We start from the raw sequence: 230,686 nt of genomic DNA on the forward strand, positions 1-230,686 counted from the left end.
ACTCGGAACAGATCGCTGCCACAAGAAGCACGAGGAAAATCCACAGCGACCAGTAACCGCGCTTGTTGGCTTTGAAATTCTGCCAGCGACGACGATTGAGCGGTGAAAGAAACGGGCGCTTTACCGGCTTGGCTTGAGGGGAAAAAGTGGCGTCTGTCATCACACGTCCCTCCGGTCAAAGTCGATGCGCGGATCAATCCATGTGTACATAAGATCAGACAAAAGCCCGACCAAAAGCCCGATCAGCGAGAAAATAAACAGGCTGGCAAACACTACCGGATAATCGCGGTTGATGATCGACTGATAGCCAAGAAGCCCCAGACCATCGAGCGAGAAGATCGTTTCGATCAGCAGTGAGCCAGTGAAGAATGCCGAGATGAAGGCGCCCGGAAAACCAGCAATTACGATCAGCATGGCATTGCGGAACACGTGGCGGTAAAGCACCTGATGTTCGGTCAGTCCCTTGGCGCGCGCCGTGGTCACATATTGTTTGCGGATTTCTTCCAGAAACGAGTTCTTGGTCAGAAGCGTTGTGGTGGCAAAGGCCGACAGGACCAGAGCTGTTACGGGCAGAACCATGTGCCAGAGATAATCGCCGATCTTTCCCCATATCGACATTTGCGCAAAGTCAGGCGAGGTGAGGCCACGGAGTGGGAACCAGTCAAAAAACGAACCACCGGCAAAAAGCACGATCAGCAGGATGGCGAACAGGAAGCTCGGAATAGCATAGCCTACAATGATGATGGCGCTGGTCCATGTGTCGAAGCGGGTGCCTTCTTTGATCGCCTTGCGAATGCCAAGCGGGATCGAGATCAGATAGGACAGGAAGGTGAGCCACAGTCCGAGCGAGATGGAAACCGGCATTTTCTCTTTGATGAGGTCGATCACGCTGATGTCGCGGAAATAGCTGCGACCAAAATCGAAGCGCATATAGTTCCAGAGCATCTGTCCGAAGCGCTCAAGGGGCGGCTTATCGAAGCCGAACTGCTTTTCAAGGTCGGCAATGAACTGTGGGTCGAGCCCCTGCGCACCGCGATATTTCGAGTTGGATGAACCACTGTCTAGGTTATTCTGGCCAAAATCGCTGCCACCGCCCGAAAGACGGTCAAGTGCATCGCCGCCCTGACCGGAAAGCTGTGCAATCACGCGCTCAACAGGTCCGCCGGGAGCAAACTGAACAACGGCGAAGGATATGGCCATGATGCCGAGAATGGTCGGGATCATCAAAAGCAGGCGGCGTAAAATATAAGCGCCCATCAGCCTTCGCGGCTCCGGAAATTCAGGTTGCTCTTATGGCTTGCCAACAGCTTTTGCCCTTTTGTTTTTCAAGATCATGATCTTGCCCGAAAACGGGTCCCCTTTTTGGGGTTATGTTTTAATCCACCAAAGCGTCTCAACCGGGAAGCCATAATCGGGCTTTGGCTCCTTGAAACCAAAACGGTCCCAATAGGCCGCCAAGTGATTCGCTACAGTCCAATTTGGAATCCACTCGCGCCGGATACGCAAGTACCGATCAAGCACCCGGATCGTTGCGACTAGTTCGTCGCGCGTGGAAACCTTGCCCACATCCTCGATCAATGCGTCGATAATGGGATCAGACGTGCCCGGAAAGTTATAAGTGCCCGGTGTTTTTGCCGATTCTGATCCGAACATGCTCGCTAGCGAATCCTTGGTTGGCGTCGCGCTGAACTGGATCGCCATGCCGACCATATCGAAATCAAAATTCTGCAACCTTGCCTGATACTGGCTGGCATCGACCAATCGTTGGCTCGCATCAATGCCAATTGCCCGCAGCTTCTGTACAAAGGGATTGTAAATGCGTCCAAAGGCATCTGAGTTGCTGAGAATTTCCAGCGAGAATTTCGTCCCGCTCTTGTCATGGAACTGACCGTTCTTGCGTTCAAAACCTGCCTGCTGCATCAGATCAACGGCACGCGAGAAAAGTTTGCGATCTCGTCCGGTGCCGTCGGAAACCGGCATGACCGGAACTTCCGCAAAAATCTCCTGCGGAAGCTTGTCACGGTAGCGTTCAAGGATCTTCAACTCGTCTGATCCCGGCGCTCCCGTCGCCTCGAAATCCGAGCCGTTGAAGCATGATTGCGAGCGCTCATAGGTATTGTAGAACAGGTTTGCGTTGGTCCATTCGAAGTCAAAGCAAAGATTGATGGCTTCACGTATGAGCGGATCGCGGAAACGTTCGCGGCGCTGGTTGAGCGCCCATGCCTGCATCAGTGGACGCTTCTCTCTCGGGAACGTGCGCTTGATCACTTTCTTCTGCTGAACGGCAGGGAAGTCATAGGTCGTCGCCCAGTTCTTTGCGACATTCTCTTCGCGAAAGTCTATGGCACCTTTCTTGAAGGCTTCAAACTCCGGCTGGCGATCCTGATAGAACTCAATCCGAATGCGATCAAAATTGCTGGTGCCGCGCCTTACGGGCAAATCTTTCGCCCAATAATCCTCTACACGCTCATATTCGATTGCCTGCCCAGCAGACACTTTTCCGACCCGGTAAGCGCCAGATCCAAGAACGGCCTCCATGCTGGCCGAATCAAACTCGCGATCCTTGAACCAGTTTGCAGAAAGGATAGGGAGTTCAAGAGAATCAAGAATTGCCTGCGGATTTCGACCTTCTGCAAGGCGCAAACGCACCTGATATGTTCCGACCGCATCCATTTTTTCAATAGCCGCCAGCGATTGTCGAAGGAGGGGATGCCCCTTTTCCTTGATCGTTATATAGCTGAAGACCACGTCTTTTGCTTCAACGGTTGAGCCGTCGTGAAAGCGTGCTTCTTTACGAAGATCAAACAGGAAAGACCGGCGGTCTTCAGACAGAGTTACGCTCTTCGCCAGCAGACCATACATGGAATCAGGTTCATCGAGTGCTGAGGCCATCAGACTGTCGAAAGTGAGTTCCATGCGCGGCGGCGCATCGCCTTTAAACGTCAGAGTGTTGAGCGTGTTGAAGGTCTGTGTGTTCTGGTTCCAGAACCATGTGTTCGGTGCCAGCGTGAATGTTCCGCCCTTTGGCGCATCGGGGTTCACATAGTCGAAATGCGTAAAATCTGCCGGATATTTGAGTTCGCCAAAAGCCGATAATCCATGCAACGCTTTTTGGGTTGGCAATTTGGCAAAGGCCATTTCTGGAAGCCAGGCCGCAATAGCGGCACTGCCTGAAAGACCTAGAAAATGGCGACGGTCCATAAGTAGGATGGTCATTTTCGCCGTCCTTATTCAGTGCCAGTCTTGATCTTGGTTTCCTTCGCAGGGTCTATCCACCAGGAAAATGGGTCAATCCCCATATATTCAGGCTGCTCTTCCGGCATACTGAATTTGTTCCAGTAGGCCACGTTGATGTGGTCGGAATACCATTGCGGAATGACGTAATAATTCCACAGCAATGCGCGGTCGAGGGCATGAGATGCAGCGACCAACTCCTCGCGGTCCTTCGCATAAATGATACGGTCGATCAGTTTGTCGATGGCCGGATTTTTAATGCCCGCATAGTTGCGGCTACCTTTGAAGTCCGCGGCTTTCGAACCCCACATATCGCGCTGCTCGTTGCCTGGCGAGGCGGTCTGTGCGGTGACGGAGGTGATTACGTCGTAATCAAAGTCATTAACGCGGGCTTGATATTGCGCGGTATCGACGATGCGGACCGTCGCGTTAATACCGATCTTGCGCAGGCTTGCTGCAAACGGATTATAGATGCGTTCATCCGTTGGGTCTTTACCCAGAAATTCAATCGTGAACTGATTGCTGTTGGCATCAACAAGCTTGTTGCCCTGCAATTTCCAGCCAGCTTCGCCAAAAAGCTGCAACGCCTTGCGCAGATTATCGCGTGTTGCCTGTGGCGTATCGTAAACCGGCAGCCTGAACTCTTCGGTTAGAGCCTCGGCTGGTAGCGCGTCCTTTACGGTTTCAAGAATTGCCGTTTCTTCCGGCGTTGGCGCTCCGCTCAGCTGCAGTTCGTTACCAGCAAAATAGCTGTTGATGCGTGTGTACTGATTGAAGAACAGAAGGCGGTTCATCGATTCAAAATCGAAAGCATAGGTCAGTGCTTCACGTACTTTCGGGTCTTTGAACTTATCCTTGCGGGTATTCAGAAAATACCCCTGCATTCGACCGACCGCATTGAACGGGAATGATTTTTTTACAACATCGCCACGTTGCACCGCCGGGAAATTATACTGCTCGGCCCAACGCTGTGCGCGATTCTCATTGCGGTAATCGTACTGACCGCCCTTCTTGAAGGCTTCCCATGTCGCATCTTCGTTGAAGTAATATTCGTAGCGCACTTCATCGAAATTGTTGCGTCCGACATTTACAGGCAAGTCTTTGCCCCAATAATCGGCTACACGTTCCCAGATGATGGAGCGGCCGGGCACGACACTCTTGATCTTGTAAGCGGCGGAGCCGAGCGGAATTTCCAATGTGGGGCGGCTGATATCGCGCTGCTTGCCCTGCGCATCTTTACCTTCCCACCAATGCTTTGGCAGAATGGCAAGCTGACCAACAATCTGTGGCAACTCGCGATTGCCGGTCTGCGAGAAGGTGAATTTCACCTCATGGTCACCGGTCTTTTCGGCTTTTTCCACATCGCTATAATATTTGTTGTAAAGCGGCGACTGCTTCTTGAGGATATCGAAAGACCAGATGATGTCATCGACAGTGATCGGTTCACCATCATGCCATTTGGCGTTGGGATTGAGTTTGAACTTCACCCAGGAAAAATCATCGGGATACTGCAAAGCCTCGGCAATCAGCGGATACTGTGTCGATCCTTGATCCAGCGAGTCCGTCATCAGTGTATCGTAAAGCATTCCGCCGCCAAAATCGGCGAGTCCTGCTGCGGGCACGCCCTGAACCACAAACGGATTGAGGCTATCAAATGTGCCGACTGCCACTTGATTGAGTGAGCCGCCTTTCGGCGCATCAGGGTTCACATAGTCGTAGTGTTTGAAGTCTGCCTGATATTTGGGCTCGCCGATAAGGCTGGAAGCATATCTCCATTGAGGCTCGGCATCCGTGGCATGACCAAACGATACCGTGCTCGCCAGCATGGCTACTGCGAACGCTCCCGCCCAAAAACCTCTCATCCAGCATCTCCGTTTCTGCTTCGGATATTTTGGGAGCGATTTTTATGGGTTTTTGCGGAGGAAGAAAGGCACAAGTTGAAAAAACATGCAGGCAATAAAAAAGCCGGGTCGAAACCCGGCTTTTTCTCGATATTTCAATCAGCTTAGTTCGCTGGCGCAGGCTGTGCCGGCGCAGGTGCTTCACCGCCGCCCGCTGGAGCCTGTTCTGCAGGCTTTTCAGCTTCACCTGCAGGCGCCGCGCCTTCAGGTTTTGCTTCGCCACCTTCCGCAGGCGCTGCATCGGCTGTCGGAAGCGGGGCAGGATTGTCGGAAAGCGTGCGGAGATAAGCAATCAGATCGGCGCGCTCATTGTCCTTCTTATCGCCAGCAAAGCCCATGGCTGTGCCCTTGATGAAGCCCTTTGGCGAGGTGAGGAACTTGTTGAGATGTTCGTAATCCCACTTGTTGCCAGCAGCACCAAATTCTTTCATCGCAGCCGAATAGCCGAAACCTTCAACAGAGGCAGCTGGACGGTCCAGCACATCCCAAAGATGTGGTCCAACCTTATTGGCGCCACCCTTTTCACCGGTATGACATGCCGCGCAACGCTTGAAGACGGTTTCGCCGCGTGCAGGATCAGCGGATTGCAGCAAAGTTGCAATCGACACTTCTTCCTTGGCAGGTGCAGCTTCACCACCAGTCGAAGCTTCTGCCGCTTCGATTATGAAACCTGGCTTTTCAGGTGCGGGTGCATGAAACAGCGTATCGGACAGAATGCCCGTTGTCATGACAACGAAAACCGTTGCCAGAAAAGCCATGATAAACTTATTAGTCCGGGTTGAATTCATCGCCGGTCAGCGCTCCCTCTACTCAACGCCTCCAAAGCCGGCATGCAGAACCTGTGTAAAAGGCTAGCAAGTCTCTCCCCGGCATTGGGCGGAAACTAGGTCTTTTACAGGGGGGGTGCAACACCTATAAGGGGTGCTACCCCCGTGACTTTTTGACACTTTTGCTGCATTTGCTATGCAGATAAAGGTCGCCAGGAAGCAACATCAGACCTTTTAAGGCTACATTAAACACCAAGAGGCGATCATGCTTCAGACATTGAAAACACTAACACTCATTCCGGCGCGAATGGCCTCCACACGCCTGCCAAACAAGCCTCTCGCCGACATTTGCGGCAAGCCGATGATCGTGCATGTGGCCGACCGTGCTGCGGCAGCCAAGCTCGGTCGTACTGTCGTGGCGACTGACAGCGAAGAGATTTTTGCAGCCGTTCAGGCACATGGTCATGAGGTCATTATGACGCGCAGCGATCATGAGTCGGGCTCGGATCGCATTTATGAGGCGCTGCAGAAAGTCGATCCGAATGGCGAGATGGAGGCGATCGTCAATGTGCAAGGTGATTTGCCGACGATCGACCCTGAAACAATCCGCCGTGCATTATTGCCGCTGGTCGATGGACCTGCCGATATCGCAACGCTTGGCGTCGAGATCACCGTGGATGAAGAAAAGATCAATCCCAATGTGGTCAAGATCGTTGGTTCGCCGATGAATGGTGGCGAACGCCTGCGCGCGCTCTACTTCACGCGCGCTACTGCCCCTTATGGTGATGGCCCGCTTTATCATCACATCGGTCTTTATGCATATCGCCGTGCGGCGCTGGAGCGTTTTGTGAAGATCGGTCCTTCGCCGCTCGAAAAGCGCGAAAAACTTGAGCAATTGCGCGCACTTGAAGATGGTATGCGCATTGAAGCCGAGATTGTCCGGACCGTTCCGCTTGGCGTTGATACGCAAGCTGATCTTGACCGGGCACGGGAAATTATCGCAAAGGGTTTGTGATAAGTGAGTTTCGATTGTTGCGAAACATTTCAGAAAGTACGGACACGATGAAGACCAACCGGATTTCCTTTCAGGGTGAAGCGGGCGCCAATTCCGATACGGCTTGCCGCAACATGTTTCCCGATATGGAGCCTTTGCCGTGCCCGACTTTTGAGGATGCCTTTAATGCGGTCGAAAGCGGTGTTGCGGATCTTGCCATGATCCCAATCGAAAACACGCTCGCAGGCCGCGTTGCCGATATTCACTATTTGCTGCCGCTTGCTGATATGCATATCGTTGGTGAATATTTCCTGCCGATCCACTTCCAGCTTATGGTGCTTCCGGGCGTCAAGCGCGAAGAAATCAAGACTGTTCACAGCCATATTCATGCGCTTGGTCAGTGCCGCAATGTCATTCGTAGCAATGGCTGGAAGCCAGTGATTGCAGGCGATACTGCGGGCGCTGCACGCCTCGTTGCCGACATGAAAGATCGCTCAATGGCGGCGCTTGCGCCAAGTCTTGCGGCTGAGCTCTACGGTCTTGATATTCTCGAGGAGAATGTTGAGGATTCGGAAGACAACGTGACCCGCTTCGTCGTTCTGTCCAAGAACAAAAAATGGGAGCCACGTCCAGAAAACGGCGAGCGCATTGTCACAACTTTTGTCTTCCGTGTTCGCAACGTGCCAGCCGCGCTTTATAAGGCGCTCGGTGGCTTTGCTACTAACGGCATCAACATGACCAAGCTGGAAAGCTATCAGATCGGTGGCCGTTTCATTGCGACTCAGTTCTATGCTGATGTCGAAGGCCATCCGGAAGACCAGAACCTTCAGCTCGCATTGGAAGAACTGCGCTTCTTCACCAAGGAAGTGCGCATTCTCGGCGTCTATAAGGGGGCTGATACGCGCGGCACGCAGTTGTTGGCGGCTGAATAGTTAACTACTCGCCCAGGCTTTGATCAGGTGGGTTGCGATGGCACCGGATGCCGGTACACGCAGCCCATTTTCATGTTTACCTGCAAGCATGGCACGCACTTCCACCTTGTCGAACCAGCGACCATCTTCCAGTTCCGAACGATCAATAGTGAAGTCGTCAGACAGTACTTCGGCATGGCAGCCGATCATCAGTGAATAGGGGAATGGCCATGGCTGGCTCGCATGATAGGCGACGCGGCCGATTTTGAGCCCCATTTCCTCAAAGCTCTCACGGCGCACAGCAGCTTCGATTGTCTCGCCATGCTCGATAAAGCCAGCAAGGCAGGAGTAAGACCCTGCGGTAAAATGTGGGCTGCGCGCGAGAATACATTTCTCACCGCGAACAGGCAGCATGATAGCCACGGGATCAGTGCGCGGAAAATGCTCGGCACCGCAATTCGGGCAGACACGTTTGCCACCACCTGCACGCATTTCGCTTTTTGTGCCACAACGCCCGCAAAAACGGTGGTTGCTGTGCCATGCGGTCAGTGCTGCGGCTTGTGCCAAAGCACCGACGATATCTGCAGGTACGAGCCCTTCCATGTAGATGCTGCGATAGTCCTGCGCCCGAAACGGCTCTGCAAGAGCATCCGGATCGAGCGGTGCCATGAGTGCCACAATCGGTGCGCCATCTTGAAGTCCCAGCAGTACCGGCTCATTGAGATCAGGCGAAAATGCCTGTGCTTGTTCCAGTGAGAACAGGGCGCGGGGCGCGTTTTCTTGCGTATAATCAAGAAGAAGCTTATTGCCGCCTAAAACCATCACTCGGGTTTCAGGCAACTCCAGCGCTGTAAAAGCGGAATCGTCCTGTCGTTTTTCGGAAAGGCGGTCAATGCGGTTGCCTGCAAAGCCGACAAGACGGCTCGGTTCTGTCTCCGGCAGGTCGTAAAGGCGAAAAGCCATGATGTTCTCGGGAAAATGTTTGGGAGGGAATCAGAGTGCTTCGCGGATTTCTTCAATCAGCTTTTGTGCGTCAGCATCGCTATAGGGTTCGCGGGTGCCGTGCCCCCAGACAGGGCCTGGCCAGCCGGCATCGCCTTCATTGCGCGCAATGACATGGATGTGCAGCTGGCGTACGATATTGCCAAGCGCGCCGCTATTGATTTTCTCGCAATTGGTCAGTTTCTTGATCGCCTGCGCAACAATGCCGGTTTCAAAGGTCAGCATGGTCTGATCAAGCGGCGTCATGTCGTGTATTTCGCTCAAAGAGCCACGGCGCGGAACGAGGATAAGCCATGTCCAGCGCTTGTCATTCATGAGCCGCAGCTCGCAAAGGCCGAGCGGGACCACTGAAAAAGTGTCGGCGGAAAGCCGTTTATCGAGTTCAAACTGTTCCATAATAGAATTCTTATCAGTTTTTTCGTCTCTGCGCTTGTTTTTTGCGCCATGCCCTTCTTGCTTTTTGCTTCATAATTGACGATATGCAGCGTGGGAGGTTGGTGGTGGACGAGCCACTCGCCAACCGGGTCAGGTCCGGAAGGAAGCAGCCCCAACGAGCACGGCACGGGTCATCGTGCCAGCCTCCCACCTTTCTAAAACGATCATGGCTGTTGATGGTTGATAAGCCATCGCCAAAGCTACTTTCGTCTCTGGTCCAAACTGTTTAGAGTTTGTTGATCGGAACAAGCGAACAGAGAGCGGAAGGGTCGCAATGGACACAAAATCCGAAACTGGCGCTTATCGCGTTCTCGCCCGCAAGTATCGCCCCCAGAATTTCAATGATCTGATCGGCCAGGAGCCGATGGTCCGCACGCTGAAAAACGCGTTCGAGACTGGTCGTATCGCGCAGGCGTGGATGCTGACTGGTGTTCGCGGTGTGGGCAAAACCACAACTGCGCGTATTCTGGCGCGCGCGCTTAATTACAAGACTGATTCTGTCGATCAGCCGACGATTGATCTCTCCGTAATGGGTGAGCATTGTCAGGCGATCATGGAAGGCCGCCATGTCGATGTCATCGAGATGGATGCGGCTTCGCATACAGGTATCGATGATATTCGCGAAATCATCGAACAGGTGCGCTATCGCCCTGTTTCGGCACGCTACAAAGTCTATATCATCGACGAAGTGCACATGCTGTCCAATCAGGCCTTCAACGGCTTGTTGAAGACGCTTGAAGAGCCGCCGCCGCATGTGAAATTCATCTTCGCCACCACCGAAATCCGCAAGGTTCCGATCACGGTTCTATCGCGCTGTCAGCGTTTTGATCTGCGTCGCATCGAATCGGGTACGCTGGCTGCACATCTGAAGCGCATTGCAGAAGCAGAAGCAATCGAAGTCGATGACACATCGCTTGCGATGATTGCGCGCGCGGGTGAGGGGTCGGCACGCGATTCGCTCTCCATTTTCGATCAGGCCATCGCGCATGGCGCAGGTCATGTTTCGGCGGAAGCCGTGCGTTCAATGCTCGGTCTTGCAGACCGCGCGCGCATTATCGATCTCTTTGAGATGATCATGCGTGGGGACGTTGCTGGTGCTTTGACCGAATTTCGTGCGCAATATGATGTCGGAGCCGACCCATCGGTCGTGCTGACGGATCTTGCCGATTTCAATCATCTGGTGACACGTCTGCGCTTTACGCCGGATGTGGCGGAAGATGTATCGCTCTCGGAAGATGAGCGCGTTCGCGGTCGCGATTTTTCGCAGAAGCTGTCGGTGCGCGTGCTGTCTCGGACATGGCAAATGCTGCTTAAGGGCATTGCCGAAGTCGATACGGCAACGCGGCCTGTGCAGGCCGCAGAAATGCTGCTGATCCGTCTGGCCCATGCCGCTGATCTGCCAACGCTTGATGAAGCACTGCGTGGGCTTGAAAACGGTTCTGCTTCGGTTCCGCGTCCGCAATCTCCAAGCGGCGCAAGGCCAAATGGCGGTTCGCAGCCAGAAGCGCGCGGCAGTGTTGATGCGGTTTCCGCCTCAACCATGATGCCTGCATCGGGTGGTCCTGCAACAGCCATGCGTCTGGTGGAAACACAGCCGCAGCCGGTTCAACCGCCCGCACCACAGCAGTTTGTCGATAGCACACCACAGCCTTCGGTTCAGATCAACAGCCTCAATGATATCGTTGCACTGGCTGATAAGTTTCGCGACATGCAGTTCAAGATTCTGGTCAAGAACTGCGTGCGCCTGTCCTCCATCGCTGCCGGAAGGCTTGAGATTGGTCTGACCGACGATGCACCGAAATCGCTGCCGAGCGATATTTCGCAGCGCCTGCACAACTGGACCGGCATTCGCTGGGTCGTGACAGTTGCGCGTGACGTTTCGGGGCAAACGGTTGCGGAAGCTGAAACCGAGCGTCGCGATAACCTCGTGACCGATGCGCGCGCTGATCCCGATGTTGCTGCAATTCTTGCAGCTTTTCCGGGCGCAAAGATAACAGATGTCCGCATTGCCGTTGCAGAACAGGGCGATGATGACGATATAGACCTTGATACGGTTGAAGACGTGCCCGGCGCGCCTTCTGACGATGATTGAATTTTAGAGCGCATCCCGAAAAGTGCGAAGCGGTTTTCGGAGTGAGATGCGCGTTCAAAAAATGATGGAGTGAACCCATGCGTGACATGATGGGCATGATGAAACAGGCAAAGGAACTGCAGGCCAAGATGAAGGCCATGCAGGACGAGATTGCCAATCTTGAAGCGACCGCTTCTTCCGGTGGCGGTCTGGTTACAGTCACGCTTTCGGGCAAGGGCACTTTGTCGGCTCTTCGCATCGATCCTTCGCTTGCCAAGGAAGACGAGGTCGAAATCCTCGAAGACCTGATCATTGCAGCTCATAATGATGCCAAGGCGAAGCTCGAAGCTGAAATGGCTGAAAAGACCCAGTCGCTCACCGCCGGTCTGCCAATTCCTCCGGGCTTCAAGCTGCCGTTTTAAGGCAGTAAGTGAATAAGGCAGTAGGGCAGTAAGTTTTATTTGCTCAAAGCCCTGCTGCCTGCATTTTCCCTATTGCCTTACTCCCCTATTGCCTTACTGCCTTAAATCATGTCCAAACGTATAGCTGGTCCCGAGATTGAACGTCTGATCCAACTTCTGGCCCGTGTGCCGGGATTGGGGCCGCGTTCTGCGCGTCGTGCGGCGTTGCACTTGATCAAGAAAAAAGAGGCGCTTCTGGTGCCGCTTGGCGGTGCCATGCAAGAGGCAGCTGAAAAAGTCCGCATCTGCTCATGTTGCGGTAATGTTGATACTTCTGACCCCTGCACCATTTGCACTGATGCTCGTCGTGATCCGACAACGCTGATCGTCGTGGAAGATGTGTCCGACCTCTGGGCGCTTGAACGCGCGGGCACCATGAATGTGCGCTATCATGTGCTGGGCGGTCGCCTTTCGCCTCTGGATGGCATTGGCCCGGATGATCTCAACATCAAAGGGCTGGTCGAGCGCGTTGCAACGGGTGACATCAAGGAAGTGATTCTCGCAGTGAATGCCACAGTCGAAGGCCAGACGACAGCGCATTACATCACCGATCAGCTGATGAATTTTGAAGTCCGTGTAACACGGCTTGCGCATGGCGTTCCTGTTGGCGGTGAGCTTGATTACCTCGATGAAGGAACGCTTGCGGCTGCATTGCGAGCGCGAACGACACTTTAATCTTCAATTATTCTGTTTTGGGAGACGTGTATGAAGGCTGCATTCTGGAAGCGAGGCCTGACCACGGCTCTTTGTGTGGCTGCGTCCCTATCTGCAGCGCCTTCTTTTGCAGCTCCCTCTAAAGCGCAGGTTGAGAGCCAGTATCGCAACTGGATCGAAAAAGACCTCTGGCCCGAAGCAAAGGCGGCAGGTGTTTCACGCCCTGTTTTTGAGCAGGCTTTTGCAGGTGTTACGATCAACTGGAAGCTGCCTGATCTTGTCATTCCGGGCGAAAAGCCAACAACGCCGAAAGAGCAGAAACAGGCGGAGTTCGGCGCGCCGGGCAAATATTTCAATGCCAAAACGATTGGTTCTGTCACAAGCGGCGGCAAAGCGCGGCTTGGTCAGAATGCAAGCCTGCTTAAAAGCATTGAGCAGCAATATGGCGTGCCGGGCCGCATCGTTGTGGCAATCTGGGGGCGCGAATCGGGCTTTGGCACGGTCAAAATTCCGTACAATGCCTTTGAAGTACTAGGCACCAAGGCCTTCATGGCAACGCGCAAGGAAATGTTCCGCAAAGAGCTGATTGCAGCACTCCAGATCACCTCACGCGGCTACATCTCCAATGGTTCGATGAAAAGCTCGTGGGCGGGTGCGCTGGGTCAGCCGCAATTCATGCCGACATCCTATCTCAAACATGCTGTTGATTTTGATGGTGATGGCAAGCGAGACATCTGGAATTCGGTGCCCGATACGCTTGGCTCCATCGCCAATTATCTAAAAATCCATGGCTGGCAGGCCGGACGTGACTGGGGCTATGAAGTCAATGTGCCTCAGAATATTTCGTGTTCTCTGGAAGGGCCAGACCAGGGTAAGACATTTGCCGAATGGGCAAAGCTTGGTATCTCCCGCACCAACGGCAAGGCGTTTCCGGCCAATGAAATGCGCGGCGAGGGCTTTCTGCTCATGCCCGCTGGTCGTTATGGACCGGCCTTTATCGTGACGCCGAATTTCTACGTCATCAAAGATTACAATATGAGCGATCTCTATGCGCTCTTCATCGGTCATGTTGGCGACCGTATTGCCTATGGCGCGGGTGATTTCCAGACGCAATGGGGCAATGTCGGCACCATGTATCGCTCCGACATTCTGGCGATGCAGAAGCGTATGCAGGCGCAGGGTTACGATGTTGGTAAGGCCGATGGTCTTCCGGGCTTCAAAACCCGTCGTTCGATTGGTCTTTGGCAGTCAAAGAATGGGCTGGCACCAACCTGCTTTACCCAGCCTGAACTGGTTAAATCCATTCGCTAAAGTGAATTGCCGGGAGCCAAAGCTCCCGGCATCAATCTTTTAAGCAGCCTTTGTCAGCATACCGTGCGGGTCGAGTACGAATTTCTTCGCCACCCCGTGATCAAAGCTTTCATAGCCTTGCGGCGCTTCTTCCAATGAAATCACCTGCGCATTGACGATATCGGCAATGTTCAGACGGCCATGCAGAATAGCCTGCATGAGTTGGCGGTTATATTTAACCACCGGAGTCTGACCGGTATGGAAAGATTGTGCCTTTGCCCAGCCGAGGCCAAAGCGCAGAGACAGGCTTCCCTGCTTGGCAGCACTGTCGACAGCGCCCGGATCTTCGGTCACGTAAAGACCCGGAATGCCAATGGAGCCTGCCGGGCGGGTGATTTCCATCATCTGGTTCAGAACAATGGCCGGTTGTTCGCCACCACTATGGCCGCGGGCCTCAAAGCCAACCGCGTCAATGGCGCTGTCCACTTCGTTGCTGCCAGTCACTTCGGCAATCATATCGCCAAGGCGATCACTGGCTGAAAGGTCAATCGGCTCGAAACCGACCTTGCGGGCATGTTCCAGCCGCTCCTTGTTGAAGTCGCCGACCATGACGACCGCAGCACCTAAGATGCGAGCAGATGCGGCCGCAGCAAGCCCAACAGGACCAGCACCCGCCACATAGACGATTGAGCCTACGCCGACGCCTGCCTTCACCGCCCCGTGGAAACCGGTGGGCAGAATATCGGACAGCATGGTCAGATCGCGAATTTTCTCAATGGCCTGTTCGCGGTCCGGGAATTTCAGCAGATTGAAGTCGGCATAAGGCACCATGACATAGCGTGCCTGTCCGCCGATCCAGCCGCCCATATCGACGTAGCCATAAGCGCCGCCAGCGCGTGATGGATTGACGGTAAGGCAAACGCCGGTGTCCTGCGACTTGCAGCAACGGCAGCGCCCGCAGGCGACATTGAACGGTACGGATACGATGTCGCCAACTTCGAGCATTTCGACATCGCTGCCTTTTTCAATCACTTCGCCGGTGATCTCATGGCCGAGCACAAGGCCGGGCATTGCGGTGGTACGACCACGCACCATGTGCTGGTCTGAGCCGCAAATATTGGTGGTGATCACTTTCAGGATGACGGCGTGGTCCAGCTTGCGCCCATCGGGAGCGCTCAACACCGGATCATCAATATCTCGAACTTCGACTTTACCCGGGCGCATATATACAACGCCTCTATTCCTGCTCATGTCTACCTCCTCCAGATCGACGTGCGGATCGGTCCCGATCCGCACATAGTGGGCCGGGATGTGCGGGGATATACCCGTGGAAGAAGCGTACAGTGGTTAACGGTCGGAGAGTTGTCCTGTGCGCGACATGTCCGGTTCTCTCATCAGCATGTCAGCGAAAGATTTAAGCGCCTTTGTCTGATAGCGGTCATTATGCGACAGCATCAGAAACTGGCGTTGTGGGAGAGTAAAATCGGCCTTGACGAGTGTGCCTGCTGCAAGATGCGGTGCTGCGACGAGTTCCGAAATTGCAGTCACGTAGTTGCCGGAAAGTACGGCTGAACAGATTGCCTCATTGGAAGGCAATTCAAGTGCAATGTTAAGACGCGCAGGATTGTAACCCGCAACCCGCATCGCATCTTCAAACACGCTACGAGTGCCTGACCCATGTTCACGCAATATCCATTGGCCGCTGAACAACGTATCCCATGTGAGTTTAGCGGCAGTGCACCATTCATGGGCAGGGCCTGTGACAACGATAAGCTCATCCGTTCCAACCTTGCGCATCGAGAGGGCGGGAGCTCGCACAGCGCCTTCCACGAGACCGATATCCGCCAGTCCTTCTTGCGTGGCCTGCGTGACACTCTCGGTATTCCCGAGCGTCAGGCGCAAGTCGATCATCGGATGTGTCGCATGAAACTGTGCCAGATAAGGCGGTAGCCAGTAACTCGCGATGGTCTGGCTGGCATGGATCGTAAGAATTCCGCGTTTGCCGCCGCCAAGTTCTGAAAGCATACGCTCGGCCGATTGCGCACGGGCCAGCGTCGCGCGCGCTTCATCCAGAAATATGCGACCATCGCCGGTCAGCTCGATACGCCGACCGATGCGGTTGAAAAGCATCGCGCCATAGCGTTCTTCGAGCGTGCGAATGGCCGAACTCACTGCCGATGGCGTGAGATTAAGCGCTTCTGAGGCGCGGGTGAGGTGTTCGCGCTCGGCCACTTCGATGAAAATACGCAGTTGTTCCAGTGTCATAGCTTCAATCGTTCGATTTTATCGAATGAATTATGCCATATTATGCGATGGAATGAACAGAAGATTTAGCGCATCTCATTGGAAAATATTTCTCAAGATTTGAATGCTGATTCCGATGACCACCGCAACTGCCACAAAATTTCAGAACATTCTCCCCGGGCTTGCACTTAGCCTTGCTGTTTCGGCTGTGGCGATCGGGCTTGAAAAGATTGAGGAGCATTATACCGGGAAAGCTTGGCTAGAAGCGCTGGTGCTGGCGATTCTTATTGGCACCGCCGTCCGAACCATTTTCCGCCCCGGCAAGCAATTTTCCAAAGGCATCAGCTTTTCCGCGAAACTTCTGCTGGAGATTGCGGTCGTGCTGCTTGGCGCTTCCATCAGTGCAAGTGCCGTCATTGACGCTGGTCCCGGCCTTATATTTGGCATTGCCTGTGTTGTGGTGATGGCCATTACATTTAGCTACGGCATTGGACGATTACTGAAGCTGCCGCATCGCATGGCTGTTCTGGTTGCTTGTGGCAATTCTATCTGCGGTAACTCGGCGATTGCGGCAACGGCTCCCGTCATTGGTGCAGACAGTGAAGATGTTGCAGCTTCCATCGCATTCACGGCCATTCTGGGTGTCGTCGTTGTGTTGCTTCTGCCGCTGCTGGTACCATTGCTGGGATTGTCTTTCACGCAATATGGCGTTCTTGCTGGACTGACGGTCTATGCAGTGCCGCAGGTTCTGGCTGCCACCGCTCCAATCGCCACAATCAGCGTGCAGCTCGGAACATTGGTCAAGCTGGTCCGTGTGCTGATGCTCGGCCCTGTTATTCTGGCGCTTTCCGTGCTGGCTGGTAACAAGGACGCGGAAGTAAAACCCGGCTTCCTGCAATTAGTGCCGTGGTTCATCATCGGCTTTCTGGTGATGATGGCACTGCGTTCGCTGCACCTGATCCCCGAAGCCATTCTTCCCGGCATTCAGTTTGCGTCCACCGCACTGACGATCATTTCCATGGCGGCACTTGGTCTGGGCGTCGATGTGCGCTCTGTGGCTTCCGCTGGCGGGCGGGTGACACTGACAGCTATTCTGTCGCTGCTGGCGCTTGGCGCTATCAGTCTGGGCTTGATCCATATGCTGAACATTGTCTGACGCCTATTGTCGGACTTCACCAGAATAGATTTGCGATTGTCCGGGCTGCGGAAAAATGCTGCGATAAGTCATAGCTGATCAACGACTTGCGAGATTAGAAATGGCAGTATTACCGCTTACCAAAATCCCAGATCCGTTTTTGCGCGAGGTCTCTCTGCCTGTCGAAACCATCGACGGCGATATTCGCGGTTTTGCGCAGGATATGCTTGATACGATGTATAATTCGGGTGGTGTCGGCGTTGCCGCAGTTCAGGTGGGAAAGCTCCTGCGTATCACGGCCATTGACGTGAATTACCGGGATGGCGAACGCAAGCCGCTGATTGCGATCAATCCAGAGATCGTTGCTTCCTCCGACGAACAAAGCAGCTACGATGAAGGTTGCCTTTCGGTCGGGCCTTATCGGGGTTCGGTATCACGTCCAGCGCGTATTACTGTCAGCTATACCGATCTTGAGGGCGAGAAACACCAGATCGAAGCTGATGGTATTCTGGCAATATGTTTTCAGCACGAAATCGACCATATGGACGGTGTGTTGTTTTTCGATCATCTGACCAAAGAGCAGCGTCAGGAAATTCTGGATCAGGTGGCTGCGGAACAAACGTCTGTAGCCTGATGTCTATGGAAAATGCAGATCGGCGCATTTCCAATGCTTGTCCGCGATCAGGATAAAGAAAAAGCCCGCCATTTGGCGGGCTTTCTCATGTTCAGTCGAAGGGACGGAAAACTTAGTTGTTTTCCGACTTCTTCATTGCTGCAGCAAGAATATCGCCGAGCGAAGCGCCTGAGTCGGACGAACCGTACTGAGCAACTGCTTCTTTTTCTTCAGCGATTTCGAGCGCCTTGATCGAGACCTGCAGCTTGCGGGTCTTCTTGTCGAAAGCGATGACGCGAGCGTCAACCTTCTGACCAACCGTGAAGCGTTCTGGGCGCTGTTCGTCACGATCACGCGACAGATCCGAGCGCTTGATGAAGCTTTCGAGGTCGTGATCGACCAGGCGAACTTCAAGACCGCCATCGGTAACAGCGGTTACTTCACAGGTTACAACGGCGTTCTTGCGCAGATCACCCGAAGCTGCTGCTTCACCGACCTTGTCGCCGGAAAGCTGCTTGATGCCGAGCGAGATGCGTTCCTTCTCAACGTCAACGTCGAGAACGACAGCCTTAACGACTTCACCCTTGTTGTACTCTTCGATGACCTGTTCGCCTGGACGGTTCCAGTCGAGGTCGGAGAGGTGAACCATGCCGTCGACGTCGCCGTCGAGACCAATGAACAGGCCGAATTCGGTCTTGTTCTTAACTTCACCTTCAACGATCGTGCCCTGAGGGTACTTCTGAGCGAAGGTCGTCCATGGGTTGTCGAGGGTCTGCTTGAGACCGAGGGAGATACGGCGCTTGACCGGATCAACTTCGAGCACAACAACTTCGACTTCCTGAGTGGTCGACAGGATCTTGCCTGGATGCACGTTCTTCTTGGTCCACGACATTTCCGAAACGTGGATCAGACCTTCGATGCCTGGCTCGATTTCGACGAATGCACCGTAGTCGGTGATGTTCGTGACAGTACCGGTGATCTTTTTGCCGATCGGGTACTTCGCGCCGATGCCATCCCAAGGATCGTTCTCGAGCTGCTTCATGCCGAGCGAGATACGATGGGTATCCTGGTTGATACGGATGATCTGCACCTTAACGGTCTGGCCGATGGTGAGGATTTCCGATGGATGGTTGACGCGGCGCCATGCCATGTCGGTAACGTGCAGGAGGCCGTCGATGCCGCCGAGGTCAACGAACGCACCGTAATCGGTGATGTTCTTGACAACGCCTTCAACAACCTGACCTTCTTCAAGGTTCTGAACGATTTCCGAACGCTGTTCCGCACGGCTTTCTTCAAGAACGGTACGACGCGAGACAACGATGTTGCCGCGACGCTTGTCCATCTTGAGGATTTCGAAAGGCTGTGGGACGTGCATAAGCGGGGTAACGTCGCGGATCGGACGAATGTCGACCTGCGAACGTGGAAGGAATGCAACTGCACCGTCCAGATCGACGGTGAAGCCACCCTTGACCTGGTTGAAGATGACGCCGTCGACGCGCTCGCCATTGGCGAACTTCTGCTCGAGCTTGCCCCAGCTTTCTTCACGACGTGCTTTTTCGCGCGACAGAACAGCTTCGCCGAGTGCGTTTTCGATGCGCTCAACGTAAACTTCAACTTCGTCGCCCGGCTTCATCGAGCCGTCTTTGCCCTTCGCGCCGAATTCCTTCAGCGGTACGCGACCTTCGACCTTGAGGCCAGCATCGATGATTGCCATGTCTTTTTCGATGGCAACGATGCGACCCTTTACAACATAACCTTCTGCAAGGTCATTGTTGGCAAAGGATTCGGCCAGCAGCGACTCGAAGTCTGCGAGGGAGGGATTGAATTCAGACATAAATACTCCTGATGCATCCGGTATGAAACAACATCGGATGCGGCGCCGGGGGTTAGAGTTGCGTTAGGCCTGTCCTTCAGCTCCGTCTCTTTGAGACAACCGGCGCATGGAACGCGAAGTCAGGTTATAAATATGGGTGAGACCTATATAGGAACAAACCCGGAATTATCCAGCATTTCCAAGGCCTATCTTATCAGAAAGTCGTTAAACTGTCCCGATATTATGCCTTGTGCTGCGCGAAAGCGTGATCAATCAGCTTTTTTGCTGCAAGAAATGCCGCTTCTATACTCATTTCACTCGTATCTAGCAAGTGCGCGTCTTCAGCGGGCTTAAGCGGAGAATCGGTGCGGTTCATGTCACGCTCATCGCGCTTCCTGAGATCGGCCAGAATTTCATCGAGATCAGCCGTCCCGCCTTTGGCAACGATTTCCTCAAAGCGGCGTTGTGCGCGCACTTCAGGCGATGCCGTCACAAAAAGCTTTATCTCAGCCTCCGGGCAGACCACAGTTCCAATATCGCGGCCATCAAGTACGCTTGACGGCAATGCATTGGCGAAACCGCGCTGGGCTTCAACAAGAGCGCGCCGCACGGCAGGCATCACTGCTACTTTCGACGCCGCCTCGCCAATAGCATGGGCTGAAAGAACGGCCTTGTCCATCTGATGAAGGTCAAGATTAAGCGCCACATCAGCTGCAATTGCTTCATCATCAAGCGGCAGCCCCTGATCGAGCAGCGCTTTCGCCACTGCACGATAGGTGAGGCCGGTATCGAGATGCGGCATGCCGTAATGAATGGCAATGCGCCGGGCAAGGGTTCCCTTGCCCGAAGCTGCTGGTCCGTCGATGGCTACGACGAAACTTGTCATTGCTGCTCGCTGACTTCGATTTTTGCACCAAGGCCGGGCATCATGGTCATGAATTCGGGGAACGAGGTTGCAATCATCGTGCTGTCATCGACCGTGACTGGCTTATCAGCGGCCAGCCCCATGACGAGGAAGCTCATGGCAATGCGGTGATCGAGATGCGTTGCAACGGTGCCGCCTCCAAGGCCTTTGCCGTCTGGACGACCACGAACCGTCAGCGACATCTCGCCTTCGGTGCAATCGACACCATTGGCTTCAAGGCCGCGCGCAACAGCTGCCAGACGGTCTGATTCCTTCACACGCAGCTCGTCGAGGCCGTCCATGACGGTTTCGCCTTCGGCAAAAGAAGCCGCAATCGCCAGAACCGGATATTCATCGATCATCGATGGTGCGCGTTCCGGAGGAACCGTGACACCCTTGAGCTTCGATGACTTAACGCGCAGATCGGCAACATCTTCACCGCCAGCAAGGCGTGGATCGATGATTTCGATGTCTGCGCCCATTTCCTGCAATGTCAGGATAAGGCCGGTGCGGGTCGGGTTCATCAGCACGTTACGGATGGTGACATCCGAACCTTCGACCAGCAGAGCCGCAACCAGCGGGAAGGCGGTCGAGGATGGATCACCCGGTACGTCAATGGTTTGGCCCGTAAGCTTGCCCTGCCCGACGATGCGAATGTGACGCACGCCATCCTTGTCGGTTTCGACGGTGAGATCGGCACCGAAGCCCTGAAGCATCTTTTCGGTGTGATCGCGCGTCATGACAGGTTCAATGACGGTTGTGACACCTGGCGTATTGAGACCGGCGAGCAGAACTGCCGACTTCACCTGAGCAGATGCCATAGGCACGCGATAGCTGATCGGGTTTGCAGTCTTTGGGCCTGTCAGCGTTAGTGGCAGACGGTCGCCTTCTGCGGCCTTCACCTGTACGCCCATTTCACGCAGCGGATTAAGCACACGGCCCATTGGACGCGATGTCAGTGATGCATCACCGATAAAGGTTGTCGTCATGTCGTAAGTGCCGACAAGGCCCATGGTCAGGCGGGCGCCGGTTCCGGCATTGCCGAAATCGAGCGGTGCTTCAGGTTGCAACAGGCAGCCATTGCCGACACCGTTGATGACCCAGATATCGCCGTCTTTGCGAATCTTGGCGCCCATCGCCTGCATGGCGCGGCCGGTATTGATGACGTCTTCGCCTTCGAGCAGGCCGGTGATGCGGGTTTCACCCGAAGCAAGGCCGCCGAACATGAAGGAACGATGCGAGATGGATTTGTCACCCGGAATGCGGATTTCGCCCGTTAAAGCCTCCGAGCGGCGGGCGGTTGCAGGTTTCGGGGTAGCGGAATGGGACATGGATTCGTCACTGTCTCATTTTGGCGTTATTCACGCTGGATTAATCAAAGCGGCAGCTTCCTAGCACATGAACGGGGCGGGGTCATCCGCGAATACGTCTTTAAAGAGAGCTCTCTTTAAGACTATCGGGGCTGCAACGAGTCTTTAGCTTTGACAAAAGCTGCAAATTGCGTTTATGCACCGAACAACACCGTAAGGCGCGCCTTACGCCTTCTCTCGACCGTTTACGGTTATTGAGTATGATGGCGAGCAACATGTATGTAGTCATGGCAGGCGCGGTTGAATGAATTTGTGTCCCCGGGTGAACAAGTGGCGGAAATGCTGCAAGTGCTACGGGGGAAACATCAGGCGTGGAGTGCCACAGGCACGACAGGGATAAAAACTCACGAGGCTAAACGTGGCAAAAACTGAACTTGGTACCAAGCGCATTGACCCGGAAACGGGCAAGAAGTTTTACGACCTCAATCGTGATCCGATTGTTTCGCCTTACACCGGTATTTCCTACCCGCGTTCGTATTTCGAAGCGACCGTAGCAGAAAGCCGTGCGGTCGAAGAGGAAACCGAAGAGGAAGAACTGGATACGGCACTCGAAAAGCCGGAATTCGTTTCCCTTGAGGACGCGGACGACGAATCGAAGGGTGGCGAAGATCTTCCGGATATCGACGACGATGTCGATCTGGGCGACGACGATGAAGACACCTTCCTCGAAGAAGAGGAAGATGAAGACGACGACATGTCGGGCATTCTCGGCGGCGGGGTCGGTGGTGAAGACGAAGAAGGCTGATCGTCTTCTTCCAAGCTTTTTTGCAGGGCGGTCCAGTGGGCCGCCCTTATGCATTTAGGCGGGTTAACGGCAATGTTCCGTTCCAGATTGCGGGGCGAATCTGCACAACCGGCAAATTAATTTGCCCGATACGAAAAGAGTTGCGATTTAGCTCTTGATCTTCTGTAACGAGCCATTTAATAAGCCGCCACACCGGACAGAAATTCCTGTCTGGCCCACCTCGAAAGAGGTCTGATGGGGCCATAGCTCAGCTGGGAGAGCGCTTGCATGGCATGCAAGAGGTCAGCGGTTCGATCCCGCTTGGCTCCACCAAATTTTCCAAATCATTTATATCGAGATTTACGATAGAGCATTGTACACGACCGAATGGTCGCAGGGGTTGTAACGCATCTCGACTTTTCCCCAAAAGTTGCTACTGACATATCAATGAAGTAAAACTCTGCGATACGTTGAATGAAAAGACTTTCTGATTTCGACGGTATGCGATTTTTATTGTGTATCGGAATCGCGCTCTTTCATTATTCTTTTCGGATTTCCGTAAAGAACGACGCTATCCAAAATGTTATATTAACATTTGCTTATTTTACGGATATCTTTTTCATTGTATCCGGTCTTTTCCTCGGGCGGCGTCGCAATTATGTTTGGGGTGCTCGCCACTATGCAGGCTTTGTAGGAAGGCGCTTGGCGCGCATCTATCCGCTTCATGCCGTGGTGTTTTCCTGCTTCGCTCTCATATCCGTTCTGACCGCCTGGGGCATGTTGCACCCCTCTACACAGCCGAACATGAGCTGGTGGACCGGGTTTGCGCAATTGCTGCTGATTCACAATTGGGGGATGGGGCAGACCTTCTCCTATAATTATGTCAGTTGGTCGCTCAGCGCGCTTTTCATGATGTATTTGTGCTTCCCCTTGTTTGATCTTCTATGCAAGCGGCTGGGAGGCTGGCTTCTCGTTATTATTGTCGCTGCAATCATTGGCGGTGATTATCTGGCGCGATTACTTGGCGCATCATCGCTCACCCGAATCCAGTTTGCCGATGTTGGTGTGTTCCGTGCTCTGCCGTCATTCCTTTTCGGTATGTGGCTTGCGAGACGCGAGCAGAGCGCTTTGCCAAAGTGGCTTATCAAGATCGCGCTTGCAGCCTGCATGATCGTGTTTCTGTTCTATCACCCGTCGGGTAGTGATACTGATACTGCAACGCTGGAAGGGCCAAAACGGCTCCTCTTCCTCTACTTCTGCATGTACATGCTTTATGCCGCCAGTACACAGCAACTCTATACGCCGTTGCGATGGAGCGGCTTTGTCCAGCTCGCCCGCTACAGCTTTGGAATCTTCATTCTGCATCCGCTGATCGGACTTTTTTTCTTCAATGCACTGCCTAAAAGCTGGGGGCAGAATACGCTCGAAGCAGTTCTGCTGATAGGTGCAGGCGTTCTGGTAAGCATCGGGGCAGCCATCGTCGCTTATCATTTTTTCGAAAACCCGGTTAATCGCTGGCTGGTGGCAAAGATTAATGCTTGGGAGAACCGGACGCCTGATATCGTTGTGGAAACGGCTTCTCCCACACAGTCAGCCTGACAGAACGCCAACCCCAGATAGCGTTAATTTAGAGCGCATCCCGAAAAGTGCGAAGCGGTTTTCGAAGGAAGATGTGCGTAAAAAAAATGTATAGAGCATTTCCAATGACCCAATCAAAACAGGAAATGCTCCAAATGGGCGAAGAACTGCTGTTCGATACCCTAATTGAACTGCTTTTCAGAAGTTTCATTATTATCAGTCATCGTTGACTCGGTATTTGTCGGCAACCTAAAACGATGCACCTGCAATATGAATTTCATTATAAGTTATTGATCGGGTGGCAAAACTGCCGATTTTTTCAGAAAATAGTGGGACAAGTAAGCAAAGCTCAATCTGAGTGCTGCCGCCTTTCCTTCATTAAAACCCGTGGACGTTTCGTCAACACTCCCATAGAAATTTGCCCACACATTGATGACTTGCGCTGCAAGTGATCGAGCATGATTCTGGGAGGAATGATGAGTATCGAGGCCGTTTCCGCTGACAGCCAACCATTGTGGCAACCGGATGCAAAACGCATTGCAGCAAGTAATCTGGAGCAATTCCGTGTACGCGCGGAAAAGCTTACGGCGCAAAGTCTGGCTGATTATCAGGCCCTGCATCGCTGGTCGATTGAAGATCGTTCAGCTTTCTGGACACTCATCTGGGACTTTTGTGATGTTATCGGCGAGCGCGGGGAAGCGACGCTGGTCGATAAAGATCATATGCGTGAGGCAAAATTCTTTCCCGATGCCAAACTCAATTTTGCTGAAAATCTCCTGCGTCACAAAGGAGATGGAGAGGCGATCATCTTTCTTGGCGAAGACAAGGTCGAGCGTCGCCTGACGTGGGATGATCTGCACGCGCTGGTCTCAAAACTCCAGCAATTCATGCTGGCAGAAGGGGTGAAGCCCGGCGATCGCATTGCAGGCATGATGCCCAATATGCCGGAAGCGGTTGCGCTGATGCTGGCAGCTTCGTCTATCGGTGCGGTGTGGTCTTCGTGCTCGCCTGATTTCGGCGCACAGGGTGTGCTGGATCGCTTTGGTCAGATCGAACCCAAGCTGTTCTTTGCCTGCGACGGTTATTGGTACAACGGCAAACGTATTGATGTGAGCGACAAGATTGCCGAAGTCACAGCCAAGCTACCGAGCAGCAAGCGTTCGGTTATCGTCACCCATCTCGACGAAGCGGAAGCGGTCGCCAGCAAGGCTGCAAACGGTATCGCGCTCGATACGGCACTCGCCTCGTTCACTGCAAAAGCTGTCGAGTTCACGCGACTTCCATTCGATCACCCGCTCTATATTCTGTTTTCTTCGGGTACCACTGGCATTCCGAAATGCATTGTGCATCGAGCTGGTGGCGTGCTGTTGCAGCATCTTAAGGAACATCGCCTGCATGCGGATATTCGCGAAGGCGACCGATTCTTCTATTTCACCACCTGCGGCTGGATGATGTGGAACTGGCTGGCGTCAGGCATCGCATCAGGCGCGACACTTCTGCTCTATGACGGTTCGCCCTTCTATCCCGATGGCAATGTATTGTTCGATTATGCAGCGTCCGAAGGCATGACCTATTTCGGCACGTCGGCAAAATTCATCGATGCGGTGCTGAAAGCCGGGCTGCGTCCCGGTGAAACCCACGATCTGTCCGCACTTCGCACCATTTCCTCGACCGGCTCGCCGCTGTCGCCGGAAGGTTTTGCTTTTGTGTATGAGGCAATCAAGAAAGACGTGCATCTGGCGTCGATTTCAGGTGGAACGGACATCGTTTCATGCTTCGTGCTGGGCGTACCGACCGAACCTGTCTGGCAAGGCGAAATTCAGGGTGCGGGTCTTGGTATGGCGGTCGATGTTTGGGACGACGATGGCAAGCCAGTGCGCCGCGAGAAAGGCGAGTTGGTCTGCACCAAAGCATTTCCGTGTATGCCGCTGCAATTCTGGAATGATCCCGAAGGTGCAAAATATCAGGCAGCTTATTTCGAGCGTTTCGATAATATCTGGTGCCATGGCGATTTTGCTGAATGGACAGAACATGATGGCATCGTCATTCACGGACGTTCAGATGCGACGCTTAATCCGGGTGGTGTGCGTATCGGTACGGCGGAAATCTACAATCAGGTCGAACAGATGGCAGAGGTCGCAGAAGCGCTTTGCATCGGGCAAGATTGGGACAATGACGTGCGCGTGGTGCTCTTTGTGCGACTTGCTGAAGGTGTATCGCTCGATGACGATCTCAAAGCGCGTATCAAGACCAAGATCCGCACCGGTGCAACGCCGCGCCATGTACCTGCGAAGATCATCGCTGTTAGCGATATTCCGCGTACCAAGTCTGGAAAAATTGTCGAACTTGCCGTGCGCGACATTGTGCATGGGCGGGAGGTGAAAAACCGTGAAGCATTGGCAAACGCCGAGGCGCTGGAGCTTTATCGCAAGATTGCCGAGCTTCAGAAGAATTGATGCGGAACATGCCGCGAAAGAAAATTTCGTAATAGGGTAATAAATAGCCACAGAACGCCGCGCAAAGCCATTGCCTATTCGTCCGCCACGGGACACTCTGACCGGAACATAGCTGTTTTCAAAAACAGCAGCCGGGCAGAACTTGTGGAGGACGAGTATGTTTGCTTCGGGCATGAATTTCGGTCTTGGCGAGGAGATCGAAGCCCTTCGTGATACGGTGCGCCGGTTCGCGGAAAGCCGCATTGCGCCGCTTGCCGCTGAGACCGATCGCAATAACGCATTTCCCATGCATCTCTGGCGCGAACTGGGTGATCTCGGCGTGCTGGGCATAACCGCACATGAAGACTATGGCGGCGCAGGCATGGGTTATCTTGCGCATTGCGTGGCAATGGAGGAAATCAGCCGCGCGTCGGCCTCGATTGGCCTGAGCTATGGCGCGCATTCCAATCTTTGCGTCAACCAGATCAATCGTAATGGTTCCCCCGAACAACGCGCAAAATATCTGCCTAAGCTCATTTCCGGCGAGCATGTCGGCGCGCTTGCGATGTCAGAGCCGGGGGCAGGTTCTGACGTTGTTTCGATGAAGCTGCACGCTGAAAAGCGCGGCGAAAGTTACGTTCTCAACGGCAACAAGATGTGGATCACCAACGGCCCTGATGCCGAAGTGCTGGTGGTTTATGCTAAGACTGACCCGTCTGCTGGTCCGCGTGGGATCAGTGCCTTTATCGTCGAAAAGGGTTTCAAAGGCTTCTCCACCGCGCAGAAATTGGACAAGCTCGGTATGCGCGGCTCCAATACCTGCGAACTGGTGTTTGAGGATTGTGAAGTGCCCGCCGAAAATCTGCTTGGAGCGGAAGGCAAGGGCGTCAATGTGCTGATGTCCGGCCTTGATTATGAGCGGGTGGTGCTGGCGGGCGGCCCGCTTGGCATCATGGCGGCCTGCCTCGATGTGGTTATGCCTTATGTGCATGAGCGCAAGCAGTTCGACCAGCCGATTGGCGAGTTCCAGCTGATGCAGGGCAAGCTTGCCGATATGTATGTGCTGTTCAACGCTTCGCGCGCCTATGTCTATGCGGTGGCAGCGGCGTGTGATCGTGGCGAGACGACGCGTAAGGATGCAGCTGGCTGCATTCTCTATGCAGCTGAAAACGCTACGCAAATGGCGTTGCAGGCGATACAGGCGCTGGGCGGCAACGGTTATATCAATGATTATCCGACAGGTCGTCTCTTACGTGACGCGAAGCTTTATGAAATCGGCGCTGGCACATCGGAAATCCGGCGGATGCTGATCGGACGGGAACTCTTTCAGGAGACCCGCTGATGCCGGTTCTGAAATCTGAAATTTCGACACGCAGCGCTGCCTTTGAAGCCAATCGCAAAGCCATGCTTGCAGCGATTGACGTGGTGGCACAAGCATCGCGCACGGCCATTGATGGTGGCGGTGAGAAGGCGCGTGAACGCCATATCTCGCGCGGAAAGCTTCTGCCGCGTGATCGTGTGGCGCAACTGCTTGATCCGGGTTCGCCGTTTCTGGAAGTGGGACTGACTGCAGCGCATGGCATGTATGCTGGTGCAGCACCTTCCGGCGGTATGATCACCGGCATTGGCCGCGTATCTGGCCGCGAATGCATGATTGTCTGCAATGATGCAACGGTGAAGGGCGGCACCTATTATCCGATCACCGTGAAAAAGCATCTGCGCGCACAGGAGATTGCGGGTGAGAATCGTCTCCCTTGCATTTATCTGGTCGATTCCGGTGGCGCTAACCTGCCTAATCAGGACGAGGTTTTCCCGGATCGCGATCATTTTGGGCGTATTTTCTATAATCAGGCCCAAATGTCGGCAGCGGGCATTCCGCAGGTCGCGGTCGTCATGGGATCGTGTACGGCAGGTGGCGCTTATGTGCCTGCCATGAGCGACGAGACGGTCATCGTGCGCAATCAGGGTACGATCTTTCTTGCTGGTCCGCCGCTGGTGAAAGCTGCGACGGGCGAAGTGGTGAGCGCGGAAGATCTCGGTGGTGGCGATACGCATACAAGGCTATCCGGTGTCGCAGATCATCTCGCCAATGACGATGCTCATGCGCTGCAAATAGCACGCGCCATCGCCGCCAATCTAAACAGCCAAAAGCGCGAGTTTATTCCGAGAGGCGATGGTGCAGCACCGCTTTATGACGCGGAAGAAATTCTCGGAATTGTCTCGGCTGACACCCGCATTCCCTATGATGTGCGCGAGCTGATTGCGCGGCTGGTCGATGGTTCCGACTTTGATGAGTTCAAGGCGCGATTTGGTCCTACACTGGTTTGCGGTTTTGCGAGCTTTTACGGGATGCCGGTGGGCATTATCGCCAATAATGGCGTGTTGTTTTCCGAAGCCGCCTTGAAGGGTGCGCATTTCATAGAGCTTTGCTGCCAACGCAATATTCCGCTGATCTTCCTGCAAAATATCACTGGTTTCATGGTCGGTCGCAAATATGAGGCCGAGGGTATAGCCAAGCACGGCGCCAAGTTGGTGACTGCAGTGGCAACAGCCAATGTGCCGAAGATCACCATGCTAATCGGTGCATCCTATGGGGCGGGCAATTATGGCATGGCAGGACGGGCCTATTCACCGCGCTTCCTGTGGACATGGCCGAACAGCCGAATTGCGGTGATGGGGGGTGAACAGGCGGCGGGGGTGCTGGCCACAGTCAAGCGCGAGGGGATTGAGCGCACCGGCGGCACATGGTCGGCGGAAGAGGAAGCCGAGTTTAAGCGCCCGACGCTGGAAATGTTCGAGCGCCAGAGCCATCCGCTTTATGCCTCGGCGCGGCTTTGGGATGATGGCATTGTCGATCCACGCAAGAGCCGCGAAGTGCTTGGTCTATCGCTTTCTGCAACGCTGAATGCTCCAGTCGAGCCGACGCGCTTCGGCATCTTCAGAATGTAAAGAGGGCGATCAGATGTTTCAAAAAATACTGATTGCCAATCGCGGAGAAATCGCCTGCCGGATCATTCGCACGGCACGCCAGTTGGGCATTGCCACAGTCGCGATTTATTCCGACGCGGATGTCAATGCGCTTCATGTCGAAATGGCCGACGAGGCCGTGCGCATCGGCCCTGCCGTTTCTGCGCAAAGCTATTTGAATGTCGAAGCCATCATCAAAGCAGCACTTGAAACCGGAGCAGAGGCGATCCATCCGGGCTACGGCTTTCTGTCGGAAAATGCCGGTTTTGTGGATGCTGTCGAAGCGGCAGGGCTCATCTTCATTGGCCCGTCGGCAAAAGCCATTCGCGCCATGGGGCTAAAAGATGCTGCCAAAGCACTGATGGAAAAGGCGGGTGTGCCAGTCGTGCCCGGTTATCACGGCGATAATCAGGATGGCGCTTTTCTGAAAAGCGAGGCTGACCGGATCGGCTATCCCGTGCTGATCAAGGCCCGCGCCGGTGGCGGCGGCAAGGGTATGCGCAGGGTTGATAATTCTGCCGATTTTGCAACTGCACTGGACAGTGCGCGACGCGAAGCGGAAGCATCGTTCGGCGATAGCGCCGTGCTGGTAGAAAAATACATGACCAAGCCGCGCCATATCGAGGTGCAGGTCTTTGGCGATAGTTTTGGTAATGCGGTGCATCTTTTTGAGCGCGATTGCTCGTTGCAGCGCCGCCACCAGAAGGTGATTGAGGAAGCGCCAGCGCCCGGCATGACGGCTGACATGCGCGCTGTCATGGGCGATGCAGCGGTGAAGGCCGCACAAGCCATTGGTTATTCCGGCGCAGGCACGGTGGAGTTTATCGCAGACGTCTCGGAAGGGCTGCGATCCGACCTATTCTTCTTCATGGAAATGAACACGCGGCTGCAGGTTGAGCATCCGGTGACGGAAGCGATCACTGGCCTAGATCTGGTCGAATGGCAATTGCGCGTGGCGTCCGGCGAAGCACTGCCGAAGCGTCAGGACGAGCTTGCCATTCATGGCTGGGCTTTTGAGGCGCGGCTTTATGCCGAAGACCCGGCACGTGATTTTCTGCCTGCGACCGGAAAGCTTGCGCTGTTTGCAGCGCCTGAAAATGCGCGGGTTGATTCCGGCGTGCGCAGTGGCGACACCATCACACCGTTCTACGATCCGATGATTGCCAAGATTATCACGCATGGCGCTACCCGCGACGAGGCGTTGAACCGGCTTGAAGGCGCGTTGAACAAGACACGTATCGCCGGGCTTGTCACCAATCGCCAGTTCTTATCCGACCTTTGCAAGCTGGAAGCGTTTCGCTCGGGCGATGTTGATACGGGGCTTATTGCCCGTGCGTCGGCTGTGTTGTTCAGGGAGGAACAACCGTCAGATATCGCTTTTGCGCTGGCTTCATTGGGTGTGCTTGGTCTTCTGAATGCGCCACAAGAAGGCGACCCATGGTGCAGCCTGCGTGGGTTCCGCCTTTGGGGGGAGGCATCGCGTTCGGTTCTGCTCGATCATCATGGCGAACGCCATACGGTAAGCTTCACGACCAAGGGCGACGGGCATTTCGGTTTTGCTTTTGGCGGTGTTGAAGTCCGCAATTACGAAAACGGTCTGGTTCGCTTTGCCGCTGATGGCCGCGTTGCGGAGGCGACAGTCTCGCGCAACGGCCATGACGTGACCGTGCAGTTCGAAGGCCGCGACACCATATTTCATTATGTTGAGTCTATCGGCGCAGAGGAGGAGGCTTCGGGCGAAAGCCGCATTCTGTCGCCGATGCCAGGACTTGTGCGACTGGTTTCCGTCGCGGAAGGTGCCAGCGTCGCCAAAGGCGACCGGCTTGTGACGATGGAAGCGATGAAGATGGAGCTTTCATTGACTGCACCGCGTGACGGCAAGGTCGCAACTGTGAATGTCGTGGCTGGCGATCAGGTCAATGAAGGCGCACTGTTAGTCCAATTGGAGGAAGAACATGGCTGAACACGTTGAAATCGTCGAAATGGCTGCGCGTGACGGCCTGCAAAACGAGAAGCGTTTTGTGCCGACAGCCGACAAGATTGCGTTGATCGACCGCCTGTCCGATTGTGGCTATTCCCGCATCGAGGCAACGAGTTTTGTCAGCCCACGATGGGTGCCACAACTTTCCGATGCTATGGAAGTTATGGCCGGTATCCGCCGTGCCGACAGCGTGCGCTATTCAGTGCTCGTGCCTAATATGAAGGGCTATGAGCTCGCGGCGAACGCCAATGTCGATGAGATTGCCGTCTTCATTTCAGCATCCGAAGGTTTTTCCAAAGCCAATATCAACTGCACGATTGCGGAGAGCACTGAGCGGCTTGCGCCAGTGATTGGTGCGGCCATCAATGATGGGTTGGCCATTCGCGGCTATGTCAGCTGCGTTGTCGAATGCCCCTATGATGGATCGACCGCGCCGCAGGCGGTTGCCGAAGTCACAGAGCAGCTCTTTTCGCTTGGCTGTCATGAGGTGAGCCTCGGTGACACGATTGGGCGAGGAACACCGGAAACTGTGAGCGCCATGCTGGATGCAGTTTTGAATGTGGCACCAGCGCATAGTCTGGCGGGGCACTATCACGACACAAATGGACGGGCGCTCGATAATATCCGCGTCAGCTTGGAGAAGGGCTTGCGGGTGTTCGATGCATCCGTAGGCGGGCTTGGTGGCTGTCCCTTTGCACCCGGTGCCAAGGGCAATGTCGATACTGTGGCTGTCGCGGAAATGCTGCAACGCCTTGGCTTTGAAACAGGTCTTGATATTGAAAAGCTGAGTTCAGCAGCTTTGTTTGCGCAAGCACTCCGTCAGGATAAAGCGGCATGACAGAGTTTGAAACCATCCAGCTTGCTACTGACGAGCGTGGCGTTGCTACGCTAACGCTCAACCGACCTGAGCAGCATAATGCGCTGTCCGGTCTGATGATTGATGAGCTTCTGACTGCCACGCTTCGGCTTGCAAATGACGACTCGGTGCGGCTCGTGATCCTGACCGGCAGCGGCACCAGTTTTTGTGCAGGCGGCGATCTTGGCTGGATGCGTGAGCAGGTCAGTGCTTCGCGTGCACAACGTATTGAAGCGGCGCGCAAGCTTGCGCTGATGCTCAAAGCATTGCGCGACCTGCCGAAACCATTGATCGGGCGCGTGAACGGGCAAGCCTATGGCGGTGGTGTTGGTCTGATCAGCGTTTGCGATGCAGCAATTGGCGTGGCCAGCGCGCATTTCGGGCTAACGGAAACGAAGCTCGGCCTAATACCGGCAACCATCAGTCCCTATGTCGTGGCGCGTATCGGTCAGGCCCATGCACTGAGATCCTTCACCTCGGCACGATTGTTTGATGCAAACGAAGCAAAGCATATCGGATTGCTGCATCAGGTGGTCGAAGCAGAGCAGCTTGATGCGGCAGTTGAGTCCGAGATCAGGCCGTATTTTTCAACTGCCCCGGCAGCGGTTGCTGCCTCAAAGCGGTTGGTTCATGCGCTGGGAAGTCCGATAGAAGAGTCCGTCATCGAAATGACGCTTACCCGCCTTGCGGATACATGGGAAACGCCAGAGGCCGCAGAGGGAATTGCGGCCTTTTTTGCAAAGCAATCACCATCATGGAGAAGAGGAGGATAGGCATTTAATGGGAGGCCGATTTTCGTTGTAGTTGCGGGCACTTGGCCCCTTGCAATCGGAAGCCGGAAATGCATTCTTATTACATCATGAAAGCTCGCTCCCGTTCTGGAGCATGATTCCGAAAGAGCAGATGCAATTTCGGATAATATTATGGCTCTGGCACCTTAAATGGATGATGGCGCGGCGTGCTTTTAGATTAACCCTTTGAGATCATACGATGGAAAAAAGGGAGGGCCCGGCATTTCGGCAGCACAATCGCGCTGAGATTTGACCGGCATGGGTTGTCTGAGGTCATCGATGAAAAAGCGAGACCTCGCCAAAGGAGAAAAAGAATGAATCTGAAACTGCTTTCCAGCGTGGCTTTTGCCGCAACACTTGGCTTTGCCGGTGCCGCTTATGCAGATATCACGATCGGTGTTATTGCACCGCTGACAGGTCCGGTTGCGGCCTATGGTGATCAGGTTAAGAAGGGCGCGGAAACCGCCGTTGAAGTCATCAATGCAAAGGGCGGCATCAAGGGCGAAAAGATCGTCTTGAAGTTTGCTGACGATGCAGGTGAACCAAAGCAGGGTGTTTCGGCAGCGAACCAGATCGTTGGCGATGGCATCAAATTCGTGGTTGGTCCGGTTACGACCGGCGTCGCAATTCCTGTTTCTGATGTTCTTTCGGAAAATGGCGTTCTGATGGTTACGCCAACCGCAACCGGTCCAGATCTGACCGCGCGCGGTCTGGAAAATGTGTTCCGCACCTGCGGCCGCGATGACCAGCAGGCTGACGTCATGGCTGCTTACTTCTTGAAGAACTTCAAAGACAAGAAAGTCGCAATCGTTCATGACAAGGGCGCATACGGCAAAGGTCTTGCAGATTCCTTCAAGGCTGCAATCAACAAAGACGGCATCACCGAAGTTCAATACGATTCGGTTACACCTGGTGACAAGGATTTCAGCGCGCTCGTTTCCAAGCTGAAAGCCGCAGGCACTGAAATCGTTTATTTCGGTGGCTATCATGGTGAAGGCGGTCTTCTTTCCCGCCAGCTACATGATGCGGGCCTCAAGGCTCTCATCCTCGGCGGCGAAGGCTTGTCCAACACCGAATATTGGGCAATCGGCGGCACCAATGCTGAAGGCACGCTCTTCACCAACGCTGTTGACGCGACGAAGAACCCAGCTTCCAAGGAAGCTGTCGATGCACTGACGGCTAAGAAAATCCCGGTTGAGGCCTTCACCATGAATGCATATGCCGCTGTCCAGGTTCTCGCGAGTGGTATTGAACGCGCTGGTACGACGGATGATTCCGCCGCAGTTGCGAAGACCCTCCGCGACGGTCAGCCAATCGATACCGTTATTGGTAAGCTGACATATGGCGAAACTGGTGATCTGTCGTCACCAAGCTTCGACGTGTTCAAGTGGTCGGATGGCAAGATCGTCGGTCTCGATTAATTGCTGATTTAAAGTAAGTGAAAACGCCGGGGTTTTATCCCCGGCGTTTTTGTTTCAGACGAAAGAATTGCTGCAGAATTACGAGTTCGGAAAGCCAAGTTCGGCTTCGATGGCCTCAAAAGTTTCTTCCATCGCATAGGTTGGGCTGAAGGGAATTCCGAAATGGCCATAAGCGATTGACATTTGCCCTTCGGCCTTGCGTTCGCCACCTTTGGCTACGGCGGCGACATAAAGTGCTGCGGCAAGACCAGTTCGGTCTGATCCAGCTTTGCAATGAATGAGAATTGGCTTTTCAGCAGTCTGCATGAGTGCAATCAGCTCGCGTGTCCGCTCTGGCGTCAGCTGGCGACTGGACGACATCGCATAGTTCGTAAGCTTGATGCCAAGAGCACTGGAAGTTGTAACTTCGTCGTCATACCATTTCGCGCCAGGCTCTGCGCCGCGCAGGTTGATGATTGTTTTAATACCATAAAGCTCTTTTAATTTAGCGATGCGAGACGGATCGGGTTGGTTGGATCGATATGCCTGCCCCGCTACAATCGTATGGATATTACCTTTGTATTGAATCGCAAAAAGATAGCCGCCCAAGAAGCTAGCGCCGATTAAGCCGCTGAGACTTAATATTTGGACGTGGTTGAGCGAGAAATTGGCGTATCTTTTGAAGAAGTTCATGTTTTTCTTTAAAAGAGGATTGTTGAATAAAGCAGTTTTTCATTTATTCTTTGATTTAGATTTTTATGTAGTTATATTGAGGCTTAATATTGTTCGTTGAGAATATATGTTTGATTTTTTTCTGAGTTATCAGGGTTGACCCGATCGGACATTTGCTCGCTATAGCTTGAAGAATTTCAGTTTTAGCTCAAATGATCGTCAACAGGTAAGCTTCGGTTAACCATAAGTGTTTAGTGTATATGTATCAAAATGGGGCAATTAGCGGAGCAGGTTTATGCAGCGCTATAGATTTGACGATAAAAGAGTTCTGATCGAAGCAATCGTTGAGCTTCTCAATAGAGGTGTGGAGCCGGATGAGCTTGATCTTGTATTAAGCCGTATTGGTCCGGTTGATCTTGATCTCATGCAGCAATGCCTGATCGAAGTCTGGAATTATAACCATCCAGAACCCATCGAAACACCGATGGCGGCTTAATCGGCATCTTTGATTGTGAAATCCACTCTTGGTGTACCGGCGATAAGGTTTTCCTGAGAGTGTCACAATCTTGAAATGCTCGGCTGCTATATCCATATTGTATCGGGAATTCATTTGGTGATGCGACCACGGATGTACTGGCGCAACCTAAATGAGAGCGGAAGGTCGGGTTCACCCCGGCCTTTTTCGTTTTTGGCTGTCAATGAACTTTTGCGATGATAATTATTCCCGATCTGCAGTATTTATCCTACAGCGGTTCCAGTTAAGACTGAATTGTTGGGGCCGCTGTAACTGTTTGGTTTTACGCATTTTCCGACGCATCGCAGCAGGAAAATAAATCAGTCCGGCGAACTGATTTCCCTGCGGAGACGCTTCGCACTTTTGCTGGAAATGCTATAAGTCTCGGAAGACCGGTTTAGCGCGGGTGTTAACCCAAGCTAGTATTAATTCGACGTTATCACAGCACGGATTTTCATCATGATACGCCATATAGTTCTTGTTAAATTCAAAGCCGAACTCGATAGCGCGAGCATTGAGGCTGCTTTGAATGCAGTTGTCGCTCTGAAAGATAAAATTGAGGGCATCATTGCCGTAAGTGTTGGTGATAACAACAGTCCGGAAAATCTGGAAAAAGGCTTTCGCCACGGCTTTGTTGTGGACTTTGTGGACTCGGCTGCGCGCGACGCTTATCTGCCCCACCCAGAGCACGCGAAAGTCGGAAAAGCGCTGGTCGAAGCCGCAGAAGGCGGCCTCAGTGGGATTCTGGTTTTCGATTACACCTTCTGATCGTTTTAAAGCAGAAGTCCACCGACGCCCATTCGTGCAAGGGCGTCTGAATCAAGTGCTAAGCCAGCCATTAATCTGTCTAGCACTTGGTCGAGACTATTCTCACGCGCACTTCTAGCTGTTCCCGGCGCCACGATGATGTACTTTCCGTTGAGCTTTCCGAGCGAGAGTAGATTGCCGGGATCAACGGGAATGCCGATACGGAGAATTTCTCCTCCTGCCTGAACGATGGACCTCGGCACAATATCGATCTCGTCCGCAACCGCGGAAGCACTGAAAATAATCAGCAGATCGCAACTGGTGCTCAGCTCACTTATGGCCTTAGACAAGGGAGCTATTTCGTGTGCTACACGCGTCTCCGCTATCACCGAACCGCAATTGTGTTGCACGCGCTTTGTGATCAATTCGTGGGTTTTATCGAGTACTGTTTCGCGAACGGAAGGAAGTCGTGACTGAATGACGCCGAGTCTCGTTTTCTCAAACGAATGAACCGCGAGAACCTGTTTTGTCTCGAGGACTGTGCGAATATTTCCAATAAGAGAGCCCGGAACGGCAAACGGAATGATTTTGACGGTTGCAACCATTTGCCCGCTTTCAACGCGGCTAAGATTGTTCAACGTCGCCACTGATATCCGCGGGTCGAGCAAGTTAATTTTATCGATGCCAGCAACATCAACACTAAACAAACCGTTGCTGCGGGCAAAGAGATTGACACGGCCGGTTGTGGCAGGGCCTGCCTCAATCATATCTTCAATCAGGCTTTGTCCTATTATGAGGGCTGCTTCATCTTCGCCAATATCATTGGGTTCCAGCCGAGCGGCAACAACGCGCTTGATTCCCGCTCGTTTCAAAGCTTCGATGTGATTTTCGGTCAGCAAGGTGCCTTTGCGAACACTCTCCGCCTTCGTCACCAGCGTATAAGCCAGTATTGCACCCTCTGCCTCGTCAATCGCCCACTCAGCGAAAATCATGAACGTATCTCTTGGTCGCTATTTCATGAAAGTTACCCGGTAATGTCAGAACTCTTATCTGAAATGAGATCGTTAAGAAACGACCGGTATTCGCAACGATGGAGTTTATCTCTTTCAGAAAACGAATATTTTCCCAGACAGAAGCTGTAAAGCTGATGTTGGTTGAGAGTCTTTCCGCGCCGTTGCGTTGACACTTAACAAAATATGCGTCTCTATCAGGTCGGATTTATTATTAGTTTTTCTTTTTTTATTTAAGTAAATTAAAATTTAAATTTGTACGAATGTTGAATTTTTAATTATTAGTTTCTATTCACGTCAGTAAATTTCTATCACGATTGGGTTATTTTGCTTTTTTTATTTAGCTATTTTTGAAAAGATCATGATTTATGGCTAACTTACGGCAAACTATATCAATTTTGTCGTTCTCCGAGTCATTTCTGACTCATGTGGCGTGTCCGGCCGCGACATTTCGAACCAGTACATTTTGCTCCAAGCAGGTGACAAACGGAATTATTCGTTATAACGGTTCCTTTGGAATTTTCAGAATTTACCGAAAACTAGGAAATGACGCATGCGCCGGAGCTGAAGCTCTGCGCGCAGGATGGAAAGACAAATGAAACACGGCACCCCCCGGACGATCGTTTCGTTCGCCGTCTTGGCCCTCACGGCGTTTCTCGCCGGCTGCGAGAACCAAGTCCTGCTCTCTCCGAAAGGAGAGGTCGGTGTGGCTGAGCGCGATCTTATGCTTTTCGCAACTGGTTTGATGCTTCTCGTAGTGCTGCCGGTCATCTTTATGACCTTGTACTTCGCGTGGAAGTATCGCGCCGACAACGATAAAGCAGAATACAAACCTGACTGGCATCATTCTACAAAGATTGAAGCTGCAGTCTGGCTTATTCCGTGCGCCATTATTGTGGTTCTCGGAACGGTAACTTGGATTAGCACGCATAAGCTCGATCCTTATCGTCCGCTGGAATCAAATATTCCGCCAATCAATGTCGAAGTCGTAGCGCTCGATTGGAAGTGGCTGTTTATCTATCCGGATCAGGGTGTTGCCTCTGTCAACGAAATGGCAATGCCTGTTGGCGTGCCTGTCAATTTCAAGCTGACTTCCAGCAATATCATGAACTCCTTCTTCATTCCGGTACTCGGTAGCCAGGTCTATTCCATGCCTAGCATGCAGACCAAGCTTCACCTGATTGCTGACCACGAAGGTGTGTTCGACGGCATTTCCGCAAACTATAGCGGCCAGGGCTTTGCCCAGATGCGTTTCAAGGCGCATTCGCTGGATCAGGCCGGCTTTGACAAGTGGGTTGCTGATGCAAAGGCTTCTGGTCAGGAACTGTCGCGTGAGCGTTATGCTTCGCTGGTTCAGCCAAGTGAAAAAGCTCCGGTTCAGCATTTTGCTTATAACGACAAGGCACTGTTTCATAACATCGTAAACCGTTGCTGGGATGGCAAGTCGGTCTGCCTGGATGATCAGATGCATCAGGCTCAGATGGTTCGTGAAGCTCGCGCAAATCTACGCAAGTCTTCGCCAGTCGATTTCAGCCTTTGGGCAAATGACATCATTTGCGCCATTCAGCCGCAGCGCCTGTCGCAGCTTGAAAACTGATTTGCCGATGCGGCTTAGCCCTGGAAATTGTCCGGGGCTAAGCCGCTGATCGCACTCCAATCGAAGTAAGAATAGAAATGTTCGGAAAACTTACGCTCGAAGCGATCCCGTATCACGAGCCTATCATCATGGTCACATTGACCGCGATAGCTGGTGGGGCGCTCGCTATTCTCGCAGCCATTACCTACTATAAAAAGTGGGGTCCACTCTGGAACGACTGGCTGACCTCTGTCGATCATAAACGTATCGGCATTATGTACATTATTCTGGCTTTCGTGATGCTGTTCCGCGGCTTCTCGGATGCTGTCATGATGCGTGCCCAGCAGGCTTTGGCTTCTGGCGCTAATGAAGGCTTTCTGCCGCCACATCACTACGATCAGATCTTCACCGCCCATGGCGTGATCATGATCTTCTTCGTGGCAATGCCTTTCATCGTCGGTCTGATGAACTTTGCCGTACCGCTTCAGATCGGTGCGCGCGACGTTGCGTTCCCGTACCTCAACTCACTGAGCTTCTGGCTGACAGTTGCTGGTGCAATTCTGATCAACGTTTCGCTCGGCGTTGGCGAGTTCGCCAAGACCGGCTGGCTGGCCTATCCACCGCTTTCCGGCAAGGAGTTCAGTCCAGATGTCGGGGTAGATTATTATATCTGGGCCTTGCAGATTTCCGGTATGGGTACGCTTCTTTCGGGCGTCAACCTGATCACAACCATCATCAAGATGCGCGCACCCGGCATGGGCATGATGCAGGTTCCGGTTTTCACTTGGACCGCGCTCTGCTCGAACGTCCTGATCGTGGCTGCGTTCCCGATCCTGACCGTCACGCTCGCTCTGCTGTCGCTTGACCGTTATCTGGATTTCCACTTCTTCACCAATGATGGTGGCGGTAATCCGATGATGTATGTGAACCTGATCTGGATCTGGGGTCACCCAGAAGTATATATTCTGGTTCTGCCTTGCTTTGGCGTTTTCTCTGAAATCATTGCGACCTTCTCTGGCAAGCGTCTGTTTGGTTATGCATCGATGGTTTACGCGACCGTTGCCATTACCATTCTGTCATTCCTTGTCTGGGTGCACCACTTCTTCACAATGGGTGGCGGTGCAAGCGTAAACGCCTTCTTCGGCGTTGCAACGATGATCATCTCGATCCCGACCGGTGCAAAAGTCTTCAACTGGCTCTTCACCATGTATAAGGGGCGGGTTCGCATGGAAACGCCGGTCATGTGGACCATCGGCTTCATGTGTACCTTCGTTGTTGGTGGTATGACAGGCGTTCTTCTTGCTGTTCCGCCTGCAGACTTCGTACTGCACAACTCCGTGTTCCTGATCGCCCACTTCCACAATGTGATCATCTCGGGCGTTCTGTTCGGCTGCTTTGCCGGTCTCATCTACTGGTGGCCAAAAGCATTTGGTTTCAAGCTGCATGAAGGTCTTGGCCGCAAGGCATTCTGGTGCTGGCTCGTTGGCTTCATTCTCGCCTTCATGCCGCTCTATGTGCTCGGCCTGATGGGTATGACCCGTCGTCTGAACCACACCGAAAACCCGGCATGGCACATCTATCTGATCGTTGCTGCTATCGGTGTCGCGATTATCCTTTGCGGTATTGTGTTCCAGGTTCTGCAGATCATGATCTCCATCCGCGATCGCGAAAAGCTGCGCGTTGTTGATGGCGACTCATGGGGCACAGGTCGTACACTCGAGTGGTCGATTTCGTCGCCTCCACCATTCTACAACTTTGCTGAAGTGCCGCATGTCCGCGATCACGACAGCTGGTGGGATATGAAGCAGAACGATTATGTTCGTCGTACCGAAAAGTTCGCGCGCATTCATATGCCAAAGAACACCGGAACTGGCTTCATCATCGGTATCCTGTGCATTCCATTTGGCTTTGCCATGGTGTGGCATATCTGGTGGTTGGCAATTGCGTCGTTCATCGCTGTCTTCGCAGTTGCTATCGCCCACTCCTTCAACAATGACAGGGACTTCTATGTCTCGGCCGATGAAGTACAGCGCGTCGAAGACGCCTATACCCGGCAACTGAATGCTCAGGAGGCATGATCCATGAGCGCGACTGTTACGACTACCGGCCCTTTCAAGGGCGGAAACGAGCATCCCGCTCACGAAGACCATCATGATGCAGGGTCGACCACACTGGTCGGCTTCTGGATCTACCTGATGAGCGACTGCGTTCTCTTCTCGGGTCTCTTTGCAACCTATGCTGTTCTTGCACATCAGTTCGCGGGCGGTCCAACCGGCCGTGAACTCTTCGACCTGCAGTTTGTGTTGACTGAAACCATGCTGCTTCTGGTGTCGTCCCTGACCTATGGTCTGGCGACGCTGTCGATGTACAGGAATAACCGTGCAGGCGTTCTGTTCTGGTTGGGCGTAACCTTCCTGCTTGGTGCGGCGTTCTTGGTTATGGAAATCTATGAATTCCATCACCTGATCGTGGAAGGTGCAGGCCCTGACCGCTCAGCATTCCTTTCGGCATTCTTTGCGCTGGTCGGAACGCATGGTCTCCACATTACTTCGGGTCTGGTCTGGATTCTGGTGCTTTCGGCCCAGCTTCTGCGCGATGGCCTGACTGAAAAGAACCGGACGCGCGTGATGTGCTTGAGCCTCTTCTGGCACTTCCTGGACATCATCTGGATTGGCGTCTTTACCCTTGTCTATCTGCTGGGTGTATTGTGATGAGCTCTGGACACGAAACACATGATCAAGCCGCACATGGCAGCCTGAAGTCTTATCTGATTGGCTTTGTGCTGGCGGTTATTCTCACCGTCGTTCCCTTCATGCTGGCCATGAACGGTTACTTCACGCCTGCGACTACCGCAGCCATCGTGCTCGGTATCGCCGTCGTTCAGATCCTGGTGCATCTGGTTTACTTCCTGCATCTTGATCCGAAGTCGGAAAATGGCTGGAACATCCTGGCGCTCATTTTCACGGTCATCATTCTGGCCATCGTGCTTGCTGGCTCCATCTGGGTCATGCATCACCTCGATACCAATATGATGCCGATGTATATGACGCCGGATGATGCACGTAATCTGCCATAATCAAACTTCAAAGGGCATGTTTCTGTAGGCCTTTTGATACCAGATACCTGGCCTGACGGCCCGGTTCCGCGGCTTTTTTCCTCCCTCTCCCCCTTAAAAGCCGCGTGGCGCCCCGGTTCCCTCCGGGGCGCTTTCATTTTACTTGGTAAGAAGATGAGTCATTTATTCCAAGTTTATCTTGTATAAAATTTTAATAAAATTTCGATCCTTATTGCTGGATGATATCCGTAATGCGGCTCTTGTGTTTATAATTCCGCATCAACAATAATGATATTTACCATCATAAACAGACTTATTTGATTTAATCTATTTAATGTTGTATGTGTTGCTTCGTTAATTTCTTCGCATTGCATTTGTGTAGTTGCATATTTGGAGAAGTATCGATGTTTTTATTTAAGAGAGTACTTAATAATAAGTTTCTTGGGGGATTGACTTTTGCTATGGCTGTTGCCGTTCCGGCATTGGCGTTTGCAGCCTCTGCAACTGTGACTGCAAACGTAAATGTTCGCAGTGGACCCGGCGCAAATTATGCGCGTTTGGCTGCTCTGCCCGCAGGTGTTAGCGTGAATGTGGGGTCATGTCGTGGAAGCTGGTGCCAGATTTATAATGGCAACAGAGTTGGGTTTGTTTCTGCACGTTATGTTCGCTTTGGCTCCTATAACGGCAACGCTTATGCTGCTCCGTCTAACACGACTGTAATTGTCGGCAATGATGGCTACAACGACGGTTGGGCCCCTGGTTTCGGTCTTGGTCTAGGTCTCGGCTGGGCAACAGGTGGCGGCTATTGGGGGCCGGGTTGGGGCGGTCCAGGTTGGCGAGGCGGGCCAAACTATTACAACGGTTGTATTGGCCGCAATTGCCAATCCAATCGTGGCGGTGGGCGCAATGGCTGGAACCCTCGCTGGGGCCATGGTCCACAATGGGGTGGCCGTGGATGGCCGCAGGGCCAGGTTCGCGGTAACTGGGGGCCTGGTCCGATTGTGGGGCCGCGCTTCACATCTGGTCAGGGTCGTTTCGGCGGGCTTAACCGACCAGCATTCGGTAATCGTGGTTTTGGTGGTGGCGGCATGCATTTTGGAAACATGCGTCCCATGCATGCCGGACGGTAGGAATAATCACTTATAGCATTTCCAGCAAAAGTGCGAAGCGGTTTTGCATCGGATAATGCGTAAAAACAAACAGTTACAGCGGTTCCAACGGTACATTCTTAGCTGGAACCGCTGTAAATCAATCGATATCAGGTCGTTATCCTCCCCTCCTGATGGCCTGATCCGCGGCTCACTGGAAACTCCTCCCTCCAGTGGGCCGCAATCATTTTGCAATGTGCGCTTTGCATATTAACCCTCCATTGACTCAATCTATTCAAAATAGGGAATAAAGAATGTTTGGGCTTTGGAAGCATTTTGAGATTCTGATCGAGCCGATGTGTATTTTCGGTTTTGCTTAGAAAAAATCTCGTCCGGGCCTGAAATGTCTTAACGCATCTGGGTTGAAGCTTGGCCTTCCCACTACTCTATGTTAATCCCTGAATCGTCCTGGGATTTGGGGGAGGACGAAGCGCTACCCGAGCGGTCGTAAAACAGAAACCGGACAGTAACGTGTATGACTTGGAGTAACAGGACGATACAGGGAAGAAGTCTTATTGTGCTCGCGCTTGCGGTGCAATTTGCTTCGATGACGGTGTCGCCTGCATTGGCGTTCGAGATTTTTGGCGTCCGCCTCTGGGGCAAGGATAAGACGGAGGATGCCGATGCGGTCATCTCCGATCCCAAGCATTATTCAGTAAACGTCGAGGCAACAGGCAGTCGCAAAAACGCTGACGGTAGCGATGCTGACGTGAAATCCGTTATCGAAGGCGCTTCTGGCCTCGTATCGGATGAAGATAAGCCAGCATCAGGTTCAGCAGGGCTTTTGGCCAAGGCGCGTGGCGATTATCGCCGCATTCTATCAGCGCTATATGGCGAAGGTCGATATGGTGGCACGATCTCCATCAAGGTTGATGGTCGTGAAGCCAATGATATTCCCGTTGATGCCGATATCCCAGACAATGCCAAGATCGACATTTCAGTTGATCCCGGTCCTCAGTTTTTGTTCTCGCGCACAGCAATTTCCAACATTGCGCCGCCGCCTGTCGACAAGCGCGATAAAGTGCAGTCGCCGGAAGAAGCTGGCTTTGCACCCGGTCAGGTTGCCCGTTCAGGTACGATCCTGAAGGCAGAGCGTCTGGCAGTCGAGGCCTGGCGTCAGCAGGGCTATGCGAAGGCAAAAGTAACCGGCGAAGACATTGTAGCCGATCACGACGGCAATACACTTGCCGCTGACGTTTCGCTCGATCCGGGTCGTAAGGCGCATTACGGTCCTGTGAGTGTGGTTGGTACAGCGCGTATGGACCCGCAATTCGTAGCCTGGATGACGGGCTTGAAGCCGGGACAGGAATACGATCCTGACGATATAGAGAAGGCTAAAAAGCGGCTTGGTCGCATGGAAGTCTTCCGTGCGATGAATTTCGAGGAAGCCGAGAAAATTGAGGCGGATGGCAGTCTGCCAATGACGCTCAATGTTCAGGAGCGCAAGCCACGCCGCTTTGGTTTTGGTGCAGAATATTCAACGCTTGATGGCTTCGGCGTCACCGGATACTGGATGCATCGCAACCTTTTCGGCAGAGGCGAACGTTTGCGCTTTGATGCCAAGGTCAGTGGTGTAGGTGGCTCACAAGACAACTCGTTCGATCCGGCCAACTTTACCTATACGCTGGGCACGAGCTTCACAAAGCCTGGGGTTTATACGCCGGACACGGATTTCGTTGCAGCACTCGATGCAAAGCGTGAAGTGCTCGACGCCTATACCGAAACATCGATCAATGCGAAGACGGGCTTCACGCAGATTTTCAGTGATGAGCTTTCGGGGGCGCTTTATGCCAAGGCCAGCCATGGCCGCTTCGATGACGATTATTTCGGAACCCGTGAATTTACGACAGGCGGGCTTGAAGGCAATCTTCTTTATGATGGCCGCAACAACAAGCCCGACCCAAGCTCCGGTGTCTATCTCGAAGGCAATATTCAGCCGTTCTACGAGTTTCAACGCGGCAATTTTGCAACCCGTTTTACAGCTGAGGGCCGTGCCTATTACGGCTTTGGAGCAACAAACCGCGTGATTCTCGCAGGTCGCGTAAAGGTCGGTTCGGTTGTTGGTGCCGATATTGCAGATCTGCCGCCCAACCAGCTTTTCCTTGCGGGTGGCGGTGGCTCCATCCGTGGCTATTCCTATCGCGGTGTCGGTGTTGAAACATCGACGGGCGATGTCATCGGTGGCCGCTCGCTGGTTGAAACATCGGGTGAAGTGCGCGCACGCGTCACCGATTCCATCGGTGTTGTTGGCTTTGTCGATGCGGGCTATGTGGGCGAGCAATCCTATCCAGATTTTTCGGAAGAAATGCGTGTGGGCGCGGGTCTCGGCTTACGCTATCTGACGGGACTTGGGCCGATCCGCCTCGACGTCGCACTTCCGCTTAACCGCCGCTCGGGCGATCCGAGCTATGCATTCTACGTAGGCATAGGACAGGCGTTTTGACCAGATTTCTTGCACTCTTAGCCTTCATTCTCTTCGCCATTCCTGTGGTCGCGCAGGAGCAGGCGGAAGAGGAAAAGTCGTATTTCATTTCTTTCGTGGAGAGCAAGCTTTCCGCGCCAAACCGTCGTATCCAGTTTTCGGGTCTGAGCGGTCTTCTGTCATCTGAAGCGAGTGTCGGCGCAATTACCATTGCCGACCGTGAAGGTGTATGGCTGCGAATTGAAAATGCAAAACTCAACTGGAGCCGCACGGCGCTGTTCACTGGCCGACTCAGCATTCAGTCGCTGGTGGCAGAGCGTATTGACCTGATCCGCAAGCCGTTGCCGGATAACAGTCTGCCTTCGCCTGAATCATCAAGCTTCAGCCTGCCGGAACTGCCGCTTTCGATCAATATCGACAGCCTCGACGTCTCAAGCCTGCACTTTGGTCAGGATATTTTCGGTCTGCAATCGGAAGTTTCGCTCAACGGTAATCTGTCGCTGGCCGATGGATCGCTGAATTCCGCTTTCAATATCAAACGCCTTGATGGCCCGGGTGGTAATTTTTCGCTCCGGGCAGCTTATGCCAATGCCGATCAGAAGCTTGATCTCGATCTGAAGGTTGCGGAACCGGCCAATGGTATTGTTGCCAATGTGCTCAATATTGATGGCCGTCCGCCTGTTGATCTGACGCTGACCGGCAATGGCACGCTCGACGACCTCAAGATCGATCTGGCCCTTGATACCAATGGCAGCCGCACGCTCACCGGCGGCTTTACGCTTGTTCGTCAGGCTGACGGGCGTGTTTTTGCAACGCGTGTCGATGGACCTATCGCGGTTCTGGTTCCGCCAGCATTTCGCGACTTCTTTGGTGCAGAGACTGCACTTGTCGCCAATGGTTTGCTGAAAGACGGCGGTGGCTTCCGCCTTGATGATCTGGCGTTGAATACCGCTGCTTTGAAGATAAAAGCTTCAGCTGAATCCGGAAATGATGGCTTCCTGAACAAGCTTCGCGTTGATGCGGCCATTCAGGATGACAGCAAGGGCGAGGTACTCCTGCCGGTAAAGGGTGGTGATACGACTATCAACAACGCCACACTGCAAATCTCTTATGGTGATCGTCCAAACAATGACTGGACGGGTAAGCTTGCGGTTTCAGGTTTCAAGAATGCGACCGTATCAGCTTCCAGCATCGCGCTGGATATGGGCGGCGTTGCTGAAAATCTTGGTGATATTACAAATCGCCACGTCACTTTCAATGTGAATGGCGGCATCAGCGGTATTGATGCTACGGATGCAAAAGTTGCCGAAGCGCTGGGTCAGAAAATCGATCTGGCGATTGCGGGCGGCTGGCGCGCCGGCTCGGCTGTTGAGCTCGCCAAGGCAAGCATCGAGGGCAATGGTCTGAGCCTTGAGCTTCAGGGCAACATTGATGACTTTGCATTCAACGGCGATATCATTGCCAAGGTTGCGAGCCTTGCTCCTTATGCCGAGCTCGCTGGACGTGATCTGGCTGGCAGCATTGACGTGAAGGCATCCGGCATTGTCAGGCCGATCAGCGGCGCATTCCAGCTCAATCTTGATGGTACGGCGCAGAACATGCGTACCGGCACCGAAGCCGTGGATAATATCCTCGACGGTGAAGTCCGTCTCAGTGGCGCTCTGGGCCGCAGCGCGGAAGGATTTTCCGCGCGTGATTTCCGCATCGGCAATGAGCTGAGCGAAATCACTGCCAATGGCTCATTTGCATCCGATAAAGCCGATTTCGATTTTGGCGTCATGCTGTCTGATCTCAAGCTTCTGTCCGACAAAGCTTCCGGTCGCATGACGATCAAGGGTAGCGCGCGTGGCGATGATAAGCTTATTGCTTTGGCCCTTCGTGCCGATGCACCACAGGGCACGCTTGCCGACCGCAAGCTCGCCGATGGTGCTCTTGACTTCAACGCGCTTCTGGACGGCAATGCAACGACGGGTGCATCGCTTTCCGGCAAGCTTGCAGGCAGTGCGTTCCTCAATGGCGAAAAGATTGATCTCGGGTCAGTAATCGATATCGTCAATGACGAGAAGCGTCTGACCAACCTTGTATTCAATGCAGGCGGCGCGCATCTTTCTGGCAATGTTACACAGAACGCCAAAGGCCTTCTTGCTGGCCAGCTCAATGTGGATGCACCGGATATCTCGACCGCCGCGGCACTTTTCCTCGCCGATGCAACGGGTGCGGCGAATGCCGACATTACGCTCGATGCCAATGGCGAACGCCAGAATGCAACTGTTAATGCCAAGGCCAATAGTCTCAAGATCAATGGTAATCACATTGCTTCGGCTGATATTGCGCTAACGGCACAGGATCTGTTTGGTGTACCGGTCGTCGATGGCACAGCGGCAGCGCGCGATATTCTCGTTGGCACTTTAGGCATCGACAATTTTGATGCAAAGGCCAATGCAACGGGAACAAAGACCGACTTCACTGCGAGCACCAAGCTCAAGATTGGCACTTTGGCCAACGCATCCGGTTCGCTGGAGCCGAAGGATGGTGGTTTTGAGCTGGGGCTGTCATCTGCCGATGTGAGGCAGGGTTCACTTTCAGCGGTACTAGCAGCGCCTGCAACCATCGCCATGAAAGGCAGTGACATTTCGTTTGGCGATATCATCGTCAATACCGGTGACGGTCAGGTAAAGGTCAATGGTGCGATTGGAGAGCGTCTCGATCTTTCGGTTGCACTTTCCAATCTGCCTTTGGCGCTCGCTAATACCTTCAAACCTGATCTTGGTCTTGGCGGCACGCTCAATGGCACGGCTCGCGTCACAGGAACACGTGAGAACCCGAATGCTGCTTTCGATATTGCCGCGCGGGGCGTCACGGCGGCACAGCTAAAAGATCAGGGCATCGCGCCGCTCAATGCTGATGCCAAGGGTAGCTCGGATAATAATCGTCTGAATGTGGATGCTCATGTTACTGGTGGTGGTGGCATTGATGTGACCGCAAAGGGTAGTGTTCCGCTCGGACAGGGCGATATGGCGGTCGATATCAATCTCGCCAATCTGCCACTGACTGCACTGAATGGCGCTGTGAAAGGGCAGGACCTTGCGGGTAATGTCACGGGTACAGCGCGTGTCACCGGACCTTTGACCAATCCTGCTGCAAGCTTCAATCTGCGTGGTACAGGACTGGCGGCAAAGCCTCTGCGCGACAACGGCCTTGCGCCGCTGAGCCTGCAAGCTGCTGGTAACTATGCGGCAAAGGCGGTCGATATTTCTTCGCTGACTGTTGATGGTCCGCAGGGCCTCAATGTCACAGCCAACGGCAAGGTTCCATTCTCGGGACAGGGCCTTGGTGTCAATGTTTCTGGCAGTCTTCCACTAGCACTCGCCAACCGCTTCCTTGCGGACCGTGGTGCGCAGGCAAGCGGTACGCTTTCGTTGACGGCAAGTGTTTCAGGCGGATTTGATAAGCCACAGCTTCGCGGGATGTTCTCGGCGTCAGGTGCGCAGTTTATCGATCCTGAAACCAATGTTCGTCTGAACAACATCAATATTATGGGCGCGATGGAGGGTGAAACCATCACGCTCCGTCAGGTCAATGCAGCCTTTGGCAGTGGTGGCGCGATTTCTGCGACCGGTACGATCTCGACTAATGCTGCAGCCAATTTCCCGGCGAATATTGATATCAAACTTGATCGTGCGCGCTATGCCGACGGCAAGTTGGTGGTGGCAACGGTGAATGGTGGCATTACGATCACCGGGCCGCTGATGCGTGACCCGCTGATCGCAGGCCGCATCGATGTGGATCGTGCCGAAATTACTGTGCCGGAGAATCTTGGCGGTGGTGCAACCTATGTTCCGGTGCGCCATATCAATACGCCCAAGAACGTTCAGGCGACGCTCGATCGCGCTAAAGTGGAAACGCGCCGCAGCAAGGTGCCGACGCCCACTGCTCGCCCGACAGTTCCGCGTCTTGATGTCGTTGTAAACGCGCCAAACCAGATATTTGTTCGTGGTCGTGGCATTGATACTGAGCTTGGCGGTCGCGTACGGCTGACAGGTCCTGTGACCGGCATCCAGCCCGTTGGCTCATTTGATCTTATTCGCGGTCGCATTGGCATTCTCGGCCAACGCATCACCTTCGATGAAGGACATGTCACGCTCGTTGGCGACCTTAATCCGCAAATCAACTTTGTTGCACGCAGTGAAGGCGATGACATCACGGCAATTGTTACGGTGACCGGCACGGTCGATAATCTCAATATCGTGTTCTCGTCTTCACCGGAATTGCCGCAGGACGAAGTGCTGGCGCATCTGATCTTCAAGCGCTCAATCGGCGAATTGTCGGCGTTTCAGATTGCACAGCTTGCAGCAGCAGCGGCAGAATTGGCCGGCGGTTCCAACAACTCGCTGATGGGTAAACTGCGTCAGGGAACAGGTCTCGACGATATTGATGTCGTGACTGACAGCAAGGGCGAAACTGCCGTCCGTGCGGGTCGCTATATTCGGGACAATATTTATCTGGGTGTTGAAGCCGGTTCTGGCGGATCGACCAAAGGCACCGTCAATTTAGACATTTCCCGCAACCTGAAGGTCAAGGGCGCGCTTGGATCAGAAGGCGATTCCAGCGGCGGTATCTTCTACGAAAAAGATTACTGATCGATCAGCAAAGCTTGATCAAAAAGGCCGGGTATCTCCCCGGCCTTTATTTTATCGACCTCACGGTAACCATTTTTCTTAACGTTTGCGCGAGTGATTTAACGCTTCCTCAACCATAAGGACGCAAATTGTTGGGACGATAAAAGGGCATTTTGCCGATTGTTTCGAGTTGGACGATTTGTATGTCTAAGTTGAGTGAGAAATTAAGCCGTCGTCATTTTCTGCTGGGCACCGGCGCTGCCATGCTTGGCGGTGTCGCGGGCTGTTCGCAAACCATGGACATGTCTGCTTTTCAGATGAACATCGACCCGATGTCCACAAGCGGCATATCGCCGATGCGCCCGCAGATCAGTGTCGATAAGAACATTACGACGCCGGATGTGATGTATGCTTCGGTGCAGGAAGGGCCTTATGCACTTCCAGCCATTCCATATCAGAAAGTACCGAAAGAATTTCGCCGTCAGATCGTGCCTGATCCGACAGGCGAGGCGCCTGGAACCATCGTGGTCAGCACCAAGGATCACTTCCTGTATTACGTGCTCCCGGGTGGCGAAGCGCTGCGCTATGGCGTCGGCATCGGTAAGGCTGGCTTTGAATGGCAGGGCCGCGCCAATGTTCAATACAAGAAGCAATGGCCGCGCTGGACGCCTCCGCCGGAAATGATTCAGCGCAAACCAGAGCTTGAAAAATACCGCAATGGTCAGGAGCCTGGGCCGCAAAATCCGCTGGGCGCGCGTGCGCTTTATATCTTCCAGAATGGCCGCGACACGGGCTACCGCATCCATGGGTCGCCGGAATGGTGGTCGATTGGTCAGTCCATGTCCTCGGGCTGTATCCGTTTGATGAACCAGGACATCATCGATCTTTATAATCGTGTTCAGGGGCAAGCACCGATCATCGTTGGATGATCGGTTCACCGATGGGCAAAAAATAGAGCGCGCACATATGATCTATGTACGCGCTCTCGTTTTTACCGGACGGACTGGAGGCGTTTCGCCCGGCTGATCGTTGCTTTTGCTTATTCGTAATGAACCGGCTTGGTCGCGGTGTCGGCAAAAGCAACAAGGCGAGAAAGCTCGATCTTCATGCTGTCGACCGATGCATGAAGGGTGGTTGATGCAGTCGTATCCTGCGCCATCTGGGTCGATATTGCTGGCATGGCAAAGGCTGCCGTCGTAAGTGCGATAGCAGCAACAAAGCCGAGGCGTCGTTCGGTTCTGGCTTGCATTTTCGTTCTCCTCGCGCCGCTTTCTGCGGCCTAAATCAAATTCATTTCCTACGCAGCGTTCCTGAAATCAGTGAAAGGTCGCGCGCCGGTTTATGTTCAAAGCACTGTCGATGGCGTGAATCGGTATTGGCAACAAAGTCTGTCCGAAATCGGCCAAAGTATCGGCAAAACTGCGGGCCGCATCTGCCACATCGTCGCAACGCCGTTTGCAGGCGATTGCTTCAAGGCATGTTTGGAGCAGTAAGCCATCCTGATTCTGAACGCCTGAAATCAGGCCCAGCGTCAGGCACTCTTCTCGGCAGACATGCTGTGAATCGAATGGAAAGGCGCGTAGCTGGCAGCTTGCACAATGACGCAGCACGCGGATGAACTGCGAGAGCTCCCCCACAGCACGCTTTGCTTCCGATGGTCCAAGCAATTCCGAATAGAGGCCCCAGGTCATTTCCCAAGGAATGATCGATCCGGTTTCAAAACCAGCTGTCCAGCGGCGATAGCCTTCCAGCACCAGCTTCTCAGGCAGGCGATCATAATAGCCCACGCTGTTGGCGCCGTTCAGCTCTGTTATGCGCATATTCATGTTCGCCTCCACTCAGAGGTACGAACTGACGCGCAGCTTTGCTGCTTTTGCTTCGCGAGGCGTTCTGTTTCCCCTCGCGCATTGCAATATCCGGTCGGCATAAGATGAAGTTGCCAAGGCAACCCATCCACATTTGCGGACCGGCACTCACTGAGACCGATCATAGGTCCTCCAATCGAACGGGTTCAAGGCCCAAACATCAAAGGCTGCACAAAATAACTCTCGCGCATAAAAGCTCTAAATTGATCTGGAGTCAATTACTCAGCTTTTAGAAAAGTGAATTATTTCAACAGTGTAGAATTATTCTAGACTATAAAAGTCATGTTTATAGCAATAAACGAAGAACGCAACCGCTACAATTGGGTAGCGGTTGCGGCAAACGGGCGCATAATGCACGGAGAGAAGCGCGTTACCACCCTTTGCTCTAGAGCGCCGTGCGCCCTTTTGGGCGCAAAAAATGGCTCTAACACTCTATATTTACGGCATAATTTTACCTCAATCCGATTCAGATTTAAGGAATTATGCTGTGGCGTCTTACGATATTAGTGGTTTGAATGATCGTCGGACTTGCCGCTCTGCGGCGTCACAGGAAATTCGAGATCGATCTTGCCAGCCTTTTCGAATTCCAGCGTCGCGGAAACCTTGTCGCCTTCCTTGTAAGGCTGGTCTGGCTGAATGAACATCAGGTGATAGCCACCGGATTTCAGCTCAACCGTTTCGCCAGCTGGAATATCCAAGCCGCCGTCGAGCTTGCGCATCTTCATGACCTGATTTTCCATGCTCATTTCATGGATTTCAACGCGCTTGACACCGGTTGTTGTGACGCTGACCAGCTTGTCTGCATCCTTGCCGTCGTTTTTGATGGTAAGGAAGCCACCAGCGACTTTTGCACCTGGAACCATGGCGCGGATTGATGGGCCGCTGATGCTAAGATCGCCGACCTTGGTTGGGGCCATAGCATGATCGCCGTGGTTTCCGTGGTCACCATGCCCACCGTGGCCCGCATGTTCATCGGCGCCAGACGCAGCCATCACGCGAAGCTGTGGTGCCGGATGTTCCAAATCATGGGGGTTTTGGCCTTCGGCTGCAATTTCGGTCCATGCGACGGAATCATCTGTGCCGCAGAACTGCGTGACTGGGAAGGAGAGGGTTGTGTCCTTATCGAACTTGGCAAGCTGGCCAACCACGACAAACTCATCATAGAAGTCGCTTGGCAGTTCACCTTCGCTCCATGTGACCTGCTTTACGCCGGAGGTTATGTCTTTGCCGTGGATCTTATAGCTCTGCGCATAGTCGCCCTTGGCTGTTTCAACTTTCCAGCCAGCCTTCGGCTGTGGCTGCGCTGAAACAAAACCTTCTGGCAGTTCAATCTTTACAGCGGTCGTGGCTTTGCCCTCGCAGCCGTGCGGGATGCGGACAACCGCCTTGTAGAAACCGCCAGCCTTGGCTTCGCTCTGTTCAAGCGACGAGTGGGCACTGGCAAAGCCGGCTGAAGCGCAAAGTGCGAAAACCGAAATAGCGGATGTAAGAAAACGAGTGTTTTTCATTGTAAGAAACCTGAATAATCAAATGTAGGGACGCAGCGCTGTTAAGCGTGCGCAGGAAAATTGATTTCAGGCAAAGGGCGGCGCTTGTGGTGGCGCGGACGGTGGATAGGCTGTTTGCCGTAAGATTGGCTCTGACGGTACGACAATGTCAGCAGCGGCAACATTCGGTGCAGCACCAGTTGATGGTGCGGGGGTAGGGCAAAGGAATGCCGACGAAATACGGCAGGCATCACAGATATTACTGTTATGCAGATGTTGATCCCGGTCATGTCCGTCCTGATCGACTGCGTGATCGGTGATACAGAGAACGGGATAACTGCCATCAGGCAGAACATATTCTGCAAGCAGCAATTGTTCAGGAGAAGCGAGCGTAACAGGCTTGTGCCCAAAAGCGACAAGCATCAGTGCCAATACGCTCAGAATGCGTATCGCCAATGTTGCCCGTAACTGGACTGCGCGCGTGTTCAACCCAAAAATCTCCTTCAGGATCGACCTTATCTATTCCAACGTGGCTGTCTTTGCCAAGCGTCAAATAGAAGCGTTCTTAAGGCAGTAGAGAATAAGGTGGGAGCTCAGAGCCAAGAATTTTGCTTGCGCTCAAAGAAGGTCTGCGCCCCCTTATTCCCTTACTCAAACATAGCGCCCGCCGTGCTGAATGACTTCGATCTTGTAGCCATCCGGATCTTCGACAAAGAAGAAGCGCGCGACCTGCACGTCACCATTCTTAAAGTCTACCAGCTTGCCGACCTTGAAGCCCAGTCCTGTGAAACGAGCATGTTCTGCATCAAGTTCATCAACCACAAAAGCTAAATGGCCATAACCGTCGCCGAGGTCATATGGCTCTGTACGCCCCTTGTTGATGGTCAACTCTACTTCGAAGTCGGCTTCGTCATTGCGCAGATAAACAAGCGTAAAGCTTTCGAAATCGATGCGCTCGGCGATCTTCAGACCGAAAGCCTGATCATAGAAGGAAACAGACTTTCCCTCATCAAGAACGCGTATCATCGTGTGGATGGCTTTGGCCATTATGTCACCTGTCTCTCAAAACTCTTTGCTTGGTTCTATTGGCCTTTTGGCTAAAACTGGATTATCTCAAGACATGCAAAGCGGGCAAGCGGAGAGCTTGCCGCAGACGAGGTTGGAATAATGTCAGGCGTAACGCGTGAACAGGTTCTCGAACGGCTGAAAGCTGTGACAGGGCCAGATTTCGAAAGCGATGTTGTGTCGCTCGGTCTGGTGTCGGATATTTTCATTGCCGACGGCAAGGTCTTCTTTTCCATCACGGTTCCTGCGGATCGCGCAAACGGGCTTGAACCAATGCGATTGGCTGCTGAAAAGGCGGTTAAGGAAATTCCGGGTGTGTCCGGTGCGCTGGTCACGCTGACTGCGGAAAAGAAGGGCGGTCGCACAAGTGACGATGCGCCCCCGCCACCAAAACCACAGCCACGCCCGACACAGGCTGCGGCAGCGCCAAATCGCCAACCACCGCAACCGCGCCCGGCAGCCAAGCCTGGTATTCCCGGCGTTGGCGCAATTATTGCTGTTGCATCCGGCAAGGGGGGTGTCGGTAAATCAACGACTGCCGTTAATCTGGCGCTTGGTATGGCCGCAAATGGTCTGAAGGTCGGCATTCTCGATGCCGATATTTACGGCCCATCCATGCCACGTCTGCTCGGCCTTTCTGGTCGCCCGGAAACGGTTGAAGGCCGCATTCTCAAGCCAATGGAAAACTACGACGTCAAGGTGATGTCGATGGGTTTCATGGTGGATGAAGACACACCGATGATCTGGCGCGGACCGATGGTTATGTCGGCGCTGACACAGATGCTGCGCGAAGTGGCATGGGGTAATCTCGACGTCCTTGTCGTCGATATGCCGCCCGGCACCGGTGATGCACAGCTCACTATGGCGCAACAGGTGCCGCTGGCGGGTGCAGTCGTTGTTTCCACACCGCAGGATCTGGCGCTGATTGATGCGCGCAAGGGACTGGCCATGTTCCGCAAGGTCGATGTGCCGCTTTTGGGCATAGTCGAGAATATGAGCTATTTCATCGCGCCCGACACTGGCAAGCGCTATGATATTTTCGGACATGGTGGCGCGCGCAAGGAAGCTGAGCGCCTAAACGTGCCATTCCTTGGGGAAGTGCCGCTGCATATGGATGTGCGCGCGCATTCCGACAACGGCACACCGATCACAGTCGTTGAACCAGACAGCGAACATGCGAAAATCTATCGCGATATTGCAGCCAAGGTTTGGGCGAATATGAAGTCGGGTGAGGGAGCTGGAAAGCCCGCTCCGGCGATTGTGTTCGAATAACCCGCAAAAGGAAAAGGGCCCGAGAGGGCCCTTTTTATTATGTAACCACCGACGGTTCAGTGCGCCCGCTGCGCTTTTTTACCTCGGCAATCTGTTCTGCTGCATCAATCAGCGTTGCCAGTGTTTCCTGCGTGTCGAGATCATGCTTGGCCTGATCTGCCTCATATCGCTCGATATAGATGCGGATGGTGGCACCCGATGTGCCTGTGCCGGAAAGACGCAGAACGACACGCGCACCGCCTTCAAAATAGATGCGGATGCCCTGATGTTCGCTTACCGAATGGTCGATCGGATCATGATAGGCGAAATCATCGGCCTTTTCGATCTTCAGATCGTTGACGCTGGTGCCGGGCAGGCTTGCAAGCTTGCCACGCAGATCAGCAACCAGCTGTTTTGCGATGTCGGAATCAACAGCTTCATAATCGTGACGGGTGTAATAGTTGCGGCCAAAACGCGCCCAATGCTCTTCGACAATGGCTTTCACGCTTTCCTTGCGCACCGCCAGAATGTTGAGCCAAAGCAGAACTGCCCACAGCCCGTCTTTCTCGCGCACATGGTCAGAGCCAGTGCCGGAGCTTTCCTCACCGCAGATCGTCACCTTGCCGTGGTCGAGCAGATTGCCGAAGAATTTCCAGCCGGTTGGCGTTTCATAAATGCCGATGCCCAGCTTTTCTGCAACGCGGTCGGCTGCGGCGCTGGTTGGCATGGAGCGGGCGATACCCTTGATGCCGTCCTTATAGCCGGGTGCCAGATGCGCATTGGCCGCAAGCATTGCCAAAGAATCGGATGGGGTTACGAAAATGCCGCGTCCGATGATGAGATTGCGGTCGCCGTCGCCGTCCGATGCCGCGCCAAAATCCGGTGCCTTATCAGACATCAGAAGGTCGTAAAGCTCTTTGGCATAAACGAGATTTGGATCGGGATGATGTCCGCCAAAGTCTGGCAGCGGAACGAAGTTCATCACGCTGCCTTCCGGAGCGCCAAGACGATGCTCAAAAATCTCCTTGGCATATGGCCCGGTAACGGCATGCATGGCATCGAATTTCAGGCCAAAGCCGCCCTTGATCATGGCGCGTATGGCATCAAAGTCGAACAGGCTTTCCATCAGTTCGGCGTAGTCTGTGACCGGATCAAAGACGACGATTTCGGTGTCGCCAACTTTGGCGGTTCCGAGCGTGTTGAGGTCGATATCAGCTGCTTCTATGATCTTGTACTGATCGATAACCTTCGAGCGCGCAAAGATCGCTTCGGTAATCTTTTCAGGCGCAGGACCGCCATTGCCGATATTGTATTTGATGCCAAAATCTTCGTTCGGGCCGCCGGGATTGTGGCTGGCGGAGAGAATGAGACCACCAAAAGCCTTGTATTTGCGGATCATGTTGGAAGCTGCAGGTGTGGAGAGAATACCACCCTGACCAACCATGATGCGGCCGAAACCATTGGCCGCTGCAATCTTGATGACTTTCTGGATCACTTCGCGATTATAGAAGCGACCATCACCACCAACCACGAGCGTCTTGCCCGCAAAGCCGTCCAGCACATCGAAAACCGATTGGATGAAGTTTTCAGCATAATTGGGCTGCTGGAAAACCGGGACCTTCTTGCGCAGACCGGATGTTCCGGGTTGCTGATCCTGAAAGGGCGTGGTTGCAACTGTCTTGACGGTCATATTTTTCCCGTTCGATTCAATGATTTGAACTAGCAAGTGATCAGTCTTTGCGGTCATTGCAAGACAAGATAGATCAAACTTATTGTTTGAAAATAACAAACTGTGTGCTGTTCTGCAGAAACACTTCTATTTTTCATTTCAGGTACCCTCATATGAAGCCTTGCCCAACGGAAAGTCTGCCGGCAGAAATTCTCTCAAAGCTTTCAATTACAGACGGCCGTTTGATTGTTGCGATTGCTGGTCCACCCGGTGCAGGTAAGTCGACGATCTCTGAATATCTGCGGGATGCGATCAATAAAGGCGGAGTAGGGCCAGCCGTTATTGTGCCGATGGACGGCTTTCATCTGGACAATGCAATCCTTGATGAGCGAGGCCTTCGGAGCCGTAAAGGGTCGCCGCCCACTTTTGACTGCGCAGGCTTTGCAGCTCTGCTGGAGCGCTTGAAAAATGCTTCGGAAGATGTCGTCATTCCGGCCTTTGATCGCACGCTTGATCTTGCACGCGCCGGCGCAGCAATCGTGCGCGCCGATCATCAAATTCTGCTGGTGGAAGGCAATTATCTGTTGCTCGATCAGGAGCCCTGGACGGAACTCGCATCGTTTTTCGATATGACGATCTTTCTGGAAGTGCCTTTTTCCGAGCTTGAACGTCGCCTCATCCAGCGTTGGCTTGATTATGGACACACAGAAGACGCAGCACGTCAGCGCGCACTTTCCAATGATATTCCCAATGCCGAACTCGTGGTCTCATCCTCACGCGATGCGAATTACATCGTCACAACGGCATAATAACGCATGACGGAAAATTGCACCGCCAAGGCTTGCCGCAGATGATTCCTGCCTGCATGATATTCAATATCAGTTATATTCTCACGGGATCAGCCTTTCATGACAAACTATGTTTTCGCGCCTTCTCCGCAGCCATTCGTGCCGGTTAAGGGAACCGAAGCGCGTTTTCCCGTGCATCGCATTTATTGTGTCGGTCAGAACTATGCCGATCACGCGATTGAAATGGGTGGTGATCCAACGCGCAATCCGCCTTTCTTCTTCCAGAAAAACCCGGATAGCCTTGTGATTGAAGGCGGTGATTTTCCCTACCCGCCGAAGACCGAAGACGTGCATCATGAGATTGAGCTGGTCGTGGCTCTCAAAAAAGGCGGCAAGGACATTGCAGTCGAACAGGCACTGGACCATGTTTATGGTTATGCAGTCGGCATCGACATGACGCGCCGTGACTTGCAGGCCGTTGCAAAGAAGGCGGGTCGTCCTTGGGAGGTGGCGAAAGCTTTTGAGCATTCCGCGCCATGCTCAGCCATTGTACCCGTGTCGGAAATCGGCCATCCCGAATCGGCTGAAATTTCTCTGAAAATTAATGGAGAAACCCGCCAGTCGGGCGATCTTAATCAGATGATCTGGAAGGTTGCCGAAACGATTTCTTATCTTTCGTCTCTGTTTGAGCTTCAACCGGGCGACCTTATTTACACTGGCACACCGGCAGGCGTCGGACCTGTCCAGCGTGGTGACCTTCTCGAAGGGGCAGTAGGCGGCGTTGGGTCGATTTCTGTAAAGGTTGTCTAGGCTGGCTTAGGGGGCTTCGAGCATTTGGGTGAAAACTGCACATCAGTTTTGTGCAGGGTAATAATAAGAACGAAAGACAGGGCGCTGACCTCATTTGAAAGCGCTCTGATAACGGAGGAACGATGAGCACCTATCTCCCCACTGACGTGCATGACGCTCTCGAACGTTTCATTCATGAGACGCATCCGGGCCTCAATCAGACTGAGGCAATTATTCTCATTCTCCGAAAGGCGCTCGTGCATCAGGGCTATCTTGCAGCAGAGCCAGAACATGGTACACCACCAGAAGATTTGAATGCCACGAATGACGATTGAATATGAATAAGAACCCACCTGAGGGAGCGGGCCAGAAGGCCGCTCTCGGTCGCCGCCTTCTGCTTCTGACGATTTTGGCGATTTTGCTGACATGTGCGCTCATCTGGATGAGCATTTATCTGTTTGATCCCGATGGTGGTCTCGGTTTTGACGACTTCGGAATTTTTGCACATGAATTCAATGCGATAGATACAATGCTGCCTCGCATTCTGTGAGGCTTAAAATCGCTCTATTACGCTTTGAAATATTCATTTTGACGCGCCTTTGACGTTCTGGGCTTCCGCTTTGCGTATTTTGCGTGGTACATGACTGTCATCGATTGAAAGAATATTGTCTGAACCGGGCCGCAAAACGGACCGCTCAAGCCAAGAGGGTCTTATGGCATTCGAGGACATCAAAGCGGAAATCGCCCTGCTTTTTGAGCAGATGGTAAATCAGCCGCAGGACGTTCATGAGATTCGTGAAACGGTTCGTGAGAAGCTTAACACGCTCAAAGCCACAGGTATGCCTCTGCCAGCTGATCTGGTTGAACTCGAAAAACGCATCGAACAAGATTTCGATTCATAGGATCGGTCACTCATGCGTACACAAGCTCCATCAAAGCCGCTTTCTCTGACCTTTCTTAAAGGTGCTCTCCTCCTCGGTTGTGCAGTTGCTCTCAGCGCCTGCAACACGACAAGTGACGGAAAGCCTGCAAAGACCGCGCTGATTTCGCCGACTGAAAATTCAACGACGACCGCAACCGTATCTGCAACGGGCGACACGGCAACTCCAGCCGCAGGCGCCACCGCAGTTGCTGACGCGACTGCTCCTGCTGATGGAACGCAGGCAGTTGCATCGCTCGAAAGCCCGGTTCTTCCTACCAATGTGCCGATTCCGGGCATTCGCGGTCAGTCTGAGCCGATGATGGCTTATGCCGGTGCGCAGGCGGAAGCCTCACCAGCCTCCATGGCTGCCAATATGGCATTTGAAACACCTGATCACGCACCGGAAGAACTCGACGCGCTGATTACCAAGTATTCTGTTGCCTATGATGTGCCGGAGCGTCTGGTACGCCGCGTGGTGCATCGCGAAAGCCGTTTTAATCCGGGTGCGCGTAATGGACCATATTGGGGTCTGATGCAGATCAGTCATCCAACCGCGCGCGGTATGGGCTACAAGGGCAATGCCAAGGGCCTTCTCGATGCTGAGACGAACCTGAAATATGCGGTTCGTTACCTCTCCGGCGCCTATAAGGTTGCTGGTGGAGACGAAAGCCAAGCTGTTCGTTTCTATGCACGCGGTTATTATTATGATGCCAAGCGCAAGGGATTGCTGCAGGAAACCGGACTTGATGGCAGCTGGAAGCGTAGTGGCCCAACCCGCGATGCCGCAGCGGCGTCATCCGAAACGACAACTCTGCCAGATGCAGCTGCTGCTCCGTTGCCGGGTGTCGCACCGATTCAGGCTTCCTATACGCCTTCCGCGCAATAAGTTCATCCGACAAACTGTCATCTTGACGCTGCAAAGCGATGGCAGTTTGCTGTCTTAACAAAAGCGTGTCGCGGTTTATCCCAAAACCGGTTCCCACCTTTAGAAGACAAGAGCGCGTGAGATGGATGTAAAACTGCCTTATCCAATTAAATGGAAATATGATCGGGCTGAGCTTTGGGCCGATGGCGTCATCCATGTGCTGGGTGTTGCTCTGGCGCTTGCCGGTGCAATTGCCATGTTGCTCTATTTTCTACCGAACATGTCGGCAGCCACTTCGATTTCTTCGAGCGTCTATCTGGCAAGTCTTCTGGGTGCGCTCGGGATTTCGGCGGTTTATAATATCTGGCCCGTTTCGCCGACAAAATGGTTCCTGCGCCGTTTCGATCATTCGGCCATTTATCTCTTGATTGCTGGCACTTATACGCCTTTTGCCATGCATATGGGTGATCGCGCCTTGCCGCTGCTTCTCTTTGTCTGGAGCGTGGCGTTTGTCGGTATCTTTCTCAAACTCTTCATGCCCGGACGCTTTGATCGTCTATCGATCCTGCTTTATCTGGCGCTCGGCTGGAGTGGCGTCATGGTCTATGACACCATGGTGCAATCACTGCCGCCTGCCGTCTTCTGGCTGATCGCTGCAGGCGGTATGGTCTATTCGCTGGGCGTGATCTTCCACGTCTGGGAACGCTTGCGTTTTCAAAATGCCATCTGGCATGGCTTTGTCGTGGTTGGCGCTGCACTTCATTATTGTGCAGTGTTCGTGGTCGGGACGTGATTTCAGTCTTAATGAAAGTCGCGTGAGTTCGGCATAATCTTCACATTTCGTGGATGACGTGCGGTCGTTTGTGAGGGCGCAATGAGCCTTTGCGGTTCGCGTCCGCTCATTTCAATGAGTGTAGCGGAACGATCCTGAATTTTCGCCGCCACCAGATGCACGACGCCCTCCGGGCTGCGCTGAACCTGCCCATCAATAAGAATAAGCCGTGCCCCCATCACTTCGCGGCGGAAGGTCTTCATGATCTTTGGCCAGACGACGATATTGGCAATGCCCGTTTCATCTTCGATGGTTAGAAACACCACACCCTTGGCGCTGCCGGGACGCTGGCGCACGGTGACAATGCCCGCAACCTTCATGCGGCTTCCCTGTTTGCTTTGCTGCACGGCCCGACAGGTGGAAACACCTTCTGCTGCAAGGCCTTCACGCAGATATTGCAGCGGATGGCCTTTAAGCGAGAGCCGGGTTGTTTCATAGTCGGCAATCACATGTTCGGAAGCAGCCATTTCCGGAAGTTTCGTGCGCGGTTCTTCCGCCAGTTCGCTTGTTTCGGCGGCGCGGAACAGCGGCAATGTTTCATCATTGGGCAGACGTCGCACGACCCATAATGCGTCACGGCGGTCAATGTCGAGTGAACCGAAAGCGTCGGCATCAGCGAGGAGAGTGAATGCGCGCCGGTCTAGTCGCAGGCGGTGGTGCATGTCTTCAATGCTGCGATAAGGATCATGTTGGCCTGCCATAAGGAGCTTGGCATTGCGCTTGGAAAACCCGTCGATCTGACGAAAGCCGAGCCGAAGCGCAAGTTTCCCGTCCTGCGTTTCTGCCAGAATATTGTCCCACTGACTAAAGTTCACATCGACAGGCAATGCCCTCACATCATGCTCACAGGCATCGCGCACGATCTGCGCTGGCGCATAAAACCCCATAGGCTGTGAGTTGAGAAGCGCTGCCGCAAACACCTCTGGATGATGGCATTTGATCCATGCGGAAATATAAACCAGATGCGCAAAGCTTGCGGCATGGCTTTCCGGAAAGCCATATTCACCGAAGCCTTTGATCTGGTTGAAGCAATTCTCGGCAAAGGTCCGATCATAGCCACGGTTGACCATGCCATCGATCATCTTCGTTTCCATGGTATGGATGGTGCCCATCTTGCGGAAGGTCGCCATGGCGCGACGTAAAAGATTGGCTTCATCTGGCGTGAATTTCGCGGCCTCAATGGCAATGCGCATGGCCTGTTCCTGAAACAGCGGCACGCCTTTGGTCTTTTCCAGAATTTTTCGCAGCTCGTCCGGCTCGCCATGTTCGGGGGAAGGCGAGGGATAGGTGACATTTTCCTGTCCGCTTCGCCGCCTCAGATAAGGATGCACCATGTCGCCCTGAATAGGGCCGGGGCGTACAATGGCGACCTGAATGACAAGATCATAATATTTTCGTGGGCGCAGGCGCGGCAGCATGTTCATCTGTGCGCGGCTTTCAACCTGAAACACGCCGACCGAATCGTCTTTGCAAAGCATGTCGTAAACAGCGTCATCTTTTCGCTCTACTGTCGCGAGCGTCAGCTTCTTGCCACCATAAAGCTGCGGTTTGTGCGTATGAATGAGGTCGAAAGCCTTACGGATGCAGGTGAGCATACCGAGCGACAACACATCGACTTTCATCAGACCGACTTCGTCGATGTCGTCCTTGTCCCATTCAATGAACGAGCGTTTGTCCATTGCAGCCGGGCCGATTGGCACTGTCTCGTCCAGACGGTCACGCGTCAGCACAAACCCGCCCACATGCTGCGACAGATGCCGTGGAAAACCGATCAGCTCCAGCGCCAGTTCGACTGCACGCCGGATGATGGGATTATCGGGATCAAGCCCTGCCTGTCGGATATGTTCCTTGTCGATACCACCGCCAGATATGCCCCAGACCGTGTTGGCAAGTGCAGCCGTCACATCTTCAGTCAGGCCCAGCGCCTTGCCGACATCGCGGATGGCACTGCGCGAGCGATAGCTGATAACGGTCGCGACAATCGCCGCACGGTCTCTCGTGTAGCGATCATAGACATATTGCATCACCTGTTCGCGCCGCTCATGCTCGAAATCGACGTCAATATCGGGTGGTTCTTTTCGCTCGACGGAGATGAAACGCTCAAACAGAAGATCCACTTCTGCCGGGTCGACTCCGGTTATGCCAAGGCAAAAACAGACAACGGAATTGGCTGCTGATCCTCGCCCCTGACACAGAATCTTTTCTCTTTTGGCAAAGCTCACAATGTCATGGACGGTGAGAAAGTAAGCCGCATATTGCAGTTGTTCTATCAGTGCCAGTTCCTTACGGATCAGTCCTTGCACCTTCGGCGGTATGCTATCCGCGCCATAATGCTGGGCAGCGCCGTACCATGTCAGATCATGCAAATGCTGTTGCGGTGTCTTGCCCGGTGGCACTGGCTCATCAGGATAATCATAGCTTAGCTCATCGAGCCGGAAGGTGATTGGGGCCACGAAATCGGCGGTCGTCTCAATCGCTGCCGGGTAATTGCGGAACAGGCGCACCATTTCATGCGGTGGTTTGAGGTGCCGCTCGGCGTTTTTTTCAAGCAATCGCCCTGCCGTGAAAACTGTTGTGTAATGCCGTGTTGCCGTCAGCACATCTTGCAGCGCACGGCGATCCGTATGGTGATAAAGCACATCATTGGTGGCAAGCAACGGCACATTCGCTTCCGCTGCAAAGCGTGCGATGCGCTCTGCGCGGCGTCCGTCATGCCCCCGATGCGGCATGGTCAGCGCCAGCCAGACAGAGCCGGGCGCGGCTTGTGCGATCTCCGTCAGACGTGCCGCAAAATCAGGATCATCTTCATCGGGAGCAAAGACTGCGATCTGAAACTGCCGCGCCCGAAATAGCAGATCGCCCCACTCAAGATGACATTCTCCCTTGGCGACAGCTCGGTGCTTGCCATCTGTCAGCAGGCGGCACAATTGTCCATAGGCTGCGCGATCACGCGGATAGACGACCATGTCTGGCGTGCCGTCAATGAAGGAAAGGCGGCAGCCGATGAACAGACGGAAGTCGCATGTGTCGCGAATATCTTTCCACGCAGCATGGGCGCGAACCACACCGGCCAGCGTGTTGCGGTCGGCAATGCCGATACCGGACAGCCCGAGCGCGTGAGCTTGCAAGACCAGCTCCTGCGGATGCGATGCGCCACTCAGGAAAGAAAAGTTGCTGGCCACCGCCATTTCAAAATAGCGGGGCATCACGCAAACAGCCCATGCAAAAACCAGCGCGGATGATTCAAGCCGTCATAAAGCCCTTCGCGGAAAATCCAGAAGCGCTGGCCGTTATCATCCTCCACGCGGTAATAATCGCGCAGCTGTGGCACATCATGACCGATGGAAAGCCACCATTCCGGTTCGATCCGTTCTGGGCCTTCGGCAAGCCGCACATGATGACGCACACGCCGCCACAGGAAAAACGAGGGCGGACTGTCAGGTACTTCCGCAATACTCTCGATTGGCTGCGGTGGACGAAACAGTTTGATTGGTCGCGCGGGCGGATCATCGGGAAGTGTTGGGCTGCTTTCATAATCGCCTTCGCTTTTGTGGATTTGCAGGGCCGGGCGCAGACCAAAAGCTCGTTCGGGAATGTGCGTATTGCGCGAAAAGGAAACCAGTACACGCTCCTGCCCCAACCTCGCCGAAAGCCGGTCGATCAACTGGCTGAAGCCAGCTTCATCTTCTTCATGCTGATCAAGCCCTGTCTGGCGCTGTGCGATTGCTCCGCTGCGAAGTGCTGCCAGGCGGATCATGTCGAAGCCAAAACCGGCATCAAGCGGATCGGTGAGAGCCTTGAGCCGCTCCCGCGCCAGCCTGAGAAATACCCGATCTTCACGCAAAGGCTGGCCAGTTTCGATACGGATATGGCGCACCTCACCGTCGACACGGAAGAAGGATGCTTCGATTAGAAGTGCGCCTTTTCCCTCGATTTCAAGAAGTGCAAACAGCTCCTGCGCCAGCTCCTGCAAAATTTGCTCAACAAGCTCCATCACCGTGACCGGTTCGGACATGCGACGTTCGGCAATGTTGAGCGGCACGATACGCAGGGGCGAAATCGGTGCGCGCTCCTGTCGTGCCAGCCGGTCAAGCTTGGTGGCAAGGTCGGTTCCAAAACGCGCAGTCAAGGCTGCGCGGGGCAGCGCCATCACATCGCCAATGCGCTTTAGCCCGGCGCGTTTAAGGCCCGTCTCAGCAGCCTCGTTCAGTTCAAGAGAGCTGATCGGCAGGCGTGGTAAAAAATGGTCGACACCAGCCTTGCTGAAAACGCCGCCGCGCGTTCCGCGTGCCAGAAGCCGTGCGGCAAAGCTGTTGTCAGCCATTGCCGCCTGTATGTTCAGGCCAGCCCGTTCAATCCGCATGATTGCGTCCTCACGCATGGCAGCAAGCCCGCCAAAAAGATGTGCGCAGCCAGTGATGTCGAGCATCAACCCATGCGGCTCGTCGAAGGCTATAAGCGGCGTGTAGCGTTCGCACCAATGGGCAAGACGCTTGAGCAACGCTGCATCGCGTTCCGGTGCGGCTGTTGCAACGTCAAGCCTTTCCACCCGCGCTCGCGCATCGGTCAGCGCCATGCCGGGGAAAAGACCGAGCTTTGCAGCCTTAGCATCCACTGCCGTCAGGCGCAGCGCATTGGCCGTGCGCTCGGTGACGACAAGCGGCATTTTTTCTGTGCCATCATGCTGAATGTTGTTGCGAAGCCGGTCGGTCGGCAGAAACGGAAACCAGAGGGCGAGGAACACGCGATCTGCCGTTCTGTTCGGCTGTTCCAAATTCGAGGGTTTCATTGTTCCATTCCATGATCCATTGCCCACAGGTGCCGTGTCGATTGCGTTCCAGAATTGCGGAAAAAACCGGCTTTCCGGGTGCATTCGCGCCGCTGGAGCGGGAGGATGCAGGTGCCACCCGCCAGCGGCTGACGGCAGCGCTCTGCACGCCTGTTTGGTGGCTTCTGAGCAGGATGACAGGCAAGTGTGCGGTTTCGGTTGCCAGAAGCAGGCGACGCGAGGCGGTCAGGTCGAGACATTTCGGCTGGCCGCTCACCGAGGCGACCACGCCGGAAATGAGGTTCGAAGCCTTGCCACTTGCCTCTTCAAGCGCATCATTCGCTGCTTTTAAAACATCTTGAGCGGTGGGGCAGCGCACGATTAACAGCCGTGATGGATTGATTCCGAAGGCATGAAGCCCCGGTGGATAAAGCCCGCCATATTCGCTTGAGGCGCTTTCTTCCTCAATCCAGATGACTGGTCTTCTTGAAGGGGATGCACGCAAAGCCATCGCCAGCGCGAAACCGGTAGCGGCCATATGCGCGCCGGGGTTTTCAGCAAAAACCTCATGCAGTGCATCGCCTCTCAGGCCATGCGGAAAAGCATCATCAGCTCCGGCAAGGCCGAGTGTGAAACTGCCTGCACGTCCGCAGCCTGTTTCGGTCTCGTCTGTAAAACTTGCCTGTGAGACATTGCCTTCGATGGCCGTAACCATGCGCCGCAACGCCGTGATGTCGATGCCGCTCACGTTCAAAACCCTGTGTTTGTAAGGATGCAATTCCAGACGTGAAACTGCCTCACGCTTTTATTGGAATGCTATATGTTCACTTTATGTTCTAGTATTGAATCGAGTCCGCAAAGAGTCAAGCGGGATCAGCTGTGAGGATGTGTGGATAAGAAAAATGCTTCCTCTCAGATAGCACTCTGAAAGGAAGCATCTACGGTCATGGTTGATCAGATCAGGCGGCTTCTTTGAAAGGCACGCCCGCCAGTTGGGCGAGATGGCCACCAAGATCGGTGCCAGCACCTGCCGCATTGACGGTATCAAAATAATCATGCCAACCGGTGGCGGTGATTCCGGCAATCAGCATGTCGAGAGCCATCTCATCCGGGAAGCGCCAAATCGCAAAAAAGCTTTGCTTCGGCGCATAAGGTTTGGTTGGGTTAATAGGGCCGAGGGCCAGAGCCTCGATACCACGTTCGGCCAGACCGCCCATGCCAGCACCGACCTTTTCAAAGAAAGCCTGCCTGCCTTCAAGATCAAGTGCCAGCCAGCTTGCCTTGGGTGAATAGAGTTCTGCGAGATAATGGGTCATGTCGTTTCCGGGATGTTATTTAGAAAAGGAACGGAGTGCGCGTTTGCAGATACGTGCAGTCGCGGGATTTGTGCTTGCTTCAAGCCAGTCAGCGCAAAGCGCCTTGACCCATTCGGGTCGGCTTTTGGCTGCATCATTGAGCCAGTTGGCGACCGAATCCTGCACATAAGGTGCGGGATCGGCGCGAAGTGGTGTCAGAATTGACAAAGCCTTTTCAGGGGCTTCTTTCAGGCTTTTGATATGTGCCGACCAAACGCCACGCGGGCGGGTGGCTTCGCAGGCAAATCGCCGGATATAGGGGGACGGATCGGCAGTCCATGGCGTAAGCAGTTGGATCGTCTGGTCAATCTCAGAAGAAATATGCTCGCGAAGACCGAGCCATGCCCATTCGCGCACGCCAAAATGTAGATCATCTGCGAGCGGGCGTATGAGCTTCAGACGTTCTGCAAGAGAAAGGCTTTGTAGCTGACCGATGGCAAAACAGGCCCAGCCGCGCACGGTATCTGACGGATGGATACTCAGAGAATTGATTACTTGACCGCCAGAGTTTGCGAGCAAAATCTGTGCTGCCATCATCATGCGTCGTGAAATGCCAAGATCCTTGGCTTCATGTATTCCCTGCAAGGCGACCTGACCAATAGCCGGAAATGCGTTTTGCATGAGGCTCGCAAAGTTAATCGCCAGACATTCGGTCAGTACGGTCGTTTCAACCGCTCCGCTGTGTAACTCAGAAAGTCGATCAGCCGAGATATCGGAAATTTTCAACGGCGATTTGCTCATGGCTTTCGTCCCGCATCCGTGCGACTGAAAATACGGCGCAGCAATGTGCTGAGCACTGATTGTTCATCGGCGGAAAGATCGCTCATCAGGCTCGCAATCCATGTTGTATGTTCAACGAAAAGCTGTTGCGCCAATCGCGCTCCTTCGGATGTCAGCCTGATCGTCAGTTTGCGGCGATCCTGCGTGTCCGCATGGCGCTTGAGAAAGCCATCGCGTTCCAAGCCATCAAGCAGGCCGGTAATGGTCGCGCGTGTCACGCCAGCACGCTCTGAAAGCTCGTGTGGTGAAAGGCCATCAGGCACATTCTGCAAAAGAAACAACAGAACAAACTTGCCTTCGGAAAGCTTGTGGGGGGCAAGCCTGTTGGCACAATCGTGGTCAATTGCAGCGGCAAGCGACAGGATTTCAAAACAGGTTTTAAGCGCGTCAGCAGACGGACTGCTGCGGCGTTCCAGTTCACCCAGAAGGGCGTGATGTTTTTGCTCAATAATTTCCATATGTCGCCATATAATATGGCGCCATACTAAAAGCAAATGGTTTAGATCAGCTCACTGAGATTGGGCGTCTTGATAGGCTTCGATATACGGTTTATATATGTTTCATATATATTGAACTGGAAAGTATTATGGGTATCGTAAAAATCAGCGATGAACTGCATGAGGAATTGCGCAAGGCAAGTGATGTCATGTGCCGTTCGATCAATGCGCAGGCTGAATACTGGATGAAAATCGGTATGCTGGCACAGGCAAATCCGGAACTGTCCTTCAATGAAATCGTACAGATGCAGTTGCGCGCGGCACAGGTCGAGCTTCCCGTTCTGGTGGTGCAGTCATCATGACAAAGACACCTGCCGAGGTGGAAAAAATGGCGGCTTCAGGCGCGCTGCTGGCGTCCGTTTTTACACTTCTCGATCACACACCGCTTGCTGGCCTGACTACGATGCAGGTCAATGATCTGGTTGAGGATTATATCACCCGCGAATTACAGGCGCGGCCTGCAAGTAAAGGGCAGTATGATTTTCCTTATGTGCTCAATGCCTCAAGGAATGAAGTCGTCTGCCATGGAATGCCATCGGATAGCGAAGTCATCGAAAATGGTGAGATCATCAATTTCGACATTACCCTTGAGAAGGACGGCTATATCGCTGATTCCAGCAAAACCTATATGGTCGGTGAAGTGGCTCTCTTTGCTTCGCGTTTGGTGCGTGTGACCTATGAGGCGCTATGGAAGGGCATTGCTGCCGTGCGTCCCGGCGCTACGCTGGGCGATATTGGCTATGCTATCGAGCGTCATGCAAAACGTCATGATTACAGCGTGGTTCGTGAATATTGCGGCCATGGCATTGGTCGTGAAATGCATGAGGAGCCGCAGGTTCTGCACTTCGGCAAGCCGGGTACGGGTGAGCGTCTGCGTGAAGGCATGGTGTTCACCATCGAGCCGATGCTCAATCAGGGCACAGCCAAGGTAAAGACCGAAAAAGACGGTTGGACAGTTGTGACGCGCGATGGAAAATTGTCAGCGCAGTTTGAACATACCGTCGCTGTCACGTCGAATGGCGTTCGCGTGCTGACCTTGCGCCCCGGCGAAGAAAAGATGCTTGCAGCAATCCGAAACGCGGTCTGACATTATCAAATTTTGTCTGCCAGCAAGAGCACGAAGATAATCGTTCCGCCGATGCTCATTCCGCTTGCTATAATTGTCCCTAAGATTGCAGGAACGAGTTTCAGAAACGAAACATAAGGCGAGATTTCGAGCTGAAATTCTGGCCTGATTTTTTCAGGCGTGAGACAGGTTATCTCGTAACCGCCGGGTGTCATGCATTCAAAATTGCCAAGAGCATGAGAAGCATAGCCGCGCATATCCGTGCGTCTGACGCTGAGCAGCGAACGGCTTGTGGAACGATAGGCGATTGCTGCACCGCTCTCGCGCTCTCTGATTGCAAATTGCGCAGAGAAATATGCGATCCCTGAAATAATCGTCAGTGGTGGAAAGACGATGCTGACTGTGTACTGTCCCGCTTTTGGCAAATGAAAGACATGTGGCCGGCTGTCGGCTCTAAAGCGATGACGGATCGCTGGCATGATGATGCCCCACAGAATGGAAATGCATCGGACCAGCAGATAAATCCCGAGCAGAATGCAAAGAGGCATCGCAAGATAGAGAAACACGGCTCACGCTCCGTTTGCGTTTTAAAAGAAAAAGCCCGCCGAAAGGCGGGCTTTTTCCGTGTTTTAAAAAGCTTAGCGACGGTCGCGTGCAGCCAAAGTGCGCAGACGAAGTGCATTGAGCTTGATGAAGCCTGCTGCGTCCTTCTGGTCATAGGCGCCCTGATCGTCTTCAAACGTCACGAGCTTGTCGGAATAGAGCGACTTGTCCGATTCACGACCGGTCACAATCACATTGCCCTTATAGAGCTTGAGTGTGACTTCACCTTCGACGTGACGCTGGCTGAGATCGATAGCGGCCTGCAGCATTTCGCGTTCTGGCGAGAACCAGAAACCGTAATAGATGAGTTCCGCATATCGTGGCATCAGCTCATCCTTGAGGTGCGCCGCACCACGATCGAGCGTGATCGATTCGATGGCGCGGTGTGCTGCCAACAGGATCGTGCCACCTGGCGTTTCATAGACGCCGCGCGATTTCATGCCGACGAAGCGGTTTTCAACGAGGTCAAGACGACCAATGCCGTTGTCACGACCATAATCGTTGAGCTTGGCAAGCAGCGTTGCAGGCGACAGACGTTCGCCATTGATCGAAACCGCATCACCCTTTTCAAAGCCAATCTTGATGATGGTTGGTGTATCCGGGGCGGTTTCTGGCGAAATCGTGCGCATATGCACATATTCAGGCGCTTCGATCGCCGGATCTTCCAGAACCTTGCCTTCAGACGAAGAGTGCAGCAGGTTTGCGTCAACCGAGAATGGCGCTTCGCCCTTCTTGTCTTTCGCGACCGGAATCTGGTGCTGTTCAGCAAATTCGAGCAGATGCGTGCGGCTCTTGAACGACCAGTCGCGCCATGGAGCGATGATCTTGATGTCCGGGTTCAGCGCATATGCGGAAAGCTCGAAGCGAACCTGATCATTGCCCTTGCCGGTCGCGCCGTGCGCAATTGCGTCAGCGCCGGTCTTCTTGGCGATTTCAATCAGGTGCTTGGAGATCAGCGGACGGGCAATCGAAGTGCCGAGCAAATAGACGCCTTCATAGACGGCGTTGGCGCGGAACATCGGGAAGACGAAATCGCGCACGAATTCTTCGCGCACATCCTCAACGAAAATTTCCTTGATACCCAGCATTTCGGCCTTCTTGCGTGCTGGTTCAAGTTCTTCGCCCTGGCCGAGATCGGCGGTAAAGGTGACGACTTCTGCGTTAAGCTCAGTCTGCAACCATTTCAGGATGATCGAGGTGTCGAGACCGCCAGAATAGGCGAGAACGACCTTTTTAACGTCTTTCAGCTTGCTCATAGTTCACTTCCGTCTGAGATGCGATTGTGGCCCAAAGGGCCGTAGAACAGGATGTTGCAGTTCTTTTATCAGTTGCTAAGCGGCGCGCAAGCCGGATGGCACTTTGTCAGCGAAAAGAAAGCATCATCTGCCATTATGGACAGTCTTGACTGTCACTTTGATTTGTAACTATAAAAGTTACATGATTAATTCTGACAATCCATTTACCGATCCGCAGGTCGTAGCACGTTACGCAGAAGGGCCGCCGAAAGCTGTGCCGGGATTTCGGGATATGCAGCGCATGACGCGTTTGCTGCTTGCCGAAACCGTGTCCGATACTGCAAGCATTCTGGTGTTGGGTGCGGGCGGTGGTCTTGAACTCAAGCTCTTTGCGGAAAATCACCCGCATTGGACCTTTGAAGGTGTCGACCCTTCCGCAGAAATGCTTCAATTGGCGCGGCAAAACCTTGGCACCAATGCAGCTCGTGTGAACTTCCATGAAGGTTATATCGATAGCTCAGCTCTCGGGCCATTTGATGGAGCAGTCTGTTTGCTGACCATGCATTTTCTGGATGAGAAAACGCGCAAACAAACTCTTTCAGACATCCATCGCCGCCTGAAACCCGGCGCACCATTTATCATGGCACATTTCAGTTTTGAGCAGGGCAGTGCCGATGAGCGAGCTTTGTGGTTGTCACGCTATTCTGCCTTTTTGAATGATTCCGGTGTCGATATGGCAAGTGCAGTAAAAGCCGGTACAGCGATCAATGAGCGTTTGCATATTCTTACGCCGCGACAGGATGAGGCGCTGATACGTGGTGCGGGCTTCAAGGATCTGAGCCTTTTTTATGCATCTTTCACCTATCGCGGGTGGGTTGCCTACGCATAAATATGGGACGCTGAGACGGCTAAAAGAATCCTATGGCGGCGCAATTGAATTCGCGTTAGCTTGCCGCGAATTCTCGGAGTGCCTTTCGATGTCTTTTCTGACAAACCTGACCTTCATTCCCGAATGGACCATCTTCGTCCAGTTCGTGATCGCTACTGCAATTTTATCCATCACCCCCGGCCCGGACATGACGCTTTTTGTCGGTCGAGCGCTTTCTGAAGGCAAGGCCGCTGGTTTTGCCTGTATGGCAGGCGCAAGCACCGGCATTGTTGTGCATACGAGCATGGTAGCACTTGGACTTTCAGCGCTCATCCTCGCTTCGCCTGCAGCCTTCACCGCATTGAAGGTGGTGGGTGCGGTCTATCTCGTTTGGCTTGCAGTACAGGCCATCCGCAAAGGTTCGGCATTTTCACCGGAAAAGAATGGCGGCAAGAAGCACACTTTGGTTCAGAACTGGGCGACCGGACTTGGCATCAACCTGCTCAATCCAAAGATCATCCTGTTCAACATGACCTTCCTGCCGCAGTTCGTTTCGGCACATGATCCTCATGCGATGGGAAAGCTGTTCTTTCTGGGATTGTCCTTCATTCCGCTGGCACTGCCTTTCACCATTCCAATGGTGGTTGCAGCCGACAAGTTCGCCGGTCTTCTCAAGAAGAATCCAACTGTTACGCGAATTGTCGATTGGCTTTTTGCGGGCGTCTTCTCGGCTTTTGCGCTGAAAATTATCACCGCACAGGCAAAGTGAAATTACGCAGCCGGTCCGTTAGAGCGCGTTTTGATCTGATTGGATCAGATCAGCGCTCTAACTTATTTTTTTACCGCGCATCTTTGTCCGAAAACCGTTTCACACTTTTCGGGATGCGCTCTAAAAATCGCCCGGCGTTGCGACCGGCAATCAGCCAGTAGACGAAGCCGCCGACGATGCCTGAACATGCAAAGGCGCCGGTCAGAAGAACGATACTTGCAGCAATCTGTTGATCAGCGACAGCAAGTAGTGACCCAGCGCCCACTCCCAGCAGGCCAATCACAAGTCCGCCAATGCAATAGGGCAGGGATGATTTCCAGCCACGCACTTCGCTGATCACGATCAGCACCACTGCCGGGAAAAAGCTGAAACCACCCGCCATTGTGGCCAGTACAGGGCCACCTATCAGAACCGCCGCATAAAAGCCGGTCATATCCCAGGCGTCGCGAATCTCGTTGAAAACATCCTGAAAGAACGGATCGGAAAGCGCATAACCGAGCACATCGATCTGGCTATACAGAATGGCCGCCAGAAAGAATCCGGCGGCCAGAACGGCTACGCAATAGCCGAAAACAATAACAACAAAACGCGAGATATAATCGAACGTATCAGTCAACCGCGCTTAGTCCTCGTAAATTACTCACCGTGTCCGGCGATCATCATCGCTTCAAGCGCCAGACGTTCTGTCTTGCGCATACGTTCTGATTCCGACTTCAACTGACCACAGGCCGCCAGAATATCGCGGCCGCGTGGCGTGCGGATCGGCGAAGCGTAGCCTGCCGCATTCACATAATCGGCGAAGCGTTCAATATGTTCCCAGTCGGAGCACTGGTAGTTGGTGCCCGGCCATGGGTTGAACGGAATGAGATTGATCTTGGCCGGAATACCGCGCAGCAGCTTCACCAGCAGCTTGGCGTCTTCCATGCTGTCATTGATGTCCTTGAGCATCACATATTCAAAGGTGATGCGCTTGGCATTCGACAGGCCGGGATATTCACGGCAAGCCTTGATCAGCTGTTCCAGCGGATATTTCTTGTTGATCGGCACCAGAAGATCGCGCAGTTCGTCGCGCACGGCATGCAGCGAGATCGCCAGCATCACGCCGATTTCTTCACCAGTGCGATAGATTTCCGGCACAACTCCAGAGGTCGAAAGCGTGATACGACGCTTGGAAAGCGCCAGCCCATCACCATCGGATGCAATCAGGAGAGCCTTCTTCACTTCCTCGAAGTTATAAAGCGGCTCACCCATGCCCATCATGACGATGTTGGTGATCTTGCGCCCTTCAGCAGGCACGATAGCGCCATCCGGTGTGTCGGTATCCGGGAAATCACCAAGACGATCACGCGCCGTCAACAGCTGCGCCAGAATTTCTTCTGATGTCAGATTGCGAACCAGCTTCTGTGTGCCAGTGTGGCAGAAGGAGCAGGTAAGCGTGCAGCCAACCTGAGAAGAAATGCAAAGCGTGCCACGGCCTTCTTCAGGAATATAAACGCATTCGATTTCGACAGGGCGTCCGGCACCGCGTGGTGGGAAGCGGAACAGCCATTTGCGCGTTCCATCCTGCGAGATTTGTTCTTCAACCACTTCCGGGCGCGCAATAGTGAAATGCTGCGCCAGAAGCGCGCGCAGATCCTTGGAAATGTTGCGCATATCGGCAAAGTCGGAAACGCCGCGCACGTACAGCCAGTGCCAGAGCTGCGCAATGCGCATCTTGACCTGCTTTGGCAGAACGCCAACCTTGATCAGCTCATCAGCCATTTCCTCGCGCGACATGCCTATGAGCGACGGCTTCTGCTCCATGTTTGCGCGCACATGGCGGGCAAGCTGGTCGCGCGTATCATCAATGGTTAGGTCGAACGAAATGGACATATGTTTTCAACTGTTGAGGGCGCCGCATAAAGCGCGCCGGTAAACACGATCTGTTGCATGGATATATGGGCTCGTTCATCTGAAATGCGAGCCTGTTGCGCGCGCTCATAGCACACAATATGTGATCCGTCATCCCGCAGTCTGTCGCGGCAGGCATTCATAAGTGACAATACAACGTCAAAAAGAAAAGCCGGAGCGGAGCCCCGGCTTAATAATTTAACTCGAACCGATTGGCTTATTTGCACTTCTGAATGGCTGCGAGCGCTGCCGAAATGCCCTTTAGCGAATAGGTGTAATTGGTCTTGGTGCCGCGCTTGGACTGTGCCTGCACCTTCATGTCCGAACCGCCGCGCATTGCTGCGATCAGCTGTGGCTCTTCCGCTGCATTTTCCATCCAGCCGGATTTGCCATTGACGAACATCGTGAAATTGCGGTTGCCGATAGTCACGATAACCTTGGCATTCGCATTGGTATTCAGCTCATAACCGGCCATGAACTGTGGTTCAAAGCTGACGTTCTGTCCTGGCTTCTGGCTCACGAGGAAGAAGTTATCGCCATGATCAACGTTAGCAGGCGCTTTCTGCGTCGGAACGGACAGGACATAGCAAACCTTGCCATTGCCTGACTGATAGCTATAGGCGCCCCAGGCGTCGAACTGCTTAATCTGGGTCGGTGTCTGGGCGAGTGCCGAACCCGCCATTGCAATCGTAAACACCGAAGCCGCGACGATCGATTTTCCAAGCATGGTTTTTTACCGGTTCTCTTTCGTTTGCTTCAAAGTCGAATATCGGGATGTCGCCGTTCATCACGCCGTCCCGTTTAGTGACCCTTAATGTGCCTTAATCTGGGTTACCAAACGGTGAAGTTTTGAAAGAAAACTTGAACGAGTAGACCTAAGTCCCCGCGATCCCGTTGCCAACTTCATCCAAAAGAAAGCGGCAAGAGTTTGTCATATTGCGTCAATGCACGATGATCGTGATGTCGCCCCATAACAAAGCTGTGAAGGGGAGAGGCCGCTTTAAGCAGCCTCACCGTCGTCGCGAAGAGCCTCACGGGCTGCGATTCTATGGGCGGGCGTTATATGTGTGCGAACAGCAGTCAATGCCGCCATGAGCACTGCAATGTCATCGGTGAAACCAATGCCAACCAGCATATCGGGGATGACATCGAAGGGCAGAACGAAATAGGCGAGTGCTGTCATCAGTGTCATGCGCACACGCGTCGGCGTGTTCTGGTCGAGCGCGCAATAATAGGCGGCCACAACCTCATCCATAAACGGAACCATGCGACCGGCACGACGTGCGGTCTTCCAGAATCCTTTTTTCACCCGTTCGCTGCGATCATTGAAATCGCCTTCATTGCCGGGCTCCAGGATTTCATCAATCTTGACGCTATCCATGTTTGGGCAATCTCCAGTAAGCCGAATGCAAGGCCACAATAGCATTGGAAATGGGAATATTGCATCCAGCTTTCAAGTCGGAACGCATTTCCTGCATGAACCGTCAGCTACAAAAAGCCTCTGAAATCAACAAAATATGGATTCCAGAAAAATCGGGTTTCGGCCTGATTTGCCTGCGTGAACGAGCTTAAAGCATGTCGCGGAAAAGTGGGAACCGGTTTTCCGATAAAGACATGCATAAAAATAAAGATATAGAGCGAGCGCGGTAACTAGGATTAAGCGCGACATGCTCTGGTTGATTGGAGAACGTTGATGCATTTCACCGGCTATGGCGAAAATTTTGTGCGCAGTGACCGGTCAAGCCAGTTCTATCGCGGCCATCAGCTGGCGGCGGCTCAGGACATTAGCGATCATGTCACCATCGATGTGAAGGATGGCATTTGCTACGACATCACCGCCTATATGCGTTTTCTGCTGGGGGCAGGTATTTCCGAGCACACGTTACGCGGCACATCGGGCCAAAACTGGATTCCGCTACTGAATTTCAAAGCCGGTGAATTGTGGAACGGCTATTCGGCGCTTCCATACGGGCGGGCGATTGGCTTCTACGACGTGAAAGCGGGCCACATTTTTCATTCAGCCGTTGCGGTCGGTGACATCTACATTCGCAGCATCAATGGCAGAACGCTCGGTCAGAACTGGAGTGATCGTATCGATCTAACCAAAGCGCTCCCTTATATGGGACGAAATCGCGAAGGCAATTTCACACATCAGAAAAAGCCGATAATCGTTTATATTTCAAAAGTTTGATCGTTCTAAATCAGCGCGTTCATCTTGCGAGCAAGCTTGATGTCCAACTCGGTGATTCCGTTCTCGCTGTGGGTCGATAGCGTGACATCGACACGATTATAAACATTGAACCATTCGGGGTGATGGTCAAGCTTTTCGGCATAAAGTGCTGCTCGGACCATGAAGCCGAACGCCGCGTTGAAGTCCTTGAATTTAAAACTTTTGCTGATTGCTTCGCGGTCATCGACCTTCTGCCAGCCAGTAAGCTCGCCAAGTGCCTGTTTCAGTTCGTCATCAGTCAGCCTGTTGCGTGCCATTGTCTTTTGCCTATGTTGTTGGCTATTCAGCTCTAACTTATCATAGCCGCGAGAGTTCCGTGACCCAATCAGCCCCGACCAGTATTCTATTTGTCTGTGCAGGCAATATCTGCCGTTCGCCGCTTGCGGAAGGCGTGATGGCTCAGGTTCTGGCTGAGCGTCGCATTGATCATGTGCTGATCGATTCGGCGGGCACAAATGGCTACCACACCGGCGAAGAGCCGGATGATCGTTCGATCCGTGTTGCAGCGAAACATGGTCTAGATATTTCCGAGCAACGCTGCCGCCAGCTGACGCCGGGCGACTTTACGCGTTTTGATCTCATCCTTGGGATGGATCGCTATAACATGCGCATGATCGCTCAAAGACAGCCTGCAAATGCTAGCGCTCGTATCGGGCTTTTCACCGAAATTGCAGAAGGAAAAGCCGTTGAAATCCCCGATCCTTACTATGGAGATATCGGGGATTTCGAACAGGTTTACCGGATGGTTCTGGCCTCATCAAAGGCGCTTGCCGACCAGTTCTGGCGTGAAACGGCCATCAAAGGCCAGGCTTCCTCGACGACATAAGGTCCGCCGCCGACAGAATCGCGTGAAGACATCAGCACGAAGCGGCTCACCTTAAACGGCATCGTCGAGAAATTGCCGCGAGATGAGAGATAATGCACGACATCCGCAATGTGCGGATTTCGCAGCCGTGCCAAAGTCACATGGGGTGTGAATTTACGCGGATCGGCGGGAATGCGAAGCCGCTGGCAAATGCGTTCGATTTCGCCTTGCAATGCGTTGAGTTCAGGCGAGGGGGATACGCCCGCATAGATGCTGTGCGGCTTCTTGGAACCGAAAGCATCGACACCTGACAGGTTGAGCATGAATTCGGGGCGCCGCACGCGATCAAGCGCATTGGCAACCTCGTCGGCCACATGGCCTTCCACATCTCCGATAAAACGCAGGGTTATGTGGTAATTTTCGACATCAATCCAGCGTGCGCCGGGGAGGCCGCCTCGTAATAACGAGAGCGAAAGCGCGGCGTCGCGCGGGATTTCGAGGGCAGTAAAGAGACGCGGCATAAAGCATCCTCCTCGAATCGTTCTGCGCCAGAGCGTCGTGTGGTCTAAGCCACGGGAGGACGCTCTGAGTTAGAGTGCCTATGCATCGATCATCAGAAAAACGAATCTTTTTCCCTTACCGATGCAACTCTCAGCGAATCATTCTTCGCTGTTTTGAGCAAGCTGTTTATGCCTCCTGATTGTGTCAGCCGCCCGATGTCCCCGTCTTTTGTTCAGCTTTCAGGGCTTTCTCGATCACCGGCATGAAATTGGTGACCATTGTTTCAACGCCCTTTTCATTCGGATGCATTCCGTCTTCGAGCAGCAGCCCCTTTTGCGTGGCAACGCCGTCGAGGAAGAATGGATAAAGCGGCACGCCATATTTCTGTGCAAGCTTCGGGTAAATCGGGTTGAATTTCTCGGCGTAATCCTTGCCCATATTGGGTGGTGCCATCATGCCTGCAAGGATAACGGAAATGCCGCGTGTCTTGAGGCGCGACAGCATTTCATCGAGATTTTTCTCGGTAATGTCGGGGGAAATACCGCGCAGCGCATCATTGGCACCCAGTTCCAGGATGACCAGATTGGTGCCATCTGGGATCGACCAGTCAATGCGCGCAAGCCCGCCGGTGGTGGTGTCGCCAGACACGCCGGCATTCTCGATGCTGACTTCATAACCTTTGGCGTCCAGCGCTTTTTCAAGCTGCTGCGGGAAGGCGGCGTTAGAAGGCAGAAGATAGCCCGCCATCAGACTGTCGCCAAAGCCAACGATCTTGACCTGTGCAAGCTGTTCGGTCGGCAAAGCATCTTCAAGACCGGTCGGATCTTCCTGCGCACGCGCACCGGTAGCAATAAAAGACGCAGCTATGACAAAAATCGATAGCCATACCGGGATCGAGAGTTTGAAACGCATCGTTAGCAACCCATATCTAGCAAAGGTGGGCAAATCGCCCAGAGGACTTCTCTTCAATTTCTGGCGCAAAACAAGTTCAAATTTGTGGCGCGCTCTGGCCTTGAATATTCATATAGGAAGAAAAACGCGTGACGGAACAGGTGACTTCGCTAAATCATGGCCCGATCATCGAGCTTGAGAATGTTCATCTGACTCTGGGACATGCGGCATCATCCGTACATGTGCTCAAAGGCGTCTCGCTTTCAATTGCCCAAGGGATGTCTGTTGGCATCGTCGGACCATCAGGTTCGGGCAAGTCCACACTTTTGATGGTTCTGGCCGGTCTTGAGCATATCGACCAGGGAACGGTCAAGATTGCTGGTGAAACCATCAGCCAAATGACCGAGGATCAGGCTGCCGCTTTTCGTGGCGCCAATATCGGTATCGTTTTCCAGTCCTTCCACCTCATCCCGAATATGACCGCATTGGAAAATGTCGCCGTCCCTCTGGAGCTTGCCGGGCGCAAGGATGCTTTTGAGGTGGCCGAACGTGAATTGCGCGCTGTTGGTCTTGGCGAACGCCTCACGCATTATCCGTCAGAACTTTCGGGTGGTGAACAGCAGCGCGTGGCCATTGCCCGTGCGCTTGCGCCAAGCCCCAAAATCCTGATTGCCGATGAGCCGACGGGAAATCTCGACACGGCTACAGGTCGTCAGATTACCGATTTGTTGTTTTCCAAGCAGCGTGAAAACGGATTGACGATGGTCCTTGTCACGCATGATCCATCGCTTGCCGCACGATGCGATCAGGAAATTCCGGTGCGTTCTGGCCGTATTGAGGAGCCAGTCCGAAAAGAGACTGCGCTTGAAACAGCGGTGGCTGGCGAATGAGCAGGCCGATGAGCAAGTTTGCTTCCTTCTCTCTCGCTCTCCGCTTTGCATTGCGTGAAATGCGTGGCGGGCTCTCCGGATTTTATATCTTTCTGGCCTGTATCGCCTTGGGTGTCGCAGCGATTGGTGGCGTGAATTCAGTTGCACGTTCGGTCAGCACAGGGATTGCAGTCGAAGGCCAGAGTATTCTTGGCGGCGATGTCAGCTTTGCGCTTAATCAGCGCGAGGCAAGTGCCGACGAGCGCGCTTTCATAGACCCGCAGGGCAAGGTTGCCGAAAGTGCCACGATGCGCTCCATGGCACGTCTGCCGGATGGCTCCGATCAGTCGCTGGTTGAAGTGAAGGCGGTTGATGCCGCCTATCCGCTTTATGGCGCATTGAAAGTAGCACCTGAGCTTTCGCTTGATGACATGACGAAACAGCAGAATGGTGCCTATGGCGCCGCTGTCAGTCAGGATTTTCTCAACCGCATGGGCGTCCAGCTTGGAACGAAAGTTTTGCTTGGTTCTGAAACTTTTGAGCTGCGTGCATTGATCGAAAGCGAACCCGATCTTCTGTCGTCGGGCTTTAATTTTGCGCCGCGTTTTCTGGTTTCGATGGATGGGCTTCGAGCGTCTGGGTTGATCCAGCCCGGAAGCCTTGTCGACCATATTTATAAGGTGGCATTGCCGGATGGTGCACCCGATTCCGCAATTGCTGAGCTTCGCACCCGTGCAGCTACAGATTTTCCGGATGCAGGCTGGAATATCCGCTCACGCAACAACGCAGCCCCGGCTCTGACCGCAAATATCGAACGCTTCTCGCAGTTTCTCACACTGGTGGGCCTGACGGCGCTTATTGTTGGCGGCGTTGGTGTCGCAAATGCTGTGCGTGCCTATCTTGATGGCAAGCGTGGCGTGATTGCGACGTTTAAATCATTGGGTGCACCTGCACGTTTTGCAGTGCTGGTCTATCTCGTGCAGATCATGGTGATTGGCCTTATCGGCATCATACTTGGTCTGGTGCTTGCCGCGATCATCCCATATGCAGCTGCTTTGGCGCTTGCCAATTATCTGCCCGTTGCAGGTGGCGGCGGTTTCTTCCCGCAAGCGCTAGCTTTGGCGGCAGTTTTCGGTCTCATCACGACGCTTGCCTTTGCGATTATCCCGCTTGGTCGTGCCCGTGAAATTCCGGCAACGGCGCTATTTCGCGAACAGGGCTTTGAACAACGTGGATTACCGCCACTACTTTATCTAACGCTCGCTGTTTTGCTGATTGCTGTTTTGGCAGGCTTGGCACTTTACGTCGCTTATGATCGACGGATTGCTGCGATCTTCATCATATCTTCGATTGCGGCCTTTGGTGTTTTGCGGCTGGTCGCGGACGGTATCCGCTGGCTCGCACGTCGCGCACCGCGTACGCGTTCAACAGCAGTTCGGCTTGCAGTTGGCAATATTTATCGACCTGGCGCGCTGACACCATCCGTGGTGCTTTCGCTTGGACTTGGCCTCACGCTGATGGTGGCGATTGCGCTCATTGATGGTAATCTGCGGCGTCAGGTGACGGAGAATATTCCGGCACAGGCTCCGGACTTTTTCTTTGTCGATATTCAGAACAATGACATCGGTGATTTCACCAAGCTTGTGAGCGGCATTGTCCCGGATGGCAAACTCACCTCCGGTCCGATGCTACGCGGTCGTATCGTCGCTTTTAACGGCACGAATGTTCGTGACATGACCATTCCACCGGAAGCAGCCTGGGTCCTGCGTGGCGACCGTGGCATTACCTTTGCTGACAAAGTTCCAGAAAATTCGACGCTGACCGAAGGCGAATGGTGGCCCGAAAATTACTCCGGCGAGCCGCTTGTTTCTTTCGCAGAACGTGAAGGCAAGGAGCTTGGGTTGAAGCTTGGCGATACGGTTACGGTCAATGTGCTTGGCCGTAACATCAATGCCAAGATTGCAAGCTTCCGGCAGTTACAATGGGAAACACTGGCGATGAATTTCGTCATGGTGTTTTCGCCGAACACTTTTGCCGGTGCGCCTGCCACATGGCTAGCAACGCTTACAATTCCTGATGGTCAGAAGAACCTGGCGCCCGATGTCCTGCGACAGGTTACAAAAACATGGCCAGCGGTTACGACCGTCAGCGTGACTGATGCGCTGGATGTGGCGAATGATCTGATCAGCCAGCTTGCAACGGCAATTCGGGCTGCTGCATCCATCGCTCTTGCGGCTTCTGTTCTGGTATTGGGCGGTGCTCTGGCTGCAGGCAACCGCGCCCGCGTTCACGATGCGGTTGTGCTGAAAACGCTGGGTGCCACGCGCGGCACGCTGATTGCAGCCTATATTGTTGAATATATGCTTCTGGGCCTTGCAACAGCGGTATTTGCGCTGGTCGCAGGCGGCGTTGCTGGCTGGTATGTGGTGGTTGAAGTCATGAAGCTGAAGGCGCAGTTCTTGCCGGACGTCGCGCTGATGACGGTGGCTGTGGCACTCGTTCTAACCGTTGGATTCGGTCTGGCCGGCACATGGCGCGTGCTGGGTCAGAAGCCTGCAACCGTGCTCCGAACCATATGAAGCATTTGTAACCTTGCAGCTTAAATTCGCTTAAGCCCTTGGATCGCATGGATAATGCGATCCAGTTTTCAAGTCGTTTATCACGATTTTTTACAGCTGGTACTTGTGTGAGAACGCTAAAATCCCCATAATAAAACGCAGGCATGCTGGGGTCCCGCCAGCGGCGCCTGGGAGCGGCTCGAAATGAGCCTGACCCCGACACCGGACGGGACAACGCAAAAGGATTTAAGTCATGGCTGACTTTCGCAATATTCAGGCACAGCAGAGGCCGGTAGGTGGCGCTCGCGTTGGTGCTGACATCGATCAGGGCCTCCGCAGCTATATGCTCGGCGTCTACAACATGATGGCAATTGGTCTGGTTGTTACAGGCCTTGCTGCTTTGGCTGTCTCATCGTTGGCAACCACAACCGATCCGTCGGCAGCTGTTGCACAGCTTGCAAACGGCAAAATGCTCACCTCACTTGGTGCAGCACTTTATACATCTCCGCTGCGCTGGGTGGTTATGCTCGCTCCGCTCGCAGCTGTATTCTTCCTGAGCTTCCGCATCGAGCGTCTGTCGGTTTCGACCGCTAACGCCGTGTTCTGGGGCTATGCAGCTCTCGTCGGTCTGTCGCTGTCATCGGTCTTCCTGGTCTTTACCGGCCAGAGCATCGTTCGCACCTTCTTCGTAACGGCTGCTTCGTTCGGCGCATTGTCACTCTATGGTTACACAACCAAGCGCGACCTGTCCGCAATGGGCTCGTTCCTGATGATGGGTCTGTTCGGCCTGATCATCGCTTCGGTCGTTAACATCTTCCTCGGCTCCACCGCGCTGCAGTTTGCAATCTCGGTGATCGGCGTTCTGATCTTCGCAGGTTTGACCGCTTATGACACGCAGTCGATCAAGGAAATGTACTTTGAAGGTGATTCTGCGGATTCGCAGGGCCGTAAGGTTGTTATGGGCGCGCTGCGTCTGTACCTCGACTTCATCAACATGTTCATGTTCCTGCTTCAGTTCATGGGTAACCGTGACTAAGAGCATGTCTCCCAAAAGTGGGAACCAGTTTTGGGATAAAGACCTGCTGAGAAGATACTAAACGAAGAATACGTGAGGGCAGCGGCAACGCTGCCCTTTTTGCTTTTCAAGCGGGCAGCCCGGAGTCATGCTGGACGGGCAATTTTAACTGAGTCTTGGCCTCCAACATGCCCCATATCCGCGATTTCAAGCCCACTGATATTGAAGCCATCACGATGATCTACACGGAAGCTGTGCTGAACGGTTCCGGTTCTTACGAGATCGAGCCGCCCACCATTGAGGAAATGGCACGGCGCTTCGACATCTTTGTCGAGCAGGGCTTTCCAATTCTTGTTGCAGAAGAAAATGGACTGGTCTTGGGCTATGCCTATATCAGCTATTTCCGCACCCGCCCGGCCTATCGCTGGCTTGCGGAAGATTCGATCTATATCGCACCCGATGCCAAGGGGAAGGGCGTCGGCAAGCTTCTGCTTGGCGAACTCATCCAGCGTGCGACAGCATTAGGCTTCAGGCAGCTGCTGGCGGTAGTTGGTGATGGTGAGCACAATATCGGCTCTGTGAAGCTGCATGAGAGCTTGGGATTTATCCATTGCGGACGTATCCAGGGCTCAGGCTTCAAGCATGGGCGCTGGCTTGATACGGTCCTCATGCAGCTGTCGCTCAATGGAGGTTGCTCTGTTGACCCCGGCGAGATGCCGCTGACCTAGTTATCAACCAGCTTCAGGCTCTTATCGAAAACGCGGAGCACACGTTCAAGCTCGTGTCCGCGTTTCATAATGAGACCGCTTGCAGATATCACAGAATAGGCACCCTGCTTCTGGGCAAGCTTTGGATTTTTCTCGACGCGGAAAAGCGGGACCTCGCTCGCACGGCGGAAAATAGAGAACACCGCTCTGTCTGCGAGATAGTCAATCGCATAATCGCGCCATGCACCTGTCGAGACCATGCGGCCATAAATATTGAGGATTTTACCAAGCTCGTGTCGGTCGAAGCTGACGGTCGGAGCAGGCGGTTTTATCTGCCCTAGAGGAACAACTTTGGGCGATGCCGAAGGATGGGAAAGCGAATGAGAGGACACATCCTCGTTCGCAGCGCTTGGTCTATCCATGTCCTTCCTTTCGTCGCCGACATTGATTGTAAAGGAAACGCGGGAACACCGATCAAATCAGCTCATGACAGTAAGGTGATGCTTTTGTAAAATGATTGCAAGACCATGAAGCTTCTATGGCAGCTTCTGCCAAGCTTATCCTATAAAAATAGGTCCCAATTTATTGTATATTAGTTGATCACGAAAAGAGAATGCTTGTTCTCAATGGTGATTGTCAGCCACATTTTGGCCTTGTCAACTTCGCATTCCGGCCTGATTATGACGTCAGCATCTACACGTTGCCTGAGACGGTTCGGTTCGGGTATGTCCGACCCCAAGCCCCCCGCCCAAAGGACTGCCCGAACCGAACCAACCTTTACTTGGCTACAGCGTAATTCCTTAGACTTGAACCAGTTTAAGGTAAAAGTTTGCCGTAAATATAAAGTGTTAGAGCGACCTTTGTGCGACCAAAAGGGCGCACTGCGCTTTAGCCACTCAGACAGATGCAACACTTCCTAAAAATCAAAGATTTTACGTATTCACCAAGCATGGATTGTGTCTGCCCAGGAAGTCTAGAGACCTAGCCGATCTTCCTGTTTGAAAATAGCTGCACCGTGAATCTGGCCAAGAGCATTGTCGCTTTTGCTTTCCTGCAGTACGACCGCACAGCCGGTCACGTCTTTGCGCGTGAGTTCTGAGGCAGGCAGCTCAATCTTCAGAGCTTTGCCATCCCACATTCCGATTGTATTGATGTCAGTCACGGTGTTGCGATAGGTGACTGACTGCCCGGCGTTCTCACCCTTATCAATCGGGATTGTCACTGAATCGCGCAGGTAAAACATTACCACATGAACGGGCTTTGCAGGCTTCTTCCCTGCCGCTATATCGATAGACAGACGACCGTCATCAAGCTTCTTGATACTAACGGGAACATTGAGCTTGCTCGCCGCAATATGCTGCTTAACAACCTCGGCGTCGCCGCCATTCATTTCCGATGCGCCATTTACGATCGCTTGAGGCGTGTAGACCATCTTCGCATTGAACGAATTGCGATAGGCATTCTGGCGATCTGTATTGTCCTGAGAAGCTAGCGTATCTCGCCAGCCCATATAATCCCAGTAATTGACGTGGAATGACAGCGCGAGCACGTTCGCATCATCGGCGTATTTCGCCAAATTCTTGTCGGCCTGTGGGCAGGATTTACAGCCCTGACTGGTATAAAGCTCAAGAACCGAAGTTCGCGTGCTGCTATCCTGAGCCTTTGCCACCCCATGCATGGAAAGACACCCGGTGAAGGCCAAACCCAGCGCGGCACAAACACCGCGCAAGCCGGGAACGTATTCACCGGAAAGCCATGTATTTGTCCCTTGGAAGGGCGAATGGAAGGTCACTTTGGGTTCATCCTGCAATAATTGACGCTGACATCTATTATGTAGGAATTACGACGATCAATAGGAATTCACGTTGCAGTGAGATTTGCAGGCAATGTGTTTCTTTTATCTCACTGTCACAATCTATGGAAAAGCCGCCGAATTGCTCCGGCGGCTTTTTATTTCGACGATTTCGCTGATTAAGCAGCGAGATCGCGCAGAACGGTCTGCAGAATGCCACCATTCTTCATGTAGTCGAGCTCGTCCAGCGTATCGATACGGCAGATGAGCGGAACCTTCTTCACCGTGCCATCGGCATAGGTGATGGAAGCTTCAACCTTCTGGCGCGGGCGTACATCGGCAAGGCCTTCGATGGAGACGATTTCGTCGCCCTTCAGACCGAGCGTCTGCCAGCTTGTGCCTTCCTCGAAGACGAAAGGCACAATGCCCATGCCAACGAGGTTGGAGCGGTGAATACGCTCAAACGACTGCGCAATCACTGCCTTGACGCCAAGCAGGTTAGTACCCTTTGCAGCCCAGTCACGCGACGAGCCATTGCCATATTCGACGCCTGCGAAGACGACGAGTGGAACACCTTCTGCCTTGTACTGCATGGCAGCATCATAGATCGAGGTTTCTTCCTTCGACGGGTAGTGGATGGTGTAGCCGCCTTCACGACCGTTTTCGCCCAGCATGTGGTTGCGAATACGGATGTTGGCGAAGGTGCCGCGCATCATCACTTCATGGTTGCCGCGACGTGTGCCGTACTGGTTGAAGTCAGCAACGCCTACGCCGTGGTCGATAAGGTACTTGCCAGCAGGCGACTGTGCCTTGATCGAACCGGCAGGTGAGATGTGGTCAGTCGTGATCTTGTCGCCGAAGAGGCCGAGAACGCGCGCGCCCTTGACGTCTGCAATCGTGCCAGCGGACTTGCCCATGCCCACAAAGTAAGGCGGGTTCTGCACATAGGTCGAGTTGTCGTCCCATGCATAGGTCTGGCCAGCAGGAACCTGCACGGCCTGCCAGTTTTCGTCGCCCTTGAACACATCCGCATATTTCTCCGAGAAGACTTTGCGGGTGACATTCTTGGCGATGAATTCCTGGATTTCAGCCGATGAAGGCCAGATGTCACGCAGGAACACCGGATTACCGTTCTGATCTTCGCCAAGTGGCTCCTTGGTCAGGTCTTTGGTGACCGTGCCAGCAAGCGCATGAGCAACAACCAAAGGCGGCGAAGCCAGATAGTTTGCCTGAACGTCAGGGGAAACACGACCTTCAAAGTTACGGTTGCCGGAAAGAACGGCTGCCGCAATCAGACCCTTTTCGTTGATGGTCTTGGAGATCGGAGCAGGCAATGGACCGGAGTTACCGATACAGGTCGTGCAACCGAAACCAACGAGGTTGAAGCCGAGTGCATCGAGATCCTTCTGGAGACCAGCGGATTCAAGATAAGCGGCAACCACCTGGGAACCAGGAGCGAGCGAGGTCTTCACCCAAGGCTTGGTCTTTAGACCCTTGGCGACTGCGTTGCGTGCCAGAAGACCGGCAGCAATCAGAACGCTTGGGTTCGATGTGTTGGTGCACGATGTGATAGCGGCAATTGCCACATCGCCATGACCAAGATCATAGTCTTCGCCTTCAACGGCATAACGCGTGGTCTGACCGGTGGTCTTCTTGTATTCGGTTTCAAGCGAAGTTGCGAAACCCGATCCGATGTTTTCCAGCGCAATGCGGCCTTCAGGACGCTTTGGACCAGCCATCGATGGCACAACGTCACCCATATCGAGTTCAAGAATATCGGTGAAGACGGGGTCTTCGGAACCCTTTTCACGCCACATGCCCTGCGCACGCGAATAGGCTTCAACAAGCGCGAGCCGGTCTTCTGCGCGACCGGTCGTGTTCATATAGTTGAGCGTTTCCTTGTCGATCGGGAAGAAGCCGCAGGTTGCGCCATATTCCGGACCCATGTTCGCAATGGTCGCGCGATCAGCCAGCGTCATGTTTTCGAGGCCTTCGCCGAAGAACTCGACGAACTTGCCGACAACGCCCTTCTTGCGCAGCATCTGCGTGACGGTGAGCACGAGATCTGTTGCGGTCACGCCTTCTTTGACCTTGCCGGTCAGGCGGAAGCCGATGACTTCCGGCAGCAGCATGGAAACCGGCTGGCCGAGCATCGCAGCTTCCGCTTCGATGCCGCCAACACCCCAGCCAAGAACGCCAAGGCCATTGACCATGGTGGTGTGGGAATCGGTGCCGACGCAGGTGTCAGGATAAGCAACGGTCACGCCGTCCTCTTCCTTGGTCCAAACGGCCTGTGCCAGATATTCGAGGTTCACCTGATGGCAGATGCCTGTGCCCGGAGGAACGACGCGGAAGTTCTTGAATGCCTGCTGGCCCCATTTCAGGAAGCGGTAGCGTTCGCCATTGCGCTGATATTCAAGATCCACATTGGCCTTGAATGCGCTTGGATTGCCGAACTCATCGACGATGACTGAGTGGTCGATGACAAGATCGACAGGAACCAGCGGATTGATCTTTTCCGGATCACCGCCGAGCGCCTTGAGGCCATCGCGCATAGCTGCAAGGTCAACAACGGCTGGAACGCCGGTGAAGTCCTGCATCAGCACGCGGGCAGGGCGGTAAGCAATTTCTGCACCTGCCGATCCGCGATCTGTGAGCCATGCGGCAACAGCTTCGATATCCGACTTCTTGACGGAGCGGTCATCTTCAAAGCGAAGCAGGTTCTCAAGCAGAACCTTCATGGAAAATGGAAGCTTGGAAATGCCCGCCAAGCCGTTCTTTTCGGCTTCGGTCAGGCTGTAATAGACATAGTCCTTACCGTTGACGGTAAGCGTTTTGCGGCTTTTGAAACTATCAATGTTAGACACTTTAGTTCGTCCTCATGCTGCTGGCCGGAAAACCAGGACGAACGCCTAGGCTAGCGTTTCAAGGACGCGCCAAGGTGCGGGTGCAGTCATTTCCGCTGTCCGCCCCGACACCTGTGCTCCTACAAACAACAGGCAATTCAGATCGGCCAAAATTTGTTTCCACACCGACCGCTGGCATGGTAGCTCTGATATAGTGAGTTTATTAAAACGATTCCAGACAGATTATCGTGAACCTGATCCCTTGCGGCAAAATGTTGCGATATCCCGTTTGGCTTTTGCCAAATGTGGTAAGGAGAGAATATGCGGCTTGGGGCCGAAAATCTGGCGGGCGAGCGCGGCGGCGAGACGATCTTTGCAGGTCTTTCATTTGAAGTATTGTCCGGCGAAGCGCTGATTGTCACTGGCCCGAACGGCTCCGGAAAGTCCACTTTGCTGCGCATTATCTGCGGTCTGCTTGCCCCTGAAGCTGGTAAGGTCGAGCTGTCGGAAGACAGAGCCGCGTTGCCCGTTCGAGCAGCCTGCCATTATCTCGGCCATCAGAATGCAATGAAGCCCGCTTTAAGCGTGCGTGAGAACCTTTTGTTCTGGCAGAAATTCAACGGTTCAGCACGATTTGACATTGATGAAGCGCTGGAAGCCGTTGATCTGCCGGGCGTTGAACATTTGCCGTTTGGCTATCTCTCGACGGGACAAAAGCGCCGCGTTTCCATTGCCAAGCTGCTGATCAGCTACCGTCCACTCTGGATTGTTGATGAACCGACCGCTGGTCTCGACAAGGCATCTGAATCTCGCTTTGCAGAACTCATGCGCGATCATATGCGGGACGGCGGTATGGTGATTGCCGCAACGCATATTCCGCTCGGCCTCGAAGGCGTGCGGACGCTCGACATGGCGCAATATTCGCACGAGGTCGTGTGATGCTGGCACTGTTTCTGCGAGATTTGCGTCTGAGTTTCCGTGCCGGCGGCGGCGCGCTGATCGGTATTCTGTTCTTTCTGGCAGTCATTTCAGTGATGCCATTTGGCGTCGGTCCCGATCTCAATCTGCTGGCGCGCATTGGGCCCGCCATGCTGTGGATCGGCGCTTTGCTGGCAACACTTCTCGGCCTCGACCGGCTGTTTCAGGCGGACCGTGAAGATGGCTCGCTTGATCTGCTGCTGATCGGCGCAGACCGCCATATGCTGGCTTTTACAGTGTTTGTGAAATGCGTCGCTCATTGGGTCGCGAGTGTTCTGCCGCTGGTCATTGCCTCGCCGATGCTTGGGCTTTTCATGAATATGGATACGACGGCAACCGCTGCAACAGCGCTCACACTTCTGGTCGGAACCCCCGCAATTGCCTTTATCGGCGCTGTCGGCGCTGCACTTGCTGTGGCTTTGCCGCGGGGCGGCCTGCTGGTTTCGGTGATCGTGCTGCCGCTGACCATTCCAGTGCTGATTTTCGGCGTATCTGCTTCTTATGGCGCGACTGATATGGTGGCGCCTTTCTTTGCACCGTTTCTTATTCTCTGCGCATTGACTTTGTTTTTTGCAGTTTTGGGGCCGATCGCTGCGGCGGCTGTTCTTAAAACGTCGGCGGATTGACGCAGTTGATTACGGTCAATTGAACGCCCTATCGGGTCGGGTTAAATAAAGGTCATGACGAAAGACATCGTGAAAACCACAAGCTGGCTCGATCTGGCAAATCCCACGCGCTTCCTCGCTTTCGCGGGCAAGGTTTTGCCGTGGCTTGGCGGCCTGTCTGCGCTCATTCTGGCAGCCGGCCTTTATATGGTTTTCCTGTCGCCGGATGATTATCAGCAGGGACTGACTGTCCGTATCATGTATATCCATGTGCCTTTCGCATGGCTTTCCATGATGTGTTATTCGATCATGGCAATTTCGGCGCTGGGCACGCTGGTCTGGCGTCATCCGCTGGCCGATGTTTCGATCCGCGCTGCGGCTCCCTTGGGCGCGGTGTTCACAGCACTTGCACTTTCAACCGGTTCGCTCTGGGGCAAGCCGATGTGGGGCACATGGTGGGTGTGGGACGCGCGTCTGACCTCCGTCTTCGTGCTCTTCCTGATGTATCTTGGCATTATCGCGCTGTCGCGTGCAATGGATGATCCGGCCAAAAGCGCCAAGCCTGTGGCGGTGCTCACACTGGTCGGCTTCATCAATATTCCTATCATCAAATTCTCGGTCGACTGGTGGAACACATTGCATCAGCCAGCATCCGTCTTCCGTATGGATGGCCCGACGATTGACGGCTCCATGCTTCGTCCGCTTTTCGTGATGGCCATCGGCTTCACACTGATGTTTCTGGCGCTTCACATGATGGCGATGCGCAATGAAATCTGGCGTCGCCGGGTGGCTTCGATGAAAAAGCTTGCAGCCCGCAATGTGGATCGCAATCGCGCCAAACAAGCTGGGGAGCGTGCATAATGGGCAATCATCTAGGGTTTGTTCTGGCATCTTATGGCATTACGGTTGTGGCACTTGCTGTCACCATCGGCTGGATATTGATTGATCAGCGTATCCAGAAAAATGAGCTGAAACGGCTTGAGGCGCAGGGTGTGCGTCGCCGTTCTGCCAAAGCATCCGGTTCTGCGAAATGACTGAGACAACGCAAAAGCAACCCGCATCCAAGAAACGTTCAACCTGGGTGGCATTGCTGCCGCTGCTGATCTTCGTGGCACTGGCTGCGGTTTTTGCTGTGCAGCTTTTGTCGGGCAAGGATAGCTCGACCATCCCGTCGGCACTTATTGGCAAGGATGCACCGCAAACCAGTCTGCCAGCCGTTGAAGGTTTGACACGCGACGGCGCGCCTGTTCCGGGGCTCAACAGCGAAGATTTCAAGGGCAAGCTTACACTGGTCAATGTGTGGGGATCGTGGTGCGTTCCTTGTCGTCAGGAGCATCCGCTGCTGATGGAAATCGCCAAGGATGAGCGCATTCGCGTGGTTGGCCTTAATTACAAGGACCAGCCCGAAAACGCCCGCCGTTTCTTGGGCGATCTCGGTAATCCGTTTGCTGCCGTCGGCGCCGACCGTGCCGGACGCTCAGCCATTGAATGGGGCGTCTATGGCGTGCCTGAAACCTTCCTCGTCGATAAAGACGGCAAGATTGTCTACAAGCATGTCGGGCCGTTTACGCCGGAATCTGTGAAGAACGATCTGATGCCAGCGGTGGCCAAAGCACTGCAATAATAAAAGTCTATAAAATGGAAAAAGCCCCGCATGTGCGGGGCTTTTGCTTTTTTAGTTCAATCAATCAGGCAGTTTCCGCACTGCGCCCTTGGCAGCACTGGTTGCCATGGAAGCATAAGCCTTTAGCGCAGTTGAAACCTTGCGCTTGCGCTCTTCAAGCGGCTTCCAGCCTGTTTCATTCTGCTCGGCGCGGCGTTCTGCCAGCGTTGCATCATCAACAGCCAGATGAATCTTGCGGTTTGGAATGTCGATATCGATGATATCGCCCTCACGCACCAGACCGATTGTGCCGCCTTCGGCTGCTTCCGGCGAAACGTGACCGATCGAAAGGCCCGAAGAGCCGCCCGAGAAACGTCCGTCGGTGATCAGCGCGCAAGCCTTACCCAGACCCTTCGACTTGAGGTAACTGGTCGGATAGAGCATTTCCTGCATACCCGGACCGCCGCGCGGGCCTTCATAGCGGATCAGCACAATGTCGCCAGCCTTGATCTTGCCGTTCAGGATGCCGAGCACGGCTGAATCCTGGCTTTCGAAGATGCGGGCAGGGCCGGAGAATTTCAGAATGGAATCATCCACGCCTGCGGTCTTCACGATGCAGCCATCTTCCGCGAGATTGCCGTAAAGTACCGCCAGACCACCATCCAGACTGAATGCATGTTCCTTGGAACGGATGACGCCCTTTTCACGGTCGGCATCGACGCTGTCAAAGCGGCGTTCCTGAGAAAAGGCAACCTGTGTCGGCACGCCGCCCGGCGCCGCCGAATAGAACTTGTGCACCATTTCGCTATTGGTACGGGTGACGTCCCAATGATCAAGCGCCTTGCCCATGGTTTCGCTATGCACGGTCGGCAGATCGGTATTGATTAGGCCTGCCTTGTCGAGCTGACCCAGAATACCCATGATGCCGCCCGCGCGATGCACATCTTCCATGTGAACCGTGTTGTTGGCGGGTGCGACCTTGCAGAGAACCGGCACGCGACGCGACAGGCGGTCGATATCGGCCATGGTAAAGTCGATTTCTGCTTCCTGTGCGGCTGCAAGCAGATGCAGAACCGTATTGGTCGAGCCGCCCATGGCAATGTCGAGCGTCATGGCGTTTTCAAAGGCCGGGAAGCTCGCAATCGAGCGCGGCAATACGCTTTCATCGTTCTGCTCATAATAACGGCGAGCAAGATCGACAACCAGATGACCGGCTTCAACGAAGAGGCGTTTGCGGTCGGCATGGGTTGCAAGCGTCGAACCATTGCCCGGCAGCGACAGGCCAAGCGCTTCGGTGAGGCAGTTCATCGAGTTTGCGGTGAACATGCCCGAGCACGAACCACAGGTCGGGCATGCAGAGCGTTCAATCGCCTTAACCTGATCGTCGGTGTAGCTGTCGTCGGCGGCTGCGACCATTGCGTCAACGAGGTCGAGTTTCTTGACCTGGTCGTCCCAGATAACCTTGCCGGCTTCCATAGGACCACCGGAAACGAACACGACCGGGATATTGAGGCGCAGAGCAGCCATCAGCATACCGGGAGTGATCTTGTCGCAGTTGGAAATGCAGACCATCGCATCCGCGCAATGGGCATTGACCATGTATTCCACCGAGTCGGAGATCAGTTCACGCGATGGCAGCGAATAGAGCATCCCGTCATGGCCCATCGCGATGCCGTCATCGACCGCAATGGTGTTGAATTCCTTGGCAACGCCGCCCGCACTTTCGATTTCGCGCGCGACGAGCTGGCCGAGGTCTTTCAGATGCACATGGCCGGGAACGAACTGCGTGAACGAGTTCACCACAGCAATAATCGGCTTGCCAAAATCCTCATCTTTCATGCCGGTGGCGCGCCATAGGCCGCGCGCGCCAGCCATATTGCGGCCGTGGGTGGTAGTACGCGAACGATAAGGAGGCATTTTCAAACCTTTTAGGAACTGTTCTAACTTTGATGCCGGTATGACAGAATCATTTCCGCAGAGCAAAGCGCAAATTGCCCCAGAGACTGCACTGGCGCACTATTTTAAAAGGCACGTTGCATTCCACGGAAGGTTCAGGCGTGCAACAGCAATTGCAGGCACCGACGCCGATAATCTAACATATCGTTGATATAATGCAAAAGATTTAAAGCTTTAAACGTAAGGAAATTTCTCAAAGCTCATTTGTCGCAGAAGCCATGGCGCTATCGAGAAGCGCATTGGCTGTCTTCATACGCTGTTCTGCGGCCAGACGAAACTCTTCCGGCAGACGATCGGGATGATTGCTGGCTGCAAAGCTGCGACGCAGTCGCTGTAGCTCGGCGCGTTTCATCCCCGGTTTAAGATCGAGTTCACTGCGAATTGATGCGGGAGATTGGTTCTTCATGCGCTCGGCCAAATCGCGTTTCACATTCTCCGCTTCATCATCGACTTCATTTGTGTCGAAAGAAGGAAAGGTTGTTTGAGTAGCGGGTCCGGAACTTGCAATCGGGCTGAAGCCTGCTGAGAAAACCGCCGAAGCAAGGCCGATATGCGGGCGTTGTGTTTGCTCGTCGCTGTCGCCACCCGCTTCAGCTTCTTTCAGCACTGTTGCAAAATCGGGAAAGTTTTGGCGCATCAAACCTGCTGCACAATTTCAGACGATAGTGCCGTTGCTAGAGCTCGTGTCAGCACATAGGGCGGAACCGGCTTTTGAAATACCGGAACTTCCGGGTATCGAGCCGCCAGATGTGCAGGTAGACCGCCGCCAGTATGAATAACCACGAAGATATTCTGACTTTTCAAGCGGTCTAAAATGGGTTCCAGATCACCGTCAGCAAGGTTCACGTCGAGGATTGCAGCATCGACTGGCTGCTTGCTGATGAGGTCTATGGCTTGTCTTACTGTGCCGACGGGGCCGACAACGGTTCCGTTGGCATCTTCTACAGTCGCGGCCACGTCGAGGGCGACGAAAATTTCGTCCTCCACGACCAGTACCTTTCTCTGCTCAAGATTATCCATCGTCTTTCCAGTGTCGCTTTCGATTTAATCTTACATGAGGCCCATTTGCGCGGGCTATCACAGAGTCAATGCGCAAGGACACAGGGAGGTTCCCTGAGAGAATAGGATACTAGACTAATGGTGAATCAAATCTTTACTTCGCTGAAGTCTCAAGGCGAAGTTTCAAAGGGTTGATCCTGCCTCGCCTCGTCAATTTTTAGAAAGCGGTGAAGGTGAGGGTGGTCAGAGAGCGCACGATGTTTGGAATGTTCAAAACGTTCTCATTGATGAATTTGCCGATATCGTCGCCTTCTTTGACGTAGATTTTGGCCAGAAGATCGAACTCACCGCTCGTCGAATAGAGTTCCGATACGATCTCACGCTGATAGAGCGTATCCGCAACTTCATAGGTCTTGCCAGGGGCACATTGCAGTTGCAGGAAAACGGGCTTCATATTTCTTCCTTTCGCCACCAGTTGCCCGGCGGACAAGTAACTGGATTGCCGGTCGCGTTTGCTGGTTTCAAGCACGGCCACTGGAGTTAAATCAAGTGCATTTCACACAAGTCCCTGCCGTTTCACAATCAGCACTAATTTACTGAATTGTGTTTTTAATAGAGGAAGGCGATAAGACTCCCTAAAAGTTGAAATAAGATAATCATTAGATGCTCTATGTACTGCCCGCCGTTCTGCTCCTGTTTTCACTGGCCTTCGTAATCGTTTGGGCCATCGATCAACTGCGCAGTTATCTTTTATGGTGTGCTCTCTGCTTCTTCTGCATCGGCATTGCCATGCTTGCCCAGCTTGTCGATATACCTGCAGATGATGGGCAGAATACAATGCTTACCGCCACAATATATGTGCTGGGGGCTTTTGCTGGTGGACAGGGCATACTCCGCAGGTCAGGCCTTCGCTTGCCTGTCTGGTTTGGCCTTGTCAGTCTTGCGCTTATCTTTGGCGGGATCGTTTTCTTCCTTTATCCCTATCCGAGCTTGCTTGGTCGGGTTTACGTCCTGAACTTCGGCTTAGCCTGTATGATCCTGGCCTATGTCTGGTATCTGCGCGGGCTTGTGCGCGGTTCGCAGGCCGACAAACTGATCCTCGGTATGTTGTTTCTGGTGGCGATACATATTTTCGTGCGAACGTCACTCACTGCACATTCCATCGTCGGAAATGACACGGAAGTCGATTTTGCCTACACGCCGTTCTGGCAGTGGACGGTATTTTCTACCGCTGTTGCCTCCGTGATTGCAGGACTTGTGCTTTTTGCCGCCGCCGGTGCCGATCGATTCAGCGAGCTTGTTCATGAGCGGGACAGCGATCCATTAACCGGTCTGCTGAACCGGCGCGGTCTCGAAACCCGTATGAGCGCTTTAGGGCGTCACGATCTTTCGGGTTGGATCGTCGCTTGCGATATCGACTATTTCAAAACGATCAATGACGTTTATGGCCATGCAACGGGTGACGTTGTTCTGAAAGAGTTCGCAGAAATCCTTCAAGCACATTCCAGAGCGCGCAATCTGACGGCGCGCATAGGCGGGGAGGAGTTCATCATCTTCATCGATGATATGCCCGCCGATGAAGCCTTTGCTTTGGTTGAACATATTCGGGAGGGCGTGAAGACACGCGAATTTTCGCGGCTGGCCAAAGGTGCGAATATTAGCTGTAGTTTCGGGGTGGTGCGGCTCAACAGCAAGGATGATTTCTGGCAGGCCGTGGAGCGTGCTGACAAGGTCCTTTACACCGCCAAGGAAGCGGGACGCGATCGTACCTTGTTTGAAGAGACAGGGGCGTGATCTGTTCAACTCGTTCTTATGGGGACGAAGGTCGATAAAATTGCCGTGATGGTCGACAAGATGGCCCAAAGAATGTGTTAGTAAGCCTTGCTATTGAAACTATTGCGAAGCGAGTTATCCAGAATCCAATGAAATTTCAGCTCAATCCTGTCGTCGCCCGCCTTTTGTCACTGGTCACCATGTCGGTTGCTGTTTCATTGAGTGCCCCCTCAATGGCCATGACTGCACTTGAAAAGGCCCAGCTTGAAAAGCTCGATCCTGCAACGCGCCTTGAACAGCGCTGCGATGTCGAGGCGATGGAACAAATCAGCCGGGACGAGCGTAAGCTTTCCGTTGATAAGGTTTTGGCCTACGCTTTTTCTGATCCAGAAGTTTCAAATAATACGATCAAAGCAGGCGGAGCTGCTTTTCGCAGTCGCGAGCACTGGTATAAGCTTGCCTTCGTTTGTAAAACCGATGATGAGCACATCAATGTCGTTTCATTCGACTATGATATTGGTGACGAGGTTCCGCAGGATCAGTGGGACAAGCATTATCTCGTCCCCTGATTAATATCGCCCATTTAGCGGAACATTTATTCCTCACTATCGTCGGCGCGGCAGGCTGAAAGCAGCGTCACTTCTTTGGCGGTATGATCTGCCTCAAGGTGACTAAGTACAGCCTGACCGTCTTTTTCAGCCCAGCGATAGCTGTCCTGCTCGTCCAGAGCGACATATTTCTTGAGACTTTCGTGCCATTGCAGGGCGACCATTTTTCCCTCAGCATCCAGCACAGCAAAAGCCGGAAGATCACCTGTTTTGATATAGGTTACAGGCACGACGACGCCGCGTTCACATATATAATCGATACGTTCCACGGTTTTCTGTTCAACGGTTTCAGCATGGGCAGGGAGGATTTGGGCGAGGGCTGCAACGCTCAGTGATGTCAGCAAAACAGACGTTTTATATTTCATTGTCATCGACCTCTTTCAGTTTTTTGGAACCGTTATGCGGATCAACCGCGGCGAAGATTTGTTGGTTTTAATTCACTAATAAAATCCCACTTAAAAACCGAATATTTTTGAAAAGCGATGCAACGAAATTCAACTTCGCCCGTTCTTACCCTGCTGGTCGTTAGATCGGCCGGGGCCCGGAGTAAATTTGCCCCCGCAATCCCAATCCGGGTCCCACCCTATTGAGGGTGAATGTTGATATGAGAACTGGGATCTCTTCAATCACCACATTGATAATTATTACCTCTGCTCCAGCTTATGGAGATGAGCGCTAGAATTTTATTCCTCGTAATTCGTTAGGATTGCTTAGAATTTCCGAACTGCTTTCAAATAAGAGAAACGTTGTGGCATCCTGTGAGCAAAAACCTCTGATACTGTTTCATCAATAGAACGCGGAGAGGTGGCCCTGAACATGTCGAAGAACCTATCGAAATTTTCATTTGCACTTGCGGCGTTTGTGGCGACGGCAACGCTCGCAGGTGGCATCCAGACAAGTCATGCTGATCAGACACTGTTGAATGTGTCCTATGATCCAACGCGTGAGCTTTATAAAGATTATAATGCAGCTTTCGCAAAGCACTGGAAAGAGGAAACGGGTGAGACCGTCACCATCCGCGCTTCGCACGGTGGGTCGGGCAAGCAGGCGCGCTCGGTGATCGATGGCGTGAAGGCTGACGTTGTCACGCTTGCGCTTGAAAGCGATATCGATGCAATCGTCGAGCATACGGGCAAGATCGACAAGGAATGGCGCAAGCGCCTGCCTGATAATTCCTCGCCTTACACATCAACAATCGTCTTCCTCGTTCGCAAGGGTAATCCGAAGGCGATCAAGGACTGGGGCGATCTCGTCAAGGATGGCGTCGAGGTCATCACTCCGAACCCCAAGACATCAGGCGGTGCGCGCTGGAATTATCTCGCGGCCTGGGCCTGGGCTCACAAGCAATATGGCGGTGATGAAGCCAAGATAAAGGAATATATCGGCGAACTTTTCCGCCATGTTCCGGTGCTTGATACGGGCGCGCGCGGCTCAACCACGACATTCGTACAGCGTCAGCTCGGTGATGTGCTGCTGGCTTGGGAAAACGAAGCCTATCTTTCGATTGCTGAGTTTGGCGACGATGCTTTCGATATCGTCGTCCCACCACAGTCCATTCTTGCCGAGCCACCAGTCGCTCTCGTTGACAAGAACGCAGACGACAACGGCACCCGCAAAGTTGCTGAAGCCTATCTCGAATATCTCTATTCGCCAGAAGGACAGGCCATCGCAGCCAAGCATTTTTATCGTCCGTCCAAGCCTGATGTCATTCCCGCTGACCAGAAGCGCGAATTCCCTCAGTTGCAGCTTGTGACGATTGATGATCCAATCTTTGGCGGTTGGGCCAAGGCACAGCCTTATCATTTCGGTGACGGAGGCACTTTCGACCAGATCTACAAGCCTGCAAAATAATCCAGTTAGGACGCAGCCATCCGACAAATCAATAAAAGGGAACAAATATTGATGTCTTCGCGCCCTGCGCCGGTCAGAGCAGGGTGGCATTTTAGAAAACCGAGTGTCATTCCGGGCTTCGGACTGACACTCGGTTTTAGTGTCGCCTATTTGACCCTTCTCATTCTTATCCCGCTGGCAGCTCTGGTTCTGCGCTCGACAGATGTCGGCTTTGCAGGTTTCTGGCGTATCATTACCGATGAACGCACGATCAGAGCTCTTGAAACGAGCTTTGGCACTGCTTTCATTGCCGCTCTCATCAATGTTGTATTTGGTGTGATCCTGGCATGGGTTCTGGTGCGTTATCGCTTCCCGGGGCGGCGGTTTATCGACGCGATTGTCGATATTCCTTTCGCTCTGCCCACAGCTGTCGCCGGCATCGCGCTTGCCTCGATCTACGCGCCAAATGGATGGATCGGCAGTCTGCTTGCACCTTTCAATATTCGGATCGCGTTTTCGCGCGCCGGCATCGTGGTGGCGCTGATTTTTATAGGCCTCCCGTTTGTGGTGCGCACTGTTCAGCCGATCATGGAGGAAATCAGCCGTGAGGTTGAGGAGGCCGCTGCAACATTGGGTGCATCACGCTTTCAGACAATCTGGCGTGTGCTTCTGCCCAGCTTGCAACCCGCGGTGCTGACCGGCTTTGCGCTCGCTTTTGCGCGTGGAGTTGGCGAATACGGTTCGGTGATCTTCATTGCGGGCAACACACCATATGTGTCTGAAATAGCGCCCTTGCTGATCGTTATCCGGCTTGAAGAATATGATTATGCCGGTGCCACCGCGCTTGCGACTGTGATGTTGGCGCTGTCGTTTGCCATGTTGCTGTTCATCAATCTGATCCAGTCCTGGACAAGAAGGAAGTACGGCCATGTCGAATAATGTGTCAGCTTCCACGCAAAGCGCCGTAACGGAAAGCCTGCCGACACGGATCTTGTTGATCGCGATCGCACTTGTATTTCTGGCGCTGTTTCTCATCTTGCCGGTGATAGCGGTTTTCGTCGAAGCTTTCCGCAAAGGCGCGGGCGAATATTTTGCAGCTTTGGTTGAACCGGATGCCTGGGCAGCTATCAAACTGACGCTGCTGGTCACTGTCATTGCGGTGCCGCTTAACCTCGTGTTCGGTGTTGCAGCAGCATGGGCCATCGCCAAGTTTGAGTTTAAAGGCAAGGCACTTCTCACCACGCTTATAGATCTGCCATTCTCAGTATCACCGGTTATTTCCGGTCTGGTTTTTGTGCTGTTGTTTGCAAGTCATAGCGTTCTGGGGCCTTGGCTCTCAAGTCATGGCATCGATATCCTGTTTGCAGTTCCCGGGATTGTTCTGGCAACGTTATTTGTGACGTTCCCATTCGTGGCCCGTGAGCTTATTCCGCTGATGCAGGAGCAGGGAAGCGGTGATGAGGAGGCCGCAATCTCGCTGGGAGCCAATGGATGGCAGACGTTCCGCTATGTTACCTTGCCCAATATCAAATGGGGCCTTCTCTATGGCGTTCTGCTTTGCAATGCGCGCGCGATGGGTGAGTTTGGCGCCGTGTCTGTGGTGTCTGGCCACATTCGTGGGCTCACAAACACAATGCCACTGCATGTCGAAATCCTTTATAACGAGTATAATTTCGTCGCGGCCTTTGCAGTTGCGTCTCTTTTGGCGTTGCTCGCCCTTGTCACCTTGGCGATCAAAGCTTTCCTTGAACTGCGTTACGGCGATGAACTTGCTGGCGGTAACGGGCACTAATAACCTATAGATGAGAATAAGCCGCCCAAGCTTTAGCTTAGCGTTGGCGGTAGGGGAAAGGATTGGGAATGGAAGTTCGTGTCGCCGGTGTGCGTAAAGAGTTTGCTCGCTTTCCGGCATTGCATAATGTGTCGCTGGACATCCGTTCGAGCGAGTTGATTGCTTTGCTTGGACCATCTGGCTCAGGCAAGACGACCTTGCTGCGCTTGATAGCCGGGCTGGAAAAGCCAACGGAAGGTGCAATTTATTTTGGTGAGGAAGACGCCTCGCACAAAAGTGTCCAGGAGCGCAACGTCGGCTTCGTGTTCCAGCACTATGCATTGTTTCGTCATATGACGGTCGCAGAGAATATTGGCTTTGGTCTGAAGGTTCGCCCAGGCAGCACGCGTCCGGCCAGCGCTGAAATCAGACGCCGCGCGCTCGAACTGCTTGATCTGGTGCAACTGAAGGGGCTTGAAAATCGCTATCCTTCGCAGCTTTCAGGCGGTCAGCGCCAGCGTGTTGCACTTGCACGCGCCATGGCAATCGAGCCAAAGGTTCTTCTTCTCGATGAACCATTCGGCGCTCTTGATGCACAGGTACGCAAAGAGCTGCGTCGTTGGTTGCGCGAAATTCATGACAAGACCGGTCACACGACCGTTTTTGTGACGCACGATCAGGATGAAGCGCTGGAATTGGCGGATCGTGTCGTGGTCATGAGTCAGGGACGAATCGAGCAGATCGGTACACCGGACGAGGTTTATGACACCCCTAATTCGCCCTTCGTCTATGGCTTTATCGGTGAATCCAGCACTCTTCCTGTCCGTGTCGAGAATGGTGAAGTTTGGCTCGCGGATCGCAATATCGGACTGACGGCGAATGGCGCTGCGGATGGTGAAGCGCAGCTTTTCTTCCGTCCCCATGATGTCGAACTGCTTGAGGGATGTGGTGGCTGTATTGCCGGAACGGTCATTGCAAGCCGCAGATCCGGCGGCAAACGGCGGGTAGAACTTGAGATCGGCGGCTCTCGCGAGCGTGTCGAGATTGAGATTCCTGCTGAACATCCGGCGGCAGAGAAAAGCCGCATCGCTTTCCGCCCTCGCTATTGGCAGGTTTTTGGAAACGAGGATGCTAAAAACGCCGCTGAACAAGCACCGGCTTTGGCAGAGTAAAATCTGTCGGTAGGGCTGGTTCAGTCCTGCACTATTATGAAGACATCCGCCTCTTTTCCGAGATGCGGATGTCTTTTTTCATTCAAGGGGCAGAAAAGTCCCGCAAGGCATTTTCGCAAACTATTACGCAGAGTAGTATTATTCTTATTTTCAGTATGTTAGGGTTGTAAAAGCCGGATATTTCATAACGCAACATTAATGTTCGGAAAGAATTGTGCGTTGCGATTTAAACGGTTTGAATATCAGCACAGCCCGTCGTCGCATTTTGGCCAAATGATATCGACATTCAGGGAACGAATTACGGATACTGTCGTTTTTCTGAATTGAAACTCTATTTAGTATTCACCCGCCGCATTCAACTCATTCCCTTCGGAAAGGCTGTTAAGGCACATGCCGGAATTGTCTTCTTCGCCGTCTAATTCGTCCATTGCCGATCGCAAGACCTCGGATCAGATTCCGCCCGAACAACCTTCTCCGATACGTGCTCTTTACAAAACAGAGGACGAGCTGCGCGAGCTTGCGGCATCCGTTGCGCGCGGAGATGAGCTGGCTTTGCCAGGCTATTTGCCTTTCGAATATGATGAGCGATTGTCTGAAAACGGTAAGCTGATCCTTCACGCCTACCGCTCTTCTGACGCTGCGTCTCGCGCGGGCGAGACCATCACGCCTGCTGCACAGTGGCTTCTCGACAACCACTATCAGATCGACAAAACCGTTCAGCAGACCCGCCGGGATTTGCCACGCAAATTTATCCGCCAATTGCCGACTTACGCAGCCATGAAGGACATGCCGCGTATTTTCGCGCTCGCCTGGCTTTACGTGGCGCATACGGACAGCAACTTTTCTCTTAAGTCTCTGACTGCGCTTGTGCAGGGTTTCCAGACCGTCGAGCCGCTGAAGATTGGTGAATTGTGGGCGCTGCCATCAGCTGTGCGCTATTTTCTGATTGAAAATGCGCGCCGTCTGGCGCTGCGCGTTGATCGCGCACGCAACATGCGCAATCTCGCTAACACTGCGGCCGACCGCATTGTGATTGCTGCAAATGAGGCAGAACTGGAAACGGTTCTTGCGCAGTACAATCAAGCCGCACGCGACAGTACCTTTGCCACGCATCTGCTTTATCGCCTGCGCAGCGCCTCAACCGATACGTCGGCAGCTTCAAGCTGGCTTGAACGTATTCTCGATCAGGAAGGCAGCAACGCAGAAGACGCCATCGTAGAAGAACATGCCCGCCAGTCCACTGGCGGCGTGACGATGGGCAATGTCATCACCAGCCTCAAGAGAATTGACGATATCGACTGGGAGACCTGGTTTGAAACCGTCAACGAGGTCGATGCGATCCTGCGCGATCATAGCGATTTCGAGCTGCTCGATTTCCGCTCGCGCAATGCGTATCGCGTGACGATTGAAAAGCTCGCTCGTTTCTCGAATATGAGCGAAATCGATATCACATGGGCCGCACTCAAGCTTGCAGAAGACAGCAAGGTTGGTGAGGCTCAGGCGGAAGGCAAAGGCTCGATTGCCTATTATCTTTCCGGCGACGGTCGAAAAGAGCTCGAACAGCTTTGCGGATATAAAGCGCCCTTTGGTGTGAAAGCCCTGCGTTGCTATCGCGGTCTTGGCTTGCTCGGTCTTTTCATTCCGACCGCCATCTTCACGATCCTGATCCTGACCATCGTCAATTACTGCATGATGAAGGCAGGTCTTTCTGCCGATCTGCGCACGCTGTTCACGCTGCTTGCGCTTTTCCCGGCAATGGACGCTTCCTATTCACTGTTCAACGCGCTTGTGCCGTGGTTCGTGCAGCCAACACGTCTGATCGGATTTGAATATAAGGAAGGCTTGCCAGCCGAAGCACGGACACTGGTTGCCGTGCCGACCTTGATCACGTCTCGAGATTCTATCGACGAGCAGATCCGCAATCTGGAAGTCCATTATCTGACCAATCCGCGCGGCGAGATCTATTTCTCGCTTGTCAGCGACTGGACGGATGCCAAGCAGGAAATCACGCCTGCGGACATGGAAATCTATGAATATGCGCGTGAAGAAATCGCCAAGCTCAACGAGCACTATACCGGCAATGACCAACCGCGTTTCTTCCTGCTTCACCGCCGCCGCCTTTATAATGATAAGCAGGGCTGCTGGATGGGCTGGGAGCGCAAGCGCGGTAAGCTGCATGAGCTGAATCTGCTGCTGCGCGGCGATCAGGATACAAGCTATTTCCCTGCCGATGCCCGCCTGCCAAAAGATATCAAATATGTGATGACGCTCGACGCTGATACGCGTCTGACGCCGGAATCCGTCACCCATCTTGTGGGCAAGCTCAGCCATCCGCTGAACCGCCCTGTTTTCGATGACAAGACTGGTCGCGTTGTTCGTGGTTATGGCATTTTACAGCCACGCGTTACGCCATCGCTGACCACTGGCGACGAAGCTTCGTTCCTGCAGCGCGTCTTCTCGGTCAATCGCGGTATAGATCCTTACGTCTTTGCCGTTTCTGACACCTATCAGGACTTGCTGGGCGAAGGCACATTCACCGGCAAGGGCCTTTACGATATCGATGCCTTTGAAGCAGCGCTGAAAGATCGCGTGGCTGAAAACACGCTGCTCAGCCACGACCTTCTCGAAGGCGGCTATGCGCGTGCAGCGCTCGTCAGCGATGTTGAAGTCGTTGAAGATTACCCGACCGGATACAATGTCGACGTATCGCGCCATCATCGTTGGGCGCGTGGTGACTGGCAGTTGCTGCCGTGGCTGTTCTCGGCAAGCCGCGGCGTCAGCACCATTACGCGCTGGAAGATGATCGACAATCTGCGTCGCTCGCTCAATCCGATCATGTGGCTGCTCGCTTCGGTGATTGGCTGGAGCATTCTGCCGCTTGGTGTGGCTGCCGTCTGGCAGGCCTTCCTGATCGTTAGCATGTTCGTGGCGCCGACTTTCGGTATCGTCACCAATCTCATTCCGTCGAATATGGACTATTCGCTGAAGGGCCATGCGCAATCGGTTCTGACTGATATCGCACTTGGCACGGCTGATGTCGCGCTGCGCACAACCTTCATCGCCCATTCGGCATTCCTTATGGCCGATGCAATCGTACGCACGATCTATCGTCTGTTCGTATCGCATCGCGATTTGCTTGAATGGAAAACAGCAGCCCAGGCAAAATCGTCGCCTGATACGCTCCTCTATTATTTCCAGCTTATGTGGCCTGCTATGGTCATCGCTGGCCTTGCGGTCTTTATCCCGCTCGGTGCCGACAGCCATGCAGCGCTGATTGCAGCACCGTTCGCTGTGATCTGGTTTGCCTCGCCACTGATTGCCTGGCTCGTCAGCCGCTCGGCCAAGCCGCAGGATACGCTGGAAGTGCTGTCTTCTGACAAGTCGGACCTGCGCCGCTATGCGCGCCGCACATGGCGCTACTTTGCGGAATTTGCGAATGATGAGAACAACCATCTGCCACCGGACAACTTCCAGGAAGACCCGGCACCTATTGTGGCGCAGCGCACCTCGCCAACCAATATCGGTGTCTATGTTCTGTCTGTTGTTGCTGCGCGCGATTTCGGCTGGATTGGCTTTGACGAAACGCTGAACCGCATTGAATCCACCGTCACCACGCTTGAAAAGATGGAGAAGTATCAGGGCCATCTCTACAACTGGTATGAAACAAATACGCTGACGCCGATGCGTCCGCTCTATGTTTCTGCGGTCGATAGCGGCAATCTTGCAGGCCATCTCGTGACACTATCTTCGGCATTGGAAGAATGGGCGGAAGCGCCGAGCGTTTATGTTCAGGGTGATCTCGATGGCATCCTCGATGTCAACGATATCCTTGAAGAAAGCATCGCGCAGATTCCGGATGATCGCCGAATCCTGCGTCCGCTTCGCCGTCGTCTGGAAGAGCGGATTGCCAATTTCCGCCGTGCGGTCCGCACGATCAAGGAAGAGCCGGAAACAGCATCTTTCCGCACAATCAATCTGTCGCTTTTTGCGACCGACATTGTGCGCCTGATGGAAGAACTCGACAGCGAGATCGAAACACCGGCAAGCGCCGAGGCCAAGGAATGGGCCAATATTCTGGTCGATACCTGCAAGGCGCATACCGACGATTCCGTTGGCGAACACAACACGGACGATCTGCGTGAACGTCTGCGCAATCTGGCAGGACGTTCGCGTCAGCTGGCGTTCGACATGCAGTTCGGCTTCCTTGAACGCAAAGAGCGTCGCCTTCTTTCTATCGGCTTCCGCGTGCAGGAAAACGAGCTGGACGAAAGCTGTTACGATCTTCTGGCTTCCGAAGCGCGTCTTGCCAGCTTGTTTGCAATTGCCAAGGGCGATGTGCCGGTCGAACATTGGTTCAAGCTCGGTCGCCTTCTGGTGCCAGTGGGCTGGAAGGGCGCTCTGCTCTCCTGGTCCGGCTCGATGTTTGAATATCTGATGCCGCCGCTGGTCATGTCCGAGCCGCTTGGCTCGCTGCTTGACCAGACCAACAAGCTCGTTGTGCAGCGCCAGATCGATTATGCCACCTCGCGCGGTCTGCCATGGGGTATCTCGGAAGCTGCCTTCAATGCGCGCGACGCGCATATGAATTACCAATATTCCAACTTTGGCGTGCCAAATCTGGGTCTTCAGCGCGGCCTGTCGCGTAATGCTGTTATCGCGCCTTATGCAAGCTTGCTTGCAGCGCAGTACCAGCCAGCAGCAGCAGTCGCGAATTTGAAGCGTCTGGCAAAGCTCGGTGCGCTTGGCCGCTATGGCTTCCACGATTCTGTAGACTTCACACCATCGCGCGTTCGCGAAGGCGAAACCTGCGCGGTCGTGAAAAACTACTATGCCCACCACCATGGCATGGCGATCATCGCGGTCAACAACGTGATTTTCGAAGGCCGTATGCGTGAGCGTTTCCATTCCGATCCGGTGATCGAAGCGGCAGAGCTTCTGCTGCAGGAAAAGGCACCACGCGAAATCCCGATGATCTACGCCAAGACGGAAAATCCGATGCGTGTGGATTCGGGCGGCTTCGACGATGCACCAATGCGCATCATCGATGTGCCTTTCAAGGCACCGCGCACAACGCATATGATGTCCAATGGCCAATATGCGCTGATGGTTACGGCCAACGGTTCCGGTTACAGCCGCTGGCATAATTGGGACATCACACGTTTCCACGCCGATGCGTCGGAAGACCTTCAGGGCAGCTTCCTGTTCCTGCGCGATATGGAAAGCGGCTACTGGTGGTCGGCGACCGGCGAACCAGTGCGCAATCCGGAAGAAGAAACCAAGACCGTCTTCACTGAAGACAAGGCCGAGTTCTACAAGACTGCCGGCGACTTCAAGACAGTTGTGGAAGTGATCGTGTCGTCGGAATCCGATGGTGAAGGCCGCAGGCTTGATATCATCAATACCTCTGCGCGTGATCGCGTCATTGAAGTGACGTCCTATTCCGAACTGGTGCTGACTGACAGCGACAGCGATGCCGCGCATCCAGCCTTCGCCAAGATGTTCGTCGAAACGGAAATCGCCGATAATGGCTCAACCATCTATGCAAAGCGTCGCAAGCGCGCGCCGTCCGATCCGGATATTCATGTCGCACATTTCGTTACCGATCTGTCCGGTTCGATCCGCGAAACGGAAGTAGAAACCGATCGTCGTGCATTCATCGGTCGCGGTCGTTCGCTGCGCGATGCAGCGGCCTTTGATGAAGGTGCAACTTTCACCGGCAGCCAGGGCTGTGTGCTTGATCCGATTGCATCGGTGCGCACGCGTGTCCGCGTTCCGGCTCATAAAAAGGTAAGCCTTGTTTTCTGGACCTTCGCAGGCGGTAGCCGCGATGCGGTGGAGCATGCTGTTGCAACTCATCGTCATCCGGAAACCTTCGTCCGCGAATACTCGCTGTCGTGGACGAGCTCGCAGGTGCAGCTCTACCATATCGGCATCAAGCCAGCGGAAGCAGCCGACTATCAGAAGGTTGCCGCCTATCTGCTCTACCCGGAGCGGACTATGCGTCAGCCGCCGGAAACTATTGCGGCAGGGCTTGGCAAACAATCCGACCTCTGGCCGATGTCGATCTCGGGTGATTATCCGATCTTTGCCTTGCGCATCGACAATGAAGCTGATCTCGACGTGCTTCGTGGCGTCTTGCGCGCGCAGGAATACTGGCGCAGCAAGGGTCTCACCGTGGATGTGGTGGCGGTAAACGAACGCGCCTTCTCCTATGCGCAGGATACCCAGCGCGCGATTGACTGGATCATCGAGGGCTTCCGTGCCCGCGGTGGCGGTCAGCCGCATATCTTTGCGGTTCGTCGCGATCAGATGAGCGAGGAAAGCTACAATACCCTGCTTGCTTCCGCTCGTATCGTCATGCACGCCCAGAACGGCTCGCTTGCCGAACAGCTTCGTCGCAGTGAAGAACTCACCGTCGATTTGGCTGCACGTAGCGACGCCAAGACACCGGCCACCGCACAGCAGGGTCTGGGTGCTGCCGGTCTCGCGCCTGTAACAATCGAACGAGGTACGGAAGAACGTCGTCTGGTGACGAAGCCAAAACCAGTCGCACGTCCGCTCCCAACCGGCGACGATCTCCAGTTCTGGAATGGTTATGGTGGTTTTGCTCAGGATGGCAGCTATGTGGTGCGCATCAACAATCGCACAACCACGCCGCATCCTTGGATCAACGTCATCGCCAATCCGAATTTCGGCTTCCATGTTTCGGCAGAAGGTTCGGCCTTCACATGGGCTGGCAACAGTCGCGATTATCAGCTCACCCCTTGGGCGAATGATCCGGTCACAAACCGTCCGGGTGAAGCGATCTATATTCTCGACCGCGAGACGGGACGCAGCTTTGCCCCAACGGCAAGCGTACTCCGTGACGAGGCTGTGACCTATGAAGCACGTCACAGCCACGGCTACAGCACTTTTGCGGCTCAACATGGCGAACTGGCAATCGAACTCACCCATATCGTCGATGCTGAAAAGCCTGTTCGTCTTTCACGCCTGACGATCACCAACAAGGGACGTTCGAAGCGCAAGCTGCGTGCCTATGGTTATGTCGAATGGGTGTTGGGCAATGCCCGCTCTAAGAATGTGCCGTTCATTGTGCCATCGCAGGATGAAGAACTGGGCGCGCTCTTTGCAGGCAATCCATATCATCCGGACAAGTCCGGTCAGGTGGCCTTCTTTGCGGCAACAGAAAAGCCGCAATCGGTAACGGCTGACCGTGGCGAGTTTATCGGCTCGACGGGCTCGGTCGACCGTCCTGAAATCGTGCTGGCTGGCAAGGCGCTTTCCAACACGGTTGAAGCTGGGCGTGATCCGTGTGCCGCTCTCGCTATCGATGTCGAAGTGGGACCGGGTGAAAGCCGCGAAGTGGTATTCCTGCTTGGCAATGCTGCCGATCAGCAGCAGGCAAAAGCTCTTGTCACGGAAAGCCGCAAGGCTTCGTTTGAAGAAAAGCTCGATGCTGCACGCACACATTGGGAAGGTCTCTTCAACCGCGTACAGGTCAAGACACCTGATCCGGCATTCGATCTCTTGATCAATGGCTGGTTGCCATATCAGGCGATTGCCTGCCGCATCTGGGCCCGTGCTGCATTCTATCAGGCCAGCGGTGCCTTCGGCTTCCGCGACCAGTTGCAGGATACGCTGTCGCTTCTGCTGATTGATCCTTCGCTGGCTCGTGCGCAGATCCTCAATGCCGCCTCGCGTCAGTTCCCGGAAGGTGATGTTCAGCATTGGTGGTTGCCAGCAACGGGTGCAGGTGTCCGCACGCTGATCTCCGACGATGTGGTCTGGCTCGGCTATGGCACCTCGCTTTATGTTCAAACGACTGGCGATCATGCAATTCTCGACGAAAAGCTGGCTTTCCTGAAGGGACGCACGCTTGAAGAGGGTGAACATGATGCATTCTTTGAGCCGGAGATTTCCGACCAAACTGTGAGCCTCTACGAGCATTGCGCGCTGGCGCTTGATCTTGCGATTGAGCGTACCGGCAAGCATGGCCTGCCACTGATCCTCGGTGGTGACTGGAACGACGGCATGAATCTTGTCGGCGTGAAGGGTGAGGGCGAAAGCGTATGGCTCGGCTGGTTCCTGGCCTACACATTGCGTCAGTTCATCCCGATTGCTGAATCCCGCAAGGATGCAAAGCGTGCAAAAGCATGGGCCGCGCATCTTGAAAGCCTGACCAAAGCGCTTGATCGCGATGGTTGGGACGGCGAATGGTATCGCCGTGGCTTCTTCGATAACGGCGCGCCGCTTGGCTCAAAAGACAGCGACGAATGCCAGATCGATGCGATTGCGCAGTCGTGGAGCGTGTTGTCTGGCGTTGCCGATCCAAAGCGTTCGGAACAGGCCATGGCTTCGCTCGAGAAATATCTGCTCGATGATCAGGGCGAATTGCTGCGTCTCTTCACGCCGCCTTTCGACAAGACGGTTCAGGAGCCGGGTTACATCAAGGGCTACCCGCCGGGCGTTCGTGAGAATGGCGGTCAATATACCCATGGTGCAACATGGGCCATTCTGGCGCTCGCCCGCATGGGTAAGGCCAAGGAAGCATGGCGCTTGTTCTCGCTGATCAGCCCGGTCAGTCATGGTCGCAATCCGGATGTCTATCGCGTTGAACCTTATGTGATCGCAGCCGACATCTACTCCGTCGAGCCGCGTCGCGGACAGGGTGGCTGGACATGGTACACGGGTTCTGCCGGCTGGTTCTATCGTGTTGCAACGGAAGGCATTCTCGGCGTCACCAAACGCGGCGACCGTCTGCATCTTGATCCGGCCCTGCCGCCGGAATGGGATGGCTATGAAGCGGAACTTCGTTTCGGCGAAGCAGTCTATCGCGTGAAGGTCGTAGCAGGTGCCAAAGACAAGGTAATCAAGCTCAATGGTCGCAAGGTGGGCAAGCCGGATGAAGGCGTGCCGATCAAGCCCGATGGTGAACACGACATCATAGTAGAGCTTCCCAAATCTGAATGAAGCATTTAAAAAGGCGGGTGAAAACCCGCCTTTCTTTTTGCTGCAGTCGCTTTGGGGTGATTGCAGAACATGCTCATGCAATGGAGGCCGTTATGGCCAAAACCGATATCGCGCGGCGCGTCTTTAACCACGCATGGAAGCTCGATCCGATTGTCCGCAGTCTGCTGGACACGGATTTCTACAAACTTCTGATGTTGCAGATGATCTGGGGGCTTTACCCCAAGGTGGATGCAACCTTCGCGCTCATCAACCGCACGACGTCTGTGCGCCTTGCCGATGAGATTGATGAAGGCGAATTGCGCGCGCAGCTCGATCATGCACGCACGCTGCGCTTCACAAAAAAAGAGATGATCTGGCTGGCGGGTAACAGCTTTTATGGTCGCAAGCAGATTTTCCAGCCGGAGTTTCTCAACTGGCTGCATGATTTCCAGCTGCCGGAATATGATTTGCGCCGGAAGGACGGCCAGTATGAACTGCATTTCCATGGTCCGTGGTCGCACACGACCATGTGGGAAATTCCAGCACTGGCCATCATCAATGAGCTTCGCTCGCGCGCAGCTATGAAAAACCTAGGGCCATTTTCGCTCGATGTTCTTTATGCCCGCGCCAAAGCCAAGATGTGGAGCAAGGTCGAGCGACTGCGCGAACTGCCTGACCTCAAGATTTCAGATTTCGGCACCCGTCGCCGCCATTCATTCCTGTGGCAGCGCTGGTGCGTGGAAGCACTGAAGGAAGGTATCGGCGATGCCTTTACCGGAACCAGCAATGTGCTTTTGGCCATGGACAATGACCTCGAAGCGCTTGGCACCAATGCGCATGAATTGCCGATGGTGCTGGCAGCGCTTGCCAACACCGATGATGAACTGCGCACTGCACCTTATCGCGTGTTGCAGGACTGGAACCGCTATTATGGCGGCAATCTTCTCATCGTTCTGCCGGATGCCTTTGGCACGGCTGCTTTTCTGCGCAACGCACCGGATTGGGTTGCCGACTGGACCGGCTTCCGTCCAGACAGCGCCCCGCCCATTGAAGGTGGCGAACGCATCATTGAATGGTGGAAATCGCGCGGCAAAGACCCGCGCGAAAAACTGCTGATTTTCTCGGATGCGCTCGACGTCGATACGATTGAGGAAACCTATCGTCATTTTGAAGGCCGCGTCCGCATGAGCTTTGGCTGGGGCACGAACCTCACCAATGACTTTGCCGGTTGCGCGCCGACAACGATCCATGGCCTCAAGGCAATATCGCTCGTTTGTAAGGTGATCGACGCCAACGGACGCCCGGCGGTTAAACTTTCGGACAATCCGCAAAAGGCAACCGGCGATCCAAAAGAAGTCGAGCGTTATCTGAAATTCTTCGGAAACGAAGAGCGGGTGGAGCAGCTCGTTCGCGTGTAACGAGCTCCGGTTTCACTATTCCATCAGGCGTGCTGTACCCGAAAGGCGGATTGAGCCGCCGCGTTCATTTCCGATATCTGCGCGCAGATGCGATGGCGAACCCATATCCTCGCCCTGAATGACTTCAATAGAGCCACCATGCGGCCAGCCGAGATCGCGTAAATAAGCCGCGAAAGCGGCAGTTGAAGCACCCGTTGCCGGGTCTTCATAAACCCCGCCCGAGGCAAAAGGATTGCGGCTGTGGAAGCGCGTCGGCGTTTCGGAATTGATCAGCAGGATTGTCGTCCAGCCCTGACGGTTCATGAGCACGCGACCGCGCGAAAGATCGTAATGCATCGAGGCGAGCTTTTCGCGTGAGCGCAAAGGCAGCACGATGTGGTCGGCTCCGGCATGGATCAGCGCCGGCGGAATGCCCGGCGCAAGATCATCCTTCTCATAGTTGAAAAGGGCCAGTGCCTGCTCGATTTCGACTTCAGTGGCGGCCCGGTTGCGCGTACCCGGCGATTGCAGGCTGGCGGCAAACAGCTCGCCTTCCTTGCGGCCTTCGACGCTGATTTCGGCGTGGTTAAGCTTTAAGGAAAAGCGTCCGTCACCCTCGCGCATGGCGAGCGCTGCACCCAGTGCAATCGTGGCATGGCCGCAGAAGGGTATTTCTGTTTCAGGCGCAAAATAGCGCACACGCCAGTTACCGGCTTCGGGCATGGCAAAGGCCGTTTCCGAAAAGCCAACATCCTTGGCAATTTTTTGCATTTCCTCGGCTGAGGGAAGTTTTTCAGAAATCAGGACACCGGCAGGATTGCCGCCCTGATTGCCTTGCGAGAAGGCTGCTATGCGCAAGACGTCCAATGAATTGTCCTTCGCCTATATTCGATTCGCTCCCGCCCCTGTCCAATAGAAGACGCTAAATGCGTCCGGTCAAGGGCAGGGGAGCCTTGAGTTGTTTCCTTGCCCGGCTATTTATTTGCCGAGACGATGAGTAGCATCGGTCTTTCCAGCTCGTCTACTAATGCGGGCCAGGCTGCGATCTGCTCTTCGCTCGGGCGCCATTCTTCAAGGTTGGCGATTGCAAAGCCAGCCTTTATCAAGGCATTGACGGTCGTGCTAAGGCGACGGTGATATTTAATGACGCCATCAGCAAGCCAATCCGTGCGCCGTTCACCTTCAACGGCATAGTGATCGATGGGCCAGTGTTTCTGCCCATTTTCGCCTTCCATCCAACCGGGTTTAGCGGGTGCCATGAAAATCGGATGTTCTATTGTGAAAATGAATTGGCCGTTTGCACGCAAGGCGCGGCTGATCGTGGTCAGGAGACGCGGAAAATCCCGGATATAGTGAAAGGCCAGCGAGCTATAAACAAGATCGAAACGGCCTTCCGGCAGTTCCAAAGCTTCCATATCCGCCTGCACGTAGCGGATAGCCTCGTCTCGCGTTTCCTTGCGCGCACGTTCAAGCATATTCTCTGAAAGATCATATCCGGTGACAGACGCGGCACCCTGTTCACGGGCAAAACGTGAAAACCAGCCGAAGCCACAGCCGAGATCGGCAATGTCCAGGCCATTAAGATCTGGCAGGATTGATCGCACATAGGGCCATTCGGGCGCGCCATCCAGACCATACACAGAGCGCGGCAGCTCGCTATAGGCGGTGAAAAAGTCCGCACGATCATAAATGTTCTGAGCCATGTTGTGCCTTCCTGTTATTGAAAAGCAGAATCGGCCTCTAACACTGGGAAATCAATCCCGCATTTCAGCCGCCCACGGTGGATTGGCACCTGCGCGAGAAACCGTAACCGCGGCTGCTCGCACACCAAGCGCAACGGCTGCATGAATCTGATCTTCGTCGAGTTTTGCGATTGCTTGCTTGTTCAACAAGCCCTGATCGTTGAGGCTTGCGAGAATACCCGCATTGACCGTGTCGCCAGCGCCAACCGTATCCACCACATCCACTTTAACGCCGGGCACGCGAACAGTCGCGTTTGCCGTGTAGGCATCCGCACCATGGGCACCTTTGGTGATGACGATCAGTTTGGGCCCAAGCTCAAGCCAACGCGACGCAATCTCGTCATGGCTGCCTTTTTCGCCAAACCAGTCGAGATCTTCATCCGAAAGCTTCACGATATCGGAAAGGGCAATCATTCGTTTCATGCGAGCAAGATGCTTTTCACGGTCCGTGATAAAGCTGGAACGGATATTCGGATCGAGGAACATCACGCGGTTCTTGGCTTCCCGCGTCATCAGCGCTTCATAGACACTCCCGCATGGCTCTGAAATCAGGCTGATACAGCCGAACAGCATGGCGTTGATATTGTCGTCGATCAGCGGGATGTCACCCTCGGAAAGCATCCGCAGCGCTGTGTTCTCATCATAAAAGGCGTAGCGGGCCTGTCCGTCCACCAGTCGTACGAAAGCGAGTGTCGTCGGGCGGTCTGAAATGGCTGAATAGGAATAATCGACGTTGGAGCGCGCAAGCGTGTCGCGCAGCACTTCACCGAAAAAATCGGATGAAAGCCCGGAAAAGAAGCCCGTCGGGACATTCAATCGACCGAGCGCGATGGCTGAGTTGAAAACAGAGCCACCCGCGAGTGGTAAAAAGGCTGTCTCTCCCGCCGCAGTTTCGCGTGGCAGCATGTCAATCAGGGCTTCACCGCAGCATAGGATCATGGGTCAACTCAGCTGTTAAATCGATTGAAGAGAAAATAAGCACAAAAGCGCGGTGTTATTCAACGCCGCGCTTTTGAAAAATCATCAGACGTGCTGGCCGCCATTGATATGGATTTCCGATCCTGTCACATAAGACGAGGCTTCGGAGCAAAGATAGTAGATTGTCTCGGCCACTTCTGACGTCTTGCCAAGACGACGCATCGGCAATTGTTCGACAAGTTTATCCGTACCGGGCGATAGAATGGCGGTATCGATCTCACCCGGAGCAATCGCATTGACGCGAATGCCATGCGGACCGAAATCCGACGCCATTTCACGCGTGAGCGCTGCAAGGGCTGCCTTCGAGGTCGCATAAGCCGTGCCAGCAAAAGGATGAACGCGACTTCCGGCAATCGACGTCACGTTGACGACCGAGCCTTGCGCAGCTTCAAGTTCCTTGAACAGGCCGCGCGCCAGCATTATGGGCGCCATGAAGTTCACCTGAAACACGTCGCGCCACACAGCCATCGGCGTTTCAATCGAGTTCAGGCGCTTTCCACCCTCTGCCTTTGGCGAAATACCTGCATTGTTGACGAGCGCGTGCAGCTTGCTGCCATTGGCCTCAAGGCGGCGGCGGATTTCAGCAATGGCTTTGCCCACGTCTTCCTGATCCGCAAGGTCAACCTTGATGTGATCTTCCGGTCCCGCTGGCCACGGACAATTCTCAGCGAAATCCTGACGCGAGCAGGTGATGACGCGCCAGCCAGCGCGCGAAAAACGCTTAACCGTTGCATGACCAATGCCACGGCTTGCCCCTGTCAGAACAAGGGTTTTACGTTCCGTATCTGCCTTGGGAGTATCAGACCGGGACGTATCGGTTGGGGAAACTGTAGACATGACAACCTCACTCTCAATCTTTGAATAGACTAAGCCGCTCAGGATTTCGAGCGGATTTAAACAATCAGACTGTCGGCTGCTTCACTTGATCGCGATAAGGGCCGGTTACAGTTATGCCGACCTTACAGCATAATTCCTTAAACTTGAATCAGTTTAAGGTAAAATTATGCTGTAAATATAAAGTTTTAGAGCGACCATTGTGCGCCCGGAAGGGCGCACGGCGCTCTAACAAAAAACTACTGCGTGTTGCCCATGATGATGTCGAGAAGCGTGGTTGAATCACGGTTCTGTTGCGGCTGTTGTCCGCCGACATCGCCCGGAGGCAATGGTGCGCCATTGTCATTGACCGGATAATTGGCCGGTGTGCCGGGCTGCTGACCCTGCTGAACCGTGTTTCGGGCAGGGGAGTCGGGTGCTGGTGGCCAATAGCCATCATCGCCATTGCCAGCCATTGGCTGGTCGCCATAGCCGCCCTGCGGAATCATACCCGGTTCATATGGGTTGTTCGGATCGATACCGTCGCTGCCACCCGGTACGATGTTCTGAATGTCGTAATGGCCGGGCAGTTCAGCAACAGGTACGCCCTTATGGGCTTCCTTCATAAAGGTTTTCCATGCGGCGACAGGCAATGTCGAGCCGAAGACGCGCTTCATGCCCTTGCCGTCATCATTGCCGAACCAGACACCTGTGGTGAGATTGGCGGTATAGCCGACAAACCAAGCATCGCGGAAATTCTGGCTTGTCCCGGTTTTGCCTGCAGCTGGCCAGCCGAAAGCTGCGCGTTTTGCGGTGCCGTCTTCCACTGTCTTGCGCAGCATCGCATTCATCATGCCGACATTGCGCTCATCAATCACACGCGGGCCGACGCCATCCTGTCTTTGATAGAGAACCTTACCTTCCGAATCCGTGATCTTGGTGATGAAATAGACCGGCGCACGATAGCCACCATTGGCGAACGGCACATAGGCATCGGCCAGCTCAAGCAAAGAGACTTCCGAAGTACCGAGTGCGAGCGAGGCATTGGGTTCGAGCTTCGACAGCACGCCGAGGCGATGGGCAGTGTCGATCACGGTCTGTGGGCCGACTTCCATCACGAGCTGTGCTGAAACGGAATTAAGCGAGTGGGACAATGCGGTCGCCAGTGTCACTTCGCCCATATATTTGCCGTTGTCGTTGCTCGGTGTCCATTTACCAATACGCACTGGCGCATCATTGCGCACGGAATCCGGTGTGCGGCCCTGCTCCAGAGCGGTTAGATAGACGAAAGGCTTGAAGGAAGAGGCGGGCTGACGACGCGCATCGGTAACGCGGTCGAACTGGCTGGCGGCATAATCATAGCCACCAACCAATGCGCGCACTGCACCCGTACCATCGATGGAAACGAGCGCTCCCTGGCTCACATTCATCTTCTTGCCATTGGACGAAATCTGATCCTTGATCGCTTCTTCACCTGCGCGTTGCAGATTGAGATCAACGGTGGTTTCAACGGTGATGTCGGTTTTTGTCTCGCCGATGAGCGCTGGAATTTCGGCTACAACGCGGTCGGCAAAATAGTTTTCAGAACCCTGCCAGTAAGAGGCGGCGCGCGCCGGTGGCTCGCTTTCCGCAATCGCCACCTGACGGTCATCGATCATGCCTTCTTCACGCATGGCACCAAGCACAAGCTTGGCACGAGCGCTTGCTGCTTCCGGGTCGCGTGCGGGCGAGAGACGTGAAGGCGCCTTGAGAAGACCGGCAAGGGTTGCCGCTTCCATTAGATTTACTTCCTTGGCGGACTTTCCGAAATAGCGGCGCGACGCAGCATCGACGCCATAGGCACCAGAACCGAGATAAACCCGGTTTAGATACATCTCCAAGATCTGCTCTTTGGTATATTTATGCTCAAGCCAGAGAGCGAGCATCACTTCCTGCACTTTACGTTCCAGCGTACGGTCCGGCGACAGGAACAGGTTCTTGGCAAGCTGCTGGGTCAGCGTCGAGCCACCCTGAACTGCGCGGCCAGAGGTCACGTTGGTTACAATTGCACGCGCCAGACCGATAGGATCGATACCGAAATGCGACATGAAACGGCGATCTTCGATCGCCATGACGGCTTGCGGAATAAATGGCGACATTTCATGCAGGCCGACGGCTTCACCGCCGGTGGTGCCACGATTGGCAATCAGATTGCCTCCGACATCAACGATACGCACATTCGGCGGACGATCCGGAATAGTCCAGTCGGTTGTCGGTGGCATCTTGGCCGCAAAATAGACGAGCATACCGGCGAATGCGATGCCACCCCATAGGCCGAGCACCAGACACCAGTAGAAAGCGCGGCGAACAAAGCCGAAAAAGCCGCCACGCTTTTTTGGCTTGCGGCTTGACCCGCGTGGTTCGCGATCTTTCGATGGCTTGCTTTTCCGTTGCGGGCGGGCCATGCGCTCCTCCTCGTCGACGCGAAACACGTCCTCTTCCTTTTCCTCCGGCTTGCCGAAGGAAGGTTCGATGCGTCCGTTTCTGCCGTCTCGCGATGCCATATCGTTCTTGATCCGCCCACCTGTTCGTCGGGTACTGGTTTGTAACCCGCTTAAATCATCAACCCGTATATATCGAGGACGTTTATCGCCTGAAGGGTAAATGCGGCAGTTTAAAGGGGGGTAAATTTGTCATTAACAAAAAAGCACTGAATTGAGCGCAAAAAGAAAAGGCCCCGCATTGCGGAGCCTTTCCAGAGAAGTCGATCTGAATAAATCAGATTAGAACTTGTACGCGACGCCGAGACGAACTTCGTTGGTCTTGAACTTGTCGCGAACGCCAGCATCAGGAACGCCGAAGTCGAAATCCTTGTGGCCGTAATCGGTATAACGATATTCGAGACGAACGATGACATTGTCAGTCGCTGCATAGTCAATACCTGCGCCAGCGGTCCAGCCGGTGAGGGTCTTGCTCTGCGAAACGCTATCAATGCCATTGTCGAGGCTGTTCTTGACACTACCGAATGCAACACCACCTGCGATATAAGGCAGGAAGCGATCAACTGCGTAACCAGCGCGAGCACGAACGGCACCCGACCAGCGAAGCTTGCTTTCAAGGCTAACACCAGTATCTACGCCAGCTGAATCAAAGATTGATGCGCTATCCTTGAGGTTGTTGTAGGTCACGTCACCGTCGATACCGAGAACAACACTGTTGCCCAGATCGAAGTTGTAGCCAGCATACAGGCCGCCGAGGAAACCATCTGGCTTGACGTTGCCGAGGTCGAAGCCATCAGTGTCGAAGCGCGACTTGCCCCAGCCGTAACCAATCTGGCCACCAATATATGCACCGTTCCAGGTAAAGGTCGGAGCGACGATAACCGGAGCTGGTTCTTCGGCGATGATAGCGTCAGCTGCCTTTGCGCCAGTTGCAGCAAGCAGAGCAACAGTTGATGCGAGAAGAAGAGACTTGAGCTTCATAATAAACCTCCAATGGAGAACGGGGAGTTCTAAAATCTGTTGAATTTAATATAAGCCATTGCTCACAAGAGTCTGTAGCAAGAAGGCCACAGTCGCTTAATTGTCGCAAAAGTTGCGCACATAAACGTGATTGCTATGAAAAGCTGCGTATTAAGGTTATCAAAATCTTACGGCTTCGCAACTGGGTTTAAAGTCGTGATATCTGATTATCGGTTTCAGCATTCCAGGGTGCAGAGAATAGAATGGGTGGGGCTATGGGTGCAGGGCAGCGGATCGATTGGGTCGATATAGCCAAGGGCATATGCATCATCTTCGTTGTCATGATGCATTCAACGCTGGGCGTTGAAAAGGCTGCAGCGGAGCAGGGCTGGATGCATTACGTCGTTGCATTCGCTAAGCCGTTCAGAATGCCCGACTTTTTCATGATATCCGGTTTGTTCCTGAGTCTCGTCATCGACAGGCCATGGATGCGCTATCTTGACCGCAAGGTTGTGCATTTCCTTTATTTTTATGTTCTTTGGCTCTCGATCCAGTTTGCATTCAAGGCACCCGCTATTGCGAGTGAGGCGGGGGCTTCCGGCGTCATCGAAGCCTATCTGATGGCTTTCATCGAGCCGTTCGGAACGCTTTGGTTCATTTATATTCTGCCCGTGTTCTTCATCGCAACGCGTCTGTTAAAGCGGGTCCCTATCGGCGTGACATTTGCAATTCTGGCGGCCTTGGAGATTTTACCAATTCACACTGGCTGGGTGATGATTGACGAGTTTTGCTCTCGATTTGTCTATTTTTTTGCGGGCTATGCTTTCGCACCTTGGATTTTTCGCATTGCCGACTGGCTGCGTCAGCGCCCCCTCGTGGGCTTGGTTGGGCTGCTGATCTGGGCGCTCATAGAATATAAGCTGGTCTTCATGCCTGTGCCGGAAAGCCTCGCATCGCTTATCACACCTGCTGGTGATCTTTTGAACGAGCGAGGAGCGGTCAGTGATCTTCCCATTGTTTCGCTCCTGCTTGGCTTGATAGGAGCGCTGGCGATTATTTCGATTTCATCGCTTCTAAGCCTGCTTTCCGGCCAAAACTGGCTGCATCGTGGATTGAGCTGGCTCGGAGCGCATTCAATTGTCGTTTATCTGGCCTTCTTCTTGCCTATGGCGATTGCGCGCACTGTTCTTCTGAAGATCGGCTTTCTTGATGTGGGAACCGTTTCGCTGCTGACAACGGCAAGCGGTGTGATTGGCCCTGTTATTCTTTATGGGCTCATTCAATGGACTGGCTACGGTCAGTTCCTGTTCCGGCGTCCGGCATGGGCTTATATTGATCGCGCCCCGCAGAATAAAACGGCGGCTCAAGCGCATCCCGAAAAGTGTGAAACGGCTTTCGGGCAGGATGCGCGTTAAAGAAAATGGCATGAGAGAGCTATCTCTCATGCCACTGTCTGATGCTTTATGAGTGAGCGAAGATATCCTGCTCTGGCCAGCCCATCAGATCGAGTTCGGCCCGCGTTGGCAGGAATTTGAAACAGGCTTCAGCCTGCTTTGCACGCCCATCGCGTTCCAGACGCTTTTCAAAGACGGCTTTTAATCGATGCAGATAAAGCACGTCAGAGGCTGCATAATCCAGTTGAGCCTGCGAAAGCACTTCCGCCGCCCAGTCGGATGATTGTTGCTGCTTGGAAATCGAAACATCGAGAAGTTCGTTGCAGATTTCTTTCAGACCATGGCGATCCGTATAGGTGCGTGTCAGTTTCGACGCGATCTTTGTGCAGAAAACCGGCTGCGGCATGGTGCCGAACGTATGTGCCAATACCGCCAGATCGAAGCGTCCATAGTGAAAGATCTTGGTGATCGAGCGATCTTTCAGAAGCTTGACCAGATTAGGCGCTTTTTTCTGTCCAGCTTCGATCTGGATCACGTCTGCTGTTCCGTCACCGGGTGAAATCTGAACCACGCAAAGTCTGTCGCGATGCGGATTAAGACCGAGCGTTTCAGTGTCGATAGCAACAGCATCAACCTGATAATTATCTAGATTGGGCAGGTCGTGCTTGTGAAAACGGATGGTCATTTGGTCTTCCTTATTTGGCGGCTTTCGCCGCCATAAGCATCTGTCTTACTTGGCAGCGATAGCCGCCATAATTCTTGCCCACGAGCGCTGGCCCTTATGGAAAGAATTCAGCTCATATTTTTCGTTCGGCGAATGAATACGGTCATCTTCAAGACCAAAGCCAACGAGCAGGGATTCCATGCCGAGGAACTTGTCGAAGTCACCGACAATCGGGATCGATCCGCCCATGGCGATCAGCACTGCTGGCTTCGGCCATTCATCGGAAAGCGCATCCTTGGCTTTGGAAACCAGTGGCGAGTCATAAGGCAGCTGAATGGCTGGCGAACCACCGTGCGGGTGGAAATCGACCGAGCAATCGGCTGGCAAACGTTCCTGCACGAAAGCGCGGAACGCTTCGCGGATTTTCACCGGATCCTGCTTGTGGACGAGACGGAACGAAACCTTGGCCGAAGCCTCTGCCGCGATGACCGTCTTGAAACCTTCGCCGGTATAGCCGCCGGTGATGCCGTTGACTTCCGCAGTTGGGCGCGCCCAGGTCAGTTCGAGAACGCTGCGGCCTTTTTCGCCCGAAGGGACCGAAAGACCAATTGGGCCAAGGAAGTTTTCAGCCGTGCGGCCAAGGCTTTCCCATGACTGCAAAATCTGCGACGGCGTTTCTTCAACACCTTCATAGAAACCAGGCACCGTGACACGGCCGTTTTCATCATGCAGATCAGCAAGGATTTTTGCGAGAATATGGATCGGGTTGGCAGCAGCGCCGCCAAAGAAGCCCGAATGCAGATCGCGGTCAGCAGCCTTGATGACGATTTCCTCGCCAACCAGACCGCGAAGGCCGACGCTGATTGCTGGTGTTTCTTCGTTCCACATGGCGGTGTCGCAGACCAGTGCCACGTCGGCCTTTAACTCTTCTTTGTGAGCGTCAAGGAACGGCTTGAGCGAAGGCGAACCGGATTCTTCTTCGCCTTCAAACAGCAAGGTCACTTTGACAGGCAGGTTGCCGTTGACGGCCTTATAGGCGCGGCAGGCTTCAACAAAGGTCATCAACTGACCCTTGTCGTCGGATGTGCCACGACCGGTCAGGATTTTGCGACCATTACCGACATCTTTGATGGCTGGCTCAAACGGATCGTTTTCCCAAAGATTGAGCGGATCAACCGGCTGCACATCATAATGACCGTAGAACAGCACATGTGGCGCATCAGCAGTAGCACCGTCATGATGAGCAACGACCATCGGGTGGCCCGGAGTGTCGCGTACACTCGCATCAAAACCAATGGACTTGAGGTCCTCGACCAGCCATTCGGCAGCCTTACGGCAATCGGCCTTGTAAGCCGGATCGGTCGAAATCGACTTGATACGCAGAAGATCGAACAGATGATCGATGCTTTTGTCGAGATTTGTGTCGAGATAATTGAGGACTTTATCGAGTGATTGCGCGGACATGGATACTTCCTGACGAGTCGTAAAACTGATCGCACACTACAACCAGCAACCCGAAGAAGAAACCCAATTTGAACGCAAAACTGAGAGCTGAAAATGAATTGGCCGTTGTGGTGAGGGGGTTACCACAACGGCCATATCACTACACTCAAAAGCTACAGCCCGGAGAGGGGAATGAGGCTGTAGCCAACAACCGGTATCCAACGGGGGACGGGTCAGAAAACCGGCGACCGACGTACTGTCGATGAGTGAGATTTGGCCCTTCAACTGTGGCTATTCAAGGGCATTAAAGATTACAAATTCGTAACATAAACGTTACCTTGTCGTGTGTAATCCGTTATCTGTATTAATCGGAAATTGCGTGAGGATGGAGGCACTTATGACCAAGATTACAATGCTCAGCAAGAAGGACTGGGAGAAGACGCCGGGCAAGTGGCACGGCGAGTTTGAAGGCAATGTGTTCGGTGCAGGCGCTTCGGTCATGTTCTATGCGACAGAAGAGGCAGGACGAGGACCAAGACTGCATCGCCATCCCTATGATGAGATTTTTATCGTCCGCAAAGGCCGGGCTCTATTTACGGTTGGCGAAGAGCAATTCGAGGCCGATGAAGGCAGTGTCGTGTTTGGCGGAGCCAATATTCCGCACAAATATGTGAACGTCGGTCCCGGTCTGCTGGAGATGATAGACATTCATGTGTCTGGCACCTTCATTCAGGAAGATTTGGAATAGCTTCGTGCAAGAAAACCGGCTTGTCAGCAATCCAACGGTGGACACTTGTTTCTCCTGACACAAGGCCGGTTTTCATTACGCTTGGTTTCCTTTAATTCTAAGCCATGAAAAAAGGCGATCATCTCTTCCTCGTTGACGGCTCGGGCTATATTTTCCGCGCCTATCATGCCCTGCCACCGCTGACCCGTAAGACGGACGGCTTGCCGGTCGGGGCCGTGTCTGGTTTCTGCAACATGCTGTGGAAGCTGTTGAAGGATGCGCGCAGCACCGATGTCGGTGTGGTGCCAACGCATTTTGCGGTCATTTTCGATTATTCGTCGCAGACCTTCCGCAAGGAAATCTACCCCGAATATAAGGCCAACCGCACCGCGCCGCCGGAAGACCTGATCCCGCAATTCGGCCTGATCCGTCAGGCAACGCGTGCCTTCAATCTGCCTTGCATCGAAAAGGAAGGTTTTGAGGCCGACGATCTGATCGCAACCTATGCCCGTATTGCTGAGAAAGCAGGCGGCGATGTTACAATCATTTCGTCCGATAAGGACCTCATGCAGCTCGTCACACCGAGCGTGTCTATGTATGACAGCATGAAGGACAAGCAGATTTCGATCCCGGAAGTGATCGAAAAATGGGGTGTTCCGCCTGAAAAAATGATCGACCTGCAATCGCTGACCGGCGACAGCACCGATAATGTTCCGGGCATTCCGGGCATCGGCCCGAAGACCGCTGCGCAATTGCTGGAAGAGTTTGGCGATCTTGATACGCTGCTCGCGCGCGCATCCGAGATCAAGCAGAACAAACGCCGCGAAAACATCATCGCCTTTGCTGATCAAACCAAGATCGCGCGTGAGCTTGTCACGCTCAAGACCGATGTGCCGCTCGAAGTTGATCTCGATGGTTTGGTGCTAGAACCGCAGAACGGACCGAAGCTCATTGGCTTCCTGAAAGCCATGGAGTTCACAACACTCACCCGTCGCGTGGCTGAAGCAACGGATACGGATGCGTCGGCTGTCGAGCCGTGCCATATCGAAACCGAGTGGGGTTCTGAGGCACATGGTCCGGATGTCGATGTACCGGCAAAATCGGAAGCCAAGCCGTCTGAAAACTCTTCCGCCCCCGCTGCGGTTGAGACGCAAGATGCAAGTGGCTACACGCCGAAAGCACTGGCTGAAAGCCGAGCAGCGACGGCGCTTGCACAGAAGATCGACACCACGGCCTATACCTGCATTCGCGATCTTCCGACGCTGAATAAGTGGCTCGCAGAGGCTGTCGAGACTGGCCTTGTCGCTTTCGATACCGAAACCAATTCGCTTGATCCGATGCAGGCCGAACTGATCGGTTTCTCGCTGGCGCTTGCGCCCGGTAAAGCCGCCTATATCCCGCTCCAGCACAAATCCGGCGCAGGCGATCTGCTTGGTGGCGGCATGGTTGAAGGTCAGATACCGCTCGATAAGGCGCTGGCAGCTTTGAAGACCGTTCTTGAGGACAAATCCGTCCTCAAAATCGCACAGAACATGAAGTATGACTGGCTGGTCATGCGCCGTTACGGCATCAACACCGTGTCTTTCGATGACACAATGCTGATTTCCTATGTGTTGGATGCGGGCACCGGCGGTCATGGCATGGATCCGTTGTCCGAGCGCTGGCTGGGCCATACGCCAATCGCTTATAAGGATGTGGCGGGCAGCGGCAAAAGCGCTGTTACCTTTGATATGGTCGATATTGATCGTGCGACAGCCTATGCCGCAGAAGACGCCGATGTCACGTTGCGTCTATGGCAGGTGCTGAAGCCGCGTCTGGCCGCAGAAGGATTGGCCTCGGTTTATGAGCGTCTTGAACGTCCGTTGGTCGATGTGCTTGCCCGCATGGAAGAGCGCGGGATCTCGGTTGACCGTCAGGTTCTCTCGCGCCTGTCGGGTGATCTCGCACAATCTGCTGCACGCTATGAAGATGAAATCTACGAGCTGGCCGGTGAAAAATTCAACATCGGATCGCCCAAGCAGCTTGGCGATATTCTTTTTGGCAAGATGGGTTTGCCGGGTGCATCCAAGACCAAAACCGGTCAATGGTCGACCTCTGCGCAAGTTCTGGAAGATCTGGCTGCTGAAGGTCTGCCTTTGCCGCGCAAGATTGTCGATTGGCGCCAGCTGACGAAGCTCAAATCCACCTACACGGATGCGCTGCCGGGTTATATTCACCCGCAGACAAAGCGCGTGCATACGTCTTATGCAATGGCGTCCACCTCGACTGGACGCCTGTCTTCGTCTGAGCCGAACCTGCAGAATATTCCGGTTCGTACAGCCGAAGGCCGCAAGATCAGAACGGCTTTTATTGCAGAACCTGGCAACAAGCTTATCTCTGCCGATTACAGCCAGATCGAATTGCGAGTGCTGGCACATGTCGCTGATATTCCGCAGCTGAAACAAGCTTTTGCCGATGGCATTGATATTCATGCCATGACCGCTTCTGAAATGTTCGGTGTGCCGGTTGAAGGTATGCCGTCCGAAGTGCGCCGCCGTGCCAAGGCGATCAATTTCGGTATCATCTACGGCATTTCGGCTTTTGGTCTTGCCAACCAGCTTTCCATTCCGCGTGAAGAAGCAGGGCAATATATCCGCACCTATTTCGAACGCTTCCCCGGCATCAAAGACTATATGGAAGCGACCAAGGCTTTCGCGCGCGAACATGGCTATGTCGAAACGATTTTCGGCCGTCGGGCGCACTATCCTGATATTCGGGCCTCCAATCCGCAGGTGCGCGCCTTCAATGAACGGGCGGCAATCAATGCACCTATTCAGGGTTCGGCTGCCGATGTCATTCGCCGGGCCATGATCCGTATGGAAAATGCACTGGCAGATGAGAAGCTTGCAGCTCGCATGCTGTTGCAAGTCCACGATGAATTGATCTTTGAAGTACCTGAAAGCGAGGTCGAAAAGACAATTCCTGTCGTGCGCCATGTTATGGAAAATGCGGCTATGCCTGCAGTGGCGCTTTCTGTGCCATTACAGGTGGATGCAAGGGCTGCACATAACTGGGATGAGGCTCATTAAACGCGCATTCCGAAAAGTGTGAAACTGTTTTCGGGTCAAGTGCGCGTCAAAAAAGACTAGAGCGCCGTTCCGGTTTGACCGGATCGAATTGCGCTCTAGAGCGCTCACCCTGTTGACCTGAGAGGCGCAAGCCTATAGGTAAGCGCTAATTATGGTGCTTCGTTAGTCGTCAGGAGAGTTGTGGACAGATAAGGTTCACGACCGTTGGGTATGCGGCTTGAGAAGCTTTTTTCGTGAAAGTTATTCATGTCCCTGCCTGATACAATCGCTCCGGCTCTTTCCGGAGCATTAGCCGCTCGTGGTTACACTACACTCACTGCTGTTCAGGAAGCCGTTCTGGCTCCAGAAACGCTGGATGCCGATCTTCTCGTTTCCGCACAGACCGGATCGGGCAAGACGGTAGCGTTTGGCCTTGCTATGGCTAATACGCTTCTCGAAGGTGAACTGCGCTTTAGCCGTCCAGAAGCACCTCTTGCCATGATTATTGCACCTACGCGTGAACTGGCATTGCAGGTTCGTCGCGAACTGGAATGGCTTTATGCAGACACCGGCGCAACCATCGCATCCTGCGTTGGTGGCATGGATATCCGTTCCGAGCGCCGTGTGCTTGAACGCGGATCGCACATCGTTGTCGGCACCCCAGGTCGCCTTCGCGACCATATCACCCGCAATGCGCTTGATATGTCGCAACTGCGCGTCGTCGTGCTCGATGAAGCGGACGAAATGCTCGACATGGGCTTCCGTGAAGACCTTGAATTTATTCTCGGTGAAGCGCCGGAAGATCGTCGTACATTGATGTTCTCGGCAACGGTGCCTAAGCCAATTGCCCAGCTTGCCAAGCGCTTCCAGAATGACGCTCTGCGTCTGACTGTTCAGAGCGAAACCAGCCAGCACGCTGACATCGACTATGTCGCTATGCCGGTGCCGCCACATGAGCGCGACCACGCGATCATCAACGCGCTGCTCTATTACGATTCACAGAATTCGATCATCTTCTGCTCGACCCGCGAAGCGGTAAAGCACATGGCAAGCCGCCTTTCCAATCGCGGTTTTGCGGTTGTGGCGCTGTCGGGTGAACTGAGCCAGGCAGAACGCAACAATGCATTGCAGGCAATGCGTGATGGCCGTGCCCGTGTTTGCGTTGCTACCGACGTTGCTGCACGCGGTATCGATCTGCCGAACCTGGATCTGGTTATCCATGCCGATCTTCCGAATAACCCGGAAACCATGCTGCACCGTTCGGGCCGTACCGGTCGTGCAGGCCGTAAGGGCACCTGTGTTCTGGTTGTTCCGTTCTCGCGTCGCCGCACTGCAGAACGTCTTCTGCATATGGCCAAGCTTGATGCGCAGACCATTTCTGCACCAAGCATCGCTGCTGTTCAGGCGAAGACCAATGAACGCATTTTGAATGCAGACGTTTTCAGCCAGCCGGTTGAAGAAGAATATCAGGATCTGCTGAAAGCGCTCACCGAGCGTTACACGCCGGAACAGATCGCAGCTGCGTTTTTGAACCGCGAAGTCGCTTCCTATCCGGCAGCAGAAGAAGTTTCCGATGCACCTGTGCATCCGGTTGGCGGCAAAAAGCCACGCGAACGTTCTGACCGTGGTGATCGCGGCGACCGCTTTGAACGCAGTGATCGCCGTGAACGCGGCGAACCAGGTGAACGCTTTGATCGTAATTCGTCGTTTGATGGCGTGTGGTTCTCCGTTTCCGCCGGTCGCAAGCATCGCGCCGATCCAAAATGGCTTCTGCCGCTCATCTGCAAGGCAGGTGACGTATCGAAGCGTGATGTCGGTTCGATCAAGATTTTCGACAACGAAACCCGTTTCGAAATCACAGCAGCCAAGGCTGATGAGTTCCGCCGCTCGGTCGAAGAACGCGGCACTGGCGAAAAGGGTCTTGTGATCCGTAACGCTGTTGCAGGCGCTGGTGGCGATGCTGCTCCACGCGAAGGCAAGGGCAACTTCAAGCCCCGCGGCGACAAGTTCAAAAGCGATTTCCGTGATGGCCCGCGCGATGGCAACCGTGATAATGCCCGTGACGGCGCCAAGGGTAGCTGGTCGAAGCCGAAGGGCGACTTCAAGAAAGATGGTTTCAAGAAGGACGGCAAGAAGTTTGGTGACGGCGGCTTCAGCAAGAAACGTCGTGGCGAATAAACACGCCAACTAGTCAGAAATTCTTTGGAAGGGCCGGGTTGCAAGCAACTACGGCCCTTTCTCTTATGTGATCGGTGGTATGTGATAAACGACCGAGCGATACTTTGGATTTTCCCGCCGCTCAGCAATATGTCCACCAAGCGCCTCGGCAATCCGCCTGCTGGGAAGGTTCTCTTCCGCAACCGGATATTCGAAATACTCGACCGGGACGTTTTTGCTTGCCCATGTGGCTACTGCTCCAACAAATTCCCGGCCAAATCCGTTTCCATGAACTTCGCTTCGGAGCCATATTCCAAGTTCTGGCTTGCCTGATTTCATCGCGTGCAGGCCAACGATTCCAAGAAACCTGCCATTAGCTCGGTCTCGCGCCACCAGATGAAGCTCTGAGCGTTCTTCAATAGCGGGCAGCCAAGCCCGCCATATTTCTGCAAAGTTGGCTGCAGTTGATGGCGGCTCCCACGACATAAACCGCGTAATCTCGGGAGAGATACAGGAAAACACTTCGCTCGCATCACTTGGCTGAAACGGCACGATGATCGCACGAGCGGACAAGATACGAATGTCTGGCACTGGGTGGTCCTGCAGTGATGGTTTGTCAGAGTTGACCGTCATAACCAGACTGGGGGGATGGCGGTCTGCCACTTTTATATACTTTAAGAAAAAGCCCCGGATTTCCGGGGCTTTTTTATTAGAGCGCATCCCGAAAAGTGCGAAGCGGTTTTCGGAACAAGATGCGCGTAAAAACAAATGGATAGAGCATTTCGATTGACTCAATCAAAACGGGAAATGCTCTAAACGTCCAGATTGGCGACGCTCAGCGCGTTTTCCTGAATGAACTCGCGGCGCGGTTCCACTTCATCACCCATCAGGCGTGAGAATAGCGAATCTGCGTCGGTCGCGTCATTGACCTTAACTTGCAGCAGCGAACGCACATTCGGATCGAGCGTGGTTTCCCAAAGCTGTTCGGCGTTCATTTCGCCCAAGCCTTTGTAACGCTGCAGCGTCAGACCCTTGCGGCCTGTTGCGAAAATCGCATCAAGCAGCGCCATCGGTCCGGAAAGCGTTTCGACCTTGTCCTTGCGACGCAGAATCGGCGGTTCGGCGAAAACTTCCGTCAGGCGCGATGCCACACGGTCGATCTGGCGCGCATCGGCAGAGCCGAGCAGGGCCATGTCGAGAATGGCAACGTCCTTCACGCCACGCACCATGCGCTCGAAGCGGTAGCCGCCGTCTTCCGTCACATGGGAGGTCCAACCACGCTCGGTTTCTTCCGAGATCATGTCGAGACGCTTGGCAACGATATCGGCGGAAGCCTGCGACGCAGCGTCGTTGGCGGTCGCATTCGGATTGAGTAGGCCTGCAATCGCAGCCTGTTCAACAACGCGACGATCATAGCGCGTATGAAGGCCGGAAAGAAGCTGACGCAGCGTGCGTGCATCGTCGACGACCGACCGAAGGTCAGGACCGGCGCGCACTTCACCGCTGCCCATTTCAAGGGCGGCTTCTTCAAGACCTGTTTCGATAAGGAAGTCTTCGAAAGCAGCTTCGTTCTTGATGTATTGCGAGGACTTGCCGCGCGAAACCTTATAGAGCGGCGGCTGCGCGATATAGATATGGCCGCGTTCGATCAGTTCCGGCATCTGACGGAAGAAGAATGTCAACAGCAGCGTACGAATATGCGCGCCGTCGACGTCAGCATCCGTCATGATGATGATCTTATGGTAGCGCAGCTTGTCAGGATTGAAGCCGTGTGACTCATCCTTGCCGATCGACGTGCCAAGAGCCGTGATCAGTGTTCCGACCTGATCGGATGAGATCATGCGGTCAAAGCGGACGCGTTCCACGTTGAGGATCTTACCGCGCAGCGGCAGAATAGCCTGGTTCTGGCGCGAACGACCGCTCTTGGCCGAGCCACCTGCAGAGTCACCCTCGACGATGAAGATTTCTGATTTCGCCGGATCGCGTTCCTGACAGTCAGCCAACTTGCCGGGAAGCGACGTCACGCTCAGATTGCTCTTGCGGGTGATGTCGCGTGCCTTGCGGGCTGCTTCACGAGCTGCGGCTGCCTGAATGACCTTTTCGACAATCGTCTTGCCGCCAGCTGGGTGTTCTTCCAGCCAGGTCGAAAGCGCTTCATTGACGAGGCTTTCAACGACAGGGCGGACTTCCGAGGAAACCAGCTTGTCCTTGGTCTGCGACGAGAACTTTGGATCAGGAACCTTGACCGAGAGAACAGCAGTCAGACCTTCGCGGCAATCATCGCCGGTCAGGCTGACCTTTTCCTTCTTGGTCATGCCGGATGCATCGGCATAGCCCGTCACCTGACGGGTCAGCGCACCACGGAAACCGGCCAGATGCGTGCCACCATCGCGCTGTGGGATGTTGTTGGTGAAGCACAGCACTTTCTCGTGGTAGGAATCGTTCCACCACATCGCGACTTCAACGGTCATACCGTCTTTTTCGCTCTTGATATAAATCGGTGTTTCCAGAAGCGACTTCTTGCTCTGGTCGATATACTTCACGAATTCGACAACGCCGCCATCATAGTGGAGTTCCTGTTCGCGAATATCGGCATGGCGACGGTCTGTAAGCTTGATGCGGACGCCTGAATTCAGGAACGCCAGTTCGCGCAGGCGACGTTCCAGCGTGTCGTAATCAAATTCGACCATAGAGAAAGTTTCAGGGGAAGGCAGGAAACTGACTTCTGTGCCCGTATCGCTGCCTGCATCGCCGGTTATAACCAGCGGAGCGTCGGCCACGCCGTGCGTGAAGGCCATTTCATGGATTTTGCCAGCGCGACGGATCTTCAGCTTCAGCCAGATCGACAACGCGTTCACAACCGACACGCCCACGCCGTGCAGACCACCGGAAACCTTATAGGAGTTCTGGTCGAACTTACCGCCGGCATGGAGCTGGGTCATGATGACCTCAGCCGCCGAGACGCCTTCTTCCTTGTGGATGTCGGTCGGGATGCCACGACCATTATCGGTCACGGTGCAGGAGCCGTCGGCGTTAAGCGTAACAGTGACAAGCGTTGCATGTCCGGCCAGCGCTTCGTCGATGGCATTGTCCACGACTTCGTAGACCATATGATGCAGGCCCGAGCCGTCATCCGTGTCACCGATATACATGCCCGGACGCTTGCGAACTGCGTCGAGGCCTTTCAGAACACGAATGGAATCCGCGCCATATTCGGCGGCGGCTGCGGAATTCATCTCTGGTGTCTCGCTCATGAAAATCTTTCGAAAATGCGCCGCGAAGGCAACCTTAAAGTCTGCCGCAATTGCAGCAATAAAAACCCTGTCGAATCACACGACAAACATGGCTTTAATATAGGCGTTAACGGCGATTTTTCCAAATTTTGGGGCCAAATTTACCGGGGATTCAGCTCTTTTGGCACCAGTTGCAGAATTGGGGTGGCGTGCAATCTCTGGAACCGCCACAATTGAGGCTTATATCTTGTTTGACGGGGGTGTTCTCGATCAAAAGGAGCACTTGATGGAAACCACAATTGCCATGAAAGATGCAGCTCAACCCTTTGTGCCGCCTGCACCGCGTCCGCGCGAAAAGCCGGTTGGACGCTTCGAGATGATGCGGGTGGTTTACAAGAACCCGCTCGAATTGTGGGGCGAGCCTTCCTATAACGAGCGCTGGGTTTCTGTAAGCTGGCTTGGCATCAAAACCATCATTGCCAATGATCCGGGCCTTATCCGTCATGTGCTGGTCGATAATGCCGCCAACTATCCCATGTCCGCCATCCGTCAGCGCGTGCTGCGCCCCATTCTGCGTGATGGATTGTTGACCGCTGAGGGCCAAGTCTGGAAGCGTTCACGCAAGGCGATGGCGCCGGTTTTCACTCCACGCCATATCGGTGGCTTTGCGAATGCCATGCGAAACCGGTCGCTGCAGTTTGTCGAGCGATACAAGACCAATGGCATCATCACCGATGTCGCCCATGACATGACGCTGCTCACCTATGACATTCTGGCTGAAACGCTGTTCTCTGGCGAAATTGCCGGTGATCCCAATGATTTTGCGCATCAGATCGACAAGCTTTTTGAAACCATGGGTCGCGTCGATCCATTTGATCTTCTTGGCTTGCCCGAATGGCTTCCGCGCTTCACGCGCCTTCGCGGCAACCAGTCTCTCGGCTTCTTTCGCGAGCTGGTGTCGAACACGATTGCTCTGCGCAAGGAACGGATGGAGAAGGGCGAAGACGTCCCCAACGATTTCCTGACCCTGCTTTTGCGCGCCGAAGGACCGGATGGTTTGAGCCGTGCCGAGATTGAAGATAACATCATCACCTTCATCGGTGCGGGGCATGAAACAACGGCTCGTGCGCTGGGCTGGACGCTCTATCTGCTTGCCAAGGCACCGCAGGAACGCGAGCGTGTTGAAGCTGAGATCGATGCGTTCTTTGCTGATGGCGGCAATGACCTGCCGCCGCAGGAATGGCTGGCAAAACTGCCGTTCACGCGTGCAGCTTTTGAGGAGGCGATGCGGCTTTATCCGCCAGCACCGTCAATCAATCGCGAGGCCGCGACGGATGATACCTATGGCGATCTGAAAATTGCCAAGGGAACGGCTGTTCTGGTCATGCCGTGGGTGATTCATCGTCACAGGCTTTATTGGGATCAGCCAGATGCCTTCATGCCTGAACGCTTCTGGCCCGAAAATCGCGACAAGCTCGACCGCTTCCAGTATCTGCCATTTGGTGCCGGTCCGCGTGTCTGCATCGGTGCGAGCTTCGCGTTACAGGAAGCGGTCATAGCACTTGCAACCTTGCTTGATGGCCGTCGCTTCGACGTGTTGGAAACCACAAAGCCATGGCCTGTGCAGAAACTCACCACCCAGCCGCAGGGCGGTCTGCCGATGAAGGTTGTCAGGCGCTAATTAGTTGGTGCACCAATGGCGATCCGGGCAAGATGCGGATATTCGGGGTCGGCCAGATTGCTGATGCTTTCAAGGTCTTCGGGGCTGTACCATGCAAGCTCAGAATGTTCATCGCAGACATTGCGCGGCTCGCCGCCGCTCCATGAAGTGACCTGAAAAATATGGCAGATGGAATCGCCATAGAGATCCGGCTTTTTCTCATCGATTGCGCCGATCTCACGAAACTTGATCGGGCGAATGCCGAGTTCTTCGCCCATCTCCCGCACCAACGCATCTTCAAGTGTTTCACCACGCTCGACATGGCCACCGGGCGTGTCCCAATGATTGGGCCACGCCTTTTTCCATGGTGAGCGCAGTCCCATCAGAACTTTCTTGTCACCGCTCACCAGTAAGGCGCCGACGGTGACAACTTTCTTTTTCTTGGCCATGGCGTTCCTGTTATAGCGCTATCTATGAACTCAGATTACTGGCTAAATCACAAACGCACATCACAATTTTTTAGTGGGTAAGGCTTCTACTTAGCAAGACGTTCTGAATGCCATTTGAGATGGTCATCCATGAAGGTCGAGATGAAGAAATAGGAATGGTCATAGCCTTCACGCATATTGAGCGTGAGCGGGATTCCAGCTTTGTGGCAGGCCTCATCCAGCAACCAAGGACATAATCCTTCATCAAGGAAAACATCGGCTTCTCCCTGATCGACCAGAAATTCTGGAAAGCGGTAGCCGTCTTCAATCAGCAGCGTCGCATCATAGGCACGCCATGCGCGTTCTTCTGCGCCAAGATATTTTTCCAGCGCAGGCTTTGACCAGTCGGCTGTTGACGGCTGCACAATCGGCGCGAAAGCCGATGCTGATTTGAAACGGTCGGGGTTCTTGAGCGCAATCGTAAGTGCGCCATGTCCGCCCATCGAATGGCCGGTTATGCCCTGACGTGACATATCAAGCGGAAACTCAGCCGCCACCAGATCAGTCAGTTCCTTTGTGATGTAGCTATACATCTGATAGTTCTTGGCAAATGGTTCCTGTGTAGCATCGACATAGAAGCCCGCACCCTTGCCGAATTTCCAGTTATCCGGTTCATCCGGCACGTCATCACCGCGTGGGCTTGTATCCGGGCAAATAACGGCAATCCCTAGTTCTGCGGCCATTTGCCGATATTCGCCCTTATCCATCACATTCTGATGAGTGCAGGTGAGGCCGGAAAGATACCAGAGTACCGGCACAGGACCATCTTTTGCCTGTGGTGGCAGGAAAACGGCAAAGGCCATATCGCACTGGTTGGTCTCGCTCTTATGGCGATAGACGCCCTGCGTTCCACCAAAGCATTTTGCAGTCGAAATCGTTTCCATGAGAGTTCCTGATTTTTATCCGCTTCCGAGTGCGACCACGACATTCACTGTCGCCGCAACAAGGACCGTATTGAAAAAGAATGACACGACGCTGTGCAGAAGCGTCACTTTTCGCATCGCAGTGGTCGTGACATTGGTATCGGACGTCTGTGCCGTCATGCCGATGATGAAGGCGTAATAGGCGAAATCCCAGCCGGAGGGCTGTGGCGTTTCTGGAAAATTGAAGCCGCCTCTATATCTGCTGGCATGGGCTGAATCGTCGCCTGCGGGTTCGCGTGGCTGCCAATACATGTGTGCGTAATGGATCGCCGTCATCATGTGGATCGTAAACCAGCCGAGAGGCACAGCCGCAAGCGTCATGACGAGCGAAAACAGGTCGGCTTTGGGTTGCTGGTTTATCAGGATGAACAGCGACACCACAGCCACAACAACGGTGGCAAATGTCACCAGAAAAATGATCCAGATCGGCTCATCTGCCGTTGCCGCATGTTTTCTGAGATAGGGCGCGGTGAGTTTGGGTAAAGCCGCAAGCGCCAGAACGAGATACAGCACAAAAAAGCAGTTTGCCCCGATGACCGGGGCAAGCGGGCTCTTAAGAAGCCATGCGATAATGAAGGTTGCAGCGCCACCAATGGCTGCAAGATAAAAGGACATATGGCGGCGCAGCAGAAACATCAGGCCGCACTTTCCTGTGGTGCCAGCCGCATGTCGACATGCGGAATACCATCTTCAAGATATTCTTCCGAAATCGCGACGAAGCCGAACGAGCCATAGAATTTCTGCAAATGGCTCTGTCCGCCAAGCTCAATGGCAATGCCCGGAAAACGTGTCTGAGCAAAGGCGACAGCCTCTTTCATGAGACGCTGACCAAGCTTGTAACCACGATAATCGGCTGCCACGACAACGCGGCCGATCTTCACCGGCTTACCATCCTGTTCCGGTGGCAGAACCCGCAGACTTGCTGCAAGTTCTTCACCATCAAGAATGCGTAAGTGAAATGCGTCATAATCCTTGCCGTCGATTTCGGGGTAAGGGCAATTCTGCTCCACCACAAAAACATCCACGCGCAGCTTCAGCATCGCATAAAGCGCGCGCGGGGTCAGGTTGTCGATTTCATCCCAATGGGAGGTAAAAAGCTTCTCACTCATCAGTAGACAATCACCGAGCGGATCGACTTGCCTTCATGCATCAGATCGAAAGCCGTGTTGATTTCATCAAGCGGCATGGTGTGGGTGATGAGGCTGTCGATGTCGATCTTGCCTTCCATGTACCAGTCAACGATCTTTGGCACATCGGTACGACCGCGCGCGCCGCCAAATGCAGTGCCCTTCCAGACGCGTCCGGTGACGAGCTGGAATGGACGTGTGGCGATTTCCTTGCCAGCTTCGGCAACGCCGATGATGATCGATTCACCCCAGCCGCGATGGCAGCATTCCAGTGCCTGACGCATGACATCGGTGTTGCCGGTGGCATCGAACGAATAATCCGCACCGCCATCGGTCAGATCCTGAATAGCCTGCACAACCTTGTCATTGCCGATTTCGCGCGGGTTGACGAAGTCGGTCATGCCGAACTTCTTTGCCATTTCCACCTTGGATGGATTGATGTCGACGCCGATGATCTTGTCCGCACCAACCATGCGTGCGCCCTGAATGACATTGAGGCCAATGCCGCCAAGACCAAACACAACAACATTAGAACCCGGACGAACCTTAGCCGTGTAAATAACTGCGCCAATGCCGGTGGTTACGCCGCAGCCGATATAGCAGATCTTGTCGAAAGGCGCGTCTTCGCGGACCTTCGCGACTGCGATTTCCGGCAGAACGGTGAAGTTCGAGAAGGTCGAGCAGCCCATATAATGGAACACTTCGCCGCCATCGCACGAAAAGCGCGAGGTTTTGTCCGGCATCAGGCCCTGACCCTGCGTTGAGCGGATCGAGGTGCAGAGGTTTGAGCGCTGCGACAGGCAGGTTTTGCACTGGCGGCATTCCGGCGTGTAAAGCGGGATCACATGATCGCCCGGCTTGACCGACGTAACACCTGCGCCCACTTCGCGCACAATGCCCGCACCTTCATGGCCGAGAATGGCCGGGAACTTGCCTTCGGAATCAAGGCCGGAAAGCGTGTAGGCATCGGTGTGGCAAACGCCGGTCGCCATGATTTCGACCAGCACTTCGCCAGCGCGTGGACCGCCGATTTCAACGGTTTCGATGGTGAGCGGCTTTTTTGCCTCCCAGGCAACGGCTGCGCGTGACTTCATGACGATATTCCCTTCAATTTCAGTGTTCGTTTATGCGCCTATTTCAGATAGGTACGCAAAATCCGCATGATTTCGTCGATCTCTGCATCGGGATCTGCCACAGCATCGCGCGCTATCGTCTCACGAGCCTGGCCAAATGTCTCGCGGAAATGGCTTTCCAGCACTTCCGCCATCAATCCGTTGGCAGCCCCGCGCAACGCCGCAATCTGCTGCAAGAGTGCAGCACATTCCGTGCCTGCTTCCACCGCGCGCTCCAAGCCTTCGGCCTGGCCTTTGATGCGGCGCAGGCGCGTTAAAGCGCGCTTTTTGTCTTCCGGTGAATGCGGCATGGAATCTCCCGATTTTCACGAAGCCTATATACTATAGGGGAGTATGTCAATTACTCTGAAAACACCTCTTGAGAGAATGATTTTCCGCACAATTTGCCTAATGCAGATTTTATGCCTCAAGCTTGAGATGCAGCAGCGGATAAGGGCGTCCCTGATCATCGGTTTCGGAACGACCTGTCTCGACAAAGCCCACATGGCGATAAAAGCCCACGCCTTGCGTGTTCTGCTCATTCACGTCAACGGTCAGAGTACCCCGCTTTTTGGCGTGCGCAATCATATGCTTGCCAATACCCTTGCCGCGCTGGTCGGGGGAAATAAACAGGCTGTCGATATTGTTATCGGTCATGCCCATGAAGCCGACCGGCTTGCCGTCATCCTCAATGACATCGACTTCTACATTCGGCAGATATTGCTCACCGACCAGTTTTTCGATTTCAGCGAAATCTTCGTGGCTTAGAAAGTCATGTGTTGCCAGCACGCTTGCGCGCCAGATAGCGGTGAGGGCGGGGGCATCCGCCGGTTTAGATTTTCGGATATGGATCATCATCGTTCCTTGTGGGATAAGCACCAAAGCAACGCCTTTATAATACGGAATTTCATTTGACGAGTCTGCCCGATCTTCCCGTTACCCGCATTCTGCCGCAACTTGACGCCGCATTTGCCACCCATGCAAGCGCGGTTTTGGTTGCTCCTCCCGGCGCGGGTAAGACGACGCTGGTGCCACTGCATTTTTTAAATGCTAGCTGGCGCGGCGACGGCATGATTGTGCTGCTGGAGCCTCGTCGTTTGGCAGCGCGTGCAGCGGCGCGCCGCATGGCGCAGTTGCTCGGCGAAGAGCCGGGCGAAACAGTCGGCTATCGTATGCGCCTTGAAAGCAAGGTCTCGGCGAAGACCAAAATCCTCGTCGTCACTGAGGGTGTTTTTGCACGCATGATCCTTGATGACCCGGACCTAAAAGGCATAGCGGCGGTTTTGTTCGATGAATTTCACGAGCGTAGCCTTGATGCCGATTTTGGTCTGGCGCTGGCGCTCGATGTGCAGGCCGCTCTGCGTGATGATCTCAAGATACTCGTCATGTCGGCTACGCTGGATGGTGCGCGTGTGGCCTCACTGCTGGGCGATGCGCCCATTATTGAGAGCGAAGGCCGGGCTTTCCCCGTTGATATTCGCCACCGCGACCGAAAGCCTGACGAACGTATTGAAGATGCAATGGTGAAAGCCATTCGTGAGGCACTGGCCGATGAAACGGGCAGCATTCTTGCCTTTTTTCCCGGTCAGGGCGAGATCGAACGCACGGCTGGAATTCTGGAAAAGTTTCTGCCTGCCAATATCATTCTGGCTCCGCTTTATGGCGCGATGGAAGGCCGTGATCAGGATGCGGCAATCAAGTCAGCTCCCGCAGGCCATCGCAAGGTGGTGCTGGCAACCTCGATTGCCGAAACCTCCATCACTATCGATGGCGTTCGGGTGGTGATCGATAGCGGCCTTGCCCGCCTGCCAAAATATGAGCCCGCAACCGGTCTCACGCGACTTGAAACCGTACGCACTTCGCGTGCGAGTGCTGATCAGCGCGCTGGTCGTGCCGGACGTACTGAGCCGGGCATCGCCATCCGCCTCTGGCATCAAGGGCAAACGGCGTCACTCCCTGCTTTCTCTCCACCCGAAATTCTGGAGGCCGATCTTTCCGGCCTCGTGCTTGATGCGGCTGCATGGGGCGTAACTGATCCAGCAACCTTGTCGCTGCTCGACAAGCCACCATTGCCCGCGCTCAAAGAAGCCAAAGCATTGCTTAGCCGGCTTGGTGCGCTTGATGAAGCTGGACGCCTGACAACTGACGGCGAGGCTATGCGTTCACTCGCCCTGCCTGCACGCCTTGCACATATGGTGGCCGAGGCTGGTAAGTGCGGTGAAGCTTTGCGCGCTGCGGAACTCGCTATGCTTTTGACCGAGCGCGGCCTTGGCGGCAATGAAACAGACCTCGACACACGCATGTCGCGGTTCCGCAATGATCGTTCTGATCGTGCGCAGCGCGCCAAAGGACTGGCGAAACGTCTGGCTGCAAATGTGCCCAACAAAGGCGAAGCTGCCGGTTCAAGCGTTGGCCGAATGTTGATTGATGCCTATCCAGACCGCATCGCCAAGGCACGTGGGGCAACGGGGCAATTCCTGCTGGCCAATGGCCGTGGCGGTGAAGTCGATCCCGCTATCAGCCTTAGCCGTGCGCAATGGCTGGTGGTGGCCGATATGTCGGGCAAGGCAGGTCGCGCACGCGTTCTTTCTGCGGCGGAAGTCTCTGAAACAGAAATCCGCACTGCTCTTGGCACCAAGATCGAGAGCGGACGACAGGTCGTCTATGATGCAGAAAAGAACGCTTTGCGTGCGCGTGAAGCAGTTCGCATTGGCGCCATTGCCTTATCTGAGAAGCCGCTTGCTGCTCCTTCCGGCGTGAGCGCCGATGAAGGCGTGATCGCTGCCGTGCGTGAGCATGGTCTTGATATTCTGCCTTGGGGCAAAGAGGCTGAAATCCTGCGTCGTCGTCTGGGCTGGCTCTATCGCGGCCTTGGCGATCCGTGGCCGTCTATGGATGACGACAATCTTATTGAGCGTCTTGATGACTGGCTGCTGCCTTTCCTCACAGGCGAAGCACAGCTCGATCGTATCCCGGCACATGTGTTGAAAAACGGCCTTATGAGCCTTGTGCCGTTCGATCTGCAACGCCTCGTCGATCAACTGGCACCGACGCATTTTGAAGTTCCGACCGGCTCGAATATCCCCATCCGCTATGACACAGAGGAGCCGGTTCTCGCCGTGCGCGTGCAGGAGCTGTTCGGCCTTGGCATCCACCCATCCATTACCAATGGCAAAGTGCCGCTTTTGCTGGAATTACTCTCGCCAGCACACCGCCCGATCCAGATCACGCGTGATCTTCCGGGCTTCTGGCAGGGCTCATGGGCCGATGTACGCTCCGATATGCGTGGCCGCTATCCGCGCCATGTCTGGCCGGAAGACCCAGCCAATGCAGAAGCCACCCGCAGGGCCAAGCCACGCGGCACCTGATGCCGATCAGGAATGCAGAACGACGTGGACCTCATCCTGATCGCGGATGTTGAGATTTTCACGGATGCGCTTGTCCGAGATCAGCTCAATGCAGTCGTGCATATGCGATCCGATACGCCGGAAAATCCATACATTCATGGAACGGGAATGCGCATAAAGCGTCGCCCGCCATGCCTGGCCAATGCCGCGGCGTGGCTTGAAGAATTTGCGGCGCAGACTGTTGTTCAGAATTTCGTGCTGCGGGATAGTGATGCTCGGTGGAACGAGGCCGCGATCCAGCGCCTTTAGCTGCTTGCGACGGCTTTGCAGAATGGATGGGTATTCCATGATCTGCACATTCAGCGAGCCGGATGCAAAGCGATCCGGCCAGTCATTTGGTGAATTATCCAGATGTTGTTTTCCAGGAATGACGAGCTCGGAATGTTTTCCAAGCCCGGACGATATCTTCCCCCTGAAGACAATCACGCGGCGCCCTCCATCGCTTTGCAGACAGTTCTGTTATAATTCCTTCACAAAATTGACACAATTGCTGATTGGCAGGTTTTGCCCATGAGGGAAAACTTGAAAATTCCCCACATAATAGGGCGTTGCGTGTCATGTACGCCAAAGCCTGCGACTGGATGACACAGTTCTGCTTGCGTGAATATGCGCCTTGCCGCATAAGGGGCGGATAGGGGTGATCATGCACGCAGAATTCGACAATCGGGCTTCAAATCTTTCGCGAAAGCCGCGCCTGACCACGTTGGTGCGTCTGCGCTGGCTGGCAATTGCTGGGCAAACCGCGACGGTCATGTTCGTGGCGCTCTATCTGCAATTCAATTTTGCAGTCGGTATCTGTTTTGCGCTGATTGCATGTTCCGCATGGCTCAATCTCTATCTGGCATTTCGCTTCCCCACCAATCACCGTTTAAGCCCGACAGCGGCAAGTATCGTGCTGGCGTTCGATATTCTGCAACTGGCAGGATTGCTTTATCTGACGGGCGGCGTTCAGAACCCCTTCGTTATCCTGATGATTGCTCCAGTCATCATTTCAGCAACGTCGCTTTCCGTGCGCCATACGCTGGCGCTCGCATTGCTGGTGGTGCTCAGCACCTCCGTGTTGATGCTCTATTACAGGCCTCTGCCTTGGTATCCGGGCGAACATCTCGATTTGCCGATTTTGTTTGTCTCAGGCATCTGGTGCGCGATCATCGCTGCACTGGGCTTTACCGGTGTCTATGCCTATCGCATTGCGGAAGAAACACGCCAGCTGGGCGATGCCCTTGCTGCCACCGAACTCATCCTGCAACGCGAGCAGCACCTGACCGCGCTTGATGGGCTGGCCGCCGCCGCCGCGCACGAACTCGGTACGCCACTTGCCACCATCACTTTGGTCGTAAAGGAAATGCAGCGTACCTATGCCAAGAAGCCGGACAGCGATCCGGGCCTTGCTGAAGACATTGCCCTGCTGCAATCGCAGGCTGCGCGCTGCCGTGAAATCCTCCAGCGGCTCACCAGCCTCTCGTCCGAGAACGAAGAGCATATGTCGCGACTGCCGTTCTCATCGCTGATTGAGGAAGTGATCGAGCCGCATCGTGATTTCGGCATTTTGCTTGAAGTGGAAAAGCAGGAAGGTCCGAAGCCTGAGCCAGTGGTGCGTCGCAATCCGGGTCTTCTTTATGGTCTAGGCAATCTGGTGGAGAATGCTGTCGACTTTGCACGCGATAAGGTCAGCGTCACCTGGGGTTGGACTGAAAACACCGTCAGCGTGACCATTCAGGATGACGGTGAAGGATTCAAACCAGAAATTCTGGACCGAATCGGTGAGCCCTATATGACCAGTCGTGACAGCGCACATAACGGTGGCGGTGGTCTCGGGTTGGGACTTTTTATCGCAAAAACACTGCTGGAACGCTCTGGAGCGCAGATTAGCTTTAAAAATCGCAAGAATCCGGGGCAGGGTGCAGAAGTAAAAGTCACATGGCCTCGATCCGCTTTCATTGTAAGTTAATGAATATATTGCACAATTAATCTTGGGTTGAAGTGCTGTCGCTTTACGCACGGCGCTTCAATTTCATCAAATTTTCGTGCGCGCGATTAGAAATTGCATTTAATCACAATGCTTTACGCTCTGTTGCAATTTAAATTTTGCTGAGATTGCTTCAATAATTCAATGGCTATTTGACTTTTTGCCGCAGGGATATCAATAAGGAAACAAAAATACAGGCAGGAAGAATCCCGATGGACGACTTGAAGCAGGAAGACACCGAAGCCATAGGCAACGATCCGACCCTCCTTCTGGTTGATGACGATAAGCCGTTCTTGCAGCGCCTTGCACGCGCAATGGAAGGAAGGGGCTTTCAAGTGACCACGGCTGAATCAGTCGAGGAAGGCATCGCTGCCGCAAAAGCTTCCGCACCCGCTTATGCCGTTGTCGATATGCGCCTTGGCGATGGAAATGGCCTCGACGTCATTGAAGCCATCCGCACCCGCCGCACCGATACGCGTGCGATTGTGCTCACCGGCTATGGCAACATCGCTACCGCGGTGAATGCTGTGAAGCTTGGCGCGATTGATTATCTTTCCAAGCCAGCTGATGCTGATGAGGTTTTTGCGGCTCTGACCCGTCGTCCGGGCGAAAAGGTTGCACCGCCGGAAAATCCGATGTCCGCTGATCGTGTTCGCTGGGAGCATATTCAGCGCGTTTACGAGATGTGCGAGCGCAATGTTTCCGAAACGGCGCGTCGTCTCAACATGCATCGCCGTACTTTGCAGCGCATTCTGGCCAAGCGCGCGCCGCGCTAAAACCAAGCCTCACAAGCATTTTAGGCTTTAATCTATATCGGTCTCGGGTACATCGAGACCTGCAAGCTCAGCAATCGTCAGACGAGCAGCACCTGCTCTTGCAAAGCGCAGCATCAGTGCTTTGCGTGTAGCGCCTGAGAGCTTGTGTTCTGGCGCATCGCGCAGAATTTCCGCGCCATAACCATCCGATAAAATGAACCCGCAATCTTCCGGAAAGATTTCGCGCGGCACGCTCGGATGCGTTGCAAAAAACAGCCGGTCACAAAACGCGCGATAGTCTGGCCATTTCCGATCAGCCTTCCAGTCTTCGATTGAAGATTTGATCTCCACGATCCAGATTTCGCTCTTGCGGCTGACGGCGATCAGATCGGCGCGCCTGCCAGATGCCAGTGGCAGTTCCGGCAAAGTCGCCAGCCCCATTTCCAAGAATAGACGCTGAACACCACGACGCACGAGCATTGCGTTTTCGGATTGTCGTCCGTCAGAAAGTGGGTGTGTTTTGTTGGGAATCACGATCGGCATTTACGCATTTTGCGCCCTCAAATCGCGTTGAGCAATCAAAGAACGCTGATTTCCGGCGGCATTCGAGTGGCGAAAATTTGGAAAAGATGGCAAGAAAATGGCTAAAACAGGATTTTTCAATTTACGGTTAACGGCTGGTTAACAATACTGACGCAACTTTGCACATGAATGAGCGATTCGCTCCTGATGATGGAAAATCTCAATCTGGGGGAAATTCATGAAGTCTCGTGTTTTGAAGCTGGCCGCAGCACTTCTTCTTGGTGGTGCACTTGCGGGCTGCTCCACGGTGGGTGGCACTTTTTATACCGCGTCCTATTCGTCGATCAGCGATGCTGGCTATACTATTCCAGCCATCCCGAACGAAAAGATCCCGCAGCAATATCGCCGCCAGATCGTGAAGTATCAGACCGATGAAGCTCCGGGCACGATCATTGTCGAGACGCGCGAGAAGTTCCTTTATCTGGTGCAGCCAGACGGCAAGGCCATGCGTTATGGCATTGGTGTGGGCCGTGAAGGCTTCGGCTGGTCAGGAACGGCGCGTGTTGCCATGAAACGCGAATGGCCAACCTGGACCCCTCCATCGGCTATGATCAAGCGCCAGCCTGAACTGGCAAAATACCGCAATGGTATGGAACCAGGCCTTAGAAACCCGCTTGGTGCGCGCGCGCTTTATCTCTTCAACAAGGGCGGCGATACCGGCTATCGCATCCATGGCACGCCAGAATGGTGGTCGATCGGTAAAGCCATGTCTTCAGGCTGCGTTCGCATGATGAATCAGGACATCATCGATCTTTATGAGCGCGCAGAGCAGGGCGCAAAGGTTATCGTGAGGCAGTAATACCAAGGCGCGAAGATGCTGACGCATCACGCCTTGAAAAAGTTCAATCGCCACTCGGGCTTAACCAAAACTCCACAAACAAAAAGGCCGCTGAAAAGCGGCCTTTTTGTTAGGAATTATAACAGCTTAGATTTGCTCGACCTGCTGAACTTCCGGCACGAAGTGGCGCAGAAGATTCTGGATGCCATGCTTGAGTGTCGCTGTCGAAGAAGGGCAGCCCGAGCAGGCGCCTTTCATATGCAGGAACACGGTGCCGTTTTCAAAACCGCGGAAGGTGATGTCGCCGCCGTCCTGAGCAACTGCAGGGCGCACGCGGGTTTCGATCAGTTCCTTGATGGTTTCAACGATCTCAACATCGGCTTCATCGAAGAATTCTTCTTCGCCATGATCGTCACCGGCATTGGCGGCCGCGTTGCCAGTCATTGCAGGCGCACCGGACATGAAATGTTCCATGATCGTGCCGAGGATTGCCGGCTTCAAGTGCTGCCACTCGCCATCTTCCTTGGTCACGGTGATGAAATCATAGCCGAAGAAAACGCCGGTCACGCCAGGAACTGCAAAGAGCTTGGCAGCAAGCTGCGATGTATTGCCAGCACTTGCCGCATCGCGGAAATCCGCTGTGCCTTCAGGCATCACGACCTTGCCGGGCAGAAACTTCAGGGTCGCCGGGTTTGGCGTGGTCTCGGTCTGGATGAACATATCAGTTCTCCGCTTTCAATATCAGAAGCTTTTCGTAAGCATGGATGCGCATTAAGGCAAGCCTCATCTCAAAGGGCGCATGCGCGTTACGATCAATATAGGGTGATTATGTCACCGCATCAATGTCTTCATCCGAAAGACCGGCTGGAATGACGGTGACAGGAATCTGGAATTGGGCGCGATTGGCCAGAGACTGCACGAGAGGGCCGGGGCCTTCATTACCTGATCCCGCTGCCAGCACCAGAATTGCAATGTCCTGATCTTCTTCAATGAGGTTCGGCAGCTCGTCAGAGATGCGACCTTCACGGATGATCAGCTCAGGCTCGATGCCCTGTTCTTCGCGCACTTTGGCGGCGAATTTTTCAAGCGTCGAACGCGCGCGCTCTTCAGCTTCGGCGCGCATGATTTCACCTACACCCAGGATTTGCTGAAAATCTGAATTGTCGATGACGAAAAGCATGACAAGCGCGCCGTTTGAGTTTTTCGCGCGGCGCGCAGCATAGGCAACGGCACGCCCGCATTCGGGCGTCTCGTCAATCACGGCAAGAAACTTGCGGCGGTGGCCGGCTTCCCGGCTAAGTCGTTTTGATACCATGGCGATAATGTGGCATTGCAAAGCGCCGCCCGCAAGCAGGCAGCGCCAGAATATTACAAGCGGTTATTATCAGTTCTGCAGCCAGCCGATGATGTCCCGCACATTGCGCATGTTTGCTTCAGCAATCACGCCTGCACGTTCTCCGCCATCTTTCAGAACGCTGTCGATATAGGCAGGATCAGCCACCAGACGACGCATTTCATGGGTGATTGGCGATAGTTTCGCAACAGCCAGATCGGCAAGTGCTGCCTTGAATTCGGAGAACTGACGCCCACCAAATTCGCCCAGAATATCCTGCTTCGATTTCGATGAAAGCGCTGCATAGATGCCGACGAGGTTATCTGCTTCAGGGCGACCGCTCAGACCATCCAGTTCCGAAGGCAGACCGTCGGAATCGGTCTTGGCCTTACGGATCTTCTTGTTGATGGTTTCTTCGTCATCAATCAGGTTGATGCGCGACAGATCCGACGGGTCGGATTTCGACATTTTCTTGGTGCCGTCACGCAGCGACATGATGCGCATGGCCGGACCCGAAATCATCGGTTCGGTCAGCGGGAAGAAGCCTGAAACCTGTTCGTCACCAACTTGCATGTCCACACCGATGCCAAGCGAAGCAATGCGGTCGGAATAGTCGTTGTTGAACTTCTGCGCGATGTCGCGGGTAAGTTCCAGATGCTGCTTTTGGTCTTCGCCAACAGGCACATGGGTTGCGCGATAAAGCAGAATGTCGGCAGCCATCAGGCTTGGATAAGCGAAGAGACCAAGCGACGCATTTTCACGGTCCTTGCCAGCCTTGTCCTTGAACTGCGTCATGCGGCTCATCCAGCCGATGCGCGCCACACAGTTGAACACCCATGCGAGTTCGGCGTGCTGCATCACGCGGCTCTGGTTGAAGACGATGCTTCGCTTGGGGTCGATACCGGCGGCGAGGAAGGCGGCCGTCACTTCACGGGTTGACTGGATCAACTCGGCTGGATCGGGCGATACGGTCAAGGCATGCATGTCTACCACACAGTAGATGCATTCCTGCGTCTCCTGAACCTCTACCCACCGCTTGATGGCACCCAGATAATTACCAAGGTGAAGGTTTCCGGTCGGTTGAACGCCGGAGAAGACAAGCGGTTTGAACGTGCTCATGATGTAATCCTGATGTTGGCCTTCGCCGGTGGAGAGCGAAGGTGTTTTTAATGGACGTCTTTTCGCAGAGGCATAGCGGCCTTTCAAGAGTGAATTATACTTCGCTCTCAGGCTCTTTCTTGACAGCGCCACGCTTGATGTTGCGGCGGATCATGCCGGTGTTTGCACCACCAAGCCCAAAAGCCAGCCCGAAATAGACGACCATTGCTGCCACAACCATGGCCGTGACGGTTCCAGCACGCACGCCAAAGGACGATGCCGATGAAAGCTCGTGAGCAAAATAGCCGATAGCAAAATGAATGCCGATGGCCATGACACCGGCTGCAATCAGCAGACGCGGAATACGGGTGAGCAAAGGAATATCGTTGCCCCAATGACCACGCTTCACCAGAGTTGCAAAAAGCAACGCTGCATTGACCCAGCCAGCGGTGATTTCTGCAATCGCAATACCGCTTGGTCCCATGCGCTGAAATAATGTGATGGCCAGTGAGACATTCACAACCACGGAAATTGCAGCGAAAATCATCGGTGTGCGTGTGTCTTCGCGCGCGAAGAAACCCGGAATGAAGGCTTTGATCAGCACGAAAGCTGGCAGGCCGATGCCGTAGATCGCCAGAATGTTTGAAACCACAAGTGTTGACTCGGCACTGAACTGACCGCGTTCAAACAGAAGCCGCACAATCGGTTCCGACATCACCAGAAGGGCCGCGGCTGCAGGAAGCGTGAGGAACAGCGTGAACTCGACCGAGCGGTTTTGCAGGTTTGAGGCTTCCTTCATATGCCCACCGCGCAGTGCACGCGACAATTCCGGCAGAAGCACGGTTGCAACTGCAATACCCACGACGCCAAGTGGCAGCTGGTAGATGCGGTCGGCATAAACGAGCGAGGAAACCGCGCCCTCCATGCCCGATGCGATGTTGGTGTTGATCAGCAGGTTGATCTGCGTGATGCCGCCGGTGATTGCCGCAGGCAGCGCCAGTATCAGCAAGCGTTTGACATTGGTGGTAAGACGCGGACGGCGAAAGCCGATTTTGATGCCTGCATTGCGCACGGCGATCCAGACGATTGCCAGTTGCACAAGACCCGCCGCCATCACACCCCAGGATAGCCCATAACCAACAGCCAGCGCGTCATAACCCTTCCACCATGCAAAGGCCAGAACGCCGATCAGGATGATGTTGAGAAAGATCGGTGCAATGGCCGCTGCGAAATAGCGATGCAGGGAATTCAGCATCCCGCCCATCATGGCCGCAAGCGACATACAGGCCAGATAGGGGAACATGATGATCGCGAGCCGCACCGTATTGTCGAACTTCACCGGATCGTCGGTGAAGCCCGGCGCAATGACCGTGCGCACGATAAACGGCATGGAGAGTTCCATCGCGATGGTGATGAAAAGCAGCACAGTGAAAAGAACGCCAAACACTTCTTCAGAAAAGCGACGAGCGCCTTCCATACCGTTCTTTTCAATTTCCTTGGCGAAAAGTGGCACAAAAGCTGCGTTGAACGCGCCTTCGGCAAATAGTCTGCGGAACGTGTTCGGGAAACGGAAAGCGGCATTGAACGCATCGGCAACCGGGCCGGTGCCAAGTGCCGCCGCCATGAACATTTCGCGCGTGAAGCCGAAAATGCGGCTCATCAGCGTTCCAGACGCAACGGTTGCGAACTTTTTGACCAAACTCATTTACTGAAAAACCTATGCTGCTGCGCGACCGTTGGTTTTGGCGCCGTTTTCACCGCCCAGCACGGCAAGAAGCTTACGCCTGATATTGCCCTGTCGGGTTGCATTTGAAATCTTGTGTCCTACCAGATCGGTAACATAAAAACTGTCGATCACTTTCTCGCCGAAGGTGGTGATATGCGCCGAAGCAATATCCAGCGAAAGGTCAGAAATAAGGCCCGTCAGTTCAGACAAAAGGCCAGGCCGGTCAAGACCTTCCACTTCAATCACCGTAAACTTGTCGGAAAGAGCGTTGTTGATCTCGACACGCGGCTCGACTTTGAAAGCCTTTGCACCGCGCTTGGGCTTTGTCCGCTTGGCAAGTACATCCGGCAGATGCGCTTTGCCCGACAGCACGTCTTCGATCACCTTGCCCACGCGTTCTGCACGGCGGCGTTCGTCTTCATCTGTGTCGAATTCGCGGCTGATCAGGATCGTATCGAGCGCACGCCCGTCGCCGGTGGTGAAAATCTGAGCGTCAACAATGTTGCCGCCAGCCGCCGCACAGGCGCCTGTGATGATCGACAAAAGGCGCGGATGATCGGGTGCAAGCACGGTGATTTCCGTCACTGCTTCGAATGTATGCGGCTTTGCAAGCGTCGCCAGCGCGCGGCCATTCTGGTCTGCATCGCGGATGAAATGCGCATGACGCACCTGATCGTCAAGGCTGACGGTGAGGAAGTAATTGGTGTAATGCAGGCCGAGATAGGCTTCGCGCTCTGCTTCCGGCCAATCGGCAAGCTTTTCGGCAAGGGCTGCGCGTGCCTGCCGGTCGCGATCGGCGCGTGGCAGTTTGGAGAAGCCGCCTGTCAGAACCAGCTCGGTTTCATAGAAAAGCGTGCGCAGCAGCTGGCCTTTCCAGCCGTTCCACACGCCGGGACCAACGCCCTTGATATCGCAGACCGTCAGGATCAGCAGAAGCTTCAGCCGCTCCATCGTCTGCACCGTATCGGCGAAATCGACGATGGTTTTGCGGTCGTTGAGATCGCGTGATTGCGCAACCATGCTCATGGTCAGGTGTTCGCGCACCAGCCACTCGACGGTTTCGGTTTCCGACGGCGAAAGGCCGAAACGCGGGCAAAGTTTTTTGGCAATGCGTGCACCGGCAACCGAATGATCTTCCGGTCGCCCCTTGGCGATATCGTGCAAAAGCATCGCCACATAAAGCAGATTGCGATCACGTTTGATGGTGGTGATCAAATGGTTTGAAAGCGGGTGCTCGTTTTCCAGCTCACCATGCTCAATCTCGGAAAGCACGGCAATGCAACGCAGCAGATGCTCATCCACCGTGTAATGATGATACATGTTGAACTGCATCATCGCGACGATCTTGCCGAAATCCGGAATGAATTTACCGAGCACGCCGGATTCATTCATGCGGCGTAAAATGAGCTCAGGATTGCGGGGCGAGGTCAGCACTTCCAGAAACAGCCTGTTGGCTTCCGGGTTCTCGCGCAGTTCCGAATTGATGAGTTTCAGCGAGCGGGTGAGCTGCTGCATGGCATCGGGATGAAATTCCAGCCCGAGCTTGTCGGCAAGGTGGAAGATGCGGATGATATTGACCGGATCGCGTTTGAACACATCTGCATCGGCAATGTTGATGCGATGGTTTTCGGAAACGAAATCATTGCTTCCGGCAAGCTTGCGTTTGCGGCGCGAGAAGGTGAGGAAGATGCGGTTGAAGCCCGGCACATGCTTTGCCTGTTCCTCTTCCAGCGCCGCACAGAGAATGCGCGTCAGATCACCGACGTCCTTGGCGACGAGGAAGTAGTGCTTCATGAAGCGTTCGACATAGTTCTGGCCAGGATGGGCCGTATAGCCCAAACGCTGTGCAATTTCCGGCTGAATGTCGAAGGAAAGGCGCTCTTCTGCCTTCAGCGTTGCAAAATGCATATGGCAGCGCACGGCCCAGAGAAAATCTTCGGCCTTGTTGAACAGGCGCAATTCGGCTCGTGACAGCACGCCGAGCTTGATCAGCTCTTCCTTGCTTTTGACGCGATAGAAATATTTGGCAATCCAGAACAGCGTATGCAGATCGCGCTGGCCGCCTTTGCCTTCCTTGACGTTTGGCTCAACCAGATAGCGGGTTTCGCCCGCCTTCTTGTGGCGATTGTCACGCTCGGCAAGTTTGGCCTGGATAAATTCAGGCCCCGTATCCTTGACCACTTCTTCGTCAAAACGAGTGACGAGAGAACTGAACAGATCGCGATTGCCGATAATAAAACGCGCATCCAGAATGGCGGTGCGGATTGTCATATCTTCGCGCGAAAGACGAATGCATTCGTCGATATTGCGGGTGGAATGGCCGACTTTCAACCCCATGTCCCACAGCATATAGAGCATATATTCGGCGACCTGCTCACCCCACGGCGTCTGCTTATAGGGAAGCAGAAACAGCAGATCGATGTCCGAACCGGGCGCAAGTCCACCACGACCATAGCCGCCAACAGCCACAACCGCCATGTTCTCGGCTTTCGACGGATTAAGCATCGGATAGGCTTTGGTGCTGGCAAATTCAAACAATGAGCTGATCAGCGTATCCATCAGATAAGACAGGCGCCGCGCGCAGAGCGTGCCGCCACCATCCTTCATCAGCATGTTTTCCGCAACGCCGCGACCGCGCACCAGAGCATCCTTGAGCGCCTGCAGCACAACCTTGCGAACGGGCATACTTGTGTAGTTTTCGTCGGCCGAATCCGCGAGCTCATTGATCTTGCGGCGGAGTGTTTCGGGATTGACGATTTCATCGAGCTTCAGGTCGTGTGCGCTCATGCGGCTTGTATGTCCGGCTTGCCATAGCGCCGTGCGTCCGTTTGGACGCACAAAGGACGCTATGCATTGTTGAACCTACCTCTCGTGCTTTGCAAAGCACGAGAGGTAGAAGAGAACTGACGGAACTATCCTATAGCCGGTTTTAAATATGGTGAACATTGAAAAGAAAAGGCCGGGCATTGCCCGGCCTTTATCACATTGTCATGCGTCTTTTCAGTTGCCAGCGTTATAAGCTGCAATAGCCGCCATATTGACGATATCGGTATCTTTCGCGCCAATGCTGACAATCTGTGCTGGCTTGTCGAGGCCAACCAGCAGCGGACCGATGATCGTTGCACCGCCCAGCTCCTGAAGCATATTGGCTGCGATCGATGCCGAGTGATTGTCGGGCGTAACGATGACATTGGCCGGGCCCGACAGACGGATGAACGGATAACGCTCCATCAGCTTCGGGTTCAACGCCACGTCAGCACTCATTTCGCCGTCAAACTCGAAATCGACGTGACGCGTGTTGAGAATGCGCACGGCTTCCTGAATACGCGTTGCGCTTTCGCCGCCCATATGGCCGAAGGTCGAAAATGCGGTGAGTGCAACACGCGGCACATAGCCCATGCGGCGTGCCATGCCAGCGGCTTCAACAGCGATATCGGCAAGTTCTTCGGCGGTTGGCTTTTCATGGACTGCGGTGTCCGCGATGAACACGGTGCGGCCACGGCAAAGCGCAATGGAAACACCGACCAGACGATGGCCCGGCTTTGAATCGATCACACGACGCACATCTTCGAGACCGGTCGCATAGTTGCGGGTGATCCCCGTTACCATGCCGTCAGCATCGCCAAGGGCAACCATGCAGGCCGCAAAATGATTGCGGTCATTGTTGATCAGGCGATGGCAATCGCGTGTTAGATAGCCTTTGCGCTGAAGCTTCTCATAGAGGTAGTCGGCATAGGCCGAGTTGCGGCTCGACAGTCGCGCATTGATAACTTCAATGCCCGGACGGTTAAGATCGAGACCGGCTTCCTTGGCGGTTTCTGCAACACGCTCTTCGCGGCCAACCAGAATCGCGGTGCCAAGACCCTGATTGACGTAGGAGACAGCGGCGCGCATGACCTGTTCTTCTTCGCCTTCGGCAAAGACGATGCGCTTTGGCTGACGACGCACGCGCTCATAGATGCCACGCAGTGTGGAGGCAATCGGATCGCGACGGGCGAGCAGTTCCTGCTTGTAGCCCTCAATGTCTTCAATCACACGTCCGGCAACACCGGTTTCAATTGCAGCTTTTGCGACAGCTGCCGAAACGGTTGCCAGCAGGCGCGGATCGAACGGCACCGGAATGATATATTGCGGACCAAAACGCGGGCGGCTGCCCTGATAGGCGGCAACCACATCATCTGGCACGTCTTCGCGTGCCAGTTCCGCGATTGCATAGACGGCTGCAATCTTCATCTCGTCATTGATCGTGGTGGCACGAACATCGAGTGCGCCGCGGAAAATATACGGGAATCCGAGAACGTTGTTGACCTGGTTCGGATAGTCCGAGCGGCCGGTTGCAACAATTGCATCGCTGCGCACTTCGGCGACATCTTCCGGCGTGACTTCCGGGTCTGGATTGGCCATTGCAAAGATGATCGGATTTGGCGCCATCGAACGCACCATTTCCTTGGTCAGCGCGCCCTTTGCCGAAACGCCGAAGAAGATGTCGGCATCTTTCATCGCGTCTTCGAGCGTGCGCTTGGAAGTCTTGATGGCATGAGCCGACTTCCACTGGTTCATGCCTTCTTCGCGGCCCTGATAGACAACGCCCTTGGTGTCGCAGAGCGTGACGTTTTCAGATGGGAAGCCGATGGCCTTGATCAGTTCGATACAGGCAATGCCCGCCGAGCCTGCGCCATTACAAACGAGCTTGGTATTCTTGATGTCGCGGCCAGTCAGTTGCAGCGCGTTGATCATGCCGGCTGCGGCGATAATTGCCGTGCCATGCTGGTCATCGTGGAAAACCGGAATATCCATCACTTCGCGCAGGCGCTGTTCGATGATGAAGCAATCCGGTGCCTTGATGTCTTCGAGGTTGATGCCGCCGAATGATGGCCCGAGATAGCGCACGGCATTGATGAATTCATCAATGTTTGTCGTATCGACTTCCAAATCGATGGAATCCACGTCCGCAAAGCGCTTGAAGAGGACTGCCTTGCCTTCCATGACAGGCTTGGAGGCCAACGCGCCGAGATTGCCAAGACCCAGAATGGCGGTGCCGTTGGAAATGACCGCAACCAGATTGCCCTTGGCCGTATAATCATAGGCCGTGGCAGGGTTTTCTGCGATTGCCTTAACGGGTACTGCGACGCCTGGCGAATAGGCTAGCGACAGGTCGCGCTGCGTGGTCATTGGCTTGGTGGGATTGATTTCCAGCTTGCCTGGGCGGCCCTGAGCGTGAAAGTCGAGCGCTTCCTTCTCACTGGCTGTGGGTGTGCGTTCTGGCGTGTTGCCCTTCGGCGTCGAGACTGGCATGTTCCCTCCGGTTTCTTCTGCGGGACGAATTCGATAGCGTCAGTCTGTGGGAGTGTAAACAGCGCATTTTGGAATAGATATTCATCCAAAAAAGCATGATATCGATATTATTATGTCTTTAAATGGATTTAAATCGCAATAAATGAAGGTTTAGCATGGAAGCGAAGGTCGAAGAGAAACAGTTGGAAGCGGGGGAAAATACCACGCAGGAAACCGCTGTTCGCCTCACGCCCATGATGGAACAGTATATTGAGATCAAAGCCGCGAATGTTGATTCGCTGCTTTTCTATCGTATGGGCGACTTTTACGAGCTGTTCTTCGACGATGCGGTAGAAGCTTCCAGAGCGCTGGGCATCACGCTCACCAAGCGTGGCAAGCATCTGGGCGAAGATATTCCGATGTGCGGTGTGCCGGTTCATGCCTCCGATGATTATCTGCAGAGGCTGATCGCTAAAGGTTATCGCGTTGCGGTTTGCGAGCAGATCGAAGACCCGGCAGAAGCTAAAAAGCGTGGCTCCAAATCGGTGGTCCGCCGTGATGTGATCCGGCTTGTATCCCCCGGCACAATCACCGAAGAAAAGCTGCTCGATCCGTCGGAAGCCAATTATCTGATGGCGCTTGGCCGCACCAAAGGCGACGGCGCGCTGGCGCTTGCATGGATTGATATTTCGACAGGCACGTTCCGCGTGTCAGAAACAACTGAAGACCGGCTTTTTGCCGATGTTGCACGCATTGATCCGCGCGAATTGGTCGTCGCTGACACGGCGTTTCACGATGCCGATCTGCGTCCGACTTTTGATCTCATTGGCAAGTCTGTCATTCCACAGCCAGCAACCCTGTTTGACAGTGCGGCGGCTGAGAACCGTATCCAGCGCTATTTCAATGTTGCGACACTGGATGGTTTCGGACAGTTCAGCCGTTCCGAACTTTCCGCCATTTCCGGTGCGATTGCCTATATCGAAAAGACGCAGATTGCCGAGCGCCCGCCGTTGATGCGACCTGAACGCGAGCAGGAAGGCGGCACGATTTTCATCGATCCCGCCACCCGCGCAAGCCTCGAACTCGCCCGCACTATGTCGGGCAATCGTGAGGGCAGTCTGCTTAAGGCCATCGACCGCACGGTAACCGGTGGCGGTGCACGGCTTCTGGCAGAACGTTTGACCGCACCCTTGACCGATCCCAAGGCGATTGCGCTGCGCCTTGATGCCGTTTCGTGGTTTCTGAGCGAGCAAGCGCTTTGCGAAGGGCTACGACTGGAGCTTAAAGGCGTGCCGGATATGCCGCGTGCCTTGTCGCGCCTGGCGGTGGGCCGTGGTGGTCCGCGTGATCTTGGTGCCTTGCAGCGGGGTTTTGAGGCCGCAAACGGCATTGGCTCGCTTCTTGAAGGCGCACTTCTGCCTGATGAACTGGCTCAGGCACGCGAAGCGATTGAGACATTGCCTGCCAGCTTTGCTGCCCATCTCGACCGCGCACTTGCCGAGGAAATGCCTCTTTTGAAGCGCGACGGTGGCTTCGTGCGTCAGGGCTATAATGCCGAGCTTGATGAAATGCGCGCGCTGCGTGATCAGTCGCGCCGTGTGATTGCTGGGCTTCAGGCTGATTACATCGAGGAAACCGGCATTAAAACGCTGAAAATCAAGCATAACAATGTGCTTGGTTATTTCATCGAAGTCACAGCTAATAATTCAGGCACCATGACCGATACGGTTGAAGCGAAGGGCCGCTTCATCCATCGTCAGACCATGGCCAATGCCATGCGTTTCACCACCACGGAACTGGCAGAGCTGGAAAGCAAGATCGCCAATGCAGCCGACCGTGCGCTCTCCATTGAGCTGGCAATCTTTGAAGAACTGACTGCGGAAGCGGTCAGCCATGCCGATAGTATTCGTGCGGCGGCTGTAGCCCTTTCGGTATTCGACGTTTCAGCTTCGCTGGCAGTTCTTGCGGAAGAGCAGGGCTATTGCCGTCCGCTGGTTGATGACAGCTTGTCTTTCAACATCGTCGCTGGCCGTCATCCGGTGGTTGAGCAGGCATTGCGTCGGCAGGCGGCCAATCCGTTTGTGGCCAATGATTGTGATCTTTCACCGCAAAACGACGGTGGAAATGGTGCGATCTGGTTGCTGACTGGCCCGAATATGGGCGGTAAATCGACCTTCTTGCGCCAAAATGCGCTGATCGCGATCATGGCGCAGATGGGTTCGTTTGTGCCAGCGGGCTCCGCACAAATCGGTGTTGTGGACAGGCTTTTCAGCCGTGTTGGCGCGTCGGATGATCTGGCACGGGGCCGTTCGACCTTCATGGTGGAAATGGTTGAAACTGCCGCCATTCTTAATCAGGCGGGTGAGCGTTCGCTGGTCATTCTCGATGAAATTGGTCGTGGCACGGCAACCTTTGACGGGCTTTCGATTGCCTGGGCGGCAGTGGAATATCTGCATGAGAAGAACCGCTGTCGCGCACTCTTTGCGACCCACTTCCATGAAATGACGGCACTCTCTGAAAAGCTCGATCGGCTGTTCAACGTCACCATGCGGGTCAAGGAATGGGACAATGATGTCGTCTTCCTGCATGAAGTGGCAAAGGGTGCGGCTGATCGCTCATATGGCGTGCAGGTTGCGCGCCTTGCAGGTCTACCGGAAGCTGTCGTTAATCGCGCGCGCGATGTGCTGCATCAGCTGGAAGCCGGTGAAACCTCTGGTAAGGCCGACAAGCTGATTGATGATCTGCCGCTGTTTTCCGTTGTGTTGCAACAGGAAAAGCCCAAGCCACAGGCTGCCGCAAAGGATAGCGAATTGGCAAAGGCTGTGGCAGCGATCAGCCCCGATGAGCTGACGCCGCGTGAAGCGCTTGAACTGGTTTATAAGCTGAAGGAATTGGCTGGCAGGGCGTGAAATTAGAAAAGGCGAAGCTGAGCTTCGCCTTTTCTTTTATACAAACCTGTTAGCGTCCGCGCCATAATACGTAATGTAGCGGCTGGAAATGCGCTCAATCGGCAGGATGATGAAAACATCGGTCGTGCCGAAAGCTTCATCGATCACTGCGCCATCACCAATCATGGCACCAAGACGCAAGTAACCCTTCACCAGTGGCGGCATTGAGAACAACGCAACCTTGGTGTTGATCGCTTCCTTCGGCATCAAATCCATAGGCTGATAGCGATGTGGCAGCGCGCGCACATCCCAGTCAGGCGTTGCACGGCAGTTTTGATGCAGGAATGACAGTCCCAGCGCATGTGCGGCTGGCACAGCACCATGGAACGATGCACAGCCAAACATCACATCAATCGAATGGCGACGGCAATAAGCCCATGCACCCTGCCACAACAGCTCGACCGTGCGCTTGGAGCGATATTCAGCCTTCACACAGGAACGGCCAAGCTCAAGAAGTTTGAGGTTTGGGCGTGAAAGTGCGAGACGCTGCACATCATATTCGTCTGCTGAATAGAAACCGAGTGCCTTTTCGGCCTGATCACTACGCATCAAGCGATAGGTGCCGACGATCTGCTGATGTTCAGGCGCGGGCAATGCGGTATCATAAACAAGAAGATGGTCGCAGATGGCGTCGAAACGGTCGGCGTCTCTTAATTCAACTTCTTCGATGGTTTCCTTGCGGGCGCCCATTTCTTCGAAGAAGACGCGAAAGCGCAATTCCTGCGCCGCTTCGATTGCGTCGCGGGAGTTTGCTAGTCTTACTTCCAGCGATCCGATGCGTCCCAGAATGATAGGGTCGCTTCCAGATGCGAAAAGCGATGGTTGTGCTTCTATGCCCGACATGATCGTATCATCAATGATTTGCTGGTCCATTCCAAGCAGTACTGACATGATGATTCGCTCCTGATCCTGTTGTTCACGCAATCCTGAACGGTGTGCTTGCTGGTATTTCAGCAAATGCTAACCGTTTCCGCTTTTTCCACGGCCTGGTTGCGTGGACATGACGTCCATTCTAACCGAAGCAGTACAGATTCAGTGCTACGCGACGATGACAGAACCGTGTCACCAATGTGTCAATTCAGGCTGTCGAACCTTATCCCCTTAAAATCGCTTTTAAATTCTCGGCTACAAATTATGCGAAAGGCCGAAACTGTTCAAGCCGCCTATCGGCGAGCAGGAAATAGGGACGGCTTCGACGCGCATCCCAATAATGATTGGCGATTTAGCGCGCCGCCTTCTTCTCGCGCCGCCAACCAAGAAACTCTTCCAGAATGATTAGCGCCGCTCCGATGGTGATGAACGTGTCGGCGAGATTGAAGACCGCAAACGACCATGTCGGCAGGTGGAAAAGGATATAATCGACCACATAGCCATGCATCACGCGATCAATCAGATTGCCGATAGCACCACCCACGACAAGTGCAAAACCATAGCGGGCGAAGACGCGATTGGCTGGATTGGTCCACCAGAGGTAAAGCACAAAAAGAATGACGGCAGCGGTGATTGCGACCAGTCCCCAATCGTGCAGCCATGCCAGCATCGAGAAAGCGATGCCTTCATTATGCGTGCGGAAGAGTGCCAGGAAGGGCAACAGATCAATCTGCTGCCCGTAGCCCATGCGGGTTTCGACCAGATATTTAACGCCCTGATCGATCAGGACTGCGATAATGACAACGAGAAACGACGACAAAACCGCATGACGCTTCATCCGCTGGACCTTTCATCGAGAGTGAGTGCCTCGCGGCGGATTTCATAAAGCATGACACCGGTGGCAATCGCCAGATTAAGCGAATCTGCGCGGCCTGCCTGCGGGATGCGTGCGAGCTTGTCGCAGCTTTCAGCAAGCGTTTCCGGCAGACCCTGCTGCTCATTGCCCATCATCAGAATGACCGGCTTTTTGGCGTAAGGGATCGTGCGATAATCGACAGCGCCCTTGAGGTGTGTGCCAACGAGAAGACCCGAAAAGCCTTTGCGCCAGTTCAGAAACTCGGTTTCCGTTGTCTTATAAAGCGGCATCGAGAACACCGAGCCCATCGTGGCGCGCACGGTTTCCAGCGAATAAGGATCGGTGGTGTCGCCGATCAGGATGATGCCCTTGGCGCCAACTGCATCGGCGGTGCGGATAACAGTGCCGAGATTGCCGGGATCACGCACACGATCAAGCGCTATGTAAACATGGTTGCCTTTTGGCTTGAGGTTTGCAAGCTGCTGATATTGCTGCTCGAAAACACCGACTACCATCTGCGGATTATCGCGGCGGGTGATCGCAGCCATGATCTTTTCGGTCACTTCCAGCACCAGTCCGCCCTTGGCGAAAGTGCGTGCTGCAACCTGCTCGACCATCTTGTTGCCTTTACCGGATTTGGCAAAGACAAGCGTCTTGATGCGCCAGTCCTGTTCAAAGGCATCGATGACGAGCTTCAGGCCTTCTGCCAGAAATACACCCTGCTGATCGCGGAATTTTTTCAGCGCCAGCGAGCGCAGATCTTTGACGATCGGATTGGTGAGGCTGGTGACTTCCTTCACCTGGCCCACGCGTGATCCGGTCTGATGATTGCCGCTTCTGGAGAAATCGTCGTTTCGGCTCATTTTGCTACCCAGCGGCTGAACATGGATGTGGAAAGTGCGCGTTGGCTCGCACGTTCGCGAAGAATAAGTTCGCCCGATTCGACTGTTCCGCCAAGACCGGTGAAACGGTCGCGCACCAGCTCGTGAATGGCGAAGAAGGAAGCGCGGATCGAATAGGCGGTCAGAATGACGGCCAGCGCGTTTGGCGTGAGAATTGAACGACAGGTATCGACCATTGCAGGCAGATGTTCGAACAACTGCCAGACTTCACCGTTCGGACCACGACCATAGGCTGGCGGATCAAGCAGGATGATGTCGTAGAAGCTGCCGCGGCGCTCTTCGCGCTGCACAAACTTCATAGCATCTTCGCAAATCCAGCGGATCGGCTTGTCGGAAAGATCGGCCATTTCCTGATTTTCTCGTGCCCAGACGATCGCCTTCTTGGAAGCGTCAACATGGGTGACTTCGGCACCTGCGCGTGCTGCAACGAGCGATGCAACGCCGGTATAACCAAACAGATTGAGCACTTTCACCGTGCGGCCCGACTTGGCGGCATCGCGGATCAGATTGTCCATATAGGACCAGTGCGCGGCCTGTTCCGGGAATACGCCAACATGGCGGAACGACGTGAAGCGGCCATGAAACGATATGCCGTCATGCCGCATAGGCCATGTTTCACCCAGAGTGTCACCAAGCGGCAGTTTCGGGAATGCCCAGCGCCCCATGCCTTCTTCATCGGTGTTGCCGGTAAAGACAGCATCGGCCTTGTCCCATTCGCTTTTCGGCAGACTTGGGAGCCAGATCGCCTGACCTTCCGGGCGTACAATGCGATAAGGACCATATTGCTCAAGCTTGAGGCCATCACCGCTGTCGAGCAATGCATAATCGTCGGACGGTTCTGTTTCGAGGATGACGGGTGCGCGTTCACCCGGGCGCTCGCCCTGATAAGCTTTGATCTCGCGCTGAGGCGCTGCGATGTGCTTTTCTTCAGCAGGCTTTGGTGTGGCTTTTGCAAATTGCGGACGCGGCTTCTTGAAGAACGAAGCCTTGTTGTCCGGCTTGCTCTCATGTTTGGCAGCCGAGCGCGGTTCGTCGTGCTTTGCGCGACCAAAACCGCGCTGCTCTTTACCGCCCGTTGGCTTTTTGCCTTTTCCTTTTGGCGCCTTCACCCGAAACTCCGTGATTTATTTTGGGTTTAGGTAGGGCAAATGACGCCAGAACGAAAGTGAAAAAGAAAAACGGTCGCTATCAGACGTTGGAAACCGTGTTGGCCACATGGCGCTTTTCAGCAGATTCCGCACGTTCCAGAAGCTGTGAGGCTTCTTTTTTGTAGCGTCGCTCGCGACGGCGATGCTTGCCCTGCGTAAGCCAGGTGACGGCAGCGCCGATCAAAGCACCGAGGATAAGCGCACCAAACAGCCAGATAAACAGCGGAGCCTGATAGGTCAGTGCTGGATTTCCGGGGTTGAACGGATCAATTGTCAGGCCAATCGTTTCGCGATTGGCCACCGAAAGGGCGATCAGAATGACCGCCAACGGCACCAGAATAACAATCGTTATGACGCGCTTTGCCACCATGATGGATCAGATGGCGCCGTTGAGGCGGTCACGCAGTTCCTTGCCAGTCTTGAAGAATGGCACCCACTTTTCTTCAACATCCACTGTATCGCCGGTACGTGGATTGCGGCCGCTGCGGGCCGGGCGATTTTTTACCGAGAAAGCGCCAAAGCCGCGCAATTCGACGCGGTTGCCATCAGCAAGGGCATTGGTGATCTCTTCAAAAACCGCGCCGACGATGTTTTCGACATCGCGCTGGAAAAGATGCGGATTACGGCTGGCGATAACCTGAACGAGTTCCGATTTGATCACGGCTTTAAACCCCTGTGTTTCTCTTGTCCGGTGAAAGGACTCATTTATTTGCCGGAGTGACACCCGGTGTTCCGTCAACGTGCCAAACCGAAAGAAGTCCGTCAAGGAAGATACGGTCTTTGGCAATTTCCTTTAACATACCATTGGCTTCCTGTGGCACGCCAAGTAGGCGCGCACCGGCATGAATTATCAGATCACGCAGCGAAAAACCGGTGTCATTGCTGACTGCTTTCCATTCAAGCTTGGGCAAATCCTTGGATACGCCCTTGCTGGTGAGCCACGCAACAGCCTCTTCCTCGCCGCCAAGTCCGTCAATCAGTTTCTTGTCCAGTGCCTGACGGCCGGTAAAGACCGCGCCATTGGCCAGGGCCAGCGCTTCCTCATGCGTGAAAGAGCGGCGTTCCTGAACAATTCCGACAAACCAGTCATAAGAATCCATGATCATATTGCGGATCATGTTTTTGGCTTCATCGCTTGCAGGGCTGAAATAATTCGGTTCTGCCTTGAGTGGCGAAGATTTGATCGTCTCGACCTTCACGCCAATTGTATCGAGAAGCTTGGAAAGGTCGGGATATTGGAACAGCACGCCGATTGACCCGACGATGGAGGTCTGGCGCGCAATAATGTGGTCGGACGCGCTGGCAATCATGTAGCCAGCCGATGCTGCAAGCGTACCAACCTGCGTTACAACAGGCTTCTTCTTGGCGATTTTGCGCACGGCTTCATAGATTGATTCGCCGCCAACGGTGGTGCCGCCCGGTGAATCGAGAATAAGGATCACGCCTTTGACAGCATCGTCATCGGCAATCTTGTTGAGGCGCTTGATAAGCTCTTCATTCTCAAAAATCGTGCCTTCGATGCGAACCTTTGCAACGTGAGGTGTCGCAAAATTAGGGCCGCGCATGGAGTAGGACGCAATGGCGGCAATGAGTACTGCCAGCAGAAGCAGAAATGCGATGCGCCATACGGTCAGCTTTCTACGCAGCTTGCGTCTTTCGATCAGTGCCTCGGCGTCCTGAGCCATACTCATCCATCCATAATTCAAGCGAAGTGCTGTCGATGTTTTTACTATCTATGTCCCGCAATAGGCAAAGCGACAAGGTCTATCAATAATTTTGTCGCAAGGAGTTTGCTCGCCGGAGAGCGCTGCTATAATATAAGCTTATTATATGTTAACAATGAAGTGATCGGCTTTTTACCATTGTTAAGAGGCCTGTAAACGCCAGTTTTGCTGCAGTTCCGCAATGTTCATGTCATTTTTGCATGGCAGGTGCGGTGTTTTGTGCCGTGTATTAGTCTTGAGTGACAGGCTAATGCACCCCAAATAAACCGTATTGATCTAAGATAGCGTCGGGTGAAAAATTCATTCTCGATGTTTCTGTAAACAGTTGAGCAATAAAGCGGCACTAAAAGCTGCGTTAACAGATTGAGTAATCGAAAAAGACCATGAGCGCCGACACACCACATATTCATGTTTCGCAGGGAGCTGCCACAACAGCACCGAGTGGCGGTGGCATGCATTTTGGAGCGTCTGAAAAGGCAGCTTCGCTGTTTAAGGCTGCCCAGCGTCATTCGATCCGCGTACGCGTGCTCAAAACCGCTCTGCCGGTTGCGGCCATTGCGCTTGCAGCTGTTTTCTCCTGGTACACGTTTCTCGCAACGCCTGCCGCGCCTGTGAAGGTGGAAGTGAACAATGGCGGGGAGAGCGGCAAGCTCGTCATGAGCAATCCACAGCTCAACGGTTATACCAAGGATAATCGTCCTTATTCCATGATTGCGGCCAAGGCCATTCAGGATGCCAAGAATAGCGGCGCAATCGCGCTGGAAGGCATTTCTGCGGAGTTGCCGGTGGGCGATAATGGCAACGCAAAAGTCGAAGCTGCTTCTGGCGTTTACGATAATGCGAACGGTCGTTTGCAACTTGATAAGGATTTTACTGTTACGACGAATGAAGGCCTGCATGCTGTCATGCGATCCGCTGATGTTAATCTCAAAAGCGGTCAGGTGACGACAGACAAGCCGGTTGAAATTCGGAATGGTAGTACGCAGATCAGTGCCGACACCATGCAGATCAAAGAGAGCGGCAAAGTCGTGATCTTTGAAAACAAGGTGCGTGTTGTCATTGACGGCGGTGCAGTTTCGGGCAACAACACGCCTTAAAGTATGTCGCGGAAAAGTGGGAACCGGTTTTCCGACAACGACATACTGGAGGTAAAGACCGATGGCATGTCGCGGAAAAGCGGGAACTGGTTTTCCGTCAGGGCGTGTTGAAGGCAAAAATTTAAAGAGTCTGCGCTTAGCAGATATCGTTTAACGCAGGTTTCTGCGGGTTCTGGTTTCTTTTCTGCGCAGTCAGATATTTCTATCTGGCTGCGTTAAGTTTAAGATCGGGGCTGATTAATTATAGCTTGAGGTGCTGGCCTGAAAGGTTGATACGCTTTTAGGACAGGTTTATGCGTCGAGCAGGGATTTGATACGCTCGACCTGATTCCAGGGAATGGGATTTGTAGGGGAGCTCGAGAATGATGGAACGCGAGACCGGCAACATGAACAAGAGCATGAAGACCCGCACATTGCGGATGGGATTTGCAGCTTTGGCGCTGGGCCTTGTTGTTGCGCCGGTTTCTGCTCTGGCTCAGGAAGGCCAGCAGGTGCCGTTTGGCAGCCTCCAGCTTTCCGGCGGCAAGAGCCCAATCAAGATCGATGCTGACAAGCTCGAAATGCTCGACAAGGAAGGCAAAGCCATTTTTACCGGCAATGTTTCGGTGGTTCAGGGCGATGCACTTCTGAAGTCCGGCAAAATGATCGTCTTCTATAACAAAGACTCGCAGGGCCAAGGTGGTCAGCCAGCTGGCGGCACCGCTGGTCTGAGCGGCTCAGGTATTGATCGCCTTGAAATCAGCGGCAAGGTTTACCTCAAGTCGGGCACGCAGGTCGCCACTGGCGACACTGGCACTTATGACGGCAAGAGCCAGGTCATGGTGCTTCAGGGCCAGAAAGTCGTGCTGACCGATGGCGACAATGTTGCGACCGGTTGCAAGCTGACGGCCAATATGGGTACGGGCAAGGCTTTCCTGGAAAGCTGCAAGGGCCAGAGCAAGGGTCGTGTATCGATCATCATGGCTCCCAAGGATCAACAGCAGGGCGGTGGCGCGCCCAAGTCCAACTAACCGGAGCGCGCGTGGGATTGTTCTGGAACAAGAAAGCCGACGAGCAGCAGGCCATTTCTGAAAATGCAGCCGCTACTGAGGGTGCGGATGGTGTGATGCCATCTCAGCCTGGCAAGACGACACGTCTCAAAGGGACGCTGGTCGCTCGTGGACTTTGCAAGAGCTATCGCGGGCGACAGGTCGTCAACGGTGTGTCTTTTGGCGTACGCGCAGGTGAAGCGGTTGGCATTCTCGGCCCTAACGGTGCCGGTAAGACCACATGCTTCTATATGGTGACAGGTCTTGTCCCGGCTGATGCTGGTGCCATTGAAATCGACGGTTACGATGTGACGTCGATGCCGATGTATCGCCGTTCGCGTCTTGGGATTGGCTATCTACCGCAGGAAGCCTCGATTTTCCGTGGCCTGTCGGTCGAAAACAATATCAAGGCCGTGCTGGAAGTGGTCGAGAAGGACCGCAAGAAGCGCGCGACGGAGCTCGACGCTCTGCTCGAAGAGTTTCATATTTCGCATCTGCGCAAGGCGCCTGCCATTTCCCTGTCGGGTGGTGAACGTCGTCGTCTGGAAATTGCGCGCGCCCTTGCTTCACGTCCGAATTTCATGCTGCTCGACGAACCTTTCGCTGGTGTTGACCCGATTGCGGTGTCGGACATCCAGCAGCTCGTGCGTCACCTGACCAGCCGTGGCATCGGCGTGCTCATCACGGACCACAATGTCCGTGAAACGCTTGGTCTTATTGATCGCGCCTATATTATCCATGCCGGTCAGGTGCTGACGCATGGTCGTCCTGCTGAAATCGTCGCCAACCCCGACGTGCGCAGGCTCTATCTCGGTGATCAGTTCACGCTGTAAATTACAGTTCCGGTATTGTTTTCCGGAACATATTCTCATTTTCGAGTGAAGCTTGCTGCGCTGCTTTTGCAAAGCGCGGCATTGTTGCGACTATTTTCCCCTTTTGTCCGAAAAACGCACATTCTGAATTGACAAGCAAGGTTCATACCAGTTTTGATAATTGGAACGCCTTGGTCGAAAACAATTCATATAAAGGCGACTTTGCTAGCGGCTACAGCATAATTCCTCAAACTTGAATCAGTTTGAGGTAAATTGTGCTGTAAATATAAAGTGCTAGAACGAGCTTTGCGCGCCCAAAAGGGCGAGCGGCGCTCTAACAGGCTGGCACGGGCAAAAACGGGGAAATAAAACAACGAATGGCACTCTCGCCGAAGCTAGATTTTCGTCAATCGCAATCGCTGGTGATGACTCCGCAGTTGATGCAGTCCATCAAGTTGTTGCAGATGACGCATATCGAGCTGGAGCAGTTCATCGATCTGGAGATCGAGAAAAATCCGCTGCTGGACAGAATTGAGGCAGCGAATGATGATTTTGCAGACGCCGAACCTCCTCGTGACAGCGATGATGGAACTTCAGCGGAAGCCTCATCCGATGAAGACTGGTTCAAGACCGATACGGTTGATGACGCGCAAAATCTCTCGTCGACCTTTGACAGTTCGCTCGAAAACATCTTCCCCGATGACCCCGGTCGCAGTGACGATGCGAGCAGTACACTCGACCCGCAATGGAAAACGACCGGTGGCGAAAGCTTCGGCGCTGGCGGCAGCTACGACATTGATCAGGTCACAGCGAGCCGCCCTTCGTTAAGCACCCATGTAGCCGAACAGATCACCTTGTCTTTCGCCACTGCTGCTGATCGTTTCATCGCAACCGCACTTGCCGATGCTTTGGATGAAAGCGGCTATCTGCGTGCCGACACTTCACTGCTTGCGCAAAATCTCGGCGTTGAAACGGCCCATGTCGAGCGCGTGCTTCACGAGATGCAAAGCTTTGATCCTGCGGGGATTTTCGCGCGTGATCTGCGTGAATGCCTGGCGATCCAGCTGCGCCTCAAGGACCGGTTTGATCCGGCCATGGAGGCGCTCATCAATAATCTTGAACTGCTTGCGCGGCGAGATTTTGCAACGTTGAAAAAACTCTGCGGCGTCGATCAGGCTGATCTCCTGGATATGCTTGGCGAGATCCGGGCGCTTGATCCCAAGCCTGGCACACAGTTTGAAGTGTCGGTCGCAGATGTCATCGTTCCTGATGTACTGGTATCACGATCAAGCGACGATGGCTGGGCGATTGAACTCAACCCCGAAGCAATGCCGCGTCTGATCGTCAACAATGAATATTATGCGGAAGTCAGCACCTCGGTAAAAGCTGAGGAGAAGACCTTCTTGTCCGATTGCATGCAGTCGGCCAGCTGGTTGGTACGCAGCCTCGATCAGCGCGCTCGCACAATCCTGAAAGTGACACAGGAAATAATTCGCCAGCAGGACGGCTTTCTGCGCCACGGCGTGACCCATCTCAAGCCTTTGAACCTGCGTATCGTCGCCGATGCTGTGGGGATGCATGAATCCACCATCAGCCGTGTTACCGCAAACAAATTCATGGCGACACCGCGTGGAGTGTTTGAATTGCGCTATTTCTTCACCGCTTCCATCGCGTCGTCGGAAGGTGGTGATGCGCATTCATCTGAAAGTGTGCGCCATCGCATCCGTCAGATGATTGATGCGGAGAAGCCCGATGACGTGCTGTCTGACGATGCCATCGTTGATGCCTTGAAAAAGGACGGTGTGGATATCGCGCGAAGAACAGTCGCGAAATATCGTGAATCGATGAATATTGCTTCATCGGTTCAGCGCAGACGCGAAAAGAAAGCTAGATCGTCTGCAGGTTGAAAAAGACTATCCGTAAGATTGCCGCCACGCATTACAAGAATGCCAATCTGAATTAACGTGATGAAACTGTTCTGAATTTTAGTGAATTCTAATTCGCGAAGACAGGGTAATTCATTTTCGACTGGAGGGGGATGAGCAACGCGCGAGGATCGGGCTGGTAAAAGCTGCGATTGACAATTTACGTTTCAGTCAATAGAAGCCCCGCTCGCATTGCGATATGCACCCGTAAAGACCGTTAACCGGTGTCCGATTGTTTAAACGAAAGGCAAGGTAATATTTCGGGAAACGCTTCGGCGTTTTCAGCGTTACATAAGAGAACGATGTGCAGCGATCCTTCCGGCATGTGGTTGAAAACATATGACGGAAAATTATTCGACTGGCCGCGTGGATGGCAATGATCGGGAATGGGCCTTGGCGCTTTTTCAGACTGCAGGAAACGGGGCTAAAATAAGCACAGGACGAAAAGCAGATTTGATGCTGGTTCGCTTTGCGCTTCGCTCGCCTTATGGTTAGACTACGTCCTGTTGTGTAACGCAAATGAGGTGTACCAAATGACTCTGCGTGTATCTGGAAAGCATATGGACGTCGGTGAAGCTTTCACGACCCGGATTATTGATCGGGTTAACGAAGCGGTCGGCAAATATTTTGATCATGGCTTTTCCGGGCAGGTAACGGTCACCAAGTCCGGGTCGCGATTCAGCGCGGATTGTACGTTGCATCTTGATAGCGGTGCCACTTTGCAGAGCACCGGAGATGCGCAGGATCCGCAACTGGCTTTCGATGCGGCTGCAGACAAGATTGAAACACGCTTGCGTCGTTACAAGCGCCGTTTGAAATCGCGCTCTGCGACCGCACCAAATGCGATCTATGATGATGTGGCATATCGTGTTATGGCACCGCTGCCGGAAGAAGAGGAGGACCTTCCGGTTGATTACGCACCGACTATCGTTGCGGAATCGTCTGTTGCCCTTCGCACCCTCTCGGTAGCGTCGGCGGTTGTGGAACTTGACCTGATCGAAAACCCGGTCCTGGTATTCCGCAATGCAGGCAATGATGAAGTGAATATCGTGTACCGTCGTGCGGACGGCAATATCGGCTGGGTGGACCCATCGACGGTTACCCGCCAGGCCGCTCCCCGCGCTTGACGGCAAACCTGAAGCGCACGCAGTTTTCCGCTGTCGTGCGCTTCCCTAAACCGGGCCTTCGATGGCCTGATTGAAGAAGGAACGGAGAGAATGGATCTTAGTGATCTGATTCAGCCAGGGGCGATTATCCCTGCGCTGAAAGCCAGCTCCAAAAAGCAGCTTTTGCAGATTTTGTCTGAAAAGGCCGCGGAACTGACCGGTCTCCCTGAGCGTGAAGTTTTCGAAACAATTCTCCAGCGTGAACGACTCGGTTCGACCGGGGTTGGCAATGGCGTGGCCATTCCTCACGGCAAGCTGGCAAGCATTGACAAGATTGCAGGAATTTTTGCGCGCCTTGAAACGCCAGTGGATTTTGAAGCACTGGACGATCAGCCCGTCGATCTCGTCTTCTTGCTCCTTGCACCGGAAAATGCTGGCGCCGATCACCTGAAAGCATTGTCGCGTATTGCGCGCATGTTGCGCGATGCAGATACCGTTGCCAAGCTGCGCGGCACCCATGATGCCCAGGCACTTTATTCATTCCTGACAGCACAGCCTGCGACCAACGCTGCCTGAGCTTAATAATTTCTCATAAACAAAACCGCCGTTCTTCATGGACGGCGGTTTTTTTGTGCTGCCAATTTATCGATGGCTAGATCTCTCGATTTTTAAAACCGCTCGATATCGATAATTTCCCTATGGCGATCCATGTAACATGTGAGAGGTATTCGTGGTTTTCTCAAAGAGATTTTCAATCGTAGCAATTTCGCTTCTGATAGCTTCCGGCCCTGCATTTGCGGGTGCAACACCAAGCTTATTACAAACCACCAAGCGGTCGAGTGCCGATGAGTGCAGACAGGTGGCTGAAACTCTTTGTAGGAACTACAAAAAGAAGGGAAAAAGCTGGTATGAGTGGTGTTTGCGTGAGCAATATGCGAACTGCATGCACCAGAATCCGCCAAAATGATCAATTGACGTAGGTCAGAACAATACCGGCTCAGTTTGATGGGCCGGTATTGTATAAAGCATCTTAATGCAGCATCACGGTGCGCAATTCGTGTTCATGCGCGCCCTGCAACGCGGTGGCGCGTACATCGGAAAGAACGATGGGTTCGCCGGTGGCTCCAAACAGCGCCCAGAGTTCAAGACCTGGAGCGATTGGGGGAAGGGCAGGAAAGCTGCGGGTAAGATCGTCGGAACGAATCTTGCGCACGTAAGCCAGTTCACCTTCACCCAGATGAGCGAATTCATGTTCAGTGAGAATGTGTCTGTCCATGGTCTTAGCCTCCAATTTCGCAGCACATCATTTGCGATCATACTGCTTAAGAGCTTAACAATTCCATTATAGCGATTTCAGCATGAACCCAGTCTGAACCGGGATCATTCCTTCACTGCTATATTTATACGTTTGATAAGGCGTTCTGGTTCAGGTCTGTCGAGATCAATAGCAAGCAGGCCATTTTTCAGATCACAACCGACGACCCGCATCCCATCTGCCAGAACAAAGACGCGCTGAAACTGACGGGCAGCAATGCCACGGTGCAGAAACTCGCGTTCGGTATCGTCGCTCTGGCGTCCACGGATCACGAGCTGATTGTCTTCAGTCATGACCTCAAGATCGTCACTGGCGAAGCCTGCTACCGCAAGCGTAATGCGCAACCGTTCAGATCCCGTCTCGCCACGCAGACGTTCAATGTTATAGGGCGGGTAGCCGTCGCCGGATTTGGCAATCCGTTCCAGCGTCTTTTCCATTGTGTCGAAGCCCAGCAATAGAGGGCTCGAAAACGGAGTCATTCTTGTCATTGCATCAGTCCTTGGTAAGAAGCGACCGTTATGGAAAGCACCCTTTCGGCGTATCTTTCACTCAACTGATATGGCTTGTGAAAAGCCGGACTTCAAGGGCCGAAAGTGGATTCCCCTCAAAGCATCCTAAAACTGATGCCCTGGAAGCAAAAGCCGTCAACATATGTGGAAAACTGTGTGCCGATGTCAGCGTCGCGCCTCGCTTAACGCATTGCCGAAAGCCGTGGCAAAGCTCTCGCGATCATCGGGATTGAGAAAACCACCGACGAGAACACTGTTCTGACGACTTTCAACATGCATCGTCGTGATGCCGATATCCGGTTTTCTGGCGACATTAAATCGTGTCCAGAACGGATGAAACAGATGGCTGGTCATCTTGCCGGAGGCTTCATATTTTCGGATGGAGAGTTCTGACCGTGAAACGGATATTTCCTCGCGTGCCTTGGCCGCGTGGTAGTTCCAGCGAAAAGCCAGATAGATTGCCAGCACATCAAGGCCAAAAAAGCCGATGATCGGCCACGCGCCTATTGACCAGAACAATAAGCAGACAAACAGCCAGCAGCAGATCATGGCGCCCATCAACACACGAAAACCCGTTCGTCCCAATGAGCGATAAGGCGTCAGCAGAGCTTCAAAAATTGGGGTATCAAATCTGTCTGGATTTGCGCCGTCTGGATGCTGCATGCACATTTGCTCCGGGCTGCGTCAAGCTGTGAACTGTTTTCCGCGGATGGAGCCAAGTATAGAGACAAAATGGAAAACGCCAAAATCAAATCGCCCGTGAATGACGCAGCGACAACTCAGGTTCGTCGCCCGCGTCGGGTTGCAGGCACGCTCTACACGGCTGATGAAATCCACGAGATTTTCCGCCGCTTTTCCATTTTGCGCCCCGAACCAAAGGGTGAGCTCGAACATGTGAATGCCTTCACGCTGCTCGTCGCCGTCGTCTTGTCGGCACAGGCAACAGACGTGGGAGTGAACAAGGCTACCCGTGCGCTTTTTGCGATTGCCGACACGCCGCAAAAAATGCTGGCGCTGGGCGAAGACACGGTTGGCAATTATATCCGCACGATCGGTCTTTGGCGCAACAAGGCGAAAAACGTCATTCTATTGTCCGAAGCGCTCATTCGCGATTATGGCGGTGACGTCCCGGATGATCGCGACGAATTGGTGAAGTTGCCGGGCGTTGGCCGAAAGACCGCCAATGTCGTATTGAGCATGGCTTTTGGCCACTCAACCATGGCTGTGGACACGCATATCCTGCGCATCGGCAATCGGATTGGTCTTGCACCAGCCAAGACGCCGGATGCGATAGAAGCTATTCTGATGCGGGTTATTCCGAAAGAATATCTGTTTCACGCGCATCACTGGCTCATCCTGCACGGGCGTTACACCTGTAAGGCGCGCAAGCCTGAATGCGAGAATTGCGTGATCGCTGATATCTGCAAATATCCCGGAAAGACCTGTGACGTACCCGCAGCGCTCATTCCGTTACCGCCGCAGTTTTAAAATTTCTCGCTGCGAAATTGCCTTGTGCAGATGAATCATCATCGCAGCCGCAAACAGCGGCGTCAGCAGATTGACGATCGGGATCGCGAGAAATCCCGCAATGACCAGACCCGCGAGGAAAACTGTCACCCCATATTGCGAGCGTAGTGCCTTGGCCTCGCTCTCGGACCGATAACGCATCGCGGCAAATTCAAAGAATTCCCGCCCCAGCAAATAGGCGTTGATCACAAAAAAGGCGATCAGATTGATGCCGGGTACGAAGAGCAGAAAAAGTGCTGCGATATTGCCGAGAACGACCACGCCCAGAAACTTAAGCGACACCACAACGGAACGGCCCAGCGGCAGGGGCGTGCCTGCGGGCTCACCGGGATAGTCCTCACGTTCAACAACGTCCGCGACATCATCAAGGAAGATACCGGCCACAAGTGCGGTGACGGGTGCAATCATTAAAGCGAGCACGAGCGCCAGTCCCAGACCGGCAACAATGGCTGCAGCAATACCGAGCCAGCCAGCCCATTCGGGCATTCCGGGCAACAATTGGGCCATCCACGGCCAGGCTAAAGTAAAAAATAATTGACGAATTCCGACCCAAAGCCCGATCAGCAACAAGAGCGTCAAACCCAGTGTTTTCCACAAAACCGAACGAAACTCCGGCGTTGGAAGGCGTTTAAGGGCTTTTATTGCCGCTTCAATGATCATTCAGGCCCACTTTCGGTGATCTTATGCGATCAAAATAGGAAGGCCGATGGATCGGTACAATATGTGCTACCCACAGGAGGCAGGCTTAACAGGGTGGTCAAAGCACTTGCAAAAGGCTAAACCGGCCCCACATGACTGCCGCCGTACCGTTGCCTGAATGCCTTGTACAGAGGCGGGCAACAGACAAAAAGGGGAGCCCCAGATCAGCTCATGGCTACATTCGACGTTCTTTGCATTGGCAACGCCATTGTCGATATTATCTCGCGCACGGAAGATGCATTCCTAGAAACAAATGGCATCATCAAAGGCGCCATGAACCTGATTGATGGCGACCGGGCAGAACTGCTCTATGGCCGCATCAAAGGTCAGGTCACGGAAATGTCGGGTGGTAGTGCTGGTAATACCGCTGCAGGCGTTGCGAGCCTCGGTGGGCGTTCCGCCTTTTTTGGTAAGGTTGCAACAGACCATCTTGGCCGGGTTTTTTCCCATGATATTCGCGCACAGGGCGTAGCATTCGATACGCGCGCATTGGAAAAAGGCTCACCGACTGCCCGTTCCATGATTTTCGTAACTGCGGATGGCGAGCGTTCGATGAACACCTATCTGGGTGCCTGCGTCGAGCTTGGGCCGGAAGATGTCGAAACCTCCAAAGTTGCCGATGCCCGCGTCACTTATTTCGAAGGTTACCTGTGGGATCCGCCACGCGCCAAGGAAGCCATTGTTCTGGCTTCCAAGATTGCGCATGAGCACGGCCGTCAGGTTGCCATGACCCTGTCCGACCCATTCTGCGTTGATCGCTATCGCGATGAGTTTCTTGATCTTATGCGCAGCCGCACGGTCGATATCGTTTTCGCCAATGAAGACGAAGCCAAGTCGCTCTATCAGACCAAGTCGCTTGATGAAGCTGTTGAAGCCATCCGCAAGGATTGCCCGCTGGCAGTCGTCACACGCTCGGAAAAGGGCGCGATCGTCATCACTGCCGATCAGACGCTGCATGTGCCAGCAATTGAGATCGAAGAGCTGATCGATACCACAGGTGCGGGTGATCTTTATGCCGCCGGTTTCCTTTATGGCTACACCAAGGACCGTTCGCTTGAGGATTGCGCACGCCTAGGCTCGCTTGCAGCCGGTATGATTATTCAGCAGATGGGACCACGTCCGCTGGTCGATCTAAAGGCTGTAGCGACGCAGGCCAAGCTTATTTGATTAGAGAGTTTCCAGTAAAAGTGCGAAGCTATTTTTCTGGGATAGTGCTATAAAAACAAATAGATAGAGCGGTTTCAATGTTCAGCGTGACCTGGAGCCGCTCTACTGATCAATCCGGACAATCCGGTCGCGCTTGAGTTCTTCCTCTGTGCGGCCGGGGCGGCTTTTATAGACCGGTAGATTCCAGCCGAAATAAAGCGCACCGCCGCGCACGATAAAGGCTGTGAGTGCGGCAGCAAGCGCTGCAAAAATCGGATCAATCCCCAAGCGTTCCAGCACCACATAAAGACATGCCCCGGCAAGAGCTGCGCTGACATAGATCTCGCGCCGCATAAGCACAGATGGCTCGCCTGCCACCATGTCGCGCAAAATGCCGCCAAGCGTTGCCGTAAAAATGCCGGTGACGATGGCAACGGATGGCCCAAAGCCGAGTGCCAAGCCTTTGGCCGCACCCACAACCGTATAGGCTGACAAGCCGATGGCATCGAACCACAGTAAAAGCCGGTAGCGTGATTCGACCAGATGTGCGGTGAAATAGACGATGATGGCGGCAGACGTTCCTGCCAGCAGATAAAACGGCTCAACTACCCAGAAAACCGGTGCGCCCAGTACCAGATCGCGCATCGTACCGCCGCCGATGCCAGTCACGTTGGCGAGAAAGATAAAGCCGATAATATCGAGCTGACGGCGTGATGCGGCGAGAGCGCCGGTGGCAGCGAAGACGAAAACCCCTGCAAAGTTTGCAAAATCAAAGATCGTCACGCACGGCCTCCCAGCTGATAGTGTGTCGATAGTCCAATGGATAGCGACAAAAAGAAAGAGCGGCGATGAACACGCCGCTCTTTCTCTTTGTTTTTATCGCATTATCCCAAGCAAAACCGCTTCGCGCTTTTGCTGGAAATGCTAATCAAGCATTGCCTTCAGGTGCCGTCTCGGCGGCAGCCTTTGGACCGCCCTTGGAAACCCCAACCATCGCCGGGCGCAGTACGCGGTCGCCGATGGCGTATCCGGCCTGCATGACCTGCACGACCGTATTAGCTGGCAGATCAGGGTTAGGCACTTCGAAAATAGCCTGATGGAAGTTCGGGTCGAACTTTTCGCCTTCAGGGTTAAGCTTGGTCACGCCGTGACGCTCCAAAGCCTGCAGCATGGCGCGTTCGGTCATTTCCACACCTTCGGCAAGCGATTTGAGGTTGGCGTCGCTTTCCAGCGCGTCGGCAGGAATGGCTTCGTGCGCGCGGCTCAGATTGTCGGAAACCGAGAGCATGTCGCGGGCAAAATTGGTTACAGCATAGGTGCGTGCGTCCTGCACGTCGCGCTGTGTGCGCTTGCGCAGGTTTTCCATCTCCGCAACGAGACGCAGCATCTGATCTTTCAGTTCTGCATTGTCGGCTTCAAGTGCTGCAATGGTGTTTGCAGCCAGGCTCTCGGTGTCAACAGCTTCTTCTTCGACCTCGGCGCGTGCCTCAGCCTTGCGGCTTTTCAGAAAATCATCGGCAGCACGCTTCAGCGCATCACGATCACGAGGATTGTTGATATCGCGCTGCTCAAGATCGGGGTTTTCGGGTGTATTCTTTTCATCAGCCATAATGCTTCTTCCGTCTTGAATAGTGTTTGGGCCGGATATCGAGTTTCGCGGCGTTAAAATCAAGGTCTAATTTCTTAGCCTTGGCAAGTCTGACACTTCATATCAGAAATTAGCGCAGCAATCGGGAGACAATCTGCGCGGTGTAGTCGACCATCGGCACGATGCGGGCGTAGTTGAGCCGGGTTGGTCCAATGACGCCCAGAGCACCGACAACACGCTGTTCGCTGTCACGATAAGGGGCCACCACTAGCGATGAACCGGAGAGCGAGAAAAGCTTGTTCTCCGAGCCGATGAAAATCCGCACGCCGGAACCCGATTCAGCCAGATCGAGGAGCTGGATCATGCCGTCCTTGGTTTCGAGGTCGTCGAACAGGTGGCGCAGGCGTTCAATATCTTCCTGTGCATGAATGTTCTCAAGCAGGTTGGCACGACCGCGCACGATGAGGCGTGCAGGCTGGTCAGAACCCGCGCCGCTCCACACAGCCAGTCCCTGTGCAACAAGTTCCTGCGAGAGCTGATCGAGTTCCTGTCTGGTTTCTTCCGACAGCTTTTCCAATTCCGATTTCGCTTCCGACAGCGTATGGCCATGAATATGCGCGTTGAGAAAGTTGGAAGCCTCCACCAGCTGCGAAGCGGAGATTCCAGCAGGCAGGTTCACAACGCGATTCTCGACATCGCCATTCTGCATCACCAGCACGGCAAGCGCGCGGGTCGGTTCAAGACGCACGAATTCGATATGTTTAAGCGCACCTTCGGCCTTGGTTGCAAGCACAAGGCCAGCCCCACGCGAAAGGCCCGAAAGAACCTGACTGGCTTCCGTCAGCACGCTCTCGACCGAATTGTTCATACCTGCCGAACGCACCTGAGCCTCAATGGAGGAACGCTCATCGGGCGGCAGGTCGCCCACTTCCATGAAAGCATCGACAAAGAAACGCAGACCGATCTGGGTTGGCAGACGCCCGGCGGAAATATGCGGTGCATAGATCAGGCCAAGATGCTCAAGGTCGCTCATCACATTGCGAATGGTGGCCGGAGAAAGACTGTGCGGCAGCAGGCGCGACAGGTTGCGCGACCCGACGGGATCGCCATCATTGAGGTAACTGTCGACGATCAGCCGGAAAATATCGCGCGACCGCTGGTCGAGTGCATTAAGCAGCTGATGTTCCGGTGACTTGATCATGGTCTCAATGCGAACCCTTTGAATTGCAGACTATAAATATAAGCGAGCAACCCGATGCGTCAAAGGGTTTGGGTTTACAGTTTCACCTCTCTCAACACCTCTGTTGTAAGATACTGCGAAATTCCTTTTCATTCGAGCGCGACAAGCCTAAAAAGCCGCAACGAAAAACGAATTGAGGAAATACGATGCGTCCATCCAAGCGCGCTGCTGATGAAATGCGTGCCGTCTCTTTTGAGCGCGGCGTCTCCAAACATGCGGAAGGCTCGTGCCTCGTCAAGTTCGGCGACACCCACGTTCTATGCACGGCAAGCCTTGAAGAAAAGGTGCCGGGCTGGATGCGCAATTCAGGTAAGGGCTGGGTCACGGCAGAATATGGCATGTTGCCACGTTCGACCGGCGACCGTATGCGCCGTGAAGCCGCCGCTGGCAAGCAGGGTGGTCGTACGCAGGAAATCCAGCGTCTTATCGGTCGTTCGCTGCGCGCAGTGGTTGATCTTCAGGCGCTTGGTGAATTTCAGATCACCGTTGACTGCGATGTTATTCAGGCTGATGGCGGCACGCGCACAGCTGCTATCACCGGCGGCTGGGTTGCCCTTTATGATTGCCTGCGCTGGATGGAAGCGCGGCAGATGATCCGCTTTGAGAAGGTGCTTAAAGATCATATTGCGGCCATTTCCTGCGGCATCCACGAAGGTCAGCCTGTGCTTGATCTCGATTATGTCGAGGATTCGGCGGCAGAAACCGACAGCAATTTCGTGATGACCGGCAAGGGCGGCATTGTCGAAATTCAGGGTACAGCTGAAGGCGCACCATTCTCGGAAGAAGAGTTTGCAGCGCTTATGAAGCTTGCACGCGGCGGCATTAATCAGCTCGTCGAGTTGCAGAAGGCAGCACTTGCCTGATAGTTAAGGCCATCTCCATGAAAGAGGTGGCCGAAAATGCAGGCATCCCGCATTCTTGAAACCGCGCTCTATGTCCGTGATGTTGCTGAGGCGATTTCGTTTTATCGCGACATCATCGGGCTTGCGCCGGTGGGCAAGGTCAGTGAACGCAATGCATTCTTCCGCTGTGGCGATGGTATTTTACTGTTGTTTAAGGCGGAAGAAACTTTGAAGCCACCCGCGCCCGGATCGCTGCCTGTGCCACCGCATGGGACGATCGGTGCAGGGCATGTCTGTTTTGCAGCCACACGTCATGAGATTGACGACTGGTGCAGCTATCTCGAAGAGCACGGGATTGCTATCGAGTCCGATTTCGAATGGCCCAATGGCGCACGTTCGATTTATTTTCGCGATCCCTCCGGCAATTCGCTGGAATTCGCTGAGCCGAAACTTTGGAGTTAAAAAATGCGGGTGCTTGAAAAAGGCAAACTGATCGTCGCATCGCACAATGCAGGCAAATTGCGCGAATTCGATGGGCTGATCGCCCCGTTTGGCTTCGAGGTCAGTTCTGTTGCAGCTCTCGGCCTGCCGGAGCCGGAAGAAACCGGAACGACGTTTGAGCAGAATGCCTATATCAAGGCACTGGCCGCAGCGGAAGCTACGGGTTTGCCTTCTCTGTCTGATGATTCCGGCATGATGGTTGACGCGCTCGATGGCAATCCGGGCGTTTACACTGCTGACTGGGCGGAGACCGAAGACGGCACACGCGATTTCAATATGGCGATGAAGAAGGTTGAAGATCTTCTGCAGGAAAAGGGTGCTCTCACCCCTGCCGAGCGTAAGGCGCGCTTTGTTTCGGTTATCTGCCTTGCATGGCCGGATGGTGAGGCACAATATTATCGCGGTGAAGTGGAAGGCACACTGATCTGGCCTCCGCGCGGCGATATCGGCTTCGGCTATGATCCGGTATTCAAGCCGGAAGGCTATGAAAAGACCTTTGGCGAAATGACTGCTGACGAGAAGCACGGCTGGACGCCGGGCGACGCGTCTGCGCTTTCGCATCGTGCGCGTGCCTTCAAGCTGTTTGCGGAAAAGGCGCTCGGTGTTGTTTCGGATACGCCCGAATGAACCATCATTTTTCTCCACCTGACGCTTCAGCGAATATTCTACCAATTGCGCGCGCAGATGGAGAAACGGCGTTTGGCGTTTATTTGCACTGGCCGTTCTGTCTGGCAAAATGCCCGTATTGCGACTTCAACAGCCATGTGCGTCATCAGCCGGTTGATCAGCCACGCTTTGCGGAAGCTTTCAACCGTGAGATGGACACATTGCGCGCCCGCACAGGCCCGCGCACCGTCACCAGCATCTTTTTGGGCGGCGGTACGCCGTCGCTGATGCAGCCTTCCACTGTTGGCAGCCTGCTTGATGGTATTGCGTCGCGCTGGACTGTTGCGCCCGATATTGAAGTGACACTGGAAGCCAATCCGACAAGCGTGGAAGCTGATCGTTTCCGGGGCTATCGTGCAGCGGGCGTCAATCGCGTTTCGCTTGGCATCCAGGCACTGAACGATCCTGATCTGCGCCGTCTTGGGCGAATGCATTCGGTTGAAGAAGCCAAGGCCGCAATCCGGCTTGCGCGTGAAATTTTCCCACGTCTGTCTTTCGATCTCATCTATGCGCGACCAAATCAGACGATTGAAGCCTGGCGTGAAGAGCTGAAAGAAGCCATCGGCCTTGCTGCCGATCATCTCTCGCTCTACCAGCTGACAATCGAAGAAGGCACACAGTTCTATAATCTCTGGAAGGCGGGCAAGCTCACCACACCGGACCCGGATCATGCTGCCGCTCTTTATGAAGAAACGCAAAAGATCACCGCGGAACATGGTCTTCCGGCCTATGAGATTTCAAACCATGCGGTGCCGGGACGTGAATCCCAGCACAATCTGGTTTATTGGCGTTATGGGCAATATGTCGGCATTGGCCCCGGCGCGCATGGACGTTTTGTCGAAAACGACTTGCGCACCGTTACAATGACCGAAAAGCATCCGGAAACATGGCTGGAAAAAGTGGCAAGCCACGGTCACGGTATTATCGAGGAAGAACATCTCGATGGTGAACCGCAGGGCGATGAGTTTCTGATGATGGGCTTGCGGTTGCGAGAAGGTATTGATCTTGCGCGTTATCAGCGTCTGACCGGCCACGATATCGATCGCAAGCGCCTTGAACGGCTGGTCGCATCGGGCATGATCGAAAAAATGGATGGAAGCTTCATCCGTGCAACGCCAGATGGCGCGCTCGTGCTTGATGCGCTGGTGGCTGATCTGGCGGCTTAGCGCATGTCGCGGGAAAGTGGGAACCGGTTTCCCGATAACGACATGTGTAAATAAGGACTGGTGATGAGTGAATTTTTGGACGAACAGAAACGCGAATTTGTTGTCGGTGGCACCGCCCAGCGTGCACGTCCGATCGAACCTGCGCTCTATATCGTCTCGACCCCGATTGGCAATCTCGGTGACATGACGCTGCGCGGGCTGGAAGTGCTTGCGAGTGCCGACATTGTGGCCTGTGAAGATACCCGCGTGACCCGCGTGTTGCTCGATCGCTATGGTATTTCGCGCCGCCCGATCAGCTATCACGAACATAATGCCGCTGAGGCAGGTGCAAAGCTGATCGCAGCCCTTGAAAGCGGCAAGAGTGTTGCGCTCGTTTCAGATGCAGGCACGCCGCTTGTGTCCGATCCGGGCTTCCGCCTTGTTGGCGAGGCCCGTGAGGCAGGCATTCGTGTGGTGCCGGTGCCTGGTGCTTCCGCTCTCCTTGCGGCACTGGCTGCTTCCGGACTTCCGACTGATGCATTCATGTTTTGCGGCTTTTTGCCGGTCAAACACGGCCAGAAGACATCCAAGCTCGAGAGCCTCAAGAATATCGAAGCAACGCTTGTGTTCTATGAATCGCCCAACCGCACGGCGACAACGCTCGCCGATATGGCGGAGGTCTTTGGCGATGGGCGTGAAGCAGCCCTTTGCCGTGAGCTGACCAAAGCCTATGAAACCATCGTGACTGCACCTCTGGGTGAGTTAAAGCAGCAATTCGATGGCGAAGATCGTATTCGCGGTGAAGTCGTGTTGCTGGTTGGTCCGCCAACAGGGGAAGCCGGTCCGCAGAGCGAAGAGGATATCGACAAGCTGTTGCTGTCATTATCGCAGGAATTGCCGCCATCAAAAGCTGCAGGCGAGGCAGCAAAGATGACTGGCGGGCAGAAATCAGTGCTGTATCAGCGCCTGATGCAGTTGAAGGCGCAGGACTGATGAGTGAACTCCGCGAGAAAAAGCGTGTTGCTTTCTTTCGCGGACACAGCGCCGAGCGGCTGGCCGCGTTTGCGCTTATGCTCAAAGGTTTTCGCATCGTGGCACGGCGCTACCGCACGCGGCTTGGCGAAATCGATCTGATCGCCCGGCGCGGCAATCTTGTTCTCATTGTCGAAGTCAAAGCACGAACAAGCGTTGAAGCAGCGCAACTTGCCGTCACGCCGCAGTCCATGCGCCGTATCGAGGCGGCGGCGGATATGTGGTTGCAACGGCAAAAGGATTACGCACAGTTATCGCTGCGCTTTGACCTCGTAGCTGTTCTGCCACGTCGCTGGCCAAAACATGTTCCAGCATTTTTTACGTCGGGCAATTATAGCTAGTCACGCATCGGCCCAAAAATCGAAATCGATTTTTGGAAAGCTCGATGCGCATTTTTAGTGTTTGAGCGTCCTTTGTGTGTTCAATAGGACGCACGGCGCTCAAATGCTAATCCTACAAAAATTATGGGATATAATTTGAGGCAAACAGGAATTAAAATCCTCATAATGCCTTTTCAGAGAAAAAGTGATGCTCCGCGCGATTTGCGCACGCAAGCCCGTTTCTTATAAAATTTCGCCAGTCCGGGGATAATGCCAGCAGTCTTAAAAAGGATACTGCTGTGGCTCTCGCGTCCCAACGACTTCTTGCTGATTTTCCTGCCTTCTTCCGTGTTTCGGAAGAGGTAGTGGTTATTGTTGGCGGCGGCGAAGAAGCGCTCAACAAAGCGCGGCTCGTGGCACAGACGTCCGCTCGTTTGCGCATCATTGCGCAAGAGCTTGAACCAGTCTTGGCGAGCTTCATCGAAAGCCACAGTTCGGAACATGTTTCTCAAGCTTTTAGCGCCGATCTTCTTGAAGGTGCGAAGCTGGTTTTTGTCGCCACGGGTGATGAAGATCAGGATCGCGCCATTGCAGCATCGGCCAAAGCGCTGAAAATTCCAGTCAACGTTGTCGACCGTCCTGCGCTCTGCGATTTCCTGACCCCTGCCATCGTGAACCGCGCGCCGATTGCAATTGCGATTGGCACCGAAGGCTCGGCCCCTGTGCTGGCACAGATGGTGCGTGCGCGCATTGATGCGGCCTTCTCGCCACGCCTTGGTGAGCTTGCGCATTATGCCGAAAGTTGGCGTCCGCTGGTCGAAAAGCTTTTGCCAAAAGGTCTGGCGCGCCGCAGTTTCTGGCGTGGGTTCTTCTCCGGCTCCGTAGCGCGTGCTGTTGAAAACGGTGATCGCGAAGAAGCATACAAAGCTGCAAATGAATTAATCGAGCAAAGAGAACATGCTGCCGGTTATTTCTGGCTCGTTGGTGCTGGTCCGGGTGCAGAAGATCTGCTGACTCTGCGCGCACATCGCGTTCTGATGGAAGCAGACGTGATTGTGCATGACGCACTGGTGCCGGAAGGCGTGATTGCCATGGGGCGTCGCGATGCGGAGCGTCTTTCGGTCGGCAAGCGCAAGGGATGCCATTCCAAGAGCCAGAACGAGATCAATGATCTGCTCGTTAGCCTTGGTCGAGAAGGCAAGCGCGTGGTGCGTCTGAAAGCGGGCGATCCGCTGGTCTTTGGCCGTGCGGGCGAAGAAATGGCAGCATTGCGTTCAGCTGGTATCGGCTTTGAAATCGTGCCGGGCATCACGTCTGCTTTCGCTGCTGCTGCCGATATGGAACTGCCGCTCACCTTGCGTGGTGTGGCCTCCTCGCTGGTATTCACGACGGGCCACGACATGGCAGGCGATGTGCTGCCGGGCTGGGCCAAGCTTGCCGTCTCCGGTGCAACGATTGCCGTCTATATGGGCTCAAGCGTTGCAGCCTCGGTTGCCAGCCGTTTGATCTCTGCCGGTCTGCATGAAGATACGGCTGTCGCGGTTGTTGAGAATGCCAGCCGCAAGGATAAGCGGCTGTTTCATGGAACATTGAAAGATCTGCCGTCTCTGGAAGAGCGCAAAGAACTCTCCGGTCCGGTCATGGTCATCATCGGCGATGCTGTTGCAGGCGCCGCTATCGACAAAGCGCAGGCGCTGGCGGTTAGACCCGTTGCAGTCGCGGCTTAAATCAGGAGTTGGGAAAATGGTTGTAAAAGTTCTCACTGCAAACCGGCTCATGGATGGACAGGCTGTGTGGCTTGGCGCTGACGGATCATGGCAGGAAACCATCGATGGTGCGTTGGTTGCCCGTCATGCGGAAGCTGTCAGCGCACTTGAAGAAGCTGGCAAGGTGGCAGCAAAAGCCAATCTGGTTGTCGACGTCAATGTCATCGATGTCGAAGAGCGCGACGAAGGGCTTTATCCCATTCGCCTGCGCGAACGTATCCGACTCTCCGGTCCCACCATCATTACGCTTGGTCAACCAGCGTTAAAGCAAGCCTCCTGATCTGAATATCGGAAGTAAATATGTATCGTTATGATGAATTTGACCGCGACTTTGTTGCGGCCCGCGTTGCACAGTTCAAGGATCAGGTTGGGCGTCGCCTTTCTGGCGAATTGACGGAAGACCAGTTCAAGCCTTTGCGGCTGATGAACGGTCTTTATCTGCAATTACATGCCTATATGCTGCGTGTTGCGATCCCCTATGGCACATTGTCGAGCCGCCAGCTGCGCAGGCTTGGCTCCATTGCGCGGGATTATGACCGTGGCTTCGCGCATTTCACGACGCGTCAGAACATCCAGTACAACTGGCCTGCACTGAAAGACGTGCCGCAAATTCTCGAGGAACTTGCGGGAGTCGAAATGCATGCGATCCAGACGTCGGGCAATTGCATTCGCAATGTGACGGCTGATCATTTTGCCGGCGCTGCGCATGATGAAGTAGCCGATCCGCGCCCGCTGGCAGAAATTCTACGCCAGTGGTCGTCGCTGCATCCGGAGTTTTCCTATCTCCCACGCAAGTTCAAGATTGCGATTGTCGGTTCTGAGCATGATCGTGCGGCCATTCAGGTGCACGACATTGGCCTGCAGCTGAAGAAGAACGAAGCAGGCGAACTCGGTCTCGCCGTCTATATCGGTGGTGGGCAGGGGCGCACGCCGATGATTGCCAAGAAAATCCGCGATTTCCTGCCGCTTGAGGATATGCTGACCTATGTGACGGCTATCGTCCGCGTCTATAATCTCTATGGACGCCGCGATAACAAATATAAGGCACGCATCAAAATCCTCGTTCATGAAACCGGTGTTGAGCCGCTGGTGCAAGAGATTGATGCTGAGTGGGAACAGATCCGTTACGGTGATCTGAAACTGCCGCAGCGCGATATTGATGCGATTGAAAGTTATTTCCGGATGCCGGATCTGCCGCAGCGTCCCGAAGGATGGGAAATTCTGGCGGTCACGCAGAAATCCGATGCAGATTTTGCGGCATGGACCAAGCGCAATGTTACGCCACACAAGAACCCGGATTATGCCGTTGTCACGATTTCGCTGAAACCAATCGGCGGGATCCCGGGCGATGCAAGTGCGGAGCAGATGGAACTGGTGGCGGATATTGCCGAGACCTATTCTTTCGATGAAATCCGCGTTAGCCATGAGCAGAATCTGGTTCTGCCGCATGTAGCCAAGGCCGATCTTCCAGCAGTCTATGATCTGCTTCAATCAGATGGTCTGGTTACGGCCAATGCCGGTCTGATTACCGACATCATCGCATGTCCCGGCCTTGACTATTGCGCGCTTGCCAATGCGCGTTCGATCCCGGTTGCGCAGCGCATTTCTGAGCGTTTCGGCGATCAGCAGCGCCAGCTTGAAATCGGCGATCTCAAGATCAAGATTTCCGGCTGCATCAATGCCTGCGGTCATCACCATGTCGGCCATATCGGTATTCTTGGCGTCGAGAAAAAGGGCGAGGAGCTTTACCAGATCACGCTTGGTGGTTCGGGTGACGAGCATTCGTCGATTGGCGACATCACCGGACGTGGATTTTCTTCTGAAGAAGTGGTCGATGCGATTGAAACCGTGGTCGATACCTATCTCGGTTTGCGCGCAAACAACGAAGAGACTTTCCTTGCTGCCTATCGTCGGGTTGGCATGGAGCCGTTCAAACGTGCGCTTTATGGAGAAGTGAGCCGTGCGGCCTGACCTTGATCTCAATTCAGATCTGAGTGCAGATCAGAGGGCAGAGGCGCGAGCCCGTCTTTTGGAGGGAAGCCATGGGGCTTCCTCTCCGCAAGAGGTGATTGCGCTCAGCACGCGCGAACTCTTTGATGGGGGAATTGCAGTCGTTTCATCATTCGGTGCTGAATCCGCTGTGCTGCTGCACATGATTTCCGAGATCGATCCGGCAACGCCGGTTCTGTTTCTCGACACGGGCAAGCATTTCCGCGCAACGCTCGATTATCGGCATGATCTCGTGGATCGGTTGGGACTTCTCGATGTGCAGGATATCTTGCCGCTTGAGGAAAACGTGAAAGCCGATGACCCGTTTGGCGCTTTGTCGATGACAGACAAGGACCGCTGTTGCTTCATTCGCAAAGTGGAACCGATGGCGCGTGCTGTCGCCCCCTACCGTGCGTGGATGACCGGCCGGAAGCAGTTTCAGGCTTCGACCCGCAATGCTTTGCCGGTTTTTGAATCGGTCGGCCCGCGTATTCGCATCAATCCGCTAGCGCATATGAGTGCGGAAGATTTGCGTGCCTATGCGCGTGTGCACGATCTCCCCGTCCACCCGCTGACAGAGCAGGGCTATCGGTCAATCGGCTGTATGCCCTGCACACGACCGGTCGGCGATGACGAAGATCAGCGTGCCGGACGTTGGGCCGGATCGGAAAAGACCGAATGCGGCATCCATCTGACGGGCCTTACCGATAGCCTAAAGCGCATCCCGAAAAGTGTGTAGCGGTTTTCGGATAAGATGCGCGTGAGAAAAGTAATATAGGGGTTTGGGACCAGAAATGAGTGAGACAACACCTGAAACGAAGCTCTGGTCTGAGCAAGGCTTTCGTGAAGACGACTATATTTTTGCGGACGATCTGGAAATCGCGGGGGATGCGCCCGCAATCATCATTCCTTTGGCCGTCTGGCTGGGACTTGATGAGGAGAAACGCCGCTCTTCCAATCGCCGTATCGGTGTGTCGGTAACACCGGGTGAGAAGATCGAGCCACTGCTTGATCATCTGGCAGGCTTGCCGGTCATTGCCTTAGAGTTTCCGGCGTTCAACGATGGCCGCTCCTATTCAAAAGCCGAAGTTCTGCGTCGTGCAGGTTTTGAAGGCGAATTGCGTGCAACAGGCGACGTGCTGATCGATCAGGCAGCGCTTATGCTGCGCACTGGTTTTGACAGCCTTCAGGTGACAAACAAGGTCGCTCAAAGCCGCCTTGGCGAACAGCGTCTCGTGGATACACCCGCTTATTATCAGCCCGGCCGTGGTTCGGTACAGCAGGAAGGTGGGTTCGCCTGGCGTCGGGTAAAGGCGGGCTAATTCTTAGCAATCACCTTTTTGTGGTTTTGCTTGTTCGCTTGATGGGGTAGATACGCGTCAAAGCATTTCCAGCAAAAGTGCGAAGCGGTTTTGCGTCGGATAATGCGTCACAAAAAAAGATAGAGCGGTCAAAGGTTTCATAGTGACCCGAACCGCTCTGGATTTGGAGACGAGACGTGATCCGCCACATTGTTTTCTTCAGCGTCAAGCCAGATCAGGACATCGATGTCGTCCGCAAGGGCTTGGAGCAGTTGGGCACCATTCCTTATTCCGACGTGTTTGAAGTTCTGCCGAATTCCAAGGTCGACCCGATGGGCAACGCGATTGATCTTGTTGTCTATGCGGAGTTCAAGGATGAAGAAGCGCTTTTCGCTTACAAAAACCATCCGACTTATGACGCATCCACGCAGTATGTGCGTCCTATGCGTGAGCTGCGCTTCTCCGCTGATGTCGTGACCGACAAGGGCTGATTATTCAGCCTCTGGTCGTGCCTGCAAAGGCAGGCCGCCGAACAAATCCGGCTCTAGCGATGTTCTCGCGCGTTCGATGTTGAGCAGGCGTAGCTTGGTCGCCGTGCCACCCGCAGCCGAAAAACCGCCAACCTTGCCATTGGAGCCCAAAACCCGATGGCAGGGGACAATGATCGGAAACGGATTTTTGCCAAGCGCGTAGCCCACTGCCTGAGAAAGACTGACATCGCCAAGCCTGCGCGCGATTGCGCCGTATGTGATGGTCTCGCCCGCTTTCAACTCGAGAAGGATTTCATAGACCTGTCTGTTGAGGTCTGGCACCGAATCAAGCGCCAGCGGTGTTTGCGAGAAATCCGGATCGCCACCATCAAGCAGCACGCGAACCTTGTCTATTGCTTCGCTGACATAGGTGGGTGGGTTCAATGCTTCCGTGTCCGAAAAGCGTGACTGAAGCCGATAGCGCGTTTCGTTTTCGTCGGCATCACCGATCTCCACGCCGATAATTTTACCGGCATGCCAGGCGATCCCGCAGGGGCCAATAGCTGTGTCGAAGGTGCTGATACCGGTCGAATCCATGAGCGGTAATATAGCACCATCTTCGCGGCTTTGCGGCAACGACTCTGTGATCAGTCGCAACAATTGCAGCGAAATGGTTGAAGAACGACGAAAATAGTGATTGTGTGAGAACAACCCGCCATGGAACATGACAGCTGGTCATGTCTTCAAATGGCCAAATGATTGAGAGATATCTTCCGTCGCGTATTTGATGTGATCGGAACGAGGAAATTTAGATGGACGATTACGAACGCTATGCCACAGGGCTGATGATCGTTTTTGGTGCGCTGATTGTCGGTGCGCTGATGGCGGCCAATCTTTACCACGGCGACAAGCCCGGTTTCCTTTTCGCGCTGGGTGCGGCGGTGGTGGGCTGGTTCTCTGCTTTTGCCGTGCTTTTCGACAAGCCTCGCGTTTATGGCGTGATGATCGCTGTAGCCATCGGCCTGGTCGCAGCTTCGATCGGCGCTTTCGTAACCTGATTTTCGCGACATATTGTTATGAAAAAGCCCCGGATTTCCGGGGCTTTATTATTTTATTGCATGTCTTCATCCCAAAACCGGTATCACCGTTTGGGAGACATGCTTTAAATATAGGGCGAATAGCACTGGCGACGTGGGCCGTAATTGGGCTGGAACGTATTGTCGTAAGCACGATATGACCGATAACGGTTATAGCACCAGCGTACATGCGCATTGCCACCGCCGCGATATATCGGGGCAGGGCGATAACGCGGTGGGTGATGACGATAGCGTGGTGGTGGCCCCCAGTTCCGGTAGTGCGGCCTGTAGTGCCTATAGCCATCGCGATATCGTGGATGATGGTGACGCCAGCCACGTCTGTCTCCACGATAGTCGTAATATTGAACATTTTCGACCGGTGCCTGTGCACCATGGCTGACGGCGGGGGCTATCAGTGCTGTCGGTTGCGCTGCATTGGCGCTAGCGGTTATGGCAGGTACGCCTATGCCAAGTGACAGACACGCTGCGAAGAAGGAAGATGCAAATCTCTTCATTGGTTTCTCCCTAATAAAGTGGCTTTGTTATCAACGTCCCTAAGGCGATTTTGATCCCGCATTGTGGCGGGTAGGTGGCTGGGAAAACTCACTTTTTCTTCGCGCTGGCAACAGTTGGGTGAAGGCGCGAACAGCGATCGAAATTACTCTATCAGAATTGACATAAAGATATGTTTATGTCATTAAGCGGGTCTTGTGCGCTACGCGTTCGCTAAGAGCGATCAAACGTGCGCTCAATAAGGCAATCTGCGCATCGCATTTTCAGAAAATCCTTTGCGGATTTCGGGCGGTGCTGTAGCGATGAAGCGTATTGGAGTGCATCCCGAGAAGTGTGAAACGGTTTTCGGAATAAGATGTGCGTTGAACAAATAGATAGAGCTTTCCAACGACCCAAAATAAACTGGGAATGCTCTATAATACAGGCGGTAATCCCCTATGACGTCTTCCCTCGATAATCTTTTTGGTTCAACGGCAGCAAAGCCGGACGGTTCGGAAGTGCTTGCAGCACTGACCAAAGCCGCAAGTGAGCGCATTCTGATTCTCGACGGGGCCATGGGTACGCAGATCCAGGGCCTGGGCTTTCACGAAGAGCATTTTCGCGGCGAGCGTTTCGGTTCCTGCGATTGCCAGCTTCAGGGCAACAACGACCTTCTCACACTGACCCAGCCAAAGGCGATTGAAGAAATTCATTATGCCTATGCTATGGCCGGTGCTGACATTCTGGAAACCAACACATTCTCATCGACGACCATCGCGCAGGCCGATTACGGCATGGAAGATGCCGTCTATGAGCTCAACCGCGATGGCGCGCGCCTAGCCCGTCGCGCAGCAATCCGTGCGCAACAGAAAGATGGTCGCCGCCGCTTTGTTGCAGGTGCACTCGGACCAACAAACCGTACCGCTTCGCTGTCGCCGGATGTCAACAATCCCGGTTATCGTGCAGTCACTTTTGACGATCTACGCATTGCCTATGCCGACCAGATCCGCGGGCTGATCGATGGTGGCTCCGACATTATTCTCATTGAGACGATCTTCGATACGCTGAACGCCAAGGCAGCTGTCTTTGCGGCTGAAGAAGTGTTCATTGAGAAGGGCGTGCATCTGCCGGTGATGATTTCCGGCACGATCACCGATCTTTCGGGCCGCACACTTTCCGGTCAGACGCCAACGGCGTTCTGGTATTCACTGCGCCATGCCAAGCCTTTCACCATCGGGCTCAATTGCGCGCTCGGTGCCAATGCAATGCGCGAACATCTCGCGGAAATCGCTGGCATTGCCGATACATTTGTCTGCGCCTATCCGAATGCTGGCCTGCCAAACGAGTTCGGCCAGTATGACGAAAGCCCGGAAGCTATGGCAGCCCAAATCGAGGACTTTGCACGCGAAGGCCTCGTCAATGTGGTGGGCGGTTGCTGTGGTTCGACGCCGGAGCATATCCGTGCAATAGCCGCTGCTGTCGCCAAGCATCCACCGCGCAAGCCGGTCAAGGTGCCGCCGCTGATGCGTCTGTCGGGCCTTGAGCCATTCACGCTGACCAAGGATATTCCTTTCGTCAATGTCGGCGAACGGACGAACGTTACCGGCTCCGCCCGTTTCCGTAAGCTCATTAAGGCTGGCGATTATTCGACAGCGCTTGATGTGGCGCGTGATCAGGTGGAAAACGGCGCACAGATCATCGACATCAACATGGATGAAGGTCTGATCGACAGCCAGAAGATCATGGTTGAATATCTCAACCTGATCGCGGCAGAGCCGGATATCGCGCGCGTTCCGGTAATGATCGACAGCTCCAAGTGGGACGTGATCGAAGCTGGCCTGAAATGCGTTCAGGGCAAGCCGATCGTCAACTCGATTTCGCTCAAAGAAGGCGAAGAAGCCTTCCTGCATCATGCGCGTCTGGTGCGTGCCTATGGTGCTGCAGTTGTCATTATGGCATTTGACGAAACGGGACAGGCCGACACGGAAGAGCGCAAGGTCGAAATCTGTACCCGCGCTTACAAGATTCTGACCGAGCAGGTTGGCTTCCCGCCGGAAGACATCATCTTCGATCCGAACGTCTTTGCGGTCGCGACCGGCATTGACGAGCATAATAATTACGGTGTCGACTTCATCGAAGCGACGCGCAAGATCACCGATACGCTGCCGCACGTCCATATTTCGGGCGGGGTATCAAACCTGTCCTTCTCGTTCCGCGGTAATGAGCCGGTGCGCGAAGCGATGCACGCTGTCTTCCTTTATCATGCCATTCAGGTTGGCATGGATATGGGTATCGTCAATGCCGGGCAGCTCGCGGTCTATGACACGATTGATCCAGAACTGCGTGAAGCCTGCGAAGATGTGGTGCTGAACCGTCGTGATGACGCGACCGAACGGCTGCTCGAAATTGCCGAGCGCTTCCGTGACAGCGGTACCAAGGAAGCCAAGGCGCAGGATCTGAGCTGGCGCGAATGGCCGGTTGAAAAGCGGCTTTCCCATGCGCTGGTCAACGGCATTACTGAATATATTGAAGCAGATACCGAAGAAGCGCGTCAGGCGGCTGCGCGTCCGCTGCATGTCATCGAAGGCCCGCTGATGGCTGGTATGAATGTGGTGGGTGATCTGTTCGGCTCAGGCAAAATGTTCTTGCCGCAGGTGGTCAAGTCCGCCCGCGTGATGAAGCAGGCTGTTGCTGTGCTTCTGCCTTACATGGAAGAAGAAAAGCGCCTGAATGGCGGTGAAGGTCGCCAGAGTGCCGGTAAGGTATTGATGGCCACTGTGAAGGGCGACGTTCACGACATCGGCAAGAACATTGTCGGCGTGGTTCTCGCCTGTAACAATTACGAGATCATCGATCTTGGCGTGATGGTGCCGACGCAGAAAATTCTCGATACGGCTCGCGCTGAAAATGTCGATGTTATCGGCCTCTCCGGCCTCATCACACCATCGCTCGATGAGATGGTGCATGTGGCTGCTGAAATGGAGCGTGAAGGCTTCAACGTGCCGCTGCTGATCGGTGGCGCTACGACCAGCCGCGTGCATACTGCCGTGAAAATCCATCCGCGTTATGAGCAGGGACAGGCGGTCTACGTGATCGATGCCAGCCGTGCGGTGGGTGTTGTTTCCAATCTGTTGTCGCCTGAAAACAAGGGCGCTTATGTTGATGGCATCCGTGAGGAATATGCCAAGGTTGCGGCGGCTCACGCCCGCAATGAGGCAGAAAAGAAGCGTCTGCCATTGGCTCGTGCGCGTGAAAATGCCCACAAGCTGGACTGGGACGCCTACACACCGCCAAAGCCGACATTCCTTGGCACAAAAACATTCGAGAACTACGATCTCGCAGAGATTGCGCGCTATATCGACTGGACGCCATTCTTCCAGACATGGGAGATGAAGGGCCGTTACCCGGCTATTCTTGAAGATGAAAAGCAGGGTGAGGCAGCGCGTCAGCTTTGGGCGGATGCGCAGGCTATGCTCGTGAAGATCATCGATGAGAAGTGGTTTGCGCCGCGTGGCATAATCGGTTTCTGGCCTGCCAATACGGTGGGCGATGATATTCGTCTCTTTACCGATGAAAGCCGCAAGGAAGAACTCGCAACCTTCTTCACGCTGCGTCAGCAATTGTCCAAGCGTGATGGTCGTCCGAATGTCGCTATGTCCGATTTTGTTGCACCCGCCGATAGCGGTAAGCAGGACTATGTCGGTGGCTTCGTCGTCACGGCGGGTATTGAGGAAGTCGCAATTGCCGAACGTTTCGAGCGGGCGAATGACGACTACTCGTCCATTCTCGTGAAGGCACTGGCTGACCGCTTCGCGGAAGCCTTTGCCGAACTGATGCATCAGCGCGTTCGCAACGAGTTCTGGGGCTATGCGCCGGGTGAAGATCTGTCGAATGATGATCTGATCCACGAGCGTTATGCAGGTATCCGTCCGGCACCAGGTTATCCGGCGCAGCCTGACCACACCGAAAAGAAGACCTTGTTCGAATTGCTGGATGCAACAGCGCAAACCGGCGTCGAACTGACGGAAAGCTATTCCATGTGGCCGGGTTCTTCCGTGTCTGGCCTTTATATCGGCCATCCGGAAAGCTATTATTTCGGCGTTGCCAAGGTCGAGCGTGATCAGGTCGAAGATTACGCGAACCGCAAGGGCATGAGCGTTGAGGAGGTCGAGCGCTGGCTTGGGCCGATCCTCAACTACATTCCCGGTCAGGCACCGGAGCCGGTTGAAGCTGCTGCATAAATAGTTGCTAAATTACGCTCATATAAAAGCCCCGCATTGCGGGGCTTTTATACTTAATTTACTAAAATTATATTCAATATGAATAAGTATTTGTTTTGTAAAAAGGCCGGATTATCCTGAAATCATTATCGGTGGATGCCCCTGGAATCATGTGTTATGTAATACAGGTGGCTCACGGTTTGGTGGTCGATGATTTGAATTCCCGGATTCCGGCGCCATAGAATCCTTCAAAGTTTATATTTGTTTTTCTGGCAATGTACTGATGCCGGAGTGTGCCTGATTGCTGCGTTTTTCAGAGTAAATATTGCTTCATAGGAACAATGTTGGGATTTATGCAATGAAATGGGAAGATTTATACGAAAGAATACAAATATCCGACAACGCAGATAATTCATTTGAACACGTTTGTTCTTATGCGGAAGCAATCGGGTTTCAGTATGTTTCCTACGTTATGTGTGTGCCCTCATTGAACAGTGTCGCGCGGTGGTTGCGTTTTGAAACATTGCCGGAAGGCTGGCGGGAGCATTATGCCGCAAAAAAATATGCCGAAATCGACCCAATCCTTAAGCGCGGGATGAACAGCATAGATCCGCTCGTTTGGTCGGCACGACAGTTTGCCGATGCTCCGCAAATATGGGCGGACGCACAAAGTTTTGGCTTGAGGGCAGGTATTTCTCAGCCGTGCTGGGCCGCGCAGGGTGTCTTTGGCGTACTCACATTCCTTCGCGATAAACCAGCTTTGTCAGATGGCGAAGTTTCGATGCTGCGTCGGCAGATGCAGATTGTAACCAACCTTCTGCATCTTGCTATGTACGAGCATCTTGATGTTCCGAGCATCAATTGTGTGGCAGAGGTTAATCTCACAGCGCGTGAACGCGAAATCCTGCGCTGGACCAGCGAAGGTAAGACTGCCGAGATCATTGGCACAATTCTCAATATCTCGACCCGGACTGTGAATTTTCATATCAGCAACGTCCTCACCAAACTCGTTGCCGTCAACAAGGTGCAGGCCGTCGCTAAGGCGCGTACTTTCGGCCTTCTTTAGCGCCGATCATTTCTTCGACGGTATGGTTCGAAGGATGCTCCAGCCCTTGTTAGACAAAAGTTTTACCCCTGCAAATTTAGCTTAATACCACAATTTTAGTAGTATTTTCCGTAACTTGGGCGAAAATCGGGCTTTTCGATTTGGCGCAAGTTTCTTCCTCCATCTGGCTTAAAACAGGCAAGTTTTCGCTCAAGCGTTTCGCAATACGCGATAGCATACTTTTCCTTTTGCCCTGCCTTTCATGACAATGCGCGTCATAGCAAACCAGCGATTTAGCCAGTTGAGCTGGCCTCCCGGAGATATCGACGTGCATCATGCATCCCTGAACAAGAACCTGACGCATCTTCAGCGTCTGGAAGCAGAAGCAATTCATATTTTCCGCGAAGTTGCCGCGACCTTCTCCAACCCGGTTATGCTGTATTCGGTGGGTAAAGATTCCTCTGTCATGCTGCATCTGGCGATGAAGGCGTTTTACCCGGCTCCTCCGCCATTTCCGTTCCTGCATGTCGATACAACCTGGAAATTCCGCGAAATGATCGAGTTTCGCGATGCGCAAGCCCGCGAAAAGGGCTTTGAGCTGCTGGTTCATATCAATGAAGACGGTGTGCGCGATGGTGTTGGCCCATTCACGCACGGCTCAAACGTCCATACCCATGTTATGAAGACCGTCGGTCTCCGGCAGGCGCTTGATAAATACAAGTTTGATGCCGCCTTTGGCGGTGCGCGTCGCGACGAGGAAAAATCTCGCGCCAAGGAACGCATTTTTTCATTCCGCAATGCTCAGCACGGCTGGGACCCGAAGAACCAGCGCCCGGAAATGTGGAAGGTTTATAATACCCGCGTTTCTGCCGGTGAATCGATCCGTGTCTTCCCGCTTTCCAATTGGACCGAACTCGATATCTGGCAGTATATCCTGCAGGAAAATATCCCGATTGTGCCGCTTTATTTTGCCGCTCCCCGCCCGGTGGTGGAGCGCGACGGCATGTTGATCAAACTCGATGATGACCGCATGACTTTGCGTCCCGGTGAAAAGGTGGAGGAGCGACTGGTGCGCTTCCGCACACTGGGCTGCTATCCGCTGACGGGTGCCATTGAATCAAGCGCCACAAATCTCTCCGATATTGTCGAAGAAATGCTGATCGCCCGAACCTCCGAGCGGCAGGGCCGTGCCATTGACCGTGATGAAGCGGGTTCAATGGAAAAGAAGAAGCGTGAGGGCTATTTCTAATGAACGCCGTATTGAAGCCCTCTGTAACAAGTGCAGCCGTCAGTGATTTTCTCGCCGATCAGGAGCGCAAGACGCTGCTCCGCTTTCTCACCTGCGGTTCGGTCGATGATGGCAAGTCCACGCTGATCGGGCGACTTCTCTATGACACAAAGCTGATCTTTGAGGATCAGCTGGCGACGCTGAAAAACGACAGCCGCAAATTCGGCACCACGGATGACGATTTTGACTTCGCGCTGCTGGTCGACGGTCTGGAAGCTGAACGCGAGCAGGGCATCACTATCGATGTGGCTTATCGCTTCTTCTCAACCCCACGCCGCAAGTTCATCGTGGCAGACACTCCGGGCCATGCGCAATATACGCGCAATATGGCGACAGGTGCTTCGACGGCTGATCTTGCGGTAGTGCTGATCGACGCGCGGCAGGGCGTGCTGACACAGACCCGCCGCCATAGCTTCATCGCTTCGCTATTAGGCATCCGGCACATTGTCGTGGCCGTCAACAAGATCGATCTGGTTGATTTCTCAAAAGATGCTTTTGATCGTATTGTTGCTGATTATATGAGTTTCGCTAAAGACTTGGGCTTTGCCAGCATTCAGGCAATCCCGCTGTCGGCGCGCTTCGGCGATAATGTCAGTAGCCCCTCATCGCGCATCGGCTGGTATGAAGGCCCCTATCTGCTGGAATATCTGGAAACAGTGCGTCTTGAAGCGGATAGTATCGGCAAGCCGTTTCGCTTCCCGGTGCAATATGTGAACCGTCCAAACCTCGATTTCCGTGGTTTTGCAGGCACGGTTGCCTCAGGGTCGATTGCTGAAGGCGATACGGTCGTGGTCGCAAAATCGGGCAAACAATCGAAAGTTAAGCGCATCGCCACCTATGATGGTGACCTGGCCCGCGCAACCGAAGGGCAGGCGGTGACGCTGGTTCTCGAAGACGAGATCGAGGTCTCTCGTGGCAACATGCTGGTGGGTGCAGAAGCGCGCCCGGAAGTGGCGGATCGTTTCAGCGCCAACATCGTCTGGTTCGGTGAAGAGGCCTTGCAGCCGGGGCGCTCCTATCTTCTGCGCACCGAAACCGACCAGACGCCGGTGACGATCAGCGAGATTAAATATCGCACTGACGTCAATACTTTTGCGCGGGAAGAAGCGACACGGCTCGACCTCAATGAAGTTGGTCTCTGCCATCTTCAGACAGCGGACCAGATCGTCTTCGATCCCTATTCGGACAATCGCGTGACGGGCGCTTTCGTGCTGATTGATCGTCTCACCAATGCAACGGTGGGTGCTGGCATGATCGATCAGGCACTGCGTCAGGCAACGAATGTGCATTTGCAGGCTTTCGATCTCGACAAACAGGCGCGGGCTGCGCAGAAATTCCAGAAATCGGCTGTGCTTTGGTTCACGGGCCTGTCCGCCTCGGGGAAATCCACCATCGCCAATCGGCTTGAACAGCGGCTTCATGCGCTTGGCAAGCACACCTATCTGCTGGATGGCGATAATGTCCGTCATGGCCTTAACAGCGATCTTGGTTTCTCTGATGAAGACCGGGCCGAGAATATCCGCCGCGTTGGCGAGGTAGCGGGTCTTATGGCCGATGCCGGGCTGATTGCGCTGGTGTCGTTCATTTCGCCGTTCCGTTCCGAACGCGATCGCGTGCGGTCGCGTTTGCCGGAGGGTGAATTCATCGAAATCTTCGTCGATACGCCGATTGAGGAATGCATGGCGCGTGATCCTAAGGGGCTTTATGCGCAGGCTCTACGTGGTGAGATCAAGGCTTTCACAGGCATAGACTCACCCTATGAAGCACCGCTTTCTCCGGAGCTGCATCTCAACACCGCAGGTCGCGACATTGACGAACTCGTCGCGGAAGTGGAAAAGTATCTGGCCGAGCGCGGTGTTATCGGCAGCTATGGCAGTGATTCCTGGTCGATTTGAGAAATGACAACAGCAGCCTTTCCAAAAACTGATCCCGACAGCAAAGCTTTGCTCGCTGTACTGGAGAGTGCAGCCCTTGAGGCTGGTCGCGTCATTATCAAACATTACACGGATGGTTGTGCGGTCCATTCCAAGAAGGATCAGTCGCCGGTAACGGAAGCGGATCAGGCGGCAGAAGCTGTGATCCTGACTGCTCTTGCATCGGTTGCACCAAGCATTCCGGTGGTGGCCGAGGAAGAAGCGGCTGCAGGCCGTCTGCCTGCACATCTGGGCCGGAAATTCTTTCTGATCGATCCGCTTGACGGTACCCGCGAGTTTCTGCTGCGTAACGGTGATTTCACGGTGAATATCGCACTTATTGAGGATGGAGTGCCGGTGCTGGGCCTTGTCTATGCGCCCGTGCGCAACCTGCTTTATGCGGGGAGCCGCGAGGGTGCACAGGAAGCGGTAACATCTGCCGACCATCAGATTATAAGCAGGCGCCCGATTGCCGCTCGCATCGCGCCATCTGAAAAGGTTGTGGTGTGCAGTCGGTCCCATCTGACATCTGAAACCGAGGAGTTCCTGAAACTCAATCACAGTGGCAAATGCGTGTCTGTGGGTTCATCGCTCAAATTCTGCATGATCGCACGCGGGGAGGCGGATCTCTACCCACGCTTTGGCCCGACAATGGAGTGGGATACGGCAGCAGGTGACGCAGTGCTGCGTGCAGCCGGTGGCATGACGACGACTTTCGACGGCAAGCCAATCATCTATGGCGCACGTTCTGACGGAACTGTGAAAGGCTTTTCCAACCCGGATTTCGTTGCATTCGGTGCTGGGGAAGCACCTGTTTTTGCCTGAAATAAGACTGCTTTCGCATCGATAAGCCAGCTAAACACACGATCTTACAAAATAGCTTAAAAAAAGCCGCTTGATCCCCTTGCGGCTTGAAAACAGCGGCGCTATAAGCCGCTCACAGCCGGACCACAGAGTCTCGGTTTTGATGGTCACGGAGCGTAGCGCAGCCTGGTAGCGCACCTGATTTGGGATCAGGGGGTCGGAGGTTCGAATCCTCTCGCTCCGACCATTTTCTCCCTTAGAGTAGTTGCTCAAATGGATTTTTCGAAGACGGACATTCGCATGAATTGGCCGTCATATTCTGCAATTTCGACCAGCCGTTGCCTGTCGAGAATTTCGACCTTGTAAGATCGAAACATCACCAGACCTTCCTCTCGAAGCTCACGCATCATCCGATTAAGGTGAATTGGCGTCAGGCCCAGTGCGTCTGCAAGCTGGTACTGGGTCAGTGGGCAATAAAACGAGTCTGCATCACCCATTCCGCATGATTTAACGCGGTCAGACAGCTCCAGCAAAAGATGTGCAGTACGGACAAAAGCACTTCGGCAGCCAATATTTGTCAGATGTTCAATGAGCATGGAGCGTTGTCGTGAAAGCAGCTCAATGAAAATCATGCTCAGGCGCGGGATTTGCCAGATTGTTTCTTCGAGAGATGACAGTGGTATTTCATAAAGCGACATCGGGGTAATCGATTTGATCGTGTTGTAGCTGTAACCGTCGCCGGTTCTCAGTCCCACGAAATCGCACCGCATGGGAAAGTCTATAATTTGACGTTGCCCGCTCGACAGGTCTCGATAAACACAGCCCCATCCCGAACGAACCAGATGGATACTCCTGATGCTGGCTCCCTGCTCAATAATCACTGCATCGGCGGGATAGCTACTCTCGGAAAGAACGAGAGATTGTAGGGACTGTTTTTCCTGCGCGTTTAATTTGGCCAGAATTGGAGGGGATTCCAATAAACTAACCAGGCCGTCGATCATCAGGGCGGTGGTGTTCTGATTACCACTATGCATTCGCTGCCTATGCCCAACGAAAGTTATAGACTCTATAACCTTCTGTTCCCGAAGTCGTTCTTATGGCGAGTACATTTTTTTATAAAGTGCTAACATAAGTTAATGACACGTTTATTTGATGATAGCAATATTTAGACCAGTGTTCATCGGGATTAGCAATAAAATTCCTAATAAACTAGCGCAGTTTTTGGCATGACTAGTGTTTTGTGTTGAATACAAACCTGAGTAACAGGGGATACTAAGCAATGTTGGAAATGAGAGAACGGTACTCATGGGCATCACCTAGCGGTGTGAGCGATGGATCTGCCATTGTGGCAAATGAACGGATGCAGGGCGGAGAATATGCAGCCGGATTGCCTTTGCAGGATGAGCCTCATCTTATGCTTGTCTGTAAAAGCAATCTGGAGCGAGAGTGTATCTTTAACGGGCTCATGATGAATGGGCTTAAACTGCCCGTTGTAAGCTTCGCGTCAGTCGATAGAAACATGCCGCTGAATGGCGCTATTGTTGTGCTCATGCATATCGGTTCCAAACGTTTGGCAGATCCCTTCTTCTCGGATGAAGTGGAAGCGGCAATCAAGGCCTGGGCTCCGATCCCGTTGGTATTGCTGGCAGAGCGGGAGGAGTGGTCGCAGGTTTTGCGCGCGATGGAGATCGGTGCGCGTGGCTATATTCCAACATCAGTCGATATCAAGATCTGCGTTGAAGCCATTCATTTGGCACTTGCAGGTGGGATGTATGTGCCAGCGTCCATGCTGATGAAACCTCATTCTGAGGACATGAGCGACGATGTACTGGGCGAACTGTTGACCATGCGCGAGATCGAAGTGGTTCATGCGATCCGGGTGGGGAAGTCGAACAAGATCATCGCTTTTGAACTTGGCATGAGCGAAGGCACAGTCAAAGCCCATGTCCATAATATTATGAGAAAGATTGGTGCCGCAAATCGCACCGAAGTCGCCTGTAAGCTTCACAAGATGTACGGCAATAAGTTCAGCGGAGAATAACGTAATCAGCATGCAAATATGTGATTTTTGGGATCTATGAAGCGTCGGACTGATATGATCAGCCGGCGCTTCATAGTTTTCAAGGCGCATATAATGCACAGCCTGCTGCATATTCAAAATAAAGGGTAGGGGCAGATTTTCACCTGCCCCTACAGAATGAGAGCGGGTATCCTTTGAGGGGACTCTCATTCTTTTCTGAGCGGAAGGACGCGGCATAACGGTCTTCCGCTGCTGTCATTTGAGTTGGTTGAATAGTCTGTCGAGCCTTTGGAACGATGGTTTTCGCTCAACAGATATGTGATCCAACTCCATTCATGGGCGAAGGCTAATGCTGCCGGACGACCCACCAGAGGTGGTGCCAAAGGCGGTGCCCGCTGAGCTGCCACCGAAAAACCCGGTTCCCGACTGCGCCATGGCCGCAGTCTGACCGCCGGAGCCGGAAGTGAAATAGCCCGAACCAATACCGGCGCTTGCGCCGTAATGGCCCATCTTGCCGCCAAGCCCGACGACTGTGCCTTTTCCTTCCGCCCAGCCTGTTGTTGCAGCCTGTCCTGCCGCAGTCGAACCTGCACCAAACGCGAAGCCGCCAGTTACGGCAGAACCTGCGCCACTGGCGCCCCCAAAACTACCATTCCAGTTGACCGTTTGTGCTGCAGCAGGCAAGGCGCCAGCCGCGAGAAGTGCAATAGATGCGATGATGATTTTCTTCACGATGAACTCCTCCTGTTCTGACAAAATCGGGTCAAACCCCTTCTGCCAGGCATATCCCGACGATATACCCCGCTACCCATTCGGTGACGGGTGATTGCATATGAGTAAAAGGCTGTATCGGCGATGTGTGTTCGCGTGGAGCAATCTTTGGTTCGTGAATGAGCATCGGTTCAAAAAAGCTTCAAACCGATGCTTTAAGTCGCTCCAGATCTACATAATCGGTCCCGGACAATGCCAGGCCCGGCTATTGCCTTCTGTTGTACGCAGAACGCATCCTTTGGCGCGCAGTTGATCGGAACTCAAGCCAAGTGCCTTTGCCGAATAAGTACGCTTGCGGCTGGCAATTGGTGGTGATGCCGTCGTTCCGGTTGAGCTTGCGGGGATTGCCGCTGGCTCTTCGTTGGAAACAGACGCCAAAAGCGGTGCTTGTCGTGTTTGTCGTTGTACCGATGCTGAACGGGCTGCAGCGCCCTGTGATGGGCAGTAAACGCCCGTCGCATTCAGGGATGCTCTGACTTCCTTGTTGAGGCAGATCAGGTCCAGGGCGGCAGCATTTTGCCCCATTCCGAGAAGTGCTGCCGCATAGGCCCGCCGGTTGCATTCACGCATTTCATATGTTGTGCCAAAGCCCAGGCCCCAGCCTGTTGCGCCGACGCCGGCACTTGTTGAGCCTGCGCAGGAATGTACACCCGCTGCAACAAGTCCCGGCGCAAAGGCAGGTACCGTCGTTTTAATCTTACTTGGCGAGTCGGAGCCGCCTCCAACGGCGATGGCGGTAGCACCGGCCTGCGATGACGAGTTTGTATTGTTGTCCACATTCACAGTTTGAGCGAACGCACTCCCTCCGAAGAGGATAAATGCGCCAGATAAGCAAAGGATACCCAGTTTAGACATAGCCAACCCCTTCGACTTTTATTTCATTTCACATGCTTTGATTATGATAAGGGCGCCATTATCATTTATTTTGTTATTGCCATTTTGCGTGCAAAAAGGATTATTTCTATATTATTGAAAAATAAGATTCTTGAAATATAAATATTGCATTACGTTTTACGTACAATGTGTAAGGTTTTTGTTGTTGATAATCTATATTGTTATCGTTTGTATATTTCGATCTTTGAAACCATTTCCTTAGTTTTGCTTCTAAACCAAAGTTTATGGCGTCTTGATCAAGTTGAAGACTCTCGGGCGTTAAATGTGAGATGGTGCAGCGCGCAATCCGGAAACTATGATGAAAATTGCTACATTGGATCAGTGCTTCTGGCTGTTTTGTCATCAAGCGGTTGCTTTCTCTTGCAAAACAGCGAAATTACGAAATTGTTGTTAGAATAATTCCATTGCCGGGAACAAAATGCAGCTTACCCCTCGTCACAACGCAATTCTGGATATCGCCCGCCGACAGGGGCAGGTTCTCGTCGATGATCTTGCGAGCGCGTTCGATGTAACGCCGCAGACTGTGCGCAAGGATCTCAACGATCTTTGCAAGGCGCGTCTGTTGCGCCGTATTCATGGCGGGGCGCTCTATCCGTCCGGTGTCGAGAACATGGAATATGAGGCGCGCCGCCGCATTGCTGCGCATGAAAAGGAACTGATCGGTCGGGCTGCGGCTGAAATGATCCCTGACGGTGCATCGCTGTTCATCAATATAGGCACGACAACAGAGGCCGTCAGTCATGCGTTGATCGACCACAATAATCTGATGGTCATCACCAACAACATCAATGTAGCCAATACTTTGCGTGTCTATCCGGAGATCGAGGTCGTCATCGCTGGCGGTGTGGTACGCGCATCCGATGGCGGTATCGTGGGTGAGGCCGCGGTCGATTTCATCCGGCAGTTCAAGGTCGATTACGCAATCATCGGCGCATCGGCGATGGATGAGGATGGTGCGCTGCTCGATTTCGATTTCCGCGAAGTGAAGGTGGCACAGGCGATCATCGCAAATGCGCGCCATGTCATTCTCGTTACCGACTCAACCAAACTTGAACGGACCGCTCCTGTCCGTCTTGGCCATATCTCGCAGGTTCATACCTTTATTACCGACCGCTGCCCATCGCAGCAATTGCGTGAATTATGCCGCGAAAACGAGGTCGAACTGATTGAGACGGCTGAGGACGAACCGAACGAAAAGAAAGAATCATAGTTTCGTTTCATTTTCGTTTCACTTTCGTATGAAATGACTTATATTCGCTTTGGTGGTTGGAGAGGTCTTCAGGTTTAGCCATGGCGCAGCATAAAATTTTTGATATTTTCGTAATCGGTGGCGGCATCAATGGATGCGGCATTGCAAGAGACGCGGTTGGCCGTGGCTTTTCGGTCGGTCTTGCCGAGATGAACGATCTGGCAAGCGGCACCTCGTCGCGTGCCACTAAGCTTATACATGGCGGATTGCGCTATCTGGAGCATTACGAATTTCGTCTGGTGCGCGAAGCGCTGATGGAACGCGAGGTACTTTGGGCCAATGCCCCGCATCTGATTCATCCGATGCGCTTTGTGCTTCCCTTTCACAAGGGTGGCGTGCGCCCTGCCTGGTTACTGCGCCTTGGCCTGTTCCTTTATGACCATCTCGGTGGCCGCAAGAAGCTGCCCGCCACGCGTACGCTCGATATGCGCACCGATCCTTCGAGCGCACCGCTCAAGCCACTTTTTACAAAGGCTTTCGAATATTCGGATTGCTGGGTGGATGATGCGCGTTTTACTGCGCTGACGGCGCGCGATGCTGCTGATCGTGGCGCGATGATCCGCACCCGCACCAAGGTTATCTCTGCCCGCCGTGACCATGAAGCATGGACGGTAACGCTCGAAAACATCGATACAGGTCTGCGCGAAGAGTTTCGCGCGCGTCTCCTGGTCAACGCAGCCGGCCCATGGGCTGATAAGGTGCTGGAAGGTGTCGAAGGCGATCGTCAGTTGCATAATGTGCGTCTGGTGCAAGGCAGCCATATCGTGGTGCGCAAAAAGTTCTCCGATCCGCGCTCCTATTTCTTCCAGAACAATGACGGGCGCATCATCTTCGCTATTCCTTACGAAGATGATTTTACGCTGATTGGCACCACCGACCAGGATTATAAAGGTGATCCCGCCAAGGTTGCGATCAGCGACAAGGAAACCGATTATCTCTGCGCTGCGGCAAGCGAATATTTCCGCGAGCCGGTGCGGATTGAAGATATTGTCTGGACCTATTCCGGCGTGCGTCCGCTCTATGATGACGGTGCAAGCAAGGCGCAGGAAGCAACCCGCGATTATGTGCTCAAAGAAGATGCGCCGCAGGGAGCTGCACCGCTCATCAATGTGTTTGGTGGTAAGCTGACCACCGCGCGCAGGCTGGCCGAGCATATGCTTGAGAAGATCGAGCATCATCTTGGCAAGAAAGGTGCACCATGGACCCATGCCGCGTCTCTGCCAGGTGGTGATTTTGAGGCAACCGCTTTTGATCAGGAACTGGAAAAGCTGAAAGCTGATTATCCGTTCCTGTCGCACGCCCATGCCCGTCGTCTGTTCAAGCTCTACGGAACACGCGCACGCATTTTGCTGGGTAAATCCAAATCTTTGGAAGAGCTTGGACGACATTTGGGCAGTGATCTTTATGAGGCGGAAGTGCGCTATCTTATGAAGCATGAATGGGCACATACGGCAGAAGATATTCTCTGGCGCCGAACCAAGCTCGGCCTGCGCATGAATGCGATTGAAGTCTCTTCGCTTGAGACTTTCGTCCAACCTGCCAAAGTCGCGTAACGGCTCGCTTGCAACCGGTCCGATAAAAAGTCATTATCTTTCCAGTGGGCCGTTTCCAGCCTTTCTGGGAGGAAAACATGGGTGCGCCGCAAGACCGGATACACGCAGATCGTATCCATTCCGAGATTGAGACGGGAGGAGCCGCCCGCTCAGCGCTGGTTGCTTCATGGCGCCGTTCTGCACGTCTTTATGGACTGGATCCCGCAGAAACAGGCTCTGTTCAAACGCTCTCTGATCATGAACTGCGAACCGCCCGCCAGCGTATGGAACGGGTGGTTAGCATTGCACAAGCCAGCATGGATCGCCTCTATATGGCGGTTGGGGGTGTTGGTTGTTGCGTGCTTTTGGCCGACAGCGAAGGCGTACCAGTCGAGCGTCGGGGGGCAGCAGGTGATGACGACACGTTTTACGATTGGGGTCTGTGGACGGGTGCCGTATGGAGCGAAGCGGTTGAAGGCACCAATGGCATCGGCACCTGCATTGCCGAGCAACGTGCGCTGACCATCCATCGCGACCAGCATTTTCATACACGCAATATTGGGCTTTCCTGCACGGTCGCGCCCATTCATGACCATCAGGGCCGCTTGATGGCGGCACTCGATGTATCGTCTTGCCGAAGCGATCTGACCGAGGCCTTTGTACAGCTGATTTCGGTCGCGGTGATTGATGCCGCGCGCCGCATTGAGGCTGAGAATTTCCGGCAGGCATTTCCTGATGCGCGTATCGTATTGGCACCAAGTGCCGACCGTACCGGCGGAGCGCTGATTGCTGTCGACAAGGACGACCTTGTGATCGGTGCCACGCGTGCCGCACGCCTTTCGCTCGATCTGACTGATGAAGCACTTCTGACAGCCTTGCCTGCGGCTGATCTTCTCGGCTGGAACGCTGATCCGCGTGAGGATATGGCGGAGTCCGAGAGAGGCGTTATTCTGCGCGCCATTGCGCGCGTGGACGGCAATGTTTCGTCCGCTGCCAAGCTGCTGGGCATCAGCCGGGCCACGCTCCACCGCAAGCTCAACCGCCTCAAGATCATCCGGCCTAATTAAATATATCTCCCGAATTAGGGGCTAATTTTTGGGAAAAGACACGCGCTGCAAGCGGGCTTAAACTGGGTGGTGCGATAAAATCTGAATTCGGTTTTGCAAACTGTCTCATTATTGAGACACATTGATACTGCATACTATCAAGCGCTGGATGACTCCTCCCAAGAGCCGCGCCAAATTATGTTTGAAACGCCGTAGGAGCGGCGTTGTCTTTGGGAGGAATGTCATGAACAAAGTTGAATTTCATCGCTCCGTAAAGCCGGAGTTTGCCAAACGTTATGGCAATTTCATTGGCGGCAAATGGGTTGAACCCAAGTCTGGCCGCTATTTCGACAACACATCGCCGGTCAATGGTCAGGTGCTTTGCGAAGTCGCGCGTTCCGATGCGGCCGATGTCGATGCAGCACTTGATGCAGCCCATGCAGCGAAAGAAGCATGGGGCAAAACCAGCCCGGCAGAACGCGCTGTGATCCTCAACAAGATCGCAGACCGCATTGAAGAAAACCTGCCAAAGCTTGCTGCTGCTGAAACATGGGACAATGGCAAGCCAATCCGCGAAACAACTCATGCCGACCTGCCGCTGGCAATCGACCATTTCCGCTACTTTGCGGGCGCAATCCGCGCGCAGGAAGGTGGCATTTCCGAAATCGATCACGACACGGTTGCCTATCACTTCCACGAGCCACTTGGCGTTGTTGGCCAGATCATCCCTTGGAACTTCCCGCTGCTGATGGCTGTGTGGAAGCTGGCACCAGCACTTACCGCTGGTAACTGCGTGGTGCTGAAGCCTGCAGAACAGACACCTGCTTCCATTCTTGTTCTGATGGAAGTGATTGGCGATCTTTTGCCAGCAGGCGTCATCAACGTGGTCAATGGCTTTGGTCTTGAAGCAGGCAAGCCGCTGGCATCGAGCCCGCGCATTGCCAAGATCGCCTTTACCGGTGAAACGACGACGGGTCGTCTCATCATGCAATATGCCAGCCAGAACCTTATTCCAGTCACGCTGGAACTGGGCGGCAAGTCGCCAAATATCTTCTTCTCCGATGTGACGGCCGAAGATGACGATTTCTTCGACAAGGCTATCGAAGGCTTCGTCATGTTTGCGCTTAATCAGGGCGAAGTCTGTACCTGCCCGAGCCGTGCACTGGTCCATGAAAAGATCTACGACAAGTTCATGGAACGCGCATTGAAACGCGTTGAGGCTATCGTTCAGGGCGATCCGCTTGATCCGGCAACCATGATCGGTGCGCAGGCATCCAGCGAGCAGCTCGAAAAAATTCTGAGCTATATCGACATCGGCAAGCAGGAAGGCGCGGAAGTGCTGACGGGCGGTGGGCGCAATGAGCTGGCCGGTGATCTGGCAGGCGGCTATTACGTCAAGCCGACTGTGTTCAAGGGCACCAACAAGATGCGGATTTTCCAGGAGGAAATCTTTGGTCCTGTTGTTTCGGTTACGACGTTTAAGGACGATGCCGAAGCGCTCTCGATTGCCAATGACACGCTTTATGGTCTGGGTGCCGGTGTGTGGACGCGTGACGGCACGCGCGCCTACCGCTTCGGTCGCGCCATTCAGGCCGGTCGTGTCTGGACCAATTGCTACCACGCCTATCCGGCCCATGCGGCGTTCGGTGGCTATAAGCAGTCGGGTATCGGTCGTGAAAACCACCTCAAGATGCTCGACCATTACCAGCAGACCAAGAACATGCTGGTGAGCTACAGCCCGAAGAAGCTCGGCTTCTTCTAAAAAACAGGGTGGTCCGTGGCTTTCGAGCCTCGGACTGCCGCTTTCCTTGCAGTTTCATCGATACAGTACGACCTCCATCGCACTTCCGATCAGAGGTCGTTCCCCCGCTGTTTCCTCCCAGGAAAGGGTCGGGTCGGCAGGACTTCGCGCCTGCCAATCCGGCCCATTACAGCGCATCCCAAAAAGTGCGAAGCGGTTTTTGGGTAAGATGCGCGCAGGAAAAGTGCCGCATCCCAAAAAGTGTGCGAAGCGGTTTTTGGGCTAGATGCGCGTAAAACAGAAGGATGTTTTCGTAATGGCTAAAACAATGAAGGCTGCCGTGGTTCGCGAATTCGGCAAACCACTGACCATCGACGAAGTGCCGATTCCGGTGCCGGGTGATGGCCAGATTCAGGTAGCAATTCAGGCTTCTGGTGTATGTCACACCGATCTCCACGCCGCCGAAGGCGACTGGCCGGTAAAACCCAATCCTCCATTCATCCCGGGTCACGAAGGCGTCGGTTTCGTTTCGGCAGTCGGTCGCGGCGTCAAGCATGTGAAAGAAGGTGACCGCGTTGGGATTCCTTGGCTCTACACGGCTTGTGGTCATTGCGTGCATTGCCTTGGTGGTTGGGAAACGCTTTGCGAAGAGCAGCAGAACACCGGCTATTCGGTGAATGGCGGCTTTGCCGATTTTGTTGTGGCCGATCCGAATTTCGTTGGCCATCTGCCAAAGAACATCGAGTTCAATGAAATTGCGCCCGTCCTTTGCGCAGGTGTGACGGTCTATAAGGGGCTTAAGGTCACGGACACTAAACCAGGTGACTGGGTGGTGATTTCCGGCATTGGTGGCCTCGGTCATATGGCTGTGCAATATGCCAAGGCCATGGGGCTGAATGTTGCTGCCGTCGATATTGACGACAAGAAACTCGATCTCGCACGCAAGCTTGGTGCGACAGTCACGGTCAATGCCAAGACGCATAATGATCCGGCAGCCTATATCAAGAAGGAAACTGACGGTGGCGCACAGGGTGTGCTTGTGACTGCTGTCTCGCCCAAAGCTTTTGAGCAGGCGATCGGCATGGCAGCACGCGGCGGGACGATTGCGCTGAACGGTCTTCCGGCTGGCGAGTTTCCGCTGTCGATCTTCAACATGGTGCTGAACGGCGTGACCGTGCGCGGTTCGATTGTCGGTACGCGTCTTGATCTGCAGGAGTCTCTTGATTTTGCAGCGGACGGTAAAGTTAAAGCAACGATCCGCACCGACAAGATCGACAATATCAATGCCATCTTTGACGAAATGCGTGCAGGCCAGATCGAAGGCCGTGTCGTGATGGACCTGACGCAGTAATCGGTCCATACTATTATTAGAGCCGCCGTAGTGATGCGGCGGCTGTTGCGATGGGAGGAGGAACCATGCCGCAAGTCGCTCAACAAGAGCAGGTTACTGCTACCGATGCAGCGCTGGAGCTGATCGCAGAATTGCAGGACGAGTACGGCCCGATCATGTTTCACCAGTCTGGCGGCTGCTGTGATGGCTCATCGCCGATGTGCTATCCGCAGGGAGATCTGCTGCTTTCGGATGCGGATGTGAAGCTGGGTGAAATCGGCGGTGCACCGTTCTATATCAGCGGTTCTCAGTATGAGGCCTGGAAACATACCGAACTCATCATCGATGTCGTGCCGGGGCGCGGCGGCATGTTCTCGCTCGATAATGGCCGCGAGAAGCGCTTTCTCACCCGTTCCAAGATATGTTCTATTTGAAGCATGTTACCCAAAAGTGGATGTCGGTTTTGGGGATAAAGATAAGCGTAAGAACAATAGCTAAAGCACATCGCGCTTTAGAGCTTTGCGCTTTAGAGCAAAGCAGCTAGTAAATTATGCATATCACTGGGGAGAGAGTGCATAACGGCCATGGCCGCATCCAATAAGAGAGCGACGATCCATGATGTGGCGCGTCTGGCAGGCGTGTCGATCAAGACGGTTTCACGCGTTTACAATGACGAGCCCAATGTCCGCGATACGATCCGTGAGCGGGTGAAAGAGGCAGGTGCTGAATTACGCTATCGCCCTAATGCCGCGGCGCGCAATCTGGTCGAGCGCCGCTCGCATCTCATCGGATTATTCTTTGAAAATCCAAGCCACAGCTACGTCACGGAATTGCAGGTCGGGGCGCTGGATCGTCTGCGCGGCACGCGTTATCGACTGCTGATATTTCCAGTCGAGAACCGTGCGGATATTCGCGGATCGCTGATCGAAACGGCCCATGCTTCCGGCCTTGATGGCATTATCGTAACACCGCCCATGTCGGATGATCCCGAGATTCTGCAGGAGCTGATTGCGTCAGCCATGCCTTTTGCGCGTGTGGCGGGTGATTTCAATGTGCATCCGACTGACAGCGTTGCCATCGACGATGAGGCGGCCACGCTCGATCTGATGAAGTATCTGCTCGATATGGGGCATCGCCGGATTGCGATTGTGATTGGCGATCTGACCCACCGCTCGGCGCAGCAGCGCTTGGCAGGCTATCGCCGTATGCTTGATGAAGCGGGGATTGATCACAATCCCGATTATGAATTTGAAGGCGGCTTCAGCTTTTCAAGCGGTCTGGCTGCAGGCAGAAAACTGCTATCGCTGCAAAACAGGCCGACTGCCATTTTTGCGTCGAATGACGACATGGCGGCTGCTGTTCTGCAGATTGCCTATGATTACAAGATTGATGTGCCGGCCGAACTAACGGTTGTTGGCTTCGATGACAGTGCGATTGCCAGCATGGTGTCGCCGCAGATTACGACGGTGCGTCAGCCAATCCGCGAAATGACGCGTGATGCCGTGGATATGCTGCTCCACCAGATTGATACCAACAACACATCGCCGTCGCGCCATATCGAATATAAGCTGATTATCCGCCAATCTTCGGGCAAGGTGGCGGAATAAAGCATGTCTCCCAAAAGCGGGAACCCTGTTTTGAGTTAAAGACACGGGTAAAAACATGAGTTTATAGCATTTCCAGCAAAAGTGCGAAGCGGTTTTGCGTCGGATAATGCGTAAAAACAAGCAGTTACAGCGGTTCCAACGATTCATTCTTAACTGGAACCGCTGTAAAACGGGGCCGGTATTTCCGGCCCCGCTTCATTTCTTAAGATGGAAGAACGTCTTCCAGTCCCTTGGTCAGTTCCAACGCCTGACGTTCAAACATGCGGCGATAGATGCCGCCCGGTTTGCGGATGAGCGCATCGTGATCACCTTCTTCAAGGATTTTGCCCTTGTCGAAGACCAGCAAGCGGTCAAGCGCGCGAACTGTCGAAAGCCGGTGTGCGATGACAAGCGTTGTACGACCGATCATCAGCCGTTCCATCGCCTGCTGGATCAGCACTTCCGATTCTGAATCAAGGCTCGATGTTGCCTCGTCCAGAATGAGGATTGGCGCATCTGCCAGAAATGCCCGGGCAATCGCCACACGCTGACGTTCACCACCCGAAAGCTTCACACCGCGTTCACCAACGAGCGTTGCATAACCTTTTGGCAGACGCATGATGAAGTCATGCGCACTGGCAAGCATGGCTGCATGCTCGATCTCTGCCTGTGTCGCGCCGGGGCGAGCATAGGCGATGTTTTCGGCCAGCGTCCGGTGAAACAGGATTGGTTCCTGCTGCACGATAGCAATCTGCGATCTGAGCGAAGCCTGTGTGACTTCGGCAATGTTCTGTCCATCAATCTTGATGGCGCCGCCACTCACATCGTAGAGACGCTGGATGAGCTTGATGAAAGTCGTCTTGCCCGAACCCGAATGACCGACCAGACCAACCCGTTCACCGGCTTCAATCCTGACCGAGAAGTCGCGATAGAGAGCCGTGTCGTGACTGCCATAATGGAAGGTGACGTTCTCAAACGTGATCTCGCCATTTCCGATCTTGATCGCGTTCGCACCCGGCCTGTCGGCAATGCCGTAAGGCTCGGCCTCGATCTGAACCAGCTCCTCCATATCGTTGACCGAACGCTGCAGGTTGCGGATATGCATACCCACATCACGCAGATAGCCCTGCAACATGAAGAAAGCCGTCAGAACGAAGGTGATATCACCCGCCGTTGCCTTGCCCTGGCTCCAGAGATAGAGCGCAAAAGCAATGACAACGCCACGCATCACCAGCAGGTTTACACCCTGAATGAAGCCGTTCAGCGTGCCGATCAGCCATGTGCGGCGTGTCCGCGAGCGCCACTTGGTGACGACCTTGGCAAGACGCCCATCTTCCCGACCTTCCGCACCGAAAGCCTTGACAACAGCGTTGCACGAAATGGCATCGGCCAAAGCGCCGCCCATACGTGTGTCCCAGCTGTTGGCAAGCGTTGCAGCAGGCGCAACAAAGCCCAGCGAAATCACAATCGTACAGACGATGAAAAGCACCGAGCCGATTGCAACCAGCAGGCCCATCATCGGCCAGTACCATGCGAGAAGTGCTACCGAGCCGAACAGCATGAGGATAGACGGCAATAACGCAATCAGCAGCGTGTCATTGAGCAGGTCAAGCGCCCACATGCCGCGCGAAACCTTACGCACGGTCGATCCGGCAAAAGCATTTGCATGCCAGTCGGTCGAAAACCGCTGTAGCTTGCGAAACGAACTGGCTGCCATGTCGCTCATGATCTTCAGCGTGAAGTCGGTGATGACATAGAAGGTCAGCTGACGCGTGATCAGCGCCAGTGCGCCCAGCGCAAGCAGGATAATCAGCGCGTGAATGGCAGCATCCCATGCCCCATCCTGACCGATCGAAAGCGCATCGACCAGCCGCCCTGAATAGAGTGGTGTGAGGACGTCTGCGGCCGTTGCAAGCAGCATGCTGATAATAATCAGCGTCAGCCGCAGAGGCTGACTTCGCCAGTGGCTGAAGGTGTAGCCGAGGACATTGCGGAAAGCAGGTCCCCGGAAATTGATACGAAACCGAGTCATATGAATAATACCAGGCCGCGCGAAGACGGATTCTGGTTCCTTTAAAATCATTTTCATTAAAAGCACGAAGCGGTTTTGCGTCGAACGATGTTTGAAAACGAAGACAAAACAAACAGCTGCTGAGAGCTGCGGCAAATTTGGAAGTTGTTAGGAATATGCCCTTTTAGGGAGGGCGATCAGGCCTTAGCCTGCAACACGGGCCAAAGACCTAAAGCTTGGATGCGCCCGCGTTAACACCGGGCACCGACGGAAATGGATAGACACGCATCTCATACCTCTTGCCAGTGTTTCAGATGGCTGCACAATAAATGAGCAAATCTATTTGCCAAGTGGCAAAATGCAGAAGTTTTATTTCAATCTATTGAGTGTGGCAAAAATGCTGCCTTACAGCTTTCGAGGCCATGCGGCGAGCTTGCGCGAAAAATGCGAGATGGTTGCGTGTAAGATCATGGTGAAAGCGGCCAGCACAAACAAGCTTGCGAACATCAGATCGACCTTGGCGCGACCATTGGCGAGCAGCATCAGATAACCAAGACCTTTTGATGCTCCGACCCATTCGCCCACTACAGCCCCAATTGGTGCATAGACGGCAGCAAGACTTAACCCCGAAGCAAGCGACGGGAAAGCTGCGGGAATGCGCACACGAAACAGAATTTGCATTGGCTTGGCGCCAAGGTTTTCGGCGGCATTAATCAGCGTCTGATCCGTCCGTTGCATTCCATCCAGAAAGGTTGAGACGACCGGAAAGAAGATCATCAGAATAGTGACGGCAATTTTCGATGCCGGTCCATAGCCGAGCCAGAGTGTTAAGATTGGAGCGAGCGCAAATATCGGGATCGCCTGAGAAAACACCATCACCGGCATAACAAGCCGTTGTGCAAGCGGCGACATCATCAGCCCTATCGCTGTGAGAACGCCAATGGCAGAGCCGAGAAACAGCCCGCCTAGCACTTCGCCAAATGTCACGACTGCATTATCGGCGATCAACTGTACATTGGTGATGAGCGATTGCACGACGTCGAGCGGACCGGGCAGGATGAAGCGCGGCATCTGCCAGATGCTCACCACAGCCTGCCAAAGTGCCAGCACAGCAAACGCCGACAGAAACCCGTCGGCGATGCGTTTTTTGCGTGAGCGAGGAGCGAGACTCGTCATGCTCCCTTAAGACCCATACTCCAGAAACCTGCTTCAAGCCTGCTTGCGGTCGCAAATATCTGGCAGAGCTTTGGCCAGCGTGGGCTGTTTTCGAAATCCGTACCGATGCGGTCTTTTGCAGCTTGATCAAAAAGCTTGCCAACGGTGTGGCACATCACCTGATACTCAGCGCCCGCATAGGTGTCGATCCACTCTTGATAGGGTGTGCCGGTATGGGCAGTGGCTGCGAGATTGACCCCGATTTCGCCATAGCCATGCGCGCAGGGAACCAGTGCGGTCAGCAGGTCGAGGAAATCGCCTGCCTGCCCGCAATCGAGTACATAACGCGTATAGGCGAGGTTTTCCGGCTCTTCTTTTGTGTTGTAAAGATCGTCTTCGGTTATGCCTTCGCGTGCGCAGATTCCGACATGCAGCGGCAGTTCTGTGACCGCCAGCCCATGCATAATCTCGGCGCAAAGTCGCGTTTCCTGCAAGCTGCCTGCCTTCACGACACCCAGCGCAAAGGCGCGGGCATAGTGATGCAGATAGACGTAGTCCTGCCTGAGATAATGCAGGAATGCCGATTTCGGCAGCGTGCCATCGCCAAGCCCGCGGACAAATTCATGATCGATATAGGGGGTCCAGTCATCAAGCGTTGCGGCACGCAGGCGGGTGAACAATTCAGATGAATAAAGCGTGTCACTCATGACTTGTCACCTCCCGCGTTGACGTCGATTGCAAATCTCTCGACAGGCAAGTTCGAAGGCACGAGACCGTTATCTTTGAGATAGGTTTCGTAGCGGCTCCAGCGTCCGTAATCGAGACTGGCAGGTGAGCGCGAGAAACGGGCGACCGTGTCTTTCCAGGCGCGCTGGTTCAGCTCGTCTTTGAGTTCAGAACTATAAGACGCGAACAGATCGTAGCTTTGCTCTGGATGATTGACGATATATTGCGCGGCTTTTTCAGTGGCTGCTAGAAAGCGCGAAATCCGTTCTTTTTCGTTCGCATCCAGCTTGTTTGAGTTGGCGACATAAACCAGCTCGTCATAGACCGGCACGCCTTCCTCCTCGACGAAGAAGCATTTGCCCACAACTCCTTCAACCGCCATCTGGTTGAGTTCAACATTGCGATAGGCACCCATCACCGCATCAACCTGTTTCGACATCAGCGATGGCGCGAGCGAGAAGTTCACATTGATGAGTTCGACATCTGAAAGCTTTATGTCGTGGTTTTTGAGAATGGTGCCAAGCACCGTTTCTTCAACACCAGCGACAGAAAAGCCGATCTTCTTGCCTTTGAGATCGGCAATTGAATTGACCGAACCATCGTCACGCACCATCAGGCAGTTGAGCGGGGAATCGACCAGAGTGCCGACGCGGATCAGCGGAATATCGGCATGAACATCGAGATGCACCTGCTGCTGATAAGAAATTGCCAGATCAGCCTGTCCAGCCGCAACCATTTTGGGTGGCACGGAAGCATCCGCAGGGGCGATGATTTCCACATCAAGACCCGCATCCTTGAAGTAACCGAGCTTGTCGGCCACGATGATCGGCCCATGATCCGGGTTCACATACCAGTCGAGTATGAGTTTGAATTTATCGTTCGCCTGAGCTGCCTGAGCTGCCTGAGCTGACATCAGGGCGAACGAAGCCGTGGCGCTGAAAAGCGCAGCAAAAATCAGTTTTTTCAATGTTTCCTCCGGTTAGAGCGCATCCCGAAAAGTGTGAAGCGGTTTTCGGACCAGATGCGCGTTAAAGCGAATATTAGGTCTACTTTACATAGGGGCGTGTAACTTCGATCCATTGCCGCACGCGGGCTTCCGGATCAGGGTTGAGAGTGATGTCGGTGACGACGGATACAATGTCAGCTCCGGCTTTAAAGACGCCGGGCGCGCGCTCCACATTCATGCCGCCAATGCCAACAAGCGGAATATCGCCAAGTGTGGCTTTCCATTGGCTGACGCGGTCCAGTCCCTGTTCATGCCATTTCATCTTTTTGAGAATGGTCGGATAGACAGGGCCGAGCGCGATATAGGCTGGCTTTAGCGCTAATGCGCGATCAAGTTCAGCCTCGTCATGGCTGGATACACCGAGCTTCACACCGCTCTCGCGGATTGCATCGAGATCGGCATCATCAAGATCTTCCTGACCGAGATGTATGAAGTCGCAGCCTTCCTCAATCGCCAGTTTCCAGTAGTCATTGACGATGAGCTGGCAATCATATCGCGCGCAAATTTCGCGGGCTGCACGAATTTCTGCGCGCAGTTCAGCGTCGTTCTTATCCTTGATGCGCAGCTGCACGAGTTTGATGCCAAGCGGCACCATGCGCTCACACCAGCTGGCGCTGTCAAAGATCGGGTAGAACGGATCAAGGGCCATTACAAAAATGCCTTTCCGAGTAATGGAGTGGAGGGGGCAGCCATGTCGCGGGCTTCAATCGGATCGGCTTCGTAAGCGATCCGACCAGCCTCAACAGCGAGCGCAAAAGCGCGGGCGATAGCGGCTGGATCACCTGCTTTGGCAACGGCGGTGTTGATTAGCACGGCATCAAAGCCAAGTTCCATGGCGGTTGCAGCGTGCGATGGCACGCCAATACCGGCATCCACGACCAGTGGAATATCGGGGAAATGCGCACGCATGGTTTTAAGCGCATAAGGATTGTTGAGGCCGCGACCTGAACCAATCGGCGCGCCCCATGGCATCAACACCTTGCAGCCTGCCTCAATCAGTTTCTCCGCAACCACAAGATCGTCATTCATATAGGGAAAGACCTCAAAGCCTTCATCGCAGAGAATACGGGCTGCTTCGACCAGCCCGAAAGGATCAGGCTGCAAGGTGTCGTGATCGCCAATGACTTCAAGCTTGATCCAATTGGTGCCGAAAACGTCACGCGCCATTTTTGCCGTGGTCACAGCTTCGCGTGCGGTATGGCACCCGGCAGTATTGGGCAGAACCGAAACACCCAGATCCTTGATGAGTGTCCAGAAATCTTGACCGGCACGCATATTCCCGCTCTCGCGCCGCAGCGAAACCGTCACGATTTCCGACTGTGATGAGCGGACGCTGTCAGCGAGAATAGAGGGTGATGGATATTGTGCCGTTCCCAATAGCAGGCGGCTTTCAAATGTTTTTCCGTAAAATTCCAGCATCTTAGCCTCCCTGCATCGGTGCGAGCACTTCGATACGATCGCCTTCGCCGATCAGCGTTTCCTCGCGTTCATCGCCTGCAATGAATTCGCCATTGAGCGCGGTTGCGACCACCGCTTCATCAAGTTCGATTTCTGCAAGCAGAGCGAAAAGATTGGCGCTTTTGGTCTCAAAGACCTCGCCATTTAAAACGATGGTCATGCCAGGTTCTCCAGAAGTTCAGGCTGTTGTTCGGTCTCGGTTGCTGCCGCAACCGCCATGCGTGCAACCGCAGGCGAGAGCAGAAAGCCGTGCCGGTAAAGCCCGTTGACATAGATGGTCTGGCCGCGCTTGCGCACACGCGGCAGATTGTCGGGGAAGGCGGGGCGGGCATCGACGCCGGTTTCCAGAATTTCCGCCTCGCCAAATGCCGGATGCAGCGCATAGGCGGCGCTTAACATTTCCAGCGTCGAGCGAACGCTGATGCCGCCTCTCTCATCGCTTTCGATCATGGTTGCGCCGATCATATGAATGCCGTCACCGCGCGGCACGATGTAGAGCGGAATGCGCGGATGCAGCAGACGCACAGGGCGCGAAAGATTGATGTCGCGGGAGCGAACCACCAGCATTTCGCCCTTCACGCCGCGCAGATCCTGCAATTGATCGCGTGCTGCCAGACCGCGCGCATCGACGGTGATATCGGTGTCTATTTTTAAATCTTTCGCATCTTGCCCGAGATGAAAGACGACGCCTTTCTTTTGCAGGTTTTCGGCAAGTTCGATCAGTGTATTGCGTGGATTGAGGTGGCCTTCCTCAGTAAAAAAAAGCCCCTGCCGGAAACGGCCTGCAAGGTCCGGCTCCAGTGCATCAATCTGTTCGGAATCAATTGTGTCGAAGGCTTGCGTGCGACGGGCGAAGCGGCGCAGTTCAGTCGTATCGCGTGTGTGGGAAATGACGAGCGTGCCCTTGCGGTGGACCGTCGAAACATGTCGTTCCCACCAGCCAATCGCTTCTTGCCCCAGCCTTACGACGGGTTCTTCCGCACTCTCGCCTTCGCACCACGGGGCCAGCATTCCGCCTGCAAACCACGAACAGCTGTCGGAGCCGATTGCGGTGCTTTTGGCAATGACAGTGACGGCGTGGCCCTGGTCACTAAATTCTGCAGCGCAGGCAAGGCCTGCAACACCTGCGCCGATGATAGTGACGCGCATTATGCAATCTCCCACAAAGCGTGGAAATGATGCACGGGGCCGTGCCCGCTTCCGACCTGCAACGTGTTAGCGGACCGGATGGCCGCTTGCAGATAGCTGTGCGCTTCACGAAGGGATTGTTCCATCGAAAGCCCCTTGCCGAGACCCGCTGCAATTGCTGACGAAAGCGTGCAGCCAGTCCCATGGGTGTTCTGCGTGTAGATACGCGGCGCTTCCAGCTGGATCATCGGCAGATTGGCACGGATGAGAAGGTCGGTGCAGATGTCGCCCTCAGCGTGCCCGCCTTTCATCAGGACAGCCTTCGCGCCGAGCTTGAGCAAAGCGCGCCCCTGTGCTTCCGCCTCATCATCATTACGCGCAATGGCACAATCGAGCAGGCAAGCTGCTTCCGGCCGGTTTGGCGTCAGAACGCCGGCAAGCGGGATCAGTTTTTCGCGCAATGTCGAGATTGCGGCTTCGCTTAAAAGCCTGTCGCCGGATTTCGCCACCATCACCGGATCAAGAACCACCGGGCCAGAGAAATGCCTAAGGCCTTTGGCGATTGCCTGAATGGTTTCCGGCACCGACACCATGCCGATCTTGACCGAAGCCACATTGAGATCGCTGAAGACTGCATCAATCTGTGCCGCAACGATTTCAGCCGGAACATCGTGGACTGCTGTGACCGTTAATGTGTTCTGAGCGGTGATCGCTGTAATGACGCTTGCGCCATAGACATTGAGTGCTGAAAAGGTCTTTAAATCGGCCTGAATGCCAGCACCGCCGCCGCTGTCGGAGCCAGCAATAGTCACGCAAATAGGCACGGATGCACCATTGCTGTTGCTTGCTTTTGTTCGGGAGAGGCTTTGTCTTAAGTCCATCATGTCGTCTCTCATTCCGAACGGAAAATTGAGACGTCATGAACGGGTTTTGGGGCTTTGCCCCACGGAGGATGAAATCCTCCTTGTTCGCGACGCGCCAAACTCCGTTCCCTACGCAGGTATTACCCGGATCAGGTTCAATGGGTTAACGCGGTCAGCGTCTCTCAGCCTTTTGTGTCGCAAGGTCGGATGGAAAACCGTTTAGCGCTTTTCCTGATCTTGCTTCGAAGGCACCCCAACGAATTTTGTGTCTTAGGCATAGGCCGGAACAGCAGGCCGGTCAAGAGACTGTAAAACGACAAATTGCAGGCGCTAAATTAGGGATTTTGATAATTTGTATATAATTTGTTAAAATTCTAGACTGTAAGCTATCCACCGGATTGCATCGTCCTGCTACAGACAGTTTGATCTGATTCTCCGGGTTAACTCTCGCATGAGAGCGGAAAACATCCAGTCAGGATTTGTCTGATGAGGGACCAATGATGAGGAAGCGGGAAGCCGGTGAGGCTCACTCGGGTGATGCGATGGTGCGCACATCCGACGAGGATTTCCGCATTCTTTTTACAACTCATCCGACACCCATGTGGGTCTATGATCCTGAAACGCTAGCATTCATTGTCATGAATGAAGCGGCCCATGCGCTTTACGGCTATTCTGCAGACGAAATCCCCGGCATGACAGTGCTTGATATCCGTCCGCAGACCGAGCGGGAGCGGATGTTTGCAGCCGTGCGCGACAGGAGCGATCTGGAGCGTCCCGAACGCTGGCAGCATCTCAAAGCCAACGGCGAAACCATCGAGGTTCTCACTTACGGACGCCAGGTCGTCTTCGACGGCAAGCAGGTCATTCTGGCAATCGTTCAAGACATGACCGAACTGGCAGAGGCGACCCGGCAGGCAAGTCATGTGCAGTCTCTGCTTGATGGACTGGTCAACAACATGCCGCTTGGTGTTTTCGTCAAGGATATGCAGGACGAAGGCCGATATGTTCTCTACAATCAGGCAGCGTCCACGATCAGCGGTCACAATGTCGACCATGTAGTTGGCTCGATCGATGCCGAAATTTTCCCAAGCGAGGAAGCAAAGCTTCTGACGCAGCAGGATCGGCTGGCAATGCGCCGCGGCGATGTGTTGACGATTGAGCGGGATATTCGTTGCGCTGACGGCACACCGCGCCGGATGCGGATCATCAAACGTCCCATTCCACCTGTTGAAGGCGATAAATCGCGTTACCTGATCGGGCTTGTCGAAGATATTACTGAGCGACGCGAGACTGAACAGCGCATGACGCATATCGCCATGCACGACAGTCTGACGGATCTGCCGAACCGTGCCTATTTCTCGCAATATATTGAAAATATTCTGAAAAAGGGCGACAGTGCTCCGGCGTTTGCGCTGTTCTATCTCGACATCGACCACTTCAAGACCATTAATGACAGCAGGGGGCACCAGATAGGTGATCTGCTGCTCAATCAGGTGGCGACGCGTCTTAAGAACATCACGACTTGCGATCAGTTTCTCGCGCGACTTGGTGGCGATGAGTTTGCCATCATCTATCGCAGCGATGCGATTTCGCAGATTGCCATGTTTGCGGACCGCCTTCTTTCAGCCTTTCAGGACCCGTTTGATCTCGGTGATACAACGGAATTCGTGTCTTGCAGTCTTGGCATCGCTCAGGCGCCTCTGCATGGTGAAGATACCGACGTGCTGATGCGCAATGCTGATTTGGCGCTTTATGCCGCCAAGGCGGATGGTCGGCGAACGTTCCGCTTCTACCAACATTCGCTGCGACTGGCTGTTGAGAAACGCCATGCGATGACAACTGATCTGCGGGTGGCCTTGGCCGCGAAGCAGTTCGAGCTGCATTACCAACCGATCTTCAATCTGGAATCAGGTCGTATATCCGGGTTTGAGGCCCTGCTGCGCTGGCGTCATCCATCCCTGGGCATGGTCTCGCCGGTTGAGTTCATTCCGATTGCAGAAGAAGCCGGGCTTATCGGCCCCATCGGCGATTGGGTGCTGAGACAGGCTTGTTGTCAGGCAGCTTCCTGGCCGGATGAGATCAAGGTTTCGGTCAATCTTTCTCCGGTGCAGTTCAATCAGACAACGCTGCTCGATTCTGTCACGGAAGCGCTTGAGGAGGCAGCCCTGTCTCCGGACCGTCTCGAACTTGAAATTACGGAATCCGTATTCCTGCAAAACAGCAAACACAATATCGAACTGCTGTTTGAGTTGCGCCGCCTGGGCGTGCGGATTGCCATGGATGATTTCGGCACTGGCTATTCATCGCTCAGCTATCTGCGCTCGTTCCCGTTCGACAAGATCAAGGTTGACCGCAGTTTTGTATCGGGCATCGAAGTCGATACCCGTGATCTTGCGATCATTCAGGCGGTCGCCACGCTGGGCGCTGGTTTCCGGATTGTAACGACTGCTGAAGGCGTGGAAACCACGCAGCAGCTTGAATGCCTGCGCAAGCAGAATTTCGGCGAGGTGCAGGGCTTCCTGATGGGGCGTCCAATGCCTGCAGCTGAGGTGCCAGAATTCATCCAGACCCGCTGCGGATCAATCCTCGCTGCAATGCAGCCGCAGAACGAAATGGCCATCTGAAAATCATTTATGAATAAGGCTTGACCTTCCAACGGTGGGAAGGGTTACTTATGATGCAACTCAGTATCTAGCCCTTTAAAAAGGGGCTGCAGCATCGGCTCAAAAATCGGCAACGATCTTCGGAAAGCACGATGCGCAGAAGAAGGGATTGCCATGAACAAGCCAGTCAAATCCGAAAACACAAGTTTCGCCATTCCCGTCGAGGGCATGAGCTGTGCCTCTTGCGTGTCATCTGTTGAGAAGGCTGTCGCGAAAGTACCGGGCGTTGACAAGGTGTCTGTCAATCTTGCGACCGAGCGCGCCGATGTGACCTTCAAGGCCGCACCCGACATGCCAGCCGTCATCGATGCGATCCGCAAGGCAGGCTATGACGTGCCGTCGGGAAGTGCCGATCTCGCCATTGAAGGCATGAGCTGTGCTTCCTGTGTGAGCAAGGTTGAAAAGGCATTGAATGCCGTACCGGGCGTAACCCGCGCCAGCGTTAATCTCGCGACCGAACGCGCTCATGTCCAATTGGCTGGCCAGGTGCCGCTTGGTGATCTTATCAAGGCGGTTGAAACCGCGGGCTATGAAGCGCGTTCTCTTGAAGAGGCACGCAACGATGCCAAGCAGGAAACGCAATCTGACAAGCGCGATGCGGAAGCGCTTGAGCTGAAAAAGAACGTCATCCTTGCTGCGGTTCTGACCCTGCCGGTTTTCATTCTTGAAATGGGATCGCATATCGTTCCAGCGCTGCACATGTTCGTCATGGACACGATTGGAATGCAGAACAGCTGGTATTTCCAGTTTGTGCTGACAACACTTGTCCTCTTCGGCCCGGGTATGCGCTTTTTCAAGAAAGGCATTCCGGCCCTTCTGCGTGCTGCACCCGACATGAACTCGCTGGTGGTTGTCGGAACAGCCGCCGCATGGGGTTTTTCAGTCGTTGCAACCTTCTGGCCGGATATTCTGCCGGCAGGAACAGTCAACGTCTATTTTGAGGCCGCTGCTGTCATTGTCACGCTGATCCTGATTGGCCGTTATCTGGAAGCTCGTGCCAAGGGCCGAACCTCGGCTGCGATCAGCCGTCTCGTTGGCTTGCAGGCCAAGTCGGCCCGCGTGCTGCGCAATGGCGACGCGATTGATGTGCCGCTTGAAGATGTGCGCGTTGGCGATATCGTTCAGGTGCGTCCGGGCGAGAAAGTCCCCGTCGATGGCGAGGTGATCGAAGGCTCGTCCTTTGTGGATGAATCGATGATTACCGGCGAGCCCGTACCCGTTGCCAAGGAAGAGGGCGCGGAAGTCGTCGGCGGCACGATCAACAAAACCGGCGCCTTCACATTCCGTGCAACCAAGGTTGGCCGCGATATGGTCATCTCGCAGATCGTGCGGATGGTCGAGGACGCGCAGGCTGACAAGCTGCCCATTCAGGCCAAGGTCGATAAGGTCACAGGCTGGTTCGTGCCTGCAGTTATGGCTGCTGCGGTCCTTACTTTCATTGCATGGCTGGTTATCGGCGGCACAGCCATGATGGGCTACGCGCTGGTCAATGCTATTGCGGTTGTCATTATCGCCTGCCCATGTGCCATGGGGCTTGCAACGCCGACCTCGATTATGGTGGGCACGGGTCGCGCTGCAGAATTTGGCGTTCTGTTCCGTCGTGGCGACGCGCTGCAAACGCTGCGTGATGCATCGGTGATTGCGGTCGACAAAACCGGCACGCTGACACAAGGTAAGCCGGCTTTGGCGCATTTCGCTGTTGTCGATGGCATCGATAAGGATGAAGCCCTGGCGCTGGTTGCAGCGGTGGAAGCACGTTCCGAGCATCCAATTGCTGATGCGATTGTGACAGCTGCAAAGGAAAAGGGACTGAAGCTTGCCGATGTTTCGGCCTTTGAATCCGTTCCCGGTTTCGGGCTTAAGGCCAGCGTTTCAGGCCGTGAAGTTGCCATTGGTGCTGATCGCTATATGGCGAAGCTCGGTCTGGATGTAGCGGTGTTTGCGGATGATGCGAGCCGTCTTGGCGATGAAGGCCAGACCCCGCTTTATGCAGCAATCGACGGCAAGCTCGCTGCAATCATCACGGTTGCCGACCCAATGAAGGAAACCACGCCTGCCGCCATTGCTGCCATGCATGAGCAGGGCCTCAAAGTCGCGATGATTACCGGTGACAACCGCCGCACTGCTCAGGCGATTGCCAAGCGTCTTGGCATTGATGAAGTGGTTGCGGAAGTGCTGCCGGACGGCAAGGTCGAAGCTTTGAAGCGCCTTTCGGCTGGGGGCAAGCGCATTGCCTTTGTGGGTGACGGTATCAATGATGCACCAGCTTTGGCTTCCGCCGATGTGGGTATTGCGATTGGCACAGGCACCGATATTGCGATTGAAAGTGCTGATGTTGTGCTGATGTCAGGTGATCTGCGTGGCGTGGTCAATGCGATTGCAATCTCAAAGGCCACAATCCGCAACATCAGCGAAAACCTGTTCTGGGCTTTTGCCTATAACGTGGCGTTGATTCCGGTTGCCGCTGGTATTCTTTATCCGTTTACCGGCACGCTTCTTTCGCCGGTGCTGGCAGCAGGTGCGATGGCGCTTTCTAGCATCTTCGTGCTGAGCAATGCCTTGCGCCTGCGCAGTTTCAAAAGCCCGATGGCCTGATTATAGGGTTATCCTGTCGGCAGTCTTCTCGCTACCGACAGGCGATATTGCTTTTAAACATTTGCCACTGGATTTTTTATTTTGCCGCCTATGTGGATGAGCAGGCAAGTCGTGTTGCGCAGCAATCAATTTGCTGCGACACTTCTACCGATATGAGGCCTACCCAAATCAGAAATGCATCGAATTCGGTTTAATCCGTGCATCTTTGTTTCAAGTAACAGTCATGCACGGCGGGACTGCAGTCACTACTTGAAGGGGGTAATGTCTTGCTTGTTTCTCTGACGTCTATTCTGTTTTTACTGATTGGTCTTGCGCTCGGCGCAGCCGGTATCTACCTCGCCACATTGGGTGGCAGCTGGGCCTTCATAGCGATTGCTGTAGGCTTTCTGCTGACTGGTTTCTTTCTTCTCAAACGAAGCTCTCTGGCGCTCTGGATTTACGCGCTGGTCATCCTTGGAGCGCTCGGCTGGGCGATTTATGAAGTTGGCTTCGATTGGTGGCGGCTTGGCTCAACCGGCGGCATCATTGTTCTGCTTGGCCTTTGGCTGCTCACGCCATGGGTCAGAAAGCCGCTGAACGGCGGTGGCTTGCCACTCACGATAGCGACGCTCGCAGCACTTGTTGTTGCCGGCTATTCGATGACGCAGGACCCAACCAGCATCAATGGCAACCTACCAACGGAAAAGGTTGCCGCAACGCCTGATCTCGGTGGCAATGTGCCTGATGGTGAATGGCACCAATATGGGCGCACACCTTACGGACAGCGCTACTCGCCGCTTGCACAGATAACGCCTGAAAATGTCTCCAAACTTCAGGTCGCTTGGCAATACCAGACCGGCGATGTGAAGCAGCCGGAAGATGTGGGTGAAACCACCTATCAGGTGACGCCGCTCAAAATCGGCGATTCGCTCTTCCTCTGCACACCACATAACTGGGCCATCGCCCTTGATGCTGCGACCGGCAAGGAAAAGTGGAAGTTCGATCCGAAGGTCGGCTTCAACACCGATCGTCAGCACCAGACCTGCCGTGGCGTCAGCTACTGGAAGGATTCGACCGCAACTGCTGGTGCGAAATGTTCAGAACGCGTTTATCTGCCGACGTCTGACGCTCGTCTGATCGCGCTGGATACGCAAAGCGGCGAGATCTGCACCGATTTCGCCAATGGCGGTACGCTCGATCTCAGCCACGGCATGAAATATAATCCGGCAGGTTACTACTACTCAACCTCGCCACCGGCGGTCGTGGGTGACAAGATCATTGTCGGCGGTGCCGTCAATGATAATTACTCGACTGAAGAACAGTCTGGCGTCATTCGCGCCTTCGATATCCGTACCGGAGAGCTGCTGTGGAACTGGGATTCGGGAAATCCCGATGTCACCACACCTCTGCCGGAAGGCCAGCACTATACGACCAATTCTCCGAACAGCTGGTCGGTATCAAGTGTTGATGAAAAGCTTGGTCTGATCTTCATTCCACTTGGCAATCAGGTGCCGGATCAACTCGGCATGGGCCGCAGCGAAAATGTCGAAAAATATTCGTCGTCCATCGTGGCGCTAGATGTGAACACAGGGCAGGTGAAGTGGGTTCGCCAGACTGTCCACCACGATCTGTGGGACATGGACGTGCCAGCACAGCCGGTCCTGCTTGATATCAACGGCGTTCCCGCGCTGGTTGGTCCGACCAAGCAGGGCGATCTCTATGTGCTCGACCGCCGCACTGGCGAGCCGATCATCCCGATCAGTGAGATGGCGGCACCGACCGGCGCAATCCCGGAAGATCACACATCACCAACGCAACCGATCTCTGATCTGACATTCAGCCCGCCACCGCTCAAGGAAAGCGATATGTGGGGCGTGACATTGTTCGATCAGCTCGCTTGCCGCATTGCGTTCCACAAGCATTTCTATGAGGGACGTTACACGCCGCCTTCGCTCAAAGGCACGATTGTCTATCCGGGCAATTTTGGTGTCTTCAACTGGGGCAGCGTGGCGGTCGATCCTGAGCGTCAGGTGATGTTCGGTATGCCGACCTATCTCGCTTTCACCTCGCGCCTTGTGCCGCGTGCGGATATTCCGCCGCGCGGTCAGGACGAGAAGGGCAGCGAACAGGGTCTGAACCGCAATGATGGCGCGCCTTACGGCGTGTTCATGGGGCCATTCCTGAGCCCGCTTGGCATTCCGTGTCAGTCGCCGCCATGGGGCTTTGTCGCGGGTGTCGATCTGCGCACAGGCAAGACGGTCTATAAGCACCGCAACGGTACGATCCGTGACATGGCACCGGTTCCGCTGCCATTCAAGGTTGGCGTGCCGGGCATTGGTGGTCCGATGATTACCGCTGGTGGCGTAGCCTTCCTGGGTGCTGCGGTGGATGATTATCTCCGTGCTTATAATCTCACCAATGGTGAGGTTCTGTGGGAAGCGCGTCTGCCTGCAGGCGGTCAGTCCACACCAATGACCTACACCGTCGGTGATCAGCAATTCGTGCTGATGGTCGCGGGCGGTCATGGTTCGGTCGGCACCAAGCCGGGCGACTATGTGATTGCCTATACGCTGCCGAAATAAAGCGCGTCTTTCGGACCGAGATGCGCGTAATACCAAAACTCCATGAGTATGACTCATGGAGTTTTGGTTAAGCCCGAGTGGCAATTGAACTTTTTCAAGGCGTGATGCGTCAGCATCTTGAGCCGCCTTGGTATAAAAGTAATCGACAGCGCACATCAAACAGAAACGCCGGGAAATTCCCGGCGTTTTGCTTTTATGCTCTTATCTCTCAAAGGCGCCCGTCAGATTTTTCCGTGCAACAATTCGCCTTTGCGCGGGGCTGGGCGAACGGCCTTCGGTGCGCTGTGGCTGGCAAGCTCATGGATGATCGGGCAATCGGGCCGGTTGTCGCCATGGCAATTATGGGCGAGGTGACGCAGCGTATCAGCCATGTTCTGCAACTGCTTCATCTTGGCTTCGAGGTCTTCGACATGCTGCAATGCGACTTTCTTCACATCGGAAGATGCACGATTGCGGTCGCGCCAGAGGGCAAGCAGTTCCTTGATCTGTTCGACCTGAAATCCAAGATCACGACTTGATCGGATGAAACGCAGCGTTTCGACATCATTTTGCGTATAGACGCGATAACCCGAGCTGGTTCTGTCGGCAGCCTCGATAAGCCCGATGGTTTCATAATGGCGGATCATTTTCGCCGATATGCCCGATGCTTTGGCGGCTTGCCCGATATTCATCCCATTCCTCGCTGTTTCCTGATTTTACAGGATATAGGAACGGTGAGGCGCTATTCAAAGAGCCTTTTGGGCAAGTATTATACGATTATCAGGCTGAAAAATTTTGATGGTTAGAAATTCCCTCCTGTCAGATAGCTGACAGGAGGGACCGTCTCGAAATATATAATCAGGCAGAGAAATAATTCTGCGTGCCGTGCGCCTCGATAGCCTGTGCAAGGCGTTCCAGCGCATGAACATAGGCTGCCGAGCGAACAGTTACCTTGTGCTGCTTGGCATGGTTCCAGATGGCGCGGCCTTCACGTTCCATGATGGTCTTCAGGCGCTCATGGATTTCTTCAAGCGTCCAGTAATAGCCCTGGCGATTCTGAACCCATTCAAAGTAGGAAACCGTCACGCCGCCGGCATTGGCCAGAATATCCGGTAGAACGATAACGCCCTTTTGCTCGAGAATTTTGTCGGCTTCGGGCGTCACAGGACCGTTTGCCAGCTCAACAATCAACTTGCTCTTGATGGAAGCGGCGTTGTCGACATGGATCATGTTTTCCATGGCGCTTGGCGCAAGCACATCGCAATCAACTGCAAGCAGTTCATCAGCGCTGATCGCTTCATGACCGTTGCTGCCAGCGGTGGAAACAACCGACTTGCCCTGATCCTTGGCTTTCAACAACAGGTCAAGATCAAGACCGTTTGCGCAATAAACAGCACCCGACGAATCCGAAACGGCAACGATCTTATGGCCGTCGCTGGCCATCAGTTTTGCAAAGAACTGACCGGCATTGCCGAAGCCCTGAACGGTGACGCGAAGCTGCGAAGCAAGGCCAAGATCATGCGCCAGATGGCGAACGAGATAGAAGCCGCCGCGTGCGGTCGCATCATTACGGCCCAGCGAACCGCCAAGTGCCAGTGGCTTGCCGGTGATAACCGCAGGCGAAGACTGGCCGACGATCTGCGAATATTCGTCTGCCATCCAGCCCATAATCATGGAGTTGGTATAGACGTCCGGTGCCGGAATATCGCGGTCCGGGCCGATAATGCCGGAGAAAGCCTGAATATAGGCACGCGAAAGGCGCTCAAGTTCTGCCTTGGAAAGCTTGCGAGGGTCGACCTGGATTGCACCCTTGCCGCCGCCGTAAGGCAGGTTCATGACGGCGCATTTGAAGGTCATCCAGAAAGCGAGTGTTTCGACTTCTTCAGCCGTTGATTCGGGATGGTAGCGAATGCCGCCCTTGGTTGGTCCGCGGGTGTCGTCATAACGGCAGCGCCATGCAAGAAAGGATTTGCGCGAACCGTCATCCATACGGATCATCAAGCGCACTTTCATCGTTTCACGGGCGTATTTCAGCTTCTCGATAACATCCGGATCGATATTGATGTGGCTTGCCGCCTCGTCCAGACGAACGAGTGCGCTTTCGAGTAGATTCTCCTTAGTCATCAAATCACCTTTCTTGCTTTTATCCCTCTTTAAAGAGGCGTTTATGAACGCTTGAGTAGCGCTTCACGCAATAAAAGAAAAGAGAAAAGGACAACAATATTGTCCTATTATGATAAAAACTATTTGGAAGCTTTCTAATATTATTAGTTACTAATATTAAGGACTTGGCGGTTCCATCTGGTTGTCGTCTCGGACAACCAGAAATCTGCCAAACCCAAGCTTGACCAATCAGGCGCTGGTCAGCTCTGCTTTAAAAATCCGCGCTCAACACCTTCCGCGATAATCCGCTGTGCAGCTTCCCAAAGCGTGTCTGATGCGTGGGAAATCGGTGACTTCCGGTCAAGCACCACAGGCGCAGTTACGCCCGGCGTATGCCAGGTGCCGCCACTTGTGAAGAAGTTGTGCAGGAGTGGCTGCAGCCGATCCATCGCGCGGGCAAACTGCGCTTCTGCTGTTTTGCGTGCCTCGAACTCATCCCAAAGGGCGCGGAATTCCAGCGCCTGATCTTCGGGCAGAATGCCGAATATCCGGGTGGCTGCCTGCATTTCACGCTCTTCCTGGTCGAGTGCACCCGCGTCGTCATAGATGAAGGTATCGCCTGCATCGATCTCAACGATGTCATGGATGATCAGCATCTTGAGCACACTCAGCAGATCAACGTTCTCATTCGCATGTTCCTGCAAGACCATTGCCATCAGCACCAGCTCCCAGGTGTGTTCGGCATCGTTTTCGCGGCGCGACGTATCCAGCAGCGGTGTCCGACGAATGACCTGCTTCAGCTTTTCGACTTCAAGAATGAACTGGAACTGTTGCCGCAATCTGGCATTCGGCACGAGACTCGCGAATTCGCTTTCAGGCAGGTCGAGCGGCTTAAGCGGCAGTGTGTCGGTCATTGGCAATCCAGTCGTAGCGTTGGTCGAAACAATCAAATGCCCGGCTACTACTGGCTTGCTGCCGATCGAATTGCAACGCCTAATCATCCATGAAGCATCATGTCGCGAAATGGTGCCGATGTCGTATTTATGACGTCTTTTGACGCAAGCCTGCTGTCGATATCGTCTGCGACCCAATACAAATATCTACAGAGGTTTTTCATGCGCCACATGGGAGCGTGAACCGTAAGACTGGTGGTTTGTATATGTCCCGCTTTTCGTTAGCTTCTATCGTTGGCAACGCGCTTTCCGGCAACAAGAACTGGAAGCCGCAATGGCCGAATGCCGAACCCAAGGCCGAATATGATGTGATCATTGTCGGCGCCGGTGGTCATGGTCTGGGTGCTGCCTATTATCTGGCCAAGGAACATGGCATCACCAATGTTGCGGTCATCGAAAAAGGCTGGCTTGGCGGCGGCAATACGGGGCGCAACACCACCATTATCCGCTCCAACTATCTCTATGATGAGAGCGCGCATCTCTACGAACATGCGATGAAGCTGTGGGAAGGTCTGAGTCAGGACCTCAACTACAATGTCATGTTCTCGCAGCGCGGCGTGATGATGCTGGCGCATACGGTGCATGATGTGCAGAGCTTCAAGCGTCATATCCATGCCAATCGT

204 protein-coding genes, 2 tRNA genes, 1 other RNA gene, 1 pseudogene and 1 riboswitch (2 of these 209 only partly in view) are annotated in these 230,686 nt (G+C 54.0%); of the genes and pseudogenes, 109 read left to right on the plus strand and 99 right to left on the minus strand.

The genetic code is table 11. The features are described 5' to 3' along the window. The 5 genes from CEV34_RS07440 to CEV34_RS07460 all read right to left on the minus strand — a co-directional run. Nucleotides 1-160 carry the beginning of an ABC transporter permease gene (locus CEV34_RS07440; RefSeq protein ID WP_007872929.1) on the minus strand. The gene continues 980 nt to the left of window position 1, outside the view, so the window shows 160 of its 1,140 coding nt (coding positions 1-160); the start codon lies at nucleotides 158-160; its stop codon lies beyond the left edge, outside the window. Continuing rightward, the gene (locus CEV34_RS07445; RefSeq protein ID WP_007872932.1) at nucleotides 160-1,257 is read right to left on the minus strand and encodes a microcin C ABC transporter permease YejB; all 1,098 of its coding nucleotides are present in this window, start codon (nucleotides 1,255-1,257) and stop codon (nucleotides 160-162) included. The genes CEV34_RS07440 and CEV34_RS07445 overlap by 1 nt, the downstream gene beginning before the upstream one ends. Nucleotides 1,258-1,368: 111 nt before the next feature. Beyond that, on the minus strand, nucleotides 1,369-3,216 hold the full coding sequence (locus CEV34_RS07450; protein WP_094543497.1) for an extracellular solute-binding protein: 1,848 nt from the start codon (nucleotides 3,214-3,216) through the stop codon (nucleotides 1,369-1,371). Between the two features lie 11 nt (nucleotides 3,217-3,227). Beyond that, entirely contained in the window at nucleotides 3,228-5,096 is a 1,869-nt protein-coding gene (locus tag CEV34_RS07455) for an extracellular solute-binding protein (RefSeq protein WP_007872938.1), read from the minus strand. Nucleotides 5,097-5,239: 143 nt separating this feature from the next. Further along, the gene (locus CEV34_RS07460) at nucleotides 5,240-5,923 is read right to left on the minus strand and encodes a c-type cytochrome (RefSeq protein WP_007872941.1); all 684 of its coding nucleotides are present in this window, start codon (nucleotides 5,921-5,923) and stop codon (nucleotides 5,240-5,242) included. Nucleotides 5,924-6,167: 244 nt separating this feature from the next. On the opposite strand from CEV34_RS07460, the gene CEV34_RS07465 reads away from it, so the two are divergent. After that, nucleotides 6,168-6,917: a 3-deoxy-manno-octulosonate cytidylyltransferase gene (locus CEV34_RS07465; protein WP_007872944.1), complete on the plus strand. Its 750-nt coding sequence runs from the start codon at nucleotides 6,168-6,170 to the stop codon at nucleotides 6,915-6,917. A 47-nt stretch (nucleotides 6,918-6,964) separates the two neighbouring features. Next, nucleotides 6,965-7,828, plus strand: a complete 864-nt coding sequence (locus tag CEV34_RS07470; RefSeq protein ID WP_007872946.1) for a prephenate dehydratase — start codon at nucleotides 6,965-6,967, stop codon at nucleotides 7,826-7,828. Here CEV34_RS07470 and nudC read toward each other — a convergent pair whose 3' ends face one another. Both nudC and CEV34_RS07480 read right to left on the minus strand, forming a co-directional pair. Continuing rightward, nucleotides 7,829-8,770: an NAD(+) diphosphatase gene (gene nudC / locus CEV34_RS07475; protein ID WP_007872948.1), complete on the minus strand. Its 942-nt coding sequence runs from the start codon at nucleotides 8,768-8,770 to the stop codon at nucleotides 7,829-7,831. It lies immediately after the preceding gene. Between the two features lie 30 nt (nucleotides 8,771-8,800). Next, the gene (locus CEV34_RS07480; RefSeq protein ID WP_007872950.1) at nucleotides 8,801-9,205 is read right to left on the minus strand and encodes an HIT domain-containing protein; all 405 of its coding nucleotides are present in this window, start codon (nucleotides 9,203-9,205) and stop codon (nucleotides 8,801-8,803) included. 93 nt (nucleotides 9,206-9,298) lie between these two features. Here CEV34_RS07480 and ffs point away from each other — a divergent pair. The 5 genes and pseudogenes from ffs to CEV34_RS07505 all read left to right on the plus strand — a co-directional run bounded on the left by ffs (nucleotide 9,299) and on the right by CEV34_RS07505 (nucleotide 13,741). Then, an RNA gene (gene ffs / locus CEV34_RS07485) (signal recognition particle sRNA small type) lies at nucleotides 9,299-9,395 on the plus strand. Between the two features lie 102 nt (nucleotides 9,396-9,497). Beyond that, nucleotides 9,498-11,336 (plus strand): annotated as a pseudogene (locus tag CEV34_RS07490) (DNA polymerase III subunit gamma/tau); the annotation flags it as partial. Between the two features lie 77 nt (nucleotides 11,337-11,413). Next, complete coding sequence (locus CEV34_RS07495) at nucleotides 11,414-11,737, plus strand: YbaB/EbfC family nucleoid-associated protein (RefSeq protein ID WP_007872953.1); 324 nt, start codon at nucleotides 11,414-11,416, stop codon at nucleotides 11,735-11,737. Nucleotides 11,738-11,845: 108 nt separating this feature from the next. Further along, on the plus strand, nucleotides 11,846-12,451 hold the full coding sequence (gene recR, locus CEV34_RS07500; protein ID WP_007872956.1) for a recombination mediator RecR: 606 nt from the start codon (nucleotides 11,846-11,848) through the stop codon (nucleotides 12,449-12,451). Between the two features lie 30 nt (nucleotides 12,452-12,481). Further along, on the plus strand, nucleotides 12,482-13,741 hold the full coding sequence (locus CEV34_RS07505; RefSeq protein WP_007872959.1) for a lytic murein transglycosylase: 1,260 nt from the start codon (nucleotides 12,482-12,484) through the stop codon (nucleotides 13,739-13,741). Between the two features lie 39 nt (nucleotides 13,742-13,780). On the opposite strand, the gene fdhA is transcribed toward CEV34_RS07505, so the two are convergent. Together fdhA and CEV34_RS07515 are read right to left on the minus strand one after the other, a co-directional pair. Then, nucleotides 13,781-14,971, minus strand: a complete 1,191-nt coding sequence (gene fdhA / locus CEV34_RS07510) for a formaldehyde dehydrogenase, glutathione-independent (RefSeq protein WP_007872961.1) — start codon at nucleotides 14,969-14,971, stop codon at nucleotides 13,781-13,783. Between the two features lie 96 nt (nucleotides 14,972-15,067). Next, nucleotides 15,068-15,985 (minus strand): LysR family transcriptional regulator, encoded by a 918-nt coding sequence (locus CEV34_RS07515; protein ID WP_007872963.1) that lies wholly within the window; start codon nucleotides 15,983-15,985, stop codon nucleotides 15,068-15,070. Nucleotides 15,986-16,100: 115 nt separating this feature from the next. Between CEV34_RS07515 and CEV34_RS07520 the strand changes: the two genes are divergently transcribed. Beyond that, nucleotides 16,101-17,120, plus strand: coding sequence for a YeiH family protein (locus CEV34_RS07520; protein WP_039859461.1), 1,020 nt, complete (start codon nucleotides 16,101-16,103; stop codon nucleotides 17,118-17,120). Nucleotides 17,121-17,220: 100 nt separating this feature from the next. Further along, nucleotides 17,221-17,733 carry a peptide deformylase gene (gene def, locus CEV34_RS07525; protein WP_007872975.1) on the plus strand — a complete coding sequence of 171 codons (513 nt, stop codon included), beginning with the start codon at nucleotides 17,221-17,223 and terminating at the stop codon, nucleotides 17,731-17,733. A 112-nt stretch (nucleotides 17,734-17,845) separates the two neighbouring features. Here def and rpsA read toward each other — a convergent pair whose 3' ends face one another. The 3 genes from rpsA to aroA all read right to left on the minus strand — a co-directional run bounded on the left by rpsA (nucleotide 17,846) and on the right by aroA (nucleotide 21,760). After that, nucleotides 17,846-19,546 carry a 30S ribosomal protein S1 gene (rpsA, locus tag CEV34_RS07530; protein WP_007872977.1) on the minus strand — a complete coding sequence of 567 codons (1,701 nt, stop codon included), beginning with the start codon at nucleotides 19,544-19,546 and terminating at the stop codon, nucleotides 17,846-17,848. Between the two features lie 220 nt (nucleotides 19,547-19,766). Further along, nucleotides 19,767-20,411, minus strand: a complete 645-nt coding sequence (gene cmk, locus CEV34_RS07535; RefSeq protein ID WP_007872979.1) for a (d)CMP kinase — start codon at nucleotides 20,409-20,411, stop codon at nucleotides 19,767-19,769. Beyond that, entirely contained in the window at nucleotides 20,408-21,760 is a 1,353-nt protein-coding gene (gene aroA, locus CEV34_RS07540; RefSeq protein ID WP_007872980.1) for a 3-phosphoshikimate 1-carboxyvinyltransferase, read from the minus strand. Before aroA ends, cmk begins: the two co-directional genes overlap by 4 nt. A 397-nt stretch (nucleotides 21,761-22,157) precedes the next feature. On the opposite strand from aroA, the gene CEV34_RS07545 reads away from it, so the two are divergent. The 10 genes from CEV34_RS07545 to CEV34_RS07590 all read left to right on the plus strand — a co-directional run bounded on the left by CEV34_RS07545 (nucleotide 22,158) and on the right by CEV34_RS07590 (nucleotide 34,552). Further along, nucleotides 22,158-22,544 (plus strand): TIGR02300 family protein, encoded by a 387-nt coding sequence (locus CEV34_RS07545; RefSeq protein ID WP_007872981.1) that lies wholly within the window; start codon nucleotides 22,158-22,160, stop codon nucleotides 22,542-22,544. Nucleotides 22,545-22,780: 236 nt separating this feature from the next. Then, nucleotides 22,781-22,856, plus strand: a tRNA-Ala gene (locus CEV34_RS07550). Nucleotides 22,857-22,997: 141 nt separating this feature from the next. Continuing rightward, on the plus strand, nucleotides 22,998-24,122 hold the full coding sequence (locus tag CEV34_RS07555) for an acyltransferase family protein (protein ID WP_007872983.1): 1,125 nt from the start codon (nucleotides 22,998-23,000) through the stop codon (nucleotides 24,120-24,122). A 455-nt stretch (nucleotides 24,123-24,577) separates the two neighbouring features. After that, on the plus strand, nucleotides 24,578-26,557 hold the full coding sequence (locus CEV34_RS07560) for an acetoacetate--CoA ligase (RefSeq protein WP_007872992.1): 1,980 nt from the start codon (nucleotides 24,578-24,580) through the stop codon (nucleotides 26,555-26,557). 172 nt (nucleotides 26,558-26,729) lie between these two features. Continuing rightward, on the plus strand, nucleotides 26,730-27,878 hold the full coding sequence (locus CEV34_RS07565; protein ID WP_171380037.1) for an isovaleryl-CoA dehydrogenase: 1,149 nt from the start codon (nucleotides 26,730-26,732) through the stop codon (nucleotides 27,876-27,878). Beyond that, the gene (locus CEV34_RS07570) at nucleotides 27,878-29,485 is read left to right on the plus strand and encodes a carboxyl transferase domain-containing protein (RefSeq protein ID WP_007872994.1); all 1,608 of its coding nucleotides are present in this window, start codon (nucleotides 27,878-27,880) and stop codon (nucleotides 29,483-29,485) included. Before CEV34_RS07565 ends, CEV34_RS07570 begins: the two co-directional genes overlap by 1 nt. Nucleotides 29,486-29,498: 13 nt before the next feature. Next, on the plus strand, nucleotides 29,499-31,466 hold the full coding sequence (locus CEV34_RS07575) for an acetyl/propionyl/methylcrotonyl-CoA carboxylase subunit alpha (protein ID WP_007872995.1): 1,968 nt from the start codon (nucleotides 29,499-29,501) through the stop codon (nucleotides 31,464-31,466). Next, entirely contained in the window at nucleotides 31,459-32,322 is an 864-nt protein-coding gene (locus tag CEV34_RS07580; RefSeq protein ID WP_007872996.1) for a hydroxymethylglutaryl-CoA lyase, read from the plus strand. The genes CEV34_RS07575 and CEV34_RS07580 overlap by 8 nt, the downstream gene beginning before the upstream one ends. Continuing rightward, nucleotides 32,319-33,113, plus strand: coding sequence for a crotonase/enoyl-CoA hydratase family protein (locus CEV34_RS07585; protein WP_007872997.1), 795 nt, complete (start codon nucleotides 32,319-32,321; stop codon nucleotides 33,111-33,113). The genes CEV34_RS07580 and CEV34_RS07585 overlap by 4 nt, the downstream gene beginning before the upstream one ends. 332 nt (nucleotides 33,114-33,445) lie before the next feature. Beyond that, nucleotides 33,446-34,552: an ABC transporter substrate-binding protein gene (locus CEV34_RS07590; protein WP_007872998.1), complete on the plus strand. Its 1,107-nt coding sequence runs from the start codon at nucleotides 33,446-33,448 to the stop codon at nucleotides 34,550-34,552. 78 nt (nucleotides 34,553-34,630) lie between these two features. On the opposite strand, the gene CEV34_RS07595 is transcribed toward CEV34_RS07590, so the two are convergent. Next, nucleotides 34,631-35,224, minus strand: coding sequence for a tyrosine-protein phosphatase (locus CEV34_RS07595; protein WP_007872999.1), 594 nt, complete (start codon nucleotides 35,222-35,224; stop codon nucleotides 34,631-34,633). Nucleotides 35,225-35,498: 274 nt separating this feature from the next. On the opposite strand from CEV34_RS07595, the gene CEV34_RS07600 reads away from it, so the two are divergent. Beyond that, the gene (locus CEV34_RS07600) at nucleotides 35,499-35,699 is read left to right on the plus strand and encodes a hypothetical protein (RefSeq protein ID WP_007873000.1); all 201 of its coding nucleotides are present in this window, start codon (nucleotides 35,499-35,501) and stop codon (nucleotides 35,697-35,699) included. 477 nt (nucleotides 35,700-36,176) lie between these two features. Next, nucleotides 36,177-36,485 carry a Dabb family protein gene (locus tag CEV34_RS07605; protein WP_007873001.1) on the plus strand — a complete coding sequence of 103 codons (309 nt, stop codon included), beginning with the start codon at nucleotides 36,177-36,179 and terminating at the stop codon, nucleotides 36,483-36,485. Between the two features lie 5 nt (nucleotides 36,486-36,490). Here the strand turns inward: CEV34_RS07605 and CEV34_RS07610 are convergent, their stop codons facing one another. Beyond that, nucleotides 36,491-37,456: a molybdopterin-binding protein gene (locus CEV34_RS07610; RefSeq protein ID WP_007873002.1), complete on the minus strand. Its 966-nt coding sequence runs from the start codon at nucleotides 37,454-37,456 to the stop codon at nucleotides 36,491-36,493. Nucleotides 37,457-38,069: 613 nt separating this feature from the next. Between CEV34_RS07610 and cyoA the strand changes: the two genes are divergently transcribed. The 8 genes from cyoA to CEV34_RS07650 all read left to right on the plus strand — a co-directional run bounded on the left by cyoA (nucleotide 38,070) and on the right by CEV34_RS07650 (nucleotide 51,223). After that, nucleotides 38,070-39,071 (plus strand): ubiquinol oxidase subunit II, encoded by a 1,002-nt coding sequence (gene cyoA, locus CEV34_RS07615; RefSeq protein WP_064322346.1) that lies wholly within the window; start codon nucleotides 38,070-38,072, stop codon nucleotides 39,069-39,071. A gap of 77 nt (nucleotides 39,072-39,148) precedes the next feature. Beyond that, a complete protein-coding gene (cyoB, locus tag CEV34_RS07620) occupies nucleotides 39,149-41,128 on the plus strand; it encodes a cytochrome o ubiquinol oxidase subunit I (RefSeq protein WP_007873004.1) in 1,980 nt (659 codons plus the stop codon). A 3-nt stretch (nucleotides 41,129-41,131) separates the two neighbouring features. Then, entirely contained in the window at nucleotides 41,132-41,761 is a 630-nt protein-coding gene (gene cyoC, locus CEV34_RS07625; protein WP_007873006.1) for a cytochrome o ubiquinol oxidase subunit III, read from the plus strand. Continuing rightward, on the plus strand, nucleotides 41,761-42,126 hold the full coding sequence (gene cyoD / locus CEV34_RS07630; protein WP_007873008.1) for a cytochrome o ubiquinol oxidase subunit IV: 366 nt from the start codon (nucleotides 41,761-41,763) through the stop codon (nucleotides 42,124-42,126). Before cyoC ends, cyoD begins: the two co-directional genes overlap by 1 nt. A gap of 383 nt (nucleotides 42,127-42,509) precedes the next feature. Continuing rightward, nucleotides 42,510-43,235 carry an SH3 domain-containing protein gene (locus CEV34_RS07635; RefSeq protein ID WP_039859429.1) on the plus strand — a complete coding sequence of 242 codons (726 nt, stop codon included), beginning with the start codon at nucleotides 42,510-42,512 and terminating at the stop codon, nucleotides 43,233-43,235. Nucleotides 43,236-43,728: 493 nt separating this feature from the next. Next, the gene (locus tag CEV34_RS07640) at nucleotides 43,729-45,696 is read left to right on the plus strand and encodes an autotransporter assembly complex protein TamA (protein ID WP_051063900.1); all 1,968 of its coding nucleotides are present in this window, start codon (nucleotides 43,729-43,731) and stop codon (nucleotides 45,694-45,696) included. Next, nucleotides 45,693-50,315, plus strand: a complete 4,623-nt coding sequence (locus CEV34_RS07645) for a translocation/assembly module TamB domain-containing protein (protein WP_083898614.1) — start codon at nucleotides 45,693-45,695, stop codon at nucleotides 50,313-50,315. The genes CEV34_RS07640 and CEV34_RS07645 overlap by 4 nt, the downstream gene beginning before the upstream one ends. 182 nt (nucleotides 50,316-50,497) lie before the next feature. Continuing rightward, nucleotides 50,498-51,223, plus strand: a complete 726-nt coding sequence (locus CEV34_RS07650) for a L,D-transpeptidase (protein ID WP_007873013.1) — start codon at nucleotides 50,498-50,500, stop codon at nucleotides 51,221-51,223. Between the two features lie 110 nt (nucleotides 51,224-51,333). Here the strand turns inward: CEV34_RS07650 and CEV34_RS07655 are convergent, their stop codons facing one another. From CEV34_RS07655 to CEV34_RS07675, 5 genes are all read right to left on the minus strand, one after another. After that, nucleotides 51,334-51,543 (minus strand): hypothetical protein, encoded by a 210-nt coding sequence (locus tag CEV34_RS07655; protein ID WP_007873014.1) that lies wholly within the window; start codon nucleotides 51,541-51,543, stop codon nucleotides 51,334-51,336. A gap of 67 nt (nucleotides 51,544-51,610) precedes the next feature. Then, on the minus strand, nucleotides 51,611-52,120 hold the full coding sequence (locus CEV34_RS07660; RefSeq protein WP_171379998.1) for a hypothetical protein: 510 nt from the start codon (nucleotides 52,118-52,120) through the stop codon (nucleotides 51,611-51,613). 542 nt (nucleotides 52,121-52,662) lie between these two features. Further along, the gene (locus CEV34_RS07665) at nucleotides 52,663-53,667 is read right to left on the minus strand and encodes a DUF1775 domain-containing protein (RefSeq protein WP_007873016.1); all 1,005 of its coding nucleotides are present in this window, start codon (nucleotides 53,665-53,667) and stop codon (nucleotides 52,663-52,665) included. Nucleotides 53,668-53,733: 66 nt separating this feature from the next. After that, a complete protein-coding gene (locus CEV34_RS07670) occupies nucleotides 53,734-54,135 on the minus strand; it encodes a hypothetical protein (protein ID WP_007873017.1) in 402 nt (133 codons plus the stop codon). A 162-nt stretch (nucleotides 54,136-54,297) separates the two neighbouring features. Further along, complete coding sequence (locus tag CEV34_RS07675) at nucleotides 54,298-54,693, minus strand: VOC family protein (RefSeq protein ID WP_007873018.1); 396 nt, start codon at nucleotides 54,691-54,693, stop codon at nucleotides 54,298-54,300. 120 nt (nucleotides 54,694-54,813) lie between these two features. Between CEV34_RS07675 and apbC the strand changes: the two genes are divergently transcribed. Next, on the plus strand, nucleotides 54,814-55,983 hold the full coding sequence (gene apbC / locus CEV34_RS07680; RefSeq protein ID WP_007873019.1) for an iron-sulfur cluster carrier protein ApbC: 1,170 nt from the start codon (nucleotides 54,814-54,816) through the stop codon (nucleotides 55,981-55,983). A gap of 37 nt (nucleotides 55,984-56,020) precedes the next feature. Here apbC and CEV34_RS07685 read toward each other — a convergent pair whose 3' ends face one another. Then, nucleotides 56,021-57,652: an alpha-D-glucose phosphate-specific phosphoglucomutase gene (locus tag CEV34_RS07685; RefSeq protein WP_007873021.1), complete on the minus strand. Its 1,632-nt coding sequence runs from the start codon at nucleotides 57,650-57,652 to the stop codon at nucleotides 56,021-56,023. Nucleotides 57,653-57,804: 152 nt separating this feature from the next. Here CEV34_RS07685 and CEV34_RS07690 point away from each other — a divergent pair, with 152 nt between their 5' ends. The 7 genes from CEV34_RS07690 (at nucleotide 57,805) to trhA (ending at nucleotide 61,788) form a co-directional block, all read left to right on the plus strand. Further along, the gene (locus tag CEV34_RS07690) at nucleotides 57,805-58,440 is read left to right on the plus strand and encodes a nucleoside/nucleotide kinase family protein (protein WP_007873023.1); all 636 of its coding nucleotides are present in this window, start codon (nucleotides 57,805-57,807) and stop codon (nucleotides 58,438-58,440) included. A gap of 99 nt (nucleotides 58,441-58,539) precedes the next feature. Beyond that, complete coding sequence (locus CEV34_RS07695; RefSeq protein WP_007873024.1) at nucleotides 58,540-59,229, plus strand: fumarylacetoacetate hydrolase family protein; 690 nt, start codon at nucleotides 58,540-58,542, stop codon at nucleotides 59,227-59,229. A 122-nt stretch (nucleotides 59,230-59,351) separates the two neighbouring features. Further along, nucleotides 59,352-59,543, plus strand: a complete 192-nt coding sequence (locus CEV34_RS07700; protein ID WP_007873025.1) for a hypothetical protein — start codon at nucleotides 59,352-59,354, stop codon at nucleotides 59,541-59,543. A 2-nt stretch (nucleotides 59,544-59,545) separates the two neighbouring features. Further along, nucleotides 59,546-59,758 (plus strand): hypothetical protein, encoded by a 213-nt coding sequence (locus CEV34_RS07705; RefSeq protein WP_039859432.1) that lies wholly within the window; start codon nucleotides 59,546-59,548, stop codon nucleotides 59,756-59,758. Nucleotides 59,759-59,921: 163 nt separating this feature from the next. Beyond that, complete coding sequence (locus CEV34_RS07710) at nucleotides 59,922-60,110, plus strand: hypothetical protein (RefSeq protein ID WP_007873027.1); 189 nt, start codon at nucleotides 59,922-59,924, stop codon at nucleotides 60,108-60,110. Between the two features lie 12 nt (nucleotides 60,111-60,122). Next, complete coding sequence (locus CEV34_RS07715) at nucleotides 60,123-61,016, plus strand: lytic transglycosylase domain-containing protein (RefSeq protein ID WP_007873028.1); 894 nt, start codon at nucleotides 60,123-60,125, stop codon at nucleotides 61,014-61,016. 121 nt (nucleotides 61,017-61,137) lie between these two features. Beyond that, nucleotides 61,138-61,788, plus strand: a complete 651-nt coding sequence (gene trhA, locus CEV34_RS07720; RefSeq protein ID WP_007873029.1) for a PAQR family membrane homeostasis protein TrhA — start codon at nucleotides 61,138-61,140, stop codon at nucleotides 61,786-61,788. An 8-nt stretch (nucleotides 61,789-61,796) separates the two neighbouring features. Here the strand turns inward: trhA and CEV34_RS07725 are convergent, their stop codons facing one another. The 6 genes from CEV34_RS07725 to CEV34_RS07750 all read right to left on the minus strand — a co-directional run bounded on the left by CEV34_RS07725 (nucleotide 61,797) and on the right by CEV34_RS07750 (nucleotide 69,188). Then, nucleotides 61,797-65,033: an error-prone DNA polymerase gene (locus tag CEV34_RS07725; RefSeq protein ID WP_094543500.1), complete on the minus strand. Its 3,237-nt coding sequence runs from the start codon at nucleotides 65,031-65,033 to the stop codon at nucleotides 61,797-61,799. Beyond that, nucleotides 65,033-66,493, minus strand: coding sequence for a Y-family DNA polymerase (locus tag CEV34_RS07730; protein WP_039859473.1), 1,461 nt, complete (start codon nucleotides 66,491-66,493; stop codon nucleotides 65,033-65,035). The genes CEV34_RS07725 and CEV34_RS07730 overlap by 1 nt, the downstream gene beginning before the upstream one ends. 13 nt (nucleotides 66,494-66,506) lie before the next feature. Beyond that, the gene (locus tag CEV34_RS07735; RefSeq protein WP_007873033.1) at nucleotides 66,507-67,343 is read right to left on the minus strand and encodes an ImuA family protein; all 837 of its coding nucleotides are present in this window, start codon (nucleotides 67,341-67,343) and stop codon (nucleotides 66,507-66,509) included. Nucleotides 67,344-67,554: 211 nt separating this feature from the next. Further along, on the minus strand, nucleotides 67,555-67,911 hold the full coding sequence (locus CEV34_RS07740) for a DUF6616 family protein (RefSeq protein ID WP_007873034.1): 357 nt from the start codon (nucleotides 67,909-67,911) through the stop codon (nucleotides 67,555-67,557). A gap of 15 nt (nucleotides 67,912-67,926) precedes the next feature. Further along, the gene (locus tag CEV34_RS07745; protein WP_007873035.1) at nucleotides 67,927-68,691 is read right to left on the minus strand and encodes a DNA alkylation repair protein; all 765 of its coding nucleotides are present in this window, start codon (nucleotides 68,689-68,691) and stop codon (nucleotides 67,927-67,929) included. Then, complete coding sequence (locus tag CEV34_RS07750; RefSeq protein WP_007873037.1) at nucleotides 68,688-69,188, minus strand: MarR family winged helix-turn-helix transcriptional regulator; 501 nt, start codon at nucleotides 69,186-69,188, stop codon at nucleotides 68,688-68,690. Before CEV34_RS07750 ends, CEV34_RS07745 begins: the two co-directional genes overlap by 4 nt. Nucleotides 69,189-69,316: 128 nt before the next feature. On the opposite strand from CEV34_RS07750, the gene CEV34_RS07755 reads away from it, so the two are divergent. Beyond that, a complete protein-coding gene (locus CEV34_RS07755; protein ID WP_007873043.1) occupies nucleotides 69,317-69,529 on the plus strand; it encodes a ParD-like family protein in 213 nt (70 codons plus the stop codon). Continuing rightward, nucleotides 69,526-70,314, plus strand: coding sequence for a type I methionyl aminopeptidase (gene map / locus CEV34_RS07760; protein ID WP_007873045.1), 789 nt, complete (start codon nucleotides 69,526-69,528; stop codon nucleotides 70,312-70,314). The genes CEV34_RS07755 and map overlap by 4 nt, the downstream gene beginning before the upstream one ends. A 5-nt stretch (nucleotides 70,315-70,319) precedes the next feature. Here the strand turns inward: map and CEV34_RS07765 are convergent, their stop codons facing one another. Both CEV34_RS07765 and CEV34_RS07770 read right to left on the minus strand, forming a co-directional pair. Beyond that, nucleotides 70,320-70,859 carry a hypothetical protein gene (locus CEV34_RS07765; protein ID WP_007873047.1) on the minus strand — a complete coding sequence of 180 codons (540 nt, stop codon included), beginning with the start codon at nucleotides 70,857-70,859 and terminating at the stop codon, nucleotides 70,320-70,322. A 72-nt stretch (nucleotides 70,860-70,931) separates the two neighbouring features. Next, nucleotides 70,932-72,152, minus strand: a complete 1,221-nt coding sequence (locus CEV34_RS07770; RefSeq protein WP_007873048.1) for an argininosuccinate synthase — start codon at nucleotides 72,150-72,152, stop codon at nucleotides 70,932-70,934. A 181-nt stretch (nucleotides 72,153-72,333) separates the two neighbouring features. Between CEV34_RS07770 and CEV34_RS07775 the strand changes: the two genes are divergently transcribed. Further along, entirely contained in the window at nucleotides 72,334-73,020 is a 687-nt protein-coding gene (locus tag CEV34_RS07775) for a class I SAM-dependent methyltransferase (protein ID WP_007873051.1), read from the plus strand. Between the two features lie 88 nt (nucleotides 73,021-73,108). Further along, the gene (locus tag CEV34_RS07780) at nucleotides 73,109-73,768 is read left to right on the plus strand and encodes a LysE family translocator (protein ID WP_007873059.1); all 660 of its coding nucleotides are present in this window, start codon (nucleotides 73,109-73,111) and stop codon (nucleotides 73,766-73,768) included. Nucleotides 73,769-73,838: 70 nt separating this feature from the next. On the opposite strand, the gene CEV34_RS07785 is transcribed toward CEV34_RS07780, so the two are convergent. From CEV34_RS07785 to CEV34_RS07800, 4 genes are all read right to left on the minus strand, one after another. Next, nucleotides 73,839-74,384: a hypothetical protein gene (locus tag CEV34_RS07785; RefSeq protein ID WP_007873061.1), complete on the minus strand. Its 546-nt coding sequence runs from the start codon at nucleotides 74,382-74,384 to the stop codon at nucleotides 73,839-73,841. A gap of 20 nt (nucleotides 74,385-74,404) precedes the next feature. Then, nucleotides 74,405-75,640, minus strand: a complete 1,236-nt coding sequence (gene rlmN, locus CEV34_RS07790) for a dual-specificity RNA methyltransferase RlmN (RefSeq protein WP_007873063.1) — start codon at nucleotides 75,638-75,640, stop codon at nucleotides 74,405-74,407. 235 nt (nucleotides 75,641-75,875) lie between these two features. Beyond that, a complete protein-coding gene (locus CEV34_RS07795; protein WP_064320026.1) occupies nucleotides 75,876-76,385 on the minus strand; it encodes an invasion associated locus B family protein in 510 nt (169 codons plus the stop codon). A gap of 273 nt (nucleotides 76,386-76,658) precedes the next feature. After that, on the minus strand, nucleotides 76,659-77,039 hold the full coding sequence (locus tag CEV34_RS07800; RefSeq protein WP_007873065.1) for a YkvA family protein: 381 nt from the start codon (nucleotides 77,037-77,039) through the stop codon (nucleotides 76,659-76,661). A gap of 312 nt (nucleotides 77,040-77,351) precedes the next feature. On the opposite strand from CEV34_RS07800, the gene CEV34_RS07805 reads away from it, so the two are divergent. Continuing rightward, on the plus strand, nucleotides 77,352-77,849 hold the full coding sequence (locus CEV34_RS07805) for a hypothetical protein (protein WP_007873067.1): 498 nt from the start codon (nucleotides 77,352-77,354) through the stop codon (nucleotides 77,847-77,849). Nucleotides 77,850-77,854: 5 nt separating this feature from the next. Here the strand turns inward: CEV34_RS07805 and CEV34_RS07810 are convergent, their stop codons facing one another. Next, entirely contained in the window at nucleotides 77,855-78,145 is a 291-nt protein-coding gene (locus tag CEV34_RS07810) for a 4a-hydroxytetrahydrobiopterin dehydratase (RefSeq protein WP_007873070.1), read from the minus strand. A 59-nt stretch (nucleotides 78,146-78,204) separates the two neighbouring features. On the opposite strand from CEV34_RS07810, the gene CEV34_RS07815 reads away from it, so the two are divergent. Continuing rightward, nucleotides 78,205-78,714, plus strand: a complete 510-nt coding sequence (locus CEV34_RS07815) for a low molecular weight protein-tyrosine-phosphatase (RefSeq protein WP_235819023.1) — start codon at nucleotides 78,205-78,207, stop codon at nucleotides 78,712-78,714. Here the strand turns inward: CEV34_RS07815 and thpR are convergent. Together thpR and CEV34_RS07825 are read right to left on the minus strand one after the other, a co-directional pair. Beyond that, complete coding sequence (thpR, locus tag CEV34_RS07820) at nucleotides 78,624-79,214, minus strand: RNA 2',3'-cyclic phosphodiesterase (RefSeq protein ID WP_007873075.1); 591 nt, start codon at nucleotides 79,212-79,214, stop codon at nucleotides 78,624-78,626. The two genes, CEV34_RS07815 and thpR, sit on opposite strands and share 91 nt — an antisense overlap. A gap of 184 nt (nucleotides 79,215-79,398) precedes the next feature. Beyond that, a complete protein-coding gene (locus CEV34_RS07825) occupies nucleotides 79,399-80,106 on the minus strand; it encodes an arylesterase (protein ID WP_007873077.1) in 708 nt (235 codons plus the stop codon). A 140-nt stretch (nucleotides 80,107-80,246) separates the two neighbouring features. On the opposite strand from CEV34_RS07825, the gene CEV34_RS07830 reads away from it, so the two are divergent. The 4 genes from CEV34_RS07830 to CEV34_RS07845 all read left to right on the plus strand — a co-directional run bounded on the left by CEV34_RS07830 (nucleotide 80,247) and on the right by CEV34_RS07845 (nucleotide 85,255). Then, nucleotides 80,247-80,975 (plus strand): ABC transporter ATP-binding protein, encoded by a 729-nt coding sequence (locus CEV34_RS07830; RefSeq protein WP_374891500.1) that lies wholly within the window; start codon nucleotides 80,247-80,249, stop codon nucleotides 80,973-80,975. A gap of 8 nt (nucleotides 80,976-80,983) precedes the next feature. Then, nucleotides 80,984-83,533, plus strand: coding sequence for an ABC transporter permease (locus CEV34_RS07835; RefSeq protein WP_007873082.1), 2,550 nt, complete (start codon nucleotides 80,984-80,986; stop codon nucleotides 83,531-83,533). Between the two features lie 232 nt (nucleotides 83,534-83,765). Beyond that, entirely contained in the window at nucleotides 83,766-84,548 is a 783-nt protein-coding gene (locus CEV34_RS07840; protein WP_007873084.1) for a Bax inhibitor-1/YccA family protein, read from the plus strand. A 167-nt stretch (nucleotides 84,549-84,715) separates the two neighbouring features. Continuing rightward, nucleotides 84,716-85,255, plus strand: a complete 540-nt coding sequence (locus CEV34_RS07845; protein WP_007873089.1) for a GNAT family N-acetyltransferase — start codon at nucleotides 84,716-84,718, stop codon at nucleotides 85,253-85,255. Here the strand turns inward: CEV34_RS07845 and CEV34_RS07850 are convergent. The 3 genes from CEV34_RS07850 to acnA all read right to left on the minus strand — a co-directional run bounded on the left by CEV34_RS07850 (nucleotide 85,252) and on the right by acnA (nucleotide 89,893). Continuing rightward, nucleotides 85,252-85,656: a DUF2794 domain-containing protein gene (locus CEV34_RS07850; protein WP_007873091.1), complete on the minus strand. Its 405-nt coding sequence runs from the start codon at nucleotides 85,654-85,656 to the stop codon at nucleotides 85,252-85,254. The two genes, CEV34_RS07845 and CEV34_RS07850, sit on opposite strands and share 4 nt — an antisense overlap. Nucleotides 85,657-86,207: 551 nt before the next feature. Beyond that, complete coding sequence (locus CEV34_RS07855) at nucleotides 86,208-86,942, minus strand: DUF1223 domain-containing protein (protein WP_094543565.1); 735 nt, start codon at nucleotides 86,940-86,942, stop codon at nucleotides 86,208-86,210. A 263-nt stretch (nucleotides 86,943-87,205) separates the two neighbouring features. Continuing rightward, complete coding sequence (gene acnA, locus CEV34_RS07860; RefSeq protein WP_007873101.1) at nucleotides 87,206-89,893, minus strand: aconitate hydratase AcnA; 2,688 nt, start codon at nucleotides 89,891-89,893, stop codon at nucleotides 87,206-87,208. Nucleotides 89,894-90,193: 300 nt separating this feature from the next. On the opposite strand from acnA, the gene ccmA reads away from it, so the two are divergent. The 5 genes from ccmA to CEV34_RS07885 are packed head-to-tail and all read left to right on the plus strand — an operon-like array spanning nucleotide 90,194 to nucleotide 93,079. Further along, nucleotides 90,194-90,811, plus strand: a complete 618-nt coding sequence (ccmA, locus tag CEV34_RS07865; protein ID WP_007873104.1) for a heme ABC exporter ATP-binding protein CcmA — start codon at nucleotides 90,194-90,196, stop codon at nucleotides 90,809-90,811. Next, the gene (ccmB, locus tag CEV34_RS07870; RefSeq protein WP_007873106.1) at nucleotides 90,811-91,476 is read left to right on the plus strand and encodes a heme exporter protein CcmB; all 666 of its coding nucleotides are present in this window, start codon (nucleotides 90,811-90,813) and stop codon (nucleotides 91,474-91,476) included. The genes ccmA and ccmB overlap by 1 nt, the downstream gene beginning before the upstream one ends. Nucleotides 91,477-91,530: 54 nt before the next feature. Beyond that, nucleotides 91,531-92,316, plus strand: coding sequence for a heme ABC transporter permease (locus CEV34_RS07875; protein ID WP_007873108.1), 786 nt, complete (start codon nucleotides 91,531-91,533; stop codon nucleotides 92,314-92,316). Next, nucleotides 92,316-92,489, plus strand: coding sequence for a heme exporter protein CcmD (gene ccmD, locus CEV34_RS07880; RefSeq protein ID WP_007873110.1), 174 nt, complete (start codon nucleotides 92,316-92,318; stop codon nucleotides 92,487-92,489). Before CEV34_RS07875 ends, ccmD begins: the two co-directional genes overlap by 1 nt. Beyond that, nucleotides 92,486-93,079 (plus strand): DsbE family thiol:disulfide interchange protein, encoded by a 594-nt coding sequence (locus tag CEV34_RS07885; RefSeq protein WP_007873112.1) that lies wholly within the window; start codon nucleotides 92,486-92,488, stop codon nucleotides 93,077-93,079. Before ccmD ends, CEV34_RS07885 begins: the two co-directional genes overlap by 4 nt. A gap of 60 nt (nucleotides 93,080-93,139) precedes the next feature. Here CEV34_RS07885 and ilvD read toward each other — a convergent pair whose 3' ends face one another. From ilvD to CEV34_RS07905, 4 genes are all read right to left on the minus strand, one after another. Continuing rightward, nucleotides 93,140-94,975: a dihydroxy-acid dehydratase gene (gene ilvD / locus CEV34_RS07890; RefSeq protein ID WP_094543503.1), complete on the minus strand. Its 1,836-nt coding sequence runs from the start codon at nucleotides 94,973-94,975 to the stop codon at nucleotides 93,140-93,142. A 232-nt stretch (nucleotides 94,976-95,207) separates the two neighbouring features. Then, on the minus strand, nucleotides 95,208-95,651 hold the full coding sequence (locus CEV34_RS07895) for a hypothetical protein (protein WP_007873117.1): 444 nt from the start codon (nucleotides 95,649-95,651) through the stop codon (nucleotides 95,208-95,210). Next, nucleotides 95,651-96,034 carry a response regulator gene (locus tag CEV34_RS07900; RefSeq protein WP_007873120.1) on the minus strand — a complete coding sequence of 128 codons (384 nt, stop codon included), beginning with the start codon at nucleotides 96,032-96,034 and terminating at the stop codon, nucleotides 95,651-95,653. The genes CEV34_RS07895 and CEV34_RS07900 overlap by 1 nt, the downstream gene beginning before the upstream one ends. A 196-nt stretch (nucleotides 96,035-96,230) precedes the next feature. Further along, complete coding sequence (locus CEV34_RS07905) at nucleotides 96,231-96,467, minus strand: Lrp/AsnC ligand binding domain-containing protein (RefSeq protein WP_007873124.1); 237 nt, start codon at nucleotides 96,465-96,467, stop codon at nucleotides 96,231-96,233. 209 nt (nucleotides 96,468-96,676) lie between these two features. Here CEV34_RS07905 and CEV34_RS07910 point away from each other — a divergent pair, with 209 nt between their 5' ends. Together CEV34_RS07910 and CEV34_RS07915 are read left to right on the plus strand one after the other, a co-directional pair. Next, a complete protein-coding gene (locus CEV34_RS07910) occupies nucleotides 96,677-97,807 on the plus strand; it encodes a GGDEF domain-containing protein (RefSeq protein ID WP_007873127.1) in 1,131 nt (376 codons plus the stop codon). 128 nt (nucleotides 97,808-97,935) lie between these two features. Continuing rightward, a complete protein-coding gene (locus CEV34_RS07915; protein WP_007873130.1) occupies nucleotides 97,936-98,355 on the plus strand; it encodes a DUF930 domain-containing protein in 420 nt (139 codons plus the stop codon). A 26-nt stretch (nucleotides 98,356-98,381) separates the two neighbouring features. Here CEV34_RS07915 and CEV34_RS07920 read toward each other — a convergent pair whose 3' ends face one another. After that, nucleotides 98,382-98,759, minus strand: a complete 378-nt coding sequence (locus tag CEV34_RS07920) for a hypothetical protein (RefSeq protein WP_039859478.1) — start codon at nucleotides 98,757-98,759, stop codon at nucleotides 98,382-98,384. 451 nt (nucleotides 98,760-99,210) lie between these two features. Here CEV34_RS07920 and CEV34_RS07925 point away from each other — a divergent pair, with 451 nt between their 5' ends. The 6 genes from CEV34_RS07925 to pncB all read left to right on the plus strand — a co-directional run bounded on the left by CEV34_RS07925 (nucleotide 99,211) and on the right by pncB (nucleotide 113,534). After that, on the plus strand, nucleotides 99,211-100,245 hold the full coding sequence (locus CEV34_RS07925) for a sulfate ABC transporter substrate-binding protein (RefSeq protein WP_007873135.1): 1,035 nt from the start codon (nucleotides 99,211-99,213) through the stop codon (nucleotides 100,243-100,245). 51 nt (nucleotides 100,246-100,296) lie between these two features. Beyond that, the gene (cysT, locus tag CEV34_RS07930; RefSeq protein WP_007873138.1) at nucleotides 100,297-101,163 is read left to right on the plus strand and encodes a sulfate ABC transporter permease subunit CysT; all 867 of its coding nucleotides are present in this window, start codon (nucleotides 100,297-100,299) and stop codon (nucleotides 101,161-101,163) included. Further along, the gene (cysW, locus tag CEV34_RS07935) at nucleotides 101,153-102,016 is read left to right on the plus strand and encodes a sulfate ABC transporter permease subunit CysW (protein WP_007873141.1); all 864 of its coding nucleotides are present in this window, start codon (nucleotides 101,153-101,155) and stop codon (nucleotides 102,014-102,016) included. The genes cysT and cysW overlap by 11 nt, the downstream gene beginning before the upstream one ends. A gap of 68 nt (nucleotides 102,017-102,084) precedes the next feature. Next, nucleotides 102,085-103,167 (plus strand): sulfate/molybdate ABC transporter ATP-binding protein, encoded by a 1,083-nt coding sequence (locus CEV34_RS07940; protein WP_007873143.1) that lies wholly within the window; start codon nucleotides 102,085-102,087, stop codon nucleotides 103,165-103,167. A gap of 390 nt (nucleotides 103,168-103,557) precedes the next feature. After that, the gene (locus CEV34_RS07945) at nucleotides 103,558-112,137 is read left to right on the plus strand and encodes a GH36-type glycosyl hydrolase domain-containing protein (protein WP_007873145.1); all 8,580 of its coding nucleotides are present in this window, start codon (nucleotides 103,558-103,560) and stop codon (nucleotides 112,135-112,137) included. Nucleotides 112,138-112,229: 92 nt separating this feature from the next. Continuing rightward, a complete protein-coding gene (pncB, locus tag CEV34_RS07950; protein WP_007873146.1) occupies nucleotides 112,230-113,534 on the plus strand; it encodes a nicotinate phosphoribosyltransferase in 1,305 nt (434 codons plus the stop codon). Between the two features lie 15 nt (nucleotides 113,535-113,549). On the opposite strand, the gene CEV34_RS07955 is transcribed toward pncB, so the two are convergent. From CEV34_RS07955 to CEV34_RS07980, 6 genes are all read right to left on the minus strand, one after another. After that, complete coding sequence (locus CEV34_RS07955; RefSeq protein ID WP_007873147.1) at nucleotides 113,550-114,380, minus strand: PhzF family phenazine biosynthesis protein; 831 nt, start codon at nucleotides 114,378-114,380, stop codon at nucleotides 113,550-113,552. 107 nt (nucleotides 114,381-114,487) lie between these two features. Continuing rightward, on the minus strand, nucleotides 114,488-115,216 hold the full coding sequence (locus tag CEV34_RS07960) for a class I SAM-dependent methyltransferase (protein ID WP_007873149.1): 729 nt from the start codon (nucleotides 115,214-115,216) through the stop codon (nucleotides 114,488-114,490). 51 nt (nucleotides 115,217-115,267) lie between these two features. Then, nucleotides 115,268-116,194 (minus strand): carbohydrate kinase family protein, encoded by a 927-nt coding sequence (locus CEV34_RS07965; RefSeq protein ID WP_007873150.1) that lies wholly within the window; start codon nucleotides 116,192-116,194, stop codon nucleotides 115,268-115,270. Nucleotides 116,195-116,278: 84 nt separating this feature from the next. Then, a complete protein-coding gene (locus CEV34_RS07970) occupies nucleotides 116,279-117,070 on the minus strand; it encodes an SDR family NAD(P)-dependent oxidoreductase (RefSeq protein WP_007873153.1) in 792 nt (263 codons plus the stop codon). A gap of 236 nt (nucleotides 117,071-117,306) precedes the next feature. Next, on the minus strand, nucleotides 117,307-119,589 hold the full coding sequence (locus CEV34_RS07975; RefSeq protein ID WP_007873157.1) for a transglycosylase domain-containing protein: 2,283 nt from the start codon (nucleotides 119,587-119,589) through the stop codon (nucleotides 117,307-117,309). A 219-nt stretch (nucleotides 119,590-119,808) separates the two neighbouring features. Further along, complete coding sequence (locus CEV34_RS07980; protein ID WP_007873160.1) at nucleotides 119,809-120,507, minus strand: outer membrane protein; 699 nt, start codon at nucleotides 120,505-120,507, stop codon at nucleotides 119,809-119,811. A 242-nt stretch (nucleotides 120,508-120,749) separates the two neighbouring features. Between CEV34_RS07980 and CEV34_RS07985 the strand changes: the two genes are divergently transcribed. Beyond that, nucleotides 120,750-121,901, plus strand: a complete 1,152-nt coding sequence (locus CEV34_RS07985; RefSeq protein WP_039859438.1) for an acyltransferase family protein — start codon at nucleotides 120,750-120,752, stop codon at nucleotides 121,899-121,901. Nucleotides 121,902-121,947: 46 nt separating this feature from the next. On the opposite strand, the gene CEV34_RS07990 is transcribed toward CEV34_RS07985, so the two are convergent. Continuing rightward, complete coding sequence (locus CEV34_RS07990; RefSeq protein ID WP_007873166.1) at nucleotides 121,948-122,565, minus strand: ribonuclease D; 618 nt, start codon at nucleotides 122,563-122,565, stop codon at nucleotides 121,948-121,950. A gap of 45 nt (nucleotides 122,566-122,610) precedes the next feature. Then, nucleotides 122,611-124,008 carry a dipeptidase gene (locus CEV34_RS07995; RefSeq protein ID WP_007873170.1) on the minus strand — a complete coding sequence of 466 codons (1,398 nt, stop codon included), beginning with the start codon at nucleotides 124,006-124,008 and terminating at the stop codon, nucleotides 122,611-122,613. Between the two features lie 376 nt (nucleotides 124,009-124,384). Between CEV34_RS07995 and CEV34_RS08000 the strand changes: the two genes are divergently transcribed. The 3 genes from CEV34_RS08000 to CEV34_RS08010 all read left to right on the plus strand — a co-directional run bounded on the left by CEV34_RS08000 (nucleotide 124,385) and on the right by CEV34_RS08010 (nucleotide 129,939). After that, complete coding sequence (locus CEV34_RS08000) at nucleotides 124,385-124,735, plus strand: cupin domain-containing protein (protein WP_039859479.1); 351 nt, start codon at nucleotides 124,385-124,387, stop codon at nucleotides 124,733-124,735. Between the two features lie 104 nt (nucleotides 124,736-124,839). Then, nucleotides 124,840-127,782 (plus strand): DNA polymerase I, encoded by a 2,943-nt coding sequence (gene polA, locus CEV34_RS08005; protein WP_007873176.1) that lies wholly within the window; start codon nucleotides 124,840-124,842, stop codon nucleotides 127,780-127,782. Nucleotides 127,783-128,028: 246 nt separating this feature from the next. Continuing rightward, nucleotides 128,029-129,939: a DEAD/DEAH box helicase gene (locus CEV34_RS08010; protein WP_007873179.1), complete on the plus strand. Its 1,911-nt coding sequence runs from the start codon at nucleotides 128,029-128,031 to the stop codon at nucleotides 129,937-129,939. 63 nt (nucleotides 129,940-130,002) lie between these two features. Here the strand turns inward: CEV34_RS08010 and CEV34_RS08015 are convergent, their stop codons facing one another. Together CEV34_RS08015 and gyrB are read right to left on the minus strand one after the other, a co-directional pair. Further along, nucleotides 130,003-130,713 carry a GNAT family N-acetyltransferase gene (locus CEV34_RS08015; protein ID WP_235819024.1) on the minus strand — a complete coding sequence of 237 codons (711 nt, stop codon included), beginning with the start codon at nucleotides 130,711-130,713 and terminating at the stop codon, nucleotides 130,003-130,005. A 17-nt stretch (nucleotides 130,714-130,730) separates the two neighbouring features. Then, nucleotides 130,731-133,172, minus strand: a complete 2,442-nt coding sequence (gyrB, locus tag CEV34_RS08020; protein ID WP_007873185.1) for a DNA topoisomerase (ATP-hydrolyzing) subunit B — start codon at nucleotides 133,170-133,172, stop codon at nucleotides 130,731-130,733. A 283-nt stretch (nucleotides 133,173-133,455) separates the two neighbouring features. Between gyrB and CEV34_RS08025 the strand changes: the two genes are divergently transcribed. After that, on the plus strand, nucleotides 133,456-134,832 hold the full coding sequence (locus tag CEV34_RS08025; RefSeq protein ID WP_039859482.1) for a cytochrome P450: 1,377 nt from the start codon (nucleotides 133,456-133,458) through the stop codon (nucleotides 134,830-134,832). On the opposite strand, the gene CEV34_RS08030 is transcribed toward CEV34_RS08025, so the two are convergent. The 7 genes from CEV34_RS08030 to CEV34_RS08060 form a co-directional block, all read right to left on the minus strand. Further along, nucleotides 134,829-135,260, minus strand: coding sequence for an NUDIX hydrolase (locus CEV34_RS08030; RefSeq protein WP_064320057.1), 432 nt, complete (start codon nucleotides 135,258-135,260; stop codon nucleotides 134,829-134,831). The two genes, CEV34_RS08025 and CEV34_RS08030, sit on opposite strands and share 4 nt — an antisense overlap. Before the next feature lie 86 nt (nucleotides 135,261-135,346). Beyond that, on the minus strand, nucleotides 135,347-136,183 hold the full coding sequence (fghA, locus tag CEV34_RS08035) for an S-formylglutathione hydrolase (RefSeq protein WP_007873194.1): 837 nt from the start codon (nucleotides 136,181-136,183) through the stop codon (nucleotides 135,347-135,349). 15 nt (nucleotides 136,184-136,198) lie between these two features. Next, nucleotides 136,199-136,858: a DUF1345 domain-containing protein gene (locus CEV34_RS08040; protein WP_007873200.1), complete on the minus strand. Its 660-nt coding sequence runs from the start codon at nucleotides 136,856-136,858 to the stop codon at nucleotides 136,199-136,201. Continuing rightward, complete coding sequence (locus tag CEV34_RS08045; RefSeq protein WP_007873202.1) at nucleotides 136,858-137,331, minus strand: GNAT family N-acetyltransferase; 474 nt, start codon at nucleotides 137,329-137,331, stop codon at nucleotides 136,858-136,860. The genes CEV34_RS08040 and CEV34_RS08045 overlap by 1 nt, the downstream gene beginning before the upstream one ends. Then, nucleotides 137,331-138,443, minus strand: a complete 1,113-nt coding sequence (locus CEV34_RS08050) for an S-(hydroxymethyl)glutathione dehydrogenase/class III alcohol dehydrogenase (protein ID WP_007873207.1) — start codon at nucleotides 138,441-138,443, stop codon at nucleotides 137,331-137,333. The genes CEV34_RS08045 and CEV34_RS08050 overlap by 1 nt, the downstream gene beginning before the upstream one ends. Before the next feature lie 38 nt (nucleotides 138,444-138,481). After that, nucleotides 138,482-138,772, minus strand: coding sequence for a metal/formaldehyde-sensitive transcriptional repressor (locus CEV34_RS08055; RefSeq protein ID WP_007873209.1), 291 nt, complete (start codon nucleotides 138,770-138,772; stop codon nucleotides 138,482-138,484). A 109-nt stretch (nucleotides 138,773-138,881) separates the two neighbouring features. After that, nucleotides 138,882-139,340 (minus strand): acetyltransferase, encoded by a 459-nt coding sequence (locus CEV34_RS08060; protein ID WP_235819025.1) that lies wholly within the window; start codon nucleotides 139,338-139,340, stop codon nucleotides 138,882-138,884. 32 nt (nucleotides 139,341-139,372) lie between these two features. Between CEV34_RS08060 and hrpB the strand changes: the two genes are divergently transcribed. After that, nucleotides 139,373-141,829: an ATP-dependent helicase HrpB gene (gene hrpB / locus CEV34_RS08065; protein ID WP_094543506.1), complete on the plus strand. Its 2,457-nt coding sequence runs from the start codon at nucleotides 139,373-139,375 to the stop codon at nucleotides 141,827-141,829. 6 nt (nucleotides 141,830-141,835) lie between these two features. Here the strand turns inward: hrpB and CEV34_RS08070 are convergent, their stop codons facing one another. After that, the gene (locus CEV34_RS08070; protein ID WP_007873215.1) at nucleotides 141,836-142,294 is read right to left on the minus strand and encodes a DUF120 domain-containing protein; all 459 of its coding nucleotides are present in this window, start codon (nucleotides 142,292-142,294) and stop codon (nucleotides 141,836-141,838) included. 217 nt (nucleotides 142,295-142,511) lie between these two features. Here CEV34_RS08070 and CEV34_RS08075 point away from each other — a divergent pair, with 217 nt between their 5' ends. Both CEV34_RS08075 and regA read left to right on the plus strand, forming a co-directional pair. After that, nucleotides 142,512-143,819: an ActS/PrrB/RegB family redox-sensitive histidine kinase gene (locus tag CEV34_RS08075; RefSeq protein WP_007873216.1), complete on the plus strand. Its 1,308-nt coding sequence runs from the start codon at nucleotides 142,512-142,514 to the stop codon at nucleotides 143,817-143,819. Between the two features lie 230 nt (nucleotides 143,820-144,049). After that, nucleotides 144,050-144,613, plus strand: coding sequence for a global response regulator transcription factor RegA (regA, locus tag CEV34_RS08080; RefSeq protein ID WP_007873219.1), 564 nt, complete (start codon nucleotides 144,050-144,052; stop codon nucleotides 144,611-144,613). Nucleotides 144,614-144,640: 27 nt separating this feature from the next. Here regA and CEV34_RS08085 read toward each other — a convergent pair whose 3' ends face one another. Beyond that, nucleotides 144,641-145,135: an MmcB family DNA repair protein gene (locus CEV34_RS08085; protein ID WP_007873222.1), complete on the minus strand. Its 495-nt coding sequence runs from the start codon at nucleotides 145,133-145,135 to the stop codon at nucleotides 144,641-144,643. A gap of 217 nt (nucleotides 145,136-145,352) precedes the next feature. On the opposite strand from CEV34_RS08085, the gene CEV34_RS08090 reads away from it, so the two are divergent. Beyond that, complete coding sequence (locus CEV34_RS08090) at nucleotides 145,353-145,973, plus strand: L,D-transpeptidase (protein ID WP_007873225.1); 621 nt, start codon at nucleotides 145,353-145,355, stop codon at nucleotides 145,971-145,973. A gap of 126 nt (nucleotides 145,974-146,099) precedes the next feature. Here CEV34_RS08090 and CEV34_RS08095 read toward each other — a convergent pair whose 3' ends face one another. The 6 genes from CEV34_RS08095 to CEV34_RS08120 all read right to left on the minus strand — a co-directional run bounded on the left by CEV34_RS08095 (nucleotide 146,100) and on the right by CEV34_RS08120 (nucleotide 155,404). Next, complete coding sequence (locus CEV34_RS08095) at nucleotides 146,100-146,672, minus strand: NifU family protein (RefSeq protein WP_007873227.1); 573 nt, start codon at nucleotides 146,670-146,672, stop codon at nucleotides 146,100-146,102. A gap of 106 nt (nucleotides 146,673-146,778) precedes the next feature. Continuing rightward, nucleotides 146,779-147,267, minus strand: a complete 489-nt coding sequence (locus CEV34_RS08100) for a universal stress protein (RefSeq protein WP_007873229.1) — start codon at nucleotides 147,265-147,267, stop codon at nucleotides 146,779-146,781. A 69-nt stretch (nucleotides 147,268-147,336) separates the two neighbouring features. Further along, nucleotides 147,337-148,404, minus strand: coding sequence for a tryptophan--tRNA ligase (gene trpS, locus CEV34_RS08105; RefSeq protein ID WP_007873231.1), 1,068 nt, complete (start codon nucleotides 148,402-148,404; stop codon nucleotides 147,337-147,339). A 94-nt stretch (nucleotides 148,405-148,498) separates the two neighbouring features. Next, nucleotides 148,499-150,088 (minus strand): murein biosynthesis integral membrane protein MurJ, encoded by a 1,590-nt coding sequence (gene murJ, locus CEV34_RS08110; protein WP_007873233.1) that lies wholly within the window; start codon nucleotides 150,086-150,088, stop codon nucleotides 148,499-148,501. A gap of 12 nt (nucleotides 150,089-150,100) precedes the next feature. Further along, the gene (locus CEV34_RS08115) at nucleotides 150,101-152,896 is read right to left on the minus strand and encodes a [protein-PII] uridylyltransferase (RefSeq protein WP_007873235.1); all 2,796 of its coding nucleotides are present in this window, start codon (nucleotides 152,894-152,896) and stop codon (nucleotides 150,101-150,103) included. 213 nt (nucleotides 152,897-153,109) lie between these two features. Further along, a complete protein-coding gene (locus CEV34_RS08120) occupies nucleotides 153,110-155,404 on the minus strand; it encodes an NADP-dependent malic enzyme (RefSeq protein ID WP_007873238.1) in 2,295 nt (764 codons plus the stop codon). A 155-nt stretch (nucleotides 155,405-155,559) separates the two neighbouring features. Between CEV34_RS08120 and mutS the strand changes: the two genes are divergently transcribed. After that, nucleotides 155,560-158,292: a DNA mismatch repair protein MutS gene (gene mutS, locus CEV34_RS08125; RefSeq protein ID WP_094543509.1), complete on the plus strand. Its 2,733-nt coding sequence runs from the start codon at nucleotides 155,560-155,562 to the stop codon at nucleotides 158,290-158,292. Nucleotides 158,293-158,328: 36 nt separating this feature from the next. Here mutS and olsB read toward each other — a convergent pair whose 3' ends face one another. The 7 genes from olsB to sppA all read right to left on the minus strand — a co-directional run bounded on the left by olsB (nucleotide 158,329) and on the right by sppA (nucleotide 163,792). Then, entirely contained in the window at nucleotides 158,329-159,222 is an 894-nt protein-coding gene (olsB, locus tag CEV34_RS08130) for a l-ornithine N(alpha)-acyltransferase (protein ID WP_171379993.1), read from the minus strand. Nucleotides 159,223-159,553: 331 nt separating this feature from the next. After that, complete coding sequence (gene lspA / locus CEV34_RS08135; protein WP_007873245.1) at nucleotides 159,554-160,039, minus strand: signal peptidase II; 486 nt, start codon at nucleotides 160,037-160,039, stop codon at nucleotides 159,554-159,556. Beyond that, nucleotides 160,036-160,920 carry a TrmH family RNA methyltransferase gene (locus tag CEV34_RS08140; protein ID WP_007873248.1) on the minus strand — a complete coding sequence of 295 codons (885 nt, stop codon included), beginning with the start codon at nucleotides 160,918-160,920 and terminating at the stop codon, nucleotides 160,036-160,038. The genes lspA and CEV34_RS08140 overlap by 4 nt, the downstream gene beginning before the upstream one ends. Beyond that, nucleotides 160,917-162,068, minus strand: a complete 1,152-nt coding sequence (locus tag CEV34_RS08145) for a class I SAM-dependent methyltransferase (protein WP_007873249.1) — start codon at nucleotides 162,066-162,068, stop codon at nucleotides 160,917-160,919. Before CEV34_RS08145 ends, CEV34_RS08140 begins: the two co-directional genes overlap by 4 nt. A gap of 79 nt (nucleotides 162,069-162,147) precedes the next feature. Next, nucleotides 162,148-162,477 carry a lipopolysaccharide assembly protein LapA domain-containing protein gene (locus CEV34_RS08150; protein WP_007873251.1) on the minus strand — a complete coding sequence of 110 codons (330 nt, stop codon included), beginning with the start codon at nucleotides 162,475-162,477 and terminating at the stop codon, nucleotides 162,148-162,150. Nucleotides 162,478-162,483: 6 nt separating this feature from the next. Next, complete coding sequence (locus CEV34_RS08155) at nucleotides 162,484-162,768, minus strand: integration host factor subunit beta (protein ID WP_007873253.1); 285 nt, start codon at nucleotides 162,766-162,768, stop codon at nucleotides 162,484-162,486. Nucleotides 162,769-162,808: 40 nt separating this feature from the next. Next, nucleotides 162,809-163,792: a signal peptide peptidase SppA gene (gene sppA, locus CEV34_RS08160; RefSeq protein WP_007873254.1), complete on the minus strand. Its 984-nt coding sequence runs from the start codon at nucleotides 163,790-163,792 to the stop codon at nucleotides 162,809-162,811. A gap of 422 nt (nucleotides 163,793-164,214) precedes the next feature. Between sppA and lptC the strand changes: the two genes are divergently transcribed. The 6 genes from lptC (at nucleotide 164,215) to ptsN (ending at nucleotide 170,375) form a co-directional block, all read left to right on the plus strand. Beyond that, nucleotides 164,215-164,928 carry an LPS export ABC transporter periplasmic protein LptC gene (gene lptC / locus CEV34_RS08165; protein ID WP_039859444.1) on the plus strand — a complete coding sequence of 238 codons (714 nt, stop codon included), beginning with the start codon at nucleotides 164,215-164,217 and terminating at the stop codon, nucleotides 164,926-164,928. A 365-nt stretch (nucleotides 164,929-165,293) separates the two neighbouring features. Then, the gene (locus CEV34_RS08170; protein WP_039859483.1) at nucleotides 165,294-165,938 is read left to right on the plus strand and encodes an LptA/OstA family protein; all 645 of its coding nucleotides are present in this window, start codon (nucleotides 165,294-165,296) and stop codon (nucleotides 165,936-165,938) included. An 11-nt stretch (nucleotides 165,939-165,949) separates the two neighbouring features. After that, nucleotides 165,950-166,789, plus strand: coding sequence for an LPS export ABC transporter ATP-binding protein (gene lptB, locus CEV34_RS08175; protein ID WP_007873267.1), 840 nt, complete (start codon nucleotides 165,950-165,952; stop codon nucleotides 166,787-166,789). 356 nt (nucleotides 166,790-167,145) lie between these two features. Continuing rightward, nucleotides 167,146-168,675 carry an RNA polymerase factor sigma-54 gene (rpoN, locus tag CEV34_RS08180; RefSeq protein WP_007873277.1) on the plus strand — a complete coding sequence of 510 codons (1,530 nt, stop codon included), beginning with the start codon at nucleotides 167,146-167,148 and terminating at the stop codon, nucleotides 168,673-168,675. A gap of 551 nt (nucleotides 168,676-169,226) precedes the next feature. Continuing rightward, nucleotides 169,227-169,820, plus strand: a complete 594-nt coding sequence (gene hpf / locus CEV34_RS08185; protein WP_094543512.1) for a ribosome hibernation-promoting factor, HPF/YfiA family — start codon at nucleotides 169,227-169,229, stop codon at nucleotides 169,818-169,820. A gap of 90 nt (nucleotides 169,821-169,910) precedes the next feature. After that, complete coding sequence (ptsN, locus tag CEV34_RS08190) at nucleotides 169,911-170,375, plus strand: PTS IIA-like nitrogen regulatory protein PtsN (protein ID WP_007873280.1); 465 nt, start codon at nucleotides 169,911-169,913, stop codon at nucleotides 170,373-170,375. Nucleotides 170,376-170,829: 454 nt separating this feature from the next. Here ptsN and CEV34_RS08195 read toward each other — a convergent pair whose 3' ends face one another. The 3 genes from CEV34_RS08195 to CEV34_RS08205 all read right to left on the minus strand — a co-directional run bounded on the left by CEV34_RS08195 (nucleotide 170,830) and on the right by CEV34_RS08205 (nucleotide 172,286). After that, the gene (locus CEV34_RS08195) at nucleotides 170,830-171,075 is read right to left on the minus strand and encodes a BQ00720 family protein (RefSeq protein ID WP_007873282.1); all 246 of its coding nucleotides are present in this window, start codon (nucleotides 171,073-171,075) and stop codon (nucleotides 170,830-170,832) included. Between the two features lie 104 nt (nucleotides 171,076-171,179). Continuing rightward, nucleotides 171,180-171,602: an Hsp20 family protein gene (locus CEV34_RS08200; protein WP_007873293.1), complete on the minus strand. Its 423-nt coding sequence runs from the start codon at nucleotides 171,600-171,602 to the stop codon at nucleotides 171,180-171,182. A gap of 186 nt (nucleotides 171,603-171,788) precedes the next feature. Then, on the minus strand, nucleotides 171,789-172,286 hold the full coding sequence (locus tag CEV34_RS08205; protein ID WP_007873297.1) for a DUF2244 domain-containing protein: 498 nt from the start codon (nucleotides 172,284-172,286) through the stop codon (nucleotides 171,789-171,791). Nucleotides 172,287-172,355: 69 nt separating this feature from the next. Here CEV34_RS08205 and nth point away from each other — a divergent pair, with 69 nt between their 5' ends. Next, nucleotides 172,356-173,111, plus strand: a complete 756-nt coding sequence (gene nth / locus CEV34_RS08210; protein ID WP_007873300.1) for an endonuclease III — start codon at nucleotides 172,356-172,358, stop codon at nucleotides 173,109-173,111. Here the strand turns inward: nth and CEV34_RS08215 are convergent. Then, nucleotides 173,094-173,810, minus strand: a complete 717-nt coding sequence (locus tag CEV34_RS08215; protein WP_007873303.1) for a sulfate transporter family protein — start codon at nucleotides 173,808-173,810, stop codon at nucleotides 173,094-173,096. The genes nth and CEV34_RS08215 overlap by 18 nt on opposite strands. 210 nt (nucleotides 173,811-174,020) lie before the next feature. Between CEV34_RS08215 and CEV34_RS08220 the strand changes: the two genes are divergently transcribed. Next, complete coding sequence (locus CEV34_RS08220; RefSeq protein WP_007873304.1) at nucleotides 174,021-175,016, plus strand: adenosine kinase; 996 nt, start codon at nucleotides 174,021-174,023, stop codon at nucleotides 175,014-175,016. A 102-nt stretch (nucleotides 175,017-175,118) separates the two neighbouring features. Here CEV34_RS08220 and CEV34_RS08225 read toward each other — a convergent pair whose 3' ends face one another. The 3 genes from CEV34_RS08225 to hrcA all read right to left on the minus strand — a co-directional run bounded on the left by CEV34_RS08225 (nucleotide 175,119) and on the right by hrcA (nucleotide 177,784). After that, on the minus strand, nucleotides 175,119-175,778 hold the full coding sequence (locus CEV34_RS08225) for a trimeric intracellular cation channel family protein (RefSeq protein ID WP_007873306.1): 660 nt from the start codon (nucleotides 175,776-175,778) through the stop codon (nucleotides 175,119-175,121). Between the two features lie 145 nt (nucleotides 175,779-175,923). Continuing rightward, entirely contained in the window at nucleotides 175,924-176,604 is a 681-nt protein-coding gene (gene grpE / locus CEV34_RS08230; protein ID WP_007873307.1) for a nucleotide exchange factor GrpE, read from the minus strand. A gap of 109 nt (nucleotides 176,605-176,713) precedes the next feature. After that, on the minus strand, nucleotides 176,714-177,784 hold the full coding sequence (hrcA, locus tag CEV34_RS08235; protein WP_007873309.1) for a heat-inducible transcriptional repressor HrcA: 1,071 nt from the start codon (nucleotides 177,782-177,784) through the stop codon (nucleotides 176,714-176,716). A gap of 185 nt (nucleotides 177,785-177,969) precedes the next feature. Between hrcA and rph the strand changes: the two genes are divergently transcribed. From rph to CEV34_RS08295, 12 genes are all read left to right on the plus strand, one after another. Next, nucleotides 177,970-178,686, plus strand: a complete 717-nt coding sequence (gene rph / locus CEV34_RS08240; protein ID WP_007873310.1) for a ribonuclease PH — start codon at nucleotides 177,970-177,972, stop codon at nucleotides 178,684-178,686. A 36-nt stretch (nucleotides 178,687-178,722) separates the two neighbouring features. After that, nucleotides 178,723-179,127, plus strand: a complete 405-nt coding sequence (locus tag CEV34_RS08245) for a VOC family protein (protein WP_007873311.1) — start codon at nucleotides 178,723-178,725, stop codon at nucleotides 179,125-179,127. 3 nt (nucleotides 179,128-179,130) lie between these two features. Continuing rightward, entirely contained in the window at nucleotides 179,131-179,793 is a 663-nt protein-coding gene (rdgB, locus tag CEV34_RS08250; RefSeq protein ID WP_007873313.1) for an RdgB/HAM1 family non-canonical purine NTP pyrophosphatase, read from the plus strand. Continuing rightward, nucleotides 179,790-180,998 carry a radical SAM family heme chaperone HemW gene (gene hemW, locus CEV34_RS08255; RefSeq protein WP_007873315.1) on the plus strand — a complete coding sequence of 403 codons (1,209 nt, stop codon included), beginning with the start codon at nucleotides 179,790-179,792 and terminating at the stop codon, nucleotides 180,996-180,998. Before rdgB ends, hemW begins: the two co-directional genes overlap by 4 nt. A 63-nt stretch (nucleotides 180,999-181,061) precedes the next feature. Next, nucleotides 181,062-181,970 carry a 16S rRNA (cytidine(1402)-2'-O)-methyltransferase gene (gene rsmI, locus CEV34_RS08260; protein ID WP_007873317.1) on the plus strand — a complete coding sequence of 303 codons (909 nt, stop codon included), beginning with the start codon at nucleotides 181,062-181,064 and terminating at the stop codon, nucleotides 181,968-181,970. After that, on the plus strand, nucleotides 181,970-182,350 hold the full coding sequence (locus CEV34_RS08265; RefSeq protein WP_007873319.1) for a YraN family protein: 381 nt from the start codon (nucleotides 181,970-181,972) through the stop codon (nucleotides 182,348-182,350). Before rsmI ends, CEV34_RS08265 begins: the two co-directional genes overlap by 1 nt. A 278-nt stretch (nucleotides 182,351-182,628) precedes the next feature. Beyond that, the gene (gene cysG / locus CEV34_RS08270) at nucleotides 182,629-184,056 is read left to right on the plus strand and encodes a siroheme synthase CysG (protein WP_007873320.1); all 1,428 of its coding nucleotides are present in this window, start codon (nucleotides 182,629-182,631) and stop codon (nucleotides 184,054-184,056) included. 16 nt (nucleotides 184,057-184,072) lie between these two features. Further along, nucleotides 184,073-184,375: a DUF2849 domain-containing protein gene (locus tag CEV34_RS08275; RefSeq protein WP_007873322.1), complete on the plus strand. Its 303-nt coding sequence runs from the start codon at nucleotides 184,073-184,075 to the stop codon at nucleotides 184,373-184,375. Between the two features lie 20 nt (nucleotides 184,376-184,395). Then, nucleotides 184,396-186,066: a nitrite/sulfite reductase gene (locus CEV34_RS08280; protein WP_007873324.1), complete on the plus strand. Its 1,671-nt coding sequence runs from the start codon at nucleotides 184,396-184,398 to the stop codon at nucleotides 186,064-186,066. After that, nucleotides 186,056-186,823 (plus strand): phosphoadenylyl-sulfate reductase, encoded by a 768-nt coding sequence (locus tag CEV34_RS08285; protein ID WP_374891497.1) that lies wholly within the window; start codon nucleotides 186,056-186,058, stop codon nucleotides 186,821-186,823. The genes CEV34_RS08280 and CEV34_RS08285 overlap by 11 nt, the downstream gene beginning before the upstream one ends. Nucleotides 186,824-186,878: 55 nt before the next feature. Next, a complete protein-coding gene (locus CEV34_RS08290) occupies nucleotides 186,879-187,406 on the plus strand; it encodes a DUF934 domain-containing protein (protein ID WP_007873328.1) in 528 nt (175 codons plus the stop codon). Nucleotides 187,407-187,582: 176 nt separating this feature from the next. Then, complete coding sequence (locus CEV34_RS08295) at nucleotides 187,583-187,876, plus strand: Dabb family protein (protein WP_007873331.1); 294 nt, start codon at nucleotides 187,583-187,585, stop codon at nucleotides 187,874-187,876. Here the strand turns inward: CEV34_RS08295 and CEV34_RS08300 are convergent, their stop codons facing one another. Beyond that, complete coding sequence (locus CEV34_RS08300; RefSeq protein ID WP_007873332.1) at nucleotides 187,877-188,452, minus strand: methylated-DNA--[protein]-cysteine S-methyltransferase; 576 nt, start codon at nucleotides 188,450-188,452, stop codon at nucleotides 187,877-187,879. A 215-nt stretch (nucleotides 188,453-188,667) separates the two neighbouring features. Between CEV34_RS08300 and CEV34_RS08305 the strand changes: the two genes are divergently transcribed. Then, nucleotides 188,668-188,913 carry a hypothetical protein gene (locus CEV34_RS08305; protein ID WP_007873334.1) on the plus strand — a complete coding sequence of 82 codons (246 nt, stop codon included), beginning with the start codon at nucleotides 188,668-188,670 and terminating at the stop codon, nucleotides 188,911-188,913. 104 nt (nucleotides 188,914-189,017) lie between these two features. Here the strand turns inward: CEV34_RS08305 and CEV34_RS08310 are convergent, their stop codons facing one another. Next, nucleotides 189,018-189,446 carry a BA14K family protein gene (locus CEV34_RS08310; RefSeq protein ID WP_007873336.1) on the minus strand — a complete coding sequence of 143 codons (429 nt, stop codon included), beginning with the start codon at nucleotides 189,444-189,446 and terminating at the stop codon, nucleotides 189,018-189,020. 435 nt (nucleotides 189,447-189,881) lie between these two features. Between CEV34_RS08310 and metH the strand changes: the two genes are divergently transcribed. The 6 genes from metH (at nucleotide 189,882) to CEV34_RS08345 (ending at nucleotide 198,940) form a co-directional block, all read left to right on the plus strand. Continuing rightward, nucleotides 189,882-193,664: a methionine synthase gene (metH, locus tag CEV34_RS08315; protein ID WP_007873338.1), complete on the plus strand. Its 3,783-nt coding sequence runs from the start codon at nucleotides 189,882-189,884 to the stop codon at nucleotides 193,662-193,664. A 337-nt stretch (nucleotides 193,665-194,001) separates the two neighbouring features. Continuing rightward, complete coding sequence (locus CEV34_RS08320; RefSeq protein ID WP_007873340.1) at nucleotides 194,002-194,709, plus strand: LuxR family transcriptional regulator; 708 nt, start codon at nucleotides 194,002-194,004, stop codon at nucleotides 194,707-194,709. A gap of 307 nt (nucleotides 194,710-195,016) precedes the next feature. Next, entirely contained in the window at nucleotides 195,017-195,937 is a 921-nt protein-coding gene (cysD, locus tag CEV34_RS08330) for a sulfate adenylyltransferase subunit CysD (RefSeq protein WP_007873343.1), read from the plus strand. Further along, nucleotides 195,937-197,871, plus strand: a complete 1,935-nt coding sequence (gene cysN / locus CEV34_RS08335) for a sulfate adenylyltransferase subunit CysN (RefSeq protein ID WP_007873346.1) — start codon at nucleotides 195,937-195,939, stop codon at nucleotides 197,869-197,871. The genes cysD and cysN overlap by 1 nt, the downstream gene beginning before the upstream one ends. 3 nt (nucleotides 197,872-197,874) lie before the next feature. Then, a complete protein-coding gene (cysQ, locus tag CEV34_RS08340) occupies nucleotides 197,875-198,714 on the plus strand; it encodes a 3'(2'),5'-bisphosphate nucleotidase CysQ (RefSeq protein WP_007873350.1) in 840 nt (279 codons plus the stop codon). A 149-nt stretch (nucleotides 198,715-198,863) separates the two neighbouring features. Then, nucleotides 198,864-198,940: transfer RNA gene (locus CEV34_RS08345), tRNA-Pro, on the plus strand. 22 nt (nucleotides 198,941-198,962) lie between these two features. On the opposite strand, the gene CEV34_RS08350 is transcribed toward CEV34_RS08345, so the two are convergent. Beyond that, nucleotides 198,963-199,727: a Crp/Fnr family transcriptional regulator gene (locus tag CEV34_RS08350; protein ID WP_094543514.1), complete on the minus strand. Its 765-nt coding sequence runs from the start codon at nucleotides 199,725-199,727 to the stop codon at nucleotides 198,963-198,965. A 245-nt stretch (nucleotides 199,728-199,972) separates the two neighbouring features. On the opposite strand from CEV34_RS08350, the gene CEV34_RS08355 reads away from it, so the two are divergent. After that, entirely contained in the window at nucleotides 199,973-200,734 is a 762-nt protein-coding gene (locus tag CEV34_RS08355; protein WP_083898616.1) for a helix-turn-helix transcriptional regulator, read from the plus strand. Between the two features lie 312 nt (nucleotides 200,735-201,046). Here the strand turns inward: CEV34_RS08355 and CEV34_RS08360 are convergent, their stop codons facing one another. Both CEV34_RS08360 and CEV34_RS08365 read right to left on the minus strand, forming a co-directional pair. Beyond that, nucleotides 201,047-201,445 carry a hypothetical protein gene (locus tag CEV34_RS08360; protein WP_007873357.1) on the minus strand — a complete coding sequence of 133 codons (399 nt, stop codon included), beginning with the start codon at nucleotides 201,443-201,445 and terminating at the stop codon, nucleotides 201,047-201,049. A 210-nt stretch (nucleotides 201,446-201,655) separates the two neighbouring features. Next, the gene (locus CEV34_RS08365; RefSeq protein ID WP_143853325.1) at nucleotides 201,656-202,339 is read right to left on the minus strand and encodes a hypothetical protein; all 684 of its coding nucleotides are present in this window, start codon (nucleotides 202,337-202,339) and stop codon (nucleotides 201,656-201,658) included. Between the two features lie 457 nt (nucleotides 202,340-202,796). Between CEV34_RS08365 and CEV34_RS08370 the strand changes: the two genes are divergently transcribed. The 7 genes from CEV34_RS08370 (at nucleotide 202,797) to CEV34_RS08400 (ending at nucleotide 210,883) form a co-directional block, all read left to right on the plus strand. Continuing rightward, nucleotides 202,797-203,588 carry a DeoR/GlpR family DNA-binding transcription regulator gene (locus CEV34_RS08370; protein ID WP_007873360.1) on the plus strand — a complete coding sequence of 264 codons (792 nt, stop codon included), beginning with the start codon at nucleotides 202,797-202,799 and terminating at the stop codon, nucleotides 203,586-203,588. A gap of 80 nt (nucleotides 203,589-203,668) precedes the next feature. Further along, nucleotides 203,669-205,180: a glycerol-3-phosphate dehydrogenase gene (glpD, locus tag CEV34_RS08375; protein WP_094543515.1), complete on the plus strand. Its 1,512-nt coding sequence runs from the start codon at nucleotides 203,669-203,671 to the stop codon at nucleotides 205,178-205,180. A 77-nt stretch (nucleotides 205,181-205,257) separates the two neighbouring features. Beyond that, the gene (locus tag CEV34_RS08380) at nucleotides 205,258-206,226 is read left to right on the plus strand and encodes a GAF domain-containing protein (RefSeq protein ID WP_007873364.1); all 969 of its coding nucleotides are present in this window, start codon (nucleotides 205,258-205,260) and stop codon (nucleotides 206,224-206,226) included. 223 nt (nucleotides 206,227-206,449) lie between these two features. Then, entirely contained in the window at nucleotides 206,450-207,967 is a 1,518-nt protein-coding gene (gene adh / locus CEV34_RS08385) for an aldehyde dehydrogenase (RefSeq protein WP_007873365.1), read from the plus strand. 295 nt (nucleotides 207,968-208,262) lie between these two features. After that, nucleotides 208,263-209,297: an alcohol dehydrogenase AdhP gene (adhP, locus tag CEV34_RS08390; protein ID WP_007873366.1), complete on the plus strand. Its 1,035-nt coding sequence runs from the start codon at nucleotides 208,263-208,265 to the stop codon at nucleotides 209,295-209,297. 65 nt (nucleotides 209,298-209,362) lie between these two features. Then, nucleotides 209,363-209,710, plus strand: a complete 348-nt coding sequence (locus CEV34_RS08395) for a DUF779 domain-containing protein (protein WP_007873367.1) — start codon at nucleotides 209,363-209,365, stop codon at nucleotides 209,708-209,710. A 150-nt stretch (nucleotides 209,711-209,860) separates the two neighbouring features. Further along, the gene (locus tag CEV34_RS08400; protein ID WP_007873368.1) at nucleotides 209,861-210,883 is read left to right on the plus strand and encodes a LacI family DNA-binding transcriptional regulator; all 1,023 of its coding nucleotides are present in this window, start codon (nucleotides 209,861-209,863) and stop codon (nucleotides 210,881-210,883) included. A 202-nt stretch (nucleotides 210,884-211,085) separates the two neighbouring features. Here the strand turns inward: CEV34_RS08400 and CEV34_RS08405 are convergent, their stop codons facing one another. The 9 genes from CEV34_RS08405 to thiD all read right to left on the minus strand — a co-directional run bounded on the left by CEV34_RS08405 (nucleotide 211,086) and on the right by thiD (nucleotide 219,227). Further along, entirely contained in the window at nucleotides 211,086-212,894 is a 1,809-nt protein-coding gene (locus CEV34_RS08405; RefSeq protein WP_171379991.1) for an ABC transporter ATP-binding protein, read from the minus strand. Between the two features lie 384 nt (nucleotides 212,895-213,278). Then, nucleotides 213,279-214,049, minus strand: coding sequence for an ABC transporter permease (locus tag CEV34_RS08410; RefSeq protein WP_007873372.1), 771 nt, complete (start codon nucleotides 214,047-214,049; stop codon nucleotides 213,279-213,281). Continuing rightward, entirely contained in the window at nucleotides 214,046-214,735 is a 690-nt protein-coding gene (gene tenA / locus CEV34_RS08415; protein WP_007873373.1) for a thiaminase II, read from the minus strand. Before tenA ends, CEV34_RS08410 begins: the two co-directional genes overlap by 4 nt. Next, on the minus strand, nucleotides 214,732-215,721 hold the full coding sequence (locus tag CEV34_RS08420; RefSeq protein ID WP_007873375.1) for an ABC transporter substrate-binding protein: 990 nt from the start codon (nucleotides 215,719-215,721) through the stop codon (nucleotides 214,732-214,734). The genes tenA and CEV34_RS08420 overlap by 4 nt, the downstream gene beginning before the upstream one ends. Before the next feature lie 79 nt (nucleotides 215,722-215,800). After that, on the minus strand, nucleotides 215,801-216,409 hold the full coding sequence (locus tag CEV34_RS08425; RefSeq protein WP_007873377.1) for a thiamine phosphate synthase: 609 nt from the start codon (nucleotides 216,407-216,409) through the stop codon (nucleotides 215,801-215,803). Next, nucleotides 216,409-217,179 (minus strand): thiazole synthase, encoded by a 771-nt coding sequence (locus CEV34_RS08430; RefSeq protein ID WP_007873379.1) that lies wholly within the window; start codon nucleotides 217,177-217,179, stop codon nucleotides 216,409-216,411. Before CEV34_RS08430 ends, CEV34_RS08425 begins: the two co-directional genes overlap by 1 nt. Nucleotide 217,180: 1 nt before the next feature. Beyond that, entirely contained in the window at nucleotides 217,181-217,378 is a 198-nt protein-coding gene (gene thiS / locus CEV34_RS08435; protein WP_007873380.1) for a sulfur carrier protein ThiS, read from the minus strand. Continuing rightward, a complete protein-coding gene (gene thiO, locus CEV34_RS08440; RefSeq protein ID WP_007873381.1) occupies nucleotides 217,375-218,367 on the minus strand; it encodes a glycine oxidase ThiO in 993 nt (330 codons plus the stop codon). The genes thiS and thiO overlap by 4 nt, the downstream gene beginning before the upstream one ends. Beyond that, the gene (gene thiD / locus CEV34_RS08445; RefSeq protein WP_039859487.1) at nucleotides 218,367-219,227 is read right to left on the minus strand and encodes a bifunctional hydroxymethylpyrimidine kinase/phosphomethylpyrimidine kinase; all 861 of its coding nucleotides are present in this window, start codon (nucleotides 219,225-219,227) and stop codon (nucleotides 218,367-218,369) included. The genes thiO and thiD overlap by 1 nt, the downstream gene beginning before the upstream one ends. 91 nt (nucleotides 219,228-219,318) lie before the next feature. After that, nucleotides 219,319-219,475: riboswitch (TPP riboswitch) on the minus strand. Nucleotides 219,476-219,709: 234 nt separating this feature from the next. Between thiD and CEV34_RS08450 the strand changes: the two genes are divergently transcribed. The 3 genes from CEV34_RS08450 to CEV34_RS08460 all read left to right on the plus strand — a co-directional run bounded on the left by CEV34_RS08450 (nucleotide 219,710) and on the right by CEV34_RS08460 (nucleotide 227,028). Further along, entirely contained in the window at nucleotides 219,710-221,833 is a 2,124-nt protein-coding gene (locus CEV34_RS08450) for a putative bifunctional diguanylate cyclase/phosphodiesterase (RefSeq protein ID WP_007873383.1), read from the plus strand. Nucleotides 221,834-221,986: 153 nt separating this feature from the next. After that, nucleotides 221,987-224,467, plus strand: coding sequence for a heavy metal translocating P-type ATPase (locus tag CEV34_RS08455; protein WP_007873384.1), 2,481 nt, complete (start codon nucleotides 221,987-221,989; stop codon nucleotides 224,465-224,467). Nucleotides 224,468-224,733: 266 nt separating this feature from the next. Next, entirely contained in the window at nucleotides 224,734-227,028 is a 2,295-nt protein-coding gene (locus tag CEV34_RS08460; protein WP_007873385.1) for a glucose/quinate/shikimate family membrane-bound PQQ-dependent dehydrogenase, read from the plus strand. Between the two features lie 221 nt (nucleotides 227,029-227,249). Here the strand turns inward: CEV34_RS08460 and cueR are convergent, their stop codons facing one another. The 3 genes from cueR to CEV34_RS08475 all read right to left on the minus strand — a co-directional run bounded on the left by cueR (nucleotide 227,250) and on the right by CEV34_RS08475 (nucleotide 230,024). Continuing rightward, on the minus strand, nucleotides 227,250-227,699 hold the full coding sequence (gene cueR / locus CEV34_RS08465; RefSeq protein WP_007873386.1) for a Cu(I)-responsive transcriptional regulator: 450 nt from the start codon (nucleotides 227,697-227,699) through the stop codon (nucleotides 227,250-227,252). A 166-nt stretch (nucleotides 227,700-227,865) separates the two neighbouring features. Continuing rightward, the gene (locus tag CEV34_RS08470; protein ID WP_007873387.1) at nucleotides 227,866-229,131 is read right to left on the minus strand and encodes a Glu/Leu/Phe/Val family dehydrogenase; all 1,266 of its coding nucleotides are present in this window, start codon (nucleotides 229,129-229,131) and stop codon (nucleotides 227,866-227,868) included. 239 nt (nucleotides 229,132-229,370) lie between these two features. Beyond that, complete coding sequence (locus CEV34_RS08475) at nucleotides 229,371-230,024, minus strand: HD domain-containing protein (RefSeq protein ID WP_007873388.1); 654 nt, start codon at nucleotides 230,022-230,024, stop codon at nucleotides 229,371-229,373. 245 nt (nucleotides 230,025-230,269) lie between these two features. Between CEV34_RS08475 and CEV34_RS08480 the strand changes: the two genes are divergently transcribed. Continuing rightward, on the plus strand, nucleotides 230,270-230,686 hold the beginning of the coding sequence (locus CEV34_RS08480) for a sarcosine oxidase subunit beta family protein (RefSeq protein ID WP_007873389.1). Its footprint extends 837 nt past the window's final position; only the first 417 of its 1,254 coding nucleotides appear in the window; it begins with the start codon at nucleotides 230,270-230,272; its stop codon lies off the right edge, out of view.

The sequence above is a fragment of the Brucella pseudogrignonensis genome (assembly GCF_002252525.1).
Classification (GTDB): Bacteria; Pseudomonadota; Alphaproteobacteria; order Rhizobiales; family Rhizobiaceae; genus Brucella; species Brucella pseudogrignonensis.

Excerpts from the sequence above, each read along its gene's own strand:
- CEV34_RS07985 (WP_039859438.1), top strand. The coding sequence starts at position 120,750 with ATGGGTGGGGCTATGGGTGCAGGGCAGCGGATCGATTGGGTCGATATA.
- olsB (WP_171379993.1), bottom strand. The coding sequence starts at position 159,222 with ATGTCAGTACTGCTTGGAATGGACCAGCAAATCATTGATGATACGATC.
- CEV34_RS07810 (WP_007873070.1), bottom strand. The coding sequence starts at position 78,145 with ATGGCACGCAACAGGCTGACTGATGACGAACTGAAACAGGCACTTGGC.
- ilvD (WP_094543503.1), bottom strand. The coding sequence starts at position 94,975 with ATGCCTCCTTATCGTTCGCGTACTACCACCCACGGCCGCAATATGGCT.
- CEV34_RS08095 (WP_007873227.1), bottom strand. The coding sequence starts at position 146,672 with ATGTTCATCCAGACCGAGACCACGCCAAACCCGGCGACCCTGAAGTTT.
- CEV34_RS08030 (WP_064320057.1), bottom strand. The coding sequence starts at position 135,260 with ATGGCCAAGAAAAAGAAAGTTGTCACCGTCGGCGCCTTACTGGTGAGC.
- CEV34_RS07450 (WP_094543497.1), bottom strand. The coding sequence starts at position 3,216 with ATGACCATCCTACTTATGGACCGTCGCCATTTTCTAGGTCTTTCAGGC.
- rlmN (WP_007873063.1), bottom strand. The coding sequence starts at position 75,640 with ATGTCCATTTCGTTCGACCTAACCATTGATGATACGCGCGACCAGCTT.
- CEV34_RS07560 (WP_007872992.1), top strand. The coding sequence starts at position 24,578 with ATGAGTATCGAGGCCGTTTCCGCTGACAGCCAACCATTGTGGCAACCG.
- tenA (WP_007873373.1), bottom strand. The coding sequence starts at position 214,735 with ATGAGTGACACGCTTTATTCATCTGAATTGTTCACCCGCCTGCGTGCC.
- CEV34_RS07470 (WP_007872946.1), top strand. The coding sequence starts at position 6,965 with ATGAAGACCAACCGGATTTCCTTTCAGGGTGAAGCGGGCGCCAATTCC.
- CEV34_RS07595 (WP_007872999.1), bottom strand. The coding sequence starts at position 35,224 with ATGAACTTCTTCAAAAGATACGCCAATTTCTCGCTCAACCACGTCCAA.
- CEV34_RS07965 (WP_007873150.1), bottom strand. The coding sequence starts at position 116,194 with ATGATCCTATGCTGCGGTGAAGCCCTGATTGACATGCTGCCACGCGAA.
- CEV34_RS08170 (WP_039859483.1), top strand. The coding sequence starts at position 165,294 with ATGGAACGCGAGACCGGCAACATGAACAAGAGCATGAAGACCCGCACA.
- CEV34_RS08265 (WP_007873319.1), top strand. The coding sequence starts at position 181,970 with ATGAGTGAACTCCGCGAGAAAAAGCGTGTTGCTTTCTTTCGCGGACAC.
- cysT (WP_007873138.1), top strand. The coding sequence starts at position 100,297 with ATGTCTTCGCGCCCTGCGCCGGTCAGAGCAGGGTGGCATTTTAGAAAA.
- regA (WP_007873219.1), top strand. The coding sequence starts at position 144,050 with ATGGACGACTTGAAGCAGGAAGACACCGAAGCCATAGGCAACGATCCG.
- CEV34_RS07745 (WP_007873035.1), bottom strand. The coding sequence starts at position 68,691 with ATGAGCAAATCGCCGTTGAAAATTTCCGATATCTCGGCTGATCGACTT.
- CEV34_RS07655 (WP_007873014.1), bottom strand. The coding sequence starts at position 51,543 with ATGCAAGCCAGAACCGAACGACGCCTCGGCTTTGTTGCTGCTATCGCA.
- cyoD (WP_007873008.1), top strand. The coding sequence starts at position 41,761 with ATGAGCTCTGGACACGAAACACATGATCAAGCCGCACATGGCAGCCTG.
- CEV34_RS07635 (WP_039859429.1), top strand. The coding sequence starts at position 42,510 with ATGTTTTTATTTAAGAGAGTACTTAATAATAAGTTTCTTGGGGGATTG.
- CEV34_RS08215 (WP_007873303.1), bottom strand. The coding sequence starts at position 173,810 with ATGATCATTGAAGCGGCAATAAAAGCCCTTAAACGCCTTCCAACGCCG.
- ptsN (WP_007873280.1), top strand. The coding sequence starts at position 169,911 with ATGGATCTTAGTGATCTGATTCAGCCAGGGGCGATTATCCCTGCGCTG.
- CEV34_RS08075 (WP_007873216.1), top strand. The coding sequence starts at position 142,512 with ATGCACGCAGAATTCGACAATCGGGCTTCAAATCTTTCGCGAAAGCCG.
- murJ (WP_007873233.1), bottom strand. The coding sequence starts at position 150,088 with ATGAGTTTGGTCAAAAAGTTCGCAACCGTTGCGTCTGGAACGCTGATG.
- map (WP_007873045.1), top strand. The coding sequence starts at position 69,526 with ATGACAAAGACACCTGCCGAGGTGGAAAAAATGGCGGCTTCAGGCGCG.
- CEV34_RS07910 (WP_007873127.1), top strand. The coding sequence starts at position 96,677 with ATGCTCTATGTACTGCCCGCCGTTCTGCTCCTGTTTTCACTGGCCTTC.
- polA (WP_007873176.1), top strand. The coding sequence starts at position 124,840 with ATGAAAAAAGGCGATCATCTCTTCCTCGTTGACGGCTCGGGCTATATT.
- CEV34_RS08350 (WP_094543514.1), bottom strand. The coding sequence starts at position 199,727 with ATGCATAGTGGTAATCAGAACACCACCGCCCTGATGATCGACGGCCTG.
- CEV34_RS08090 (WP_007873225.1), top strand. The coding sequence starts at position 145,353 with ATGAAGTCTCGTGTTTTGAAGCTGGCCGCAGCACTTCTTCTTGGTGGT.
- CEV34_RS08300 (WP_007873332.1), bottom strand. The coding sequence starts at position 188,452 with ATGGATTCGACCGGTATCAGCACCTTCGACACAGCTATTGGCCCCTGC.
- CEV34_RS07970 (WP_007873153.1), bottom strand. The coding sequence starts at position 117,070 with ATGTCTACAGTTTCCCCAACCGATACGTCCCGGTCTGATACTCCCAAG.
- CEV34_RS08395 (WP_007873367.1), top strand. The coding sequence starts at position 209,363 with ATGCCGCAAGTCGCTCAACAAGAGCAGGTTACTGCTACCGATGCAGCG.
- nudC (WP_007872948.1), bottom strand. The coding sequence starts at position 8,770 with ATGGCTTTTCGCCTTTACGACCTGCCGGAGACAGAACCGAGCCGTCTT.
- CEV34_RS07710 (WP_007873027.1), top strand. The coding sequence starts at position 59,922 with ATGGCATTCGAGGACATCAAAGCGGAAATCGCCCTGCTTTTTGAGCAG.
- CEV34_RS08320 (WP_007873340.1), top strand. The coding sequence starts at position 194,002 with ATGAAATGGGAAGATTTATACGAAAGAATACAAATATCCGACAACGCA.
- CEV34_RS07845 (WP_007873089.1), top strand. The coding sequence starts at position 84,716 with ATGCCCCATATCCGCGATTTCAAGCCCACTGATATTGAAGCCATCACG.
- CEV34_RS08405 (WP_171379991.1), bottom strand. The coding sequence starts at position 212,894 with ATGACTCGGTTTCGTATCAATTTCCGGGGACCTGCTTTCCGCAATGTC.
- cyoC (WP_007873006.1), top strand. The coding sequence starts at position 41,132 with ATGAGCGCGACTGTTACGACTACCGGCCCTTTCAAGGGCGGAAACGAG.
- CEV34_RS07590 (WP_007872998.1), top strand. The coding sequence starts at position 33,446 with ATGAATCTGAAACTGCTTTCCAGCGTGGCTTTTGCCGCAACACTTGGC.
- CEV34_RS07945 (WP_007873145.1), top strand. The coding sequence starts at position 103,558 with ATGCCGGAATTGTCTTCTTCGCCGTCTAATTCGTCCATTGCCGATCGC.
- lptC (WP_039859444.1), top strand. The coding sequence starts at position 164,215 with ATGAGCGCCGACACACCACATATTCATGTTTCGCAGGGAGCTGCCACA.
- ccmB (WP_007873106.1), top strand. The coding sequence starts at position 90,811 with ATGCTGGCACTGTTTCTGCGAGATTTGCGTCTGAGTTTCCGTGCCGGC.
- CEV34_RS07495 (WP_007872953.1), top strand. The coding sequence starts at position 11,414 with ATGCGTGACATGATGGGCATGATGAAACAGGCAAAGGAACTGCAGGCC.
- CEV34_RS08120 (WP_007873238.1), bottom strand. The coding sequence starts at position 155,404 with ATGCCAGTCTCGACGCCGAAGGGCAACACGCCAGAACGCACACCCACA.
- CEV34_RS07605 (WP_007873001.1), top strand. The coding sequence starts at position 36,177 with ATGATACGCCATATAGTTCTTGTTAAATTCAAAGCCGAACTCGATAGC.
- CEV34_RS08085 (WP_007873222.1), bottom strand. The coding sequence starts at position 145,135 with ATGCCGATCGTGATTCCCAACAAAACACACCCACTTTCTGACGGACGA.
- fghA (WP_007873194.1), bottom strand. The coding sequence starts at position 136,183 with ATGGAAACGATTTCGACTGCAAAATGCTTTGGTGGAACGCAGGGCGTC.
- CEV34_RS07840 (WP_007873084.1), top strand. The coding sequence starts at position 83,766 with ATGGCTGACTTTCGCAATATTCAGGCACAGCAGAGGCCGGTAGGTGGC.
- CEV34_RS07730 (WP_039859473.1), bottom strand. The coding sequence starts at position 66,493 with ATGCCGCTTGTCGTCACCGAGCGCACGGCCAATGCGCTGCGCCTGACG.
- CEV34_RS07850 (WP_007873091.1), bottom strand. The coding sequence starts at position 85,656 with ATGGATAGACCAAGCGCTGCGAACGAGGATGTGTCCTCTCATTCGCTT.
- CEV34_RS07755 (WP_007873043.1), top strand. The coding sequence starts at position 69,317 with ATGGGTATCGTAAAAATCAGCGATGAACTGCATGAGGAATTGCGCAAG.
- CEV34_RS08000 (WP_039859479.1), top strand. The coding sequence starts at position 124,385 with ATGACCAAGATTACAATGCTCAGCAAGAAGGACTGGGAGAAGACGCCG.
- CEV34_RS07885 (WP_007873112.1), top strand. The coding sequence starts at position 92,486 with ATGACTGAGACAACGCAAAAGCAACCCGCATCCAAGAAACGTTCAACC.
- CEV34_RS07480 (WP_007872950.1), bottom strand. The coding sequence starts at position 9,205 with ATGGAACAGTTTGAACTCGATAAACGGCTTTCCGCCGACACTTTTTCA.
- CEV34_RS08455 (WP_007873384.1), top strand. The coding sequence starts at position 221,987 with ATGAACAAGCCAGTCAAATCCGAAAACACAAGTTTCGCCATTCCCGTC.
- cyoB (WP_007873004.1), top strand. The coding sequence starts at position 39,149 with ATGTTCGGAAAACTTACGCTCGAAGCGATCCCGTATCACGAGCCTATC.
- CEV34_RS07515 (WP_007872963.1), bottom strand. The coding sequence starts at position 15,985 with ATGACACTGGAACAACTGCGTATTTTCATCGAAGTGGCCGAGCGCGAA.
- CEV34_RS08025 (WP_039859482.1), top strand. The coding sequence starts at position 133,456 with ATGAAAGATGCAGCTCAACCCTTTGTGCCGCCTGCACCGCGTCCGCGC.
- CEV34_RS07940 (WP_007873143.1), top strand. The coding sequence starts at position 102,085 with ATGGAAGTTCGTGTCGCCGGTGTGCGTAAAGAGTTTGCTCGCTTTCCG.
- ccmA (WP_007873104.1), top strand. The coding sequence starts at position 90,194 with ATGCGGCTTGGGGCCGAAAATCTGGCGGGCGAGCGCGGCGGCGAGACG.
- CEV34_RS07960 (WP_007873149.1), bottom strand. The coding sequence starts at position 115,216 with ATGGCTCAGAACATTTATGATCGTGCGGACTTTTTCACCGCCTATAGC.
- CEV34_RS08205 (WP_007873297.1), bottom strand. The coding sequence starts at position 172,286 with ATGCAGCATCCAGACGGCGCAAATCCAGACAGATTTGATACCCCAATT.
- CEV34_RS07580 (WP_007872996.1), top strand. The coding sequence starts at position 31,459 with ATGGCTGAACACGTTGAAATCGTCGAAATGGCTGCGCGTGACGGCCTG.
- hemW (WP_007873315.1), top strand. The coding sequence starts at position 179,790 with ATGAACCATCATTTTTCTCCACCTGACGCTTCAGCGAATATTCTACCA.
- CEV34_RS08200 (WP_007873293.1), bottom strand. The coding sequence starts at position 171,602 with ATGACAAGAATGACTCCGTTTTCGAGCCCTCTATTGCTGGGCTTCGAC.
- CEV34_RS07685 (WP_007873021.1), bottom strand. The coding sequence starts at position 57,652 with ATGACCGTCAAGACAGTTGCAACCACGCCCTTTCAGGATCAGCAACCC.
- CEV34_RS07695 (WP_007873024.1), top strand. The coding sequence starts at position 58,540 with ATGACAAACTATGTTTTCGCGCCTTCTCCGCAGCCATTCGTGCCGGTT.
- thiO (WP_007873381.1), bottom strand. The coding sequence starts at position 218,367 with ATGCGCGTCACTATCATCGGCGCAGGTGTTGCAGGCCTTGCCTGCGCT.
- CEV34_RS07465 (WP_007872944.1), top strand. The coding sequence starts at position 6,168 with ATGCTTCAGACATTGAAAACACTAACACTCATTCCGGCGCGAATGGCC.
- CEV34_RS07690 (WP_007873023.1), top strand. The coding sequence starts at position 57,805 with ATGAAGCCTTGCCCAACGGAAAGTCTGCCGGCAGAAATTCTCTCAAAG.
- metH (WP_007873338.1), top strand. The coding sequence starts at position 189,882 with ATGACGTCTTCCCTCGATAATCTTTTTGGTTCAACGGCAGCAAAGCCG.
- CEV34_RS08220 (WP_007873304.1), top strand. The coding sequence starts at position 174,021 with ATGGCTACATTCGACGTTCTTTGCATTGGCAACGCCATTGTCGATATT.
- fdhA (WP_007872961.1), bottom strand. The coding sequence starts at position 14,971 with ATGAGCAGGAATAGAGGCGTTGTATATATGCGCCCGGGTAAAGTCGAA.
- CEV34_RS08150 (WP_007873251.1), bottom strand. The coding sequence starts at position 162,477 with ATGGTGGCAAAGCGCGTCATAACGATTGTTATTCTGGTGCCGTTGGCG.
- CEV34_RS07875 (WP_007873108.1), top strand. The coding sequence starts at position 91,531 with ATGACGAAAGACATCGTGAAAACCACAAGCTGGCTCGATCTGGCAAAT.
- CEV34_RS08115 (WP_007873235.1), bottom strand. The coding sequence starts at position 152,896 with ATGAGCGCACACGACCTGAAGCTCGATGAAATCGTCAATCCCGAAACA.
- rpoN (WP_007873277.1), top strand. The coding sequence starts at position 167,146 with ATGGCACTCTCGCCGAAGCTAGATTTTCGTCAATCGCAATCGCTGGTG.
- apbC (WP_007873019.1), top strand. The coding sequence starts at position 54,814 with ATGTCAGGCGTAACGCGTGAACAGGTTCTCGAACGGCTGAAAGCTGTG.
- CEV34_RS08305 (WP_007873334.1), top strand. The coding sequence starts at position 188,668 with ATGGACGATTACGAACGCTATGCCACAGGGCTGATGATCGTTTTTGGT.
- aroA (WP_007872980.1), bottom strand. The coding sequence starts at position 21,760 with ATGTCCCATTCCGCTACCCCGAAACCTGCAACCGCCCGCCGCTCGGAG.
- CEV34_RS07460 (WP_007872941.1), bottom strand. The coding sequence starts at position 5,923 with ATGAATTCAACCCGGACTAATAAGTTTATCATGGCTTTTCTGGCAACG.
- CEV34_RS08310 (WP_007873336.1), bottom strand. The coding sequence starts at position 189,446 with ATGAAGAGATTTGCATCTTCCTTCTTCGCAGCGTGTCTGTCACTTGGC.
- CEV34_RS07795 (WP_064320026.1), bottom strand. The coding sequence starts at position 76,385 with ATGCTTGGAAAATCGATCGTCGCGGCTTCGGTGTTTACGATTGCAATG.
- ccmD (WP_007873110.1), top strand. The coding sequence starts at position 92,316 with ATGGGCAATCATCTAGGGTTTGTTCTGGCATCTTATGGCATTACGGTT.
- CEV34_RS08355 (WP_083898616.1), top strand. The coding sequence starts at position 199,973 with ATGTTGGAAATGAGAGAACGGTACTCATGGGCATCACCTAGCGGTGTG.
- rsmI (WP_007873317.1), top strand. The coding sequence starts at position 181,062 with ATGAGTGAATTTTTGGACGAACAGAAACGCGAATTTGTTGTCGGTGGC.
- CEV34_RS08045 (WP_007873202.1), bottom strand. The coding sequence starts at position 137,331 with ATGAGTGAGAAGCTTTTTACCTCCCATTGGGATGAAATCGACAACCTG.
- CEV34_RS07445 (WP_007872932.1), bottom strand. The coding sequence starts at position 1,257 with ATGGGCGCTTATATTTTACGCCGCCTGCTTTTGATGATCCCGACCATT.
- CEV34_RS08450 (WP_007873383.1), top strand. The coding sequence starts at position 219,710 with ATGAGGAAGCGGGAAGCCGGTGAGGCTCACTCGGGTGATGCGATGGTG.
- CEV34_RS07715 (WP_007873028.1), top strand. The coding sequence starts at position 60,123 with ATGCGTACACAAGCTCCATCAAAGCCGCTTTCTCTGACCTTTCTTAAA.
- CEV34_RS07915 (WP_007873130.1), top strand. The coding sequence starts at position 97,936 with ATGAAATTTCAGCTCAATCCTGTCGTCGCCCGCCTTTTGTCACTGGTC.
- CEV34_RS08055 (WP_007873209.1), bottom strand. The coding sequence starts at position 138,772 with ATGCCGCATTCACCGGAAGACAAAAAGCGCGCTTTAACGCGCCTGCGC.
- cysW (WP_007873141.1), top strand. The coding sequence starts at position 101,153 with ATGTCGAATAATGTGTCAGCTTCCACGCAAAGCGCCGTAACGGAAAGC.
- grpE (WP_007873307.1), bottom strand. The coding sequence starts at position 176,604 with ATGGCTGATGAAAAGAATACACCCGAAAACCCCGATCTTGAGCAGCGC.
- CEV34_RS08370 (WP_007873360.1), top strand. The coding sequence starts at position 202,797 with ATGCAGCTTACCCCTCGTCACAACGCAATTCTGGATATCGCCCGCCGA.
- CEV34_RS08430 (WP_007873379.1), bottom strand. The coding sequence starts at position 217,179 with ATGCTGGAATTTTACGGAAAAACATTTGAAAGCCGCCTGCTATTGGGA.
- CEV34_RS07920 (WP_039859478.1), bottom strand. The coding sequence starts at position 98,759 with ATGAAATATAAAACGTCTGTTTTGCTGACATCACTGAGCGTTGCAGCC.
- CEV34_RS07575 (WP_007872995.1), top strand. The coding sequence starts at position 29,499 with ATGTTTCAAAAAATACTGATTGCCAATCGCGGAGAAATCGCCTGCCGG.
- trpS (WP_007873231.1), bottom strand. The coding sequence starts at position 148,404 with ATGAGCACGTTCAAACCGCTTGTCTTCTCCGGCGTTCAACCGACCGGA.
- cysQ (WP_007873350.1), top strand. The coding sequence starts at position 197,875 with ATGACAACAGCAGCCTTTCCAAAAACTGATCCCGACAGCAAAGCTTTG.
- CEV34_RS07505 (WP_007872959.1), top strand. The coding sequence starts at position 12,482 with ATGAAGGCTGCATTCTGGAAGCGAGGCCTGACCACGGCTCTTTGTGTG.
- CEV34_RS07520 (WP_039859461.1), top strand. The coding sequence starts at position 16,101 with ATGACCACCGCAACTGCCACAAAATTTCAGAACATTCTCCCCGGGCTT.
- hrcA (WP_007873309.1), bottom strand. The coding sequence starts at position 177,784 with ATGATCAAGTCACCGGAACATCAGCTGCTTAATGCACTCGACCAGCGG.
- CEV34_RS07665 (WP_007873016.1), bottom strand. The coding sequence starts at position 53,667 with ATGAAAAACACTCGTTTTCTTACATCCGCTATTTCGGTTTTCGCACTT.
- thpR (WP_007873075.1), bottom strand. The coding sequence starts at position 79,214 with ATGCCGCGTCTCTTTACTGCCCTCGAAATCCCGCGCGACGCCGCGCTT.
- CEV34_RS08280 (WP_007873324.1), top strand. The coding sequence starts at position 184,396 with ATGTATCGTTATGATGAATTTGACCGCGACTTTGTTGCGGCCCGCGTT.
- CEV34_RS08425 (WP_007873377.1), bottom strand. The coding sequence starts at position 216,409 with ATGGCCCTTGATCCGTTCTACCCGATCTTTGACAGCGCCAGCTGGTGT.
- CEV34_RS07555 (WP_007872983.1), top strand. The coding sequence starts at position 22,998 with ATGAAAAGACTTTCTGATTTCGACGGTATGCGATTTTTATTGTGTATC.
- CEV34_RS07700 (WP_007873025.1), top strand. The coding sequence starts at position 59,352 with ATGAGCACCTATCTCCCCACTGACGTGCATGACGCTCTCGAACGTTTC.
- CEV34_RS08400 (WP_007873368.1), top strand. The coding sequence starts at position 209,861 with ATGGCCGCATCCAATAAGAGAGCGACGATCCATGATGTGGCGCGTCTG.
- CEV34_RS07905 (WP_007873124.1), bottom strand. The coding sequence starts at position 96,467 with ATGAAGCCCGTTTTCCTGCAACTGCAATGTGCCCCTGGCAAGACCTAT.
- CEV34_RS08380 (WP_007873364.1), top strand. The coding sequence starts at position 205,258 with ATGGGTGCGCCGCAAGACCGGATACACGCAGATCGTATCCATTCCGAG.
- cyoA (WP_064322346.1), top strand. The coding sequence starts at position 38,070 with ATGAAACACGGCACCCCCCGGACGATCGTTTCGTTCGCCGTCTTGGCC.
- CEV34_RS08100 (WP_007873229.1), bottom strand. The coding sequence starts at position 147,267 with ATGGTATCAAAACGACTTAGCCGGGAAGCCGGCCACCGCCGCAAGTTT.
- CEV34_RS07675 (WP_007873018.1), bottom strand. The coding sequence starts at position 54,693 with ATGGCCAAAGCCATCCACACGATGATACGCGTTCTTGATGAGGGAAAG.
- sppA (WP_007873254.1), bottom strand. The coding sequence starts at position 163,792 with ATGGCTCAGGACGCCGAGGCACTGATCGAAAGACGCAAGCTGCGTAGA.
- CEV34_RS07975 (WP_007873157.1), bottom strand. The coding sequence starts at position 119,589 with ATGGCATCGCGAGACGGCAGAAACGGACGCATCGAACCTTCCTTCGGC.
- cueR (WP_007873386.1), bottom strand. The coding sequence starts at position 227,699 with ATGAATATCGGGCAAGCCGCCAAAGCATCGGGCATATCGGCGAAAATG.
- rph (WP_007873310.1), top strand. The coding sequence starts at position 177,970 with ATGCGTCCATCCAAGCGCGCTGCTGATGAAATGCGTGCCGTCTCTTTT.
- adhP (WP_007873366.1), top strand. The coding sequence starts at position 208,263 with ATGGCTAAAACAATGAAGGCTGCCGTGGTTCGCGAATTCGGCAAACCA.
- CEV34_RS07585 (WP_007872997.1), top strand. The coding sequence starts at position 32,319 with ATGACAGAGTTTGAAACCATCCAGCTTGCTACTGACGAGCGTGGCGTT.
- CEV34_RS07610 (WP_007873002.1), bottom strand. The coding sequence starts at position 37,456 with ATGATTTTCGCTGAGTGGGCGATTGACGAGGCAGAGGGTGCAATACTG.
- CEV34_RS08410 (WP_007873372.1), bottom strand. The coding sequence starts at position 214,049 with ATGACGAGTCTCGCTCCTCGCTCACGCAAAAAACGCATCGCCGACGGG.
- CEV34_RS08040 (WP_007873200.1), bottom strand. The coding sequence starts at position 136,858 with ATGTTTCTGCTGCGCCGCCATATGTCCTTTTATCTTGCAGCCATTGGT.
- pncB (WP_007873146.1), top strand. The coding sequence starts at position 112,230 with ATGGCCAAAACCGATATCGCGCGGCGCGTCTTTAACCACGCATGGAAG.
- gyrB (WP_007873185.1), bottom strand. The coding sequence starts at position 133,172 with ATGAGCGAGACACCAGAGATGAATTCCGCAGCCGCCGCCGAATATGGC.
- CEV34_RS07925 (WP_007873135.1), top strand. The coding sequence starts at position 99,211 with ATGTCGAAGAACCTATCGAAATTTTCATTTGCACTTGCGGCGTTTGTG.
- CEV34_RS07750 (WP_007873037.1), bottom strand. The coding sequence starts at position 69,188 with ATGGAAATTATTGAGCAAAAACATCACGCCCTTCTGGGTGAACTGGAA.
- CEV34_RS07725 (WP_094543500.1), bottom strand. The coding sequence starts at position 65,033 with ATGCCCCGCTATTTTGAAATGGCGGTGGCCAGCAACTTTTCTTTCCTG.
- CEV34_RS07990 (WP_007873166.1), bottom strand. The coding sequence starts at position 122,565 with ATGACCATCCGTTTTCACAAGCACGACCTGCCCAATCTAGATAATTAT.
- CEV34_RS07650 (WP_007873013.1), top strand. The coding sequence starts at position 50,498 with ATGTCTAAGTTGAGTGAGAAATTAAGCCGTCGTCATTTTCTGCTGGGC.
- CEV34_RS07775 (WP_007873051.1), top strand. The coding sequence starts at position 72,334 with ATGATTAATTCTGACAATCCATTTACCGATCCGCAGGTCGTAGCACGT.
- CEV34_RS08140 (WP_007873248.1), bottom strand. The coding sequence starts at position 160,920 with ATGAGCCGAAACGACGATTTCTCCAGAAGCGGCAATCATCAGACCGGA.
- rdgB (WP_007873313.1), top strand. The coding sequence starts at position 179,131 with ATGCGGGTGCTTGAAAAAGGCAAACTGATCGTCGCATCGCACAATGCA.
- CEV34_RS08365 (WP_143853325.1), bottom strand. The coding sequence starts at position 202,339 with ATGTCTAAACTGGGTATCCTTTGCTTATCTGGCGCATTTATCCTCTTC.
- CEV34_RS08475 (WP_007873388.1), bottom strand. The coding sequence starts at position 230,024 with ATGACCGACACACTGCCGCTTAAGCCGCTCGACCTGCCTGAAAGCGAA.
- CEV34_RS07835 (WP_007873082.1), top strand. The coding sequence starts at position 80,984 with ATGAGCAAGTTTGCTTCCTTCTCTCTCGCTCTCCGCTTTGCATTGCGT.
- CEV34_RS07455 (WP_007872938.1), bottom strand. The coding sequence starts at position 5,096 with ATGAGAGGTTTTTGGGCGGGAGCGTTCGCAGTAGCCATGCTGGCGAGC.
- thiS (WP_007873380.1), bottom strand. The coding sequence starts at position 217,378 with ATGACCATCGTTTTAAATGGCGAGGTCTTTGAGACCAAAAGCGCCAAT.
- lspA (WP_007873245.1), bottom strand. The coding sequence starts at position 160,039 with ATGAAGCGTCATGCGGTTTTGTCGTCGTTTCTCGTTGTCATTATCGCA.
- CEV34_RS07770 (WP_007873048.1), bottom strand. The coding sequence starts at position 72,152 with ATGAGCAAGCTGAAAGACGTTAAAAAGGTCGTTCTCGCCTATTCTGGC.
- CEV34_RS07825 (WP_007873077.1), bottom strand. The coding sequence starts at position 80,106 with ATGCGTTTCAAACTCTCGATCCCGGTATGGCTATCGATTTTTGTCATA.
- thiD (WP_039859487.1), bottom strand. The coding sequence starts at position 219,227 with ATGGACTTAAGACAAAGCCTCTCCCGAACAAAAGCAAGCAACAGCAAT.
- CEV34_RS08010 (WP_007873179.1), top strand. The coding sequence starts at position 128,029 with ATGTCCCTGCCTGATACAATCGCTCCGGCTCTTTCCGGAGCATTAGCC.
- CEV34_RS07705 (WP_039859432.1), top strand. The coding sequence starts at position 59,546 with ATGAATAAGAACCCACCTGAGGGAGCGGGCCAGAAGGCCGCTCTCGGT.
- hpf (WP_094543512.1), top strand. The coding sequence starts at position 169,227 with ATGACTCTGCGTGTATCTGGAAAGCATATGGACGTCGGTGAAGCTTTC.
- CEV34_RS08050 (WP_007873207.1), bottom strand. The coding sequence starts at position 138,443 with ATGAAGTCACGCGCAGCCGTTGCCTGGGAGGCAAAAAAGCCGCTCACC.
- cysN (WP_007873346.1), top strand. The coding sequence starts at position 195,937 with ATGAACGCCGTATTGAAGCCCTCTGTAACAAGTGCAGCCGTCAGTGAT.
- CEV34_RS07740 (WP_007873034.1), bottom strand. The coding sequence starts at position 67,911 with ATGACCCATTATCTCGCAGAACTCTATTCACCCAAGGCAAGCTGGCTG.
- CEV34_RS08195 (WP_007873282.1), bottom strand. The coding sequence starts at position 171,075 with ATGGACAGACACATTCTCACTGAACATGAATTCGCTCATCTGGGTGAA.
- CEV34_RS07570 (WP_007872994.1), top strand. The coding sequence starts at position 27,878 with ATGCCGGTTCTGAAATCTGAAATTTCGACACGCAGCGCTGCCTTTGAA.
- glpD (WP_094543515.1), top strand. The coding sequence starts at position 203,669 with ATGGCGCAGCATAAAATTTTTGATATTTTCGTAATCGGTGGCGGCATC.
- CEV34_RS07640 (WP_051063900.1), top strand. The coding sequence starts at position 43,729 with ATGACTTGGAGTAACAGGACGATACAGGGAAGAAGTCTTATTGTGCTC.
- CEV34_RS07600 (WP_007873000.1), top strand. The coding sequence starts at position 35,499 with ATGCAGCGCTATAGATTTGACGATAAAAGAGTTCTGATCGAAGCAATC.
- CEV34_RS07565 (WP_171380037.1), top strand. The coding sequence starts at position 26,730 with ATGAATTTCGGTCTTGGCGAGGAGATCGAAGCCCTTCGTGATACGGTG.
- CEV34_RS08245 (WP_007873311.1), top strand. The coding sequence starts at position 178,723 with ATGCAGGCATCCCGCATTCTTGAAACCGCGCTCTATGTCCGTGATGTT.
- mutS (WP_094543509.1), top strand. The coding sequence starts at position 155,560 with ATGGAAGCGAAGGTCGAAGAGAAACAGTTGGAAGCGGGGGAAAATACC.
- CEV34_RS07995 (WP_007873170.1), bottom strand. The coding sequence starts at position 124,008 with ATGTCCGCGCAATCACTCGATAAAGTCCTCAATTATCTCGACACAAAT.
- CEV34_RS08290 (WP_007873328.1), top strand. The coding sequence starts at position 186,879 with ATGAGTGAGACAACACCTGAAACGAAGCTCTGGTCTGAGCAAGGCTTT.
- CEV34_RS08470 (WP_007873387.1), bottom strand. The coding sequence starts at position 229,131 with ATGACTAAGGAGAATCTACTCGAAAGCGCACTCGTTCGTCTGGACGAG.
- CEV34_RS07900 (WP_007873120.1), bottom strand. The coding sequence starts at position 96,034 with ATGGATAATCTTGAGCAGAGAAAGGTACTGGTCGTGGAGGACGAAATT.
- CEV34_RS08275 (WP_007873322.1), top strand. The coding sequence starts at position 184,073 with ATGGTTGTAAAAGTTCTCACTGCAAACCGGCTCATGGATGGACAGGCT.
- CEV34_RS07660 (WP_171379998.1), bottom strand. The coding sequence starts at position 52,120 with ATGAATATGCGCATAACAGAGCTGAACGGCGCCAACAGCGTGGGCTAT.
- nth (WP_007873300.1), top strand. The coding sequence starts at position 172,356 with ATGGAAAACGCCAAAATCAAATCGCCCGTGAATGACGCAGCGACAACT.
- CEV34_RS07895 (WP_007873117.1), bottom strand. The coding sequence starts at position 95,651 with ATGCGCCAAAACTTTCCCGATTTTGCAACAGTGCTGAAAGAAGCTGAA.
- CEV34_RS07780 (WP_007873059.1), top strand. The coding sequence starts at position 73,109 with ATGTCTTTTCTGACAAACCTGACCTTCATTCCCGAATGGACCATCTTC.
- CEV34_RS07805 (WP_007873067.1), top strand. The coding sequence starts at position 77,352 with ATGCATTTCACCGGCTATGGCGAAAATTTTGTGCGCAGTGACCGGTCA.
- rpsA (WP_007872977.1), bottom strand. The coding sequence starts at position 19,546 with ATGTCTGAATTCAATCCCTCCCTCGCAGACTTCGAGTCGCTGCTGGCC.
- def (WP_007872975.1), top strand. The coding sequence starts at position 17,221 with ATGGCAGTATTACCGCTTACCAAAATCCCAGATCCGTTTTTGCGCGAG.
- adh (WP_007873365.1), top strand. The coding sequence starts at position 206,450 with ATGAACAAAGTTGAATTTCATCGCTCCGTAAAGCCGGAGTTTGCCAAA.
- cmk (WP_007872979.1), bottom strand. The coding sequence starts at position 20,411 with ATGACAAGTTTCGTCGTAGCCATCGACGGACCAGCAGCTTCGGGCAAG.
- recR (WP_007872956.1), top strand. The coding sequence starts at position 11,846 with ATGTCCAAACGTATAGCTGGTCCCGAGATTGAACGTCTGATCCAACTT.
- trhA (WP_007873029.1), top strand. The coding sequence starts at position 61,138 with ATGGATGTAAAACTGCCTTATCCAATTAAATGGAAATATGATCGGGCT.
- CEV34_RS07800 (WP_007873065.1), bottom strand. The coding sequence starts at position 77,039 with ATGGATAGCGTCAAGATTGATGAAATCCTGGAGCCCGGCAATGAAGGC.
- CEV34_RS07980 (WP_007873160.1), bottom strand. The coding sequence starts at position 120,507 with ATGAAGCTCAAGTCTCTTCTTCTCGCATCAACTGTTGCTCTGCTTGCT.